The 230,686-nt window shown below is 43.8% G+C and carries 211 protein-coding genes, 1 tRNA gene, 9 pseudogenes and 1 other annotated feature (1 of these 222 cut by a window edge); of the genes and pseudogenes, 57 read left to right on the top strand and 164 right to left on the bottom strand.

The genetic code is table 11. The features are described from left to right. The 8 genes from SC79_RS13355 to SC79_RS13320 form a co-directional block, all read right to left on the bottom strand. Positions 1 to 203, bottom strand: the start of a protein-coding gene (locus tag SC79_RS13355) for an NAD-dependent epimerase/dehydratase family protein (RefSeq protein WP_039075467.1). Its footprint begins 727 nt before the window's first position; only the first 203 of its 930 coding nucleotides appear in the window; it begins with the start codon at positions 201 to 203; its stop codon lies beyond the left edge, outside the window. After that, complete coding sequence (locus SC79_RS13350) at positions 200 to 1,330, bottom strand: DegT/DnrJ/EryC1/StrS family aminotransferase (protein WP_039075466.1); 1,131 nt, start codon at positions 1,328 to 1,330, stop codon at positions 200 to 202. The genes SC79_RS13355 and SC79_RS13350 overlap by 4 nt, the downstream gene beginning before the upstream one ends. A 48-nt stretch (positions 1,331 to 1,378) precedes the next feature. Continuing rightward, entirely contained in the window at positions 1,379 to 2,713 is a 1,335-nt protein-coding gene (locus tag SC79_RS13345) for a nucleotide sugar dehydrogenase (RefSeq protein WP_039075465.1), read from the bottom strand. 261 nt (positions 2,714 to 2,974) lie between these two features. After that, entirely contained in the window at positions 2,975 to 4,252 is a 1,278-nt protein-coding gene (locus SC79_RS13340; RefSeq protein ID WP_039075464.1) for a M20/M25/M40 family metallo-hydrolase, read from the bottom strand. 179 nt (positions 4,253 to 4,431) lie between these two features. Then, positions 4,432 to 5,724, bottom strand: coding sequence for a phosphopyruvate hydratase (gene eno / locus SC79_RS13335; RefSeq protein WP_039075463.1), 1,293 nt, complete (start codon positions 5,722 to 5,724; stop codon positions 4,432 to 4,434). A 28-nt stretch (positions 5,725 to 5,752) separates the two neighbouring features. After that, positions 5,753 to 7,288 carry a 2,3-bisphosphoglycerate-independent phosphoglycerate mutase gene (gpmI, locus tag SC79_RS13330; RefSeq protein ID WP_039075462.1) on the bottom strand — a complete coding sequence of 512 codons (1,536 nt, stop codon included), beginning with the start codon at positions 7,286 to 7,288 and terminating at the stop codon, positions 5,753 to 5,755. After that, on the bottom strand, positions 7,281 to 8,042 hold the full coding sequence (gene tpiA / locus SC79_RS13325) for a triose-phosphate isomerase (RefSeq protein WP_039075461.1): 762 nt from the start codon (positions 8,040 to 8,042) through the stop codon (positions 7,281 to 7,283). The genes gpmI and tpiA overlap by 8 nt, the downstream gene beginning before the upstream one ends. Before the next feature lie 30 nt (positions 8,043 to 8,072). Beyond that, entirely contained in the window at positions 8,073 to 9,257 is a 1,185-nt protein-coding gene (locus tag SC79_RS13320; protein ID WP_039075460.1) for a phosphoglycerate kinase, read from the bottom strand. Between the two features lie 47 nt (positions 9,258 to 9,304). Here SC79_RS13320 and SC79_RS21030 point away from each other — a divergent pair, with 47 nt between their 5' ends. Continuing rightward, positions 9,305 to 9,529, top strand: coding sequence for a hypothetical protein (locus SC79_RS21030; RefSeq protein WP_039075459.1), 225 nt, complete (start codon positions 9,305 to 9,307; stop codon positions 9,527 to 9,529). Between the two features lie 47 nt (positions 9,530 to 9,576). Here SC79_RS21030 and gap read toward each other — a convergent pair whose 3' ends face one another. From gap to araE, 3 genes are all read right to left on the bottom strand, one after another. After that, positions 9,577 to 10,584, bottom strand: coding sequence for a type I glyceraldehyde-3-phosphate dehydrogenase (gene gap, locus SC79_RS13310; protein WP_039075458.1), 1,008 nt, complete (start codon positions 10,582 to 10,584; stop codon positions 9,577 to 9,579). Positions 10,585 to 10,630: 46 nt separating this feature from the next. Next, entirely contained in the window at positions 10,631 to 11,653 is a 1,023-nt protein-coding gene (cggR, locus tag SC79_RS13305) for a gapA transcriptional regulator CggR (RefSeq protein ID WP_039075457.1), read from the bottom strand. Positions 11,654 to 11,950: 297 nt separating this feature from the next. Then, positions 11,951 to 13,345 carry an arabinose-proton symporter AraE gene (gene araE / locus SC79_RS13300; protein ID WP_010328648.1) on the bottom strand — a complete coding sequence of 465 codons (1,395 nt, stop codon included), beginning with the start codon at positions 13,343 to 13,345 and terminating at the stop codon, positions 11,951 to 11,953. A gap of 205 nt (positions 13,346 to 13,550) precedes the next feature. Here araE and araR point away from each other — a divergent pair, with 205 nt between their 5' ends. After that, on the top strand, positions 13,551 to 14,639 hold the full coding sequence (gene araR, locus SC79_RS13295; RefSeq protein ID WP_039075456.1) for an arabinose utilization transcriptional regulator AraR: 1,089 nt from the start codon (positions 13,551 to 13,553) through the stop codon (positions 14,637 to 14,639). A 47-nt stretch (positions 14,640 to 14,686) separates the two neighbouring features. Here araR and SC79_RS13290 read toward each other — a convergent pair whose 3' ends face one another. Then, positions 14,687 to 15,697, bottom strand: coding sequence for an LLM class flavin-dependent oxidoreductase (locus SC79_RS13290; RefSeq protein ID WP_039075455.1), 1,011 nt, complete (start codon positions 15,695 to 15,697; stop codon positions 14,687 to 14,689). Between the two features lie 118 nt (positions 15,698 to 15,815). Here SC79_RS13290 and SC79_RS21155 point away from each other — a divergent pair, with 118 nt between their 5' ends. Then, positions 15,816 to 15,968 carry a hypothetical protein gene (locus SC79_RS21155; protein WP_180298686.1) on the top strand — a complete coding sequence of 51 codons (153 nt, stop codon included), beginning with the start codon at positions 15,816 to 15,818 and terminating at the stop codon, positions 15,966 to 15,968. Positions 15,969 to 16,084: 116 nt separating this feature from the next. Here SC79_RS21155 and SC79_RS13285 read toward each other — a convergent pair whose 3' ends face one another. The 11 genes and pseudogenes from SC79_RS13285 to SC79_RS13235 form a co-directional block, all read right to left on the bottom strand. Next, a complete protein-coding gene (locus SC79_RS13285; RefSeq protein ID WP_039075454.1) occupies positions 16,085 to 17,428 on the bottom strand; it encodes an amino acid permease in 1,344 nt (447 codons plus the stop codon). 68 nt (positions 17,429 to 17,496) lie between these two features. Next, positions 17,497 to 17,732 (bottom strand) — a binding site (T-box leader). A gap of 97 nt (positions 17,733 to 17,829) precedes the next feature. Next, positions 17,830 to 18,865: pseudogene (locus tag SC79_RS13280) on the bottom strand (glycosyl hydrolase family 18 protein). A 103-nt stretch (positions 18,866 to 18,968) separates the two neighbouring features. Next, positions 18,969 to 19,691 carry a lactate utilization protein LutC gene (gene lutC, locus SC79_RS13275; protein WP_039075453.1) on the bottom strand — a complete coding sequence of 241 codons (723 nt, stop codon included), beginning with the start codon at positions 19,689 to 19,691 and terminating at the stop codon, positions 18,969 to 18,971. After that, complete coding sequence (gene lutB / locus SC79_RS13270) at positions 19,688 to 21,130, bottom strand: lactate utilization iron-sulfur protein LutB (RefSeq protein ID WP_039075452.1); 1,443 nt, start codon at positions 21,128 to 21,130, stop codon at positions 19,688 to 19,690. The genes lutC and lutB overlap by 4 nt, the downstream gene beginning before the upstream one ends. 25 nt (positions 21,131 to 21,155) lie before the next feature. After that, complete coding sequence (gene lutA / locus SC79_RS13265; protein ID WP_039075451.1) at positions 21,156 to 21,872, bottom strand: lactate utilization iron-sulfur protein LutA; 717 nt, start codon at positions 21,870 to 21,872, stop codon at positions 21,156 to 21,158. Positions 21,873 to 22,045: 173 nt separating this feature from the next. Then, complete coding sequence (locus tag SC79_RS13260; protein WP_039075450.1) at positions 22,046 to 22,663, bottom strand: DUF2812 domain-containing protein; 618 nt, start codon at positions 22,661 to 22,663, stop codon at positions 22,046 to 22,048. Next, a complete protein-coding gene (locus SC79_RS13255) occupies positions 22,660 to 22,989 on the bottom strand; it encodes a PadR family transcriptional regulator (protein ID WP_039075449.1) in 330 nt (109 codons plus the stop codon). Before SC79_RS13255 ends, SC79_RS13260 begins: the two co-directional genes overlap by 4 nt. Positions 22,990 to 23,110: 121 nt before the next feature. Next, positions 23,111 to 23,713 carry a response regulator transcription factor gene (locus tag SC79_RS13250; RefSeq protein ID WP_010328655.1) on the bottom strand — a complete coding sequence of 201 codons (603 nt, stop codon included), beginning with the start codon at positions 23,711 to 23,713 and terminating at the stop codon, positions 23,111 to 23,113. Positions 23,714 to 23,729: 16 nt separating this feature from the next. Then, on the bottom strand, positions 23,730 to 24,845 hold the full coding sequence (locus SC79_RS13245; RefSeq protein WP_039075448.1) for a sensor histidine kinase: 1,116 nt from the start codon (positions 24,843 to 24,845) through the stop codon (positions 23,730 to 23,732). A gap of 3 nt (positions 24,846 to 24,848) precedes the next feature. Beyond that, the gene (locus SC79_RS13240) at positions 24,849 to 25,586 is read right to left on the bottom strand and encodes an ABC transporter permease (RefSeq protein WP_039075447.1); all 738 of its coding nucleotides are present in this window, start codon (positions 25,584 to 25,586) and stop codon (positions 24,849 to 24,851) included. Further along, on the bottom strand, positions 25,587 to 26,492 hold the full coding sequence (locus SC79_RS13235; protein ID WP_082022699.1) for an ABC transporter ATP-binding protein: 906 nt from the start codon (positions 26,490 to 26,492) through the stop codon (positions 25,587 to 25,589). 278 nt (positions 26,493 to 26,770) lie between these two features. On the opposite strand from SC79_RS13235, the gene SC79_RS13230 reads away from it, so the two are divergent. Further along, positions 26,771 to 27,583 (top strand): alpha/beta fold hydrolase, encoded by an 813-nt coding sequence (locus SC79_RS13230; protein ID WP_039075445.1) that lies wholly within the window; start codon positions 26,771 to 26,773, stop codon positions 27,581 to 27,583. A 29-nt stretch (positions 27,584 to 27,612) separates the two neighbouring features. Continuing rightward, the gene (locus SC79_RS13225) at positions 27,613 to 28,827 is read left to right on the top strand and encodes a SpoIIE family protein phosphatase (RefSeq protein WP_039075444.1); all 1,215 of its coding nucleotides are present in this window, start codon (positions 27,613 to 27,615) and stop codon (positions 28,825 to 28,827) included. Between the two features lie 42 nt (positions 28,828 to 28,869). Here the strand turns inward: SC79_RS13225 and SC79_RS21610 are convergent. The 5 genes and pseudogenes from SC79_RS21610 to lutR all read right to left on the bottom strand — a co-directional run. After that, positions 28,870 to 29,000: pseudogene (locus SC79_RS21610) on the bottom strand (glycosyl hydrolase 53 family protein); the annotation flags it as partial. After that, positions 28,967 to 29,104 carry a hypothetical protein gene (locus SC79_RS21670; RefSeq protein WP_269422795.1) on the bottom strand — a complete coding sequence of 46 codons (138 nt, stop codon included), beginning with the start codon at positions 29,102 to 29,104 and terminating at the stop codon, positions 28,967 to 28,969. The gene SC79_RS21670 and the pseudogene SC79_RS21610, both read right to left, overlap by 34 nt. Before the next feature lie 89 nt (positions 29,105 to 29,193). Then, positions 29,194 to 31,257, bottom strand: coding sequence for a beta-galactosidase GanA (ganA, locus tag SC79_RS13220; RefSeq protein ID WP_082022697.1), 2,064 nt, complete (start codon positions 31,255 to 31,257; stop codon positions 29,194 to 29,196). 230 nt (positions 31,258 to 31,487) lie between these two features. Next, a pseudogene (locus SC79_RS20635) lies at positions 31,488 to 31,742 on the bottom strand (hypothetical protein); the annotation flags it as partial. A 170-nt stretch (positions 31,743 to 31,912) separates the two neighbouring features. Then, on the bottom strand, positions 31,913 to 32,635 hold the full coding sequence (lutR, locus tag SC79_RS13215) for an L-lactate utilization/bacilysin biosynthesis transcriptional regulator LutR (RefSeq protein WP_039075443.1): 723 nt from the start codon (positions 32,633 to 32,635) through the stop codon (positions 31,913 to 31,915). A 229-nt stretch (positions 32,636 to 32,864) separates the two neighbouring features. Here lutR and lutP point away from each other — a divergent pair, with 229 nt between their 5' ends. Beyond that, a complete protein-coding gene (gene lutP / locus SC79_RS13210) occupies positions 32,865 to 34,562 on the top strand; it encodes an L-lactate permease LutP (protein ID WP_039075442.1) in 1,698 nt (565 codons plus the stop codon). Between the two features lie 77 nt (positions 34,563 to 34,639). Here the strand turns inward: lutP and SC79_RS13205 are convergent, their stop codons facing one another. The 3 genes from SC79_RS13205 to rpoN all read right to left on the bottom strand — a co-directional run bounded on the left by SC79_RS13205 (position 34,640) and on the right by rpoN (position 36,913). Further along, positions 34,640 to 35,014 carry a hypothetical protein gene (locus SC79_RS13205; protein ID WP_231559196.1) on the bottom strand — a complete coding sequence of 125 codons (375 nt, stop codon included), beginning with the start codon at positions 35,012 to 35,014 and terminating at the stop codon, positions 34,640 to 34,642. Between the two features lie 5 nt (positions 35,015 to 35,019). Next, on the bottom strand, positions 35,020 to 35,223 hold the full coding sequence (locus SC79_RS13200) for a helix-turn-helix transcriptional regulator (protein WP_010328665.1): 204 nt from the start codon (positions 35,221 to 35,223) through the stop codon (positions 35,020 to 35,022). 379 nt (positions 35,224 to 35,602) lie between these two features. Further along, on the bottom strand, positions 35,603 to 36,913 hold the full coding sequence (gene rpoN, locus SC79_RS13195; protein WP_039075440.1) for an RNA polymerase factor sigma-54: 1,311 nt from the start codon (positions 36,911 to 36,913) through the stop codon (positions 35,603 to 35,605). A 78-nt stretch (positions 36,914 to 36,991) separates the two neighbouring features. Between rpoN and yvfG the strand changes: the two genes are divergently transcribed. Then, positions 36,992 to 37,210 (top strand): protein YvfG, encoded by a 219-nt coding sequence (gene yvfG, locus SC79_RS13190; protein WP_003235267.1) that lies wholly within the window; start codon positions 36,992 to 36,994, stop codon positions 37,208 to 37,210. Positions 37,211 to 37,219: 9 nt separating this feature from the next. On the opposite strand, the gene SC79_RS13185 is transcribed toward yvfG, so the two are convergent. From SC79_RS13185 to SC79_RS13115, 15 genes are all read right to left on the bottom strand, one after another. Next, entirely contained in the window at positions 37,220 to 38,188 is a 969-nt protein-coding gene (locus SC79_RS13185; RefSeq protein WP_039075439.1) for a polysaccharide pyruvyl transferase family protein, read from the bottom strand. Further along, positions 38,167 to 39,333 carry a DegT/DnrJ/EryC1/StrS family aminotransferase gene (locus SC79_RS13180; protein WP_039075438.1) on the bottom strand — a complete coding sequence of 389 codons (1,167 nt, stop codon included), beginning with the start codon at positions 39,331 to 39,333 and terminating at the stop codon, positions 38,167 to 38,169. Before SC79_RS13180 ends, SC79_RS13185 begins: the two co-directional genes overlap by 22 nt. A 16-nt stretch (positions 39,334 to 39,349) precedes the next feature. Continuing rightward, positions 39,350 to 39,988: an acetyltransferase gene (locus SC79_RS13175; protein ID WP_039075437.1), complete on the bottom strand. Its 639-nt coding sequence runs from the start codon at positions 39,986 to 39,988 to the stop codon at positions 39,350 to 39,352. After that, positions 39,985 to 40,593 carry a sugar transferase gene (locus tag SC79_RS13170; RefSeq protein WP_039075436.1) on the bottom strand — a complete coding sequence of 203 codons (609 nt, stop codon included), beginning with the start codon at positions 40,591 to 40,593 and terminating at the stop codon, positions 39,985 to 39,987. Before SC79_RS13170 ends, SC79_RS13175 begins: the two co-directional genes overlap by 4 nt. Further along, positions 40,590 to 42,107, bottom strand: coding sequence for an MATE family efflux transporter (locus SC79_RS13165; RefSeq protein WP_039075435.1), 1,518 nt, complete (start codon positions 42,105 to 42,107; stop codon positions 40,590 to 40,592). The genes SC79_RS13170 and SC79_RS13165 overlap by 4 nt, the downstream gene beginning before the upstream one ends. Then, positions 42,104 to 43,138, bottom strand: a complete 1,035-nt coding sequence (locus tag SC79_RS13160; protein ID WP_039075434.1) for a glycosyltransferase — start codon at positions 43,136 to 43,138, stop codon at positions 42,104 to 42,106. The genes SC79_RS13165 and SC79_RS13160 overlap by 4 nt, the downstream gene beginning before the upstream one ends. Next, positions 43,135 to 44,211 carry a polysaccharide pyruvyl transferase family protein gene (locus SC79_RS13155; protein WP_039075433.1) on the bottom strand — a complete coding sequence of 359 codons (1,077 nt, stop codon included), beginning with the start codon at positions 44,209 to 44,211 and terminating at the stop codon, positions 43,135 to 43,137. Before SC79_RS13155 ends, SC79_RS13160 begins: the two co-directional genes overlap by 4 nt. 4 nt (positions 44,212 to 44,215) lie before the next feature. Further along, positions 44,216 to 45,250 (bottom strand): glycosyltransferase family 2 protein, encoded by a 1,035-nt coding sequence (locus SC79_RS13150; RefSeq protein WP_039075432.1) that lies wholly within the window; start codon positions 45,248 to 45,250, stop codon positions 44,216 to 44,218. A gap of 24 nt (positions 45,251 to 45,274) precedes the next feature. After that, a complete protein-coding gene (gene epsG, locus SC79_RS13145; RefSeq protein ID WP_039075431.1) occupies positions 45,275 to 46,378 on the bottom strand; it encodes a biofilm exopolysaccharide biosynthesis protein EpsG in 1,104 nt (367 codons plus the stop codon). Positions 46,379 to 46,381: 3 nt separating this feature from the next. Further along, positions 46,382 to 47,530, bottom strand: coding sequence for a glycosyltransferase family 1 protein (locus SC79_RS13140; protein ID WP_039075430.1), 1,149 nt, complete (start codon positions 47,528 to 47,530; stop codon positions 46,382 to 46,384). Continuing rightward, positions 47,523 to 48,359: a glycosyltransferase family 2 protein gene (locus SC79_RS13135; RefSeq protein WP_039075429.1), complete on the bottom strand. Its 837-nt coding sequence runs from the start codon at positions 48,357 to 48,359 to the stop codon at positions 47,523 to 47,525. The genes SC79_RS13140 and SC79_RS13135 overlap by 8 nt, the downstream gene beginning before the upstream one ends. Further along, entirely contained in the window at positions 48,356 to 49,501 is a 1,146-nt protein-coding gene (locus SC79_RS13130; RefSeq protein WP_039075428.1) for a glycosyltransferase family 4 protein, read from the bottom strand. The genes SC79_RS13135 and SC79_RS13130 overlap by 4 nt, the downstream gene beginning before the upstream one ends. An 11-nt stretch (positions 49,502 to 49,512) precedes the next feature. Beyond that, positions 49,513 to 51,333 carry a polysaccharide biosynthesis protein gene (locus tag SC79_RS13125; protein WP_180298687.1) on the bottom strand — a complete coding sequence of 607 codons (1,821 nt, stop codon included), beginning with the start codon at positions 51,331 to 51,333 and terminating at the stop codon, positions 49,513 to 49,515. A gap of 241 nt (positions 51,334 to 51,574) precedes the next feature. Beyond that, positions 51,575 to 52,258, bottom strand: coding sequence for a protein tyrosine kinase EpsB (gene epsB, locus SC79_RS13120; RefSeq protein WP_039075427.1), 684 nt, complete (start codon positions 52,256 to 52,258; stop codon positions 51,575 to 51,577). Between the two features lie 5 nt (positions 52,259 to 52,263). Next, entirely contained in the window at positions 52,264 to 52,968 is a 705-nt protein-coding gene (locus SC79_RS13115) for a YveK family protein (RefSeq protein ID WP_039075426.1), read from the bottom strand. A gap of 245 nt (positions 52,969 to 53,213) precedes the next feature. On the opposite strand from SC79_RS13115, the gene slrR reads away from it, so the two are divergent. From slrR to SC79_RS13100, 3 genes are all read left to right on the top strand, one after another. Continuing rightward, a complete protein-coding gene (gene slrR / locus SC79_RS13110) occupies positions 53,214 to 53,672 on the top strand; it encodes an HTH-type transcriptional regulator SlrR (RefSeq protein ID WP_039075425.1) in 459 nt (152 codons plus the stop codon). A gap of 74 nt (positions 53,673 to 53,746) precedes the next feature. Next, positions 53,747 to 55,213 carry a carboxylesterase/lipase family protein gene (locus SC79_RS13105; protein ID WP_039075424.1) on the top strand — a complete coding sequence of 489 codons (1,467 nt, stop codon included), beginning with the start codon at positions 53,747 to 53,749 and terminating at the stop codon, positions 55,211 to 55,213. A gap of 2 nt (positions 55,214 to 55,215) precedes the next feature. After that, complete coding sequence (locus tag SC79_RS13100; protein ID WP_010328681.1) at positions 55,216 to 55,407, top strand: hypothetical protein; 192 nt, start codon at positions 55,216 to 55,218, stop codon at positions 55,405 to 55,407. 28 nt (positions 55,408 to 55,435) lie between these two features. On the opposite strand, the gene padC is transcribed toward SC79_RS13100, so the two are convergent. The 4 genes from padC to SC79_RS13080 form a co-directional block, all read right to left on the bottom strand. Continuing rightward, positions 55,436 to 55,918: a phenolic acid decarboxylase gene (gene padC, locus SC79_RS13095; protein WP_010328682.1), complete on the bottom strand. Its 483-nt coding sequence runs from the start codon at positions 55,916 to 55,918 to the stop codon at positions 55,436 to 55,438. 21 nt (positions 55,919 to 55,939) lie between these two features. Further along, on the bottom strand, positions 55,940 to 56,395 hold the full coding sequence (locus SC79_RS13090; protein ID WP_039075696.1) for a DUF3237 domain-containing protein: 456 nt from the start codon (positions 56,393 to 56,395) through the stop codon (positions 55,940 to 55,942). 122 nt (positions 56,396 to 56,517) lie between these two features. Beyond that, positions 56,518 to 57,201, bottom strand: a complete 684-nt coding sequence (locus tag SC79_RS13085) for an aspartate/glutamate racemase family protein (RefSeq protein ID WP_039075695.1) — start codon at positions 57,199 to 57,201, stop codon at positions 56,518 to 56,520. 25 nt (positions 57,202 to 57,226) lie between these two features. Then, positions 57,227 to 58,582, bottom strand: a complete 1,356-nt coding sequence (locus SC79_RS13080; RefSeq protein WP_039075423.1) for a serine hydrolase — start codon at positions 58,580 to 58,582, stop codon at positions 57,227 to 57,229. Between the two features lie 588 nt (positions 58,583 to 59,170). Between SC79_RS13080 and sacB the strand changes: the two genes are divergently transcribed. The 6 genes from sacB to SC79_RS13045 all read left to right on the top strand — a co-directional run bounded on the left by sacB (position 59,171) and on the right by SC79_RS13045 (position 65,301). Next, positions 59,171 to 60,592, top strand: coding sequence for a levansucrase (sacB, locus tag SC79_RS13070; protein WP_039075421.1), 1,422 nt, complete (start codon positions 59,171 to 59,173; stop codon positions 60,590 to 60,592). A 76-nt stretch (positions 60,593 to 60,668) separates the two neighbouring features. Then, a complete protein-coding gene (locus SC79_RS13065) occupies positions 60,669 to 62,219 on the top strand; it encodes a glycoside hydrolase family 32 protein (RefSeq protein ID WP_039075420.1) in 1,551 nt (516 codons plus the stop codon). 105 nt (positions 62,220 to 62,324) lie between these two features. Continuing rightward, positions 62,325 to 63,887, top strand: coding sequence for an aspartate/proton symporter AspP (aspP, locus tag SC79_RS13060; RefSeq protein WP_039075419.1), 1,563 nt, complete (start codon positions 62,325 to 62,327; stop codon positions 63,885 to 63,887). Positions 63,888 to 63,981: 94 nt separating this feature from the next. Next, complete coding sequence (locus SC79_RS13055) at positions 63,982 to 64,566, top strand: TetR family transcriptional regulator (RefSeq protein WP_039075418.1); 585 nt, start codon at positions 63,982 to 63,984, stop codon at positions 64,564 to 64,566. 79 nt (positions 64,567 to 64,645) lie between these two features. Next, positions 64,646 to 64,981, top strand: coding sequence for a DMT family transporter (locus SC79_RS13050; RefSeq protein WP_039075417.1), 336 nt, complete (start codon positions 64,646 to 64,648; stop codon positions 64,979 to 64,981). Then, entirely contained in the window at positions 64,981 to 65,301 is a 321-nt protein-coding gene (locus SC79_RS13045) for a DMT family transporter (protein WP_010328691.1), read from the top strand. The genes SC79_RS13050 and SC79_RS13045 overlap by 1 nt, the downstream gene beginning before the upstream one ends. Positions 65,302 to 65,594: 293 nt before the next feature. Here SC79_RS13045 and SC79_RS13040 read toward each other — a convergent pair whose 3' ends face one another. Both SC79_RS13040 and SC79_RS13035 read right to left on the bottom strand, forming a co-directional pair. Next, positions 65,595 to 66,110: a DUF3231 family protein gene (locus tag SC79_RS13040; RefSeq protein WP_039075416.1), complete on the bottom strand. Its 516-nt coding sequence runs from the start codon at positions 66,108 to 66,110 to the stop codon at positions 65,595 to 65,597. Between the two features lie 153 nt (positions 66,111 to 66,263). Beyond that, positions 66,264 to 66,339: transfer RNA gene (locus SC79_RS13035), tRNA-Arg, on the bottom strand. Between the two features lie 269 nt (positions 66,340 to 66,608). Between SC79_RS13035 and clpP the strand changes: the two genes are divergently transcribed. Further along, the gene (gene clpP / locus SC79_RS13030) at positions 66,609 to 67,205 is read left to right on the top strand and encodes an ATP-dependent Clp endopeptidase proteolytic subunit ClpP (protein WP_003219849.1); all 597 of its coding nucleotides are present in this window, start codon (positions 66,609 to 66,611) and stop codon (positions 67,203 to 67,205) included. Positions 67,206 to 67,254: 49 nt separating this feature from the next. Here the strand turns inward: clpP and SC79_RS13025 are convergent, their stop codons facing one another. Continuing rightward, on the bottom strand, positions 67,255 to 67,830 hold the full coding sequence (locus SC79_RS13025; RefSeq protein ID WP_010328693.1) for a TIGR00730 family Rossman fold protein: 576 nt from the start codon (positions 67,828 to 67,830) through the stop codon (positions 67,255 to 67,257). 115 nt (positions 67,831 to 67,945) lie between these two features. Here SC79_RS13025 and SC79_RS13020 point away from each other — a divergent pair, with 115 nt between their 5' ends. Next, on the top strand, positions 67,946 to 68,266 hold the full coding sequence (locus tag SC79_RS13020; RefSeq protein ID WP_039075694.1) for a MazG nucleotide pyrophosphohydrolase domain-containing protein: 321 nt from the start codon (positions 67,946 to 67,948) through the stop codon (positions 68,264 to 68,266). Positions 68,267 to 68,292: 26 nt separating this feature from the next. On the opposite strand, the gene SC79_RS13015 is transcribed toward SC79_RS13020, so the two are convergent. Both SC79_RS13015 and SC79_RS13010 read right to left on the bottom strand, forming a co-directional pair. After that, entirely contained in the window at positions 68,293 to 69,894 is a 1,602-nt protein-coding gene (locus SC79_RS13015) for a SulP family inorganic anion transporter (protein ID WP_039075415.1), read from the bottom strand. A gap of 18 nt (positions 69,895 to 69,912) precedes the next feature. Continuing rightward, positions 69,913 to 70,497, bottom strand: a complete 585-nt coding sequence (locus SC79_RS13010; RefSeq protein ID WP_039075414.1) for a beta-class carbonic anhydrase — start codon at positions 70,495 to 70,497, stop codon at positions 69,913 to 69,915. A gap of 406 nt (positions 70,498 to 70,903) precedes the next feature. Between SC79_RS13010 and SC79_RS13005 the strand changes: the two genes are divergently transcribed. After that, positions 70,904 to 71,878, top strand: coding sequence for a 2-hydroxyacid dehydrogenase (locus SC79_RS13005; protein WP_039075413.1), 975 nt, complete (start codon positions 70,904 to 70,906; stop codon positions 71,876 to 71,878). Positions 71,879 to 71,911: 33 nt separating this feature from the next. Here SC79_RS13005 and SC79_RS13000 read toward each other — a convergent pair whose 3' ends face one another. From SC79_RS13000 to SC79_RS12985, 4 genes are all read right to left on the bottom strand, one after another. Then, the gene (locus SC79_RS13000) at positions 71,912 to 73,858 is read right to left on the bottom strand and encodes an ABC transporter permease (RefSeq protein ID WP_039075412.1); all 1,947 of its coding nucleotides are present in this window, start codon (positions 73,856 to 73,858) and stop codon (positions 71,912 to 71,914) included. Further along, the gene (psdA, locus tag SC79_RS12995) at positions 73,833 to 74,612 is read right to left on the bottom strand and encodes a lantibiotic ABC transporter ATP-binding protein PsdA (protein WP_039075411.1); all 780 of its coding nucleotides are present in this window, start codon (positions 74,610 to 74,612) and stop codon (positions 73,833 to 73,835) included. The genes SC79_RS13000 and psdA overlap by 26 nt, the downstream gene beginning before the upstream one ends. An 82-nt stretch (positions 74,613 to 74,694) precedes the next feature. After that, positions 74,695 to 75,765: a HAMP domain-containing histidine kinase gene (locus SC79_RS12990; RefSeq protein ID WP_039075410.1), complete on the bottom strand. Its 1,071-nt coding sequence runs from the start codon at positions 75,763 to 75,765 to the stop codon at positions 74,695 to 74,697. Then, on the bottom strand, positions 75,759 to 76,472 hold the full coding sequence (locus SC79_RS12985) for a response regulator transcription factor (RefSeq protein ID WP_039075409.1): 714 nt from the start codon (positions 76,470 to 76,472) through the stop codon (positions 75,759 to 75,761). Before SC79_RS12985 ends, SC79_RS12990 begins: the two co-directional genes overlap by 7 nt. 146 nt (positions 76,473 to 76,618) lie before the next feature. On the opposite strand from SC79_RS12985, the pseudogene SC79_RS20105 reads away from it, so the two are divergent. After that, a pseudogene (locus SC79_RS20105) lies at positions 76,619 to 76,828 on the top strand (hypothetical protein). 35 nt (positions 76,829 to 76,863) lie between these two features. Here SC79_RS20105 and SC79_RS12980 read toward each other — a convergent pair. The 24 genes and pseudogenes from SC79_RS12980 to SC79_RS12865 all read right to left on the bottom strand — a co-directional run bounded on the left by SC79_RS12980 (position 76,864) and on the right by SC79_RS12865 (position 100,766). Beyond that, positions 76,864 to 77,628 carry an arylamine N-acetyltransferase family protein gene (locus SC79_RS12980; protein ID WP_082022695.1) on the bottom strand — a complete coding sequence of 255 codons (765 nt, stop codon included), beginning with the start codon at positions 77,626 to 77,628 and terminating at the stop codon, positions 76,864 to 76,866. Then, positions 77,629 to 77,886: an HPr family phosphocarrier protein gene (locus SC79_RS12975; protein WP_003219835.1), complete on the bottom strand. Its 258-nt coding sequence runs from the start codon at positions 77,884 to 77,886 to the stop codon at positions 77,629 to 77,631. 23 nt (positions 77,887 to 77,909) lie between these two features. Further along, a complete protein-coding gene (whiA, locus tag SC79_RS12970; RefSeq protein WP_039075408.1) occupies positions 77,910 to 78,860 on the bottom strand; it encodes a DNA-binding protein WhiA in 951 nt (316 codons plus the stop codon). A 22-nt stretch (positions 78,861 to 78,882) separates the two neighbouring features. Then, the gene (gene mgfK, locus SC79_RS12965) at positions 78,883 to 79,836 is read right to left on the bottom strand and encodes a gluconeogenesis morphogenetic factor (RefSeq protein ID WP_010328705.1); all 954 of its coding nucleotides are present in this window, start codon (positions 79,834 to 79,836) and stop codon (positions 78,883 to 78,885) included. 1 nt (position 79,837) lies between these two features. Then, positions 79,838 to 80,725, bottom strand: a complete 888-nt coding sequence (rapZ, locus tag SC79_RS12960; protein ID WP_039075407.1) for an RNase adapter RapZ — start codon at positions 80,723 to 80,725, stop codon at positions 79,838 to 79,840. Between the two features lie 24 nt (positions 80,726 to 80,749). Then, a complete protein-coding gene (locus SC79_RS12955; protein ID WP_039075406.1) occupies positions 80,750 to 81,217 on the bottom strand; it encodes an 8-oxo-dGTP diphosphatase in 468 nt (155 codons plus the stop codon). Positions 81,218 to 81,549: 332 nt separating this feature from the next. Beyond that, entirely contained in the window at positions 81,550 to 82,500 is a 951-nt protein-coding gene (trxB, locus tag SC79_RS12950) for a thioredoxin-disulfide reductase (RefSeq protein WP_039075405.1), read from the bottom strand. Between the two features lie 219 nt (positions 82,501 to 82,719). After that, positions 82,720 to 84,114, bottom strand: coding sequence for a C40 family peptidase (locus tag SC79_RS12945; RefSeq protein WP_039075404.1), 1,395 nt, complete (start codon positions 84,112 to 84,114; stop codon positions 82,720 to 82,722). 379 nt (positions 84,115 to 84,493) lie between these two features. Next, entirely contained in the window at positions 84,494 to 85,948 is a 1,455-nt protein-coding gene (locus SC79_RS12940) for a tetratricopeptide repeat protein (protein ID WP_039075403.1), read from the bottom strand. A gap of 126 nt (positions 85,949 to 86,074) precedes the next feature. Further along, positions 86,075 to 87,844 carry a multidrug resistance ABC transporter ATP-binding protein/permease BmrA gene (gene bmrA, locus SC79_RS12935; protein ID WP_039075402.1) on the bottom strand — a complete coding sequence of 590 codons (1,770 nt, stop codon included), beginning with the start codon at positions 87,842 to 87,844 and terminating at the stop codon, positions 86,075 to 86,077. A 333-nt stretch (positions 87,845 to 88,177) separates the two neighbouring features. Then, positions 88,178 to 88,864, bottom strand: a complete 687-nt coding sequence (locus SC79_RS12930) for a hypothetical protein (RefSeq protein WP_039075401.1) — start codon at positions 88,862 to 88,864, stop codon at positions 88,178 to 88,180. 291 nt (positions 88,865 to 89,155) lie between these two features. Then, a complete protein-coding gene (locus tag SC79_RS12925) occupies positions 89,156 to 89,791 on the bottom strand; it encodes a lipoprotein YvcA (RefSeq protein ID WP_156122671.1) in 636 nt (211 codons plus the stop codon). A gap of 163 nt (positions 89,792 to 89,954) precedes the next feature. Next, positions 89,955 to 90,693, bottom strand: a pseudogene (locus SC79_RS12920) (lipoprotein YvcA). Between the two features lie 116 nt (positions 90,694 to 90,809). Beyond that, positions 90,810 to 91,520 (bottom strand): hypothetical protein, encoded by a 711-nt coding sequence (locus tag SC79_RS12915; RefSeq protein ID WP_039075399.1) that lies wholly within the window; start codon positions 91,518 to 91,520, stop codon positions 90,810 to 90,812. 73 nt (positions 91,521 to 91,593) lie between these two features. Further along, the gene (locus SC79_RS12910) at positions 91,594 to 92,316 is read right to left on the bottom strand and encodes a hypothetical protein (protein WP_039075398.1); all 723 of its coding nucleotides are present in this window, start codon (positions 92,314 to 92,316) and stop codon (positions 91,594 to 91,596) included. Positions 92,317 to 92,395: 79 nt separating this feature from the next. Next, positions 92,396 to 94,060 carry a DUF2339 domain-containing protein gene (locus SC79_RS12905; RefSeq protein WP_039075692.1) on the bottom strand — a complete coding sequence of 555 codons (1,665 nt, stop codon included), beginning with the start codon at positions 94,058 to 94,060 and terminating at the stop codon, positions 92,396 to 92,398. 287 nt (positions 94,061 to 94,347) lie between these two features. Continuing rightward, entirely contained in the window at positions 94,348 to 94,971 is a 624-nt protein-coding gene (hisIE, locus tag SC79_RS12900; protein WP_039075397.1) for a bifunctional phosphoribosyl-AMP cyclohydrolase/phosphoribosyl-ATP diphosphatase HisIE, read from the bottom strand. Beyond that, entirely contained in the window at positions 94,968 to 95,726 is a 759-nt protein-coding gene (hisF, locus tag SC79_RS12895; protein WP_039075396.1) for an imidazole glycerol phosphate synthase subunit HisF, read from the bottom strand. The genes hisIE and hisF overlap by 4 nt, the downstream gene beginning before the upstream one ends. Next, positions 95,723 to 96,460 (bottom strand): 1-(5-phosphoribosyl)-5-[(5-phosphoribosylamino)methylideneamino]imidazole-4-carboxamide isomerase, encoded by a 738-nt coding sequence (gene hisA / locus SC79_RS12890; RefSeq protein WP_039075395.1) that lies wholly within the window; start codon positions 96,458 to 96,460, stop codon positions 95,723 to 95,725. Before hisA ends, hisF begins: the two co-directional genes overlap by 4 nt. Then, the gene (gene hisH / locus SC79_RS12885; protein ID WP_010328720.1) at positions 96,457 to 97,095 is read right to left on the bottom strand and encodes an imidazole glycerol phosphate synthase subunit HisH; all 639 of its coding nucleotides are present in this window, start codon (positions 97,093 to 97,095) and stop codon (positions 96,457 to 96,459) included. The genes hisA and hisH overlap by 4 nt, the downstream gene beginning before the upstream one ends. Then, positions 97,096 to 97,680 carry an imidazoleglycerol-phosphate dehydratase HisB gene (gene hisB, locus SC79_RS12880; RefSeq protein ID WP_039075394.1) on the bottom strand — a complete coding sequence of 195 codons (585 nt, stop codon included), beginning with the start codon at positions 97,678 to 97,680 and terminating at the stop codon, positions 97,096 to 97,098. Continuing rightward, entirely contained in the window at positions 97,677 to 98,960 is a 1,284-nt protein-coding gene (gene hisD / locus SC79_RS12875; RefSeq protein ID WP_039075393.1) for a histidinol dehydrogenase, read from the bottom strand. The genes hisB and hisD overlap by 4 nt, the downstream gene beginning before the upstream one ends. Then, positions 98,957 to 99,598, bottom strand: a complete 642-nt coding sequence (hisG, locus tag SC79_RS12870; protein ID WP_039075392.1) for an ATP phosphoribosyltransferase — start codon at positions 99,596 to 99,598, stop codon at positions 98,957 to 98,959. The genes hisD and hisG overlap by 4 nt, the downstream gene beginning before the upstream one ends. Next, entirely contained in the window at positions 99,591 to 100,766 is a 1,176-nt protein-coding gene (locus tag SC79_RS12865; RefSeq protein WP_039075391.1) for an ATP phosphoribosyltransferase regulatory subunit, read from the bottom strand. The genes hisG and SC79_RS12865 overlap by 8 nt, the downstream gene beginning before the upstream one ends. Positions 100,767 to 101,004: 238 nt before the next feature. Here SC79_RS12865 and SC79_RS12860 point away from each other — a divergent pair, with 238 nt between their 5' ends. Then, positions 101,005 to 101,754, top strand: coding sequence for a C39 family peptidase (locus tag SC79_RS12860; protein WP_039075390.1), 750 nt, complete (start codon positions 101,005 to 101,007; stop codon positions 101,752 to 101,754). A gap of 240 nt (positions 101,755 to 101,994) precedes the next feature. Further along, positions 101,995 to 102,420, top strand: a pseudogene (locus SC79_RS12855) (pectate lyase); the annotation flags it as partial. A gap of 15 nt (positions 102,421 to 102,435) precedes the next feature. On the opposite strand, the gene SC79_RS12850 reads toward SC79_RS12855, so the two are convergent. From SC79_RS12850 to hprK, 5 genes are read right to left on the bottom strand one after another with little or no spacing between them, the layout of a single operon-like run. Beyond that, complete coding sequence (locus SC79_RS12850) at positions 102,436 to 102,954, bottom strand: acyltransferase (protein WP_039075389.1); 519 nt, start codon at positions 102,952 to 102,954, stop codon at positions 102,436 to 102,438. Between the two features lie 3 nt (positions 102,955 to 102,957). Then, entirely contained in the window at positions 102,958 to 103,608 is a 651-nt protein-coding gene (gene ppaX / locus SC79_RS12845) for a pyrophosphatase PpaX (protein ID WP_039075388.1), read from the bottom strand. After that, positions 103,605 to 104,543, bottom strand: a complete 939-nt coding sequence (locus SC79_RS12840; RefSeq protein ID WP_039075387.1) for a nucleoside recognition domain-containing protein — start codon at positions 104,541 to 104,543, stop codon at positions 103,605 to 103,607. Before SC79_RS12840 ends, ppaX begins: the two co-directional genes overlap by 4 nt. A 23-nt stretch (positions 104,544 to 104,566) precedes the next feature. Continuing rightward, a complete protein-coding gene (gene lgt / locus SC79_RS12835) occupies positions 104,567 to 105,376 on the bottom strand; it encodes a prolipoprotein diacylglyceryl transferase (RefSeq protein WP_039075386.1) in 810 nt (269 codons plus the stop codon). A gap of 13 nt (positions 105,377 to 105,389) precedes the next feature. Continuing rightward, positions 105,390 to 106,322 (bottom strand): HPr(Ser) kinase/phosphatase, encoded by a 933-nt coding sequence (hprK, locus tag SC79_RS12830; RefSeq protein ID WP_010328731.1) that lies wholly within the window; start codon positions 106,320 to 106,322, stop codon positions 105,390 to 105,392. Between the two features lie 181 nt (positions 106,323 to 106,503). Here hprK and nagA point away from each other — a divergent pair, with 181 nt between their 5' ends. The 3 genes from nagA to SC79_RS12815 are packed head-to-tail and all read left to right on the top strand — an operon-like array spanning position 106,504 to position 109,168. Beyond that, the gene (gene nagA, locus SC79_RS12825) at positions 106,504 to 107,694 is read left to right on the top strand and encodes an N-acetylglucosamine-6-phosphate deacetylase (protein ID WP_039075385.1); all 1,191 of its coding nucleotides are present in this window, start codon (positions 106,504 to 106,506) and stop codon (positions 107,692 to 107,694) included. Beyond that, positions 107,691 to 108,419 (top strand): glucosamine-6-phosphate deaminase, encoded by a 729-nt coding sequence (gene nagB, locus SC79_RS12820; RefSeq protein ID WP_039075384.1) that lies wholly within the window; start codon positions 107,691 to 107,693, stop codon positions 108,417 to 108,419. The genes nagA and nagB overlap by 4 nt, the downstream gene beginning before the upstream one ends. 17 nt (positions 108,420 to 108,436) lie before the next feature. Continuing rightward, complete coding sequence (locus SC79_RS12815; RefSeq protein ID WP_039075383.1) at positions 108,437 to 109,168, top strand: GntR family transcriptional regulator; 732 nt, start codon at positions 108,437 to 108,439, stop codon at positions 109,166 to 109,168. A gap of 18 nt (positions 109,169 to 109,186) precedes the next feature. On the opposite strand, the gene SC79_RS12810 is transcribed toward SC79_RS12815, so the two are convergent. Further along, positions 109,187 to 113,056, bottom strand: coding sequence for a metallophosphoesterase (locus SC79_RS12810; protein ID WP_039075382.1), 3,870 nt, complete (start codon positions 113,054 to 113,056; stop codon positions 109,187 to 109,189). Positions 113,057 to 113,220: 164 nt separating this feature from the next. Here SC79_RS12810 and SC79_RS12805 point away from each other — a divergent pair, with 164 nt between their 5' ends. Continuing rightward, positions 113,221 to 113,694 carry a MarR family transcriptional regulator gene (locus tag SC79_RS12805; RefSeq protein WP_039075381.1) on the top strand — a complete coding sequence of 158 codons (474 nt, stop codon included), beginning with the start codon at positions 113,221 to 113,223 and terminating at the stop codon, positions 113,692 to 113,694. Between the two features lie 39 nt (positions 113,695 to 113,733). Here the strand turns inward: SC79_RS12805 and cypX are convergent, their stop codons facing one another. Both cypX and pchC read right to left on the bottom strand, forming a co-directional pair. After that, a complete protein-coding gene (cypX, locus tag SC79_RS12800; protein WP_039075380.1) occupies positions 113,734 to 114,951 on the bottom strand; it encodes a pulcherriminic acid synthase in 1,218 nt (405 codons plus the stop codon). Positions 114,952 to 114,965: 14 nt separating this feature from the next. Beyond that, positions 114,966 to 115,712 carry a cyclo(L-leucyl-L-leucyl) synthase gene (pchC, locus tag SC79_RS12795; protein ID WP_039075690.1) on the bottom strand — a complete coding sequence of 249 codons (747 nt, stop codon included), beginning with the start codon at positions 115,710 to 115,712 and terminating at the stop codon, positions 114,966 to 114,968. Positions 115,713 to 116,145: 433 nt separating this feature from the next. Here pchC and SC79_RS12790 point away from each other — a divergent pair, with 433 nt between their 5' ends. Next, positions 116,146 to 116,646 (top strand): MarR family transcriptional regulator, encoded by a 501-nt coding sequence (locus tag SC79_RS12790; RefSeq protein ID WP_039075379.1) that lies wholly within the window; start codon positions 116,146 to 116,148, stop codon positions 116,644 to 116,646. A gap of 20 nt (positions 116,647 to 116,666) precedes the next feature. After that, positions 116,667 to 117,878 (top strand): MFS transporter, encoded by a 1,212-nt coding sequence (locus SC79_RS12785; protein ID WP_039075378.1) that lies wholly within the window; start codon positions 116,667 to 116,669, stop codon positions 117,876 to 117,878. Between the two features lie 26 nt (positions 117,879 to 117,904). Here the strand turns inward: SC79_RS12785 and SC79_RS12780 are convergent, their stop codons facing one another. The 4 genes and pseudogenes from SC79_RS12780 to SC79_RS12765 form a co-directional block, all read right to left on the bottom strand. Next, positions 117,905 to 118,264, bottom strand: coding sequence for a phage holin family protein (locus tag SC79_RS12780; RefSeq protein ID WP_039075377.1), 360 nt, complete (start codon positions 118,262 to 118,264; stop codon positions 117,905 to 117,907). A gap of 1 nt (position 118,265) precedes the next feature. After that, positions 118,266 to 118,462 (bottom strand): annotated as a pseudogene (locus SC79_RS12775) (PspC domain-containing protein). Between the two features lie 4 nt (positions 118,463 to 118,466). Beyond that, positions 118,467 to 119,564, bottom strand: coding sequence for a DUF4097 family beta strand repeat-containing protein (locus SC79_RS12770; RefSeq protein ID WP_039075376.1), 1,098 nt, complete (start codon positions 119,562 to 119,564; stop codon positions 118,467 to 118,469). A 24-nt stretch (positions 119,565 to 119,588) separates the two neighbouring features. Continuing rightward, a complete protein-coding gene (locus tag SC79_RS12765) occupies positions 119,589 to 119,915 on the bottom strand; it encodes a hypothetical protein (protein WP_039075375.1) in 327 nt (108 codons plus the stop codon). Between the two features lie 220 nt (positions 119,916 to 120,135). On the opposite strand from SC79_RS12765, the gene SC79_RS12760 reads away from it, so the two are divergent. Continuing rightward, a complete protein-coding gene (locus tag SC79_RS12760) occupies positions 120,136 to 120,375 on the top strand; it encodes a hypothetical protein (protein ID WP_039075374.1) in 240 nt (79 codons plus the stop codon). A gap of 199 nt (positions 120,376 to 120,574) precedes the next feature. On the opposite strand, the gene hag (SC79_RS12755) is transcribed toward SC79_RS12760, so the two are convergent. From hag (SC79_RS12755) to SC79_RS12740, 4 genes are all read right to left on the bottom strand, one after another. After that, positions 120,575 to 121,396, bottom strand: coding sequence for a flagellin Hag (hag, locus tag SC79_RS12755; protein ID WP_039075373.1), 822 nt, complete (start codon positions 121,394 to 121,396; stop codon positions 120,575 to 120,577). Between the two features lie 362 nt (positions 121,397 to 121,758). Then, entirely contained in the window at positions 121,759 to 124,632 is a 2,874-nt protein-coding gene (gene uvrA / locus SC79_RS12750) for an excinuclease ABC subunit UvrA (RefSeq protein WP_039075372.1), read from the bottom strand. A 7-nt stretch (positions 124,633 to 124,639) separates the two neighbouring features. Further along, positions 124,640 to 126,625 (bottom strand): excinuclease ABC subunit UvrB, encoded by a 1,986-nt coding sequence (gene uvrB / locus SC79_RS12745; protein ID WP_039075371.1) that lies wholly within the window; start codon positions 126,623 to 126,625, stop codon positions 124,640 to 124,642. Between the two features lie 184 nt (positions 126,626 to 126,809). Further along, positions 126,810 to 127,040 (bottom strand): CsbA family protein, encoded by a 231-nt coding sequence (locus SC79_RS12740; protein ID WP_010328748.1) that lies wholly within the window; start codon positions 127,038 to 127,040, stop codon positions 126,810 to 126,812. A 442-nt stretch (positions 127,041 to 127,482) separates the two neighbouring features. On the opposite strand from SC79_RS12740, the gene SC79_RS12735 reads away from it, so the two are divergent. The 3 genes from SC79_RS12735 to SC79_RS12725 all read left to right on the top strand — a co-directional run bounded on the left by SC79_RS12735 (position 127,483) and on the right by SC79_RS12725 (position 131,985). Continuing rightward, a complete protein-coding gene (locus tag SC79_RS12735; protein ID WP_039075370.1) occupies positions 127,483 to 129,975 on the top strand; it encodes a PEP/pyruvate-binding domain-containing protein in 2,493 nt (830 codons plus the stop codon). A 77-nt stretch (positions 129,976 to 130,052) separates the two neighbouring features. Continuing rightward, positions 130,053 to 130,619 (top strand): TetR/AcrR family transcriptional regulator, encoded by a 567-nt coding sequence (locus SC79_RS12730; protein WP_039075369.1) that lies wholly within the window; start codon positions 130,053 to 130,055, stop codon positions 130,617 to 130,619. A gap of 31 nt (positions 130,620 to 130,650) precedes the next feature. After that, the gene (locus SC79_RS12725) at positions 130,651 to 131,985 is read left to right on the top strand and encodes an MFS transporter (protein WP_039075368.1); all 1,335 of its coding nucleotides are present in this window, start codon (positions 130,651 to 130,653) and stop codon (positions 131,983 to 131,985) included. A gap of 47 nt (positions 131,986 to 132,032) precedes the next feature. On the opposite strand, the gene SC79_RS12720 is transcribed toward SC79_RS12725, so the two are convergent. From SC79_RS12720 to degS, 30 genes and pseudogenes are all read right to left on the bottom strand, one after another. Beyond that, positions 132,033 to 133,229, bottom strand: coding sequence for a S1C family serine protease (locus SC79_RS12720; protein ID WP_039075367.1), 1,197 nt, complete (start codon positions 133,227 to 133,229; stop codon positions 132,033 to 132,035). A gap of 80 nt (positions 133,230 to 133,309) precedes the next feature. Further along, the gene (swrA, locus tag SC79_RS12715; protein WP_052245602.1) at positions 133,310 to 133,663 is read right to left on the bottom strand and encodes a swarming motility protein SwrAA; all 354 of its coding nucleotides are present in this window, start codon (positions 133,661 to 133,663) and stop codon (positions 133,310 to 133,312) included. 384 nt (positions 133,664 to 134,047) lie between these two features. Continuing rightward, positions 134,048 to 135,490, bottom strand: a complete 1,443-nt coding sequence (gene ctpB / locus SC79_RS12710) for a carboxy-terminal processing protease CtpB (RefSeq protein WP_039075365.1) — start codon at positions 135,488 to 135,490, stop codon at positions 134,048 to 134,050. A gap of 140 nt (positions 135,491 to 135,630) precedes the next feature. Then, the gene (gene ftsX, locus SC79_RS12705; protein WP_039075689.1) at positions 135,631 to 136,521 is read right to left on the bottom strand and encodes a permease-like cell division protein FtsX; all 891 of its coding nucleotides are present in this window, start codon (positions 136,519 to 136,521) and stop codon (positions 135,631 to 135,633) included. Further along, positions 136,514 to 137,200: a cell division ATP-binding protein FtsE gene (gene ftsE, locus SC79_RS12700; protein ID WP_010328756.1), complete on the bottom strand. Its 687-nt coding sequence runs from the start codon at positions 137,198 to 137,200 to the stop codon at positions 136,514 to 136,516. The genes ftsX and ftsE overlap by 8 nt, the downstream gene beginning before the upstream one ends. A 235-nt stretch (positions 137,201 to 137,435) precedes the next feature. Further along, positions 137,436 to 137,774, bottom strand: coding sequence for a cytochrome c551 (cccB, locus tag SC79_RS12695; protein ID WP_039075364.1), 339 nt, complete (start codon positions 137,772 to 137,774; stop codon positions 137,436 to 137,438). 48 nt (positions 137,775 to 137,822) lie between these two features. After that, positions 137,823 to 138,668, bottom strand: coding sequence for a YitT family protein (locus tag SC79_RS12690; RefSeq protein WP_039075363.1), 846 nt, complete (start codon positions 138,666 to 138,668; stop codon positions 137,823 to 137,825). 163 nt (positions 138,669 to 138,831) lie between these two features. Continuing rightward, a protein-coding gene (prfB, locus tag SC79_RS12685; RefSeq protein WP_100741275.1) for a peptide chain release factor 2 occupies positions 138,832 to 139,933 on the bottom strand; the annotation gives its coding sequence in 2 pieces (ribosomal slippage) (positions 138,832 to 139,860 and positions 139,862 to 139,933; 1,101 coding nt in all). Between the two features lie 69 nt (positions 139,934 to 140,002). Beyond that, complete coding sequence (gene secA / locus SC79_RS12680) at positions 140,003 to 142,528, bottom strand: preprotein translocase subunit SecA (RefSeq protein ID WP_039075361.1); 2,526 nt, start codon at positions 142,526 to 142,528, stop codon at positions 140,003 to 140,005. Between the two features lie 168 nt (positions 142,529 to 142,696). Continuing rightward, entirely contained in the window at positions 142,697 to 143,266 is a 570-nt protein-coding gene (hpf, locus tag SC79_RS12675) for a ribosome hibernation promotion factor (protein WP_039075360.1), read from the bottom strand. A gap of 195 nt (positions 143,267 to 143,461) precedes the next feature. Then, entirely contained in the window at positions 143,462 to 143,839 is a 378-nt protein-coding gene (locus SC79_RS12670) for a hypothetical protein (RefSeq protein ID WP_039075359.1), read from the bottom strand. Between the two features lie 9 nt (positions 143,840 to 143,848). Next, entirely contained in the window at positions 143,849 to 144,190 is a 342-nt protein-coding gene (locus SC79_RS12665) for a flagellar protein FliT (RefSeq protein ID WP_039075358.1), read from the bottom strand. Beyond that, positions 144,187 to 144,588 carry a flagellar export chaperone FliS gene (fliS, locus tag SC79_RS12660; RefSeq protein WP_039075357.1) on the bottom strand — a complete coding sequence of 134 codons (402 nt, stop codon included), beginning with the start codon at positions 144,586 to 144,588 and terminating at the stop codon, positions 144,187 to 144,189. Before fliS ends, SC79_RS12665 begins: the two co-directional genes overlap by 4 nt. Positions 144,589 to 144,609: 21 nt before the next feature. Continuing rightward, the gene (locus tag SC79_RS12655; RefSeq protein WP_039075356.1) at positions 144,610 to 146,106 is read right to left on the bottom strand and encodes a flagellar hook-associated protein 2; all 1,497 of its coding nucleotides are present in this window, start codon (positions 146,104 to 146,106) and stop codon (positions 144,610 to 144,612) included. Positions 146,107 to 146,122: 16 nt separating this feature from the next. Further along, entirely contained in the window at positions 146,123 to 146,452 is a 330-nt protein-coding gene (gene flaG, locus SC79_RS12650; RefSeq protein ID WP_039075355.1) for a flagellar protein FlaG, read from the bottom strand. 231 nt (positions 146,453 to 146,683) lie between these two features. After that, complete coding sequence (gene hag, locus SC79_RS12645; RefSeq protein WP_039075354.1) at positions 146,684 to 147,505, bottom strand: flagellin Hag; 822 nt, start codon at positions 147,503 to 147,505, stop codon at positions 146,684 to 146,686. A gap of 144 nt (positions 147,506 to 147,649) precedes the next feature. Further along, a complete protein-coding gene (gene csrA / locus SC79_RS12640; protein ID WP_039075353.1) occupies positions 147,650 to 147,874 on the bottom strand; it encodes a carbon storage regulator CsrA in 225 nt (74 codons plus the stop codon). Then, on the bottom strand, positions 147,868 to 148,299 hold the full coding sequence (gene fliW / locus SC79_RS12635; RefSeq protein ID WP_039075352.1) for a flagellar assembly protein FliW: 432 nt from the start codon (positions 148,297 to 148,299) through the stop codon (positions 147,868 to 147,870). Before fliW ends, csrA begins: the two co-directional genes overlap by 7 nt. 20 nt (positions 148,300 to 148,319) lie before the next feature. Then, the gene (locus SC79_RS12630; RefSeq protein WP_039075351.1) at positions 148,320 to 148,895 is read right to left on the bottom strand and encodes a DUF6470 family protein; all 576 of its coding nucleotides are present in this window, start codon (positions 148,893 to 148,895) and stop codon (positions 148,320 to 148,322) included. A 46-nt stretch (positions 148,896 to 148,941) separates the two neighbouring features. Then, positions 148,942 to 149,838 (bottom strand): flagellar hook-associated protein FlgL, encoded by an 897-nt coding sequence (flgL, locus tag SC79_RS12625; RefSeq protein WP_039075350.1) that lies wholly within the window; start codon positions 149,836 to 149,838, stop codon positions 148,942 to 148,944. Between the two features lie 9 nt (positions 149,839 to 149,847). After that, entirely contained in the window at positions 149,848 to 151,371 is a 1,524-nt protein-coding gene (gene flgK, locus SC79_RS12620; protein ID WP_039075349.1) for a flagellar hook-associated protein FlgK, read from the bottom strand. A gap of 18 nt (positions 151,372 to 151,389) precedes the next feature. Continuing rightward, positions 151,390 to 151,872 (bottom strand): flagellar protein FlgN, encoded by a 483-nt coding sequence (gene flgN / locus SC79_RS12615; RefSeq protein ID WP_010328773.1) that lies wholly within the window; start codon positions 151,870 to 151,872, stop codon positions 151,390 to 151,392. 14 nt (positions 151,873 to 151,886) lie between these two features. Further along, complete coding sequence (gene flgM / locus SC79_RS12610) at positions 151,887 to 152,153, bottom strand: flagellar biosynthesis anti-sigma factor FlgM (RefSeq protein ID WP_010328774.1); 267 nt, start codon at positions 152,151 to 152,153, stop codon at positions 151,887 to 151,889. A 79-nt stretch (positions 152,154 to 152,232) separates the two neighbouring features. Beyond that, positions 152,233 to 152,652: a TIGR03826 family flagellar region protein gene (locus SC79_RS12605; protein ID WP_039075348.1), complete on the bottom strand. Its 420-nt coding sequence runs from the start codon at positions 152,650 to 152,652 to the stop codon at positions 152,233 to 152,235. 71 nt (positions 152,653 to 152,723) lie between these two features. Next, a pseudogene (locus SC79_RS12600) lies at positions 152,724 to 153,446 on the bottom strand (phosphoribosyltransferase family protein). After that, complete coding sequence (locus SC79_RS12595) at positions 153,410 to 153,706, bottom strand: late competence development ComFB family protein (RefSeq protein WP_039075347.1); 297 nt, start codon at positions 153,704 to 153,706, stop codon at positions 153,410 to 153,412. The pseudogene SC79_RS12600 and the gene SC79_RS12595 overlap by 37 nt, the downstream one beginning before the upstream one ends. A 59-nt stretch (positions 153,707 to 153,765) precedes the next feature. Further along, on the bottom strand, positions 153,766 to 155,139 hold the full coding sequence (comFA, locus tag SC79_RS12590; protein ID WP_039075346.1) for an ATP-dependent helicase ComFA: 1,374 nt from the start codon (positions 155,137 to 155,139) through the stop codon (positions 153,766 to 153,768). Positions 155,140 to 155,243: 104 nt separating this feature from the next. After that, a complete protein-coding gene (locus SC79_RS12585; RefSeq protein ID WP_039075345.1) occupies positions 155,244 to 156,089 on the bottom strand; it encodes a DegV family protein in 846 nt (281 codons plus the stop codon). 98 nt (positions 156,090 to 156,187) lie between these two features. After that, a complete protein-coding gene (gene degU, locus SC79_RS12580) occupies positions 156,188 to 156,877 on the bottom strand; it encodes a two-component system response regulator DegU (protein ID WP_003219701.1) in 690 nt (229 codons plus the stop codon). 82 nt (positions 156,878 to 156,959) lie between these two features. After that, the gene (gene degS, locus SC79_RS12575; RefSeq protein WP_039075344.1) at positions 156,960 to 158,117 is read right to left on the bottom strand and encodes a two-component sensor histidine kinase DegS; all 1,158 of its coding nucleotides are present in this window, start codon (positions 158,115 to 158,117) and stop codon (positions 156,960 to 156,962) included. 215 nt (positions 158,118 to 158,332) lie between these two features. Between degS and SC79_RS12570 the strand changes: the two genes are divergently transcribed. Together SC79_RS12570 and SC79_RS12565 are read left to right on the top strand one after the other, a co-directional pair. After that, entirely contained in the window at positions 158,333 to 158,986 is a 654-nt protein-coding gene (locus SC79_RS12570; protein WP_039075343.1) for a YigZ family protein, read from the top strand. Further along, positions 158,986 to 160,086, top strand: coding sequence for an LCP family protein (locus tag SC79_RS12565; RefSeq protein ID WP_039075342.1), 1,101 nt, complete (start codon positions 158,986 to 158,988; stop codon positions 160,084 to 160,086). Before SC79_RS12570 ends, SC79_RS12565 begins: the two co-directional genes overlap by 1 nt. Before the next feature lie 71 nt (positions 160,087 to 160,157). On the opposite strand, the gene SC79_RS12560 is transcribed toward SC79_RS12565, so the two are convergent. The 13 genes from SC79_RS12560 to SC79_RS12500 all read right to left on the bottom strand — a co-directional run bounded on the left by SC79_RS12560 (position 160,158) and on the right by SC79_RS12500 (position 176,871). Continuing rightward, on the bottom strand, positions 160,158 to 161,234 hold the full coding sequence (locus SC79_RS12560) for an MraY family glycosyltransferase (protein WP_039075341.1): 1,077 nt from the start codon (positions 161,232 to 161,234) through the stop codon (positions 160,158 to 160,160). 144 nt (positions 161,235 to 161,378) lie between these two features. Further along, positions 161,379 to 162,572: a teichuronic acid biosynthesis protein TuaH gene (gene tuaH, locus SC79_RS12555; protein WP_082022729.1), complete on the bottom strand. Its 1,194-nt coding sequence runs from the start codon at positions 162,570 to 162,572 to the stop codon at positions 161,379 to 161,381. Positions 162,573 to 162,600: 28 nt separating this feature from the next. Continuing rightward, positions 162,601 to 163,359 carry a teichuronic acid biosynthesis protein TuaG gene (gene tuaG, locus SC79_RS12550; RefSeq protein WP_039075339.1) on the bottom strand — a complete coding sequence of 253 codons (759 nt, stop codon included), beginning with the start codon at positions 163,357 to 163,359 and terminating at the stop codon, positions 162,601 to 162,603. 24 nt (positions 163,360 to 163,383) lie between these two features. Beyond that, positions 163,384 to 164,064, bottom strand: a complete 681-nt coding sequence (gene tuaF / locus SC79_RS12545) for a teichuronic acid biosynthesis protein TuaF (protein WP_039075338.1) — start codon at positions 164,062 to 164,064, stop codon at positions 163,384 to 163,386. Positions 164,065 to 164,093: 29 nt separating this feature from the next. Continuing rightward, on the bottom strand, positions 164,094 to 165,560 hold the full coding sequence (gene tuaE, locus SC79_RS12540; protein WP_039075337.1) for a teichuronic acid biosynthesis protein TuaE: 1,467 nt from the start codon (positions 165,558 to 165,560) through the stop codon (positions 164,094 to 164,096). A gap of 84 nt (positions 165,561 to 165,644) precedes the next feature. After that, entirely contained in the window at positions 165,645 to 167,030 is a 1,386-nt protein-coding gene (tuaD, locus tag SC79_RS12535; RefSeq protein WP_026014458.1) for a UDP-glucose 6-dehydrogenase TuaD, read from the bottom strand. A gap of 54 nt (positions 167,031 to 167,084) precedes the next feature. After that, positions 167,085 to 168,260, bottom strand: a complete 1,176-nt coding sequence (gene tuaC / locus SC79_RS12530; protein ID WP_039075336.1) for a teichuronic acid biosynthesis protein TuaC — start codon at positions 168,258 to 168,260, stop codon at positions 167,085 to 167,087. Beyond that, on the bottom strand, positions 168,257 to 169,708 hold the full coding sequence (tuaB, locus tag SC79_RS12525; protein WP_039075687.1) for a teichuronic acid biosynthesis protein TuaB: 1,452 nt from the start codon (positions 169,706 to 169,708) through the stop codon (positions 168,257 to 168,259). Before tuaB ends, tuaC begins: the two co-directional genes overlap by 4 nt. Positions 169,709 to 169,763: 55 nt before the next feature. Continuing rightward, positions 169,764 to 170,423: an exopolysaccharide biosynthesis polyprenyl glycosylphosphotransferase gene (locus SC79_RS12520; protein WP_039075335.1), complete on the bottom strand. Its 660-nt coding sequence runs from the start codon at positions 170,421 to 170,423 to the stop codon at positions 169,764 to 169,766. Positions 170,424 to 170,657: 234 nt separating this feature from the next. Further along, positions 170,658 to 172,565 carry a glycosyltransferase family 2 protein gene (locus tag SC79_RS12515; RefSeq protein WP_039075334.1) on the bottom strand — a complete coding sequence of 636 codons (1,908 nt, stop codon included), beginning with the start codon at positions 172,563 to 172,565 and terminating at the stop codon, positions 170,658 to 170,660. 225 nt (positions 172,566 to 172,790) lie between these two features. Then, on the bottom strand, positions 172,791 to 174,278 hold the full coding sequence (locus SC79_RS12510) for an N-acetylmuramoyl-L-alanine amidase (protein ID WP_039075333.1): 1,488 nt from the start codon (positions 174,276 to 174,278) through the stop codon (positions 172,791 to 172,793). Positions 174,279 to 174,366: 88 nt separating this feature from the next. After that, positions 174,367 to 176,520 (bottom strand): SpoIID/LytB domain-containing protein, encoded by a 2,154-nt coding sequence (locus SC79_RS12505; RefSeq protein ID WP_039075332.1) that lies wholly within the window; start codon positions 176,518 to 176,520, stop codon positions 174,367 to 174,369. A gap of 27 nt (positions 176,521 to 176,547) precedes the next feature. Further along, positions 176,548 to 176,871: a hypothetical protein gene (locus SC79_RS12500; RefSeq protein ID WP_039075331.1), complete on the bottom strand. Its 324-nt coding sequence runs from the start codon at positions 176,869 to 176,871 to the stop codon at positions 176,548 to 176,550. A 211-nt stretch (positions 176,872 to 177,082) separates the two neighbouring features. Between SC79_RS12500 and tagU the strand changes: the two genes are divergently transcribed. After that, positions 177,083 to 178,003, top strand: coding sequence for a polyisoprenyl-teichoic acid--peptidoglycan teichoic acid transferase TagU (gene tagU, locus SC79_RS12495; protein ID WP_039075330.1), 921 nt, complete (start codon positions 177,083 to 177,085; stop codon positions 178,001 to 178,003). A gap of 39 nt (positions 178,004 to 178,042) precedes the next feature. On the opposite strand, the gene wecB is transcribed toward tagU, so the two are convergent. The 4 genes from wecB to SC79_RS12475 form a co-directional block, all read right to left on the bottom strand. Next, entirely contained in the window at positions 178,043 to 179,185 is a 1,143-nt protein-coding gene (wecB, locus tag SC79_RS12490) for a non-hydrolyzing UDP-N-acetylglucosamine 2-epimerase (protein WP_039075329.1), read from the bottom strand. A gap of 22 nt (positions 179,186 to 179,207) precedes the next feature. Then, entirely contained in the window at positions 179,208 to 181,118 is a 1,911-nt protein-coding gene (locus SC79_RS12485; RefSeq protein ID WP_039075328.1) for a glycosyltransferase, read from the bottom strand. A 73-nt stretch (positions 181,119 to 181,191) separates the two neighbouring features. Further along, entirely contained in the window at positions 181,192 to 182,712 is a 1,521-nt protein-coding gene (locus SC79_RS12480; RefSeq protein ID WP_039075327.1) for a glycosyltransferase, read from the bottom strand. 34 nt (positions 182,713 to 182,746) lie between these two features. Then, positions 182,747 to 184,111, bottom strand: coding sequence for an alpha-glucosyltransferase N-terminal domain-containing protein (locus SC79_RS12475; RefSeq protein ID WP_039075326.1), 1,365 nt, complete (start codon positions 184,109 to 184,111; stop codon positions 182,747 to 182,749). A 356-nt stretch (positions 184,112 to 184,467) separates the two neighbouring features. Here SC79_RS12475 and galU point away from each other — a divergent pair, with 356 nt between their 5' ends. Continuing rightward, the gene (galU, locus tag SC79_RS12470) at positions 184,468 to 185,346 is read left to right on the top strand and encodes a UTP--glucose-1-phosphate uridylyltransferase GalU (RefSeq protein WP_039075686.1); all 879 of its coding nucleotides are present in this window, start codon (positions 184,468 to 184,470) and stop codon (positions 185,344 to 185,346) included. Positions 185,347 to 185,384: 38 nt separating this feature from the next. On the opposite strand, the gene tagH is transcribed toward galU, so the two are convergent. The 6 genes from tagH to tagD all read right to left on the bottom strand — a co-directional run bounded on the left by tagH (position 185,385) and on the right by tagD (position 194,184). Continuing rightward, positions 185,385 to 186,968: a teichoic acids export ABC transporter ATP-binding subunit TagH gene (tagH, locus tag SC79_RS12465; protein ID WP_039075325.1), complete on the bottom strand. Its 1,584-nt coding sequence runs from the start codon at positions 186,966 to 186,968 to the stop codon at positions 185,385 to 185,387. A 19-nt stretch (positions 186,969 to 186,987) separates the two neighbouring features. Beyond that, positions 186,988 to 187,815, bottom strand: a complete 828-nt coding sequence (gene tagG / locus SC79_RS12460; protein WP_039075324.1) for a teichoic acids export ABC transporter permease subunit TagG — start codon at positions 187,813 to 187,815, stop codon at positions 186,988 to 186,990. Positions 187,816 to 188,022: 207 nt separating this feature from the next. Next, positions 188,023 to 189,237 carry a glycosyltransferase family 4 protein gene (locus SC79_RS12455; protein WP_039075323.1) on the bottom strand — a complete coding sequence of 405 codons (1,215 nt, stop codon included), beginning with the start codon at positions 189,235 to 189,237 and terminating at the stop codon, positions 188,023 to 188,025. Positions 189,238 to 189,254: 17 nt separating this feature from the next. After that, positions 189,255 to 192,476, bottom strand: coding sequence for a CDP-glycerol glycerophosphotransferase family protein (locus tag SC79_RS12450; protein ID WP_039075322.1), 3,222 nt, complete (start codon positions 192,474 to 192,476; stop codon positions 189,255 to 189,257). A 33-nt stretch (positions 192,477 to 192,509) separates the two neighbouring features. Continuing rightward, complete coding sequence (locus SC79_RS12445) at positions 192,510 to 193,700, bottom strand: CDP-glycerol glycerophosphotransferase family protein (protein ID WP_039075321.1); 1,191 nt, start codon at positions 193,698 to 193,700, stop codon at positions 192,510 to 192,512. Positions 193,701 to 193,794: 94 nt separating this feature from the next. After that, a complete protein-coding gene (tagD, locus tag SC79_RS12440) occupies positions 193,795 to 194,184 on the bottom strand; it encodes a glycerol-3-phosphate cytidylyltransferase (RefSeq protein WP_039075320.1) in 390 nt (129 codons plus the stop codon). A 506-nt stretch (positions 194,185 to 194,690) separates the two neighbouring features. Here tagD and SC79_RS12435 point away from each other — a divergent pair. The 6 genes from SC79_RS12435 (at position 194,691) to SC79_RS12410 (ending at position 201,588) form a co-directional block, all read left to right on the top strand. Continuing rightward, entirely contained in the window at positions 194,691 to 195,464 is a 774-nt protein-coding gene (locus tag SC79_RS12435) for a WecB/TagA/CpsF family glycosyltransferase (RefSeq protein ID WP_039075319.1), read from the top strand. A 95-nt stretch (positions 195,465 to 195,559) separates the two neighbouring features. Next, the gene (locus SC79_RS12430; protein ID WP_082022691.1) at positions 195,560 to 196,711 is read left to right on the top strand and encodes a CDP-glycerol glycerophosphotransferase family protein; all 1,152 of its coding nucleotides are present in this window, start codon (positions 195,560 to 195,562) and stop codon (positions 196,709 to 196,711) included. 90 nt (positions 196,712 to 196,801) lie between these two features. Next, positions 196,802 to 197,515 (top strand): IspD/TarI family cytidylyltransferase, encoded by a 714-nt coding sequence (locus tag SC79_RS12425; protein WP_039075318.1) that lies wholly within the window; start codon positions 196,802 to 196,804, stop codon positions 197,513 to 197,515. Beyond that, a complete protein-coding gene (locus tag SC79_RS12420) occupies positions 197,512 to 198,537 on the top strand; it encodes a ribitol-5-phosphate dehydrogenase (protein ID WP_039075317.1) in 1,026 nt (341 codons plus the stop codon). The genes SC79_RS12425 and SC79_RS12420 overlap by 4 nt, the downstream gene beginning before the upstream one ends. 3 nt (positions 198,538 to 198,540) lie before the next feature. Beyond that, positions 198,541 to 199,710, top strand: a complete 1,170-nt coding sequence (locus tag SC79_RS12415) for a CDP-glycerol glycerophosphotransferase family protein (protein WP_039075316.1) — start codon at positions 198,541 to 198,543, stop codon at positions 199,708 to 199,710. An 18-nt stretch (positions 199,711 to 199,728) separates the two neighbouring features. Further along, positions 199,729 to 201,588: a CDP-glycerol glycerophosphotransferase family protein gene (locus SC79_RS12410; RefSeq protein ID WP_039075315.1), complete on the top strand. Its 1,860-nt coding sequence runs from the start codon at positions 199,729 to 199,731 to the stop codon at positions 201,586 to 201,588. A 38-nt stretch (positions 201,589 to 201,626) separates the two neighbouring features. On the opposite strand, the gene SC79_RS12405 is transcribed toward SC79_RS12410, so the two are convergent. Beyond that, entirely contained in the window at positions 201,627 to 204,272 is a 2,646-nt protein-coding gene (locus tag SC79_RS12405) for a glucosaminidase domain-containing protein (protein WP_039075314.1), read from the bottom strand. A 128-nt stretch (positions 204,273 to 204,400) separates the two neighbouring features. Then, complete coding sequence (gene manA / locus SC79_RS12400) at positions 204,401 to 205,351, bottom strand: mannose-6-phosphate isomerase, class I (protein WP_039075313.1); 951 nt, start codon at positions 205,349 to 205,351, stop codon at positions 204,401 to 204,403. A gap of 262 nt (positions 205,352 to 205,613) precedes the next feature. Between manA and SC79_RS12395 the strand changes: the two are divergent. The 3 genes and pseudogenes from SC79_RS12395 (at position 205,614) to SC79_RS12385 (ending at position 209,297) form a co-directional block, all read left to right on the top strand. Then, positions 205,614 to 207,064: pseudogene (locus tag SC79_RS12395) on the top strand (spore germination protein). A gap of 5 nt (positions 207,065 to 207,069) precedes the next feature. Beyond that, entirely contained in the window at positions 207,070 to 208,176 is a 1,107-nt protein-coding gene (locus tag SC79_RS12390) for a spore germination protein (RefSeq protein ID WP_039075312.1), read from the top strand. Next, positions 208,173 to 209,297 (top strand): Ger(x)C family spore germination protein, encoded by a 1,125-nt coding sequence (locus SC79_RS12385; RefSeq protein WP_039075311.1) that lies wholly within the window; start codon positions 208,173 to 208,175, stop codon positions 209,295 to 209,297. The genes SC79_RS12390 and SC79_RS12385 overlap by 4 nt, the downstream gene beginning before the upstream one ends. A 38-nt stretch (positions 209,298 to 209,335) precedes the next feature. Here the strand turns inward: SC79_RS12385 and SC79_RS12380 are convergent, their stop codons facing one another. Next, positions 209,336 to 210,709 (bottom strand): sugar porter family MFS transporter, encoded by a 1,374-nt coding sequence (locus tag SC79_RS12380; protein WP_039075310.1) that lies wholly within the window; start codon positions 210,707 to 210,709, stop codon positions 209,336 to 209,338. A 329-nt stretch (positions 210,710 to 211,038) separates the two neighbouring features. Here SC79_RS12380 and tagT point away from each other — a divergent pair, with 329 nt between their 5' ends. Both tagT and ywtE read left to right on the top strand, forming a co-directional pair. Beyond that, positions 211,039 to 212,007: a polyisoprenyl-teichoic acid--peptidoglycan teichoic acid transferase TagT gene (gene tagT / locus SC79_RS12375; RefSeq protein ID WP_039075309.1), complete on the top strand. Its 969-nt coding sequence runs from the start codon at positions 211,039 to 211,041 to the stop codon at positions 212,005 to 212,007. Positions 212,008 to 212,162: 155 nt separating this feature from the next. Then, the gene (gene ywtE / locus SC79_RS12370) at positions 212,163 to 213,023 is read left to right on the top strand and encodes a 5-amino-6-(5-phospho-D-ribitylamino)uracil phosphatase YwtE (RefSeq protein WP_039075308.1); all 861 of its coding nucleotides are present in this window, start codon (positions 212,163 to 212,165) and stop codon (positions 213,021 to 213,023) included. Between the two features lie 34 nt (positions 213,024 to 213,057). Here ywtE and SC79_RS12365 read toward each other — a convergent pair whose 3' ends face one another. The 5 genes from SC79_RS12365 to pgsB form a co-directional block, all read right to left on the bottom strand. After that, complete coding sequence (locus SC79_RS12365) at positions 213,058 to 214,299, bottom strand: C40 family peptidase (protein ID WP_039075307.1); 1,242 nt, start codon at positions 214,297 to 214,299, stop codon at positions 213,058 to 213,060. 140 nt (positions 214,300 to 214,439) lie between these two features. Further along, the gene (edmS, locus tag SC79_RS20095) at positions 214,440 to 214,607 is read right to left on the bottom strand and encodes an extrachromosomal elements maintenance protein EdmS (protein ID WP_010328823.1); all 168 of its coding nucleotides are present in this window, start codon (positions 214,605 to 214,607) and stop codon (positions 214,440 to 214,442) included. A 14-nt stretch (positions 214,608 to 214,621) separates the two neighbouring features. Beyond that, positions 214,622 to 215,764, bottom strand: coding sequence for a capsular polyglutamate synthetase PgsA (gene pgsA, locus SC79_RS12360; RefSeq protein ID WP_039075306.1), 1,143 nt, complete (start codon positions 215,762 to 215,764; stop codon positions 214,622 to 214,624). A gap of 18 nt (positions 215,765 to 215,782) precedes the next feature. Then, on the bottom strand, positions 215,783 to 216,232 hold the full coding sequence (gene pgsC, locus SC79_RS12355; protein WP_003227889.1) for a poly-gamma-glutamate biosynthesis protein PgsC: 450 nt from the start codon (positions 216,230 to 216,232) through the stop codon (positions 215,783 to 215,785). A gap of 14 nt (positions 216,233 to 216,246) precedes the next feature. Beyond that, on the bottom strand, positions 216,247 to 217,428 hold the full coding sequence (pgsB, locus tag SC79_RS12350) for a poly-gamma-glutamate synthase PgsB (RefSeq protein ID WP_039075305.1): 1,182 nt from the start codon (positions 217,426 to 217,428) through the stop codon (positions 216,247 to 216,249). A gap of 780 nt (positions 217,429 to 218,208) precedes the next feature. Between pgsB and SC79_RS12345 the strand changes: the two genes are divergently transcribed. The 8 genes from SC79_RS12345 to SC79_RS12310 all read left to right on the top strand — a co-directional run bounded on the left by SC79_RS12345 (position 218,209) and on the right by SC79_RS12310 (position 224,958). After that, positions 218,209 to 219,198: a LacI family DNA-binding transcriptional regulator gene (locus SC79_RS12345; protein WP_039075304.1), complete on the top strand. Its 990-nt coding sequence runs from the start codon at positions 218,209 to 218,211 to the stop codon at positions 219,196 to 219,198. Next, complete coding sequence (gene rbsK / locus SC79_RS12340; RefSeq protein WP_039075303.1) at positions 219,191 to 220,072, top strand: ribokinase; 882 nt, start codon at positions 219,191 to 219,193, stop codon at positions 220,070 to 220,072. The genes SC79_RS12345 and rbsK overlap by 8 nt, the downstream gene beginning before the upstream one ends. Then, entirely contained in the window at positions 220,069 to 220,464 is a 396-nt protein-coding gene (rbsD, locus tag SC79_RS12335) for a D-ribose pyranase (RefSeq protein ID WP_039075302.1), read from the top strand. Before rbsK ends, rbsD begins: the two co-directional genes overlap by 4 nt. 15 nt (positions 220,465 to 220,479) lie before the next feature. Continuing rightward, complete coding sequence (gene rbsA, locus SC79_RS12330) at positions 220,480 to 221,961, top strand: ribose ABC transporter ATP-binding protein RbsA (RefSeq protein ID WP_039075301.1); 1,482 nt, start codon at positions 220,480 to 220,482, stop codon at positions 221,959 to 221,961. A gap of 1 nt (position 221,962) precedes the next feature. Beyond that, positions 221,963 to 222,931 (top strand): ribose ABC transporter permease RbsC, encoded by a 969-nt coding sequence (rbsC, locus tag SC79_RS12325; RefSeq protein ID WP_039075300.1) that lies wholly within the window; start codon positions 221,963 to 221,965, stop codon positions 222,929 to 222,931. Positions 222,932 to 222,943: 12 nt separating this feature from the next. Then, positions 222,944 to 223,861 (top strand): ribose ABC transporter substrate-binding protein RbsB, encoded by a 918-nt coding sequence (rbsB, locus tag SC79_RS12320; protein ID WP_039075299.1) that lies wholly within the window; start codon positions 222,944 to 222,946, stop codon positions 223,859 to 223,861. Between the two features lie 108 nt (positions 223,862 to 223,969). Continuing rightward, entirely contained in the window at positions 223,970 to 224,509 is a 540-nt protein-coding gene (locus SC79_RS12315; RefSeq protein WP_039075298.1) for an SH3 domain-containing protein, read from the top strand. Between the two features lie 155 nt (positions 224,510 to 224,664). Further along, positions 224,665 to 224,958: a DUF3892 domain-containing protein gene (locus SC79_RS12310; RefSeq protein WP_039075297.1), complete on the top strand. Its 294-nt coding sequence runs from the start codon at positions 224,665 to 224,667 to the stop codon at positions 224,956 to 224,958. Between the two features lie 39 nt (positions 224,959 to 224,997). On the opposite strand, the gene SC79_RS12305 is transcribed toward SC79_RS12310, so the two are convergent. The 3 genes from SC79_RS12305 to alsS all read right to left on the bottom strand — a co-directional run bounded on the left by SC79_RS12305 (position 224,998) and on the right by alsS (position 228,163). Beyond that, the gene (locus SC79_RS12305) at positions 224,998 to 225,525 is read right to left on the bottom strand and encodes an NAD(P)H-dependent oxidoreductase (protein ID WP_039075296.1); all 528 of its coding nucleotides are present in this window, start codon (positions 225,523 to 225,525) and stop codon (positions 224,998 to 225,000) included. 97 nt (positions 225,526 to 225,622) lie between these two features. After that, positions 225,623 to 226,390, bottom strand: a complete 768-nt coding sequence (gene budA, locus SC79_RS12300) for an acetolactate decarboxylase (protein WP_039075295.1) — start codon at positions 226,388 to 226,390, stop codon at positions 225,623 to 225,625. 60 nt (positions 226,391 to 226,450) lie between these two features. Next, entirely contained in the window at positions 226,451 to 228,163 is a 1,713-nt protein-coding gene (alsS, locus tag SC79_RS12295) for an acetolactate synthase AlsS (protein WP_039075294.1), read from the bottom strand. A 158-nt stretch (positions 228,164 to 228,321) separates the two neighbouring features. Between alsS and alsR the strand changes: the two genes are divergently transcribed. Then, positions 228,322 to 229,209: an acetoin biosynthesis transcriptional regulator AlsR gene (gene alsR, locus SC79_RS12290; protein WP_010328837.1), complete on the top strand. Its 888-nt coding sequence runs from the start codon at positions 228,322 to 228,324 to the stop codon at positions 229,207 to 229,209. Between the two features lie 37 nt (positions 229,210 to 229,246). Here alsR and cotH read toward each other — a convergent pair whose 3' ends face one another. Continuing rightward, positions 229,247 to 230,338: a spore coat protein CotH gene (gene cotH / locus SC79_RS12285; protein WP_039075293.1), complete on the bottom strand. Its 1,092-nt coding sequence runs from the start codon at positions 230,336 to 230,338 to the stop codon at positions 229,247 to 229,249. A 145-nt stretch (positions 230,339 to 230,483) separates the two neighbouring features. On the opposite strand from cotH, the gene SC79_RS12280 reads away from it, so the two are divergent. Beyond that, a partial coding sequence (locus tag SC79_RS12280) for a CotG/ExsB N-terminal domain-containing protein (protein WP_039075292.1) occupies positions 230,484 to 230,686 on the top strand: 203 nt, incomplete at its 3' end.

Raw genomic sequence — 230,686 nt, 5'->3', positions numbered from 1 at the left:
GCCGCTAAATGAACGACAGCATCTGCACCTTTTAATGATTCCCGAAGCGATTGACGGTCTAAAATATTCGTTTGCCGGAATTCCGCCTGAAAATCCGGCTTTTTTTGATCAGCGATGATCGTATGATATCCCTTATTTTGTAATAGAGCCGCTAATTCACTTCCTATAAAGCCCGCTCCGCCTAAGATAGCAATGTGTTTCATAGTCCGACCTCCTGACTTAAAGATAAAACTTCTTTAATGGATTGAACGATATATTGACAATCTTCTTTCGATAATTGGCTATAAAGAGGCAGTGATACAATTTCAGGAAAGATGCGTTCAGTTACCGGCAGCTTTGCGGGAAAATGCTCTTTATAGTAGGGATGCATATGCACAGGGATGAAATGGACACTCAAGCCAATATGTTTCGCTTTCATATGTTCAATAAACTGGTCCCGGTCCATTTCCCCGCGTTTTTTCACCCGGAGAATAAACAAATGCCAAGCGTGAGTGATATGACTTGGGATGTCTGCTAAAGGAAGTTCTGCTCTTTCTGATTGATTTGTAAGCTCAGACGCATAATAGTTTGCGATTCTCGTCCGTTTTTCTTGGATCTCAGCAGCTCGTTTCAATTGAATGAGTCCAAGCGCAGCCTGGATGTCTGTCATGTTGTACTTAAAGCCGGGAAGTAACACATCATATCGCCAGCTGCCTTTTTCACCGTAACGGTTCCAAGCATTTTTTGTAATGCCGTGCCACCCATACAGTCTTGCTCTCTCGGCCGCTTCCTCATCCTTAAGAATAAGGGCTCCTCCTTCCCCCGTCGTTATATTTTTGGTGGCATAAAAGCTGAAGCATACGGCATCTCCATGTGTGCCGATCATCTTCCCTTTATACCGGGTCCCAAGCGCGTGTGCGGCATCTTCAATCAAATACAGTCCATTTTCCTTGCAAATGCTGCTAAGTTCATCCAAATTTGCCGGATAACCTGCAAAATGAACCGCAATGACCGCCTTTGTGCGTGGAGAAAGTTTTTGTCTGACATCTTCAGGATCTATACATAAATCATCCTCGCAAATGTCGGCAAAAACCGGGGTTGCTCCGACATGCAGAATGACGTTTACACTTGAACAAAACGTGAAGCTTGGAACAATGACTTCATCGCCTTCTCCTACACCGAGTGCAAGCAATGCCATATGCAAGGCAGCTGTTCCTGAATTACAGCTGATTACGTGCTCCGCGCCTAAATAGTCGCCCAGCTTTTTTTCAAATTCAATCACCTTCGGGCCTTTTGAAATCCATCCTGACTTGATCGTTTCTGCTACAGTTTCCAGCTCTTCATTTGTGATATCAGGTCTGTGAAAAGAGATAAATTGTTTACTAATGATCGTTCCCTCCTATAGTGTGACAAGGTTTACATAGTCAGTCATTTTTTCTCTGCAAATATTTCTGGTATCAAAAATAATAGGATCTGCATCCCTCAATATACTGTAATTGATATCATCATGATCAGTATGGATAATGACGACATCATATTGATTGACCTGCTCCTTCGTAAAAGGGACGGAGTGCTTGATGCTGCCGTCTTCCAAGCGGATTTCGCTGATAAAAGGATCATAGTAATCTATCGTGCATCCCTTTTTCATCAGATCACCTATAATGGCAAATGCAGAAGACTCACGAGAATCATTGGTATTTTTTTTATAAGCGGCACCTATTAGTAAAATACTGCATTGTTCTTTATCAACCAGCTTCATGGCATAATCGGACACTGAAAATGGCATTTCGGAATTGATCTCATCCGCTAAATCAATCAGCTTTGTCTGCAATCCTTTTTGATTGGCTATCCATTTAAAATAAAAAGGATCAATCGGTATACAATGGCCGCCTACGCCAGGGCCGGGGCTGAACTTTTGAAACCCGAACGGCTTCGTGTCTGCCGCATTGATCACTTCCCATATATCTATATCAAGTTCTCGGCAATTGAGTGCCATTTCATTGATGAGAGCTATATTTACATAACGGTAGGTATTCTCTAGGAGTTTAGCTGTTTCAGCTACTTCTGGTGAGGTTACTGGATGAATGCTTGTAACGATGGTGTTGTAAAACGCTGAGGCAAGTTTTGTGCAATTCCGGGTCATTCCGCCGACTACTTTAGGGATATCGGCAACTTCATATTGGCTGTTTCCAGGATCAATTCGTTCAGGAGAATAAGCTATAAAAAAGTCGGAGCCTATGTTCACCTGCCGCCCTGATGCCATTCTATCAGCGATTTTTTGTTTGGTTGTCCCGGGATAGGTTGTACTTTCTAAAATTAAAAGCTGATTTGGCCTTCCATAAGCCAGCATGGTGTCAACTGCACTGTCTATGTAGCTAAGATCGGGAATTTTGTCTTTTTTGTTCAAAGGTGTCGGGACACATATCACAATAATGTCGCATTGTTCAATAAGAGACATATTATCGCTCACCTGAAAACGCTCTGTGTGCAGCGCCTCTTTTAATTGGTTATCGTCTATATCCCGAATATGGCTGTGCCCATCTTTCAACAAAGAAACTTTTTCGCTGTTCCTATCGAAGCCGATGACGCTGTATCCTTTATTGACACATTCCAATGCGAGAGGAAACCCCACATATCCCATCCCCAACACACCTACAACAGCCTGTTTTGCTTCAATCAATTCTAAAAACCGCTTATGACCGAGGTTTCGAGCTTCTTTTGTGACAGGATTCATTTTTGGCCCCCCTATAAGATAGAAAAGGATATATCTTTACAAAATTAAACAATTATCGATCGATACTGCCATTATAACAAAAGTAAAAAAACGGTAAATGAGTTTTGTATCCTTTTATTTTCTAGGAAATAATGATGCGATTTACTAATAACTAATATTTTTTATACCTATGATAAGAGCTTTATTAGGTTGAAAATGAGAAAATATCCCTTATTTGATAGAATATAGTGAAAATTTTAAAAACAGGCCGAAGCCTGTTTTTCACTCTATATTTGCCTCTTTAACAGCAGATAACAAGAGCTGCCCCGCTTCCTTCAATCTTTCTTTACTGACATGTGTAATGTTGTCATTTTCGGTGTGATACCATGGGCCAGGCTCTTTTGTATCCGGGCTGAGCCAAATCCAATTAGCCGAAGGTATGCCCGCTTCATAAAATGACACGTGATCGGAGTATCCCAGCTGTGTGAGACGAGGTGCTTCAAGCTTTGCTTTCCGGGCAGCATTTACTGCATAATTGGTACTTGCATTTTCCTTGCCATCCGGGGTCGTTATATACATTTGGCTTGCTTCTTTCCAGTCAGTCGCAATCATATCAGCGTTAAAGTTTGCACGGCTGTGTCTGATTTCATCCGAGGTAAGCGTACTGACATAATATGAAGATCCCGCCGACCACAGTTCTTCTGCTCCGAATAAGATAAAACGGATTTCTTTGTTCTTGGGAAGGTGGTTGCTTTGCTTACTCATCTCCAGTACAGCAGATGTGCCTGATGCATTATCATCAGCGCCAGGTGCACCTTTAACTGTATCGTAGTGAGCAGTTACATAAATGATATCGGGGTGTTTTGTGTGCTGCGCTTTGCGCGTCCCTATTATATTTTGTGAAGTGCGGTTTTGATAGTTCTTAAATTGAATAACAGCCTGCTTTTCTTTCAGTAAAGCTTCTCCATCTTCTTTTTTCATTCCGGCTGTCGGTATTGTGATTTGTTTTGGTTGTACCGGACGGATCGCGAGAGGTTTTGTTTTGCGGTTATAAATAATGGCAGCCTTTGCGCCGGCAGCTTGGGCATTTATTAGTTTTTGAGATACTGGTATTTTTCCCTCTCTCATAACGGCTATTTTTCCTTTTGCTTCTTTTACTTCGAGGCTTAACCCATAGCCTCCGTCAAAGACGGCAGCTTCTAGTTTCTCTTCCTTTTCAACAGCGGTCTTATCTGCTGACCGCATTGGATATTCCTGATCGCCTGCCATGATTGAACCAGAAAAATATGTCTTCACATGAAACGCCTGAGTGCGGACGGCTAATCCCTCATCTTGAAGCCGTTTCGATACATATGATGCCGCTTCTTTTTCTTTCTCTGTTCCTGTTTCTCTCGGGCCTATGATTTCACTAAGCTCATGAATGGTTTCATAAGCATGCTCTTCATCAAACAACGGGGCTATTTCATAAACAGAATGAGACTGTGTCTCGTTCTGCTGTTCAGCTGAAGCGCCCCATATGACGCTTCCGGCCAGTACTGCTGACATCAATATCATTTTCATCTCTACATTCCTCCTCTTATTCACTCCTTTCTTTTCGGTTCTGCTGTATTGATTCCTTTAAAAAGAAATAAAATGAATACTAATTACCAAACCAAGGTAATGAAATAGAAGGAGAATAAGGTTGACGTTAGGAATGTTTGCACAAAAAAACCGCCGAGAAGATCCCGGCGGTCATTTTATTACTTATTCAAGTTGTAGAACGTGTTAATGCCGTGGTATTGAGCAGTTTCAGCCAACTGATCTTCGATGCGAAGAAGCTGGTTGTATTTCGCAACACGGTCCGTACGAGACGGAGCACCTGTTTTGATTTGTCCTGCGTTTGTTGCCACAGCGATGTCAGCGATTGTGCTGTCTTCTGTTTCACCAGAACGGTGAGAGATAACAGCTGTGTAGCCTGCGCGTTTCGCCATTTCGATCGCATCGAATGTTTCAGTCAATGTACCGATTTGGTTTACTTTGATCAGGATAGAGTTGCCTACGCCGTTTTTGATGCCTTCAGCAAGTTTTTTCGTGTTTGTAACGAAGAGATCGTCACCAACAAGCTGAACTTTTTTGCCAAGACGCTCAGTAAGAAGCTTGTGGCCTTCCCAGTCGTTTTCGTCAAGTCCGTCTTCGATAGAGATGATTGGGTATTTAGAAACCATTTCTTCGTACCAGTCAACCATTTCAGCAGATGTTTTCACAACGCCTTCGCCAGACAGATGGTATTTGCCGTCTTCTTTGTTGTAGAACTCAGAAGATGCAGCATCCATTGCAAGTTTCACTTCTTCGCCAGGTTTGAAGCCGGCTTTTTCAATTGCTTCAACGATTGTTTGAAGCGCTTCTTCGTTAGAACCAAGGTTTGGAGCGAATCCGCCTTCATCACCTACAGCTGTGTTCATTCCTTTAGCAGAAAGAACTGATTTCAGGCTGTGGAAGATTTGAGCGCCCATACGAAGTGCTTCACGGAAGTTAGGAGCACCTACAGGCATGATCATGAATTCTTGAATATCAACGTTGTTGTCAGCGTGCTCTCCGCCGTTTACGATGTTCATCATCGGTACAGGGAGTGTTTTTGAGTTGAATCCTCCAAGGTATTGGTAAAGAGGAATCTGTAAGAAATCAGCAGCCGCGCGCGCACAAGCCATAGATACGCCAAGGATTGCGTTCGCACCAAGTTTGCCTTTGTTTTCAGTACCGTCAAGCTCGATTAAAAGCTGATCGATTGCGTTTTGTTCAGTTACATCAAAGCCAAGAAGCTCTGGAGAAATGAGTTCGTTTACGTTGTTAACAGCCGTTAACACGCCTTTTCCAAGGTAACGGTCTTTGTCGCCGTCACGAAGCTCAACTGCTTCGTATTCACCTGTAGAAGCTCCGCTTGGCACTAATGCGCGGCCAAAAGCTCCTGTTTCTGTATATACTTCAACTTCAACTGTTGGGTTACCGCGGGAGTCTAATACTTCGCGTGCATAAACATCAACAATGTATGGCATGAGTTTTGTCTCTCCTTTTGATTTCAAATTATTTTTGAATTAACGATGTTCCTGTCATTTCTTGCGGTTTTTCAACATCGAGAAGGTCTAACAACGTTGGTGCAAGGTCGCCTAGGATTCCGCCTTCACGCAGCGTGACGCCTTCTTTCGTCACAATGACAGGGACTGGGTTTGTCGTATGCGCAGTGTGCGGATCGCCTGATTCTGTAATCAGAATGTCAGCATTACCGTGATCAGCGGTAATGATCGCGTGTCCGCCTTTAGCGAGAATCGCGTCAACGACTTCGCCTAAGCATTCGTCCACTGCTTCAATTGCTTTAATTGTTGGTTCAACCATTCCGGAGTGGCCGACCATATCAGGGTTTGCGAAGTTCAAAATGATCGCGTCATGCTTGTCAGCTTCAATTTCTTTGACAAGCGCGTCCTTCACTTCATACGCACTCATTTCAGGCTTCAAGTCATATGTTGCAACTTTAGGCGAGTTGATGAGAATACGCTCTTCACCCGGGAATTCAGCTTCACGGCCGCCGCTCATAAAGAACGTGACATGCGGATACTTTTCAGTCTCTGCAATTCGAAGCTGTTTTAATCCATTTTGAGATAATACTTCTCCGACTGTGTTATCAAGATTTATCGGTTTAAACGCTACATATCCGTCAACGGTTTCACTGAAGTGAGTCAGGCAGACGAAATGCAGGTTCTTCGGAACATTCTCGCCGCGATCGAAGTCACGGAAGTCTTTATTTGTGAACGTGTTGGAAATCTGGATGGCGCGGTCCGGTCTGAAATTATAGAAAATGACAGAATCGCCGTCTTGGATTGTCGCAACAGGCTCACCGTTTTCTTTTGTGATGACGGATGGAATCACGAACTCATCATAGATTCCGTTCGCATATGAATCATCAACCACATCCATTGCGCTGCGGTATGTCGGGCCTTCGCCATACGCCATTGCGCGGTACGCTTTTTCTACACGGTCCCAGCGTTTGTCGCGGTCCATTGAGTAGTAGCGTCCGGAAATGCTGGCGATTTCTCCGACACCGATTTCCTCGATTTGTTCGTTCAGCTGCTTAATGTACGTCTTCGCTGTTTGCGGACCTACATCACGGCCGTCAAGGAAACCATGGATGTAAACCTTTGTCAGCCCTTCATTTTTCGCAAGCTTTAACAATGCGAACAAATGATTGATGTGGCTGTGCACACCTCCGTCTGATAAAAGGCCAAACAGGTGCAGGGCTTTGTCGTTTTCTTTCGCGCTGGTAATTGCGTCAAGGAATGTTTGATTGCGCTCAAACTCCCCTTCGCGAATGGCAACATTTACGCGTGTTAAGCTTTGGTACACAATACGGCCCGCGCCGATATTTAAGTGACCCACTTCGGAGTTCCCCATCTGTCCGTCAGGAAGGCCGACAGCCTCGCCTGAAGCAGTCAATGTTTGATGAGGATACTGATTCCAGTAGCGGTCAAAATTCGGTTTTTTCGCTAAAGCGACTGCGTTCCCTACTGTTTCGTTACGTAATCCGAACCCATCAAGAATGATGAGTGCAGCTGGTTTTTTACTCATATTGACCTTCCTCCAATAATTGAACGAATGACTGTGGCTCAAGGCTCGCGCCGCCGACCAAAGCACCGTCAATATCGGACTCTGCCATATATTCTTTAATGTTTGCAGGCTTTACGCTTCCGCCATATTGAATGCGAAGCTTGTCTGCAATTTCTTGGCTGAAGCTTTCAGCGACGGTTTTACGGATGTGCGCACACACGTCGTTCGCATCTTTCGCTGTAGAAGATTTGCCTGTTCCGATTGCCCAGATTGGCTCATACGCAATAACAGAAGCAGCAACTTGTTCTTCAGAAAGACCAGCAAGGCCTTTTTTTACTTGGTCAGCAACAAGATCATTTGTTTTGCCGGCTTCACGCTCTTCAAGCGTTTCACCCACACAGATGATCGGCACAATGCCGTGTTTGAAAGCAGCGTGTGCTTTTTTGTTAACTGTTTCATCCGTTTCGGCGAACATTTCACGGCGCTCAGAATGACCAATGACGCAGTAGTCAACGCCAAGGTCGTTAAGAGCAACCGGGCTGATTTCGCCTGTGAACGCGCCGTTTTCTTCGAAGTGCATGTTTTGTGCGCCGACTTTAAGGTCAGTGCCTTTCACAGCAGAAGTAAGCTTTTCTAAGAAAAGCGCTGGCGCGCAAACAACAGCTTCCGCTTTGTCTGCTGCTGGAATGGAAGATTTTACTTCTTCAACGAAGCTGACAGCTTCGCCGAGTGTTTTGTTCATTTTCCAGTTACCGGCGATAATTGGTTTTCTCATCTGTTCCACTTCCTTATAGCAGTTTTAAGATTATTTATCGTTAAGTGCAGCTACCCCTGGAAGCTCTTTACCTTCCATAAACTCAAGGGATGCGCCGCCGCCAGTTGAGATGTGGCTCATTTTGTCAGCAAGGCCGAATTTTTCAACCGCTGCCGCAGAGTCTCCTCCGCCGATGACAGAGTATGTATCTTTCGCCTCTGCCAATGCTTCCGCAACCGCTTTTGTTCCTTGAGCGAACAAATCGATTTCGAATACGCCCATCGGTCCGTTCCACACGACAAGTTTGCTGTTTTTGATGACGTCAGCATACGTTTCGCGTGTTTTTGTACCGATGTCGATTGCTTCTAAATCACTAGGGATTTCAGAGATCGGCACCATTTTCACGTTTGCATCGTTAGAGAAATCATCTGCAACGAGTACATCTTCAGGCATGTAGAAATTAACGCCTTTTTCTTTCGCGCGGTCCATAAATGACTTCGCAAGGTCGATTTTATCCTCTTCAAGAAGAGAATTACCGACTTCATAGCCAAGCGCTTTTACGAATGTATAAGCAAGACCTCCGCCGATGATCAGGTTGTCTACTTTATCAAGAAGACTTTCGATCACGCCGATTTTGTCTTTTACTTTCGCTCCGCCGATGATCGCTGTGAACGGGCGGTCAGGGTTAGAAACCGCTTTTCCGAGTACATCAAGCTCTTTTTCCATTAAGAAACCTGCAACTGCTGGCAGATGCTCGGCAATTCCAGCTGTAGATGCGTGAGCACGGTGGGCAGCACCAAATGCGTCATTTACATATACATCTGCAAGCTCAGCAAACGCTTTTGCAAGCTCAGGATCATTGTTCTCTTCACCAGGGTAGAAGCGTACGTTTTCCAATACAAGAACGTCTCCATCCTTCATTTCGGAAATTTGTGCTTTTACAGCATCGCCGTAAGCTTCATCCGCTTTTTTCACTTCTTTGCCAAGCAGTTCGCCGAGACGTGCAGCGACAGGAGTTAAACGAAGCTCCTCAGCCACTTCGCCTTTCGGACGGCCTAAGTGGCTCGCCAGCAGGACTTTCGCGCCTTGTTCTGCAAGGTGTTTGATTGTTGGAAGCGCAGCACGGATACGTGTATCGTCTGTTACTTCCCCGTCTTTCATTGGAACGTTAAAGTCAACGCGGCAGAATACAACTTTGCCTTTTACGTCGATGTCTTTGAGAGTTTTCTTATTCATGCCTAGGAGATCCTCCTTCAAAGTGGTTTGCATACAGCACGAAAAACGTGAAACCGTCTGGTCAAGCGATAACTCCGCCAGGGCAGATCACAGTCTTTTTCGGCACAGGGCAGTTCGTCCAAAAGCCAGGGCAGCAGCCTTCGGCGAAAGCGCCGGCAAAAACTGATAAAAAACGCGGCCGTTTCTCTATCACAGAACGTTTTCTGAAAGCCGGTCTTCATGGAAAAAGGGAAAGGGAGTCCGTCCCCTTCCCTTGTCCGCTTTCATTATAGCGCTTCTATTCAAAAGAACCAAGTCAGGTCCTTTTTTCAGCTATAAATTAAAGACCTTGTTTTGCGATGTAAGCTGCAAGGTCAACAACGCGGTTAGAGTAGCCGCTTTCGTTATCGTACCAAGAGATTACTTTTACCATGCTGCCTTCCATAACCATTGTAGAAAGCGCATCGATTGTAGAAGAGTTTTTGTTTCCGTTGTAGTCGCCAGAAACTAATGGCTCTTCGCTGTAGCCAAGAACTCCTTTAAGATCGCCTTCAGCCGCTTCTTTAAGAGCTGCGTTTACATCTTCAGCTGTTACTTCTTGGTTCAGTTCAGCAACCAAGTCAACTAGAGATACGTTTGGAGTAGGAACACGCATTGCTCCGCCGTTCAGTTTGCCTTTTAGTTCAGGAAGAACTAGAGAAACTGCTTTCGCAGCACCAGTTGATGTTGGGATGATGTTTTCAGCTGCTGCACGCGCACGACGGTAGTCTTTGTGCGGAAGATCAAGGATTTGCTGATCGTTCGTGTAAGAGTGAACAGTTGTCATCATACCGCGTTTGATGCCGAATTTGTCGTTAAGTACTTTTGCAAACGGCGCAAGGCAGTTTGTTGTGCAAGATGCGTTAGAGATAACATCGTGGTTAGCCGCATCGTATTTATCTTCGTTAACACCCATAACGATTGTGATATCTTCTTCGTTAGCAGGAGCAGAGATGATTACTTTTTTCGCGCCAGCTTCTAAGTGCTTCGCAGCGTCTGCGCGTTTTGTGAAGAAACCAGTAGATTCAACTACGATTTCAACGCCTTGTTTGCCCCAGCTAAGTTTAGCAGGATCGCGTTCAGCAGAAACTTCAATTGTTTTGCCGTTAACAACAAGGTTGTTACCGTCAACTGAAACTTCAGCGTCTAATTTTCCGTGTACAGAATCATATTGTAAAAGGTGAGCCAGCATATTAGCATCTGTTAAATCGTTAACCGCTACTACCTCAACTTCAGGATTGTTTAATGCTGCGCGGAATACGTTACGTCCAATACGACCAAAACCGTTAATACCGACTTTTACTGCCATGATTATTTCCTCCTTTAAATAAGTGAGAGATATTTATATTGAGGGATTATTCATCCCTTAATAACTTCTTTGCGGCTCCTTCGTCTGTGACGAGAACCGTGTTGCGGGGCTTTTTAAAGTAAGCCTCGATCGCCTCGGCTTTTGATGAACCACCTGCTACCGCAATAATATCGGGGATGGCGTCTATGTCATCCAGCTGCATTCCGACAGAATGCACTTTGTGGACCACTTCGCCGTCCGCATTAAAATAGTAGCCGAACGCTTCTGTCACCGCGTTGTTATCATCGATTTTCTTTATGTCTTCTAAAGGTGTGTTTCTCCGCTGAGCCATCGTTTTAGCTTCACCGATTCCGTGAACCAGCATACTCGCTGATTTAATGGTGTTCAGCACCTCTTTGACAGAAGGCTCTTCAATAATAGATGAATAGGCGCCTTGTGACAGCTGTCCCGGAACAAACAAAAGCCGGTAAGTGCCTAAAGCCTTCTCCGCCATATGCGCGCATATGGTGTTCGCCTGGTTTTTCACGTCTTCACCTAAACCGCCTCTCGCAGGCACAAACAAAAGCTCGCGGTTTTTAGAATCCGGCGTCATCATGTCGGCGACAGCTTCAATTGTCGTACCGCCAGTTACAGCGACGATATTTTTGCCTGAAAATCTTTTTTTCATACATGTGACAGCTGCTCTTCCCATTTCTTTTTTGACCCAAGGGGATTGATCGCTGTCTCCGGACACGATAATGGCATCCTTTAGATTTAAACGTTCTTTTAATGTCTTTTCCAAAAGAGTCAAACCTAAAACATCTTTCATCGTATCTTCCAGAACCGAAAGCAGTTCATAGCCCTCTTCTGTCAAAGTCATGCCGTTTGTTTTGATATCGACCAGATTCTGTTCTTTTAAAAACTGAACCTCGCCCCTCAGCACACGTTCGCTGATTTCAAGACTGGCAGACAGGCTTCTTCGCCCGATGGGTTCTGTCAGCCTGATATACTGCAAGATTTCAAACCTCTTTTGCATAACGAGCAGAAGATCAGGCAATAATTTTTTTTGAGCTTGTAGTAACTGGTTCATGACTCAAACGTTCCTTCCTTTTTTTGCTGGACATTATATGTCCCGCTATGACAAAAAACGTCCCATCATAGCCAAAAAAAATTACCTCTGCTTTCCTTAATTATTTTAACAGGGTGGAATTGTTTATTCAACTGTTAAGAGCCAAATCATCGACAATATTCGCAGAGTTTTCATGCAGCGGTGTTTATCCAGCTATATTTTTCCCTATATATCTTATCTTATACAGAAAACGATAAAAGGTGCATCCCAACATAAAAAGCCCTTTCCAGCGAAAGGGCTTTATTCTATAAAGCGTTTTCATTTTATCCAGAGCTTTTCGATTTCTTCGAGCGATTTGTTCTTCGTTTCCGGGCAGATCGTTACGACAAACAGGAAGCAAAGAATGTTAATCACCGCAAAGATCCAGAATGTATAGGCGAGCCCGAATGAGTCGATCATCATCGGCACAAACTGTCCGATCGCCCAGTTTGCTCCCCATAAAAAGATGGTCGCAATCCCCGCGGCCCGCGCACGCAGGTGGTTCGGGAAGATTTCAGAAATCATAATCCATGTGATCGGTCCTACAGACACACAAAATGCCGCCACAAAACCTAAAATAAAGAAGATCAGCATAAGTCCGTTTGTTAACTGAAAGTAGAACGACGTTCCGATTAAGATCATAAAGATGGCCATAAAAGCAGATCCGATGGACATCAATTTTTTCCGTCCTACTTTATCAATCAACAGCACCGCAATAACGGTAAAAATAACTTCTACAACACCGACGATACAGGTTGCCACAAATCCGGCGTTTTGCCCGTATCCCATCATTTTAAAGATTTCCGGCCCATAGTAAGTGATCGCGTTCATGCCGATGACTTGGTTAAACAACGCCAGCAGGATTCCAATGATAAGCGCCTTTCTGAGACCCGGCTTAAACAGCTGGGACAACGATCCCATTTGTTCTATTTTTAAAGATTTCTCAATGTTCTTTAATTCTTCTTTTGCGACAGTTTCTCCATTAATACGTGTCAGTATCTTTAACGCTTCTGTTGTTTTGCCCGCTTTCGCCAGCCACCTCGGGCTTTCCGGCACGACGAGCAATACGAGGAAAAAGATCACGGACGGCACCATTCCATAAGCGAGCATCCATCTCCATCCGGTGTGCACACCCCATTCGTATGTTCCGGAGCGCTGCACAGCGAGATTAATAAAGTACGTAGCGGAAATACCCAATATCGTAAAGAGCTGATATAAGGAGGAAAGGCTTCCGCGTATGGCGGGCGGCGCCGCTTCTGTAATGTACGTCACAGATAGAGATGATCCCATCCCAATCCCGAGGCCTCCGATAATCCTTGCAATAATTAAGGTAGATACATCTTGAGAAAGCGCTGAAACGATGGCCGATATCGCAAACAACAAAGCGGCTGTCATTAAAATTTTTCTCCGGCCGAACCTGTCGCTTAAAAATCCGGATATTCCGACGCCCGCCACTCCTCCGATCATAATGCTGGAAATCACAAGCCCTTCCATAAATGGAGTTAGGCTGTATAAATCTTTCAGAAAACCGATGGCGCCTGAAATCACTGCCGTGTCATAGCCGTACAGTAAGCCGCCAAGTCCAGCCGCACATGAGATTAAAATAACAAATCCCATTGAATGGCCTCTTGTTACAGGAGCATTTGGTTCTAATTGAGTTGGAGTATTCTTCATTTCCCTGCCCTCCCGAGTGTTAAGTAAAGCGTTTACATTTACTTCTTTAATTGTACGTACTTATATAAAAATTTAAGGAAAATTTCATTTAATTAGTACGTACAAATATAGGATAATCCTGTTTGCATTTTCTGTCAATGTTTTCTTACAAAGAATGCTGTGATATACTAAAATTTGTCCGTATACATTTTGGAGGAATGGAAAAATGTTACCAAAATACGCGCAAGTAAAAGAAGCAATCAGTTCATGGATTAATCAAGGTAAAATACTGCCCGATCAAAAGATCCCTACCGAAAACGAATTAATGCAGCAATTCGGCGTCAGCCGGCATACCATCCGCAAAGCGATCGGAGACCTTGTATCACAAGGTCTGCTGTACAGCGTGCAAGGGGGAGGCACCTTTGTCGCTTCACGCTCCGCTAAGTCAGCGCTGCATTCAAATAAAACGATTGGTGTTCTGACAACCTACATATCAGACTATATTTTTCCGAGCATCATTAGGGGAATTGAGTCTTATTTAAGCGAGCAGGGCTATTCTATGCTTTTGACAAGCACAAACAACAATCCGGACAATGAACGAAGAGGATTAGAAAACCTCCTGTCACAGCATATTGACGGACTTATTGTGGAACCGACAAAAAGCGCCCTGCAAACCCCGAATATCGGCTACTATCTGAATTTGGAGAAAAACGGCATCCCTTTTGCGATGATGAACGCGTCATACGCCGAGCTTGCCGCACCGAGTTTTACGTTAGATGATGTGAAAGGCGGGATGATGGCGGCGGATTACTTGCTTACTCTCGGCCACACGCACATGATGGGCATTTTCAAAGCTGATGATACGCAAGGTGTCAAGCGGATGAACGGATTTATACAGGCGCATCGGGAGCGGGAGTTATTTCCTTCTCCGGATATGATCGTGACCTTTACGACAGAGGAAAAGGAATCGAAGCTGTTGGAGAAAGTGAAAAAGACGCTGCAGAAAAACAGCAAAAACATGCCGACTGCTATTCTTTGCTATAACGATGAAATCGCGCTGAAGGTCATTGATATACTGCGGGAGATGGATATTAAAGTGCCTGAAGATATGTCTATCGTTGGGTATGATGATTCGCATTTTGCCCAAATCTCCGAGGTGAAATTAACCTCTGTCAAGCACCCGAAATCCGCGCTTGGAAAAGCGGCCGCGAAATATGTCATTGACTGCTTAGAGCATAAAAAACCGAAGCAAGAGGATGTCGTATTTGAGCCTGAGTTGATCATTCGGCAATCGACCAGAAAACTGGATAAATAAAAAAGCAATGTATGGGTCTTCCCGCTACATTGCTTTTTTTATAGCTGTTATCTATTTTTCCACACGTCTGCGATGATTTCAAACGAACGCATTCTGTCTGCGTGTTCGAAGGTTTCTGAGTTGACCATAATTTCGTCAGCTTGCGTTGTGTTGACAAAGTCTTCGAGCTTCGCCTTCACTTCTTCCGGACCGCCGACAATCGTCGAGCTCAGCTGCTCATTGACCATCGCTTTTTCATACGGGCTCCAAATGTGATCCATATCCTCAACAGGCGGCTTCAGCTGGTTCGGCGTGCCGCGGACAAGGTCAAGAAATCTTTGGTAATGCGATGTCGCAAGGTGCTGCGCTTTCTCGTTTGTATCTGCCGCGATAATCGTAACGCCAACCATTGCATACGGTTCATCGAGCACTTCTGACGGCGTAAAGGAATTGCGGTACAGCTCCAGAGCGGGAACAGTATTTGCCGGCGAGAAGTGGGCAGCGAATGCAAACGGAAGGCCCAGTTCACCTGCCAAACGGGCGCTGAAGCCGCTTGAACCCAGCAGCCAAATCGGCACATCAACGCCTTCTCCCGGAATGGCGCGGACTTGATTACGCACATTTCCCGATGGTTTAAAGTAATTGCGCAGTTCCTCTAATTGTTCTGGAAAATCTTCACCGCTGTTGATGTTTCTGCGGAGCGCTCTTGCTGTCAATTGGTCTGTTCCCGGCGCACGTCCGAGCCCCAGATCAATCCGTCCGGGATAAAGCGTTTCAAGTGTGCCGAATTGCTCAGCAATCACTAATGAAGAATGGTTCGGAAGCATAATACCGCCGGAACCGACGCGGATTTTCTTTGTGCCACCGGCAATATGGCCAATCAGAACCGCGGTGGCAGAGCTTGCGACACCTTCTATATTATGATGCTCAGCAAGCCAATAGCGGTGGTAGCCCCATTCCTCCGCACGGCGCGCTAAGTCCATGCTATTTCGGAATGAATCCGCAACCGTTCCTCCCTGAACAACCGGAGATAAATTCAAAACAGAAAGCAAGGTATCTTTGCGTTGGTTGTTAGACATATTGTTCTCCTTTGCAAATGTGTTATCAGTAAACAGCCTCAAGCTGTCAAGTCATGAATGAAAGGACTTCTCTCACACCATAACACAACTGCATTCAGGAATAAAAGAATTTGATTCGATGAAATTCGAACAATATAACACAAACGATTTGCACTATTATTCAGCCCCAAACATTCCTGTGCCATCCCAATCATTCCTCGTTATTGCGCTCGGCTGGCTTGTTTCAGGAGAAGCAAGCCAAGTCGCTTTCTTGATTATGAACAGCTTCTGATGGGACGAGCATCAGCCTCGGGAATTCAAAATCAAAAGCATAGAAAGCGGCGGGGTAAATGAGAAGGCATACAATCATCAAAACCCTCTATCAGATGAGACAAGAGGGTTCCTTATTTACTGATGCTTACGTCCTTTGACCACATATACAACTGTAATCAAAAGGTAGATCACCGCAGTAATGCTGGTGATGACAATTGACGTTGTCAGAATAACTCCGATCAGAATGGCAAGTAACGCCAGAATCGCAAACCATGTGGTGTACGGAAACCACTTTACATAATAGGCCGGTGTTTCTGTTTGGTTCTTTCTTGATTTCAAATGGGCGAATCCGATGATCAGCCAAATGAATAATACGGTATACCCCAGTGATCCCATTAAGTAATCAAACGTTTGGCTTCCTGCGAATAGAGAAATCAAGACGCCAATATAAAGGGAGGAAGTGCACATCAGAATCGCAAACATTGGCACGTTTTTCGATGAAAGCTTCGAAAAGACCTTCGGAAGCCTTCCGTCAGTAGCCTGCGTATACAAAATGCGTGATGATCCATATAAACCTGAATTCATGGAAGAAATGATCGCCAGCAGGATGACTGCATTCATAATATGATCCGCGCCGGGAATGCCTACCAAGTGAAAGACCATGACAAAGGGGCTTTCCGGGACAGAATTGACTTTATTCCATGGAATCAGGCTGACGATGATGAAAAACGGCAGCAGGTAGAACGCGACAATCCGTGTCAATGTACTGCGGACAGCTTTCGGGACAACTTTTTCCGGATTCTTTGTTTCGGCAAGCGTGACACCGATAATTTCTGTACCACCGTAAGAGTAGATCACGACAAGCATCGCCGTAATCAGCCCTGTGCCGCCGTGCGGGAAAAATCCGCCGTGCTCTGTCAGGTTTGAGAACCCGGCAGCTGTATGATCACCGAATGATACAAATAAGAGCAATAATCCTAATATAATAAAGAGAATAATAACGGTAATTTTGATCATGGCCAGCCAATATTCGGTTTCGGCGAAGATTTTAACAGAAAGCAAGTTCACAACCGTGACGACTAGAGATATCCCTAATGCCAGAACCCAGATCGGGCAGCCCGGCAGCCAATATTGAATGAAAATCGCAGCGACGACAGCTTCAGCCGCAATGTTGAGCACCCACATTTTCCAATATATCCAGTCCAAAAAATAAGCAGCGTAATTTCCTAACACCTGCTGGACAAGATCCCGGAAGGTTCTTGCATTTCGGTTGCGCACAGCCATTTCCGCGAGCCCTTGCATAATAAACAGCAAAATAATGCCGCCGAGCAGGTAAGCGATAATGACAGAAGGCCCCGCCACATCGATCGCCGAGCTGCTTCCTTTAAATAAACCTGCACCGATTGCTCCGCCCAGCGCCATCATCATAATATGGCGGGACGTCATCGTGCGTTTTAACGTCTGATTGTCCTTTTTCATCCTCTACTATCTCCCCTTATCGTTTTCAAAAACAAAAAAGCCCGCCGTCTCCTATCTAATCTAATAGACAAAGAGACGACGAGCCTTAGGCTGACCGCGGTACCACTCTTGTTGATTCTTCATGAAGAATCCAGCTTTCGACCTGTAACGAAGGTTAGCCGTTAAAGCATGGGGAATAATCTATCTATTCCGTTTCGCATTACCACTCCCGGGCGAGTTCAAAGAAGTATCAGGCTGCGTCACACCACCCCGCAGCTCTCTTTTCTGACCGCTTTCTTTTACTGCTCCCAATCTATGTGTTTTCGTTTTCTGAAAAACTGAAATGTTATGTTCTGAATATATTAACATAATATACGTGCTTCTTTTTACACTGTCAATAACCCCATAGAAAAAAGAAATTGTTATTTTGCCCCTTTTCGAATGGCTTTCCAAAAGGATTCTGACTCGTGTCCTAATGCATAAACTGAGACACCTGTTATTTTGTACCGCTTTGCCAGATGGCTTTTCGTTTGGACAGTTTTTTCATTTTCATACCACACGACATGTTTATGCTTCTTTTCGTCAACGTAAGAAAACGTCATTGAACCTGATGTTTTGTTGAATATCGGCTTTGATTTCTGCTTGTTAATGAGAGTCTTGAGTGCATTCCATTTTCTCATTGCGCTGCCGCTTTCATCTTTTATATCCCAGTCATAGCCGTACGCCGGAATTCCCATGATGACTTTATTGGCTTCGATTTTTTCGGCTGAAAATTGCAGAGAGCTTTTGATCCAGCCTGTGCTCGCCACCGATCCTGGTTCGCCCCAAATGCCGTGTTCGTCATAAGTCATGACTTGCACATAATCGGCATATTGACCGATTTTCACATAATCATACGGCCAGCTCCAGTCGTCGTTTTGATCATCGGCGCTTTTGGCCGGAACGGAAACCATTGTTTTGATCTGTTTCTTTTTCAGAGCCTGTGTGACATCTTGAATGAAGCGTGAGTATGTGGATCGGTCTGCCGGATTCACTGCTTCAAAGTCGATATTGATTCCATAGTATGAGTGCTTTTTAGCCAGTGCGATTAGATGATCTATGAATCGTTTTTTTTGCTGTGTGATTCCTCATGACTCGACTCGCTAAGTTACCGTCAAAATCGTAAATCCTATCATTATAGTTTGAAATGACCGCCCATGTCTTGATGTTTTTCTTTTCCGCATATGTCAGCTGCTTGCTTGGGACATCGCCAATGATTTGTCCGTTTTTTTCAAACGCAAACGTATCTGTGGCGATCGAATTCATGTATGTATGATATTTCACAAGAGAATTGTATGAGGCCGTATTCCCAGTCGTGTAGCCTAATGTCATGCCAGCCGCTTTCGCTTCTGCGTTTGAATACATAAACAGAATGATCGCAATCGCCAGTGAAACAGCTGCGATCAGCCATTTTTTCATTATATTTCCTCCTTTGCAAGTCATACTCTACTCATCGGCCAAACAATTGGAAGTTGAAGTTTTTCAAGCAGAAAGCCCGGCAACAAGCTGCCGGGCTTTAGCGTTAGCGGTCAGAGACGAGAAGATATGCGGCTTTTACAGGTCCGTGCACGCCGACAACCAAGTCCATTTCGATATCGGCTGAGTTGCTCGGTCCGGTAATGTAGTTGACGCAGGAGGGGACAGTGGTGCCGTCCGCAATGTTTTGGCGAATGATATCACTGGCTTGCGTCATTCTCGGCACAATGCTTGATTTTGGCACAATCGCAATGTAGGTCGTCGGCAGAAGGCTGACAGACCGGCCGATATCTTTTGAGGAGAAGAGGACAACCGTCCCCGACTCGGCCAGTGTGATTTCACTGAATGTAATTCCAACATTGGCTTGCTCCGCCTTTTTGATATTTTCTTCGCCTTTGTCAGCATCCCACTCCCAGACCGGCGTTCCATCGCTCGGCCAGTCTTTGGTGAGCAGGCTTTTTAACCCGTATGCTTCAAAGCGCGGATCCTTCGGAATGATGACAGGGCCTCCGGAAAAGCGGCTGACTTGCTCGCGCAGGGCATCATATAAGCCCGTTGAATCCGTTTCAATCAGCTCTGTATGGATCTTGACACAATGGTTTTTGAGCACTGTGACCAAGTCATCCGCTGAATATCCTTCAAGTGTGCGATATTGCGGCTGATGTGCCCACTCAGGGACTGCCACGCCCTCTGTTCTTCTGTCACGTCCCAGGCGTGATGCGACCCGGTTTAAAAAGCTCTCTCGATTCTGAACGGTCCCCTTCGTCATGACTCCTCCTCCTTCGCGCGTTCACTCGTTTCTCTATCTGTAAACCAGTCTCTGAATCTCGATTTATGCGGTGCCGGAAAATCGCGGATCTGTGTCCAGCTTTTGAGCGGGCCGGGCCCTTTCGACATTTTTTCTCCCTCTGTAAAAGGCGTCATCGCGGCCGGCGCCCATTTTGATCCCATTTTATAAAGCGGCAAAGAGGACGCGCCAAGTCCGAACGCTTTCATCGCGAGCTTTTCGCTGATCGGCGCCCTGCTTTCTTTTTCAACGATGTTCTGGCGATGCTTGAGAAGCAGCTCATGTAGCGGAATTTTGACCGGGCAGGCTTCTGAACAAGCCGCGCACAGCGTAGATGCGTACGGCAGCTCCTTATAATCGTCATAACCGCCGAGCAGCGGTGATAAAACCGCCCCGATCGGTCCCGAATAAATTGAGCCGTAAGAGTGCCCGCCTACATGGCGGTACACAGGGCAGACGTTGATACAGGCGGCACAGCGGATACATTGCAGGACAGACTGGAATTCCGTTCCGAGAATGTTGGACCGGCCATTATCAACAATGACTAGATGGAATTCCTCCGGCCCGTCTACTTCCCCTTCCAGCTTCGGGCCTGTCAGAGCCGTAATATAACTTGTCAGCCGCTGTCCGACAGCGCTTCTTGTCAGCATGCTGACAAGCACTTCGAATTCAGAAAATGTCGGGACAATCCGCTCCATTCCCATGACGGTGATTTGCGTTTTTGGCAATGTGCTCACAAGCCGTCCATTGCCTTCATTGGTCACAAGGCTGACAGAACCCGTATCAGCGATGGCGAAGTTACAGCCGGTAATGCCGATATCCGCTTCGAGAAACTTTTCCCGGAGGATGGCGCGCGCATGCATCACAAGCTCTTCCGGTTTTTCTGTATGTTGATAGTCCAGCCTTTCTTTAAACACATCACGTATCTGTTCTTTATTTTTATGAAGGGCGGGCGCTACGATATGTGACGGCGGATCGTGATCATCAATCTGCAAAATATACTCGCCGAGATCGGTTTCAACGACCTCACAGCCTTCCTTCTCCAGCACCTCATTCAGATTGATTTCCTCCGTGACCATTGACTTTGATTTTACGACCTTCTTTCCATTCTTCTTTTGAATGACGTCGCGAATATAAGAAGACGCCTCTTCCGAAGTTTCCGCGAAATAAACATGCCCGCCTCGTTTCGCCACATTTTCGGCAAGCTGGCTGAGATAGAAATCGAGATTTTCAAGGACATGCTGCCTGATTTCCTCTGATAAGGAGCGCCATTCTTCCCAGTTTCCCAGTTCTTCGGCCGCTTCAAGGCGCCGTGTCCGCAGACGTTCCTGCGCACCAGAAACAGCGCCTCTCATAAATTCATTATCAATCCCCTGTGATACCCGCTCTTTAAAAGCGTCAGTACCGATTTTCATCGCCATGATCCTTCCCCCTCTGAATCCAGTTTTATCTGCTGTTGAGCACTTCGGCGATGTGCATCACTTTGACATTTTTGTCTTTTCGGTCAAGCCGGCCCCCGATATTCATCAAACAGCCGCAGTCAGCTCCGATCAGCACCTCAGCACCCGTATCCTCCACGCATGCGACTTTTTCGTCGACCATCTGTTCAGAAATCTGCGCCATTTTGACGGAGAATGTTCCTCCGAATCCGCAGCAGTTATGTTTGCCCGGAAGCGCTGTGAACTCCAGGCCCTTCACATGGCTCAAGAGCTTCATCGGCTCCTCCCGAACTCCGAGCAGCCGCGTCATATGGCACGACGTATGTAAGGTCGCTTTTGTACGAAGGCTCGCGCCGACATCCTCAACGCCAAGGACGTTCACGATAAAATCCGTCAGTTCATACGTTTTATCCGCCAGCTTTTTCGCTTTATCGGCCCATTTCGGGTCATCCTGAAACAGGTGCGGATATTCTCGGAACATCGTTGTGCAGGAACCGGAAGGACTGACGACATATTCGGAATCCTGGAACGTTTCGATCATCCGTTTCATTGCTTTTTTGGCGTCACTCACATAGCCGCTGTTATAAGCCGGCTGCCCGCAGCAGATCTGCCCCTCCGGAAAATCAACCTCACATCCAAGCCGCTCCAACAGCTCAACCGTCGCTTTTCCGACATTTGTTTGAAACATATCAATAAGACAAGTGACAAAAAGTGAGACTTTCATGATGAACCCCTCTCTCATCCCCAATATATGATCAGGTCATCCGATGACCTGAGTTAAGATAACTATATGAATATCGTACACTATTCTGACAATTGAAGGAAAGGGTTTTCTAAACATCTCGGCAATAAAAAACGCCTGCTCCACTGGACAGACGTTCATGGCACTATTACTTTTTAATGGCCATACAGGCACTTTCTGTATTTTTTATATGTTTTCACAAATAAATAAAAGAAGCTAAGAGCGCTAAGGAGAACAATCCAGCCCGCTCCCCCTCTCATCAGTGCAAAAGGTGTTTCAAACAAAAAGGCGCTGATAAAAGCTGCTCCCGTCTTATCCCACAGGCCCGGTGTATAATACAAACTCTGGGGTCGGATAAATAAATCAACAGTCAAAGCATTGGTAGTAAAGAGGACCATGATGAAGGATAAGAATAGAAAAGAAAGGGCAAAGTACGTTTGCAAGAGGCGTTTATATCTATCGGCTTTTGATTCTGTATCAGAAAAAATATCGTCTGATGCACTGGCGTTCTCTCTTCTAAAGTAATGCAGGCCTTGTGAACTGAAAAGATGCTTCCATCCACTGTCTTCAAATAGGGTTCGATAATCAGTAAAATCTCCCGGATGTTTAAAGGTCCGATAGTCTATTTTGATGGTAGAGTTGTCAGAGGATGCTTCATCTGAAAAACAATAGGATAAAAAACATTTCCCTTTTAATTCATACCCCTTACCTGCCATCTTATTTAGCCATTGTTCCTCACTGTCTATGTCTATAAAATATCTGCATTTTTTCATATGGTCTCCCCCTTTTTATTCAATTCCTGCCTCGTTATGTCAACCAGCTGCTCCATTCTCTCCATGTCCTTCGACAACACATTTCTTCCAAGTTCAGTGATGATATACGTTTTTCTGCGGCGATCTTCACTTGGATAAGGTTCGATCAATTGATGCTTCAATAAGTTTTCAATTGCTCCATAAAGAGTACCAGGCGCCATTTTCACTTTTCCACCGCTAAGCTTTTCAATATTTTTCATAATGATGTAGCCGTGAGCAGGACGTAACAAAGATAAAAGAACATAGTAAACAGTCTCAGTCAGCGGCAAATGCTTATTTTCTTTCATATAGCCCCTCCAATATTCAGTATAACTGTATATTCTCATCATATACAGTTATACTGAATACCGCAACCATAAATGACCAGATGAACACCAAAAAACCTGGCTATAATTAGCCAGGTTTTCATTAAATCCAGCCTTTTTCCTCAGCAATGCTGGCGGCTTCTGTCCGGTTTTTCGCATCGAGCTTTTGGATGATTTCTGAAATATAGTTTCGGACTGTGCCTTGAGATAAATAGAGTTCAAGCGTAATATCTTTTGTTGTCTTGCCTAAAGCCGCCAGCCGCAGAATTTCTTGTTCTCTTACGGTGAGCGGATTTTCGTCTCGCATCATATTAAACGTCAGCTCCGGGCTGAAGACTCGTTTACCCTTTACACTCTTTCGGATGGCGTCGGCCAAATCGTCAATTTCGCCGTCTTTCAGGAGATAGCCATGTACGCCGGCTTTAACGGCGCGTTCAAAATAGCCGGGACGGGCAAAGGTTGTTAAAATAATAATCTTGCTGCCGCTGCCTTTTTGCATCAATTCCTCTGCCACATCCAACCCGCTCCGGGCCGGCATTTCAATGTCCATGATGCATACATCCGGCTCCAGCTCCAAGATGGCTTTGAACGCTTCTTCCCCGTTTCGTGCTTGTCCGATGACTTCCATATCCTCTTCCAAATCAAGCAGAGATCCCAAAGCGCCTAAAAGCATTCGCTGGTCCTCAGCAATCAACAGACGAATCATTCTTTTCGTCCTCCTATCAATCTGCTTTTTTAATAAGCGGAATCGTCAGTGTCAACACCGTTCCGTTATGAGCTGAAAGCGTTAATCCGCCCTCAATGAGCATCAGCCGTTCTTCCATTCCCCGCAGGCCATTCCCAAATGTGTTCTCCTTCGCCGCACCCTTTCCGTCATCCCGTATCACAACTTTCATTTTGTCAGCAAACTGAGAAATGGCAATGGCGCAGTGGGTGGCTTTGCTATGCTTGATAATATTGGTCACAGCTTCCCGCATACACATACTGATCATATTTTGTGTGACGGGAGAGATCGCTGAAAAGTCTTCGTCCCCTTCGTATTGAAACGTAATGTTCCCCGATCTTAAGATGTGCTGAATGTTGGCGAGCTCCTCTGTCATCGTGACCGTTCTCATATCAGAAACCAGCTCCCGAACTTGCTTGAGTGCGGCTCTTGAACTGGTTTCCATTTCTTTTGCTTCAAGCCGGGTCCGTTCCGGATCAGATGTTGCCAGCCGCTGAATCAGCTGGCTTTTCAACGTAAGAAGCGAAAGGGTATGACCGAGCGTATCGTGGAGATCACGGGCGATTCGAACACGCTCCTCCCTTTTGGAGAGTTCCTTTATTTGTTCGTTGGCTTGCGCGAGTTTGGTCTCGAGTTCAATTCTCCGAAACATAGAACGGATGCCGAATGGAGAAATGAGCATGATGGCGAGAAACGGGAGAACAGGAAAAATTTCCTGTATCGAGGCTGAACTCATGACAAATTGGTAAATGCACGGAAAAAGCAGCATAAAGAGTAAACCGCTGAACGCACGGTTAAACTTTGTTTTCTCTTTGTAATAACCAACAAAGTTTGCCGGAAAAAAACCTAAATAGATATAGGTGATATTGTAAAACACACTATAGATGAAAATAACCGCCATTTGCACGATAAGCCAATACGTAAACGAAACTCTGCCCACATTGCAAAATAACTGGCGATAGGCTATGACAAAAAAGAGCAGCATGCCATATCCGAGCACCTGTTTGACGCCTGTTTCTCTCAATAAAGAAAGAAACGGCATGATGGTGTACACCAGAAAGATATAAGGGAAAAAACCGAATTGTTTAGGGAATATGGATGGTAAAAATTTCATAGATCACACCGCTTCTTGTTTTCTGCTTATATACTTAGATAGTAGCATGAAGAGCATCAAATAAGCGATTAGCATCAAAATATTTTCCCATGATGGGCCCCCGCCTCGAACAAGTTCCCATGCTCCGTTCCCGAAATGATAAGACGGAAGCCACCGGCCAATATTCTGCATCACCTCAGGCATGACCTCAACCGGCATCCACATGCCTCCGCCTAAAGCGAGCAGCATGTAAAGCACATTACTGATTCCGGCTGCGGTTTCTACTTTTCTCATGCGGCCGATGAGTGTGCCTAACGCTAAAAACGGCAATGCGCCAAACAAAATCCACATTCCGCTCATGATCCATTCAAACGGCGACAAGGCAATGTCATTCATGAGCGCGCCAAACAGAAAGATGACGGTAATGGATAAAACGTGAATCACACTTTGGCCGATCATCTGAGCTGATAAATAGATATAATCCGGAAGAGGCGTGATGCGGATAAAGGCGGTCCAGCCCTGTGACCGTTCTTGAACCATACGGATTCCAAGCGTCATAATAGAAGACCCCATCACACTGAAGACTGTCATCGACATTAAGTAGTGGGCGTCCCATGCACGTTGATCAGATAGGCCCGTATTCACTACATTGGTAAAGAGATAATAAAAGGCAATCGGCATCAGCAGCGACCAAAGCACAAAGTACTTATTCCGAAGCACCCTTTTCATTTCAGCTATGCTTTGCTTCTGCAGCATGTTCACTTACATCTCCTCCCTGTTTCCGTCAGCCAGCTGGCGAAATGCCTCATCAAGCGTTCCTTGCTCAATCCGGATATCGCACGCGCGTATGTTTTCTTGAAAAATGAGTGCTAACACTTTGTCTGTATTTGATGTTTGAATGATGATCCTTTGGTGCTTCTGAATCACCCGCTCTACTTCCGGGTGACGGGACAGCCGTTCCAACGATTCATCTGAATGCATCGTAAAAGATACAGCCTGTTTTTGCATCCTTGAGCGGAGCTGCATGGGCGAGCCGTCTGCCACAAGCCGCCCGTCTGCAAAAAATAAGATTCGCTGTGCGGCATCATCCGCTTCCTGTAAATAATGCGTTGAAAAAATAATGGTTTTTCCTTGATCGGCCAGTCCATGAATGGTCTGCCAGAATCGATGTCTTGATGATGTGTCCATTCCGACTGTCGGCTCATCGAAGATCAGCAGCTCCGGATTCCCGGCAAGAGCCAAAGCAAAGTTCAAACGGCGTTTTTGTCCGCCGGATAACTTTTCTGCCCTCGTTTTCAAATCTTCTTTTGTGAGTGCTGTTAACGAAATAAGTTCCTTCATGGACAATGGATTCGGATAATAGCTTCGGAAGAGCTCGAGGATTTCATTCACCTTCAGCCCCGGCATGACACTCACTTCCTGCAGCATCACGCCTATTTTTTCCCGCACCTGTTTGTCATCGGGAACCCGGTTAAATCGTTTGATTTCTCCCTCGCTTGGTTTTAGCAATCCTAATATCATGGAGATCACGGTCGTCTTCCCTGCCCCATTGGGCCCGAGGATAGCTGCAATTTCTCCTTTTTTAATGCTGAAGCTGATGTTGTTTACAGCTGTTTTTTTCTGAAAATGTTTTGTCACATTGCTTACTGTTACTGCCTCATTCATCACATGAGCACCTCCTGGTCTCTGACATTGATTGTAAAATGACGCAGAAACTGATGGAAGTATAAGATGTCATGATAACGGGTGACAAATGTCATATTCATTCTCACGGCTGGTTTCTAGGCCATCCATCCTCTAGATTTACCAATTCATCCAGCCCGCTTGTGCCGTATGTCCCCATTCTATGAAACTGCTATTTACTTTCATAGAAAGACACACTCTTCAAACCGTGAGTGTTATGATATACATATTGAACTTTAACTATCGGCTGAAAGGAGCCAATCATGAACGAAGCGATTTTGTCTCGAAATGATGTAAAGGTGAAGGGAAACGGCAAAACATCTATCATTTTCGCACCCGGTTTTGGATGTGACCAAAGCGTGTGGAATGCCGTGGCGCCAGCCTTCGAAGAAGAGAATCAGGTCATTTTATTTGATTACGTCGGTTCAGGCCAATCAGATTTGCGCGCCTATGACCTGAATCGTTACCGGACACTTGACGGCTATGTCCAAGATGTTCTTGATGTTTGCGAAGCTTTAAATCTGGAAGAGACCGTGTTTGTGGGGCACTCTGTCGGGGCTGTGATTGGGATGCTTGCTTCCATCCGCCGCCCGGCGCTTTTTTCCCATTTGGTGATGGTGGGGCCTTCTCCTTGCTATTTGAATGATCCGCCCGGGTATTACGGAGGATTTGAGAAAGAGCAGCTCCATGGTTTGCTGGAGATGATGGAGAAAAATTACATAGGCTGGGCAACTGTATTTGCGGGAACGGTTCTGAATCAGCCAGATCGGCCTGACATCAAGGAAGAGCTTGAAAGCCGTTTTTGTTCTACTGATCCTGTGATTGCCCGCCAATTCGCGAAAGCCGCGTTTTTTTCTGATCACCGGGATGATCTTTCGAAGGTAACGGTTCCCTCACTGATTCTCCAATGTGCTGATGATATCATCGCACCTGCTTCAGTAGGCGAATATATGCATAAGCATCTTCCATATAGTACACTGAGACAAATGGAGGCTCGCGGGCATTGTCCCCACATGAGCCATCCTGAAGAGACGATCCAGCTGATCAGCGACTATTTGAAAGCGCTCATGATCTAGGAACGAAAGGGATAGAGGTGACCCTCTTAATGGACAAACAATTGAATGATGCACCATGCGGTTTTCTCACTTTGTCAGAAGAGGGTTCGATAATCGCGGTCAACAGCACCCTGCTCAGGATTGTGAATTATGAGCAGGAAGAGATTATCGGTCAGCATATGAATACAATCCTGACAGTTCCCGCACAGCTTTTCTGCCAGCTTTATTTTGTCCCGCTTTTGAAACTGGAGCAGCACATCGAAGAAATATACATTTCCCTAAAAACAAGAGATGGCGAAGAAGTTCCCGTCCTTGTCAATGCTGTTGCAAAAGCTGATCGCGGAGAAACTGTCACCGAGTGTGTCCTGATTCCGATGCAGAAACGCAATGAATATGAAAATGAGCTGCTGATGGCCAGAAACGCGGCTCAGGAAGCTTTGCTTGCCAAACAGAAAGCCAATGCGGAGTTAGAAATCGCCTTGGAAGCGCTGAAGGCAAAACAAGAAGAACTTCTTGAGATCAACAAACAAAATCAGCAGTTTAAACTAAACACCAAAAGAGAGCTCGAGCTCGCCAGGAAAATTCAAGAATACTCATTGACTGAACCGATTGTAAACGATCAGATTCAAATTGACGCTTATTACAAAGCATCCAGTGAGTTATCCGGTGATCTATACGGATTTTATCAAATTGATGAACATCGTTACGGCATTATTATTCTTGATGTGATGGGCCATGGGATATCATCCGCTTTGATTACAATGTCTCTGCATCCTTTGTTCCAGCGCCAGATCTCGCAAGGTCTCAGTCCCGGCAAAGTCATGAAGGAATTAGACCGGCACCTGCACAGCTTGTTTCAAAATGATGAAGAAGCTAGACATTATTGCACGGCTATTTATCTCGAGATTGATACAGCACAGCAACAAATTCATTATGTCAACGCCGGACATCCGCCGGCATTATGGCAGAGCACCGGCGGAGCCCAACATTTGCTGCCTGCAACCGCACCTCCGATCGGGATGTTTGAAGATACGGTGTTTCAGTCAACAAGCCTTTCATATACTGAAGGCGGCGGAAGGCTCCTGCTGTATACAGATGGTGTGATGGACCCCACAGCTTCATGTTATTTATTTGATTTATTAAAGGATCACCCCGATTTGCCTATTGCTGGCCTGAAAGAGAACATCCTTACATCACTGCATCACCATAAGGAAGCCCATCATAAAAGTGATGACGAATGTTTTATAGTAGTTGATGTAAAATAAAAACATCCATGAGATGGGTACATCTCATGGATGTTTTCTGTTTCAGCGTTTCTTCGGGGTATGGCCTGACTCTCCGCATATTGAAACACCTGCACGGAAGGCAGCGGGTGTCCGTTAACATCAAACAAAGCTTGGTTATCTACAGCACTTCCCCCATACCACTTCCCGGCATCTCTGTCCGAAGCTCAGGCACATGTTTCTGTTCCTCAATGGCAGCGGCATATCCCGTTGGACTAAATGCACTCCATACGGTGGCAGCCGCAAAGAACAAGTTCACTCTGCTTTTCCTGACACTCCCCACCCCATGCTAAACGCTTTCAAAAGTAAATAAAAAAGAATCCGCCCATATCGAGCGGAGGCATCAGCCTAATGTGTGTTTACGATGATTCTCACTTCATATTTCTCCATCGTCAGGTCGCCGGATAATCGTTCTCCGGTCATCATATCTTTCACACTCTGATCAAACGTGACCAGCTGTTTTTCTTCCGTGAAATTCATGACAAAAATATAATCATTGTCCTGATCCTGCCTCGCTTGTACGGAGACGCCTTTTCCGTGCCGAACCGAAAAAACAGGAGAAAGAGACAGATCTGTGATCAGTCCTTCATAGAAATCCCGATGAAATTGATCCTCCAAACGGGCGCCGATAAAATACGCCTTGCCCCGCTGATACTGATGGCTTGTGACCGCTGGCGCACGCGCATAAAAATCTTCTTGATACACGGCTTCTACAGATGCGGTCTTTACATCGATCACCGTTGCATAATCCTTCATTTCATATGATTGGCTGCGATAGCTCACAGCATTTCGATCCTTTGGGTACAGCGTATCGGTTTCTAGAGGCTCAATTCCGAAAATCGCTTGCAGGTCTGGATGCCATCCGCCTGTGTACGTTAAATCATGCTCATTTACAATCCCGCTGATATATGTCATGACTAAGGTGCCGCCACGAGACACAAACGCTTTCAAACGGGAAATGGTGTTTTCACTGATTAAATAAAGCATGGGGACGATCAGCAGTTGATATGGTGAAAAATCTTGTTCTTTCGTGATGACATCGACAGGGATATCGTGTTCCCAGAACGTGCGGTAATGCTGCTGAAGGGTTTGCACGTAACGTTTTGTCGCCTTCGCATACCCCTGAGCGTCCTCGAGTGCCCAATGGTTTTCCCAGTCATATAAAATAGCGGTTTCAGCCGGCCTCTTCGTTCCGACAACCTCGGACAGCCGTTCTAATATTTCGCCGGTTTTGGCCACTTCCTGAAAGACCCGGTTCTTCGGGCTATTGTCATGATCTACTATTGCTCCGTGCAATTTTTCTGATGATCCGCGCGATTTGCGGTATTGGAAATAGAGAACGCTGTCCGAGCCGTGGGCAATCATCTGCATAGACGACAGCACATTCATGCCCGGGCGCTTCGCCTTGTTGACGTTATGCCAATTGACCGCGCTTGGCGTACACTCCATTAATAAGAAAGGCTGCTGCTTCAGGCTTCGGTATAGGTCATTGATGAAGCCGACCTTCATCGCCAAATCAGCTGTGCTTTCCCAGTCATTGTGCCAGACCGGGTAAGCGTCCCAGCTGATGACATCGACATGCTTTGCAAACTTGCTGTAGTCGAGGCCCTGATACGGGATCAAATCCGGTGTGTCAGCCATAAAGTTCGTTGTGATCGGAATATCAGGTGTCAGTTCTCTCAGCGGGATGATTTCATTTTCATAAAACGAAATCGTTTGCTCAGTGACGAACCGGCGCCAGTCTAAGTTCAGGCCGTGCAAGCCATTTTCACCGATCGGCGATGGACTTTCAATTTGTAACCAGTCATTGAATGTATGGCTCCAAAAAGGAGTCCACCACGCATGGTTCAATGTCTTGAGGCTGTTGTCATATTTTGCTTTCAGCCATTCCCTGAAAGCATGCTGGCATAGATCGCAATGGCACTCTCCACCGTATTCGTTTGAAATATGCCACATTAACAACGCCGGATGATTGCCGTATCGTTCTGCTAATAGCCGGTTGATGTGACGTGTTTTTTCACGGTAGACTTTAGATGTGAGGCAGTGGTTGTGCCTTCCGCCGTGCAGCTGCTTGACGCGGGAAGCATTGACGCGCAAAACTTCAGGATAGGCTTGCGAAAGCCAGGCAGGACGCGCTCCGCTTGGGGTTGCTAATATGACCCGGCCGCCGATGCTGTGAATCCGTTCAAAAATATCATCAAGCCATTCAAATTGATACACGCCCTCCTCCGGCTCAAGCGCGCTCCATGCAAAAATGCCGACAGAAAAGGTATTCGTATGAGAAAGCTTCATCAGCTTAATATCATCGGCTAGAATATCAGGCCGATCCAGCCACTGATCAGGATTGTAGTCTCCTCCGTGCAGCATAAATGTTGCATCTGTTACATGCTTTTTTTCAAGCTTTGACATCATATTCCTCCTCCTTCATCTCTTCACCTTTTGTTCCCCCCGCGGTTCATCCGGACACAAAATGCTTTTGCAGCTAGTTATGAAAGCGCTTCAAAAATAATATAGCACGACTGGAAAAATGAGCAAACCAACTATTTACCTCTATCAATAAATTTTTTACCTAAAAAATGGCTTAGTCTCCTAAGCCATTCTTAATTCATTCTCTTTCTGACGATGAATTCCGCGCCCATATATCATGTTTTTACTGATCTTCTCTTGTACGGCACTTGTTCAAGCAGCATTTCAACAGCATTTTTGCATAATTCATGTATATGAATATGAAGCGTCATCAGAGGGAGGACGAGACATACTTTACGAAAGTGATGTTACCGATGCTCTTATGCCCTTTCCCGCTCAGGATATGTACTGTTTTCCTTGTCATTTGAGCAAAATCGGGCCTGACCGAGTTCAAAATGATCGGGATCAGGCGTTGAATCGAAAATCCCGCTTCCCTATTGCTTCTGCTTCCATTATTCAGCTCACATTCATTTTAGTAAAATATTTTACTTTGTTTTTCACAAATGGTAAGTGCTGCTGCAAGTAAAAAAGACTGAGCCATTGGCGGCTCAGTCTCGGTTATTCATTTGGCAATGGCAGAATTGCCCGGGAAATGAGTTGGTTATTGCACATTTTCCTCGAAATATCCCGAAAGCACATCTTCCACATTCGTTAAATGCGCCAGCATGGCAGCCTCCGCCTGCGCTCCATCCTGCGCAGCCACGGCATTGTAAATTCGTTCATGCTCCTCATAAAGCCGCTGAACTGAAGTCTTCTTGGAAAACAGCCAGATTTTCCTTGTTTCTCTCATCGTTTCCAGCAGCAATGATGAAACGTGGTTCATCAGATGTTTAAGAAGATCGTTCTGGGAAGCGTCAGCCAGCGCCAGATGAAATGCGAAGTCGGCTTTCTCTCCAAGCTCCCCGTCTGTTTCAATGCTGCCCATTTCCTTTAACGCAGCATGGATTCTTTCGAGATCGTCTTCTGTTCGTTTTTCAGCAGCTAATGTTGCCACCCCGATTTCAAGCAGTTTTCTGACCTCGAGCAGCTGCTTGACGTCCTCTTTTTTCATGAGAAGGGCAGCTGAGAGCGGCTGAGAAATTTGATTGAGCTCAAATTCCTTCAGGTAGGTGCCTTCTCCCTGTTTCATTTCGACAAGCCCCATCGCTTTTAAGGCGGAAAGGGCTTCGCGAACCGCTGAGCGGCTGACTTGAAAGCTTTCGGAAAGCGCCTGAACGGAGTCTAATTTATCTCCTGGCTTCAATTCGCCATTTTTGATCATATCTAATAGTGCGTCCGCCACTTCTTCATATATTTTCTTTGTTTTGATTTGTTTATATTTCAATGCAATTCACCCCGTAACTTGTAGATCTGGCTGTTTACGATCTATTATACTCTGTTTTGGGGGGCGCCAAAAGATTTTGACAATTTTGTCAAAAAGTCTTGTACTTTGTTTTTTTTCAAAATATAATGCTAGGTAACTGGTCTTATTACCAAGTCATCAGATGATCATATCATCATCTTTAGAAACCGCTTACACATACGCCAGTTTATGTTTCAAGGAGGGGTTTGGGATGCAATGGACACAGGCATATACGCCTATAGGGGGAAATTTGCTTTTATCAGCGCTTGCCGCACTTGTACCGATTATTTTCTTTTTTTGGGCGCTCGCGATTAAACGGATGAAGGGGTATACAGCGGGCTTGTCCACCTTGGGCATCGCACTTGTGATTGCTGTATTGGTTTATCGGATGCCGGCGGAAAAAGCGCTGATGTCCGCCACACAAGGAGCCGTATACGGTTTATTGCCGATCGGCTGGATCATTGTAACGTCTGTTTTTTTGTATAAAATTACTGTGAAAACGGGACAGTTTGATATCATTCGCAGTTCTGTTCTCTCGATTACGGATGACCGCCGGCTTCAGGCGCTCCTGATCGCTTTCTCATTCGGGGCTTTTCTAGAAGGAGCGGCCGGCTTCGGAGCGCCGGTCGCCATTTCTGCCGCGCTGCTGGTGGGCCTCGGCTTTAATCCTCTTTATGCGGCGGGAATCTGTTTGATTGCCAATACGGCGCCGGTTGCCTTTGGCGCGATTGGGATTCCGATTACAGCCGTAGAAGGTCCGACAGGGATTCCGGCGATGGACATTTCGCAAATGGTTGGGCGGCAGCTGCCGTTTTTATCCGTTTTTATTCCTCTTTATTTACTGATCATCATGAGCGGGTTCAGGAAAGCCTTTGAGGTCTGGCCTGCAATTCTCGTTTCCGGTGTTTCCTTTGCTGTCGTTCAATATCTTAGCTCCAATTTTTTGGGGCCTGAGCTGCCGGATGTTTTGTCGGCGCTTGTTTCGATGGCTGCGCTTGCTGTGTTTTTGAAATGGTGGAAGCCGAAAACAACATTCCGTTTTGCCGGTGAACAGGAATCTGCCGCCGCGATTGAAACAGCGAAAACGAATCCGGCAGCGCCTGGGTATAGCGGCAGACAGATATTTAAAGCCTGGTCGCCATTTCTGCTGCTGACAGTTATGATTTCTGTATGGGGCATTCCATCTGTCAAATCCGCGCTGACCGGGCATTATGAAGGCGCCGCTGTTTTCTTGAAGTGGCTGAATACAGTTGGCGAAAAACTGACGTTTGCCCCTGGTGTGCCTCTGTTGAACAATCAAATTGTCAATGCTGACGGTACGCCGATTGAAGCACTTTACAAGCTTGAGGTGCTTGGGTCGGCCGGCACTGCGATATTGATTGCCGCTGTGCTGTCAAAATTTATCACGGCGATTTCGTGGAGAGACTGGGGAGCTGTTTTAAAAGAAACGATCCAAGAGTTGAAGTTTCCGATTTTGACCATCGCTTCTGTCGTTGGTTTTGCCTATGTCACCAACTCCTCTGGAATGAGTACGACACTCGGGATGACACTCGCGCTGACAGGCTCGATGTTTACCTTCTTTTCGCCTGTTCTCGGCTGGCTCGGCGTCTTTATTACCGGCTCTGATACGTCTGCCAACCTGCTGTTCGGCAACCTGCAGAAAGTCACCGCGTTATCAGTCGGCATGGACCCTGTTCTGTCTGTGGCCGCCAATTCATCAGGCGGTGTCACCGGAAAAATGATTTCGCCGCAGTCGATCGCGGTGGCATGCGCCGCGGTAGGGCTGGCCGGGAAGGAGTCGGATCTATTCCGTTTTACGATTAAGCACAGCTTGTTTTTGCTGCTGCTCGTTTGCATCATCACCTTTTTGCAGCATCACGTGTTCAGCTGGATGATTCCAGGAGGATGATGCTGTCTGATCAGTCAAGTTAATCGAGAAAGAATAATAAGAACTGGCAGAATGTCAAGTCCGCCAGTTCTTATTTACTAGTATTTTTTTGATAATATTACCCACGATGAGAAGGTCGTAATGATGGTTAAGGATACTAAAATCCTCATGATTTCAACCGCCGATAACGCCACTGTGCTGAATTGCATACTGAACATGATTATTACGCAGTATATCAATACAAAGTAAAGCGCGTACTGCATTCCTTTTTGCTTAATCAAGGTTGCTCTTTCATCTTTTTCTTTGAAATGCGGATAAATATAGCCCGCAGCAAAACTTAAATAAGACAGAGCTCCCCACATTAATAATTCAGTAAAGGAAACAGAATGTGTCGCGATTTGAAAAAAGGTTTTTGTAAGTAAAATCATTGTGAATAAAACGCCAATTATGAAGTAAACCTTTTGTAACTTCATGAATTTCACCTCTCATTCTCTTCTTCATAAAACATGTTCTCGACAATGGTATGAAATGTTTTCGCGATTGCTAATGCTAACGGCAAAGAAGGATTATATTTTTCTTTCTCAATTGATATGATCGTTTGTCTGCTGACATTTAGCAGCTCAGCTAATTGATCTTGAGAATATCCATATTTCTTTCTGTATTCTATTAACCTATTTTTCAAAGGAATGACCTCTTTTTCCAAAAATTATACAATAAATCCATTTTGACGTAAAGTTCGCTTTACATTTTATAAAGGCTTCTCCACCCTAATTACACAATAAAATCCTCCCTTTCCGGGAGGATTCAGATTGTTGACAAAGTCATAAAATGGTTTTCGTTTTATGACTTTGTCATCTTTTCAGCGTGATTGAAAACCCTTGAAGTCTAGGAAGGACGAGCATTGGAGCAGACTTTCACAGGATGTGATGACGGCGGTGTTTAGGCAGGACGCCTAAGCATTTAACCGCCGTTCCTTTCGCCATTCGTGAGCACCAACGTGCAGGACTGACAACGAATGCGAGGGTTTGTCGACACGCTGATCCTCCCTTTCCGGGAGGATTTCATTTATACCGTTTTCTGGCCGCCGATGACGGAATGTTCAATTGATCGCGGTATTTTGCCACAGTGCGTCTGGAGATTTGAATGCCGTGCTGTTCATTTAGCAAATCGGCAAGCTTTTGATCTGAGAACGGTTTTGTTTTATCCTCTTGGTTGATCAGGTCTTCAAGATGGGTTTTAACTGCATAGTTAGACGCATCTCCATCTCCTGAGGCCTCGGCTTTTGCTGAGAAAAAGAGTTTCATCTCAAACAGTCCGTACGGTGTTTGTAGCGTTTTTCCTTTGATTGCCCGGCTTACAGTTGATTCATGAAGGCTTAGACAGTCTGCTACTTCTCTGAGAGTCAGCGGCTTCATTGCGCTTCGCCCCTTCAGAAAGAACTCTCTTTGCCGTGTGATCAGCTCACTGACAATTCTCGTGATCGTCTGTTTTCGCTGTCGCAGCGCGCGGTCCAGCCAGCGCCATTCCTGATATTTCGCAGATAAATAAGAAGCGGTATCCTGACAGGAACCCGACGATAAAAGCGGTCTGTACTGCGATTGCAGTTCTATTTCCGGAAACGAACGGGTATTCAGCTCCGCTGCGATGTGCCCGTTTTTCACAATGATAAAAATGTCAGGCTCGATATACATATCTTGCTCTGGCCGTGCAAACAGAAGGCCCGGTCTTGGATGAAGAGCTGCGATGTCATCAGAGATATCTTGAATCGTCTGAAGCGGAATTCCAGTCACTTTTGAAAGCGCTTTCCAATTCTTTTGCGCAAAAGCTTCAAAATGAGCGGAAACAAGCATTTCCGCTTGTTCATTTCTGTTCGGCAGCCGCTGTAATTGGAGAAGAATGCATTCCCGCAGAGATCTTGCGCCAATTCCAGCTGGCTCTAACGACTGAAGCTTTGCCAAAACCGCTTCCGCTTCCTTGGCCGAAACAGATAGCCGCCGTGCTGCCTCCTCCATATCTTCTTCCAAGTACCCGTTTGAATCAAGCGAATGAATCAGATAATGAAAAATCTTTTTTTCAGTGTTTGTCAGATTCATATCGAGTGCCTGCTGTTTTAACACATCCTGCAATGTTTTTTGCGGATCACTTAATTGGAGGCCTGCTTCCTGCGCATTCATCCTGTTTTTATTTGTTTTATGGTAAGATAGTGGCGGTGTGTCTGTTTCCTTTCGTTCAATAAGAGGGTTTTCCAGTGAGAGCTCATCAATGTATTCGGCCAGTTCTGCCGAATGATAGCCAAGCAGCGTGATGGCCTGCCTGAGCTCCTGTGTCAGTTGAGGCTTTAATACTTGTACTTGCTGAAGTTTCATATCCATCTTGCTCACTCCCCTTTCTTCATTGTACATGATTGAGGTCACACCGTATATATTTATGAAAAAGGAGCTGCCAAAGAAATGTCTGAACTTTTTTCCGTCCCTTATTTTATTGAGAATTTCAAACAGCATATTGAAATGAATCAGTCTGAGGATAAAATCCATGCGATGAATAGCTACTACCGTTCCGTCGTCTCAACGCTTGTTCAGGATCAGCTGACGAAAAACGCAGTTGTTCTGAAACGGATTCAGCATTTAGATGAAGCGTACAACAAAGTCAAACGGGGAGAATCAAAATAAACCTTCCGCTCACATGTGAGCAGGAAGGTTTTCCTTTTTTGAGGTGTTCTGGATGAGTCGGGTGTTCGGCACGTCTTCCATCCAGGTGTGATAGTAATTGGCGTTTTTCCCGTAGGAATTATCAATGACCGTGTTTTCTTTTTGAAGCAGAGAGGACAGGATGTGGCCGTGCAGCCTTGACGTTTCCACCGATTCGTAGCGGCTGAAAAACCGAATCGCTTTTTTGACGATAGAATCAGAGTATTTTTCCCATATATACGCGATGGGCAGAGGGTTGCCCGCTTTTTTATTCAGGACGTTCAGCGTTTGCAGAAAAGCGATCGTCCGGCGGTCTGAAGCTGACAGCACCGTGCGCCAGTCGTAGCTTTCCGCGTTTGCGTGTTCCTGAAGCTCCTTGTTCGCTTCGTGATCGGTCCTGATGAATCTCAGCTTTTGATTGATCGGCTGCTGCGTGGAAGCGACAGGAAACAGCTGATGGGCCATATCAGGCAGAAGCTTAATTTGATTGCTTGCAAAATAAGCCTGCGCCGTTGCATAAGAAGCTCTTTCCCTTGTGATGATATGGAGATTCGCATGCTTAGAAAAAATCTCCGCCGTCCGTTTGAGATTGTCTTTATTTTGGAAATAAATCGATTGCGGCAGGATCACGATTTTGTGATTAGGATAGGCTTGGACGATTTTTTCTCTAAAGCCTTGGTAATACGGATACAAATCCCCAAAGTTGCCTCCTCCCTGGCAGACGATGATGAGATTTGGATCCAGTTTTCGCCCAAGTGGAAAATTGTCGGGATTCCAGCGTTTTCTGACACGGATCCCATGTTCTTTGAAGAAGGCCTCTGTTCCCTTCATAATAAATAAATCCCCTACATTTCCGTATAGAGGATAGTCGGCATAGATGACCTCGGATTGTTTCGGAATGACGTCGAGCAGCCCGGACAGTTTTTGTTTCAGGCTGATCATCGAATGCTTGCTGTCCATTTCTTCACCTCGGCAGTTTGGAATAAATGCAATAAAACATCAATGACCCTGTCTTGCTCTTCTTCCGTCAGGTTTGATCCTGATGGGAGACAGATTCCTCGCTTGAAAAGGTCCTCGCATATGCTTACTGAACCTTCATGAGCATAAAATAAAGACGGATCAAACAGTGGCTGGGTATGGAGGGGCTTCCACAGCGGGCGCGCTTCAATGTTTTCTTCCGCAAGGTGTTGAACCGCGTCATATGGGCTCAGCCCGTTATCAAGCGTGAGCGTGGTGAGCCAGCGATTGGACACACCTGCTGCATGCTCCGGCATAAAACGGACGCCGTTTATATGACCGAGCGCGTTTTTGTATCTTGTGAAAATGGCCCTTCTTTTCTCCACCCGCTCATCCAGCACCTCAAGCTGGGCAATGCCGACACCGGCCAGAATATTGCTTAGCCTGTAATTATGTCCGGTTTCGCTGTGCTGATAATGAACAGCCGGCTCACGTGCCTGCGAAGCAAGAAATCGGGCTTTTTCAATGGCGGCTTCATCGTTTGAAACGAGCATCCCGCCGCCTGATGTGGTGATGATTTTGTTCCCGTTAAACGAAAAAATGCCGAAGCGCCCGAATGTCCCGCTTTGCTTCCCTTTATACACTGTGCCGAGCGATTCGGCTGCGTCCTCAATGACGGGAACTCCATATGTATCACACAGGCTGACGATGTCATCCATTTTCGCGCTTTGCCCATATAGATTGACGGCAATAACCGCTTTAGGCAGCTTTCCGCTTCTTTTCGCATCCTCCAGCGCTCTTTCCAGGGCTTTCGGCGACATATTCCATGTATCAGGCTCTGAATCAATAAAAACGGGCACCGCTTTTTCATACAAGATTGGGTTGGCGGTTGCTACAAATGTGAAGGACTGGCAAAATACGCTGTCCCCTTCTTTTACCTCTAGCAAACGCAGCGCCAGATGAATCGCCGCCGTGCCAGAGCTGACCGCTGCCGCTCCTTTTACGCCGACGCGCTCGGCCAGCTGTTCTTCAAATGAATTCACAAGCGGCCCAAGGGGCGCAATCCAGTTTGAGCGAAAGGCTTCTGAAATATAGTGCTGCTCTCTGCCGCTCATGTGAGGGGGAGATAAGTAGATTCTTTTATTCATGTCATCATCCTTTGTTTTAGGTTTGAATGGGAGAAATAATGCGCGCCGGGGCACCGGCCGCCGTTACCCTGTCCGGTATGGAACGGATTACCGCGGAGCCGGCGCCGACAATGCTCCAAGACCCGATTGTGAGCTGCGGTATGACGGCCGCGCCGGTTCCGACGTGAGCGCCTTCTTGAACGGCGACCGCTCCTGACAGTGTGACACGCGGAGAAAGATGAACAAAATCGCTGATGTGATTGTCGTGTTCTGCCACCGCGCCTGTATTGATGATGCAATGGGCGCCGATCCGCACATCCGCCTGAATGATCGCGCCCGCCATAATCACGGTCCCTTCCCCGATGACAGCGGACTTGCTGACGATGGCTGACGGGTGAATCAATGTAATGAAATCTTCTTTATTCAGTCCCAGCCGCTCCGCCTGCTGTTTTCTGATACTGTTGTTTCCGATGGCGATCAGAAACAACACATCGGGAATAAGCCTGCGCACTTCAGAAACGGCTTCCGGCGGGCCTGTATACCATTCTTTTCCGGCTTCAAACGTTCGGAATTTATCATCCAGCACCGCGGCTAAGCACGTGTCTGACCGGGCGTTTATCAGCTCTCTGATCACCTTTCCGTGCCCGCCGTCACCCACAATGGCAACGTTTCTCATGAGGACACATCTCCGCTTCCTGTAAACCGTTCCGCGGTCACATGATTGGTTTGCTGAATCCCTTCTGACACAAGCACCTTTCGCACGGTCAAACATAAAATTTTCATATCGAGAAAAAATGATCGGTTGTCAACGTACCAAACATCTAATTCAAATTTCTTTTCCCAGGAAATCGCGTTTCTGCCGTTGATTTGCGCCCAGCCTGTAATTCCCGGCTTCACCTCATGGCGCCGTGCCTGCTTTTCTGTATAAAGAGGCAGATAGTCCATCAAAAGCGGCCGCGGGCCGACAAGGCTGAGATCGCCTTTTAGGACATTCAGCAGCTGCGGAAGCTCATCGATGCTCAGCTTTCTGATCAGCCTGCCCGTTTTCGTCAGCCGGACTTCATCAGGCAGCAGATGTCCTTCACTATCCCGTTCATCTGTCATCGTTCGGAATTTATAAAGGGTGAACGGCTTGCCGTTCAGGCCCGGCCTTACTTGCTTAAAGAAGACGGGTGATCCTATTTTCAGCCTGACAACGGCGATAGCGAGCAGTATGATGGCACTCGTACAGCACAATAAAACAATGGCGGCCGTCAAATCAAAAAGTCGTTTCAGGATCAAAGATTCACAGCTCCTTTCGTTTTTCGAATCCGTTTTAGCACCAGCTGTCTTTCCTCTTTTGTACAAACGAACATAAAAGCGAAAACGGCGTAGCAGCAGCTGACTGTCATTCCCGCCGCTATCAGTGATGTCCAGCCATCAATTTTCACCATGAACTGGATTGCCACACAAACCGCCCAGGCAAACACAGCCGCTGAAAGAGGCCCGATAAGTCCTTTAAAGAGCACGTGCTTTTTATAGCCGGTCATGCGTGATACATAAAGCGGCGTAAAGATGGCATTTTTCAAAATAAGGGAAATCGCCCCGGCCAATGTTATGCCGTACAAACCGAGATGTGCAGGCCCGCTCAGCGTGACGGCCAGCACCACATTCACCGCGCCTAACAGCAGGGTAACGATCGCCGGCGTTTTTTGCTTATTAAAGGCGGTCCAGATATAAAACAGCGGCATAAAGGCGAGGCTTACGACCAAATATCCGGCATGAATATATAAAATCGGCGCGATAGACGAAAAGGACGGTCCGAGCCAGATCGTCAGAAAAGGCCCCGCCAGCCCGCCCAATAAGGCAGCCGGAAGCGCAAGCAGAAGGCCGTTCAGCCTCACCGCCTTATTGGCGTAACTCACCAATCCGTCCATATCGCCTTCTGAATAAAACGAAGTGATAAGAGGCGCAAACAGGGATGCGACCGTTCCAGCCAAGCTGCGCAGCAGCAGCGGAAACTGGATAATCGCCGCGTATTTTCCGGCTTCGGATGCTCCCAGCACCAAATTGGCGGTTAATAGATCAATCTGCAAAAAAAGCAGGACGCCGATTTGATTGACGGAGCTCCATGCGCCCGCCTGAAATAGCTCCTTGCTTATGCGGAAAGAAAGATCCTTCATACGAAACGAGAACCATGGAATCAGTTTTTTGAAGAAAAAGAAAGAAAGCACAGACGCGATGACAGCACCAGCTAAAGCGGCAAGCTGGATCTGCCAGATTTTCGGCGCAAAGCATCCGAACAGAAGCAGGACAGACAGCACGCGTACAAGCATTTGCACCGCCTGAATGGAGCTCGTGATGTAAAGGCGGTTGGCATAAAATGGCGCAGCGCCGAAACCCGCCATCAGAAATGTCAAAATGAACAGCAGGCTGCCGATTAAAATCGACAGACGTACATCAGCCAAAAGCGCCTGCGGCACGTTCATGACCCGGTCAATTAAGAAAGCCGACCCCGCAAGAGGCAGCAACAGAAGCAACGAAATCAATACAGACGCCGCCAAATAATTGCTGATATACGCATTTGCTTTATCCCGCTCTCCCCTATGTGCGGCGACAGAAAAAAAACGCACGACAACCGAGCTTAGCGCGACGGTGATGATCGAAAAGTAATTGATCACATTTTGCGTCAAATGAACAAAACCGAACGCTTCCACACCAAGCGTTTTGACAATAAAAGGCGTCATCCAGACCGAAAGGAAAACGGACAAGAGAAAAGCCGTGAGATTCGCACTGAGGTTGATCGTGAATTTCATGCCTGCTTCGCACTGCCTTTCATCGCTCCCCGCTGCTCGAAAAACAGCTTGATGAGAAATGTAAGCCGCAATTTGGACAAGCCTAATATCAAACGCTCGCCTCGTAATAATTTCTCATGCTGAACCGGCGTATGTCTGATGGCCTGCCGCACCATGTCATAGGATAAAATGTGTTTGATCTGCTTTTTGATCACTTTCGGCGGGTTCGGTGAAGCACAAGCGTTTGCCAGAAGCATCGGAAGCTGGTGCTTGCAAATGTACACATTCAAATCTTCTATGCATGCGCCTGCTAAACCGTAACGATTGTAGAATGCGATTTTCGCCTGATATTGCTTTTGAATGTGTTCATCCATCGCCGGCTTATAAGGGACTTCTGTCAGGCTGTTCGGGTTTTCGCGATAGACGTACAAGCCTTCATCCAGCATTTTCACCCGCTCCGCTTCGCAAAAAGCAGACAAATTGAAGGGAGAGTCTTCAGCGAAACGGATGTCTTCATCAAACATCAGATTCGCTCTCTCCAAAAGCTCACGGCGATACACATAACGCCATACATACCAGATAAACCTCGTTTCGTGAGCATATGTAAGCTGTTCAGCGATTTCCGGTTTTGTCAGTACGCGGTTTGTGTCAAGCTGCGGAGGCACATATGTCCGACTGTCCGCTGACTGCTTGTAAAAACCGCAGCCAACGATGTCGAGCCGGTTCTCCATCGCTTCTTCTATCAGTTTTCGGAACATGGCGGAAGATACATAATCGTCTCCGTCCACAAAGCCGATGAACGTCCCCCGCGCGGCCTCTATTCCCGTATTTCGTGCCGAACTCAACCCGCCGTTATTCTGATGAATGACCCGGATTCTCGCATCACGTTTTGCATAATCCTCTGCAATCTCGCCAGAACGATCCGGCGATCCGTCATTCACAAGGATGACTTCCATATCAGAAAGCGTTTGGCGAAGCAGTGAATCAATGCACGCTTCTATAAATGGCTCAACGTTATACATCGGGACAACAATGCTGACGAGCGGGGTCATTGCGCTTCACCGCTGATTTTGTCACGCAGCCCTTTAAAATATAAATCTCTTGGAAAGCCGCCGCGTGTTGTTTCTTTTGTTAACAGCTCTTTTACTGAGGCTGTCACGCGTTTAGGGTCCGGATGTTCAATCAGCGTCATGTAAGGGATGTCTTTGAGCCATTGATAGCCTTCCATCACCTTGTGGTCAAAGGAGCGGATGACGACACACGGCGTTCCTGTCAGCGCGCAAAAAATCATGCCATGAAGCCTGTCAGTGACAACGGCTTCTGCGCTTTGCAGCTTAGACCACAGCGCTTCAAGCTCCTTCTCCCGGGAATCGCGGCCGACCCGGCGTCCAATTGTTGTCGTAAAAGCTTTAATGTCGCCGAATTCTTCAAAAAGCGCTGCCTTCACCTTGCTTCTCTCATCTTCTTTAAACACGCTTTCCTGATCCTCGCGCAAACACATATAAACCCCGTCGCGCTCTGCGGGGGTCTTGCTTTTGTCTAAATACAGCACCATGTCCGGCTGCTTCAAAATCGTTTTTTCTTGAAAATGCTGTTTCATGAATTGATACGTTGTTTCATCACGCGCCATCAGCAACAGGCCGGGGTGCGCGTTATAAATTTTCTGAGCCCGTTTCAGCTCTTTGCGCCCCTTTTTCGTGTCAGAAAAATGAGCCGTTGCCGGCAGCTGGACAACTCGGTAGTCGTGAAATGTTTTAATGATAAAGCGGCGCGTCCACTCCTCATAGCGGTATAAATCACCCATGTTTCCGCCGCCGATGATAAAGACCATATCCTCCGGATGGCGCGATCGGAGCAGCGCTTTTGCTGATTTGTACATGTCCTTCATATCGACCTCAACGATGTCAAAATCAGGGTATTCCCGTTCAAGAAATGCCTTGCTGGCATAAGCAATCGCGTGATCCCCCAAATTGTCATGGGACGGCAGCAGGGTCAGTATGATTTTTTTCTGATTCGATGGGGCCTTTACCGGCTGATCAGCCGTACCCAGCCAATATTGGGACGGGTACTTGACCTTAAGCAGCAGCCATTCTGCAAGATTGATTTTCAACGATTGTAACGACATGTCCTCACCCTCTGTTTCTCATTTTGTACTCGATCACCCGCTGATACACGGCTGACGCCATAGCGACGAACGGAATCATTCTGTATTTTGCCATCAGAAGCAGGCATGACCGTTTTGCGTCAAAAGGCGCGGTTCCCGTTTTTGAGAGGCTCTCCCGGAACACTGGATCTGCGCAAATCACGCCGACATTTCTAAGTTTTTCAAACAGCCGGCGGCTGCCGCTGGTTTTCCATTCATTCAGCATACAGATGCTGCTGTGAAGCACGATAAAGGTATCAAGCTCCTTTTGGTACTCCTCAGATTTGTTGTTTTCCTGTAAAAACGCCGCATTCGCCTCGTACAGCGCAAGTCCTGATTCAAACAGTTTTTTCTGATAGCGCTGCACGATGGATGATAGGTGAATTCGGTAATGGTAGAGCGGCGCTTTCACATAGGTTATCGAACGGGCGAAGAAATGAGCCCTGAAGCTAAAAAACTGATCCTCGACATGCTCCAGCTCGCCACGGAGCGGAAACGACAGCCGATGTGCTTTAATCATGCTTCTCCTGTACAGTTTGTTCCATGAAAACCCTCTGACCTTCCCTTCGAATAGCGCCTTGATATAGTGTGCCTTCGGCTGGTCCTGATAGGTTTCCGCAATGTCAGAGATCATTGTTTTTCCAGTGTCCTCAAATTCGGCGGCGTAATTGCAAATGACAAGATCAGTTTCATCGCTCGCTGCTTGGAGCATCCGCTCGCAATAATCAGGCTCGATCCAATCGTCCGAATCGATAAATGCGAGAAACTCGCCGCGTGCCGCCTCGATGCCTTTATTCCGAACCGCGCCGAGGCCTTGGTTTTCCTGATGAATCACTTTGAACCTGAGATCCTTTTTGGCGTATTCCTCCGCGATGTCCGGGCTGGCGTCTGCCGAACCGTCATTGACGATGATGACTTCAATGTTGTCCAAAGTCTGGTTCCGCAGTGATTCAAGACACGTTCTGATATATGTTTCTGTGTTATAAACAGCGACTAACAGACTAACCGCAGGTGTTTCCATAATGACCGGCTCCTCTTGCATAAATTACCGGGAAAAAATCGTTCTGTAAGGCAGAACGGACGAATCAACCGGCATAAGCAAATAACTGTAAAGAAAATAACAAACAACGATCGCGATATAGATAAGGGCATTCGATTTTTCATCAAATATCCTGACGAAATAAGGGACTAAGATGATTTGATACAAGCCGAAATAAATATTGAATCTGGCAAAGATCACATCCTTTGTGGCCAAAAGCCCGAACAAAAAGCCGAGCAGGCACAAATTGACGACGATGTCGATTTGCGGCCACAGCTTCCGCAGGCGCGCCCTGTAGCAAAAAGCGAGAAACAGGGGCAGAATCAGGACAGCGATTTTGATCACATTCATTCCATTTGTATTCGTCATCAGCCATTTCTCATAATGGCTGTATGAGCTGTTTTCTAGCACAACGACAAACACGGAAATGAATTTTTGATATAAAAACGTCATGCCAAGAAATAAAACGGATAGGCCGTATATGGCAGGCGACCAGGCTTTTCTCCTGACAATAAAATACACTGGAATCATAATCAGCGCCGAGGAATGAAAGAGCGAGCTGATCAGCACGATCAGAAAATACCGCTTCCAGTTCCCGCTGATGATATAACGGATTGCCCAAAATAAAACGGCTGCCACCATGTATTGCCTGATGCCGTTAAAAGACGCGTAATAATGGAAGGTTCCTAAAAATAAAAAGACACTCAGCTCAAACGGCCTTCCGTAGTCGGCGAGTGTCTTCATAACCAAGCTGTAGGTCACGGCCGCAACCGTGATATACATGATTTGCGGATCTTCCGTGATGAAATTCATCAGCCAAAGGAGTGTGGTAAAGCCTGGATCAGTCGCCGTTTTCGCTGTGCCGAAACCGAATATCTGCCACACATTTTGATAATCGCCCGCCAATTCGTACAGCAGTGTGTAGGTCTGAAAATCCGTGCCGACTCTGTAACGGAGACCCGACACGAGCACAAGTGAGGCAAGGGGAATCCAGATCAAAAGCTTATTCGGCCGATACCCCGTGGCGAGCGAATCATCACGGCTGCCGCACATTTTGGCAAACCAAGACCAAATATATACAATTCCCATATTAACGGCATACACAATCATCGTTTACTGTCCTTTTTCGCTGGTCAAGTTGTATACATGCAGCAGCGCTCCTACGTTTTGCTGTGCATCGTAGCCAAGTTTAGCGAGTGTTCCTTTGATGAGCTCTCGCTTCGGCCTGCCTGCGGCGGCCGCCCTGGCAATGGTTTCAGCCCAAATACCGATCGGCTCAGAAAGATTCAATCTTGTCACAAGTCCCAAACCGGCATCGACTTTTTCTGTAATGGTGTCTGAAATGATGCATGGAAGCCCCGATGCCTGCGCTTCCACCAGTACTACCGGCAAACCTTCATACAGAGACGGCATGACAAACACATCAAATGTGCGCATCAGCTCATGAATGCGTTCTTCAGTGCCTAAAAAGAGGACATCTGAAAGCAAGTTCCGCCGCCGCGCCTCCTCTTCCATTTTGTCGCGCAGCGGCCCGTCTCCTGCGAGCACGAGCTGAAAGCGAACACCTCGTTCTTTGAGATGTGCGGCAAGCTTCAGCAGAAACGCATGGTTTTTCACTTCATGAAACCGGGCCACATGGCCAATAATGAGACGGTCAACTGCAATGCCGCGTGCTGTTTTTTCTTCATCAGCCCTTTGCCCATTTGGAGCGAACAAATCGAGATCAATCCCGTTTGGAAGAAGATGAACACGCTCCCGCTCCATGTTGGACGGTCCGAATAAAAACCTGCCCGCATCCTCTCCGCAGGCACACAGTGCTGTCGCGTTCGCCAAAATCAGCCGCCTGAATGCCATCAGCTGCAGGCGATCCTTCCAATTGAAGCCGGTCTTCCACGACGTATTATGGGAATGGCAGACCCTGACCGGCACTCCGGCTAGCCTTGCCGCAAGGGCGATAAAGCCCGTCTGAAAATCCGTGTGCGCATGCACGGCGTTGAACGGACCGTTTTCTGTTATCACATGTCTTACATTCCTCACAAATGTAAGGGGATTGCTTTGTCCGATGCTCGGGACATAAAAAAGCCGCCCGCCTAAAGATAAAATTTCTTCATCATAAGCGCACGGATCATTTCGGTATGTTAAAAAATCAAATTGTACTTTGCTTCTGTCCATTTTTCGGTATAAATTCATCACCATGGTCTCCGCGCCGCCCCTGTTCATGCCGCTGAGAACATGAAGCACGCGTTTTGGAATGCTATTCATGTTTCACAAGCCCTTCTTTTTGGTTCATCACTCTTTTTTTGTGGTAGCGATTCATTACAGCAGGCGGCATAAACGCGCGGATTATCGGTTTTGCGATATATAGGTAATCAGATAAAGGAAGCTTCAAGCGCCTGCATGCCTGATAGACAAGGACGGCATTGTCTATCGAATAGGCAAATGACCGCCGGTTGAATGCCTCTCTGTCTTCCCTTACTTTATACAAGGCTTCCTGAAGGTTGTAGCCTCTGAAGCCCTCTTCAAAAAAGCGAAGCCATAAATCAATATCCTCCATCCGTCTCGTCCGCCTCACCGACCGGTAGCCTTTCAGCGTACGGTAAGCGCTCGCTCTCATCATAATCGTTCCGTGGCAAAACGGGGTCCCTTTTGCCATGATGCCCGGTTCCGGAACAGAAGGCAGGATGCGTGTGCCCCTTGTCCCACTTTCATCAAATACAAGCATGCCGGTGCCAACCACCTGATAGTGGCGGTGCTTCTCTAAGAATGCGACCTGCTTTTCCAGACGGCGCGGAAATGAAAGGTCGTCTCCGTCCTGGCGGGCGATATAATCGCCTGTGGCATGTGAAAGGCAATGATTTAATGACGCGGCAAGCCGCTTGTTTGTTTTGTTTTGAATCACCTTGATGCGGTCGCTGTAATGAGCGGCATACTGCTTCGCGATTTGAAGCGTGCCGTCTGTTGACGCATCATCGCACATAATCAGCTCCCAATGTTTGTAGGATTGGCTGAGAACGGATTCGATGCTTTCCGCCAAAGTGCGTTCACAATTATAAATGCCCATAATGACAGAAACTTTCGGTCTTGAGTTCATACGCTTTTCTCCTTTTTATCTATATCCATGTACGCGGAATAAATATCTGCCATTTCTTCCACCGTCCGCGCCTCCGAAAAGCGCAAGGCTGTTTTCCGGCCTTCCTGCCCCAGCTTTCTGCAGAGTTCCGGTGTACGGTAAAGCTGTTTAATCCGGCTGGCAAAACCGGCACTGTCGCCGATTTTGATCAGAAAACCATTTTCTCCGTCCCTGATGATTTCCCGGTGCCCGCGATTATCCGTGGCAATCGCCGGCTTTTCCGCGGCCATCCCCTCAAGCACATTCATGCCGAGGCCTTCTCTCATGCTGGATGCGACTGATAGATCTGCAAGCTGAATCAGTTCGTGAATGTCGCGGCAAAAGCCGTAAAAGCGGACATTGCCGGAAGCGCCAAGCTTTTCAGCCAACGTTCGATAGGTTTGTTCCATCGCCCCTTCTCCGGCAAAAACAAGACGAAGCGACGGTATTTTATCTTTCAGCAAGGCTGCGGCTTCAATTAACAGCTTCTGATTTTTATTGAGATTAAGTTCAGCCGGATAAACCAATATAAAATCGTCTTCACTGAATCCATGTTTTTCTCTGAGTCTTTGCTTCTCTTGCAGGCTGACAGGCCGAAACCGGTCTGTATTGACGCCGATGCCATGAATTTTCCGCGTCATGCCGCCCGGCCTTTGAAGTCCTTTCGCCCTTATGTAATCCTCTTCATTGATCGTAATCAGACAGTCCGTATAGGCCGAGAGCCATTTCTCAACCGGATAGTAAAGAAGCCAATTTTTGATCGGTGCTCCGCTGCAGAAGTGAAATCCGTGCGCGGTGTACAGCACTTTTGTTCCGTGCCGCCTCGCTTGCCTCGCCGCTAGTCTGGCAAGAACGCCGCCGACCGGCGTATGGCAATGGACAATGTCGTATTGATTGGTATCGATCACTTCCTTCAGCTGCCTGTAAACGGCGAGATTTTGCGGATGAAAGGGTGACCTGCGAATCGGAATGGAAAATTTCTCGTCCACATACGGCAGTTTCGTTTGTCCGCTCGCCGCGACATGAACCTCCCAGCCCATTCGTTTAAACCATGTAAAGTAAGGGAGGTGAAAGGCTTTAAAATGATAATCAACCGTCGCGCAAAACAATATCTTTTTCGTCATCTTCACTCCCCCTAATGAACACTGGCAGCCGTCATTGTGTCTGATGTATGGATTGCCGCAAACAGCCTCGCTCTCAGATCGTCTTCCGGCAGCTCATGAAAATCCTCGATAAAACGCATCAGGACTGGCCAATCGCCATCCACCGCTTTGCCGATATGAATTTTCGGAAAGATTTGTTCAGTGTGTACTTCATTTTGGTTCAGCAATTCCTCATACATTTTTTCACCGGGGCGAATGCCTGTGAATTCGATTGGAATCTGCTCAGTCGTATAGCCGGACAGATGAATGAGGTTTTTGGCAAGGTCCACAATCTTTACAGGCTCTCCCATATCGAGAACAAAAATCTGGCGCCCTTTCGCCAGTGCACCGGCCTGAATCACAAGCCTTGAAGCCTCGGGGATCGTCATGAAATAGCGGGTCATCGCCGGATGTGTCACAGTTACCGGACCGCCTTTTTCAATCTGCTTTTTAAAAATCGGAATAACGCTGCCGCGGCTCCCGAGCACATTGCCGAAGCGGACAGCGACAAACTTGGTTCTGCTCACTTTTCCAAGATTCATAATAATCATCTCGGCGAATCGTTTTGTCGCCCCCATTATATTGGCCGGGTTCACCGCTTTGTCTGATGAAATCAGCACAAATGTCTCTGTCCCCGACATATCGGCTGCTTCCGCGACATTTTTTGTTCCAATGATGTTGTTTTTGACAGCCTCCTCAGGGTTGTGCTCCATTAACGGCACATGCTTATGGGCAGCTGCATGGTAGACCACGTGCGGCTCGTACTTTTTCATCAAGGTAAACATTTTATCGCGGTCCTGCACATCCGCAATTTCTGTATGAAACACAATGTGTTTGCCGAATCGACCGTTCAGCTCTGTATAAATCGAATGAATGCTGTTTTCTCCATGGCCGAGCAGAATGATTTCCTTAGGCTGAAACACGCTGATTTGCCGGCAGATTTCCGAGCCGATTGATCCGCCCGCTCCCGTAACGAGAACTGTTTTTCCTTTAATGCGGTTCGAAATTTCGCTTGTGTCGAGGGTTACCGGCTTTCTGCCGAGCAAATCCTCTGCTTTTACATCTCTGATTTGCCCGGCAGTTCTCGAGCCGAGCAGCATTTCATCAAAGTGAGGCATAATTTTGATGGTGGCCCCAGTTCGTACACATTCCTTATATAACACCTGAAGTTCATGGGTGTGGAGTGAAGGAATCGCAATAATAATATAGTTAATTTTGAGCCTTTGCACCGCAGGCATGATACTTTCTTTTCCGCCGATCACTGGCAGCCCCATGATTTCTAATTTATGCTTCGTTTGATCGTCATCAATAAAAGCGACAGGTATGATGTCGGGATCATCTTTTGAAAGCAGCTGCCTGACCATAAGAGTCCCTCCTGAGCCCGCCCCGATAATCAGCGCGCGGGAAGAGGCGCTGCGGTTCTTTTTGATGCTTTCTTTCAACACTCTCGACAAAACACGGGTTCCTCCGATGGACAAAAGCTGCAGCACCCAGCACGCGATTAACAGACGGAAGAACATCGTATGATACACAGCATACTGAATGACGCCGGTCACAGCGGCCGAAAGCGTGATGCCCTTCAACAGGACCATCAGCTCGCCGATTCCGGTGTATGTCCATACCTGTTTATACTGATGGAACAGGAAGGCACAGACATGATAGCTGAGGAGCAAGCTGACAGCGGTAAGCAATAATGCTCCGGAGTCATAAAATTGATAAGAATCTTTTAAAAATTGATATCCTGCAATAACTGAATGTAAAACGAGATAAGTATCCAGCGCAATAATCATTGAAAGTCTTCTCCGGTAACTCAACCTTTTCCCCCCTAATTCTTTTATCGGTTTAGCTGCGGCGGTTTTCGTCCTCCAAAACATCGGCGGCAGCTAAACCGACAACTCACCACATTCTATGTATATATTAAATAAGCGGGCATTTAACCCATCCTCACGCCCCGCCAGCGACGACCAGCATCTAAGGCAGCAAAATTCATCTGCCCACAGCGGAGCCGAGTGCCTCCATTGATACAGGTCAGGAGACATCACCTTTATCATCTATTTAGTAGGAATAGTGTTCCGACTTTTTCATTTTCTTTTTGTTTAAAAGTGCGCCTAACAGCTTCGCGTTGGATTGTTCCAGTGCATCCTTCGCTTTCAGGACAGTATCCGTTTTCGTTTTTCCGCTTAAAACGACGAGCACGCTGCCGTCTGTCTGGTTTGCTAAAATCTGAGCATCCGCAACCGCCAAGAGCGGAGGGGAATCAAAAATGACAAGGCTGTATTGTTCATAAATGTCAGATATTACATCACCCATCGCTTTTGAAGACAGCAGTTCTGCCGGATTCGGCGGGGTTGGTCCGCTTGTCAGCACATATAAGTTATCAATCGGCGTCTTTTGCACCGTCTCACTGAGTGAAGCATTACCAACCAGCACATTTGTCAGCCCCGTAGTATTCTCAACCTGGAATGTCTGATTGATGGTCGGCTTTCTTAAATCGGCATCCACCAGCAGCACTTTCTTTTCCTGCTGCTGCGCAAAGACTGCCGCAAGATTCGCCGCACTGAACGATTTACCTTCACCAGGCACAGAGGAGGTGACGAGGATAGACCGCAAGTTGGTCTGGACGGATGAAAACTCAATGTTTGTCCGAATGGTGCGGTATTGTTCCGCAACAATTGATTTATTGTGTAAAACAGATATTTGAGCCAAACCTCGTCTTGCTTTCTTTTTTCTAAAGACCACTCGCTTCACTCCCCGAAATGTTTTAGCCCGCGATTCCGCCCTTTTTGGACATCAGGGACGGAGCCTAAGCATGGCAATCCGGTTCTCTCGCTGAGCTGGCGTGCGCTTTTGCACGTATCATCGAGAAAATGCAGAAAAAATGCCAGTGTAATGCCGCCCATGACAGCAGCGCCAAAAGCCATGACCATGTTTCGCAGCCGGGCCGGCTTGATCATCGGGCTTTCAGAAGCCTTCGCCTCTGACAAAATATGTATGCCTTGTATGTTCATCCTTTCATCTACTTCTTTTTCAAATTTGTTCACTAGCGTGTTCGCAATCTCAGCCGCTTTCGCCGGATCGTGATCCTGGACGGACACGGTGATAATTTCTGATTCATTCTCACTGCCTGTCATCACTTTGCCTTTCAGTGATGAAGCCGATTCAGAAAGGTGCAACTCCGCCTTGACCTTTTCCATCAAGGCCTTGCTTTTCATAATTGATTGGAACGTGCTGCTGTACTGAAGATTTCGCTGGATGTCACTGAGATTCGAGTTTTCATCACCGTCTGATTCATGAATCAGCACTTGTGTCGATGCTTGGTAGGTCGGTGAAATGACCTTAAATTGCACAAAACCCGCCATAGCGGTAACGCTGATTGTGATGAGCAGAATCAGCACGAATCTGTGTCTGACAATCGCATATAATTCTTTAAAACTCATATTCTCATTCATGTATTCATAGCCTTCAGCCTTCCCGCGGCTGGCTTCCCGCGCCCCTTTCTGTTAATGATTGGATTATAAAAGAAAACGATATTATTTAAAAATTGCAAAATAAGCCAATAAGTTCTCTTTAGAGAACAAAATCATGATTTTCCTCTTATTTACTGCACTTCCCTTATTATTTTAAATTTTATAAAGAACGGATAATTCCTTATAATGAACGAAATAACGACAGGAATAGAGGCGAATTACATATCATGATTGGAAGAATTATCCGTTTATACCGTAAAAGAAAAGGCTATTCTATTAATCAGCTGGCGGTTGAGTCAGGTGTATCTAAATCCTATTTAAGCAAGATTGAAAGGGGCGTTCATTCAAATCCGTCCGTTCAATTTTTAAAGAAAATTTCCGTCACGCTGGAAGTGGAATTAACAGAATTATTCGACGCAGAAACAATGATGTATGAAAAAATCAGCGGCGGTGAAGAAGAATGGCGCGTGCATCTTGTGCAAGCCGTACAAGCCGGGATGGAAAAGGAAGAGTTGTTCACTTTTACGAACATTCTCAAGAAAGAACAGCCTGAAACCGCTTCCTACCGAAACCGTAAACTGACGGAATCCAATATAGAGGAATGGAAGGCGCTGATGGAGGAAGCAAGAGAAATCGGCTTGACCGTGCAGGAAGTCAAATCCTTTTTCAAGACGATGGGAAGATGAATATCGGCTAAGGGCTGAGGTTCGCATTCTCAGGGCAATTTTGTTTATAATGGGGGAAAAAGGGAGAGAGTACGATGTCTAAAACAGTAACAACTCGATACGGGAAAGTAAAAGGCACAACAGAAAATGGCGTACATATATGGAAAGGCGTCCCCTATGCCAAGCCGCCTGTCGGACAGTTGCGTTTTAAAGCACCGGAGCCGCCTGAATCGTGGGAGGACAAACTGGACGCAACAGCTTATGGCCCGATTTGCCCGCAGCCGTCTGATTTGCTGTCTCTTTCATATGCTGAGCCCCCCCGCCAGTCTGAGGATTGTCTGTATGTCAATGTTTTCGCGCCTGACACCCAGAGCCAAAACCTGCCTGTCATGGTGTGGATTCACGGGGGCGCTTTTTATCTCGGAGCGGGCAGCGAGCCGTTATATGATGGATCAAGCCTTGCCGCGCGGGGAGACGTCATTGTCGTGACACTGAACTATCGGCTTGGGCCGTTTGGATTTTTACATTTGTCTTCGTTTGATGAGGCGTATTCTGATAACCTTGGGCTGTTGGACCAAACCGCCGCACTGAAATGGGTGCGAGACAATATCTCAGCGTTTGGCGGTGATCCAGATAACGTAACAGTTTTTGGAGAATCGGCTGGCAGCATGAGCATTGCCGCGCTGCTCGCTATGCCTGCGGCAAAAGGCCTGTTCCAGAAAGCGATCATGGAAAGCGGCGCTTCCCGAACAATGACGAAAGAGAAAGCGGCAAGCACCGCGGCCGCCTTTTTACAAGTCCTTGGGATTGACGAAAGCCAATTGGGCAAATTGCATACTCTATCAGCGGAAGATTTGCTTAAAGCGGCCGATCGGCTTCGGAAAGCAGAAAATGAAAATATCTTTCAACTGTTTTTCCAGCCCGCCCTTGATCCGAAAACGCTGCCTGCTGAACCAGAAAAAGCGATCGAAGAGGGTGCTGCGGCCGGCATTCCGCTATTAATCGGAACAAATCGCGATGAAGGAGATTTATTTTTCACCCCGGATTCAGACGTACATTCTCAGGAAACTCTTGATGCCGCGCTCGAGTATTTATTAGGACAGCCGCTGGCCAAGAAAGCCGCCGATCTGTATCCGCGTTCACTTGAAAGCCAAATTCATATGATGACTGATTTGCTATTTTGGCGTCCGGCCGTCGCCTATGCCTCCGCCCAGTCCCATTACGCGCCTGTTTGGATGTACCGATTCGACTGGCACTCGGATAAGCCGCCGTACAATAAAGCGTTTCACGCATTAGAGCTTCCTTTCGTTTTCGGAAATCTCGGCGGGTTAGAACAGATGGCAAAAGCGGAGATAACGGATGAGGTGAAACAGCTTTCTCATACCATACAATCAGCATGGATCGCGTTCGCCAAAACAGGAAACCCAAGCACTGAAAATGTAAAATGGCCTGCGTACGACGCAGAAGCAAGAAAGACGCTGATTTTAGATTCAGAGATTACGATTGAAAACGATCCTGAATCTGCAAAAAGGCAAAAACTATTCCCTTCACAAGGAGAATAAATATGGGAAAAATAGGATACACAGGCACTTTCATCGTTGTGGCAGCATGTATCATCATTTTTTCGGCAGTCGTATTATGGCGGGACACAGCCTATTATCAGCCCATCCGCTGGACTGGAATCGTACTGTTTTTCACGGGAATTGCAATGGTTCCCGCATATTCGGCAAAAAGAAAACCCGGAAAAGAGAAATAACTCTCTTTTCCGGGTTTTTCTGTTTTTATCATTTACCCGCGCGAATATCGTCTGTCATTCCTTCATAAGGAGCTTTCGAAATCACTTCTTCATTGTCGGCTCCCTCATTTTTCAGAAATGTAATCTCCGCAAATTCAGGCACAACGTATTTTGGATACGTTTCATATTTCTCGCGGGATTCTTTCATCAAGTCAATGTGGTCATTTTGGTAGCAGACCGTAATTTCAGGATGTTCATGCACCCATTTCGGGAAGAAAATAATGCCGTGCATGCGTTTTTCATTCGGCATAAAGTTGAGTGAAACATCTGTGCCTGTCGGCTCTGTCCAAGACACTTTATATACGCCTTCTGTCAGTTTGACAATATTGACTTCCTGATCCCGAACCCAACGTCCGGCAACCATTCCGCTATGAATTCTATAATCGATTGTATGGTCGTTTTTAATATAAATCTCGTATTCCCATCCATTTTCATACGTGTAAATCATGTGGCTTCCGATAAAGTTTTCCATCTTTCACACTCTCCTTAGTCTTTACTGTAATTCATAAATGTCTAGTCGAACGCAATCAGGGGTTCTTTCTGCGGAACCGATAAACAAGCGGTCATGCAGCCATTGATAAGCTTCACTGCCTGTTTCAAATGTCGGCACCGTACGAAAATAAACATGCTCCGGATCAATGATTTCTCCGGCTGCGGCTTGTTTTCGAAACGGCTCGCTGACTTGCCGTATTCCATTGTTTTGAATATAAATCAGTTCATGATCGGCTGTTTCGATTACATATCTGGCAGACAAATCTGTTCTGCCGTCAGCGCGAATGATTTGTGAATCGGCACCGCCCGGCAAAACACGCCCTTTTACTTTCCCGGTTATGGTTCCCGAACGAATCGGAATCCACCGTCTCAGTCCCAGGCCTGTCTCACCAATGGTGGTGGGCGGATCAACCTTAATTTCTAAAGAGGCAAATTGTTTTAAAACCGGCTTATTCATCAGCATACCTCGCATCCCAGAAAAATCATGTAACTATTTACATGTTTAATTTAACACTACTGCGTACAGCTGTCAAACAATAGGAGCATAAAAAAACAAGGGCTGTTCGTAGACAGTCCTTGTTACCTTTGATAGGAAAGATATGTGCTGACAGTGCTTTTCGCAAGACAGTCGGAGGAATCGATAATCGGAATCTCGCTTTGAATATGATCTAACACCGCATTTAAATCCGTGCAGGCTGAAATGATAATGTCTGCCTGCTGACTGATTTCAGCGTATAGCTTCTGCCACAACGCGTGTGTCTGCTCCGTATGATTCGGCTGTTTGATTGCGGCGATGAGCTGATTTACAGCCTGCTGCCAATGATCCTTGTGAACAACTTCTTGTCCGTTTGCCTTCAGCCCTTTTTGGTAGATACCTGATTGGATGGTTGACTCTGTTCCTAAAACAACCGCTTTTTTTGCAGTGTGCGGAATTTCTTTTACCGTTTCCTTGGTGATATGTAACAAAGGAACGGCCAACGCCTGCTGAATCTCTTCATAATACACATGTGCCGTGTTACAAGGAAGAGCGATAAAATCAACGCCTGTTTTCTCAAGCTTTACCGCACCATCGATAATCGCCCTTTTCATCTCCTCATGGTCGATGGGGCGATCTGCATAGAATGGGGTTGGGCATGAATAAATCATCATGTGCGGAAAGTCGATATCATGTGAAGCCCCATACAGCTTTTGGCAGTAATCAACCACCTTATCAACAAATGGCGAGGTCGATTTCGGCCCCATTCCGGCTAATATTCCGATCATCACGTTCATTCCTTTCTCTTTCTTTTTAATTCGTGCGGACAACTTCTTCTTCTGTTCCATCCTCATAGAGAATAAAGCTTTTTGCAGCATCATCGCCTAACAAAAATTCGATTTCAACAGACAATGACCGCAAAAAGAAACGGGTTTCCGAGGAAGGAAATAATTCAAGCCTCACCTGTCCGGTGATCTGCAAATAAAGCTTATCATTCTCGGCTGTCACCCGCGCGGCCGTGCCATCCTGAAACAAATAGCTGCCAACATAGCGGCTGTATATCGCCGGATCAACTTCTTTTTTCTTTTGATCAGCAGGACGTTGCGGGATCTCATATGGCTGGCCAAATAAAATATGTTCCGCAGCCTTCAGAATCGCTTGTTCATATTCCGCCTCCTCTTCCTTGTTACTCAGATAGATCAGCGTTTTACGCCGATCTATATATCGGATCATCATCGTCGAATAGCCAGGCCATCCACCGCTGTGGCTGACAATACGCCCTTTTTCAGGACTGTGTTGCAGCACCCAGCCAAAACCGTAATCGAACGTTTCACCATTGTTCAGGCGCACCGGCGAAAATGCGGCTTCCTTAGAATCGTTACTGATGAAATTGTCCTGATATAAAGCCTGATCAAACCGAAACAAATCGCTTGTGACAGCGTTCACCGTCCCATCTCCCTGAATGCCATCGAGGTACACAACATAGTTTGTTTCTTCCAGATCATCAGGCAGGACGTACGTTTCAGAATGGACATCATATACGTATCCATATGCATAATGATCGATCTGCTCAGGCCGAAGCCTCCTATTATACACTCTCGTTTCATTCATGCCGAGCGGTGAGAACATATGTGTTTTCATAAAATCAGAATAGCTCATGCCGGAGGCTTTTTCCATGATTACCGCCAGCAGCACATACCCCGTGTTGCTGTACAGCCAGCCTTCGTTCGGCTGAAAATAACCTGGCAGCCCCTCATTCATCAGCATATCGACAATATCCTGATTCACCGCGATCTTGTGTTTGTCCCAATTGGCAAGAAACCATTCAATATAATCAGGCAGCCCTGACGTATGATTCAATAAATGCCGAATTGTGACGCCCTGATATGGAAAACCCGGCAGCCAACGCTCGACTTTGTCTTCATATCCAAGAAATCCTTTCTCCTCGAGCAATATAATCCCCAAAGCTGTAAACGGCTTTGACAGAGACGCTAACTCAAACAAAGAGCTGGTTTGCAAAGGCCGTTTTTCCGCCAGTTCCGCATAACCGAAAGAGTGATGATATAAAATATCGCCATCCTCCGCGGCCAGAACCGTCCCGTTGAACTGCTGCTTTTCCGCCAACACAGAGAATAATGTGCCAAGATGTTTCCTTTTTTCTCGCTTCATTTTTACACCTCCCATAATGTCTACGATATTTCCCCTTCTATAGTTTCGAAAATTTGAAAAATATGAAAGAAATCATATTCCGAAAGAGTGATAGTGGCCTGCATCCTGAATCCGTTTCACAATCGCTTCCGCAACCGCCAAAGCCGCAGCCCCCGAATTCAACCGTTGCGAAAAGACCAATTGATGACCCGGGCAACCAGTCTCTAAAACAGCCGATCTTCCAGAAAAGAAAAGAGCTTTCACCACATTGTTATGCAGAATCACCCTGACTTTCCGCAACACCCGTTAGTCTATTCGACTCATATTCACGAAGGTCTTTTTTCATTTTCTATCAAACAAAAGAGGAAAATAGACCCGTTGTAATCTAAACGAGAGTCTAATAGAATGATGTCGAAAAGTAAATCGCGCAGGTTTGTTACTGATAAAGCAGGCAAGACCTAAAATGTGTAAAGGGCAAAGTGTATTCTTTGGCATCACCCTTACATATTTTAGGTCTTTTTTTATTGAAGTAACTGACTTGCCATCTTCAACAGGAGGGCCGGAAGAAGCAAACCGCTAACACAGTACATCAAAAAGGAGACATGAACGATGAACATCAAAAAGTTTGCAAAACAAGCGACAGCATTAACCTTTACAACTGCACTGCTGGCAGGAGGCGCGACTCAAGCGTTTGCGAAAGAAGCGAACCAAAAACCGTATAAGGAAACGTACGGCATTACCCATATTACACGCCATGACATGCTGAAAATCCCTGAACAGCAAAAAAATGAAAAATATCAAGTGCCTGAATTCGATCCATCCACAATTAAAAATATCTCTTCTGCAAAAGGCTTGGACGTTTGGGACAGCTGGCCATTGCAAAACGCTGACGGCACAGTCGCAAACTATCACGGCTACCACATTGTCTTTGCGTTAGCGGGAGACCCTAAAGATGCGGATGACACATCGATTTACATGTTCTATCAAAAAGTCGGCGAAACGTCTATTGACAGCTGGAAAAACGCGGGCCGCGTCTTCAAAGACAGCGACAAATTCGATGCAAATGATTCCATCCTGAAAGACCAAACACAAGAATGGTCTGGTTCAGCGACATTCACATCTGACGGTCACATTCGTTTGTTCTACACTGACTTCTCTGGTAAACATTACGGCAAACAAACACTGACAACTGCACAGGTTAACGTATCAACGTCAGACAGCTCTCTGAATATCGACGGTGTAGAGGATTATAAATCAATCTTTGACGGTGACGGCAAAACGTATCAAAATGTACAGCAGTTCATCGATGAAGGCAACTACAGCTCCGGTGATAACCATACGCTGAGAGATCCGCACTACGTGGAAGATAAAGGCCGCAAATACTTAGTATTTGAAGCAAACACTGGAACTGACAACGGTTACCAAGGCGAAGAATCTTTATTTAACAAAGCGTACTACGGCAAAAGCACATCATTCTTCCGTCAAGAAAGTAAAAAACTTCTGCAAAGCGATAAAAAACGCACAGCAGAATTAGCAAACGGCGCACTCGGCATGATTGAGCTAAACGATGACTACACAATGAAAAAAGTAATGAAACCGCTGATTGCATCTAACACAGTTACAGATGAAATTGAACGCCCAAATGTCTTTAAAATGAATGGCAAATGGTACCTGTTCACTGACTCCCGCGGATCAAAAATGACAATCGACGGCATTACATCTAATGACATTTATATGCTTGGTTATGTTTCTAATTCCTTAACCGGCCCATACAAGCCGCTAAACAAAACAGGCCTTGTGTTAAAAATGGATCTTGATCCTAACGATGTGACCTTTACTTACTCACACTTCGCTGTGCCTCAAGCTAAAGGAAACAATGTCGTGATTACAAGCTACATGACAAACAGAGGTTTCTTTGCTGACAAACAAGCAACATTTGCGCCAAGCTTCCTCTTGAACATCAAAGGCAAGAAAACATCTGTAGTAAAAGACAGCATCCTTGAACAAGGACAATTAACCGTTAATAAATAAAAACGCGAAAGAAAATGCCGATATCCTATTGGCATTTTCTTTTATTTCTTATTTCCATCATAAAGGTGAATCCCATATGAACTATAAAAAAGCAGGCAAATGGCTAACCGTCTTCCTCATCTTTGCAGGAATATTGCTGTTTATCGACTTATTGCCAAACGAAGAACCTGTCAAAAAAACAAAATCAACACAGAAACCGGACTACCGGGCGGCCTATCATTTTACGACGCCGGATAAATGGAAAAATGATCCTCAAAAGCCAATCTATTTTGATGGACAATACCATTATTTTTATCTGTATAACCGGGATTATCCAAACGGAAACGGCACAGAATGGCGTCATGCCGTTTCAGAGGATTTGCTGCACTGGACCGATGAAGGCGTGGCGATTCCGAAATATACAAACCCGGACGGCGATATTTGGTCCGGTTCTGTTGTGATCGATAAAAATAACACAGCAGGATTCGGGAAAAATGCGCTGGTCGCGATTGTGACACAGCCTTCTGCCAAAGACAAAAAACAGGAGCAACATTTGTGGTACAGCACAGACAAAGGAAAATCATTCAAGTCCTATCGTGATAACCCCGTTATGCCTAATCCCGGCACAGACGACTTCAGAGACCCGAAAGTCATATGGGATGACCAGGATAACAAATGGGTCATGGCCATGGCGGAAGGGACAAAAATCGGCTTTTATGAATCCGATAACCTAAAAAACTGGCATTACACAAGCGGATTTTTCCCAGAGCAGGCGGGCATTGTGGAATGTCCTGACCTCTACATGATGCGGGCAAGTGACGGCACCAATAAGTGGGTTCTCGGTGCCAGCGCGAACGGTAAACCATGGGGCAAACCAAATACGTACGCTTACTGGACTGGAAGCTTTGACGGAAAAGAATTTACAGCGGATCAGGCCGAACCGCAATGGCTTGACTACGGCTTTGACTGGTACGGCGGCGTGACGTTCGAAGACGGCAAAAGCACAGATCCATTAGAAAAGCGGTATGCGCTTGCCTGGATGAACAATTGGGATTACGCCAACAACACACCGACAATGAAAAATGGGTTTAATGGCACAGATTCTGTTATACGCGAACTCCGGCTGCATGAGCAGGACGGCACATACAGTCTCGTCTCACAGCCGATCGAAGCTTTAGAGCAGCTGACTGTTTCAACTGACCACATAGAGGATCAGGATGTGAGCGGATCAAAAACACTGTCGATCACTGCTGATACGTATCAGCTTGATATGGATCTTTCTTGGTCAGAGCTGAAGAATACAGGCGTCAGGCTGAGAGAGTCAGAAGACCAAAAACGCCATATTGATGTCGGCATTTTCGCCGAAGACGGCTATGCATATGTTAGCAGAGCGGCTGCAAATCAGCCTGACAAAAGCAATACCTATGTCGAAAGCAAGGCACCTTTTGATGTAAGCAAACAGAAGACCCATTTAAAAATTCTCGTCGATAAAACAACGATAGAAGTATTTGTCGGCGACGGAAAAACCGTTTTTTCAAATCAAGTGTTCCCGAGACCTGAAGATAAAGGCATTACCCTTTATTCTGAAGGCGGCACAGCTTCATTTAAAAATATAACGGTGAAACATTTGGATACGATTCATAAATAAAAAACAGATGCAGCCCGTGCTGCATCTGTTTTTTTGATGAGAGCGGTATTCGCTCCTGCATATTGGGCATTGTAAGGAATATAAGGCTTGCAAAGGAGGAAGCGGATGTCTAAACAAGGAAATTTTCAGAAATCAATGTCACTGTTTGATCTGATTTTGATTGGGATGGGGGCCATCTTTGGGTCAGCGTGGCTGTTCGCTGTCAGCAATGTCGCCTCAAAAGCGGGGCCCTCCGGCGCTTTTTCCTGGATCATCGGCGGAGCCATCATTCTGTTAATCGGGCTCGTGTATGCTGAACTCGGAGCCGCTCTGCCCCGAACTGGAGGCATCATTCGATACCCCGTTTATTCACATGGCCACCTTGTCGGTTATTTAATTTCATTTGTCACAATTGTCGCTTATACAAGCCTGATTTCGATTGAAGTCACGGCAGTCCGGCAATACGTGGCCTATTGGTTTCCCGGCCTCACCAAAGAAGGCTCTGATTCACCGACCATTACAGGCTGGCTCTTGCAGTTTGCCTTGCTATGCTTGTTTTTTCTCCTGAATTATTGGAGTGTCAAAACTTTCGCTAAGGCAAATTTCATCATATCGATTTTTAAATATATTGTACCGATTACGATCATTATCGTGCTGATCTTTCATTTTAAACCTCAGAATTTATCTGTTGAAGGATTTGCGCCGTTTGGTTTTACAGGTATTCAGGCGGCGATATCCACAGGGGGCGTGATGTTTGCGTACCTGGGCCTGCACCCGATTGTGGCTGTTGCCGGCGAAGTGCGAAATCCAAAACGCAACATTCCGATCGCTTTAATCGTTTGCATCATCGTTTCCACCATCATTTATACTGTTTTGCAAGTCACTTTTATTGGCGCAATCCCGACAGAAACGCTTAAAAACGGCTGGCCTGCTATCGGACGGGAGTTCTCATTGCCTTTTAAAGATATTGCGGTCATGCTCGGTTTGGGCTGGCTTGCAACGCTTGTCATTTTAGACGCTATTTTGTCACCGGGTGGAAACGGGAATATTTTTATGAATACGACGTCTCGCCTTGTTTACGCCTGGGCGCGGAACGGCACATTATTTCGCATATTTTCAAAGGTCAATAAAGAAACGGGAACACCACGCGCTTCACTCTGGCTTTCGTTTGCCATGTCGATTTTCTGGACGCTCCCCTTCCCTTCGTGGAACGCGCTCGTCAATGTCTGTTCTGTGGCACTCATCCTTTCCTATGCGATCGCACCCATTTGCTCAGCAGCGCTCAGGGTGAATGCGAAGAACTTGAACAGGCCGTTTTATTTAAGAGGAATGGGCATTATCGGGCCGCTTTCCTTTATCTTCACGGCCTTTATCGTGTACTGGTCAGGATGGACGACCGTTTCTTGGCTGATCGGTTCACAGCTCATCATGTTTTTGGTTTATCTCTTTTTCAGCAAATATGCGCCTCAAGAAGATGTCAGTCTTGCCCAGCAGCTGAAATCTGCCTGGTGGCTGATCGGGTTTTATATCATGATGCTGGCCTTTTCCTACATCGGTTCTTTCGGACACGGTTTAGGCATTATCAGCAATCCCGTCGACCTTATTTTGGTCGCCATCGGCTCAATTGCGATTTACTACTGGGCAAAGTATACCGGGCTCCCGAAAGCCGCCATTGATTATGATCAATAAAGAAGCAAGAGGTTTTCTTGCTTCTTTATTCTTTACAAACAAATAAACCCGCGATAAAATGAATGAAAGTCATTCAGTAATGGAGGGGTTCCTTATGCCAAAACATATATCAGGCAAATATGAAAAAATTCTGCAGGCTGCCATTGACTTGATTTCTGAAAAAGGTCTCGACAAGGCGTCTATATCAGATATTGTCAAAAAGGCCGGCACTGCCCAAGGAACGTTCTATTTGTATTTCTCATCTAAAAATGCCCTCATCCCGGCAATCGCAGAAAATCTTCTCACCCATACGCTGGACCAAATCAAAGGAAGGCTGCATGGAAACGAGGATTTTTGGACCGTTTTAGATATATTAATTGATGAGACATTTCTCATTACCGAACGCCATAAGGATATTATCGTTCTCTGTTACTCCGGGCTTGCGATCGACCACTCCATGGAAAAATGGGAGACAATCTATCAGCCTTATTATTCCTGGCTCGAAAAAGTCATCCATCAGGCGATGGAAAGCCGCGAGCTAACGGAAGGAATCAATGCAAAATGGACGGCCAGAACGATTATCAACTTGGTCGAGAACACAGCTGAACGATTCTATATCGGATTTGAACAAGATGAAAATATTGAAGTGACTAAAAAAGAAATCTTTACTTTCTTAAAACGGAGCTTAGCTACAGTGTAAATTATGACTGGTCATACCGCTCATTTTTTACCGGCATAAAAATGACTGACGTTCATTCATAAAATGAGAGGTGTTTATTTTGAACTGGGTGCTTGTTTTGATTGCAGGACTTTTAGAAGTGGTTTGGGCCTCTTCCCTCAAACATGCCGATTCGCTTTTGGATTGGCTCATGATTTTGATTTTGATCGCGATCAGCTTTATGCTGTTGATCCGCTCTTATCGAAAAATCCCCATGGCCGCGGCGTACACTGTATTTGTCGGAATTGGAACCGTCGGAACATATATCACCGGCGTTGTTTTGGGCGAATCCTTCTCAGCAGCGCAAATGTTCTTTTTAGCTTTATTGCTGGCTGGTATTTTAGGAATGAAGCTCTTCACGAAAGAAAACAAAACACAGTCGGGAGGTGACTCGTAATGGCATGGTTTTTATTAGTCGTTGCCGGCATAGAAGAAATTATAGCTGCCGTCGCCATGAAATATATAGATGGAACAAGAAAAAAGTGGCCGATCATTGTAATGACTGTTGGATTTGGCTTATCCTTTTACTGCCTTTCACAAGCGATGCAGATCCTGCCTGCAGGAGTCGCTTATGCCGTCTGGACCGGCATTGGCAGCATTGGCGTATCTGCAGTCGGCTTTATCTGGTTTAAGGAACGGTTTCAGCTTTCACAGCTGATTTGTCTTGGCCTTATCCTTGCCGGTGTCATCGGCCTGCGTCTTACATCTTCATCATAAAATAAAGGCATATACAACTGTATATGCCCCAGATTGTTGACAAAATCCTAAAACGGTTCTCGTTTTAGGATTTTGTCATCTTTTCAGCGTGATTGAAAACCCTTGAAGTCTAGGAAGGACGAGCATTGGAGCAGACTTTCACAGGATGTGATGACGGCGGCGTTTAGGCAGGACGCTTAAGCATTTACCCGCCGTTCCTTTCGTCATTCGTGAGCACCGACGCGCAGGCCTGACAACGAATGCGAGGGTTTGTCGACACGCTGAGGCATATACAACTGTATATGCCCTTGCCATTAAGCCTCGTCTTGATGATTGTGAAGATGAAGCGGCGGCGGGATAAGCCAGCCTTTGTTTTTTAGCAGCCTTAAGTATTTTGCGCCGGTTGCCGCTTTAGAGATATGGAACTGCCCAAACATCATGGCAATATCCTCGCGAATTGACTCTCCCATGATTTTGCTGCATGCCACTAGCCCTGCGGCATTTTGCGCTGCTGAGGAGACTGCCACATCCGGATCGAGAAACCGCGCACCCGGCGGAATATCATTAAGATCCGCAGCCGGCGGTTCAGGAGAAGCCGGCGGGAGCGCCACCCCGTTTTCCTTCAGGATGCTGCTGACTTGTTTCACTTCATCTTGGCACTTCTCAATGGACTCACGAAGCAGTTTTTTCAAATCGTCATCACCGACATGATGCAATAACATCTGGTAATTGCTGACCATTTTGTTGCCTGCCATCACATAACTCCACAAGCTGAAAACTTCACCGTAATGCATCGGTTCCTCTTGCGGATTTCCGCTTAAAATACCCATATTTCATCCTCCTTGCAAATCTCAATATCGCACATCTCTAACGTGCCCAGCAGGAGGAAAATGTATGTACCGATGAGAAAAATTTTTAACATCAAACAAAAAAGACAAGAGAGGCAAAATGCCAAACCCTTGTCTTTCTGCTGTTCTATTGGACGCGCTCGGAGGGATTCGAACCCCCGACAGACGTGGTACCGGAAACCACCGCTCTATCCAACTGAGCTACGAGCGCATATTGACTGCGTAATGAGAACGTCAGCACAACCCATTATACGATAAGTTCATCCAAATAACAACCCTCTATTTCAGCAGACCGTTTTTTCATCTATCACATCATCTTATTTGACAATCTGGCATACGATGGTTTGAACCCTTGTGTTTTTGGGGAAAATGGGAAAAAGAGAAGACTTTGCGTGTCAAGCCAGCTTTTTGTTTGACCTTTATTGACCAAAAATGTATCATGTAACTACATACTTACCTAAAAGGTGAAGGAGGAGCATTATGAATTTAATACCTACAGTCATTGAACAAACGAACCGCGGGGAAAGAGCGTATGACATTTATTCTCGTCTATTGAAGGATCGTATCATCATGCTTGGATCTGCGATTGATGACAACGTTGCGAACTCCATCGTGTCACAGCTTTTATTCTTAGAAGCGGAAGACCCTGAAAAAGATATTTCTATTTACATCAACAGCCCGGGCGGCTCAATTACAGCCGGTATGGCGATCTATGATACCATGCAGTTTATTAAGCCGAAGGTATCTACCATTTGTATCGGTATGGCTGCATCAATGGGCGCGTTCCTGCTTGCTGCCGGAGAAAAAGGCAAACGCTATGCGCTACCAAACAGTGAAGTCATGATTCACCAGCCGCTTGGCGGTGCGCAAGGTCAGGCGACAGAAATTGAAATTGCCGCGAAACGCATTCTCTTGCTTCGCGACAAATTAAACAAAGTTCTTGCTGAGCGTACTGGCCAGCCGCTTGAAGTGATCGAACGCGACACAGACCGCGATAACTTCAAGTCTGCTGAAGAAGCGCTCGAATACGGCTTGATTGATAAAATTCTGACTCGCAACACAGAAGAGCAAAAGTAATACTGTAACCTGCAAGAGCTATGTCTCTTGCAGGTTTTTTCATTACTTTTTAGATTTCCGTCCACTTTTTCTCTAAAATCGGATACGAGTAGTTCTGCATTTGCTCAATTAACTCATCCGGCCGTGAAGAGCTGTGGATCAGCTTAAGGTGCGAGTCGTTAGAAAACCCTTCTTGAATGCTGTATTTGATCATTTTCATCATCGGTTCAAAATATCCGTTGACATTGTACAGTCCGATCGGCTTTTTGTGGATGCCGATCTGTGCCCAGCAAAGCACTTCAAACAATTCTTCATATGTACCGAAACCGCCCGGCATGGCGATAAAACCGTCAGCCAGCTCGCTCATTTTGGCTTTCCGTTCATGCATCCCGTTTACTTCAATCAGCTCAGTCAGGTTTTGATGGACAACCTCCCCGCTGAACAAACCGCTCGGCATGACCCCGATCGCAGTCCCGCCGTTTTCCATTATTGCGTCAGCAATCGCGCCCATCAAGCCTACCCGGGAGCCCCCATAGACAAGGCCGATTCCCTGCTCAGCCATGTAGGCGCCAAGCTCTTCCGCTTTTCGTTTATACGCTTCATTTCCCCCCGGGTTTGACCCCGCAAATACACAAATGGTTTTCATTTTTTCATCTCCACATCTATATATCGTACCAGACATTCAAAAACACACTATATATTGTCCCATCTTCATGTGATAATATCAATATGAAATACATAAAGAATGCGGAGTGATGATGGTGCAGCTGACTGATGCGGAGAAATGGATGAAGGAATTTTACGAAAAAAGAGGCTGGACAGAGTACGGACCGTTTATTCGAGTCGGCTTTTTAATGGAGGAAGCCGGAGAATTGGCCCGTGCTGTCAGAGCATATGAAATCGGGAGAGACCGGCCTGATGAGAAAGAATCGACACGCGCTGAGCAAAAACAAGAATTGATTGAGGAAATGGGAGATGTCATTGGTAATATCGCCATCCTTGCTGATATGTACGATGTCTCCTTAGAAGAGGTCATCAAAACCCACCAAGAAAAACTGACCAAACGTTTTGAGCATGTATGAAAAAGCGGCCGCAATGGCCGCTTTTTTTAACCTGTGATTTCATCATGATGATCAAAGAAATGTTGTTTTCCTATTTTGTGAAACAGGCCTGTTTTATGCAGCAGCTCCTTCGGCTGCGACTGCAATCCTACAATCATCAGCTTTCCGTTGTGGCGTTTAATTCGGTTCATAATGTTCCCAAGCACTGCTTCAGCCGACGTATCCATGTAGTGCACCTTATTCATGTGCAGAATAAGGGTCTTCGGCTTTTTCTGCACATGCTCCAGCAGTGAAGATTCAAGCGAATCAATGGACCCGAAAAACAGCGGCCCTTCTATAGTATACATGCTGACAGACGGGTCTTCTCTCTTTGCCGCATTCGCCAAAACAGGATGCGATTCCTGATTGTGAATGCGGGTCGCTTCGCTCATTCTTCTAATGAAGAACACAAATGCGAGGAGCAAGCCGGTTGCCACACCGACGATTAAATCAAACAGAACCGTTAGCGCAAAGGTGGCCGCCAAAATAAAGGAATCAGCGGTCTTCAGCCTCAGCATATTCGCGACCTCCTTGCGCTCACTCATATTCCATGCGACGACCATGAGGATCGGCGCCATACTGGCAAGTGGCACATGGGATGCAAAAGGCGCGAATACGAGCAGGACAAGAAGAACGACTACACCGTGAACGACGCCGGAAACAGGCGAAACCGCTCCGTTTTTAATATTGGTCGCCGTTCTGGCGATCGCTCCCGTAGCCGGGATTCCGCCGAACAGCGGCGCAGCCATATTCGCAATTCCCTGGCCGACAAGCTCCTTATTGCTGTCATGCTTTGAGCCCTTCATGTTATCAGCGACCATCGCGGACAAAATCGACTCAAGGCCGCCAAGAAGCGCGATGACAAGCGCCGCCGGAAACAGCATCACCATTTTATCCAATGTCAGCTCAGGAAACTGAAATTCCGGCAAATGACGGGGAATTTCTCCATACGTTGACCCGATCGTTGCCATGCGGTCAGGGAAAAAGACAACGGCGACCAATGTCGAAATAAGAAGCGCCAATAAAGCGCCAGGCACTTTCGGCATCACTTTCGCGGATACAAGCAAAATGACGAGCCCAATCACCGCTGTCAAAATGGCATACACGTTAAAGGTGCCAAGGTTCTGTGCAATTTCAAACATATTGTGATGAAAATTCTCATGTTTCTCAACATGACTCAAACCAAGAAAATTAGCGATTTGCTCTGTAAAGATCAGCACGGCAATCCCGGCTGTAAAACCGACGATAACAGGTTTCGGCACGAATTTCATTATTTTTCCGAGCTTAAACAGCCCGAACAGCACCAGCATCACTCCCGCCATAAACCCTGCGATCAGCAGGTTCTCAAAGCCGTACTGCATCACAATGCCAAATAGAATCGGGACAAAGGCGCCTGTCGGACCGCCGATTTGATATTTGGAGCCCCCAAACAAAGAAATGCAAATCCCCGCCACAACAACAGTGTACAGCCCGTATTCAGGCTGAACTCCCGAGGCAATGGCAAACGCCATCCCTAAAGGAATTGCCACGACACCTACTACGATACCTGCAATCAAGTCTTTCTGAAATTTCTGTAAATTATAGTCCTTGAATCTCCCTGAGAATCGCATATTTTGCTATAACCCCCCTTATGATTGAATGTTTATGAGCTCAGTTTCATAACCGTTAATGACCACATCAAGTTTTCCTGTTTCAGGGTGAATGACAAGACCGTGAACCGGCACCTGTTTCGGCAGCAGCGGATGATTCTTGATCAAATTCACACTGTGGGAAACGCTTTCTTCTACGCTGTGAAAACCGGTCAGCCATGTTCTCAAATCAAGTCCGGCGCTCGCCAGCAAATTCAGGCAGCTCTCTTCCACTCCGCGTTCCTTTGCTTTCTCGAGAATCGAGGACGCATTCAGTCCAGACATCCCGCATTCATGGTGGCCGACAATGCACACCTCTTCAGCCTGCAGTTCATAAATCGCGACCAGTATGCTGCGCATCACGCTTCCAAATGGGTGAGAAACGATGGCTCCCGCGTTTTTTACAATTTTAGCATCGCCGTTTTTCAGTCCCATTGCTTGCGGAAGAAGTTCGGTGAGCCGTGTATCCATACAGGTGACAATGACGAGCTTTTTTGAAGGAAATTTTGTCGTTTTGTACGGTTCATACTTCCTCTCTCTGACAAACCGCTGATTGTGTTCCAAAATTGATGTTAAAGAAACCATTTTGATTCATCTCCCATCCATATGATATTGCAAGCCTTCTTACCCAGCTTACAGTAAGGAATTATAGCATAGGAACACGAAGTGAAACGGCTTTCAAAAAAAGACACTATAAATGGACGGTAGAAACAAAACATACACATTTATATCTTTCAAAGATAATAAAATTTATATTTATTGAATCCTATAGTCTGGATTCAGCTCGCATAATCGTGGTTTGTCTGACAAAAAATATAGGTGAATTCAGATAATTAAAAAACTTTTTAAAGCAATTTTAACTGTTTACCCAGTTTTCAGATTCATTTTAAGTTCAAAAGAACCAGAAATTAAATTGAACACAGCTATCATTTTAACAAATATTTATTTCCGATATAATAAAATAGACAACAGCCATAAAGGGGGAGCCTTTTTGAAACCATTTGTATTTATCACTAAACCGATTCCTGAAGAGATTGAATCATTCATCGGTGAACATTGCCGTTATGAAATATGGAGGGAGGATACGCTTCCAAATGACGTGCTATTTGAGAAATTAAAAGAAGCAGAAGGGCTTTTAACGTCAGGAACGTCCGGACCGTCAATCAATCGTGAATTGCTGAAGCATGCGCCAAAGCTCAAGGTGGTCAGCAACCAATCCGTAGGCTATGATAACTTCGATATAGAAGCCATGAAAGAAAGTGGTGTCGCCGGCACTCATACACCTTATACACTGGATGACACAGTTGCGGACTTGGCCTTTTCTCTGATTCTATCTTCCGCCAGACGTGTTGCTGAACTGGACCGATTCGTCAGATCCGGAAAATGGGGAACAGTTGATGAGGAAGCGCTTTTCGGCATTGACGTTCATCATCAGACATTAGGCATTATCGGGATGGGCAGAATCGGTGAACAAGCCGCAAAACGCGCCAAATTCGGCTTCGATATGGAAGTGCTTTATCATAACCGCCACCGCAAACAAGACACGGAAGACAGCATCGGCGTCAAGTATGCTGAGCTTGATACATTGCTCGAACAGTCTGATTTTATTTTGCTCATTACGCCGCTGACTGATGAAACGTATCACATGATAGGAGAACGCGAATTTAAGATGATGAAGGATTCAGCAATTTTCGTCAATATTTCCCGGGGAAAGACAGTTGATGAAAAAGCATTGATTCGCGCCCTTCAGGAAGGCTGGATTAGGGGAGCCGGCTTAGATGTATACGAAAAAGAGCCTGTCACACAAGATAATCCGCTCTTACAGCTGGATAACGTCACGCTGCTTCCTCATATCGGTTCCGCAACAGCAAAAGTGCGCTTCAACATGTGCAAACAGGCTGCCAAAAACATGATCGCAGCCATCCAAGGGCAAACACCGAAACATCTCACTAGAGAATTTCAATAATAAAAAAACATCCGGTCTGATACAGACCGGGTGTTAAAATGGAATATGCTGCAGAACGGCACGCTTATAGATGTGGCGGGTGACAAGATAATATACCGCCTGAAACACAAAATAAACGAAGATGACCAGTACGGCCTCCATAAATAAGTTTGACGACAGCATATTGCTTAACGCCGCATACGCAAATCCTGCATGAATGGTACCCGCAATAAATGGGATGAAGAACAAAAACCCCATTTGTTTTCCTAGAATGGCATGAATCTCTTTGTCCGTAATTCCTATCCTCTTTAATGCCAACACCTGTACCCTCGTATCCTCTATTTCCGTAAACATCCGCAAATACAGCATGCTTCCTTGCACGACAAAAAACAGCACACTGACAAACATTCCTATAAACAGCGTTAATGCCACGGCCTGCTTTACAATCTGATAACTAGGGGCACGTGTTTGAAAATCAGATATATGTTCTTTCGGCACCATGTTTTCAAGTTTTTTAGAGACATCCACCGTCTCCTGCCAATGCTCAAGCTCGTAACCGACTACTCGCATCTGCTGCTTCAGCGGCACATCCTGTGACAGGCTGGCAAAGCTCTTTTCGCTGACGACCAATAAACGGCTGACTCCACCGACTGACATCAATATCCCTTTGTTTTGCTGCTTTTTCATGACATAGGAAAGTGTTTTTCCTGACTTCATCTGAAATGCTGCTGTTTCCCCTTCTCCAAATGTATCTTTCACCATCATCTGAAACGGAACATTGATAAACGCTTCATTTTCTTGCAAATGAATAACAGGGAAACCTTTTTCCTTTGCGACTTGATTATAGATTTTCTCTGAAATCAGCAAGGCTTTCGCTTCCGTTTTCTTGTTTTTATACGGCAGGTCTGATTGAAAAGTGACAGGAATCCCTGTCGCATTTACTTTATACTTGATTTCAGCACCGGCTTTTCTCAGTGTGCTCTCCGCTCTTGCAGGCTCCATCACCTGAAAATGGGAAGCGTCTTTTTCCACCCATGCAACAGACTGAGGAATGCTTTGCTCCTCCTGCCTTTGCAAATCGGCATAAAACATATAGATGACACCTGTAGCTGTAAGTATGACCGCTGTTATGACAGACGTTAAAAACAGCATGCGGGCGTGATCCTTCAGCCGAAAGATCATATTGGAACGGACAATGATATTCGTGCCTTTATAGAAACTGTGTTTTTTTCTGTACAGCATGCGGAAAAATGCAACACCGCTTTGTGTAAAAAAGAAATACGTCCCGATTAACACGAGAATCAAAATCGGAAAAACACGAAATACCATATCAATCGCATTAGCAGTGGCAGACAGATAATAACCGCCAGCGAGACATAACAAGGACAGCACAGTGAGCCATTTCGAATAGGCCGGTAAGCTTTTCGGCTTTTGGGCCGATTTCATCAACTCAATGATTTCAAGCTTTCGAATCCGTGCCAGCGATAAAATGAGCAATGCCTGAAACAGGATGAGAAAGCCCGCAGCCGTCATCACAAACGCTTTCGGCACAATGACAAACGATATGGGAACCTTCACGCTGAGCATCCATGTCATGATCATGAAAAACAGCTTTGAACATAACATCCCCGCTCCAATGCCAGCAGCAATCGCCGCAAGAGAGATCAGAGACTGCTCATAATAAATCATCTTGCGGAGCTGCTGTTTTGATGTTCCGAACAGTGTCAGCAGCCCAAACTCTTTCTTTCTCGCCTGCAAAAACGCCGAATTCGAATAGGAGATAAAAAATATACAAAACACAATGATGACGACAAGAGCCGCGCTCAGGCACGTTTTGACAAGGCTACCGCCATATATATTGTCTTCATTGACATCCGGATGAAAAATGAAAGATGTGAAGATAAAAAACACCGAAACGGCAAACACACAGCTTAAAAAATAGGCGACATATCGCTGCAGGTTCCCAAGTATGTTTTTACGGGCGATGGTTCTCAAATTCACGAAAATCGCCTCCCAACACGCTCAAGGTATCCAATATACTTTGATAAAACACCTGCTGATTTGTTCCTCTGTGAATCTCTGAAAAGAAACGGCCATCCTTAATAAAGACAATCCGTTTACAGAAGCTCGCCGCTGTTGCATCATGTGTGACCAGTAGAATCGTCGCTTCCTTTTCTTCATTCAGCTGAGCCAGCGTGTTCATCACTTGCTTTGCCGATTTTGAATCAAGGTTGCCAGTCGGCTCATCGGCTAGAATGAGCGCCGGATTGTGTATAATGGCTCTGGCACATGCTGCGCGCTGCTGCTGCCCGCCCGACACCTCATAAGTCCGATGGTCGAGAATATGCTTGATTTGCAATGCATCAGCCAATTCATCGAGACGGGCTTCCATTTCTCTCAGCTTTACCTTATCCAGTGCGAGCGGCAGCAGGATATTTTCCCGAACGGTCAGCGTATCAAGCAGATTAAAATCCTGAAAGACAAAGCCGAGTTCTCTTCTGCGAAACAGAGCCAGCTCCTGATCCTTTAACGTTTTCGGCTGAATGCCGTTAATCATCATCTCACCCTGGGTCGGCTTATCAATGGTAGCCAGCACATTCAGAAGCGTGGTTTTTCCGCTTCCCGACGGCCCCATAATTCCGACAAATTCTCCTTTCGCCACACTAAGATCAAAGTCGCTGAGGGCTTGATATGATATCGTTCCTTTATTTGAAAAGTAGGTTTTCGACAGGTTTGTAGTTTGTAGCACATTCATGTTCTGCTCCTCCTTTTTCTTTATTATAAAAAGGAAGTCGGCAGCCTCCCATCGAACTTTCTTGCAATTCCGCTCTCCAACCTTACAATGATGTCACATTCACTAGGGTGTCACTTGAAAACACGATGGTCATCACAGTGCCCGTCCCTTCTTCTGATTCTGCATACAGCTGATGGCCAAGCCGGCTGCACACTTGTTTTGCTAAATAAAGACCCATTCCCGTTGCCTCTTTCATGCTTCTTCCGTTTTCCCCTGTAAAAAACGCGTCAAAAATCCGCGGCAGGTCCTGTTGCGGTATGCCAATGCCTTCATCACTAACTGACAGGCGCGTTTCATGGCCCTCTGTTTCTATCCGGATTGTAATATGGTCTCCCACCCCTTGCCTTGAATATTTCAAGGCATTATAAAGGATCTGCCCGACAACAAAAGAAAGCCATTTTTGGTCACTGGAAATCTGAACGGGGTTTGGCGGCACATGTAATGTTGGGAAAAGGCGCCGTTTGATAAACTGCCGTTTTTCCTGGTTAATAAGTGAACGGAGAAGCTCATTTAAATCGAAAGTTTGCGGCCTTACATCAAACGCAAATTCCTCCAGCCGGGCCGTCTGCAGCATCATATCAAGCCCATGGCGAAATCTCTCATTTTCATCCTCCAGCTCCTCTAAAAATGTTGGAAAAGAAGAAGCGGTCCCGTTTTTTCCTTCTTGAATCATTAAGGAAATGACAGAAACCGGTGTTTTCATATGGTGAACCCATTGATTGGTGAAGGTATAATGCTGTTTTTGCTGATTCATATAATGTGAGAGCCTGCCTTCGTATTGCCGACCAAGTGCGTTGATCATGTTCGTCCAAAGCGCCTGCTCTCGAGTTCTTGGCTTTCGGGCTTTCAATGACTGGCCGATGTCATTCGAAGAAGGCGCTTGTTCCGAAAGCTTTTTGACATAAGTGAGAAAGGAAAATTGCCGAACATAATCAGCGGCAAAACCGGCGGCTAAAAGGACACCGGGCAAAATCCATATGTACATCATATTTTCTGCGGGAGGCTCTGTGCCGCTCTCTATGATGCTTAAATACGCAATCAGCATGGCGGCCCCTATCCCTAATAATGCAAATAAAATAATGGCTAAGCGGTCGATGAGATAAGTCTTTAACACTCCGGTTCATCCTTCCGATTGACTTGAAATTGATAGCCTTGTCCCCTGATCGTTGTAATACAATTTTTCAGACCGGCATTTTCCAGTTTTCTCCGCAGCCGATTGACATTGACCGTTAACGTATTATCATCAACAAAATCAACATCATCCCATAACGCCTCCAATAATTCATCACGGGAGACGATTTTTTTATGTTTTTTCACGAAAATGGATAAGAGCTGGAATTCTTTTTGTGAAAAATAAATGCGGGTGCTGTTCCACTCCGCCTCATTCTGATCAGGATAAATCGTGAGCCCGCCAACCTCCACTATTCTTGATTCCTGTGACAAAGAAGGCGAGTATTCACCATATGTGCGGCGAATGACGCTTTTGATCTTGGCCATCACTACCTCTAGATGAAATGGTTTCGTGATATAATCATCACCCCCATTTTCAATCGCCATGACTTGATTCAGCTCATCGGTTCGTGCCGATATAAAGATAATCGGCGCATTGGAAATGGTACGGATTTGCCTGCACCAATAAAACCCGTCAAAAAAAGGAAGATTGATATCAAGCAGGACAAGATCCGGTTTCATATCTATAAATTCATATTTTATATCATTCAGCTGTTCAGCTATTTTCACATCATATCCGTACTTTTGAAGATGGCCGCCCAGCAAAGAAGCAATCCGGTCATCATCTTCCACAAGCAAAATCCGATACACGTTTATCCCCCTTACATGTATGTCGCGGTGACTTTTCTAGAAGATTCCAAAATTCATTATAGCATGTGGCGGAATCGCAAATGGTCTTTTTCCATACGTTATGATAGAATAAAAAGGAAAAAATTTGCTGTTAAGCAGGTGTCGTCATGAAGAAAATCATGCTGCTTCTGACAATAACGTCAATTCTTTGAGCGTGTCAGCCCAACTATACCGGGAAATACATAGAAATTGGGGATACACTAACTGAATACGAAAAAGAGTGCTTTAAAGAGCATCAAATTCCTTATCAATATGAAAAGGGAAAACTGTATATTCCAGATGATGCATTTGATGTAGTAATCACTATATGTTCATAAGAAAAAGCTTGCAGACATGCTGCAAGCTTTTCACGTTACAAAAAATAAGTATTTAATTTCTCTTCAAACGCTGAAGGGCCGATGTCACGTTTTTGGCCTTCACCGCCGTTTTCATGAATCGTGAAATGGCGGTCTGTCATGACCATCCGTCCGTTCGGTGTCAGCTTTGAAGCGAGCAGTGATTTGTTAAAAGGAGATTTTTCATGAGAGTGAATCATGTCCTTCATGTCATCTAAATCACCGATATCGCTCTCATCAAGGGTAAAAGCGTAACCGATTTGCCAGCCATCTCCCTTGTCCATCAATAGAACATGGCTGCCCTTTTCTGTTTCTTCTTCTTTGATTCGGAATGACCCGACAGATGATTGCACCATTTCTCCAGAAAGTGGTAGCGGCTGGAGCGCCAGGTTGACGCCGAAGCCGATATCAACGATGTACTCGCCTTTTTCCGCAGACAGCCATACAGCAGCATGCGTTCCGTCTAATGCCCACTCTTCTTGTTTTCCTGCATAAACCGTTCCCCGAATGAGCTTCACATGAAATCCGGCCTCACGCAGGACAAAATAAAGCAAACCATTTAAATCGTAGCACAGGCCGCCGCGTTGTTCTTTGACCAGACGGCGCCACAACTCTTCTTTTGTTACCTTATAATTCTCTTTTGCGAGTACGGCACGGTTTTCAAATGGAAAACGGTATGCCATTGCTCTGATAAAAAGGGGGAGATCGCCGAAGCTGACATGGTCTTTCTCCCAGCCGATTTTCTGAAAACAGTCTTTTAAAAAGTCACTCATTTTTATCACCTAAACTTCTTCTTGAACATAAGCAGCCAGCTTTTCCAGCGCCTCTTGTTCGTCTTCTCCCTGGGCAATCAAGGTAACCTCAGTGCCTGTGCTTACCGCAAGACTCATCAGCCCCATGATGCTTTTTGCATTTACTTTTTTCCCATCCTTCTCAAGAAACACATCTGACGTAAACCGGTTTGCCTCTTGTACAAACAAAGCAGCAGGACGCGCCTGCAGTCCTGTCTTTAATCGAACTTCCACTTTCTGTTGAACCATAAGATCTCCCCTTTTCTTTACGGTTATTTTAAAGTGATGGTTTGCCCTGTCCGCAGCTGTTCTGCGATTTCGTCAAGTTTTCTCAGTCTGTGATTGATCCCTGATTTGCTGATTTTCCCGCTTGTTACCATTTCCCCTAGTTCTTTCAGCGTCACTTCTTGATAATCAATCCGCAGCTGCGCGATTTCCCGAAGCTTTTCAGGAAGCGCATCCAAGCCGATTCTTTCATCGATGTATTTGATATTTTCCACCTGCCTGAGCGAAGCACCGATCGTTTTGTTTAAGTTGGCTGTTTCACAATTCACGAGGCGATTGACCGAATTTCTCATATCCCTGACGATCCTGACATCCTCAAATCGCAGAAGCGAATTGTGGGCGCCGATGACGTTCAGAAACTCGGTAATCTTTTCAGCCTCTTTTAAATAAGTGATATAGCCTTTTTTCCGTTCGAGCGTTTTGCTGTTTAACTGAAACTCATTTAACAGGTCGCATAATGAATCGTTATGCTCTTTATAAAGAGAGAAGATTTCTAAATGATACGAGGAGGTTTCCGGATTATTGACCGAACCTCCCGCCAAAAATGCCCCTCTCATATAAGAACGTTTGCAGCATCTCTTTTTGACCAGCTCTTCCGAAATACTTCGTTCAAACACAAAATTCTCCCCGAGTATTTTTAAATCCTCTAAGATTGTTTTGGCCTTTTCCGAAAAACGCACAATATAGACGTTATTCTTCTTCAGCCGCATTTTCTTTCTGACCAGCAGCTCGACCGACACATCATATTGTTTTTTCAGCAATGTATAGATGCGGCGGGCAATTGCCGCATTTTCAGTTTGAACATCAAGTACGAGATGGCGGTTTGTAAAGGATAATGCTCCGTTCATCCGGATAAGCGCAGACAGCTCTGCGTTAATGCAGCAGTCTTTCACTTCCAAATTCGTTAATTCTTTTTTTGTTTCTGATGCAAATGACATATAGCCACCTCATTTCAAGGCTTCATTCTTTTAGTAAATCGACAAGAAGAGAGGCCACTTTATGTGTATCGTGACGAATTACGTCATTTTTATGCGTTACGATTTGATCTCTGATAACTTCCAGCCCCAGCGCTTTTAGCTCTTCGATATCAAAATCAACAGGACGCGCCGATTCCATTTCGTACTTACGTTTGATTTCGTCAGGAATGTCTTCACTGTTCACTAATATCGTATCAATGAAATCGCAGCCCATATGCTGATTGAGCGCTTTTACATGATCAGCAGCGGTGTAATGGAGCGTTTCGCCGGGCTGAGTCATCACGTTGCAAATGTATACTTTTTTCGCCGGCGCCTTTATGACTTCTTCCCCGATTTTTGGAACGAGCAAATTGGGAAGAATACTTGTATAAAGGCTTCCCGGGCCGATAATAATCAAATCCGCTTCCCTGATTACCTCTATCGTTTCCGGCAGCGGATCAATATGTTCAGGCGTCAGAAACACACGCTTAATGCGCTGTCCGTACGCTGGGATCGTGGACTCGCCTGAGACCACGCGGCCGTCTTCCATCTCTGCATGCAGAACGACACTGGCATTAGCAGCTGGCAAAACCTTTCCTCTTACATTCAGCACCTTGCTCATTTCTGTGACAGCGTGAAAAAAATCACCGGTTATATTCGTCATCGCTGCCAAAATCAAATTCCCGAGAGAATGGCCTGTTAAGTCATTCCCCTTATTGAAGCGGTGCTGAAAGAGATCTTCAACAAGCGGCTCCACATCGGATAAAGCGGCAAGCACGTTTCTGATGTCTCCGGGTGGCGGAATTTTCAGTTCATTGCGCAGACGCCCGGAGCTTCCTCCATCATCGGCAACTGTCACAATGGCCGTAATGTCAACTGGTTTATGCTTCAAGCCCCGGAGCAATACAGAAAGACCCGTACCGCCGCCAAAGATTGCGATTTTCGGTTTTTGTTCCATCTTATTTCCGGCTTCTCTTTTCAATGTCCCGGTGAGTAACATGAGAATAGTAGTCCTTCTTGAAATAATCAGCTAAATGTTCGGCAAGTGTCACAGAGCGGTGCTGGCCCCCTGTGCAGCCGATCGCAATGACAACCTGGCTTTTTCCTTCTCTTTTATATGAAGGCAGCATAAAGCTCAGCAGATCGATCAATTTTTCATTGAACTTCTGCGTTTCATTCCACTTCATAACGTAAGAGGAAACCTCTTTATCCTTGCCAGTCAGCGGACGCATGCTTTCAATATAGTAAGGATTCGGCAAAAATCTGACATCAAAAACGAGGTCTGCGTCAATCGGGATACCGTATTTAAAACCAAATGACATGACATTCACGGTAAATGTTTCTCCTTGGTTTGACGCAAAGTGCTGTACGATTTTTTCACGTAAATCACGCGGCTTCATGTCTGACGTATCATAAATGATTTGAGAGCGGCCTTTTAATTCCTCAAGCAGCTCCCGTTCCACCCCAATGCCCTCAAGCGGCAGGCCAGTCGATGCCAGCGGATGCGAACGTCTCGTTTCTTTATATCTCGTGACGAGAATCGAATCCTTTGCATCTAAAAATAAAATACGAGGAGTAATCCACGGATTTTCCGCCATCTCATCCAGCGCCTCAATCAGCCGGTCAAAAAATTCACGGCCGCGCAAATCCATCACGAGCGCAACCTTGCTCATTTTCGAATTTGATTCCTTCATCAGCTCTAAAAATTTCGGAAGCAATGAAGGCGGAAGATTATCGACGCAGAAATAGCCGAGGTCTTCAAAGCTTTGAATGGCGACCGTTTTTCCCGCTCCCGACATTCCGGTTATAATGACTAGCTGAATATCATGTGATTCACTAACGCTCATCTTTCTCCCCCCTGACTGTACTTTTTACTTGATATGCTGCGGATCTAAACGATAACTGAGCAGCTTAAAGTCCGGTGTATACGTAAAGGTGCCGTGCAGCAGCCCTTGGCCCTTCATCATGAAATCAAGAATATGGCCGTCTCCCGGGGCCATAGGCAAATGTTGAATCTCCTCGATATTGTGCCACTGCAATTTGCCTTCCTCTGATTCGGATACATTTTGTCCGGTATATGAATCAGCGACAAACGTAAACATCATCCACTCAGAGACAATCTGGTCACCTTCTTTAATGATAAAGGTAAAAACGCCTTTTAACTGAGGGTTTATGATATAGATACCTGTCTCTTCTCTGTACTCTCTGATGACGGAATCTCTGACTGACTCCCCGCTCTCCATCTTGCCTCCCGGCGCGACCCACCAGCCGCGTCTCGGCTTTTGCAGCAGAAGGACCTTGTCATCCGTCTGAAGCACACAATTTGTCACTCTTTGCAAGTGCGTTCACCTAACCTTCTCGTCCTGTCATCGTCTCTTTATTATACCGCTTCAAGATGCCTCTCACAATGAAGAGACATTGACAATCTTTTCTTCTATTTTACAGCATATTCATTCATGAATTCAGGTGATTTTTAATGGAATAGGCAACCGCCTTTTATTTTTGGACAAAAAAAGGACACGGATAACTGGAGAATCCGTGCCAAAAAAGTGTATTCATTATAAAAAGGGGGTCAATTACGTTATTAATCATAACTGAAAAGCATTACACAACTGTTACAGCGGAATTAAAACCCAGTAACGTAATGTGAAACTCGTATGACAGAGCCTTTTTATTTTAAAGTTTTCAGCGTCTCTTGGAGCTCTTCGACATAATGCTGTACGCTTTGTGCCGCAATACTTCCGTCTCCTGTAGCCGTTACGATTTGGCGCAGTGATTTTTCGCGAATGTCTCCGGCAGCGAAAATCCCTTCAACCTTTGTTTCCATGCGGGCGTTTGTTTCAATGTAGCCCTCTTCATTCGTAATGCCCAGATTTTCAAACGGTTTAGACAGAGGAAGCATGCCGATGTAAATGAATACGCCGTCTGTTTTGAATTCACTTTCTTCACCGGTTACTGTATCAACAAGCGTTACGCTGCCGACTTTGCCGTTTTCCTCATGAATTTCCTTCACGGTTTTATTCCATAGGAAGTCAACTTTTTCATTATCAAATGCTCTCGCTTGAAGAATGCTTTGCGCACGGAGTTTGTCACGTCTGTGAACAATCGTTACTTTTGAAGCGAAACGTGTCAGATACACGCCTTCTTCCACAGCGGAATCTCCGCCGCCGACAACGACAAGCTCTTTGCCTTTAAAGAAAGCGCCGTCACATACCGCGCAATAAGATACACCGCGTCCGCCCAATTCTTTTTCGCCAGGCACGCCGATTTTCTTATACTCCGCACCTGCGGCAATGATCACTGCACGTGCTTTATATTCTTTAGAACCGGCTTTTACCACTTTGTACTCTTTGCCGTCAACCACTTCTTTAATATCGCCATAAGCGTATTCAGCGCCGAATTTTTTCGCGTGTTCGAACATTTTGTTAGAAAGCTCAGGTCCGAGAATGCTTTCGAAACCAGGATAGTTTTCCACATCTTCCGTATTGGCCATTTGCCCGCCTGGAATTCCTCTTTCAATCATTAATGTCGACAAATTTGCTCTTGATGTGTATACAGCGGCCGTCATCCCAGCAGGACCCGCGCCGATAATAATCACGTCATATACTTTTTCTTCTGACACACTATCCACTCCTTAACACGTCTTTTTCAAGTTGGGGGCGCTTCTTTATATAATAAGAGTCCCCATCTAACGTATACCTTACCCATATCCTATAAAATCTCAGGGTGATACGCTATTTTTTTGCTCATTTTTTTCAGATCGTGATTAAATGTTTTTTTAAAGGGTATATGTATTAATAAAGAAAGAGCCTTCTGTTCAAGAAGGCCCTTGTCTTATTTATTATTGAACAACACGTCTTACAACGCCTTTAAATGTCTTTTTCCAGTAAACGTTGCTCATTGAGTCAATAGATACACCGTGAGATGAATTATCGTTTAGGAAAGTACCGTTTCCTAAGTAAATTCCAACGTGACCGTTTGTTTTGTATGTGTCAAAGAAAACTAAGTCTCCGCGCTTCATTTCAGACGCGCTGACAGCTTGTCCTCTAGCAACTAACGTATCAGTTGTTGTTCCGCCGACAGATCCAAGGTTGACACCTGCAGAAGCGAATGCCCAGCGTACGAATGATGAGCAGTCAAAAATACGGTTATTGATATCAGACTGAGAGCGTCCGCCGCCAAATTTGTACGGAGATCTTCCGACAATGCTTGAACCAACGCTGATCGCGCCTTCAATTCCGCCTGAGTTACTGATGACAGTGCCGCCTGAATTGCTGTTTGAACTGCTTCTCTTCTTAGAAGATGAGCTGTTAGACGAACTGTTTGATGAACTCTTAGAAGAATTGTTATTTGAAGAATCATCATGAGATGAGCTTGCTGTTTCAGTTGTAGCTGTCTGTGTCTCATCAGATGCTTTTTGCGCTTCTTCCTGCTTTTTGATCAAAGCAGCCGCAGCTTCTTGTTCTTTTTTGATGCGTGCTTGTTCTGCTTCGGTATCTGCTTTTTGGTTCGCAAGCTCAGACGCTTCTGATTTTAATTCAGAAATCGCGTCAGCCGTTTTCTTCTGGCTTGTTTTTGCTTCTTCAAACAGCTTGTCTTTTTCATCAAGCTGTTTATCAAGCTCTTTTTGCATGGTTTCTAATTTAGCCAATGCAGTTTGAACTTCTTTCAGCTTATTATTCAAATCCGCTTCAGAATCTTCAAGTTTCGCTTTATCCTGCTCTTGCTGCTTGATTAAGTCTTTGTCTGCATCAACAATTGATGAAACCGCAGTCGCGCGAGAGATAAAGTCACCAAAGCTTGTTGACCCTAAAAGGACATCTATGTATCCTTGAGATCCACCGCTTTCCTGTAAAGAACGAACGCGTTTTTTCAGGATTTCGTTGCGCTTTTCAATACGGGCTTCTGTCTCTTTAATCTCTTTTTTCAGCTTTTTGATTTCTTCTTTTGTTTTAGCGTTTTCTTCTTTTTTATCTTCGATCTCGTTGCTTGTATTAAGCGCCTTATCGTTAATGTCTTTTAGTTCTTTTTCAATCTTTGATTGATTTTCCTGAAGCGCAGTTAATTCTTTTTCCTTCGCTTCTATGCTGGAAGCAACCTCAGATTGCTTGCTTTCGATATTTTGTTTCTTTTCGTCTAATGTTTCCGCCGATGCAGTTTTACTTGTAAATGGGATCAAAAAACTGCTTGTCCCGATGACGGAAGCCAAACCAAGTGTCAATAAACTCTTTCTCACTTTTAATATCCTCCCTTTACTGTGAACCTGTTCTCATTTGGAATCGTATTTTAAACATCAAGTTTCGTTCCTCATACTCTACGAGGAATGATGGTTGTTTATGGTTAATGTTTCTGTGCATCTCTTATTCTGGCTGTATAGCGTTTATTTCACATCATATGTAAAAAACACTAATTCCTTATGTACGAGAATCATTATACCATCAAGTTTCGACAAATTAGCGATAAATTTTATTACATTTGTGTTTCAAACAGATGTCAAGCCATTCATCGTTTGTCATTTATCTTAAATACGTAAAAAAACTGTCGATATTATTCTATTCATATAATCTATCAAATAAAAAAAGAGTCGATTATACAAATCGACTCTTCAAAATATTCTATTCTAGAATATCATCAATATATTTCATATATTTCGTCAACGTTGCCGGAGAGATGCCAAATCGGGCCGCTGTGTCTTTTTTCGTATCATGTTTTCCGTGAGCTTCTTTCCAAATATAACAAATCGCAGCCGCCCAGCCCTTCTCATTTTTCAATGGAACGGCAGCCCGGATTTGCTGAATGACATGGAACACCCAGCAGCTCATGACCTCTGTTTTCATTTCTTCTTTCTCAGCTTGCTCCAATAATTTGACGGTTTGATAAGCGAAAAGCGCATCCTCTGATACATCAGCAGCAGCCGACTCTCCATTCAAGAGCAGCCTTACAAAATGATTTTCGAAAGGAGCGGTGATTCTCTTCGAGTGTATCACTGCTTCGAGATGCTCCGTTTCTCCCTTTGTACTGCTGATATAATAGGCTGCGAGACGCTGCTCTACCGATGAAGGGAGTGCTTCCCTCCGTTCAACCCAGGGAGCCGGGCGGTCTTCACCGGGATATTGCGACTCGACTTTTCTCCAGATCGTCTCGGCGAATTCAGTATGCCCGGTAAAATAAGCGGAGCACGATAGCCAGTAAAAGAATGTGTCGTCGCCTTCAAAGCCGCTTTTATATAATGACTTGAGCCATTTATATCCGAGCTCATAGCGGCCGACCAGCGCCAAAGTAGCTCCAAGTTTGTATCGCTGTTCCAATAGCATCGGATACACATTAGAAAGCCGGTCACTCAATTCCGCCACTTTTTCGTCTTCTCTTTCATAATAGTAGAAAACGAGTAGATTGCATAAGGCATGAAGATTTCCTTCATTATGACTGAGCACTTGATAAGCCGTTTCCTTTGCTTTCACGATGTTGCCTGAATAAAAATAGGCAAGCGCCAAATTGTTGTATGCTGACCAAAGCTCCGGATATTCAGCTGTGATTTCCTCAAGCGCCACCACCGCTTCAGCAAGCTGGCCGCTTTCCAAGAGGGACTTTGCCTGATCCTGCTTCACCAGCAATTCATCCTGATCATACAGAGAATCCTCAGGCCCGCCATCTCCTAAATCTAGCAATTCAAGCAGACTATCGTTTTCTTCAGCGAATTCACCGTCCGGATCCTCATCTGAATAAGCGGCCGCTTCTTTATAAGCTTCTTGAAAGAGTCCCAGGTGGGCAAAATTATTCGCTTTAAAGTAATGGCACTCCGGCATTTCGGTCTCCAGATTTGCCATAATATAATCAAGAAGATCGTTCGACTCTTGATATTGGCCCATTTCTGAATAAATGACCGCAAGCTGCGAAAGCATCTCTGAATCCTCCGGCTCTAAATGAACCGCGCGTTGAATCAGTTTGCTTGCCCGTTTCAGATTGCGCTCTTTATACGCTTTCAAGCCTTTATGAAAAAAATATTGTCCATCTTGAAGCAGCTGGACAATTTGTGAGTGATTTTTATGTTCAGAAGTGTGTTTTCCCACAACTACCCTCCGTTTTTATACAATATTACCGTCAGTAGTATACCATAAATCGTCAGCCCCTCAATAGTTCAAAAGGAAGGATTGGGAAAATCCCCCCGTTTTTTTTCTGGCTGATTCGACCAAAATTTACCCGGCTTTGTTTTCTAAATCCGCGTTCATTTTGAGCTGCTGTTCAGCAAAATCTTTATATAGATCATGCGAAGCCATTAATTCATGATGGGTTCCCCGTCCGGTAATTTCTCCTTTTTCAACAAACAGTAACTGGTCCGCGTCTACAACAGTAGAGAGGCGGTGAGCGATGACAATCGTGGTGCGGCCCTCCATCAGCACCTCGAGCGCCTGCTGGACTGATTTTTCAGATTGGCTGTCAAGGCTTGAGGTCGCTTCATCAAGCATGAGAATGCTCGGATCTCGGAGAAGCGCTCTGGCAATCGCGATTCTTTGCCTTTGTCCGCCTGACAGCATAATGCCCCGTTCGCCTACCTCCGTATCAAGCTGATTCGGAAGCTCCTTTATGAAATTGAGCGCGTATGCCATCTCCGCGGCCTTTTCGATCTCAGCGTCCGTTACATCACGTTCTAACCCGTAACAAATATTTTCTCTAATCGTTCCTGACATTAACGGGCTTTCCTGTGATACATACCCGATATGCTCCCGCCACGATTCAAGCGAGTAAGTGTCAACCGGCTCTTCCCCCAGCCGAATGATCCCTGCAGTCGGTGAATAAAAACGTTCAAGCAGCTTAAACAATGTTGTTTTCCCTCCGCCGCTCGGACCGACAATCGCTGTTACTTTCCCTGCTTCAATGACCGCGCTGATCTCTTTCAAAATCAGCTGATCAGGCTTATATCCAAAAGACACACGATCAAGCTGGATAGGCAAATGCGCGTTTTCGATTTGTTTTCCTGTTACAGTATCTTCCTCTTCTTCTGACAAAATCTCAATCATCCGTTCGGTTGCGCCGATTGACTTTTGCAGCTGTGTAAAAAACGTTGTGATCTGGCCCATCGGCATAATAATTTGAAACAAATATAAAATAAAGGCCACGAGCGCTCCGGCAGTGAGCTCGCCTGAGGAGACCTGCATGCCCCCGTATCCGATGACTGCCACAAGCGCTGCCATTAATACAAGTGAGATAAGCGGACTGACAAGCGACTGAACCTTGGCTTCACGAACTCCCAGTTTAAATAATGAGGAAATCCCCAGTTTCCCGCGCCCATATTCAACAACCTCCGCATTTGAAGCCTTGACCAGTCTGATTTCCGGAAGGATTTGATTCAGCAGGCCGGTAAAACGGGCTGTTTCATCTTGCGTTTCCCGAGAAATGGTGAACATCTTCCGGCCAATCGGGATTAGGATTAGAGCGGCAAGCGGAACGACAACTAATACAAGCAGGGTCAGCTTCCAATTCATAATAAACAAGATTGTCAGAGATCCAATGACTGAAATGATGCCTGTAATAAACCCGCTGATATGGGTTGTGATCAATTCTTTGACCACCATCGTATCATTCGTCACACGGCTGACGGTTTCTCCGGAAGCGTTTGTATCGAAATAAGGGACAGGGAGCTTAATTAATTTCTTCCATAATAAATCCCGCAGCCCCGAAATGATTTTTTGTCCATTATAGTTAAGCGCGTAGGTGGCATAGGCGCTTAAACCAGCCTGAACGAAAAAAACAAGCGCGATCAGCCCGATTTGTGTCCCTGAAAGGGTTGACATGGAAAAACCGTCGACTAATTGTTTCGTTAATAATGGAATGAGCAGGCTGACCAGTGTGGTCACAATACTGAGAACCAGCGCAAAAGCAAGCTTTCCATAAGAAGGGTTGGTCTGCTTCACTAATGCAAAAAAGGGTTTCAATTTACTTTTCGATTTTTGTTGCTGGGTTGGCATATACTTTTTCCTCCTGTTTCAGCGTTCAGAAAGGTGAAATGTCGTATCAAAAGGATGATTTTTACTCTTTCTCAATCATATCAATGGAGAGAGACTTTTTCAGTATATTTTTGCCATGATGAAAATAAAAATCTCCCACTCGTGATTTGAATAGGAAAAGAGTAAACGATGCACCTTTAACAAGATGTGTATCGTTCCACATTTTCCGGATGATTCTATGTTTTTCTCATTTATATTCGGCGCATCTCGGCTTCAAAGATTAAACGCAGTTTTACATTTTCATTTTCAAATATATTCTTATTTTCCATTTCCTCTATGTCTCCTTTTTAACTTTTAAAAAGTAATAGAGTCTATTATTTTTTGAACTTTTTCTCTTGCTTCATCTTTCTTTAATGGACAAGCCTCTTCATCACTATAGCAGGCAAATCGAAACGAATACTCTATTCCCAGATCATACTCTTTTGTAGATTTGACATAACCAAAAAATCTATAAGAAAAATTATTCTTTCCCTCTACATCATCAAAAACACTTTTCTTTTGAGCAGAATATACAATTTTATCAGATAGCTCTCTTTCTTCGAATTTGCCTTTATAACTATTTCTACCGCTTACAATGTCCAGCATTGTATCCTTGTCATTCGCAAAACTTTTTTCTCGATGATAATCCAATTGCCCATCATATTGAATGCTAGTTTTTTTATTGTAACTAGCAAATATTATTGTTTCTTCGTTTTCGCCAAAACTCGAAAATTTAGATACGTACTTCGCTTCTTCCGGAAACAACATCCTAAATCCTTTCAGCTTAGACTCCAGTACATAATACCCCGGCTCCTCTTCCTTCGTTGACACCATGTACTCTCTCGTTTTCTCGTCCTGAAACGCCGGAACTTGCGGCAGGTCTTTTGGTTTTACGGCTTCTGTCTTATTGTCATTGGTATCGTTTTTTTCATTGTCGTTCATACTGCATCCGCCTGTCAGGGCAAGTAATAAGCTGAAACAAATAAAGATGATCTTTTTCATGAAGAACCTCCGTGGTTTTTTGAGCTGATTTATCAAAATTCATACTAATGACCCTGTTAAAAAGTGATTATTTTATCCTTATTCATGTTATGAAATGGAATAAATTTGTTAAATAGGGAATTATGTACGGTTTACACTAAACAGAAAAGAGGACTTAAGATACGGGTTAAATTTCTTATACTCGAAAAAACGCTGTTTCCCTTGGCAGTCTTTGAGCGATTACTACTTCTGTTTCGAATAAAACCTCTTCGAGATAAAAAAACCTTCGACATCAATGTTTGTATTTTTCTCTTACACCACGCCAAAGGTAACAGAGTTTATTATTCTTTTAACCTGTTCTTCATTTACTTTTGGATCTGGTTTGCATGTCTTTGCATTGGCTAAGCAGCTAAACATAAAAGAATATTCCATCCCTAAATCATCTTGTTTTTTTGACTTTATATATCCAAGAAAAATGTAAGATGGGTTTTCTTCGTTGTCAAAGTTTTCTTGTTTTGAAGCAAAATAAATATCCTTATCTTTTGCTTCAAATTTTTCAAAATGACCTTTGTATTCATTTTTACCGCTAACGATATCCAACATAGTCTCGGGATCGTTTATAAATGATTCATTTTGATACAACTTTACTGAAGCGTTCATTACTATATTCGTTTTTTTATTCACACTGTCAAAAAATAGTGATTCGTTTTTCTTTGAAGTTTCAGAGTCTGAGTACTCCCCATCCTCCGGAAACAACATCCTAAATCCTTTCGTCTTAGACTCCAGCAAATAATACCCCGACTCCTCTTCTATCGTTGACACCATGTACTCTCTCGTTTTTTCGTCCTGAAACGACGGAACTTGCGGCAGTTCTTTTGGGTCCATGTCTTTTGGTTTTATGGCTTCTGTTTTATTGTCATTGGTGCTGTTTTTTTCATTGTCGTTCATACTGCATCCGCCTGTCAGGCAAAGTAATAAAATGATGTAAATATAAGTGTTCTTATTCAAAGTGAACCTCCAATGGGGTTAACTAATTGATATTAATAACCCGGATGCAAATTGCTTATTTTGTTCTTATTCATGTTACAGCTGAGAAGATGCGAAAACATTTTTATTCGCCATCTCTACTCTTCTTTTTATTTTTAAAGAAGGTTATAGATTGAATTAGAGTATCCGTTTTTTCTTTTGCTTGGTCTTCATCCAAAGTACAAGGTTTATCATCTTTTTTACACCGGACGATAAAGGAATATACTATCCCTAGACACTCTTCATCACTGGATGCTATATATCCAAAATAACCAAAGGAATAATTGTGTTTACGATCACTGTTTTTAAAAGTGCTTTTTTTTTGATGCAGTATAAACTGTTTTTCCATCAGTTTTTTCTTTCTTAAAATCACCTTCGTAACCATTCTCATTACTAATTTGGTGCAGCATTGTTTCTGGATTATTAATAAAAGAAGATTTGTTATAGTAGCTAATTTGCGCATCTAAGAGTATATTTGATTTTTCATTATAGCTTTGAAACCCTATCGATTCGCTATTCTTTCCATTTGACGTAGAATAGTCTGGAAGATACTCGCCATCTGCCGGAAACAACATTCTAAACCCTTTCAGCTTAGACTCAAGCAAATAATACCCCGGCTTTTCTTCTTGCGTTGACACCATGTACTCTCTCGTTTTCTCGTCCTGAAACGCTGGAACTTGCGGCAGGTCTTTTGGATCCATGTCTTTTGGTTTTACGGCTTCTGTTTTATTGTTATTTGTGGTGTTTTTATCATTGTCGTTCATACTGCATCCGCCTGTCAGGGCAAGTAATAAGCTGAAACAAATAAATATGATCTTTTTCATGAAGAACCTCCGCAGGTTTTCGTTGTTTACACGAATAATGGTTTTCTATCATTTCACTTGCATTCATTAAGGCCAACTGTTGTTAATAGCCATATTCTAATCAATTAGCCTTAACTTTATTTGTCCTTTTTATCTATTAAAAAGCTGATGGAATGTATTAATTTCTCAACTTTATTTTTAGCCTTTTCTTCATCTAAAGAGCATGGTTGATTTTCATTTTTGCATCCGAAAGTAAAGGCATATTCAACTCCTAGGTTATCTTCTTCTGTAGACTTCACATAACCAAAGTAACTGTATGAATCATTATATTTTCTTTCAATATCCTCAAAGATGTTTTTTTTCTTAGCAAAGTAAATATCATTGTTCTTTTTACTGCTTTTTTTGTATTCTCCTTTATAGCTATTTTTCCCACTTACAATATCTAGCATAGTTTCAGGTTCATTCACAAAGCTTACTTCTTTGTAATATGTTACATGTCCATCAAACATTACATTGGTGTCTTTATCATAACTATTAAATCCAATACTTTCTTTATTGCTCCCAGTTAACGATGATCTTCTTTCTAGATACTTAGCATCCTCCGGAAACAGCATCCTAAACCCTTTCAGCTTAGACTCAAACAAATAATACCCCGGCTCCTCTTCTTTCGTTGACACCATGTATTCTCTCGTTTTTTCGTCTTGAAATGCCGGAACTTGCGGCAGGTCTTTTGGTTTTACAACTTCTGTTTTATTGTCATTGGTGGTGATTTTATCATTGTCGTTCATACTGCATCCTCCTGTCAGAGCTAGTATTAAGCTGAAGCAAATCAAGATGATCTTTTTCATTACGAACCTCCACGGGTTTTTGGCTAAAACCAAAAAGTGATTTTTAGCCAAAACTTTAATCTTTGCATTCAGTTTATTTCTCCTGTTTATGATCTAAAAAGGTGATGGATCTCATCTGCTTTTTCACCTGATCTCCTAAATGATCTTGATCTAAAGTACAAAGCTTCTCATCATTTGGACATCTAAACATAAATGAAAATACGATACCGGCTTGTTTTTTCTCGGGTGATTTTATATAACCGAAATATCTGTATGAAAAGTTGTATTTGTGTTTCTCGTTTTGAAAATGATTTTTCTTATGAGCAATATAAATATCTTTATCTTCGTCCTCTAGCTTTTCAAAACTGCCATTATAACCATTTTCTTTGCTAATTTGCTCTAACATTGTCTCAGCACTATTTATAAAGGATGTTCTTTGGTAATACTCTATTTGTGCATTTAACATTTTATTTTTTGTTTTATCATAACTATCAAATGCTATGATTTCTTCATTTTCATCACGACTAGACAAATAGCTTGAATATTCCCCGTCCGCCGGGAACAACATCCTAAATCCTTTTAGCTTAGACTCCAGCACATAATACCCTGGCTCATCTTCCTTCGTTGACACCATATACTCTCTCATTTTTTCGTCCTGAAATGCCGGAACTTGCGGCAGGTCTTTTGGGTCCATTTCTTTTGGTTTTACGGCTTCCGTCTTAATGTCATTAGTGGTGTTTTTATCATTGTCGTTTATACTGCATCCGCCTGTCAGGGCTAGTGATAAGCTGAAGATGATCAAAATGGTTTTTTTCATGACGAACCTCCATATCGTGAACTGATAGAATCAAACGAACAAAAGACCGCCGAGTTCTCTCGGCAGTCGTGGCCAGGCATTATGGCTTCTCTTTTTTCGAATAAAATATTCTGGATATAAACAGCCCGATGACCCCTAACAAGATGAATAAGACCGCTCTCCAAACAATATCTATCGAAGCAGAATCTATTAAAATCATTTTGGCCAGTGTAATAAATAAAAATACAAGCCCGATTCGGTTCCATGTCTTGTCTTTGGTTGCGTAATAAACAGCGTACATCACGATGACAAATATAAACCAAGACAGGGATACTCCTATATGATTGGAGACGCCGTCAATCTTATCCGTCATCCATATGGATAATTTGCTGAAGAATACAAGCATCAGGAAGGAAACAGCGTACGAAACAACAATCGTGATTTGTTTATTTTGTATGTTTTTCGAATACAGATAGGCAGCAAATAGTGAGCTGATCAGCAGCAGCCAAGAGACCACGCTGAGAAAGTGTAATGAGCGTGCCGGGTATTGCATGAGGCCGCACGATGCCTGTAAAACGACAATCACTCCCGCAATGCCGATCAGCCAGCTTTTTTTGCGGTATGACACGTAACACATCATGATTCCTTGCAACGTAAACATGATGTACAGCAAAATCTCATTTTCATCTAATGCATCCGCTGCTAATACATTAAAATAAATCATAGAAATGAGAAAAAACGTATGTTTGATTTCGACTAATTCTTTTCTTTGCCATAAACTTAACAATAGGTAAATGACAAAAGCAACAGTATAAAAGGCGTATAACGCTGTATCGTTTTTTAGATACAGGACAAACCCTGTAATGAAAACGACAAAAGCTCCGATTGAAATGGCTGTGAGGTAGACAGCTTTTTGAAATGAGCTGGGCGATCGTAAGGCCGAGAAGATCATGATCGCCTGCTGCATCGTAAAGACAGCAAGTGTCCAAACCGATACCTGTGCATCGGTAAATGATAAGAAAGCATAAATCGCTAATATAAATGCATAATTTGCTATATTCCACGCCACGCTGTACTTTTGTTTGACTGTCTCATACATTAACCCTGCGAAAACCAATAACTCATATACATAAAAAATGTATTCGTTTCCTTGTTCCCCGCCAAATAAAAACGGATACAAGTAAACACCTGCGCCGATAATCGCAATGAGTGTTTGTGACCGATATTTTCTTGATATGTACACACCGCCCGCAACGCCTGCGGCAAGAAGGATCACTGTAAGCGGGGTCGGGATCATCTGGTACAGCATGTTCCCAGCAAATAAAGAAACGATGTAGACAATGTTACTGCCCGCCAATAATGAGACGCCCAGCACACTGGCATTTTTCTTATATTGCCTGCTGCCGAGAACATAAAGCACAATGGAGACCATGAGCCCTGCCGCCACCCTCATATATGTGTTGACCCAGCCTTTTTCAGCAGCCGCCGCAAACGCCCAAATCATGCCAAGAAGAAAAACAAAAATAAAGATTTTCGGAAGCCAATTTCCTGCTATGTTTTCTAAAGTGCGGCTCTCTTTTGACGGAGCCGTTGTCTGTTTTGGCACTTCGGTTTCTTTGCTGATTTTTGGATGTTCTACCGTTTTGGCTATAGCTTGTTCTTGCTTGCCTGCCGTGAGATATGTGATCTCTTTTTTGACATTGGCCAGTTCTTGTTCCAAACGTCCAACTCTTTTGTTCAGTTCATCAATTTTTTCGTTCACCATTCTCTCCCCATTTTCGAATGTACTTCCTTTTTCATGATATGCCTTTTTTTTGCTCTCCTTACCGGTTTCCACAAAATCATGCTAAAGACCTGCTGTCCAACAGGAATTTTCACCCTTAGTTATGTTACATCATGGAAAATTTTCGATGAATAGGGAATTCGATTGGTTTTTTAATGTGTATTTTTTGTGAGCAGTGTTTTTTTACATTTTATTTACCGAAACACGACAAATGGATTAGGTGTAAAGATGCATAAAAAAGGAGCTGCTAATGAACAGCTCCACTCCTCTTACTTTTCAGTATGGCGTTTCTTCAACACATCAAGCACATCATCCAGCGGCAGAGCTTGTTCTCTGAGCAAGACAAGCAGGTGATACAGCAGGTCTGCCGCTTCCCATTTGAGTTCCTCGCGGTCTCGGTTTTTCGCGGCAATGATCACCTCGGATGCTTCTTCACCGACTTTTTTCAGAATTTTATCGACACCTTCACGGAAAAGATAAGTGGTGTATGCTCCCTCAGGCATTTCCGCTTGCCGCTCCGCGATCACGCGTTCCAGTTCATTCATGATGTCAAATCGTCCCGCAGCCTGTTCTTCTGATTGTTCCTTTGTAAAACAGCTGTAGCTGCCTGTGTGGCATGCCGGGCCGGATGGCTCTACGAGTACGATCAACGCGTCTTGATCGCAGTCATATCGGATGCCCTTAACGGCTTGCGTGTTGCCTGAGGTTTCTCCTTTATGCCATAACTCTTGGCGCGAACGGCTGTAAAACCATGTTTCTTTCGTTTCCAGCGTTTTTTCGTACGATTCCTTGTTCATATAGGCAAGGGTCAGCACTTCTTTACTTGCCGCATCCTGCACGATGGCGGGAAGTAATCCATCCTCGTTAAAACGCAGTTCATCTGCCTGTTTCATCTCACATTCACCCCGTGCTCTTTTAAGTATGATTTCACTTCTTTAATCGATGTTTCTTTATAATGAAAAATAGAAGCGGCCAGCGCTGCGTCGGCTTCTCCTTTTGTAAAAGCCTCAAGCATATGCTGTGCGTTCCCCGCTCCGCCCGAGGCGATAACAGGTACGGGGACAGCTTCAGAAACAAGCCTTGTCAGCCTGTGGTCAAAGCCTTTTTTTTCACCGTCGGAGTCCATGCTTGTCAGCAATATTTCTCCTGCTCCGCGTTTGACGCCTTCTGTTGCCCATGCGGTGACTTCCCAGTCTGTTTTCTTTCTGCCGCCGTGCGTGTAGACCTTATATGTGCCGGATTCTTGGTCATACTTGGCATCGATGGCAAGAACGATGCATTGTGAACCGAAAAACTCGGCTCCTTCTGTAATCAGCTCAGGCCGGAGAACAGCTGCTGTGTTCACAGAAACTTTATCCGCGCCGGCACGCAGAATCGTTTTCATATCGCTGAGCTGGTTGATGCCGCCGCCGACTGTAAACGGGATCGCAAGCTTCGCGGCAACCTGCTCCACAACGTCAACCATCGTTTTGCGCCCTTCATGCGAGGCGGAGATATCAAGAAAAACGAGTTCATCCGCCCCTTCCTGGCCGTACACTTCCGCCAGCTCAACTGGGTCACCGGCATCCTTTAATTCGAGAAATTGAATTCCTTTGACAACGCGTCCTTCTTTGACATCAAGACATGGAATAATCCGTTTTGTGATCATTTGCGCTTCATCCTTTCAAACGCCTCGCTGAGTGTAAACTGATTGGTATACAGCGCTTTTCCGATGATCGCTCCAGAGACGCCGTCCTCCTGGTAGCGGGCGAGGGCTTCGAGATCCTCGACGGAGCTGACGCCGCCGGAAGCAATCACCGATTTCCCCGTTTCCTTTGCAAGCTCGACCGTGCTTTCAATATTGGGGCCTGACAGCATCCCGTCTGTCGCGATGTCAGTAAAAATAAAGACCTCCGCTCCTTCATTGGCAAGCTCTTTGCCGAGTTCAGCTGCTTTAAGGGTTGATGTTTCCAGCCATCCCTCTGTTGAAACAAAACCGTTTCTCGCATCCAGGCCGATTGCGATGTTTCCGCCATATTGTTTCAGCATTTTTTTGACAAACGGAGGGTTAGAAACAGCTGAGCTTCCCAGGATCACTCGATCGACTCCTGCCGATAAATATTCATAGACGTCATTTTCAGATCGAATTCCGCCGCCGATTTCGACTTTCAGGTTCAGCTTTTGCGCAATCTCAATCACATGGCGGTCATTCACTCTTTTCCCTTCTTTGGCTCCGTCGAGATCAACGAGGTGGATCCATTCGGCACCCTCACTCGCAAATAACGCGGCCATATCGTACGGTGAATCGCCGTAAATGGTTTCCTTATTATAATCTCCTTGGACGAGACGGACACATTTGCCGTTTCTCATATCAATTGCCGGATATAATGTAAAAGCACTCATTTTTTCACCTTCATTTCTGCGGCCATTTTCGTGAATTGGGTTAGGATGGACATTCCGACTGTGCTGCTTTTTTCCGGATGAAATTGGGCGCCGAAGACATTTCCTTTTCCGACGACAGCGGGCACTCGCACACCATAATCAGCGCTTGCCAGAAGCGCGTCCCCCTCCATCCCCTCGATGTAATACGAATGCACGAAATAAGCATAGCCTTCTTCTGTTTCTGCCAACAGCGGAGATTCGTTATGAAAAGAAAGGCGATTCCAGCCCATATGCGGAACCTTCAGTTTGTTTCTTTCCTTATCTTCTGTTTTCAGCCTGACTGCTTTTCCTTTTAACAGCCCAAGGCCTGACGCGCTCCCGTTTTCTTCGCTTTGGTCAAATAAAAGCTGCATGCCGAGGCAGATCCCGAGAAGCAGTCTTCCCTCTGAAACCATATCGTGAATCAATTGATCGAGCTTCGCGTTGCGCAAATTGACCATCGCGTCTCCGAATGAACCGACTCCGGGCAAAATGAAGGCATCGGCTTCTTTCAGCTCCTTCGGCTTTTCAGAAACAAAGTACGGCACGCCGACACGCTCAAGCGCCTTTGAGACGCTGTATAAATTGCCCATTCCGTAATCTATCACGCCGATCATTTACAGCATCCCTTTCGTTGATGGTATCCCTTTAACACGCGGATCGATCGTAGTCGCTTCATCAAGCGCACGCCCCAGCGCTTTAAAAACAGCTTCAATCATGTGGTGGGTGTTTGTGCCGTAATGAACGATGACGTGCAGGTTCATCCGCGCTTCAAGCGCCAGCTTCCACAAAAATTCATGTACAAGCTCCGTATCAAAGGTCCCGACTTTAGCCGCAGGGAAGTTTGCGCGCATTTCCAAGTGCGGTCGATTGCTTAGATCTATGACGACTTGGGCAAGCGCCTCATCCATTGGCACAAACGCTGATCCGTAGCGCTTGATTCCTTTTTTATCACCCAAGGCTTCGAGCAGCGCCTGCCCTAAACAGATGCCGATATCTTCAGTCGTGTGGTGATCATCTATATCAACATCGCCTTTTGCGTGCATGGAGAGATCGAATTGTCCGTGTTTCGTGAATAAATCCAGCATATGCGTCATAAACGGCACGTCTGTTTTGATATCCGCTTGCCCCTCGCCGTCTAGTGCAAATGCCAGCTCAATATCAGTTTCGTTTGTTTTTCTGGCGCGTTCCGCTTTTCTCATTTTGAATTCCTCCGTTCTCTCGCTTCAATTGATCTGGCATGGGCTTCTAACCCTTCAAGTCTGGCAAAAGCCGCAATGCTTTCGGCATGTTCTTCAAAAGCCGTTTGGCTGTAAGAAATGATGCTCGATTTCTTTTGAAAATCCGTTACGCTTAATGGACTTGAAAATCTGGCTGTTCCGTTTGTCGGAAGCACATGATTCGGTCCGGCAAAATAATCGCCGACAGGCTCAGGGCTGTATCTGCCTAAGAAGATCGCTCCCGCATGTTTGATTCTGCCGAGCAACGCTTCGGGAGACTGGGTGAGGATTTCTAAATGCTCCGGTGCGAGCGTATTGACCGTGTCAATCGCTTCACCCATTGTTTCCGCTACATAGATACAACCGTAATCACTTACTGAGGCTTCCGCGATTTCTCTTCGCGGCAACGTTTTCAGCTGCTCGCTTACCTCGGCTGAAACCGCCTCGGCCAACGCTAGGGAATCTGTGACACACACACATGAGCTAAGCTTATCGTGTTCCGCCTGTGACAGTAGATCGGCCGCGATTTCGCCCGGAATCGCAGTATCATCAGCCAGCACGACGATTTCACTCGGTCCGGCAATCATATCAATATCGACATCACCGAACACCTCTCGTTTGGCAAGCGCGACATAAATATTCCCCGGACCTGTGATTTTATCCACCGGCGCAATGGTTTCGGTTCCGTACGCCAGCGCCGCAATCGCCTGAGCGCCGCCCATTTTGTAAATGTCTTTTATGCCTAGCTCGGAAGCGGCAACTAAAACCCCGGGAGACAGCTTCCCGTCTTTTCCCGGAGGCGTTACAAGGACGATTCTTTCCACACCTGCTGTCAGCGCCGGGATGACATTCATCAAAACAGATGATGGATATGCCGCCGTCCCCCCCGGCACATATACGCCGGCGGAATCAAGGGCCGTTACTTTCTGCCCCAGCATTGAGCCGTCTTTTCTGTGATAAAACCATGAGGATTGCAGCTGTCTTTCGTGATAGTCCCTTATATTTTCAATTGCCTGCCTCATCACCTGAAGCAGCTGTGAATCCAGCAAGGTATACGCTTCTTCGATTTCTTCTTTCGTGACCAGCGGGCTGTCTAGTTCGATGCCGTCAAATCTCGCCGTATATGTGCGGACCGCCTGATCACCGTTTGCTTTGACAGCTTCAATAATGGTTCGGACCGCTTTTCTTTGCTCTTCCGTTCCGGCATCTATGGACCGTTTGAGAGAAAGCCGGTCTGCGCCGCTGATGGTTTTGATCTTCATTTTGCCGTTTCTCCTTCCACGACGAGAGATAAACGGGAGGCCATTTCGTCAATCACATCGTCTTTCATCCGATAGCTTACCGGGTTGACGATAAAGCGGGACGTAATATCACAAATGTGCTCCGTTTCAATAAGCCCGTTTTCCTTTAGCGTCTGTCCGGTGGAAACGATGTCCACAATGCGGTCTGCAAGCCCGATGAGCGGGGCCAGCTCAATTGAACCGTTGAGCTTGATGATTTCGACTTGTTCTCCCTGCTCTCTAAAATAACCGGAAGCTACATTCGGATACTTTGTCGCGATTCTTGGGGCTACGCCGCTCCAGTCTGTATTCGGAAGTCCGGCGACTGCCAAGTGGCATTTGCTGATCTTCAAATCGAGCACCTCATACACATCGCGCTCCTCCTCCAGCATGACATCCTTGCCGGCAATTCCGACGTCAGCCACGCCATGCTCCACATATGTGGTCACGTCCATCGGCTTAGCCAATATAAAACGGAGATTTTCCTCCGGCACATCGATGATCAGTTTTCTCGAATCTTCAAACTCCTTTGGGAGCTTATAGCCCGCCTGCCGAAGCAGCACTGCCGCTTCTTCAAATATCCGGCCCTTTGGCATCGCCATTGTGAGTAACTTACCCATTTTGCTCTTCCTTTCTGGCACCGATAAAATAGGTGACGTTCGCAAAAGATTTTGTCATCTGATCGATATTTTCGATTCCCGATAAATCCTGAAGCACCACTTTATTCCCTTTCATGCGTTCTTCATTCGCATAAGCGATGGCTTGCACCCGCTGCTCTTTGCTGAAAATAACAGCGTTGATTTCACAAGCTTCTTCTTTCATATGAAGCGCTTCAATCAGCCGGTCGATCCGAAGTCCGAAGCCTGTCGCCGGCGCGGGTGAATCAAAATAGCCTAAGAGCTTGTTATAACGGCCGCCGCTTCCAATGACAAAGCCGACATTTTCCGCGTACACTTCAAATAGAATTCCCGTGTAATAGCTCATGTGGCTGACCATATTCAGATCCAGACGGACATTTTCCGTACATCCATAATCCTCAAGTATGCCCCACAGCGCTTTGAGTTCATCAATCACGCTTGTTCCTTGCGCAGAATCAACGAGGTTCTCAGCACGTCCGCATACTTCTATGCCGCCCCGCAATTCAAGCAGCTCAAGCAGCCTGCTTTTATCAATGGAGGAAAGCGGGAGAGATTTGACATGTTCTCTGTAGCCAACGTAGTTCTTCTCATATAAAAACCTCCGCAGCACATCAGCGCGTTCAACGTTTCCGAGCACCTCAACAAACAAGGCATCCGCTATACCGGCGTGGCCGATAGCAATTTTAAAGGAAGACAGCCCGGCGCTTTTTAATGCACCGACGGCTAAGGCAATGACCTCCGCATCCGCGCTTGTCGTCCCGTCACCGATTAATTCCACCCCAACCTGCTCGAACTCGGCGGGACGTCCGCCTTCACGTTCCTGAGCCCTGAATACATTTGCCGCATACCCGACTCTGAGCGGATGATCGTGTTTTAGAAGCTTAGATGCCGCCACCCTAGCAATCGGCCCTGTCATATCCGGGCGAAGCACCAATGTCTTGCCGTCCTGGTCAAGAAGCTTAAACAGCTGCTGTTCTTCAATCGCTGACTGCACGCCAACGGTATCGTAAAATTCCAATGTCGGTGTTTCCATAAACCGGTATCCCCATTTATCAATCAAATCGGTTAACGATTGTCTCACCTTTTTTTTCGTTTCGTATAAACCCGGCAGTGTATCTCTCATACCATGCGGTTTTTCAAACATAAACATCAACCCAAGCACCTCCGTTGTCATCGTTTGAAGGAAAATTCCGAATCCTTTAGTTCGCTAATATGATAATATGTTAGCAGATGAAAGAATGAAAATCAATGCTTAACTTTTTTTGCTCAGGTGTCCCCCTCCTCATTATGAAAAAAACATGAACAAATCATTAAAGGTGTGTCATATCTTAAATTCTTTATGTTTGGCATGCTATAATACAAATCAAATAGAGAACAAGGAGATACAGATGAAAACACTGCGAACTCTATGTGTCCTGATCATTCTATCAGGCGTTATTTTTTTCGGACTGAAAATATATGCAAAAGATATAGATATCCCTTTTTTCAATAGCATTAAAAGAGAAGCTGAAGAAGGCTCGGAAACAGCTGCAAACAGCGAAAACGAGCTGCAAGGAAGCGCGGAACCGCTGAATGTCGTGCTTTACAATCAAATGGACGCCCCTCGGCTCTATAATGGCTGTGAAGTAACAAGCCTTGCGATGGTGCTGAATTACGCGGGATATGACGTGACAAAAAACACATTGGCAAACCAGATTGCCACAGTGCCTTTGACATATAGCAACGGATTAAAAGGGGATCCGAATGACGGATTTGTCGGGGATATGGCGAATGGCCCCGGTCTCGGTGTCTACCACGGACCGATCTATCAATTAGCAAAAACATATGCCGGAGACAAAGTGTCTGACCTGACTGGAAAAAGCATTTCTTCAGTCTATCAACAACTTGAGAAGGGCAATCCTGTTTGGGTCATTACGACCGCCAGCTTGGCGCCAGTTGACAATATGGAGACATGGAAAACACCAAATGGAACAATTGATATCACGTTCAGTGTCCACAGTGTCGCCGTTACGGGCTATGATGAAAAATATGTATATCTCAATGATCCGTATGGCTATAAAAACAGAAAAACGGACAGAGCCAGTTTTGAAAACGCGTGGGAACAAATGGGCAGCCAGGCCATCGTTATCCAAAAGTAAACAGCTGAACACCCCACTATGCTCTACCCTGAGCAAACACGACAATATTCATGCTTTTTGTTTCAATCGGTAAGATCGATTCATTTTCCATTTATTATCCAAAAATATCTTTACTTTCAGGCTGTCTGTTTTTATGATTAAAGCAGATTCAGCCTTGCCCCGATCTATGTGAGAGAAGCCGGAGCAAGACGCTGAGGCTTCTCTTACAAAATGTATCGATATCCGGGGAGGATTTTATCATTGAAAAAAATCGCGTCTATCCTATTTATGTTCAGTTTGGTTATCGGTTTCAGCCAGTTTCAGTCATCAACTGCTTTTGCAGCTGACAAAGTGGTTCATGAAACAATTATTGTGCCAAAAAATACAACATATAACGGGAAGGGACAGCGGTTTGTAGCAGGGAAAGAATTAGGTGACGGAAGCCAGTCCGAAAAACAAAAACCTGTTTTTCGTGTGGAGGATGGAGCAACTCTGAAAAATGTGGTGCTCGGCGCACCTGCTGCTGATGGCGTGCACACTTATGGAAACGTTAACATTCAGAATGTAAAGTGGGAAGTTGTGGGCGAGGATGCGTTAACGGTGAAGAAGGAAGGAAAAGTGACCATCGATGGAGGCTCCGCCCAAAAAGCGTCGGATAAGATGTTCCAAATCAATAAAGCCAGCACAAAGGCCCGCTAATGTTTATTCAGCGGGCCTTTTCATTCTTTCTTTCATTTCTTCCTTCGTATAGATGATCCGCATCGGATTTCCTCCGACAAACGCGCCGGCAGGCACATCTTTATGGACAAGCGTTCCCGCGGAAACCACTGCGCCATCGCCTATTTCCACTCCGGGCAAAATGGTCGTGTTGGCACCGATCATCACTTCGTCTCCGATCAGGACTTTACCGATCCGGTATTCTTGAATCAAATACTCATGGGCCAAAATGGTCGTATTGTACCCGATGATTGAATTTGTTCCAACTGTGATCTTTTCCGGAAACATAATATCCGGCATCACCATCAAGGCAAACGATGTCTGCTTCCCAATCTCCATCCGCAGAAACGTACGGTACAGCCAGTTTTTCATCCCTATAAACGGTGTATATCTCGCCATTTGAATGACAATGAAATTTTTGACAACCTTTAAAAAAGGGACCGTTTGATAGACATGCCATAGTGAGTTAGCTCCTGAGACCGGATGACGATCTGTTTTTCTCACAGATTACTTCACTCCAACGATTTGTAATAGATCACTCATTTTGTCAAGCATATAATCAGGCTCATGCTTCGCAAGCATTTCCGGCCCTTTAATCGTCCATGCCACTCCAGCCGTTTTTGTTCCGGCGTTTTTTCCTGCCAGCACATCATGGTAATTATCACCGACCATCATGGCTTCCGCCGGCTCGCTTCCAAGCTGTTTCAACGCTAACAGAACCGGCTCGGGATCAGGCTTTGCATGTGTCACATCATCGAGGGTGACGACCGTTTCAAAGAACTCACCGATGCCCGTCAGCTTGAGGCCCATATTGACAGTATCTCTTAATTTCGTTGTTACAATCCCTAAGTTAAACCCGGCTTTTTTCAATGCATCCAAGGTTTCATACACGGTTTCGTATTCAGACACAAGTGAATCATGCATATCATGATTGTATGCTCTGTACATGGCGATCATATCATCGCATTGATCAGCGTCCATCGAGGAGAATGTGTCATAAAGAGACGGCCCGATAAACGCGAGTACGTCTTCTCGTTTATACTTGCTCGGATAATAATGCTCCAGTGTATGCAAAAAGGACGCGATAATTAATTCGTTCGTATTAATAAGGGTTCCGTCTAAATCAAACAGAATCGTCGTTACTTGTTTGTCACTCATATTGCTTCCTTTCCAACCGCTGAGGGTTTCCACTTTTTCCATGTGTGCGCAATAGCCATTGTCAAGAGCACCGCGGTGGTGACACGTATCAGAAGAAGAGGCCAGACCGGTATGCCGAGCGGAATAAAGACGAGTGTATCTTCCACGACCGCGTGACAGGCAACGAGAAAAATAAATGCCAATGTCATATCCCGCCTGCTCACGCCGTCATCCTCAACAGCTTTGATCATGACACCCGCTCCGTAGGCCAAACCGATCGTCAGTCCAGCCACCATCGTCATGGACGTATTTTTATTCATGCCAAGCAGCTGCGTAAACGGAGACAGCCATCTGGAAAAACGGTGCAGCCAGCCTAAATCTCTTAAAAACTGAATGATGATCATCAGCGGGATCACAATGGCCGCCAGCTGCAAAACACCGAGCCCAGCTTTCATTAAAGCCTCGGTAAGCACTGCCAGCCAGCCGTCAGGAACCGCGCTCTTCGCGGCGATAAAACCGTACTGCGCGGTTTCCTGTCCGCCATGCCAAATCAGGTTAATGACGATCGCTGAGACAGCGGCCAAACCGATGCGCACCGCCAATATGACGCCAATTCTGATGCCAACCTTTGCGGCCACTGTCGATTCGATAATCAAGTTATGGCAGAATGACAGCATCACAGCCAAAATAAAAACTTCCTTCACAGATAAATCCAATGTCAAAATCCCGGCAATGCCGGCATACAGATTCAGCATATTCCCCAGCACAAGCGGAATGGCTGCTTCTCCAGAAAGCCCGAACAGGCCCATAACCGGTGTGATCAGCCGTATCAGCCAATCCATGACAGGCGTATGCTGAAGCAATGTAACCAATAGAGTTACCGGGAAAATGACTTTGCCGAGTGTCCATGTTGTTTGAAGACCTGCCGCCAGACCGGCCAGAAAGATCTTCTTCATCCCTCATCCCCCTTTGTTGGCGTCTACTCCGTGTACCGCTCCTTCGAGTAACCCTTGACACGTCTGAAGATGATGGCCGCCACAGCCAAAACAATCAATACAATTGAAATCACCTGCGCGATGCGGAGTGCCTCAGTCAGCATTAAGCTGTCAGTCCGCATTCCTTCAATAAAGTATCTTCCGATTGAATACCAGATGATATAGATCAAGAACATCTCGCCTCTGCGCAAATTTGCTTTGCGAAGGAGCAGCAAAACAACAACGCCGACAAAGCTCCATAGTGATTCATATAAGAAAGTAGGGTGATAATATTGTCCGTTAATATACATCTGATTGATGATAAAGTCAGGCAGATGCAGGCTTTCTAAAAAGGCTCGGCTGACTGCCTCGCCATGTGCCTCCTGATTCATGAAGTTTCCCCAGCGGCCGATCGCCTGGCCGAGTAAAATGCTCGGTGCGGCAATGTCCGCAAGCTTCCAGAACGAAAGGTTTTTCACCCTTGAAAACACATAACCTGTTAAAATGGCCCCGATTAATCCGCCATGAATGGCAATGCCGCCCTTCCAAATCTTAATGATTTCTCCCGGATGTGCCGCATAATAATCCCATTCAAATGCAACGTAATAAATTCGGGCGCAAATAATCGCAATCGGAATGGCAAACAGGACAAGATCAATAAATGTATCTTTTTGCAGCCCCAGTTTCTCACTTTCTCTCATCGCGATCCAAAGTCCAAGCAAAGCACCGAGACCGATAATAATTCCGTACCAATGGACGGCTAACGGCCCCAGCTGAAAAGCTATCGGATTGAGCGGTTCTATCGCTTCATTCATTTAACGCCAACTCCTATTCGTCTTGTTCACCGTCTTCAATGACGTCCGCCAGCTTAGTCGTAAACTGCTCGGCGGCATTCAGGCCCATCCGCTTCAATCTGAAGTTCATCGCTGCCACTTCGATAATGACTGCGAGATTTCGGCCCGGTCGGACGGGAATCGTCAGTTTTGTCACTTCCGTATCAATGATTTTCATCGTTTCTTCCTCAAGTCCGAGACGGTCGTATTGCTTGCCCTGCTCCCAGAGTTCAAGATTCATGACAATCGTGATTCGTTTATTGCTTCTGACTGCGCCGGCACCGAACAGCGTCATCACGTTGATAATGCCGAGCCCCCTGATTTCCAGAAGATGTTCAATTAATTCCGGGGCGTTTCCGACAAGGGTATCCTGGTCCTCCTGCCGGATTTCAACGCAATCATCCGCAACGAGGCGGTGTCCTCTTTTCACAAGCTCCAGCGCGGTCTCACTTTTCCCGACACCGCTTTTCCCTGTGATCAGCACGCCGACGCCGTATATGTCAACAAGAACGCCATGAATCGCCGTGGTAGGTGCCAGACGGCTCTCAAGAAAGTTGGTTAACCGGCTTGACAGCCTTGTTGTTTTCAGCGGCGATCTAAGGACAGGCACACCGTTTTTCTCAGAAGCGTCAATCAGCTCCTGCGGAATAGGCATATCTCTAGAAAGAATAATAGCTGGTGTTACATCCGTGCACAGAGATTCCATTCGCTGCTTTTTATCCTCTTCCGGCAGCTGCTCAAAGAAAGAAAGCTCTGTTTTTCCGAGAAGCTGCACGCGTTCTCTCGGGTAATATGTAAAATATCCGGCAATTTCAATGCCTGGTCTTGATAAGTCACTCATGGTAATCGGGCGGTTAACCCCTTCTTCTCCGCTGATTAATTCCAAATTGAACTGTTCCATTACGTCTTTTGTGCGAACTTTTGCCACGATATGTTCCTCCTGTTCCGGGCTGCCCCGAGCTTGCTCACAATACTTTCATTTTATCACTTTCGGGCTTGAACCTAAAACAGATTTTATAAAAGACGGGAAAACACCTCAGCTGGTCTAGATCACTAGTCTGAAAAAGAGTAAAATAAATGTATACATATACCAGAAAGGCGGATCACCTATGGCAAAAAGTCTTCTTATCAAAGACATCGCGATCGTGACAGAAAACGAAGGAATCAAAAAAGGCTATGTCGGAATCACTGACGGAAAGATCAGCACAGTCACTAGAGAACGGCCTAAAGAGACCTATGCAAAAGAGATTCATGCACCGGCAGATTCCGTTTTGCTTCCCGGGATGATTGACATTCATATTCACGGCGGCTATGGCGCAGATACAATGGATGCAAGCTTTTCTGCCCTCGACACCATGTCGTCAAGGCTGCCCGAAGAAGGCACGACGAGCTTTTTAGCAACAACCATTACCCAGGAACATGGGCATATTTCTCAAGCTTTGGTGAATGCAAGAGAGTGGAAAGCGGCTGAAGAAGCCTCTTTATTAGGTGCGGAACTGCTCGGCATTCATTTGGAGGGCCCTTTTGTTTCACCTAAAAGAGCCGGAGCGCAGCCAAAGGAATGGATCAGGCCTTCAGATGTTGCACTTTTCAAAAAGTGGCAGCAGGAGGCAGGCGGGCTGATTCACATTGTCACACTTGCACCTGAGGAAGATCGGCATTATGAACTGATTCGCTATTTGAAAGACGTATCGATTATCGCGTCGATGGGGCACACAGATGCCGACTCCGCATTATTGTCGGAGGCCGCGAAAGCAGGCGCGAGCCATATGACCCACCTCTACAACGCGATGAGCCCGTTTCATCACCGAGAGCCCGGCGTAATCGGAACGGCGCTAGCCCATGATGGGTTTGTGACAGAGCTTATTGCCGACGGCATCCATTCCCATCCTTTAGCGGCAAAGCTTGCTTTTTTGGCAAAAGGCAGCAGCAAGCTCATTTTAATTACTGATTCTATGAGGGCAAAAGGCCTGAAAGATGGTGTGTACGAGTTCGGCGGCCAAAGTGTGACGGTGAAAGGAAAAACAGCTCTTCTTTCAGACGGAACACTTGCCGGTTCAATCCTCAAAATGAACGAAGGCGCACGGCATATGCGTGAGTTTACAAATTGTTCTTGGACGGATATAGCTAATATAACTTCTGCAAACGCGGCCAAACAGCTGGGCATCTTTGACCGGAAAGGCAGTGTGACAGAGGGAAAAGATGCGGATCTTGTCATTGTCAACAGCGATTGCGAGGTGATTCTCACCATTTGCCGCGGAAACATTGCATTTATATCCAAGGAGGCTGACCAGATATGAAAGTAATGGAATGTCAAACATATGAAGAGCTAAGCCAAACCGCAGCAAGAATAGTCGGTGACACGATCAAGAAAAATTCTGGCGCCGTTCTCGGCTTAGCAACAGGCGGCACACCTGAAGGCACGTATCGCGAGCTGATCCGCCTGCACCAAACTGAGAACCTCTCATTTCAAAACGTCACCACGGTTAATTTGGATGAATACGCCGGACTTTCAAGCGATGATCCGAACAGCTATCACTACTATATGAATCATCGTTTTTTTCAGCATATCGACAGCCAGCCAAGCCGGCATTTTATTCCCGATGGACATGCAGTCGATCTGGAATCCGAATGCAGACGATATGAACAATTAGTGAAATCCCTCGGCGGCACTGACATTCAGCTTCTCGGCATCGGCCGAAACGGACATATCGGCTTTAACGAACCGGGAACGCCTTTCGAGTCACGCACACACATCGTGACATTAAATGAACAAACCAGGCAGGCGAATGCCAGATATTTTTCTTCAATAGACAGTGTGCCGACAAAAGCGCTCACAATGGGCATCCAGACGATTCTCTCAAGCAAACGCATCCTGCTGCTTATTTCCGGCAAAAGCAAGGCAGAAGCCGCGAAAAAGCTGTTAGAAGGAGACATAAGTGAAGATTTCCCCGCATCTGCTTTGCACCTGCATTCCGATGTAACGGTTTTGATTGATCGTGAAGCAGCAGCATTAAGACCTTGAAAGGAACATGCTGATTTATGAATATCGATAAACAATCCCCTATTCCGATTTATTATCAGATTATGGAGCAATTAAAAGCCCAAATTAAGAGTGGAGAGCTTCAGCCGGATATGTCTCTTCCCTCCGAGCGTGAATATGCCGAACAATTCGGAATCAGCCGGATGACGGTTCGCCAAGCGCTTTCTAATTTAGTCAACGAAGGCTTTCTCTACCGCCTAAAAGGCCGAGGCACCTTTGTCAGCAAGCCAAAAATGGAACAAACACTCCAAGGGCTGACAAGCTTTACAGAGGATATGAAAAGCCGCGGGATGAAACCTGGCAGCAGGCTCATTGACTATCGGCTTATTGAATCAACGGAGGAGCTCGCCGCTGTATTAGGCTGCGGGCACCCCTCATCCATCCATAAAATCACTCGGGTGCGGCTGGCAAATGATATTCCGATGGCGATCGAAGCCTCGCATATACCGTTTAAGCTTGCGGGCGAATTAAATGAATCGCATTTTCATTCGTCGATTTACGAGCATATTGAAATGTACAACAGCGCAGCGATTTCCCGCGCAAAACAGGAGCTTGAGCCAAGTGCCGCAACGTCGGAAGAAGCAAGCATTCTCGGCATTCAAACGGGGGCGCCTGTCCTGTTAATCAAACGAACAACGTATTTACAGAACGGGATTGCTTTTGAACATGCCAAATCTGTGTACAGAGGCGACCGTTATACTTTTGTCCACTACATGGATCGGCTTTCATGAAAAAATCTCCAACCCTTTTTAAGGATTGGAGACATGGCGAAAATCAAACTGGTCTGGCGCGGGATGGTACGTCTCTTTTTTCGTCTTGAACTTCCAGATCGGTGATTTCGTTTTGCCGTTAAAACTGTCTTCCACAATGGTGTACCAATAATAAACAGAGTCCGGCTCAAGGTGATCCCAGCGGAACTCAGCGGTATCCCCGCTTTTCACCTGCTCCCGTTTTCCAAGCTCTTCATTGGTATACACATTGCATTCAAAATAATCGGTTTCCACCTTTTTGATCCTCGGCTTCAAATCAAGCGAAAGGGAAAACTCGTCCTTGCTGCCATAGGTATCCGTATCATAGTAGTTTTTATCATGTAAATACGGAGAGTACGTCGATACATGCACCATATCATTCGCCTGGTCAAATTGCAGCAAACGCAAATATCCTTGTCCGCCTTCAGGCCCGCCCTGGTAATCAGCGAGCATTTGATGCACGAGGCGATCCGGTTTTCCATCACCATCATCATCCAACTCATCAGTTTTTCTCATCGCACTATGATAATGTCCGCTTAACACCATCACCACATTCGGGTTCGGTTTAACCACTTTTTTGAATATTTTCTCTCCAATCGGGCTTCTGTTTCCGCTGACCAGCAAATACTCATGAAAAGCTAAAACAGCCATCCGGTCAGGGTGCTTCCTCAACACCTGATTCATCCATGCGATGTCTTCATCGGTAATGCCCCACCCCATATACAGCATGATATAATCATTGCCGTTGCTTGAAACCAGGTCGTAATGGCCGCGGTTATTTTTATAAGAACCTCCATAATGCCATTTTTTATCAAAACGATCACTGCCAAAGTATTGGCCAAACGCCCTGTAGGAGCCGTCCTTATGCCCGACATCGTGGTTTCCTGCCAGCACGCCGTATGGAATCCCGTTCTTATCGAGAACAGACATTGACCGATCAGCGTTTTTCCACTGTCTGATATCGGCGGAATCATCTACAATGTCGCCCGTGTGAAACACATATTTGACATTGAGCCGCTTTTGATTATTGTTGATCCATGCGGTTTGTTTATCAAAAATATGCGGATAGCTTTCGGCGTAATACTGTGTATCGGACATCCAGACAAATGTGTACATATCCTTCGCTGGAGGAATTTCATCCTGGACAATCACATTCATCTTCGACTGCCGTACAAAATCGGAGGCGATCACAGACGCCTTCAGCGTAAACGGTTTGTCATCCTTGGCAACGAAGCTGTCAATCGGCTGCCACTCGTTTGTCCGATAATTCCAAGCATACATCGTCACCTTTCTTCCCGACAAAGAACTCCCCTTCCAAACCGCTTCCGCCAAGTCATTCTCATCAACTGAGGAATCAACCGTCACTTCAAAGCGATGATAAGGGAACAGCTCCTTCTTTTCTGTCGAAACTGTTTTTCCGTCAGCAGCAGATACCCGCTCCAATTCTTGATTCGTAAACGGGGTCTCACTTTTCGGCACAAAACGTTTCGGCGGTTCAGTCACTGACGCGTGCTTGAATATGTTCACATTGTTTCGTGCTGTATATTGAAATCCTCTATAAAAAGCGACATTCATGTCGTCATTCGTCGGGTCCTTCACCCGCACAGAAAGCTTTGCCCCATGCGTGCCGGCTTCGCTGTCTATGACCTCCGGCTGGTCCGGATGCTCCCGTTCTGTTTTAAACGTCCGCTCAATGACCGTTTGATTGCCCGCGAGGTCCATCGCTGTCACTTTTAGCGAATGTTTTCCCGGCGATAGTTCAGAAGATGACGTATGGTATGGGAGTGTAATGCTTTCACCATCTAAAAATGCCTCCGCCTCCTCGATTTTGCTCCATTTATCATACATATCAGCCTGCAGAATGAGATTTCCTTTGTACGTTTGTCCTTCTGTCATATTCGGCTCAATGTGCGGCCCTGAATTGTCCACCCGCACAACCAAGCTGACATTTTCCTTCCCGTCGCTTGCTTGAATATGGTGAACGCCTTCAGAAAGCTTTGTTGTATCCCACTCCAGCAGCTGTGACGTAAACAGTCCGTCAGGCAGATTGAATTGAAATTGCCAGCTTTTATTCGAGCGCTGATTATCTCCAATAAAGAGTTCCTTCTCGGGAGAAACCCTCTGATCCCTGATCACCGTACCATCCGATAACACCAATCTGGCATTTTTGACTAAGAAATCATCACGGTTTTCAGCCGTATCAAACGGTGACACCTTAGAACCTGATCGAATCGTAATATGCTGAAGCTGCTTCCCCTTACGAAGCAGCGTTTCTGGCAACGGAACAGAATAGGTGCGGTATTTATTTGTCGTATCATCAAACACCTTTAACACTTTGCCTTCCATCGTTACCGCATTTTTAAAATAAAGATTCGTTTTTCTTGTATCAAACGCAAAATACACTTCTTTTTCCATAGCGGGCTCTGTCACTTGTTTTTTTCCGTCAATCCACAGCTTGATGCTGTCAGTGCCCCCGTCTGTCGTCGCTTTAAGAAACTGGGTTCCCGACAGCGTGTCTCTGTTTTCAATGTTCATCCGCAAACCGTGTGATTTGCTTGTTTGTTTAATATCAATCATTTTGACCGGCGTTTTCGCTTCATTGACCCCGTCCCCTGCCGCAACGTAATACTCGAGCTGATCTTTCCCGATCAGTTCAGGCGAATACACAATATAATGGTAAAGATTGTCGTTGCGGTCTTTTTCAGCAAAAATGCGCTTAAACGGTTTGTTTTCGTCTGTCCGATAGTAAAAGGCCGCGGTTTTCACAAGACTGCGGTCCCGAATGTCTGCCCGCAGCTCAATGCTTTCAGCAGGACGGACAGGCTTGCGGTCAGTCAAATCCTCTATCACCGGCTTTTCTTTATCAAGCTTGATTTTTCGTTTCTGCTCAGGCACCTGCGCCTGTAATACGGTTCCCGGAGACGGATTCTTTTCCCCGATTGAAATATTGAGAAGTTCTGCGGTTCCGTCCAGCGGATATTTGTAAAGCACAGACGAGAGCCGGCGAAACGCATGTTTTCGATAGTGCGCAACCGAAATATCTTTTCCTGTATTCGTTGATATTACAACTGCCCGCGGCCTCGTATTGGCCATGCCCTCTGTCTCCTCTATCACCGCCAAATTTTTCCCTTCCGTCAATTGTGTCTCGTAATATCGATTGAAATCTTCCGCCGTCAATTCCGGATGCCCGGCAGGCTTCAGCCAAACCACAAACGTGTCGCCGGGTGGAATCGTGATCCTTTCTTCCGGCCTCCAAATCAGATCGGATTCTGGCCCTTCTTTCGGATAGCGGTAACGAATATGATAGTCTTTAAAATCAATCGTTCTGTCAGTCGTATTATACAACTCAATAAATTCATAACCGTCTGCGCGTCCTACATTCTTCGTATCAACAGCAAGCTCTGTGATCAGAAGCTCCGGAATATGGGAAAGAGCCGCTTGATATCCTTCCAGCTTCAGTTTTTTCGTCTCCGACTCGGCCCGCTGCTTCCCATTTGAAACCACAATGTAATACTCAAGCTCGCTGTTCCAAATCAATCGTTTCGGAATTTGTGCCATAAACTTTCGGATCGCTCCGGGTGTCGGGTCCATCGGCACCATTTTGTAGCCCAGCTCATTACTTTGTTTATAAAACAGAAAGGCAGAAAATGCTTGATACTCATTGTCACGTACTTGAGCCTCAATCATCAGATTGCTTTTCATTTCAGCTTTTACATCAATGTGAGGAGGATTTTCAAGCAAGGGGATGTAATGAGGCGTTTGGAATGGTTCCTGTTTTGTAATAGGGACAGCTTTCGGTTCATAGTGGCCGCCGTACAAAACTGAAAGAAAAGACAAGAATAAAGAAGCGATAACAGTGTATTTCCTCATCGAAGCACCTCCCTTTTCACGTATTTTGCGTCTGAACAGGGCAGCTTATGAGTTCATTTTTGTACAAAAAGAAGAAAAAACCGTCTGCCTCTTGAAAATCCCACTATTCCCCAGTAAAATAAGAATAGTTAACCAGTTAACAATTAAATCGGAGAGGCACAATAATGACCAACAGCATTCATGAGGAATTATTTCAAGCGATACAACAATTCGCATTAAAAAGGGATAAACGCGTCTTGCAAAAGGTGCAGATTCCGTCCCGGGATATGTCCTCAGAGCATCTCGAACACCTCAAAAAAGACTGGACATTGACCCAACTGCACATTGTTTCCTGCATACATACCAGCCAAAATGTGAATAACAGCTTTCTGGCATCACACTTACACATCTCAAAAGCAGCGGTTTCAAAAGCGGTGCAAGCTTTGTTGAAACACAAGATCATCACAGTGGCAAAAAAACCCGGCAATAAAAAAGAAATTTTTTATACATTAACTGAAAGCGGCAGAGAGCTGGCAGCATTACATGAACAGCTGCACGAAAAAGCTATGGAGAAATACGAGCAGCTCTTCAATGAATTTTCAATTGATGATTTAAAAACAGTGACTGCGTTTTTTAACTTATGGGTAAAACATATGTAAAAAAAGCCTCGCCCGCATGGGAGAGACCTTTGATTTTTATTAACACCTGTCAAACGTAATATGAAGTGAAACGGGTCCGCGTGTATACAGACCGGATTCAGCATATTGAAAACCTTCTTCTAACCTAATATTCCGCATCTTATCCAGCACAATATTGGCTACAATCTCGATTTCGGTTTTGGCAAAAGCTGCTCCTACACAGTTATGGATGCCGGATCCGAAAGCGAGATGCCGGGCGGCGCCGCTAAAAGCGCTCTTGATGCCGAGATCTTCCCGATGAATGTTAAACACGTCGGGACATTCAAACGCTTCAGGGTCTCGGTTAGCCGCTCCGATCATACAAAACACAATCGTATCTTTTTTGATTTCCATACCGCCGACCACCGTATCTTGGGACAGCTGCCGCGGAATCAGCTGAACCGGCGGTTTATAACGCAGCGTCTCGGCAATAGCTCTTGGCACTAACGTACGGTCAGCCAAAACATCATTCATCTGCTCAGGATTGTTGAGCAAATGATAGATCATCAGCGCCAGCGTCTTATCCGCCGGTTCCGTTGCGGCTAACAGCACATTGAGAATCAGCGCCAGTATATCCCTGTCCGACATCGCCATGCCTTCATATTCAGAGGTACAGAGGATCGAAATTAAATCTGATCCCGGATTGACGCGGCGGTCCTCGATGACAGGCATCAAGTATTGTGAAAGTTGTTCGCTGCACCATAAAGAATGCGCCCGCGCTTCAGGATCCTGAGAGATACTCGTAATAAAATCGGCAACTCCGCTGTGCCACTCAGCGATTTTTTCATGATCTCTTTTATCCAGCCCGAGCATGTCCATCGTGACACACACCGCAAACGTCTTTCCAAAATCATTGACGAGATCGATTCTGCCTTTTTCAAGATACGGAGCTAACAAGTTTTCTGCATTTTGTTTAATCAATGGAGATAGATGGTCCAAAGCGTCCCCGATAAAGCTTCTCACTACAATTCTTCTTTTGGCGGAGTGTTCTTTCCCGTGCATTTGGGCGAGCACAGGGCCGCGCATAACCGGTTCAGCACGCTTAACAAGAGATTTTGTCGTAAAGATATCCGGATGCTGAAGGATATAGCGGACATCGTGATAGCGGCTGATAAAATAGCTGTCTATCGACTCTTCATAATGAACAGGATCTTCCTCCCGCAGCTGCGAAAAATAGGCATATGGATTTTCTTGAAATTGGTCAGAAAGCACACTAAACAATTTAATCGATTGACTCATCTTTACTCCCCCTATCATCCTTCAGATGTGATCGGTGATTCAGAAAGCATCTGCTCCATTTCCTGCACAATGAGATATCCTTGATTCGGCCGCATACGAATAGAAAATGCATGATTACTGATTTTCTCACCCAATTTCCACGGACGATGATAAGCAAGGAGCGTCTCTTCCACCTCCAAAATATCCGGAGCCCCGATAAAAAACGGCAGCTCAGCTATGACATATTCAACAGCCAAATTCAGCATATCCTCACTGACTTCTTCCATCATCAAACTAATGCCGCGCGCGCGCCCAACCATCGCTTCACGAGACATATCCAAACAAGCCTGCCGAAAATGAGGCTGTTCAAAAAACGCATGTTCAGCTTCTTGTCTCATCAGCTGATAGGCTTTGTTTTCCGTAAAATCAGAAAATGTATGGATCGCCTCCGGGTCTCCGCCATGAGCCGCAAGAGCCCTTTCAGCAAATCTTCGGTTTCGCGATACCTCTTTTCTGACTTTTCGTTCCGCCTTGCCTCTGGGAGTTCCGAGGGCTTCAAGAAGATTAGCCGCCTCATGCCCTGCAAGCAAAACAGAAACACTCTTAAATTCAGCGGTTGCCCATCCAATCAATCTGTAAATATAGTCCTCAGAAAACCTGCTGTTAAACGGGCTGATCCCCAACAAAACATGCCGGCGCCGTTCAAATATTTCTCTGCAATTTTGTGTCAGAGACTCAGCAGTAAAATGCACAGGCTTTTTTTCCGTCACCATTTCTGTCATCTCATTCACCCCTAAAAACTTATCCCGCTTTAAGTCATCACCCTCAAAGATGAGATAGAACAACTGGCTCAACTGAACAAGACGAATGGCAGGCAGCACTTAAAGTTTCCAAGTGAATTATAGTAAGATTCCAACTTCATTTTTATTATTAAATGCACATCATAATTAATGTTTACTAGTAAACATTAGTCATTTTATCCCTTATTCTTCCTTTCGTCAATACGATCAGTACCCAAATACTTGAAAATAAATGTTAATGTCACATTTTTCACACACTTTTTACACTGATGCTCCGCATGACTAACAGCAAATAAAGTTTAAAAACCAGCAATTGACAACGAAAACAAGAAAAGATAAAATTAAATCGTTCACCAGTAAACAATATTTTTATTGTTTTATTGTAAACGATTATTTCTCAGAAAGAGGGTAGCCTATGTCTGATTTGACAAAGCAGATGATATACGACATATACGTGAGACTTCTGCACCTTAATGAACAAAAAGCCAACACTTCGCTTCAGCAGTTTTTCAAGGTGGCCGCAGAAAAGGATGTGATGGATGTTCCTAAAAACATGACAAGCATTCATGTTATTGACTGTATCGGCCAGCATGAACCCATTAACAATGCGGGAATCGCCAGAAAAATGAACTTATCGAAGGCGAATGTCACGAAAATCAGCACAAAACTGATTAAGGAAGAGTTGATTAACAGCTATCAGCTGACAGATAACAAGAAAGAAGTGTATTTCAAATTAACCCGCAAAGGCAGACGGATTTTCGACTTGCATGAGAAATTGCATAAAAAAAAGGAGCTGGCGTTTTACCAATTCCTCGACTCATTCTCACAAGATGAGCAAAATGCTGTACTGAAATTTTTAGAACAGTTGACGTCTTCACTTGAAACAGAAGAAACCAACGAGACTCCGGACAAATAACACAAAAGGCGGTGTACACAATGGCTCAAACGAAATCAAAGGCGGTATTGATCTTATATATTGTTTGCTTCAGCGCTTTTTTTGCGTCTTTAAGCCAAAACATTTATTCACCTATCATCCCGATTATTAAAGAATCGTTCCATGTTTCCGCAGCAATGGTCAATCTGTCAGTCTCAGTCTTTATGATTGTGACAGCGATTATGCAAATTATTTTAGGGACCATCATCGATTTTAAAGGCGCACGGTTTGTTTTGATCGCTGGAATTCTGGCAACGGCAGCTGCCAGCGTCGGCTGCGCGGTGACCACCGATTTTACTTTGTTTCTGATATTCAGAATGATACAGGCGGCCGGGTCCGCAGCACTGCCTCTTATTGCTGCCACAACGATCGGACAGCTGTTTACAGGCAGTGAACGCGGAAGTGCCATGGGAACGTATCAAATGCTCCTTTCCGCCGCCCCGGCTATCGCACCTGTCCTCGGGGGATTGATAGGCGGAGCAGCCGGATACGAAGGGATCTTTTGGATGCTTACGGCCATCTCTGTCATTATGCTGGCGGCAAACGCCATGATCTTTCCCAAGGACGCTCCCGCTGAATCTAAGCAGAAAGCTAAGGGCAATGTTTTTGCCCATTACAAATCAATATTTACAAATCGAACAGGAAACGTCATTTTAACCTTAAGCTTTGTCCTTTTTTTCATTTATTTTGCGGTAATCGTCTACCTCCCGATATTGCTGACGGAGCATTATCATATTGATGTGAGCATAGCAGGGCTGTTGTATTTGCCGCTGGCCCTTAGTACAATCGCAGGTACGTTTCTGTTTAAACGAATACAGGCAAAAGTCGCGCTGAACACTTTGTTTATCGGCAGCAATGTGATGGCGGCCTGCAGCATCATTTTATTCGCCGTTACACATTCCGTTTCTCTTATTCTCATGGCTCTCGCACTGGCATTGTTTGGTATCTCAATGGGGGTCATTCCTCCTTTGTACTCCACAATGATCACCAACGAATTTGAACACAACAGGGGGAGTGCAATCGGAATGTTTAACTTTATCAGATACACAGGCATGGCGGCAGGACCGATGATATCTACCTATCTGCTCACCATGATGCCGTCTGTCATGTCATTTGGCCTCTTAGGCCTTATATTTGCCGCATTGAGCTTTTGCCTTCTGCCGCAATTGTATCCGCCGCAAAAGCGCATGAAACAAAAAAAGCACCACATGTAAAAAAGCTGCCCTTTGATGGCAGCTTTTCATCTCTTTTGCAGAGGTTCTAAAATTCCTTTTTGAATCAGCAAATGGAACACCGATAGAATAACAGATGCCCAAATCGCTGTGCCGAAGCCGCCAATTTGAAAACTGTCACCCATAATTGACGCGGTCATCATAAGCGTAATGGCGTTAATCACAAACAAGAAGAGACCGAACGTCACCATGGTGACTGGCAGTGTGAAGATAATCAACAGCGGTTTGACCAGCACGTTTAAGATCGATAAAATGAGGCTGGCGATAATCGCCGCCCCGAAGCTGCTGATATGGATGGAGTCAATGTATCCATCAATGACGATTAATAACAAAGCATTGACTAAAATGCTGACTGCCCATTTTACCATGTCATTTCATATCCCTTTCTGACGGGACGATAAAAATCCAAATGATATAAATCAGCAAAACAGGGAAAACACTTGTCATAACAGCTAAGATGACAGTTATGACCCTGAGGAGTGATGCGTCCCAATTGAAATATTCCGCGAGACCGCCGATGACACCGGCCATTTTTTTGTTTTTTCTGAACGGTAAAGCCTATTCATTCGATCACCTCTGTGAGTACTTTAGTTTGATAGCGCCTGTTAATGATTCTGAAAAGACGGTGATGTTTTGATCATGTGCCTGATTTGAAGTGAACATCAATTCTTTTTGAATGGTATCATTTTTTTCTTTCAGCATCTCGACATCCATTAATTCATGGGACAGCGAACCAAGGTTGCTTTTCAGCTCTGCCTTTACGGCAAGGTCTTCCGGAATCGCAAGTTCCACATGTCCAGTCGTTGTTTTTGCATAAATGGAGCGGCAGTCTGATTCAGTTACGTTCATCGCAATATTTCCGTTAAAGCTCTGAACGTCAATGGATTCGCTTCGCCCGCGGAGATCAATCAATCCGTTAATGGTTTCCGCTTCTATCGAGCCGCAGTTGTGGCTGGCAAGCTTAATTTGCCCGTTGGCCGTTTCTGCTGTGGCTTTTTCTGCTGTTAAATGCGTGAACGACAGCACGCCGTTTGTCGTTTTCGCCGAGAACTCTTTTACATGTAAATGTTCCCCTCTGACTGGACCATTAAACAGCTTCACCCGAATCTTATCATACTCCTTCTGCGGAATATATAAAGCCACATTCGTTTTCATCGTTTTCTTCTCAGTGCGGATAAAAAACTTATTTCCTTTCATTTCACATTCAATATGCTGAAGAAATGCATGTCTCGCCGCATCCTGGCTGTCAGTGCGATATACCTTCGCCTGGCATTCCGCCCTGATATCCTCATCTTCCCAAGGGACGATATTTACACTGCCGTTGGCGATTTGCAGGTCAATGCTGGAAAGGTCAGTATCTTTAAATTGAAAAATGTGTTGAACATCATACGCATGGCCAAAGTTCAAATCAAGGTCAACTTCCTTGACCTTTTTCACCGCAGAATCAATCCAATCAAACAGCTTAGCTCCTAAAGACGGTTTGCCGCTTTCTTTTTTTGTTGCTGTAAAGGGCTCTTCCTCGTCATGTACATGAACTGATAGCGCTGTGATTTTTTCTTCTTTTTCCTTGTAGTCACTTTCAAGCTTTTCAATCAATGTCAATGCCTCTTGTGCTGTAAGTTTTCCTTCTTCCACAAGCTTAAGGATGCGTTCCTTTTCTTGCTTCATTACGATCTCCTCCCCATTGTCTACTTATGCTGCGCGCAGCACCTTAATACCCTGAATCACATTCCAAACCATAATGCCAATGACAACTAAGAAGTAAATAGCCGCTCCCCCAATCATCACAAATACAGGCAGCAGGCTGTCTCCATCAATTGCAATGGCTCCGCCCAGAAAAGCGATAAATAGGACCAGCCATCCGGCAAAAGGAACAATATGAGAAATAAGAGAACGTATCGCGTGGCGTTTTGTTTCTCTCTCATCTACAACAAAATAAGCGACAATCGGCACAATGATCGGCGCGATAAACACACTAAAATAACAAAGTGAGGCAATAATGGCTTGATTACGGTTCAATTCATTTCACACTCCCATAACAGTGAATTGTCCATGACAAAAGGTCAGGGACGTTTTACTTATTCATACGTTTAAAACCTCTTAAGGTTTCATACTCATGCTAAAGACATGCTTCGATTTACGGAATTTGGATTTTAAAAAGTTTTAGAAGTAGAATCTTCCGGCTGTACCGATTACAATATGTAAAAAGCTTACGGCAATCAAGGAGGCTGGACAAGCAATGGAGAAAGATCCCGGTGACTATACAGTAACACAAGAATCGTTGTTAAAGCTGATTCATGAACAAAAACGAATGAATCGTGAAATGATCGCTGAGCTTGAACAGATTCACGGACCTCTTCCGATCTCTCACGATATTCAATATATAAAAGTGCTGCTCGACAGCAGCAATACACACATTGTCCAAGATTTAATAAATGTAAGCAGGCAGCTGTATAATAAGAAGACGGAGACATTGTAATGGCAGAAAAAGCTGCAAATCATTATAACCGAAACAATGCTAAAGGTTAGAGACAATATCTTGCCTTTTTTGTTTTGAAGATAACAAGTGATTCTCTGGGCGCCACACCATCATTGTAACAAAAAAAGCCTGCCGGCATATCCAACGAATGGACTGTCGGCAAGCTGTGACGGCCAGAAAGAACGAGCCGTTTTAGAAATTAACGTAATAATTGAAGTACGTTTTGCGGCTGTTGGTTCGCTTGAGCAAGCATTGCTTGAGAAGCTTGAGAAAGAATGTTGTTCTTTGTGAACTCGCTCATTTCTTTCGCCATGTCAACGTCACGGATACGAGACTCAGCAGCTGTCAGGTTTTCACCAGAAGCGCCTAAGTTGTTGATTGTGTGCTCTAGACGGTTTTGTACCGCACCTAGTTTAGCACGTTGATTTGAGACACTTGTAATAGCACTATCGATTTTAACAATTTCAGTGTCAAAACTAAAATCATCCGCTGAAACATCGATACCTTTTACTCCTAATGTTGTTGCATCCATGTTGCCGATTGTAACGTTAATGTTTTGCCCAGCATTTGCACCGATTTGGAAAGTGAAGCCATCAGTTTCAGTTCCATCTAATAACTTTTTGCCGTTGAATTCAGTACGTTGAGAAATACCATCAATCTCTTCAGTCAAAGCATCCATTTCATCTTTAATTGCAGTTAAATCTTCTTTTTGCTGTGTTCCAGTGTTTCCTGCTTGAACAGTAAGTTCACGCATACGTTGAAGGATCGCGTGAGTTTCAGTCAATGCACCCTCAGCTGTTTGGATAAGGGAGATCCCGTCTTGAGAGTTTTTAGAAGCCATTTCAAGACCTCTGATTTGTCCTCTCATTTTTTCAGAGATCGCGAGACCTGCTGCGTCATCACCCGCACGGTTGATCCGTAGGCCTGAAGAAAGCTTCTCCATGTTTTTAGAACTTGCATTGTTGTTTGAAGACAAACGGTTCAGTGTGTTAAGTGCTGCGATATTGTGGTTAATTCTCATGTAAAATACCTCCATGTGTATATGTTTTTGAAATCAAAGACTTCCTTTTCTTCGATTTCTGGCGCACTGTGATTCCAGTAAAGCTTCTGGCTGTTATGTAGATCCTTCATAAAGGATACCTTCAAATCCCTTCATATAAAGGGCTTTTTTGCTTAATATGGAACACATTGCCCGCCCTTCAATCCATATATCGGCAGTATTTTGTAAATGTTTAGGCGTTTTTCCAAAGAAATTTTACCCATTTGAAAAAATACCTCTAAATATCGCAAATGATTTTTCTTTTCTCGTTAAACTATAAAGGAAGCTTGCCTGCCAAGCCCAATCATGGACTCGCTGACAAGCTCCCTCTGAAAAGCATATTATTAAGAAGTAGCCGCTTCTTTTGCGTCCAAGAGCGATTTCATTCGTTTTTTGTCCCGCTCCATAACAGGCTTCAAATAACGTCCTGTATACGACTCTTCGACTTCAGTAATGTCTTCAGGCGTTCCCGATGCGACAATGGTTCCGCCTCCGGCTCCGCCTTCTGGGCCCAGATCGACAATGTAATCCGCCGTCTTAATGATATCAAGATTGTGCTCAATGACGAGTACTGTATCTCCATTGTCAACCAAACGCTGAAGCACGACAAGGAGTCTGGCGATATCATCGACGTGCAGACCTGTCGTCGGTTCATCTAAAATGTAAAGTGTTCGCCCTGTTGACCGTTTGTGCAGCTCAGATGCAAGCTTTACGCGCTGCGCTTCTCCACCCGACAAGGTTGTTGCCGGCTGTCCGAGCGTAATGTAACCTAAACCAACATCATAAAGGGTTTGGAGCTTACGCTTGATTTTCGGGATATTTTCAAAGAAATCAAGAGCATCTTCAACCGTCATATCAAGCACATCAGAAATGCTCTTTCCTTTGTATGTCACTTCAAGCGTTTCCCGGTTATAGCGTTTGCCGTGGCACACCTCGCACGGAACATACACGTCAGGAAGGAAGTGCATTTCAATTTTAATAATCCCGTCTCCGCGACAGGCTTCACATCGCCCGCCCTTCACGTTAAAGCTAAAACGCCCTTTTTTATAGCCGCGGACTTTCGCTTCATTTGTCTGTGCGAATACATCGCGAATGTCGTCAAACACACCGGTGTATGTCGCTGGATTGGATCTCGGCGTTCTGCCGATTGGCGCTTGGTCAATGTCTATGACTTTGTCCAGGTGATCCAAGCCTTTAATCTCTTTATGGCTGCCAGGCTTCGCTTTCGCTTTATGAAGCTTTTGCGCCAGCGCCTTATGCAAAATTTCATTGACGAGTGTGCTCTTCCCTGAGCCGGAAACTCCTGTAACCGCTGTGAACGTTCCTAACGGAAACTTGGCATTCGCCTTTTTCAGGTTATTTTCTGAAGCGCCTTTAATCTCAATAAAACGGCCATCCGGCTTTCTTCTTTCAGGAGGCAATGGGATGAATTTTTTCCCTGATAAATAGCTGCCCGTTAATGAGTTGGCATCTTCCATCACTTCTTCCGGCTTACCCGCGGATATCACCTGTCCGCCGTGAATGCCGGCGCCGGGCCCAATATCAATTAAATAATCGGCTGCTATCATCGTGTCCTCATCGTGTTCGACAACAATCAGCGTGTTCCCAAGGTCTCTCATATTTTTCAAAGCGCTGATCAAGCGGTCGTTATCACGCTGATGCAGGCCGATAGACGGCTCGTCTAAAATATAAAGCACACCTGATAAGCGCGAACCAATTTGAGTGGCCAGCCTGATACGCTGCGCCTCTCCCCCGGACAATGTTCCCGCTGCCCTGCTCAGTGTCAGGTAATCAAGGCCGACTTTGTCCAGAAAGCTTAAACGCTCTACAATTTCACGCAAGATCAAATTGGCAATCTGCATATCTTTCTCAGAAAGGGTAAGGCCTTTGAAGAAATCAAGCGCGTCTCCGACAGACAGCTCGGTAATTTTGCCGATGTGGCGTCCGTCAATCAGTACGGCAAGCGCTTCTTTCTTTAACCGATAGCCTTTGCATGTCGGACAAGACTTCTGGGACATATACTGCTCCATTTGTTCACGGATGTAATCGGAGCTTGTCTCCTTATAGCGTCTTTCAATATTGCGCAATACGCCTTCAAATTGTATTTCGCCTTCACGTATTTGCCCAAAATCATTTTCATAACGGAAATAAATCAAGTCGTCTCCGCTGCCGTACAGCACTTTATCGAGCTGGTGCCTCGGCAAATCTTTTACCGGCACGTCCATATCAATGCCGTAGTGGGTGCAGACCGCCTCAAGCAGCTGCGGATAATATTGTGAGCTGATCGGTGTCCAAGGAGCGACCGCATTCTCCTTCAATGACAAATCTTGATTGGGGATGACGAGATCCGCATCCACTTCGAGCTTCATTCCGAGGCCGTCACACGTCGGACACGCGCCAAACGGGCTGTTGAATGAAAAAAGCCGCGGCTCAAGCTCGCCGATTGAAAATCCGCAGTGCGGGCAGGCATGATGCTCACTAAACATCAGCTCTTCCTCACCAATAACATCAATCATAACCCGTCCTTCACCTAAACGGAGCGCCGTTTCCAATGAATCTGACAGGCGGACCGCCACGCCTTCTTTCACCACAATCCGGTCAATGACAACCTCAATCGAATGCTTTTTATTCTTTTCTAATTCAATATCATCAGAAAGCTCAGCCATTTCGCCGTCAATTCGAACTCTGACATAGCCTTGTTTTCTGATCTGTTCAAGCACTTTCACATGAGCGCCTTTTCGGCCAGAGACAATCGGGGCCAGTACCTGAAGCTTCGTACGTTCCGGGTATTCCAGAATTCTGTCGACCATTTGCTCGATGGTTTGCGATGTAATCTCAATTCCGTGCTCCGGACAATGAGGCTTCCCTACTCTCGCATACAAAAGACGCAGATAATCATAGATCTCAGTTACCGTACCGACAGTTGACCTCGGGTTGCGGCTCGTTGTTTTCTGATCGATGCTGATAGCCGGAGACAGCCCCTCAATTGCATCAACATCAGGCTTATCCATCTGCCCTAAAAATTGGCGGGCATAGGCAGACAGCGACTCGACATACCGTCTCTGCCCTTCCGCATATATGGTGTCAAAGGCAAGGGAGGATTTTCCTGATCCGGACAAACCCGTGACAACGACCAGCTGATCTCTTGGAATCGTTACATCTATATTTTTCAGGTTATGCGCCCTTGCTCCCTTCACCTCTATCCGATCCATAGCCATATGTTCATCATCCTTCCGCTTTTAGCTCTAAAAGTAAATCGCGAAGCTCCGCGGCTCTTTCAAAGTCAAGCGCCTTGGCGGCTTCTTTCATTTCGTGCTCCATCTGTTCAACGACTTTCTGGCGTTCTTTCTTCGTCATTTTCGACAGCTTTGGCGCGGCTTTTGTTTTGTATTCGGCTTTATCCTCAGCTGCTGCTGTGGCACGAATGACATCGCGAATTTCTTTATTTATCGTTTTCGGCGTAATGCCGTGCTCTTCGTTAAAACGCTCCTGCTGCTCGCGGCGGCGTTTTGTTTCATTCATCGCAATGTCCATCGACTTCGTTATTTTATCTGCATACATAATGACGCGGCCTTCCGCGTTCCTCGCCGCCCGTCCGATCGTCTGGATCAGCGACCGCTCCGAACGGAGGAAGCCTTCCTTATCCGCATCCAAAATGGCAACGAGAGATACTTCGGGAATATCGAGGCCTTCCCTCAGCAGGTTGATGCCGATGAGAACATCATGCTTTCCAAGGCGCAGATCACGGATAATTTCAATCCGTTCAAGCGTCTTAATCTCTGAATGCAGATAGTTTACTTTAATGCCAATTTCCTTCAGATAATCCGTCAGGTCCTCTGACATTTTCTTCGTCAAGGTTGTCACGAGAACCCGCTCATCCCGTTCGACTCTTGCTTGAATTTCGCCGATCAAGTCATCAATCTGGCCTTCAATCGGACGTACATCAATCAGCGGGTCAAGAAGCCCCGTCGGACGGATGATCTGCTCAATCATTTCATCCGTATGCTCAATCTCATACGGCCCTGGCGTTGCTGATACATACACGATATTGTGCATATGCTTTTCAAACTCTTCAAAACGGAGCGGACGGTTATCAAGCGCTGACGGAAGACGGAACCCATGATCCACAAGCACCTGTTTCCGCGCCTGGTCTCCGTTAAACATGCCGCGCACCTGAGGAATCGTCACATGCGACTCATCTACCACGATCATAAAATCGTCAGGGAAATAATCAAGAAGCGTATACGGCGTTGAACCTGGAGGCCGAAGCGTCAAATGTCTTGAATAGTTCTCAATGCCAGAGCAGAAACCCATTTCCCTCATCATCTCAAGATCGTACCTTGTCCGCTGCTCTAAACGCTGCGCTTCGAGCAGCTTGCCGTTTTCGTGCATGACCTTCAGCTGCTCCTCAAGCTCCTTCTCGATATTTTGAATCGCTTTCTCCATTTTCTCGGCCCGCGTTACGAAGTGGGACGCCGGGAAAATCGCAACATGATCACGGTCACCGAGAATTTCTCCTGTCAGGGCATCCACTTCCCTGATCCGTTCGATTTCATCACCGAAAAATTCAACCCGTATACAATGTTCATCACGAGAGGCAGGGAAGATTTCCACTACATCTCCGCGCACACGAAATGTCCCGCGCTGGAAGTCGATATCATTGCGGGCATATTGGATGTCTACAAGTTTCCTGAGCAGCTCGTTGCGCTCAATTTCCATTTCAGGCCGCAGTGACACGACCATTTCCCGGTATTCTTCAGGCGAACCGAGGCCATATATACAAGATACACTCGCGATGATAATGACATCTCTCCGCTCAAACAGAGATGATGTGGCGGAGTGTCTCAGTTTATCAATTTCATCATTAATACTGGCGTCTTTTTCTATAAACGTATCCGTTTGAGGCACATACGCCTCCGGCTGATAATAATCATAGTAACTGACAAAATACTCGACAGCGTTGTTCGGAAAAAACTCCTTGAACTCGCTGTAAAGCTGTCCGGCAAGGGTTTTGTTATGGGCAATGACGAGGGTCGGCTTATTGACTTCTTTAATCAAATTGGACACCGTAAATGTTTTGCCCGTTCCTGTCGCACCCAGCAGAGTCTGATGCTTCTTGCCCTCCTGAATTCCTTTTACAAGTTTTTCAATGGCTTTCGGCTGATCTCCCTGGGGCTGGTATTTCGAGACTAACTCAAAGCGATCTTTCACAAAATAAGCCTCCGTTTCTTTAACGAAATCTTCCTATAGATATAGTAACACAATGGAATGGAAAATCACCAAAAATACGAACTAAAGTTCGGTGGTTTTTTATTTCCAGCTGTTTTCGTGTATAAAAAACCTGCTTTTAAAACGTAAAAGCAGGAATTCATTCGTTATATTCATTATGTCCGACTTACTCTTCTTTTTTCTCAGCAGTTTTTTTGGCCATGTACAGTCCGCCAGCCACAAGAGACACAACGTCCAATCCTACAATAAAATACGTTTCTGTATAGCCTTTTAAATAAGAGGCAAACAGCAATGCAGCTGTCAGAGCGATCGCCACATAATGATTAAAGGTGACTCTTGTAAATAAGACAACTAGCATAAAAGGGAAAAATAATGCAAAAACGGCTTTTGTAATCAACAAAAACCCTCCTCAATGATTCTTCATCTGATTTGATTATAGTAAAAAATGAAGAATCGGACAATCTGCAATCGTTCCCCTTTCTACACCATACCCTTTTTCAGCTTAAATCAATCATCATCTTTGCACTTTGGCTCCAGTCACAAGAAGCATTTGCGGCACTTTTGCATGAAGGGCATTAAGCCTTAGCTTGATATCGAAGCCCGACGCCATAGCAGAACGCCCGCGATAATAAATAGGCGGACAGCACTAGTTCGACTGCATTTTTCATGATCATTCAACTAACTTAATGATTCATTTTATTTAGGACTTTCTGCTTTTGACATCATTTTCCTGAAAATCTACAATTGAGCGATAGTGTTCACTATCATTTTTTTGAACACAGGCTCCGTCATAAAAGACTAGAGAGAAAAACAAAATGAAGGAAAGAGGGGTTTCAAATATGTATTCTGTTTTATTTCGACAGGCAGAAGCGTCCAGCCAGCTGGCTGGCGCAAAAGGCATGAATTTAATTAAACTGACCAAACACGGGCTTCCTGTTCCGGACGGGTTTGTTATCCAGACGAATGCGCTCACCCGTTTTATGGAGGATAACCACCTTCATCAAACTAGCGAAAGCATCGAAAAGGAGATCATCGCCGGAACATTTTCAGATGAACTGAAACACGAGCTGACAAATTCCTTTTACAAGTTAAGAGACTCATACCGCTCCGTTGCCGTGCGCTCTTCGTCTGCCTCGGAAGATTTAGAAGGCGCTTCATTCGCGGGTCAATACGAAACCTACTTAAATATTAAAACAGAAGAAGAGTTTCTAGCTAAAGTGAAAGAATGCTGGGCCTCATTTTTCTCAGGCCGAGTCAGCAGCTATAAGAAAAAAATGAACAACCAAATCGCAGAGCCGTTAATGGGCGTTGTCGTTCAGGGCCTGATCGATTCAGACGTATCAGGTGTTATTTTTAGCCGCAATCCCGTTACCCATGATGATAGAGAGCTATTAATCAGCGCCAGCTATGGTTTGGGAGAAGCTATCGTTTCAGGGAGTGTCACCCCAGACACATTTTTAGTTAATAAATCTTCGTTTGAGATTCAGAAAGAAATAGGTGCAAAAGAAATCTACATGGAGTCCGCGGCAGAAGGAATTGCTGAAAGAGCAACAAGCGAAGACATGCGGAGCCGTTTTTGCCTTACAGATGAACAAGTGAGTGAACTGGCTGAAATCACGAAAAAAACCGAAGAGCTGTACGGATATCCAGTCGATATCGAATTCGGAATCGCTGACCATCACGTATACCTTTTGCAGGCCCGCCCGATTACAACCATTGAACAGGACAAAAAAGCGTCAGAAGAAGAACGCAGCTTCATGATAACAGACGCTGACATGAATGATTTCTGGATCAACATGGAATCAAATATTGAAGGCCCGGTAAGTCCTTTATTTTCTTCGATCATTGTACCGGCCATGGAATACGGCTTGAAGAAAAACATGCAAAAGTTTCCGCTCGGCGCAGTCGCAGAAGAAGTGAAGCTTTATCGCGGGCACATTTACTCCAAAAACCAAGGTGGGCATCACCCTGATGAGAACTGCGGCAAAGAGATTTTTCCGATATTATCGGAGCGTATGTATGACATCATCAAACACACGTACCTTCCATTTTACGAGACGCTGGATCAGCTCGCACAAACTGACCATACTGCTGAAAGCGCACTTGATGCTTTTCGGAAACTAAAAGCCTTTTATCTCACGGCTTATGATGAGCATTTCAATATTATTTTCCCGCAAATGCTTCTGACAAACAAATTGCAAGCAATGTATCAGCACATTCAAGGCGAATCCGAAAACGCTCATTTTTACGAAATGCTGACAGGTAAAATGAACAAATCATTGGAAACAGACCGCCTCCTATGGCTATTTTCCGTTGAAGTGCAGGAAAACCCGCATCTGCTGTCTATTTTTAAAAACACCCAGCCAGAACAGCTGCAGGAAAAATTGAAACAAACTGATGAGGGCAAACAATTTCTGAGGAACATTCATGAATTTTTACAGGAATACGGGTGGAGATCTGTAAAGAGTCATGATCTAATTGAACAAACCTGGGCTGAAAATCCTTATTATGCCCTGGCCAATATTCAAAATTACGTCCGCAATGGCCATCATTTTGACAATGAATTTCAGAAAACGAAAGAAAAACGAGAGGCATTATACAATGAATTCTTGGAAAACATAGAAGACCCCAATTTACGTAAAGAATTTGACCGTTATTATCAGTGGACGCTGAACGCTGCAAATATAATGGATGACCACCACTTTTATATTGACGCCATGCTGGATGCCAAGGCGAGAGCCTTTCTGCTCAAGGTAGGTGAATTGCTGGCGGAAAACGGGGTCATTCAAGATCGGGAAGACCTTTGGTTCTTGTATGATGATGACGTGGAAAACGCGCTGCTTCACCCTGTATCCCTGCAAGATAAGGCTGAAAAACGCAGACAGGCCTTTCACGAGTATGAGCTTGCCAAAGCCCCTGCCTATCTCGGCAATCCGACAAAAGAACAGCTCAAAATTGCTGAAGAAATTGTCGGCGCTGTGATTGAGGATGAAAAAAACACAGAGAATCATATTTTCGGCATTGCGGCATCAAGCGGCATTGCAACAGGCCCGGTCAAAGTGATTCGAGACGCCAGTGAATTTTCTCGATTCGCGTCTGGGAACATCCTCGTTTGCAAAATGACCACACCGCTATGGACCAGCCTGTTTCAAGATGCCAAAGCGATTATTACAGATACAGGCGGCATTTTATCCCACGCTGCGATTATTGCCCGCGAATACGGCATCCCCGCTGTTCTCGGCACTCGTACAGCAACAGAAAGACTCCGAGACGGAGACATCATTACTGTTGACGGAAGCAACGGCAAAATCACGGTTGTCAGCCGGGCCTGACGCGTTCTCCCCTCTTTCTTATACAAGCGGGGCAGGTTTATACTTGACCTGCCAGTATATTCGTGAGGTGAAACGTATTGAGACCGACAAACAAGAGAATCCTTGACGCTGCCATGCAGCTGCTCGTCAAAAAAGGATATCGCGCAACGACTACAAAACAAATCGCAGAAAAAGCAAAAGTAAGTGAAGCAACGATTTTCAGGAATTTTAAAAATAAACAGGGACTAGTCGAGGCTTTGCTTTCTCAGCATTCTCCAAACAGAAGCCGCATTTTGGAGCAAACAGAAGGCGATTTGCACAAAGACCTGCTTCATATCGGAACCTGTCTCTTGGAAGAGCTCGAACGCAGAAAAGATTTGATTAAAATCAGCTTTCGTGAACCGGCCATGTTCCAAGATGTCATCAACCACGTAACTGAATATCCCCAATCTATGAAACTGCTATTGATTGATTATCTAAAAGGAATGAGTGAAAAAGGGGTTATTCAGACGGGAGATGAAGCGGAGCATGCAGACGTGTTCATGTCGATCGTTTTCGGTTATTTTATTCACCGCCTCCATTTAGGAGACCGGGTGATTTCAATCTCCCAGAAAAAAATGCTGGAGCACAGCACTGCTTTATTTGTCAAAGGAATCTCTCGATGAACTCCTTGGCATAACAAAAAGGAGGATCTCCATGAGTTCAAGAAAAGAATGGGCGCTGATCGTCTCGCTATTATTGGGGGCTATCCTGGTTCCCATTAACTCAACGATGATTGCGGTCGCGCTCTCATCTATATCCCATACGTATAACGAGTCCATCTCAAGCATCACTTGGGTGGTTACCGTTTATTTAATCGTCATGGCAGTCACACAGCCGATCGCTGGAAAACTCGGTGACATGTACGGCAACAAAACAATGTATTTATGGGGTGTCGGTCTCTTTCTTATCGCGTCCTTAGGCTGCGCCCTCTCACCGAGCCTGCTGCTGCTGATTGTCTTTCGCGCATTGCAGGCTGTCGGCGGCGCGCTGCTTACGCCAAACAGTATTGCCATTATCCGTCACGTTGTTTCTGAAAAACGCCTTCCGAAAGTATTTGGATTTTTCGGGCTCGGGGCGGGACTTGGGGCAGCACTCGGGCCTTTCATCGGCTCTATGCTGATTGACAGCTTCAGCTGGCACTCGATTTTTTGGGTCAACATTCCGTTTCTCGCCATTGCCTTATTTACGGCATTTACCATGTTCCCTCCATATCAAGAAATTAAATCTGACGCGCCGCTGGATATTATCGGCTCTCTCTTGCTTGCGGGCAGCATCGTTTCAATTATCCTGCTGACGAAAAATGAGGCTTCATGGGGCTATGTGGTATACAGTGTGTTGATCCTTCTATTTGTCCCGCTTTTTTTCAGAAGAGAAAAACGTACAGAGCACCCCATCATCGATTTTACACTGTTTAAAAGCTCAACGTTTACAAATGCCAATCTATCAGTCCTATTGAGCAATCTGATGATGTATGCCGTCTTACTGATCATGCCGTTATTCATGCAGAGCCAATTTGGGCTTAATACGTCTAACAGCGGGATGGCGCTTTCTGTATTTTCGATCTTTATGTCGGCGAGCAACTGGGCGGGCGCACAGCTCCACCACAAATGGGGGGCAAAGAAAATCATTTTCCTTTCATTTGCCATGATGGCTGGAGCGAATCTATTATTTATGCTGTTAAGCAGCTCGCATTCCGTCTCGTTCCTCATGCCCTCTCTTATCCTGGGCGGGCTCGCGTCCGGAGTCGGACTCACCAGCATGCAGGTGTCATCCCTTGCCACAGTAGACCCCGGCATGTCAGGAGTGGCGTCAGGCATTTTCTCTACCTTCCGTTATTTCGGAAGCATCATTTCATCAGCCTTAATCGGCCTGATATCGGGGTATCACAACCTATTTATCATTCTCTTTGCTGTCTCAATCATTGGCGTTTTTGTTTCATTAGGCATCAAACCTGATGAAATGGCACGCCTGGAAAAAAACTCAGCGTAACTCAAAACAGCCCGGCACCACAAGAAACTGCGGCGCCGGGCTGTTTTTTATGATCCGGACAAAGCGGCTGCTTCGCCTTCACGTTCATCCTTTACGAACAGGATACCTAATTCATGATGTTCTCCCTCGTAAGAAGCTCGCTGATCAAAACGAATTTCTCCATTCAAACCGATAATTTCAAGCTTCACATACGCGCGGTTATGCTGGAGCGCTTCATAGAAATCAGATACGTTCTTAACGGGTATGCCATTCACTTTCGTAATGATTTCCCCAATTTTCAATTCCAGATCCTCAGCCGGCGTATTTGGTATAATACCAAGCACCATTAAGCCTTGATCACGTTTTGAGAAATAAAACGGAGCCGCATTATCGTTCACTCTTTGTTTAATGGACAGAAAAACACGTCCTAACAAAGCGGTGATGACGGCGGCACCCGCAAGCGGCGTCCACAGTAAGCTCGCTGCACCGAGAGCGGTGACGGCAAGACCGAGAATACAAATGCGTTTCGCTGTGATCCTGATGCTCGTTTCAGGCAGCGACCCCTGCACGCGTTGCCCGAATCCGACAAAGTAAGGAATCCATAGAAAATGGAATGACCCGCCGGGAACAGTAAACACTGGCCACCAGCTAAGGTGCGATTCTAATCCGTTTCCCGGAACGAGAAGGAACAGCGGCAAAAGCCATATCCGGTTTGCCAGTTGCTGGCCGATCGGCAAACCGCGGCTGCTCACCACAAGTGCCGGTGATGTTCTCACATGTGCAGAGCGATAAGCTACTACTCCTTCAATGATAACCAACAAGCCCAAAAACACAGCCATAGCCGGCCAAACGACCGCAAAGCCTTGCGGAAATCTCTCTAGAAAAGGTTCCGCTTGATTGATTTGCAGTCCAAAACCTATCAGCATACTCACACTGACGATATATGCAGCAGACATCCAGTTTGCGCGAAGAGTGAGCGCTGCCGCCGCAGTGATAACGGCAATAATTGCAAGTACACCGAGAGGAATCGAGATCCCGAGTACGCCTAAAACAACTGACAAAAGGAGTCCGGGAATCAATCCCTTTGTATAAGTGAATGTCAGGTCATCATAAATATCCGCTATTTTTGTATGAAAGGTTCTTCGTTCCCGTTTGATTCTCACATAGCCGAAAGCAAGGCTTATCATGATAAAAAACCAGAAAAGCGGGTGTAAGAAGAACAGGCCCGCACTTTTTAACAGTTCAAATCCCCATTGAACAGACACTATCTTTTTCACCGCCTCAAGCCAAACATGTTACTCATATTCTATCAAATATTAAATGGCTTGGAAATCCTCAGGATGGCTTATCCTTCCTGCGTCATCCACAGCGTGACATTCGATAGTGAAAAATCCTTTAAATAATGGTTCACATCCACATCCAATAAGCCGCTGATCAGGTGCATCGACCTTTTGATATCCGTCAGATTGATACCTAATCGCTTATGATTTTTCATTAAATAATTAAAATAATGTTTGGCACACTCTTCATCGATTTCATTTACTGATTCAACATTGGTGTAATTGACCAAATATCTGCTGAACAGCATAAGAAGACTTAGTGCTTTTGTAGCCGAAAATGTTACATCTTGTGTTCTGTCTTTTAATTGTTCCACTAATTCATAATATTTTTTTTCACGCACAATACTTGCCCTCTTCAATTGTGAACCCCCATTTTCTTTATACAGATAAGCACGGGCCAGTATAAGCAGCAGTACTGGAGTGCTAAACAAGCATTCTCGCTAACGTTATTTTTTAAATACCTGTCGTTCAGCTGCCATAAACCTGATTACTGTTCTTTTTAGAACCTTCTTATATTGTATGAAGTAAACAAAGACTAGGCAACTTGCAAAAGTTTCATTTTAAATGCATATTAACTCGTTAGAAAGTCTCTCTCATATATTGATATCGGGTAATTCAAGTCCTTTATAAATGTTTATTTGTGAAAATTTTTTTAATTTCTTGTTAAAACTTCATTTTTTATGTGACTTATTGTTCAGTCTCTCATTAAGTATAAAGAAACAGGAGATGGAACACCATCTCCTTTAATTGGCAAATAATGATTTCAGCGCTGTTTGGAGCTGCAAATCATTTTTTTCATCTGATTTTTTCTTTTCTATCTGCTGATTTAATGACTCCGCGGTGCGAGTGTCGATGACACCCGTTTTATCCAGCTTGTTTTGTTCCTGAAAAGCCATAACCGCTTTTTTCACATCCTTGCTGAAATAGCCATCCTCACGTCCCGGATCAAAGCTGAGACCTTTTAATAAAACCTGAGCATGCTTGACATCCTCATTGTTCATATCCATTTTAAGCGGCTCCTTCAGCTGCAAGGGGCCAGCGGAAAAATAATCCGGCTGCTTAATGGCAATGGTCGGCTCAATGCCTTGTTTATGAATCCAATTCCCCTTTGGCGTCAGCCACTTATAAAGAGTTAATTTAATGTTGCTGCCGTCTCCCATCGGAACAGCCTGCTGAACCGTTCCCTTACCAAAAGACGTATCGCCTACAACATCATAATGCGCCGCTTCTTTTAATGCGCCGGCAAGAATTTCTGATGCGGAGGCACTTCCTTTATCCGTGATTACATTGACAGGATACGCTTTTTTATGAGTCAATGTTGAAAAATACCGTTTTTTATCACCATTCCGTTCAGCAATCTGAATATACGGCTGATCCTTTGTGATGAAGTGTTTGAGAATTTCTTCCACACTTTGCAGGTATCCGCCCGGGTTTCCGCGCACATCAATGACAAGGCCTTCAATTCCTTTTTTCTCAAGGTCCCCCAGCGCTTTTGCAAAGTCTTCCGCGGTATGCTCAGAAAAAGTAGAAATGGCGATATATCCAACAGAATGCCCTTGCACTTTTTTCTCTGAAGCAAAAACCGTTTCGAGCGGGATTTCAGCTCTCTTGATCCGGAATGACAGCTGCTTCTTCGTCCCCGGACGTTGCACCTTCATAGAGACACTGGAGCCTTTCTTTCCTCTTATTTTCAGCACAGCTTGGTTTAAATCCTTGCCCGCCATTGATTCACCATTGATACTGATAATTTCATCATTGGGCTTGAGTCCGGCTTTCTCCGCCGGCGATTGCTTAAATGGAGAAACAATAATAATTTTGCCGTCTTCCATGCCAACCTCAGCGCCGATGCCTTCAAACGAGGAATCAAGAGAATCAGAAAATTGCTTAGCCGTCTGCTTGTCCATATAGACAGAATAAGGATCATTTAGCGTAGACAGCATTCCTTGAATGGCTCCCTCGAGCAGCTTTTCTCTATCAACTTTTTCTACGTACTCATTCGAAATTAACTCATACGCTTTTTCGATTTTGTCCATGGCCTTATCCCGCTCAGAGTCAGCATGTGCGGTCGCAGGAACAGCTGCAGTCTGGGGCTTATCCACCTCAAGCAGGTTCATTCCCGCATACACACCGGCGCCTCCGAAGAGCATGCTTCCTGCTGCTATCACAGCCATTATTTTTTGATTCATCCTATACTCCTCCTGTATGCCAGACTGTTTCTTTCAAAACCTAGAGATAGTATATGTAAAGGATGGAGATTTCATGTAATCATAGAAGAAAAAGAAGGCAAAAGAAAAGCCGCCCCGGAAGTAAGCGGGACAGCTTTTTGTTATACTCGCAAAAACTTGCGGATGGAAGTGAGACTTCCCCATACGCCAATAACTGCTCCGATTACAACCAGCACTAGCGATACTTGGAATACAAATGGGTTATAAGGAAGAAGAGAGACAAATGATCCTTGAACCTTCGGAGCAACCCATCCGATGACATATTGATAAGTGCTCAGCACCAGTGCGATCGGAATCACTGAGCCGAATACGCCAAGCAGCAATCCTTCAAGGAAAAACGGCCAGCGGATAAACCAATTCGTCGCGCCGACAAGCTTCATAATTTCAATTTCTTTTCTTCTAGCAAAAATGGTAATTTTAATGGTGTTGGAAATTAAGAACATCGCCGTAAATATCAAGCCGATAATTAACGCGATTCCGATATTGCGGGAAACGCCGACCACTTTAAATAAACGGCTAACCTCTTCTTTTCCGTAAGTGACTTTATAGACATGATTCATTTTTTCAATCTTTTTGGCTACGTTCGGCGTATCATGCGGATCTGTCGTTTTGACGACAAACGCATCATTAAGCGGGTTTTCCTGATCCTGCATGGTCAGGGATTCTCCGCTGTCGCCAAAGCTGTCAACCAACTGGTCAAGCTCTTTTTCTTTTGATGAAAAAGTGACACTTTGAATGCCCTTTAGATCCTTAATATCGTTCTGCAGCTTGTCCTGTGCCTTTTGATCTGCAGTCAAATCAACCAGAACTTTGATTTCGACTTGTTTTTCAGCATTTGAAGCCATGTTATTCAAATTCAGCATAATCACTAAAAACACGCCGACTAAAATCAGCGTAACGGTTACAGCACTAATGGATGCAAACGTCATCCACGTGTTTCTCCCGAGAGATTTAAAACTCTCACGCAAGTGGCGCCCGAGAATTTTAATCATATGAACCATACTCCCCTCTTGACTCATCACGCACAATGATACCATCTTCGATTGCGATGACACGTTTCTTAATGGTGTTTACGATTTCTTTATTATGTGTCGCCATCACGACTGTTGTCCCGCGGTTATTGATTTCTTCCAGTGTCTTCATAACTTCCCAGGACGTATCTGGATCAAGGTTTCCTGTAGGTTCATCAGCAATGACAACATCAGGGTTGTTCACAATTGATCTGGCAATAGAAACACGCTGCTGCTCTCCGCCTGAAAGCGTGTCAGGAAATTGTCTTGCTTTATGCTTCAGCTGAACAAGATCAAGCACTTCGAGGACACGTTTCTTAATAACAGACGGCTGTTCTCCAATCACTTCAAGGGCAAATGCCACATTCTCAAAAACAGTAAGTTTCGACAGAAGCTTAAAATCCTGGAAGACAACGCCTATTTTACGGCGCACGAAAGGAATCTCTTTTTCTTTAATTGCAGCGAGGTCTTTATGATTGATTAAAATTTGTCCTTTTGTCGGTTTTTCTTCTCTGTATATCATTTTAATAAAAGTAGATTTACCCGCTCCGCTCGGACCGACAACATAAACAAATTCGCCGGGATGAATGGCTACTGAAATCCCATTGAGAGCTTTTACGCCGTTCGGATAGGCTTTGTATACTTCCTTCATCTCTATCATGAAATCACCTAATCTTTTATATCATTTTATCTATCACACGGTCATACTCTTCGAATGCATTCGACAATTTATGACTTATTCATTTGCAAAAAGACGAAAAATCTGAAAGTTTCATTTTTCACAATACACTTCATTATACGTCAAATTTAGACATAATACTATTACAGTTTCTTTTCATTCATTTATCATGGCATAAAAAAATCCTTGCCTGTACTGAGGCAAAGATTTTCTCATCTTACTTTTTTTCTGACAGCCATTTGGCGATAACGGCGGCTTCCTTATCGTCTACAAGCCCCTTCGGCATATTGCCGCGCCCGTTTTTAATGATGCTTTCAATTTTGTCTTCGTCGTATTTGCCTCCGACCTCTTGGAGATTAGGCCCTGACATACCTTCCAAATCCTTGCCATGGCAGCCTACACAGCTTTGCTGATATAATTCTTCCCCTTCAGATGCAGAGGCTTCAGTCTTGCTGCCGGTGTCTGTCTTCTCTTCTTTTGCATCGTTTGAACCGCAGGCAGCCAACAGAACAGAAAGCGCAAATCCAAGCATTAATATCGATAACTTTGATTTCATATTGAGAAGCACAACTCCTTTACGATCTCTCCCATATTATAACCCCGTTTAAGCGCGTTTGAAACCCTCGCCCAGCACCTCGCTCGCGTCTGCTACGATCACAAAAGCAGACTCATCAATCTGTTTGACGATTTGTTTCAATTTGGTGAATTCCGCTTGCCCAACCACGCACATTAAAATCGGGCGGTCATCGTCAGTATACCCCCCGACCGCGGAAATTTTCGTCACGCCTCTGTCAATCTTTTGTAAAACGGCTTCCTTGACTGCCTGCTCCTGCTTTGTAATAATGAGCGCCATTTTTGAACGATTAAAGCCGACTTGAACGACATCAATCGTTTTGCTGGACACAAAGACGCCAAGCATAGCATATAAGCCTTGTTCAATATTAAATACGATCATAGCCGTAACGACAATCAGTCCGTCAATGATTGCGAGACACGTCCCCAATGACAGCCCGGAGTACTTATGAATGATCTGTGCAGCCAAGGCCGTTCCTCCCGTTGAGCCTTTGCCTAAGTATACAATGCCAATTCCGACACCGATGCCGACACCGCCAAAGATCGCCGCTAGGAGCTCATGATGGGTGGCGGGCTGAATATCTCTTGTCAAAAACACAACAAGCGGCAAAAAAACAGAACCCGCAAGCGTTTTAAGTCCAAATTTTCCGCCTAACAAAATGACACCCGCGATAAATAAAGGGATATTAATCACCCATTGTACATATGCTGCTTCAAAACCATATGACTGCAAAATCGTGCTGATTCCGCTGACACCGCCGGCGGCAATTTTGTTTGGAAGCAAAAAAACATTAAAGGACACGGCTGTAATCGCTGCCCCTATCAGTATATATACATAATCCCGCAAAATCCGAAGTGTTTGATTCCGTACATCCATTGCATATCCTCCGTTTCTTCCAATGCTCTCCGATAGCATTTTAATCCTTCCCTGATCAGATGTAAATAACACCCAAACGCAGTGGTAATATGCTAAAGCAGCAAATCAAGGATATGAAGCAATAAAAAAAACACACCTGCATACATCAGGCGTGTTTTCTGCTTTATGAAAGCTTCGAACGCAGGTAGGCATCGATAAATGTATCAATGTCTCCGTCCATTACCGCTTGAACGTTCCCCATTTCTGTATTGGTGCGATGGTCTTTCACCATAGAATACGGATGGAATACGTAAGAGCGGATTTGGCTGCCCCAGCCGATTTCTTTTTGTTCACCGCGAATTTCATCCAGCTCAGCCTGCTGTTCTTCAATTCTGCGCTGATACAATTTGGCTTTCAGCATTTTCATGGCTCTTTCACGGTTTTTAATTTGTGAGCGCTCTGTTTGGCACGTCACAACCACATTCGTCGGCAAGTGCGTAATCCGAACGGCTGAATCCGTCGTATTGACGTGCTGTCCGCCCGCTCCGCTTGCGCGATACGTATCAACTTTAATATCCTCCGTACGGATATCAATATCAATCTCATCGTTAAATTCAGGCATCACTTCACACGAAACGAAAGACGTGTGCCGGCGGCCTGATGAATCAAACGGCGAAATCCGCACGAGACGATGGACACCTTTTTCCGCTTTGAGATAACCGTAAGCGTTGTGTCCTTTAATCAGTAAAGTCACTGATTTAATTCCCGCCTCATCACCTGGGAGATAATCGAGTGTTTCCACCTTAAAGCCGCGGCGTTCTCCCCATCTGGTATACATTCTAAGAAGCATTGAGCCCCAGTCCTGTGACTCTGTACCGCCAGCACCAGGGTGCAGTTCTAAAATCGCGTTATTTTTATCATACGGCTCACTGAGAAGAAGCTGAAGCTCAAACTCATTGAACTCTTTTGTTAGCGATTTTAGTTCTTTTTCAAGTTCCAGCTGGAGGTCAGAGTCAGGCTCTTCTTTTAAAAGATCGTGGGTCATTTGCAATTCTTCATGGGATTCACTCAGTTTTTTATACGAATTGACATAATCCTTTATACCGTTTGCTTCATTTATAACCGTTTGAGCTTTCTGCTGGTCATTCCAGAATTCCGGATCAGACATTTGTTCATCTAGCTCAGCAATGCGGGCCTCCTTTGATTCGAGGTCAAAGAGACCCCCTAAAGTCCGCTAAACGAGAAGCCATATTTTCGAGCTCTGCTCTGATTTCTGATAATTCCATTCCATTCACCTCATTAAAAGATCCGCGGGCGCCTGCAGGCGCCGCGGTCAATAACCTTGCCCGGTCGAACTATTCAGCCCGGCCGCAGCAATTTTTATATTTTTTTCCGCTTCCGCAGTGGCATGGGGCATTTCGGCCGATATCAACCACTTTGCGAACCGGTGCTTTTTTTGCTTTTTTGTTATCGTCGCCTTCTTGCTGCTGATGGGCCGTTGTCTGGCCCTGTACAACCTCTTCACGCTCCAGATTGTTTTCAATCTCAGCTTTCATCACAAATTTTGCGACCTCGTCCTCGATCGATTCAATCATATTCTCAAACATCGCAAAGCCTTCCATTTGATACTCACGAAGCGGATTTGTCTGCGCGTAAGCTCGAAGGTGAATCCCTTGGCGAAGCTGATCCATTGCGTCGATGTGATCCATCCATTTTGAATCAACTGCGCGAAGGACGATGACTTTTTCGAATTCACGCATTTGCTCTTCGCCGAAGTTCTCTTCTTTTTCATTATATTTGGTCATGATGCGATCCATAATGAGCTCATGCATTTCATCCGGCTCTTTGCCGAAGATGTCGCTTATCTCAAGCTTGCCTTCATCAAGATAAGTCGTGTTGACAAGCTCAACAAGACCGTCAAGCTTCCACTCCTCAGGAAGCTCTTCTCTTGGCGTATAAGCTGCAATAGCACGTTCAAGAGAAGACTTGATCATATTCTCAACGATTTCACGCAAGTTTTCAGAATCAATAACTTCAAAGCGCTGCTTATAAATGACCTCACGCTGCTGGCGGAGAACGTCATCATATTGCAGGAGCTGTTTACGTGAATCGAAGTTATTGCCTTCGACGCGTTTTTGAGACGATTCAACCGCGCGGGATACCATTTTGCTTTGAATTGGAGTAGAGTCATCCATGCCGAACCGGTCAAGCATCGCCATTGTCCGCTCAGCTCCGAATCTGCGCATCAATTCATCTTCCATAGAAAGATAAAATTGGGTAATCCCCGGGTCTCCCTGACGTCCAGAACGACCCCGCAGCTGATTGTCGATCCGGCGTGATTCATGTCGTTCCGTTCCGACAACAGCAAGACCGCCAAGCTCTTTTACGCCTTCGCCAAGCTTAATATCCGTTCCGCGTCCCGCCATGTTTGTCGCAATCGTAATTGCTCCTTTTTGGCCGGCTTCTTCAATAATCTGCGCTTCACGTTCATGGTTTTTGGCGTTTAACACTTGATGCGGAATCCCTTTGTTTTTGAGCAGCTTAGAAATCAGTTCAGATGTTTCAACCGCAACCGTACCGACAAGAACAGGCTGTCCCGTCATGTAACGCTGTGCGACATCCTCCGCAACGGCCTTAAACTTCCCTTCCATCGAACGGTAAATTAAATCCGGACGGTCGTCACGAACAATAGGCTTGTTAGTAGGGATCGTAACAACCTGCATGTTATAGATGTTACGGAATTCCTCTTCCTCTGTCTTAGCCGTACCTGTCATACCGGCAAGTTTTTCATACATGCGGAAGTAGTTTTGGAACGTAATTGTCGCCAAGGTCATGCTTTCGTTCTGAATCTCAAGCCCTTCCTTCGCTTCAATCGCTTGGTGAAGGCCCTCGCTGTAGCGGCGGCCTTTCATCAGGCGTCCCGTAAACGAATCAACAATCACAACCTGTCCGTCTTCTACAACGTAGTCAACGTCCTTTTGCATCGCAGCGTGTGCTTTTAGGGACTGGTTGATATGGTGGTTGAGCGCGACATGCTTCACATCAAACAGGTTATCAATGCCGAACGCTTTTTCCGCTTTCGTCATTCCTTCCTCAGTCAGCTGTACACCCTTTGTTTTGATATCAAACGTATAATCCTTCTCTGCTTTTAATGTGCGGACAAAAGCATTTGCCTGTACGTACAGCTTAGTGGATTTTGCAGCTTGTCCAGAAATGATAAGCGGCGTTCTCGCTTCATCAATTAAAATAGAGTCAACTTCATCTATTACCGCAAAATGAAGCGGGCGCTGAACCATCTGCTCTTTATAAAGAACCATATTGTCACGTAAATAGTCGAAGCCAAGCTCGTTGTTTGTGGAGTAAGTAATGTCCGCGGCATAAGCTTCCCGCTTTTCTTCTTTTGACAGTGAGTTTAAATTCAATCCGACAGTCAAACCGAGAAACTCGAAAATTTCCCCCATTTGCTCAGCATCACGGCTCGCCAAGTATTCGTTGACAGTCACGATGTGAACGCCTTTTCCTGTTAACGCGTTTAAATAAACAGGCAGAGTAGACGTTAACGTTTTCCCTTCCCCTGTTTTCATTTCCGCGATATTTCCGTCATGAAGCGCTACGCCCCCCATGAGCTGGACTTTGAACGGAAACATGCCGGTTACGCGGCGTGAAGCTTCCCGAACAACGGCGAATGCTTCAACAAGAAGATCATCGGTTGTCTCCCCTTTTTCAAGGCGCTCTTTAAATTCAATCGTTTTATGTTTTAGTGCATCGTCAGTGAGATTTTCATAGTCTCCGCGAATCGCATCAATATCGTTAGCTACTTTTTCGTATCTGTTCAGCGTACGTTTTGTTGGATCAAACATTTTATTTAAAATTCCAAGCATTTATAACGCTCCTCTATCTTCACATGCCTGATGTGCAGGCATGTATAAATAATTTACTAGCCCATGTATACCTCTCATTATCATATCATACCTTGGGTTATTTCCAAAGAATTTGCAAATAAGAAAAAACAAAAACCTTCCGTGTCGATCACGGAAGGTTGCTCTTCATTATTCAGTCGGTTCAATCAAGCCATATTTCCCATCATTTCTGCGGTATACAACATTTGTAAGGTTTGTTTCCGCATTGGTGAAAACAAAGAAATTGTGGCCAAGCATATTCATTTGCAAGATTGCTTCTTCACTGTCCATCGGTTTTAAATTAAATCGTTTCTGACGGACAATGTCCAGGCTATCCACGTCTTCTATTTCATCTTGAACCGCAATATCTGTATCAGAGCCGAGACCATTCGCTAATAGATATTTTGGAGAGCCCTGCTCACGGAATTTGCGGTTTACTTTCGTTTTATGCTTACGGATTTGACGTTCCAGTTTGTTTGTTGCGAGATCAATTGCGTTGTACATATCCTCGTTATGCACCTCAGACCGAAGCGCCAGATCTGTCATCGGAATCGTAACCTCAACTTTAGACTCCTTGTCATTGTAAAACTTCAAGTTGACGTTCACATCGGCATTCACGCTATGGTCAAAATAACGCTCCAGCTTGCCGATTTTCTTCTCGACATGATCCTTTAACGCGGGTGTCACTTCAATATTTTCTCCTCTGATGTTATAGTTCATCAAAGAACGCCTCCCTTTTATTAAGGATATGTATCTATTTCTCCTTTACCCTTCACAATCCCTGCCCAAACGTAAATTTTTTGTGAAAAATCAGTGAACTTTGTCGAATGATGTTTTATATGCTGCAGTTATGGGCGGTTATGAGGTATATGTATATGCTGTTTGTAAGAAACAAATACCTCATCCTCGCCTAAATTAATTGATGACAAAGGGCTCCATACATTGATGAATGGACAGCATCCATTTTCTATAATGAATCAGAAAATGTTCTTTTAAATACTCGAAAAACTCATGAGAGGGAAAAGAGAAAGAAACCAATTGGTCAAACTCCGCAAAAATTTCGTCAAATGCTTTAATACTACATTCAGCACACCCCGTATTCATAATAAAAAGAAGGGTTGAATGTGATGAATCCAAATAAAAAAAGGCTTGGATCAGATCTTGGTAGATCCGATCCCCTTCAGTTTTTGATAAATTCTGTTCAGCCTCTATCAAATAACACAGCCCTTCTTCAATGGTAAAAAGAAGATGATAATAAGCTGATAAAAGCGTATAATCTTCAATGCTCTTCACGGCACTCACCTATTTACGCTTGTCATAATATCTGCCGTCTATCGTGATGTTGTTATAAGGATTTAAATACGTCGTATGCATCGTCCGTTTTCTTTTCACTTGCTGGAGCTCGTCTGCGATCGACTGCTTAAGTCTTCCCATTTCATTCACAATAAGCTGATCCCATGTCAGAACCAGTTTCATCTGCTTCCGTTCTTCTTCTGAAAGCGGCGGAGAGATCTCCTGAATAAGTTCTGCCCGTTTAGCCACAAAGTCTTCGATTTCCGTTAAAAGTTCATCGCTTTCCGGTGTATCTTGTATATGTGACAGCATACTCTTCGTCTCAGTGTATAGTCGATCTATGTTGTTCATGCCATTCCGCCTGATCCGTGCCGGTCCTTCCGCTCACTTTGAATGGCTTGTTTCCATGCATCGCGAAAATCTGTTACATAGCCTTCAACCTCAGCCAGCATGCTCGTATCACTTTTGATATTTGCCTGCACCAATCTTCGATACATATAGTCGTACATCGCGCCCAGGGAATTGGAAAGCTCAATGTTACGGTTCAGTGTAAAATTTAATTCCTGTATGATATTTTGCGCCTTGATCAGATTCTCATTTTTACGTTCCATATCATCATTCTCGATAGCCTGGGATGCAAGTCTTATAAATTTCAAACAGCCATTATACAGCATTAGCGTCAGTTCACCGGGTGTAGCCGTATTCACTGAATTTTGCTGATAAGCTGTATAAGGATTTTGGATCGCCATGTGTCATCCTCCAAATTACTTTTATTGTACAAGAAGCTGTGATAAATAGGACGCTTGTTCATTCATTTTTTGAATCGCAGAATCCATTGCACTGAATTTTTTATAGTACCGGTTTTCAACCGTATTCAATCGGTCCTGCATTTTAGAGATATCAGTGTTAATCGTGTTTATATTTTTACCGATTAAGTAGTTATCAGTTCCCATTGTCGAGTTGCCGGCTTTTGCTTCTATACTTTTCACTGTGCTTTTCAGTGTATCGCCGATGCGTTTCATAATCCCTTTTTCACTATAAGGGCTGCTGTTCGTTCCGCTTGTAAATAAAGCGGCAACACTTTTCGGGTCTTCTTGTATTTTTGCCTTTAGTTTTGTTTCATCAATCTCTAAATGCCCCCGCAATTGGTATGTGCTTGAAGTTGTGATACCAAACTCAGTCAATTGATGTGTTTTTCCATCAGCCGTTACTTGAGAATAAAAATCCGTTCTCATTTGGTTCGTACCCGTACTTATACTGGTATCATTTCTCAGCAAACCGCTTTTTGCCTTCTCTTCCCAGAGTTCTACCTCTTTATCGGACATTGCTTCTTTTTGTTCACTCGTCAACGGCGTATAGTCTCTGTATTTTTCTTCGTGCAGCTTTTCATTCAGGCTGTCTACCAATTCATTGTATTTATTTACAAATTCTTTAATTTGATTAAAAATCCCGTCAACATCAGTAGAAACAGATGTAGTAACAGGGCCTGTGGTTGCTGTTGTATTTTTGAGCGAGTAGGTAACACCGTTAACCGTAAAGTTGTTTGTCAGCTTCTCCATTTCAAAGCCATCGATTGTGACTTTTGCATTTGTTCCTTCTTTGTGTGCAATAAGCTTATTATCAGCGTCTAAGGAAAAACCAAGCTGGCCGGACATAAAGTCGGCTGTAGCTGAGTCTGCTGCCTGTATGCTGCCTCCTGCGCCTGTTGCTTTAGAAGAAAACGCAATCGTTTCTACATACTCGGTACCATTCCAAATTTTATCTTTAAAGGCTGATACTCCGAGATCAGAGGTGTTAATTTTAGAAATCACATTATCAATCGTATCAGCGCTCGTCACACTGATGTTGACGGTTTTTGCCGTTGTCTCGCCAGGCGCAACAACATTAAATGCCAAATTATAGTCGCCTTGAGTGTATCCCGCATAATTATCGGCCTTATACGTTGCCGCCGTTGCCAAGTTTGCTACTTCAATCGTAGAAGAAGAGTTTGGCGCGCTTACAGTTCCTGTAGCAGTTAACACAGACTCATTGGAGCTTGTCACAGTTTTGCTCTGATACGTACTCGGATATGTCAGCGTATTTTTAGACATATAATCTTGCAATTCTTTTATTTTCGTATTTACTTCCCGATAGCTGTCACGCTGCCATTCAAGCGTCTGCTTTTTTTGCGTCAGCCTGTCAAGCGGCGCTCTTTCTGTCTGCATCAGTTTTGAGACGATATCATCTATATCCATTCCTGACGCCAAACCTGTTATTCTCATGACCATTTCAAACACTCCTCATCTACTTTTTTTCATCTACAAACAACCCAAGAAATTCAGTCATAGCCGCATAAAAATCAAGCCACTGTTTCGGCGGAATTTCGCGGATGACTTCATTTGTAGAGTCCTCTATTACCTTTACATAGTATTCATTTAACTTTTCGTGGAGCTCAAACTTCAGGTGAACTTGCGAAGGTTCCAAAAGCTTGTTCATTTCCCCTACCGTTTCAGCGAGATTGGCATATGAAACTTGCTGAACAGGAACCTCATTCTCATGATCTTTTTGATTATGTATTTGAGTATCATAACGATCCCAAACAGGTTGTAACGTAGTGAGCCTTTCAATATTCAATTGATCATCCCCTATGCCCCAATCTACCGTTTATATCGACTGAGTAGAGAGAAGATTACACATATTTTTGGAAAAAAACTCATCCATTTTAGATTTCTTGTTTAGATATACTTTTATCAAGCTAGCGGGCAATCCGGTTATTATATCATGAGTTAGTGACAACAAGAGGAATGATTCGGAGATAAGAATATAAAGTAAAAGACCCCGGCAAACGCCAAGGTCCTTTTAAAATTAACGTAACAATTGAAGTACGTTTTGTGGCTGTTGGTTCGCTTGCGCAAGCATCGCTTGAGAAGCTTGAGAAAGAATGTTGTTCTTTGTGAACTCGCTCATCTCTTTCGCCATGTCAACGTCACGGATACGAGACTCAGCAGCTGTTAAGTTTTCACCAGAAGCGCTCAAATTGTTAATTGTGTGCTCTAGACGGTTTTGTACCGCACCAAGTTTAGAACGTTCGCTAGAAACACTTGTAATAGCAGTATCAATTTTAGCGATCTCAGTGTCAAAATCAAAAGTAGTTGCTGACACATCAATAGCGTTTACTCCTAATGTTGTTGCATCCATTGAGCCAATAGTAACATTAATGTTTTGTCCAGCATTTGCACCGATTTGGAAAGTGAATCCAGCAGTTTCAGTTCCATCTAATAACTTTTTGCCGTTAAATTCAGTACGATTAGAAATACCATCAATCTCTTGAACTAAAGCATCCATTTCATCTTTAATTGCAGTTAAATCTTCTGTTTGCTGTGTTCCAGTGTTTCCTGCTTGAACAGTAAGTTCACGCATACGTTGAAGAATCGCGTGAGTTTCAGTCAATGCACCCTCAGCTGTTTGGATAAGAGAAATTCCGTCTTGAGAGTTTTTAGAAGCCATTTCAAGACCTCTGATTTGTCCTCTCATTTTTTCAGAGATCGCAAGACCTGCTGCGTCATCTCCCGCACGGTTGATACGAAGACCTGAAGAAAGTTTCTCCATGTTTTTTTGTGCTGCACCGTTATTTGAACCTAAACGGTTTAATGTGTTAAGCGCTGCGATATTGTGGTTAATTCTCATTGTTTTGTTCCTCCCTGAATATGTTTTTGGCACGTCCTTGTGCCTCATTTTTTTATAACTGGCGGAGTTTTTCGCGCCTCCTGCCGGCTACATCATTAATATCGGATTATCACTGATTTTGTTAATAGAAAAATAAAAAAATCCTCACTTTTTTTGTGAGGATAATGCGGAGATGACATCGCCGGATAACGCTGCCGCGCGGTTGTTTTCTTCCTGAATAGTTAAGTATATTTCTTTCCGGTGAATATCAATATGCTTTGGGGCTTCAATTCCCAGCTTCACTTGATCACCTTCAACCGAAATGACTTTCACTTCAATATCAGCACCTATTTGAATCGCTTCGTTTATTTTCCGCGATAAAACTAGCATGATTCTCCTCCAATCGGATGCTTTGTCGTATATGAGGAGTCGTGTAAAACGACTTGCTTAGCCTTCATGTTCTTGCGATTCACAATAATGGGAGCCAGTAAATTGGCAGTCGATTTTTCGAACGGCTCAGCCATTGTCAATATGGTCATGACTTCCACGTCTTCAATGTTATCAATATCCAAAAGCTCGGCGGTTGATGCATCAAGGTCAAATTCATAGTTCTTAAAAAAGATGAACGGACTGACAACAATGAACGCAAGATTTTCTGAAGTGACGGACTGCAGCGCCACGAATGGAGAGTCTTCTGACAGCGGAAGAATAACGAACTGTTTTTCTTCTAAAAAGCCTGGAATCCCGCTTTCAAAAAGAATAATTTGTTCTTCTTTTACGTTCATTTGGCCATGGTACTTCGTTTGAATGATCATTGTTCACGATCCTTTTCTGTTTACTTTTCGGATGATTCTTTCGGGTATTCTACATCTATTTTTAAATCAGGGTATTGCAGCATGTCAACCTTAACGTTCCCCGGCGTATAATCCACAATTGGCTTATTCGGTTCAGCCTGAATGACAGGCTTTTGCGGCGTAATCTGAATATCAAGCTGTGACGGGGTATATTGTATTTTCACTCTTGAAAGAGAAGGAGCATAATGTTCGCCTAATTGAATTTGTTGCATTTCAGAGTTCCTCTTTGCTTGTGAAGCAATTGGATTCCCTTTGTTTTCAATTCTCATAAGCTCCTCTCCTTCTTCTACAGTTCGGGCTATTCCCGCCATTACATCCTCCTGCCCTTGTTGTGCGGCTTCTTCAATTCTTTTGAAAACATGCTTTCTGTCTAATTCTTCCCATGCTTGCGTTTGGTCAATCGTGAGTTTTCCAGGCGTCACCGTTATTTCCATTTCCGCGCTTGGCTGTTCAATTTCGAGATCGGCTTGCGGCTGCTCCATTTTTAAGGTGGCGGGCGTCGTCGTTAAACCGATTTTCCCTTGAACACTGTGCATAATCAATCTGGGAATTTGCATCACTCTACCTCCTAAACTATAAAAAAAGCGAACTCCTGAGAGCCGCTTACTTTAAAAAGTCAATCAATGTAGGCTGAACAATTTGCGCATTTACAGCAAGGGTAGCCCTATGCACGCTTTGCTGCGCAATAAATTCTGTTATTACTTTTTCCAGTTCTACATCTTCATTGTCAGACAACACTTTTGTAGCTGTTTCTTCTTGAGCTGAGAGTCTAGTATTAATCAGTTCAAGACGATTATATCTTGCTCCGAGATCAGAGCGTTCAGCGCTCATGCCGCTAGAAAATTGATCAATATCCTCTAAAACATTGTCCATGCCATCGAGTGAGTCGGAACTAAGTGCTTGCTCAAATGAGTCAAGCATTTCAAATACATTCTGTCCGCTTTCAGACGTGCCCCCAAAGGCTGACTTTGGATCTGAATTCACTTTTAAGTTCATATTATTTGATATATTGACCACAACATCAGCAGTATCGGAAATGGTATAAGTTCCATCTCCGTTATCAGTAACCGGAGGCGTGTCTGAATTCGTCCCATTAAAGATATATCTGCCGTTCACTTGTGTATTCGCAATTTTTAAAAGCTGATCCTTTAACTGCTTTACTTCTACGCCAATCGCTTGTCGCTCATCTTCACCATTTGTGTCATTTTCAGCCTTAATAGCTAAATCTTTGACTTTCGCTAAAATGTCAATTCCTTCAGTAATGTTTGTTTCTGAGTTTTCAAGCCAGGTAAAAGCTTGAGAAGCATTACTTTGATATTGCTGAACTTGAGATAATTGCGTATGGTATTTTAAGCTTTTCATAGCTACGACAGGATCGTCGGATGCTTTTGAGATTTTTTTTCCTGAAGAAATCTGTGATTGAAGATTATCCAGCTTCGAGTAGCTTGAACCGATATATCTCAATGAGTTTTGCTGAATCATGCCTTGTGTGACTCTCATTTGATCTACCTACCTTCCTCCGACACCCATGCCGTTAATCACTTTATCAAGGATTTCGTCTTGTAAAGTCACCATTCTCGCAGCAGCATTGTATGCGTGTTGGAATTGAATCATATTCGTCATTTCTTCATCTAAAGAAACCGCGCTCATTTGCTGACGGTTGATGTCGGCGTCATTAAGCTGTGTTTCAGTATTAGACGCGAGCCGATTCGCTTCTTGCGCTTTAATTCCAAGCTCGCCAATCAGTCCCGCATAGAAATCCAGCACACTTGTTTTTGTGCCATTAATGGTAATATCACCAGTTAAAACATTCGCTAGCTTTGTTGCATTCGCATTGTCATTGGCAGCGCCAGTTAGTGAGAAAGCAATGTTCGCGCCTTTTGAATCTAATATGCTGTCAGCAATTTTAATCTTGCCCGCTGCTCCTTTTGCCGGCTCAGATTCGCCTCCGGTAAAATCAAAAAAGTTACCGCCTTGCTCTCCGCTTTTGGTCAAACCATTTTTGTGAACCTCATTGAAAGCTTTGGCGAAATCAAGCGCCATATTATCAAGGTCAGAAAGCATATTCGGGTACGCGCCCTTTACTTCGCCGCCTGCTGTTACATATCCGTAAGATTCTATAAATCCTAAAAGAGACCCTTTACTGCTGAATGACCCAGCCTGTACAGCAGCGCCTCCGATTGAAATACTTGATACTAAACCCGTTCCATTATCATAATTGGCTGCGAGTTCAGAAACCTCATAATTTTTACCGTCCAAAACAGTTCCCAGCGACTGTTTATTTTTATCAATGATTTCAATTGATACAGTTCCTTCAGCAGAAGCAAGTGCATTCCCGCCTGATTTGTTATAGCTGAGTTTGATATCAACCATTGAAGATAATTTATCGATCAGCACATCCCGCTGGTCATATAAACCATTCGGAATAAGCCCGACTGGCTCCACTTGCGCAATTTGCTTATTTAAGCTGTTTAATTGAGAAAGCAGAGAATTGACATCTAATACAGTAGTATCCAGCTCCGCTTTTAAGTTTGTTTGGACATTTGTAAGTGATTCAGACAGGTAATTAAACGTTTCTGCTAAAGCTTTTCCTTTTTCAGCAACAACCGAACGCGCGCTGTCTTCATTTGTATTGTTTGATAACTCCTGAAGGGAATTCCAAAATGAATTGAGCACACTGTTTAAGCCGCTCTCATCCATCTCATTTAAGATGCCTTCCATTTGGGACAAAGCCTTGGCCTTAGTGTCGTAGTAACCGGCACTGTTGTTTTGGAGGCGGTATTGGTAGTCAAGAAAGATATCTCTAATTCTCTCAACTGATTTGCCTTGAACACCCGTTCCTATTTGTCCCGCGGTTTTTTCTGCGTTTTTTGATACAGCAGGAAAATAGTCAGTTGCTTCCAATGAGACCCGCTGTCTTGTATAACCGTCTGTATTGGCATTTGCCACGTTATTTGCAGTAGTGCTTAACGCTGCTTGCTGAGCGCTTAACGCCCGCCTTGCAGTTTCAAGCCCCATAAAGGTAGATGTCATGTTCTGAATTCCTTTCTGCTAAGCTTTTGAATCAAATAGCTTCATTCGGCTGCTCTTCGGAAGCTCAGCTTTAATTGATTTGCTGTAATTGAAGTTATTTTCCTTAGGAACCAGCATATCGTACGAAATTGAAATGAATTGCAGCGCGTCTCTCGTGAGCTGCCTATTCATCTCATTCACTTCCTTCAGACGTCCGATAGCGTTAGAAAGAGACTCATATAGTTGTTCCAGCTCTTCCTTTTCACTGCCTGAAGTTTTGGCGATACATGCGGAAATGGTGTTGTTTTCACTGTATCCGAGAAAGGCGGAAGTTGCTTTGATCCGGTCATCTTCTGTCTGTCCGATTGCTTGTATATATTTTTGCTCTTTTGTCAAAATGTTAGAAAGCTCTTTCGTTTTGCCGGCCTTGAGCGCTTCCGTCTTTTCCTGAGACAGCGTGAGCAGGTGCTCATGAAGAACGCAAAGTCGCTTCAATTGGTCAATAATTGGCTTTGCTGACATGGGCTTTCTCCTTTTTATTGCTTTTTATAAAAATTAACAATATTTTTCGCTATATGATTAGCGTCTACTTTGTATGACCCGTTTTCAATTTGCGCTTTTAGCTGCGCAATTTTTTCCTGACGCGAACCAGTGACTGCATCAGATGCATGTTGCATTTCTTTAGCCTGTGATGAAATCTCAATTTTATCTTGAGGCTGTGCAGCATTTTTTTGCACCGCTTGCTTTTCATATTTTTTTTGGTATGGATTAACGGATTGTGTTCCAAATTGATTGATTTTCATAGGATTCCTCTCGCTTTCCGTTGCAGTCTTTAAACAATCTAACCCTTTTATCGACTGCGGTTTCAGTTAGTTTAGGGAATCAGCTGTTTTTGGTATTATAGGCATAGTACGTGTCTTTTTTACTATTTTCCCTTTCGGTTTTCAGTGTATCTTCATGGTCCAAATGATCCATTTGAGCCTTTATATCTGACTGGCAAGCCTTGCAGAACTTGCCTTCTCGAATCGATGTCCCGCACCTCTCACATGGGTATGCCAAATTAGGAAGATGAGTGATTTGAATCCGTTTCTGCCTGATGAATTTCAATATCAGCTCTTCTTCTACACCTGTTTCCTCTGTTATGCGGTCCAAAGTTGATTTCCGATTTTCCTGTTTTCTTAAAAACTTATATACAGTCTCAAATGACTTTTCTTCTTCCTTAATACACGCCTGACATACAGTTTGCAGCTTTGTTTTTAAAAATAAAGTATTGCATTTTGGGCAATTCGCCAGTTCTCCCATCTTCTTTTCTCCTTATTCGATAATATACCTGTTAATTTCTAGTGATTATATCGGCAGAAAAACAGAATCATTTAGCTTCTGATCAAGGTAAAAGATGCCACAGAACCGGCTTTCCCCTTCTCTAATAAGCAGCGGGCTGCAAAATGCAAAGTAGCGCCTGTTGTATAAAGATCGTCTATTAAAATGATATTCATACCTTCGACTGAATTGTTTTTTGTATCAAAAAAATGCTCTGAAAGCAGGCGTTCTGCTTTCGTTTTCTTAGACTGTTTCTCATTATTCAAGCGGAAGAGGGCACGGCGGATAGGACGGTCTAAGCATTCTGCGAGGAGCTGTGCCTGATTAAATCCACGCTCCTTTTCCCGTTCCTTGCTCAGCGGAATAGGAACGAGAACAACATGCTTATCGGGGTAAACCTTTGAGAAGGTTGAAGAGAAATCACTTTTAAATGCATTTATGATTTCTGCATCTCCTCTAAATTTAAAACGGGAGAGTGTTTCTTTCATCATATCATTATATGTGTAAACTGAACGGTTTTGGCGCAGCAGCAAGCTGTCATTCATCTATAATTTCCACGTCTCGCAATCCTTGCATAGCTCATGAATGGATTGAGGCTTGCCGCATAGCGGGCAGATATGCCCTGTGATTTTTTTGAATTTGCTTCTGCAGAAATGACAGACCTTTTCTTCAAGCTTTAATAAAAAAAGAGCTCTCCATGTAACAGGTTGAGAAAATGGCGTATCACATAATAGACAGATCAGTTTATGAATCCCCCCTCCCGCTTCTTTTGGCATAATTCGTTTGGACTATCTGAAATCACCGCAGCAGATTCAGCCAAAATCACAAGCATAGCCGTATTTTTTTGTTTATCTACCAACTCAGCTTTCGTATATGCGACCTTTTTAAGATCAGTAACATAAGATGGTCTTACTTGATTCAAAGAAAGTGCCAATACATCGTTTTTGCATACTTGGCAAGTGCAAGTCATATGAAGCTGGTCCATATATCGGTCGAGCAGTTCTTTCATTATGATTTCTTTGGAATTGACAAGCATTTTTACAGCCCCTCATCATCAGTTATATGAGTATACTGTACCATGTTTTCAAATAATGGCTAGTCTGTTCTTTCATTTTTTTCCGCCAAAGCATTCATTTCTTTTATATGCTTTCTTGCATCCAGCATACTTTTTGTTTTTCCGTAGTGAAAGAAAATAACATCGCCGTCCGCGTATTCTTTATGCCGGCCGGTTCTTCCTGCGATTTGCACAAGTGCGCTTTCCGTAAAGATAGGTGATTCCGCTCCTAATATCCCTGTTTGCACCTTATGAACCGTAACGCCTCTTTCTAATATTGTTGTTGTGATTAAAAGATCAAGCTGACCATCTCTGAATTGCTGTACTTTTTCTTTTCTGTCCTTATCTTCCGCATGAACAGACGCCGTTCGGCAATGAATATCTTTAAAGCAGGCCGCTGCCTTTTCTAAAACAGAAACGGAGGGAACAAATAAAAACACAGGCCTCCCTTCTTTCACATGAAACTCTATCCATCTTTTTACCGCTGGCGGGATTTTATTTCGGATTAATTTCTTTTTCCAGTTTCCGCACCATAGAAAACGCGGTTCTGGAAGAGGCTTCTGATGGTGTCTTGCTGGAATGCGAATTGAATGCAGCTGTCCGTTCAGTGTTTTTCTTTTTAGTTCTTTAGAAGGTGTTGCACTTAAATAAACCAGGGTGCTGTTTTTCTTTTTGGCTTTTTGAACAGCGAATTGAAGAGTTGGATCAGCGGAATACGGAAAAGCATCAACTTCATCAACGATGATAACATCGAATGCGTCTTTATATCGCAAAAGCTGATGTGTAGTGGAAATCACAAGAGGAGATAGACGCCCTTTGTCCTCGCTGCTCCCGTATAGTGCCGCAATGTCAGCGCCCTGAAAAGCGGCCTTGAGCCTTGGAGCAAGCTCTAATACAACATCGGTGCGGGGTGTCGCAATACATACACGCAGTCCTTGATTTAATGCTGACTCTATACCGGGGAATAATAGCTCTGTTTTGCCAGCGCCGCAAACTGCCCAGATGAGGAGTTCTTTTTTTCTGGATATTGCTTCAATTAAAACATTGGCGGCTTTTTGCTGTCCGCTTGAGAGCTCGCCATTCCAAGTCAGCTTGATAGGCTTCCAATGGAGTTCATCCTCCTCTTTCCATGAATATAAAGGCACTTCCTCACTTACTCTTCCCATCATGACACAGGAACGGCAATACAGCTGCTTCTTTCCAGATGTGTGATAAAAAGAAAAATAACGCTGATCACTTTGGCCGCACCTATTACACCTATACTCCCGTTTATTTTTGGATATTGAGTTTTGAGCGCCAATATAGCCGTTCTTGATATGCCATTCAATCAGCTCATCGGAAAATGGGACTTCAGTTCTGAGCAAATGACGGCCTTGAAGCGTCTGCTGTAATTCTTTTGAGAAAGTCATATTCATAGCACCGGCTCCTTTCGAGAAAGTATGGCTGATTGAATATTTTCTGTCCAGTGGTCAAAATATGAATATAAAAAAATCTCCGTTGCTAAAACGGAGATTTCACGTTATTGAAAACACCAGCAAATTCCAAGCGCGCCCTCACCCAAATGAGTGCCGATTACCGCTCCAAAATAACTGTTATAAAATTCGACATGGGGATATTTTGCAGAAAGCTCCTCAATGATTTTCGCTGCTTCTTCTTCTCGATTAGCGTGAATAACAGCAACGCGCATAGGCAATCCTTTACTCGCATCCTCGTCTAAAAGCTCATAAATTCGTGAAATTGCTTTTTTACGTGTGCGAATCTTCTCAAAAGGCACAATTACCTTATTGTCAAAGTGAAGAATAGGCTTTACCTTTAGAAGACTCCCAATAAAGGCCTGGGCACTGCTTAATCGTCCGCCCCGCTGAAGATGCGCTAAATCATCTACCATAAAATACGCCCGAACTGTTTTTTTCATTTCTTCCAGTTCTTTTATGATATCTTCCGGTGATGACGCTCCATTTTTGATTAATTCAGCAGCTTTAAGAGCATAAAAACCTTGAGCCAAACAGCTGATCTCTGAGTCAAATGGATACACGTTAATATTTTCCACCATTGCGTCAGCCGCTGCTGCACTGCTGAACGTGCCGCTTATTCCGCTGGAAAGATGGATACTGATAACCGCATCATAAGACTTGCCAAGCTCTTCATACAAAGCGATCAGCTCGCCGATTGGCGGCTGTGAAGTCGTGGGAAGCTCAGTATGTTTCTTTACTTCCTCGTAGTAGCTTCTCCAGTCCAATTCGATTTCTTCACGATATGTTTCTTCACCAAACACAACCTGGAGTGGGATCATATGTATTTGATGTTGTTCACGCATTTCTTGCGGGATATATGCCGTGCTGTCTGTTACGACTGCAATATTCATAGATTCGATACCTGCCTTATTGCTTAATAAATCTATTGTAAGCGAAACGGCAGACTAAAAAAAGACCTGCCTAATAAAAGGCAAGTCTCGTAATTATACTATCTCATTTCTACCCAGCCATTTTTAATGGCGACCACAACGGCTTGCGTCCGGTCGTTTACATTCATTTTCTGCAAGATATTGCTCACATGGTTTTTGACGGTTTTCTCACTGATAAACAATGATTCACCGATACCGCGGTTGCTTTTTCCGTCTGCAAGCATCTGCAGCACTTCACATTCCCGTCTAGTTAAGATATGTAATGGTCTGCGGATTTCAGGGTAGACCTCATGCTGAGGGTGTGCAGAAACTCCGCTTGTTGCAAGACGGCGAAATTCGTTAACGAGGTTGTGAGTAACCTTCGGATGAAGATAAGAACCTCCCTCGGCAACTACTTTAACCGCTTCAATTAATGTATCGGCATCCATCTCTTTCAGCAGATAACCTCTCGCGCCGGTTTTCAGGGCATGTGTTACATAATTTTCGTCATCGTGAATTGATAGAATAATTACTTTAGATTCAGGATACAGCTCTACAAGCTGTTTTGTAGCTTCCACACCATTTACGTTTGGCATATTGATATCCATGATCACAACATCAGGATGATAGTGCTCGACAATACGAGCCGCTTCATCTCCGTCGTCCCCTTCGGCTACCACTTCAAAGGTAGGTTCAAAATCCAATATCCGTTTAACACCTTCACGAAATAACTGATGGTCGTCGATAATAACAATGTTTACTTTAGTCACAAGCCACGCCTCCTTTTATTATTGTTCTATATACGCTAGCATTCGGTCAATATGCCATTTGGCTCTATTTTACAAATCATAGTCAAAGAGATAACGGAACCTTGATCATAATAAATGTCCCAAGACCTATTTTCGAATCTATTGTGATGGTTCCTTCCAATAAATCTACTCTTTCTTTCATGCCAAGCAAGCCGAATGATTTGTTTTTCTTCTCTTTCGCTTCCTTCAGGTCAAACCCTTTGCCGTTATCTTTTATCATTAAAATCACAAAATCCTTTGTGATCTCAACTTTGACAGTAATTTCTTCAGATTCGGAATGCTTTAGTGCATTAGACACAGCTTCCTGTGCGAGCCTGAATAACGCCACTTCAAACTGGGGCGCAAGCCGCCTATCCTCTGTATCACCGATGCACTGAAAATGTATTTTAACATTACCGTTATATTCCTCTGTTGTATATAGATATTTTCTCAAAGTTGGAATCAGACCCAGATCATCAAGGGCCATCGGTCTTAAATCATATATAATCCTTCTTACTTCGTAAAGAGCATTTCGCACATTTTGACGGAGATTTTTAATTTCTTGGAAACCGTCCTCAGTGCCGCGGTCACGGAAAATCCGCTCGATTAATTCCGATCTCATCATCACATTTGCCAGCATTTGAGCCGGTCCGTCATGAATTTCTCTTGAGACCCTTTTTCGTTCTTCTTCCTGCGCTTCAATAATTCTCAAGCCAAAATCCTGTTTTGCCTGAGCATCAGCAAGAAGCAGTCCGACTTCGCGCAAATCCTGATTCAAGTAGTTAAGGACAACTGTAATTTGGCTTACTAATGATTCCGACCGTTCAATGATTTCCTGAAGGCCTAACAATCTGCGCTCTAAATCATCCCGGCGTTCGCGCAGCTGCTTCTCTCGCTGCTGGATCATCGTCAATTCCACCTGCAGCTTATGGGCTTTTTCGTAAGCAGTGCGAATTTCCTCCTCGCTGAATCGATGAAAATTGCGGCTGACCTCGGATAAACGGTTTCTCGCATGGCGGGTTTGCACTTCTAGTTTATCGCCTAGCTCGATCACTTCATAAACCTGCTGTTTAATCTGTTTTAGTTCTTCAACCAGCTGTTCATACTGCTGGCGTGACTGTTCCCCGATTTGAAAAACCTCGTCCTTGCTCCCGTCAACGGTTTTCAGCATCTTCATCAAAATAGAATCCAAAACTTTGGAATCCATCTTTGTTTTATTCATAATTTCCCTCCGTCACGGCGTTGTTATATATTTTTATTATAAATGTAATTGATCTGCAATTTATGTCGAATTATAATGAAAGAATGCGTATATTCTAGAAAAAAACAATTTTATATACCTTCTATTCTTTATGATACCAAAATACGCACAAAAATTCTAAAGACTGTACGAATTTGTATAGGCAGTCTTTTATGCTTAGCAGGGGGTCAGCAAGCATGCTGCACAGCTATTTTACTGTGAAAGAAGCAGGAGAACACGAGATTGTTATAGAAAAATCGCGTTTTATCTGTCATTTAAGCCGTGTTTCTACTGAACAAGAGGCACAGGAGTTTATACAGAAAATAAAAAAACAGCACTGGAATGCAACTCATAATTGCTCGGCTTACGTCATTGGCGAAAACGACCATATCCAAAAAGCCAATGATGATGGAGAACCAAGCGGCACAGCGGGAGTGCCGATGCTTGAAGTATTAAAAAAACGCGGCCTTAAAGATACTTGCGCCGTTGTTACACGATACTTCGGAGGCATTAAACTTGGGGCCGGCGGATTAATTCGCGCTTATGGGAAATCAGTGTCTGAAGGATTAAATCATATAGGTGTTGTAGAACGTAAGCTCATGCGGGTCATGCATACTTCCGCGGATTACACGTGGCTCGGCAAGATTGAAAATGAACTAAGAGAATCACAATTTCTGCTAAAGGACATCCATTATGCCGAACATGTTGAATTCGAAGTATACGTGGAAGAAAAAGAAACAAACGCGTTTTCTGAGTGGATGACAGAACTGACAAATGGAAAGAGTGATATTAAAGAGGGAGAGTTGACGCACCTTGAAAAAGCCGTCAATCACATAAAGGAGACTGAATAATGACTGAACGCGTTAGAGTGCGTGTGCGAAAGAAGAAAAAGAGCAAACGCAGGAAAATTTTAAAAAGAATGATGTTATTATTCACCCTTGCCTTATTGGTGGTCGTAGGGCTTGGAGGATATAAACTTTATAAAACCATTAGCGCTGCGGATGATTCATATGATGCTCTTTCCCGCGGAAATAAATCAAATCTTCGCAGTGAAGTTGTTGATATGAAGAAAAAGCCGTTTTCTATTTTATTTATGGGGATAGAGGATTACGCGACCAAAGGACAAAAAGGGAGAGCAGACTCTCTTATTGTCGTTACCCTGGATCCCAAAAATAAAACCATGAAAATGCTGAGTATTCCGCGTGATACACGTGTGCAATTAGCCAGTAACACAACCGGAAGCAAAACAAAGATTAATGCCGCTTACAGCAAAGGCGGAAAAGATGAGACAGTTGAAACTGTTGAAAACTTCTTGCAAATCCCGATCGATAAATATGTCACAGTTGATTTTGACGGATTTAAAGATGTTATTAATGAAGTTGGCGGTATTGATGTAGATGTGCCGTTCGATTTTGATGAAAAAAGTGACGTGGACGAAAGCAAACGGATTTACTTCAAAAAAGGCGAGATGCATTTAAACGGCGAAGAAGCCTTGGCGTATGCCCGTATGAGAAAACAGGATAAACGCGGAGACTTTGGCCGTAATGACAGACAGAAACAAATCTTAAATGCGCTGATTGACCAAATGTCAAGTGCAAGCAACATTGCTAAGATTGATAAAATCGCTGAAAAAGCAAGCGAAAACGTTGAAACCAACATTCGCATTACGGAAGGTTTAGCGCTGCAGCAGATTTACAGCGGCTTTACCAGTAAGAAAATCGATACGTTGAGCATTACAGGATCTGATTTATATCTAGGGCCGAACAACACATATTATTTTGAACCAGACGCCGCAAATCTGGAGATTGTCAGAAAAACGCTCCAAGATCATTTACATTATAGTCCAGATACAAACAGCACCGGCACAGATGAAAGCACAACAACTGACGGTACGACGTATTCGAATGACGGCAGCACAAACTCAAACAGTACAACGGATTCATCCTATTAAAAAATGCCCGATCTTCTTTAGAGATCGGGCATTTTTGCGCAGAAAAAACTCCGGCATCTTCGCCGGAGTTTTTAGTTTCGTTTCACCAGCCGTTTATAAAACTTCGTAAACGGCTTAAATTTTTCATTCACGAGTCCTGTCACTTCTGCTATGATTTGCATAAAAAGAATTAAAATAAAGATAATAAACAAAGAGAGCCAAATTGTGGCACTTTTAAGCACAATGGCACTGATGCTGAAAATAAATCCAATGAGATAAATCACAATGACCGACATTCGGTGTGAAAGGCCAAAGGCCATCAGTCTATGGTGAATATGGGACTTATCGGGTGCCGAAATCGGCTGTTTGTTTAAAATTCTTCTGATGATCGCAAATGTTGTGTCAAATATCGGCACGCCTAATATAATAATCGGGATAACGATACTGAACAATGTTACGCTTTTATACAGGCCTAATAATGAAAGAATCGAAATACAATACCCTAGAAAAAGCGATCCTGTATCACCCATAAAGATTTTTGCGGGATGAAAGTTATGGAACAAAAATCCAAGTGTACTGGCGATAACCACCAATGAGAGTGACAGAATAAGTACTTTTCCTCCAGATAGCGCCATAACGGCGATCGTTGACAGGCCGATAACAGAAAGACCGGCAGCAAGGCCATCCAATCCGTCAATCAGGTTAATCGCATTTGTGATGCCGACAATCCATAATACTGTCAGCGGATAAGCCAGCCATCCTAGCTCAAACCGTTCTGCTAAAAAAGGCACTGAGAAAAAGTCCATTTTTAAACCGGTGCTTACAATCATAATGGCTACACCTAATTGAATCAAAAACTTAACTTTTGCACTTAATTGATATTTATCGTCAAGAATACCTAACACAACAATGATGAATGCTCCGACTGTAATAGCCGTCATTTTTGTTTCTGTGTAAATACCGGCTGCAAGCACACCTGCAACCACTCCGATAAAAATGGCCAGCCCGCCCATCCGGGGCATGATTTTGTCATGTACTTTTCGATTGCTGGGCTGGTCAACTGCACCTATTTTAATCGCAATCCTTTTTACGATTGGGGTTATGATTAAAACTGTCAGCAGCGAGACAATAAACGCAACAACAATGCGAATCATGCGTTCGTCAAGCATAAAGAAGTCTCCTTTGGGATCAAATAAAGTCTTTATTTATATAGAGAACCGTTCCTTCCATTATACCTTCTCCCTAGTTATTATAACAAGCTTCATCAAAAAGAAACACGCATAATCAAAAAACGCGCATCCCAATTTATAGGACTACGCATGTTTTTGAATCCCTGTATATTTCATTATTTTTTTAAATAAGCAATTCCAATCTTTTGCGCGGGCGATGTTTCGGCGCATTTCTTTATACGTTTCATCCCCGTGTTGGCCGAGCACTTTTTCGCACGCGGCGATAAAATCGAGCGGGTGACCGCCTTCTACATATTCGTATACATACGGCTTTTTCATTTTTGAGGTTGACGGAAGATTAGAGCCGACGACAGGCTTTCCCGCCGCTAAAAATTCAAATAGTTTCAGTGGAAACACAGCTTGATTATACGATGATTTTTTATATGGCATGATGCCGATGTCGATAAGCTCCATATAATGCGGAACTTCTTTTGGATCTGCCGGACCGGTCCATATCACATTGGGAAGCCTCAGCAGCTCTTGAAACGAGACATCGCCATTAGTGGCATCCGGCCCAACCCATAAAAATGTCCAATCAGGTTTTTGGAGCGCTGCTTCTTCAATCATTTTAAAATCGAGCTTAGGCTTAATTCCGCCGATAAAACCTAATACAATTCCTTCTCTTCCTTGCAAGATGCTGCGATCGGAAGCCACTTGATTTGCAGAAAACAGCTCATATTCCACACCATTTTCGACAGTATGCACCTTTTCTCGTCCCGCTGTCAGTTTCTTGTCTACTTCTTTGTGGAGATAATCCGATGAACAAGTAATGGAATCGGCTCGGTGGATAATTCTCAGTTCTGCCGACTTAATGACTTTTCGCCGGAATTCAGACAGCAAATTTGAACGGCCGCTGATCGGCGCCGCCCATAAATCACTGCAATCATAAATCACTTGATCCCAAGAATACAGCGAAGACAGCAGCGGGAAGCCGGGGAACGTGTACCATAAACAGCAGCGTTCACCGTTTGCAGAAGCAGATGCCAGTTCATCAAGTAATGGTGATAATTTATGCCTGTAAAAAACATCTGTATAACGTCCAAAACGAAACATTTTTTTCTGCAGCAAGTCTTTGACAGCGAATTGCCTGATGCCTGAATGAACTTGCTGAAACTCATTCTCTTGGGCGCGTGGAGCCGGACACACCCAAATGACTTCCTTTGTTTCCTCCTGTGCAGCTAAAAACTCCGCCAGCCTATGCCGCCTGTATCTTAATTGGTCTTTTCCCCATTCAGCAGTGGCAACGATGACATGAATGATTGCTTCTTTTGTTTCCACCTTCATCACCTTTTCTCTCTGTTTGCGGCTATAATCTTTTTTTCACCGCATTTTTTGCATATTGAACAAAACACCATGTTGCTTTGATGAAATGAAGCCGTTCAATCTCCCTGTAAACAAACCACGTTTTTTTTGCAGCCTTCCATTTGTTGCTGGATATCGAGTTATTCACAAGTCGGTATTCAGCCAGGCATTCATTCATCCCATAAGCGGTAAACCCTTTTTTTAAAAGAGACAGCCAAGTGGCCAAGTCCTGCCGCGTTCTAATATTCGGCATTTGGATCTGTCCCGTTTGCTCTCTGTCAATCATAACCGTCAAACAGCCGATAATCGTATTTTTCAGGGCATCGTCGTACGTCAGGCTTTCCGGGGCATGAATAAACTTATCGAGCGGAGTCCCATCCTGCGCCATTAAGCTATAGCCTGTGAAAGAAAATGCACAGGAGCGCTCCATCATAAAATCAAGCTGCTTTTCCAGTTTATCTTTTTTCCATTTGTCATCACTGTCCAAAAAAGCTACAAATCGTCCTTGAGCGCGCTCTAACGCTTTATTGCGAGCAACCGCAGCTCCACCGTTCGCTTCCATATACACCACATGAATTCTTTCATCTCTTTCCTCATACTGCTTTAAAATGCCGCGTGTCCCATCCGTTGAGCAATCATCCACGATAATCATTTCCCAGTGAGGGTGGCTCTGATCCAACACTGACTGAATCGTGTCTTCAATATAGTCACGCGCATTATAAGAAGGTGTAATGACAGATACGAGAGGTTTCCAATTGGTCATGATCACATCTCCATCGGTATGATTTTAAAAGGATTCTCTGAAAAATTCAGGAATGACAACGAACATAAAGGCAATCGCGAGGCCGATCATAACGCCAAGAACCGCTTTCTTTTTCGGGGACATTCCGCCGCCCGCTGCCTCACTTACGGTTTCAGAATCAGTGACACTGGCAGCTTTCAGATTAAGCTGCGTGTTTTTCAGTTCATATAAAAATCTCTCTTTATCCACCTTGGAGTCCTCACTCACCGTCTCGCCTTCGAGTGCGTCTATGCTGCTGCGGATAACGGCTTCTCTTTCTGCATACAGTTTTTGATCGTTTTTGAGAAAGGCGGAGGAAATGGCGTTTAAGACGGATTCCGTTTTATCCTTGTCCTTATCGCTATAGCTCAATGTCAGCAAAGATTTGGATTCCGTTTTAATGGTGAGTTTTTCCTTAATCTCAGCCAAATCTTCATCCTTTTCGTCAGGAAGAGCCTCCTTCAAAAAAGAGTCACTCTTAAGCAAAAGAGGAATTTCCTCTATGCTGTTGTAAACTGGATGATCATATCTCCCCACAGCTAAAGTGTCTTCAGCTGTATAGCGCTTTTGGTCAGCGATCTGGGACGGCAGGATATACCCAGCCACACCTAATATAATGGGCACTGCTATCATCCAAATGATATTTTTTTTCATGCGACGGGCTATTCTTGTCAATATATCGTTCATATAAGTCTCCCTGCTTTTTGTAGTCTGTTTTATTTGTACACCGGTTCAGGCATCTGTCTAGACCGCCTTAACACATTTACAGCGGCGATGACGAGCGCCAGAAACACCCAATGAAAAAATAAGTTTGAAACAGAACTTGGGCTGATACTGGATGCCAAGAAACTGACCAGAGCGGTAATCAGCCCTTCTGTGATCAGTTTTGACTGCTTTTCTAGTTTTCTTTCATAGAACTTGTAAAGCACCCATATGAGATAGGCATAAACGGCCAGATATCCAAGCATGATAAACAAGCCAAAGTTAGCAAGGATTTCAACGAGCCAGTTGTGCACCTCTGTCACATTGTCAGTATCATATAAAGCATAGTGCTCAAGATAATAGGATACATTCCCTGCCCCGACTCCGAATCCGTATGAGTCAAGGAAAAAGTGCCATGCGTTTTTCAGCAGATTGGCACGGCCCACATTTGAGGGAAGCCTATCATGAAATGAGTGCAGCGTCTGCGGAGCGAGAAAAAGCTCCCAAACCTTTGAATAAATTCGGCTGGCGAATAGAACTGCAAACATGGCAACCCCTGCCGCTGACAGCCATATGGCCATTTTCTTGAGAACAGGCGGCAATACAATAAAAATGTAGACAGCAATGCCAGCAAAAATCCCCAGAAGGCTGGCTCTTGAACCGGTAGCAAAAATTAAATACAGCGCACAGAGCGAGAGCACAACGCCAATCGCCTTAATGTACCCATTTTTAATATTTTTCACCATTGTGGTGTAAAAAAAGAAGCTGATTGATAAAAAGGTCGCAAAGTCGTTTTGGTTAAAAAAGACTGATGTTGGATAATGCTGCTTATATTCCGGTCCGCTGTACAGTGTTGAACTCGGGAGATGATGATGAGTCAAATGATTGTAAAAACCAATAATCATCAGAACCACTGTCATGACAAGCCAAATGGCATAAACCATCATCAGCCGCTCCATTTTTTGCACATACATAACAATGAGGTAAATGAAGAAGATTCCCATAGCCAATAAAGACAAATATTTGATTCCTTCTGTCACCGACTTGGCCCACAGCAGAGAAACAAGGCCGTATATAAACCAAAAGGCGAAAAAGAGCAATATCCCTTTCACTTGCAGTCCGTTCCATCTTTCAATATGTGTTCGATTACGAACCATACCAATCACATGCAAACATCCCGCCGCAATGAGCAAAAGCCTGTAAAGGAACAAACTGAAAAAACCTAGATCAATCGAGTAAAAGGCATTGTTTAAAAAAGTGCAGGCGATCAAACTATAGATGACAGCCATAAAGAGCCGTTCTTTTGTTGTAAATGCGGTTGCAAGCGCTAGAGCAAACAGCCCGATCACCAATACCGCGAGCACGGCAGCCATCTGCATGAAACCTGTATCGGTGCGGATGGCTCCCAGCAATAGGATGATTCCAAATATGGCAGCGGCCAGTAACGCAAGCGTTTGGACCGCTGAACGTTTGATACTCACATGTTTAACCCCTTTCCTGATGTTTCAGGAGCCGGCGGCCGAGCCAAGCAGCCGGCAATTTCAGCCAAGTCACAATTTTTCTTTTTATAAATTGACACTCCCCAAGTCTTTAGCTACTTCCTCAAGCGGCAAGCCCGGAAAATACCTGGCAGAAGGTTCCGTTCCCCGAACAGCGGGACGGCCGATAGAGTGGTAAATGTATCCAGCTGCCTGCATCTCCTCAAGTGAAAATAAATTTCTTCCATCAATGATGATTGGCTGTTTTAAAAGAGTTTTCACTTTTACAAGCTCCATTTCTTTTACTTCCGGCCAATCCGTTAAAACGAGGCAAGCATCCGTGTCCTCAATCGCCTCATACACATCTGTGTAATACTCAGCTTGGTCGCCAAGGATCGCTGAGGCTTCAGGAATCGCAATCGGATCGTATGCCTTTACATGTGCGCCAAGCTGCTGAAGCATCGGGATAATGTCTAAAGCAGGAGCGGATCTCACATCGTTTGTATTCGGTTTGAAAGCCAATCCAAGAACGGAAATGGTTCTTCCTTTGATGCTTCCCATAACAGTTAGAAGTTTATCTACAATATGCACACGCTGCTTTTCGTTCGTTTCAATAACAGCTTCTATGAGCTTAAAAGGATAGCCAGCCGTTTTTGCGATTTGAAGCAATGCGGTTGTATCCTTTGGAAAACAGGAGCCGCCAAACCCAATGCCTGCTTTTAGGAACTTCTTGCCGATACGGCTGTCAAGCCCTACGCCGTCGGCAACTTTTGATACGTCTGCGCCGACTCGCTCACAAATGTTTGCGATATCGTTGATAAAAGAAATCTTTGTCGCCAGAAAAGCATTCGCTGCGTATTTAATCATTTCTGCACTTTCTAAGTTTGTTTTAATGACAGGAGTGCGGAAAGGCTGGTGTAGCTCCTCAATGATAGCAGCCGCTTTATGGCTTGTTGAACCAATCACGGCACGCTCCATATTCATCGTGTCATGAATCGCTGAACCCTCACGAAGGAATTCAGGATTAGATACAACGTCGAATGAGTATCTTCCTTTTGAAGCTTTTTGAACGATAGATTGAACCAGTTTTCCTGTTCCAACAGGGACTGTGCTTTTATTTACGATCACTTTATAGCCGTTAAGGTGCTCGCCGATTGTTTTCGCAGCCGCTTTCACGTACGTTAAATCAGCTTCACCTGTTTTGGACATTGGCGTTCCGACTGCAATATAAATAATGTCAGAGGCCCGAATGGCGGACGGGATATCGTTAGTAAAAGACAGACGCCGATCCAGCACATTTTTCTCGACTAAATCCACAAGCCCTGGCTCATAGATCGGGATTACTCCATTTTTCAGACTTCTGATTTTTGATTCATCGATATCACAGCAAACAACTTTATTGCCGATCTCCGCAAAGCAAGTGCCTGATACGAGTCCTACATAACCAGTTCCAATGACAGCTATTTTTTTCACAGCGCTCATCCCTCTCCTGTAAAATAACTTCCTATTTCTATTGGTCGCAGTTTTCTACAATGAAACCGACGTTTTTATGACCGTCTGATACTGACGATGCAAGGCCTTGGCATTTTTTCCAGCGTCAAATTGAGCCTGCACGATTTCATACAAATCATTTGCTATTTCCGGTTTCCATATTTGCTCCTGTTCGTACAGATCGATTGCTTCCGCCAAAGCTTGAGCAGATTTCGGTTTAATCAGCAGATGCCGATGCTTTCCGAATAACGATGCCGCTCCGCCAACATCCGTACAGATGACAGGAACCCTTAACGCAAGCGCCTCAATCACGACTGTCGGCATCCCCTCACTGTAAGAAGGAAGCACGAACATGTCTGCCGCAAGCAAATAGTCTCTTACCTTGTAGTTTGGCACTTGGCCTGTGACGATATGCCCTTTCTGGGTCAGCATTGATTTTGCAGGACCATCCCCGACAAAAACTGCCTTAGGAGGCTCCTTCAGCAATTCAATGGCGTCTGACAGTTCAAAAATGCCTTTCTCCCTGACGAGCCGGCCGACGTACACGGCCAGACGCTGATCGAGCGGGAGCCCGAGTTTTTTTCTGGCTTCTTCTTTTGTCTGCTCATTTTCCTGAAAGCGGCTGAGCTGTATGCCGATCGGCAAAATCGAGCTGTCAACGCCAGTAAGCTTTTTGGTCTCTTCCTGAAGCTTATGGCTGACAGCTAAAACAGCTGACGCGGAGCCTACAGCACGATGGAAGGCTCTAAACGCCCCTTTGCTGTAATGCGGGTAGACATTCACATCGCTGCCGTGCAAGGTCAGGACATACGGAATTCGCTCTGACTCCGACACAATTGCCGCAGCCCCGCCCGATGGCATGGCAAAATGCGCATGAATCAGATCCGGATGTAAGTCGAACTGTTGCATCGTTTTTAGAACGGATGATGCGATTCTCCCGTGAGGCTGCGCCCACTTCAGCTGGCCGGGAACCGCTCGATAGAAAGGCCGGTAAACCGGTATCCCCTTCCTAATCTCATACTCCGGTCTGGCATCCTTTTTTCGATATGCTTTTTTTAGCATGCGGACAGGCACCGAATGAAAAGGCCTTGGGCATACCACCGTGATATCAAGCCCAAGCTTTTGCAACTCTTGCACCTGTGTCTCATGAAACACACCCTCACCGGGTTTCAGACTGCTCGGATATACGCTTGTGATCCACAAAATCTTCATGACAAACGTCCTTTTCTTAGTAGTTTGCTTTTCGTTTGAGGGTACGCTTTTACCAAAAGAAAGAGATAACACAGCGCCCCGGCCGCCACTGAAATGGCCAGCCGCATTTCTGCCTGCAGACTGAAATGTTCCGCGCTTAGGCTTACACCAAATGCGATGATAGCCATTACGGCTGTGATGAAAAACGGCTTCAAAATCGACTGGAAATAGGCCGCAAGATTAAGCTTGATGACATATGACAGCAGCCAGCGACCGATCAGAAAATTGAATACGCTGATGATGGCGTATACCCATGCGACTGTCAGCAGATTTCCCGTCTGAACGGCTGCAAACAATGACAATCCGTAGAGCATCAGCACTCCAGAATCCCAATAGAATGCTAAATCTGCTCTTCCTTTAGCTAGAAGCACAGATCCATTTGGGTTCATGAGCACTCTAAGTATCCCGACAATGGCCAGCACATTGAGAACCGGAACCGCAGCAAGCCATTTTTCTCCAAAAACGGTTGCAACAAAAGCGTCTGACACAGACACGAGCCCAATTAACAACGGAAACGAAATAAGCGCCAGCATCTTTGTCATATTCAGAAAGCCTTCTCTGATTACGCTGTTTTCATATTTGTTTTTTGCGAAAACAGGGAATGCCACCCGTGTCACAATCGGATTGATCTTCAAAACCGGAATCGTGACAATCTGGTAAGCAAGGTTATAAATCCCCAGCGCCTCCGCACCGATAAACCGGCCGATCAAAATCATATCGAGATTCGCTCCCAGCCTGTTCACAAGTCGGGATGAAAGCTGAAAGGCTCCAAAGGAAAAGAACGCCTTCATTCCCCTCAAGTCAAAAACAAAAGCGGGGCGCCAATTTTTCCGGTAGACGGCCCAATATAAAATTCCTTTACTGGACTGCAGCAGCACTTGAGAAATGACATACGCCAAAATTGCGTCCATCATAAACACCGCAATCGCTAAATATCCAAAGGACAATACATTTGAAAAAATCTCAATTTTGCTTAACGTATTAAAGTGCAGCTGCTTTTGCAGCATATACTGATACTGCTGTCCGATTGGCGCGATCAAAAACATAATCGCTAAAATCCGAATCAGAAACACCAGCTCTTCCCTTTGATAAAATCCCGCAATAAAGGGACTGCTCACATATAAAAGAACAAACAGCAAAGCGCCGGTCATCATATTAAGCCAATATAAAGTTGACAGCTGGCGCTCCGTCGCGTCATCTCTTTGAATTAACGCCGCGCCAAACCCCATATCAAGCACAATCTGAGCGAACACAGTAACCGTTGTGATCATGCCGACGAGTCCAAATTCCGTTAAGGTCATCATATTTCCTAGCAGGGCAAACTGAACAATTTGTATGGCTGTAATGAACATTGTTGAAATACTTGTCCACTTTGCGCCGCTCATGATTTGTTTTGTAATACTTGGCATCATATTCCCTACTTCTTTTTAAGCTCAGATTGATGGTGAATGCAGGCTTTCCATTTTATCTTGCACCATCACCTGTCCACACTACTTTACAAGTTTTTAACATAATTTTTAATTCTAAAGTGAAAGTCAGATTCCGAATATAATATAAATCAAATATCAGTTTTTCCTTCGGCGTCATATCGTAACCGCCGTTCACCTGAGCCCAGCCGCTCAATCCCGGTTTAACAGCCAAACGCTGTGTAAAACCTGGAATCTCATTCTGGAATTTTTCCGTAAACACAGGACGTTCCGGACGAGGGCCTATCATACTCATATCACCTTTCAGCACATTAAATAGCTGAGGAAGCTCGTCAATTCTCGTTCTTCTGATAAAAGCTCCGATCCTTGTCACCCGCGGATCTTGCTTCTGAGCCCAAACAGCCCCAGACTTCTCAGCATCTATTTTCATGGAACGAAGCTTATAAAGCTTAAATCGTTTCCCGCCTTTCCCTACACGTTCCTGCATATAAATGGCAGGCCCCGGCGTCTCCAAACAAATCAGTATTGAAAATACCGCAATCATTGGCAGCGCAATCGCCAATCCAATGAGCGCAAACCAAATATCCATTACGCGCTTAAACGCCAAATAACGAGCCGTCTTTTCAGATAATGTAAAAGAATGTATTTGCTGAACTGAGAATTCACGGCTCACATTCATGCTTTTCTCTGCACTCACTGACACACACCTCACGATTTGTTTGGGATGTTATGATGACCTATGCCAGTCAGTTTAGCAGACAGATGTTAATTGGATGTAAATGGTATGTTAAGAAGTGTGAATTTGTTATTTTTTCTGACATTTAACCGTAAACTTTTTATTGTTTTAGACACTTTTTTTAAAAATTAAGCATATTGTATAAAAAAAGAGACAAACCATTTTCCAGATTTGTCTCTTTACTCTGCGAAGCATTTAATATTGAAAGTAAAATTTTGATTTAGAGGTTAACAGCTTGTATTGAACCTCCACTGTTTTACGAAAGACTAACATTGATTTCCGTTCCACGCTCTTCGTATCGAGGATAATGACTTGATTATCCTCTTTTGCACTGATTTTATTTTGAGAAGTATTTATCGCAAATTCAATTAATCGATGTTCTTTCTGGACATGGGCCAGCTGCTCCAGCAAACTCTGCACATTTACCGTCAATTTCGTACAATCAGGCTCTAAATCAATACGTTTTACCGGCAATGAAATTTCAGCCTGGGCGGTATTGACGATAATTTTCGAATGATTTGGCAAACAGATTTGCTTATCTTTAAAAAGGAATGATAAATCTTTTGATTCTGTTTCGTAAGAAAGTTCAGCTTCTGTATAAGCATGTTTCTTGATATCAACCGAAAGATTATCATAGTTCATGGTGAAGTATGGTCTGGCGCTGTACACAAATAAAGAATTATGTCCTAAATACATTGTTTTGGTTGAATATTTGTACGGCACCCGTTTGTTTCCGATTCTTCCCCTTAGTTTGTAGCCGTCTATAGATGATTCAATAAAGAAATCCCAAACGCCTAAGTCTTCTTCAGCAGATGCTAATTCATCAAACGCACACTCAAAGGTAAACGTTGAGTTTTCAAATGAAACTGGAGAAAAATATTTTTCTGCTTTTGTACTGCGATGAACAAACACTCCTGTAAGCGTTTGGTTATTATTTGTTTCTTCATCTGCCAATGTGTGTCTCATCGTTCCCTCAATGCTGAGGCTGTGATCGTTGAATTCAATATTTTTCAGATAATGTTCTAGCTTGTTTTTATCATTTACCTTTAACAGTTCTTCAGAAATGGAATAACCCTCTAAGCTCGGATAACGCGCAATGAAATTCCCGTTATGCACAGTACAGTACTTTTTAATATCCTGTTCCTCTCGTTCGTACTGGGTTAATCCTTGCAAATCGTTATTCCGAATAAACAGCAGCCTTAATTTGATATGCGAAAGCACGAATTGATCCACCTCGTCAGGCACTGTTCGTATAAATGATGCCAGATAGTGAAACCATTCTGCTCTTTCTTCGTCTTTTTTCAATTTAATTGTGACATTTCTGGTCCTTGAAAAATCAAAATGCCTATTTAAAAATACCGCCATCAGCTTCATTTTTCTGTCTTCTTCAAGGTCACTGGCTTTGATTGCGTGAATAATATCTTCCATCGCTTCATAAAAATTATCTGGAGAGACATAAGCGCCGCTCATATGATCTCCGTCTCGTTTGACCGCATAGTAATAATCGTAGTCAGCTAAAACAGATATCTTCTTTGCTTTCAAATATGCCTTCATCGTAAAGACCTGATCCTCTGCCGCCTTTATATGAGTAGGAAACGTTAACTGATTCTCTTTTAAAAGTGAATTCCTATACAATTTTGTAGGTCCCAGACTAAAGATAATTCTGGAGTTTACAAGATCCACATCAGCGTTTGTTTCGTTAAACATTGATTTTGGAACGCCTCTGCCGTTAACCCCTTTTAATTTACCTAAAGTAATATCCGATTGATTCTCTTTTGAGAAATTATACCACCTCAATAATGCTTCATTTCCCAGATAATCATCGGAATCCACAAATAGAATGTATTCACCCTTGGCGATTTTTATCCCATCATTGCGGGGTGCGCCTGGACCGCCTGAATTTTCCGTTCTTTCAATAACAACAATATTTTCATACTTCTTTTTATATTGCTTCAAAATGTCTAAAGATGAATCCGCAGATTTATCATCGACACATATAATCTCATAATCGTCTATTGGCATCGTTTGATTAACTAAGCTGTCAAGACATTCGGAAATAAGATCTTCTGAATTATATACAGGGATAACAATGCTTATCTTCATCGATTACCTCACTACCATAATGGTTGGGTTATATTTTTTGCCTGATCATTATACCAAAAAACATCTGTCAATAAAAATAGGGCTTAGCTTAAATTTTGTTAAACTTTTACATAGCATCTATACTTTAAAATTTTTATCATTTTATCGTATAAAAAACTTGCCGGCAACTCCTGATGGGTTCTGCCGGCAAGCTGTATGAATGTATAAAACTGCGAATCATTTTTCCTAATAATATCCGATAATTCCTTCATATATCGCTTGAGCTGCTTTTTCCTGGTACAAAGCACTTTTCAACTTACTTGCATCGTTCACATTTGAAATAAATGCTAATTCCACTAAACTGCTCGGCATCGTTGATTCCCTAATCACATGAAAATTACCGATTTTCACGCCGCGGTTTTGAGTATTGAGCGCTTTGTAGAGCCTGTTTTGGATCTCGGTCGCGAGACGTTTGCTGTTTGCTGACTCATACTTTGTATAATAGAATGTTTCGGTACCGGTTGCAGAAGAGATTGCTGAGTTGGCATGAATACTTACAAACAGATTTGCACGATTGCTTTTTGCTTTAGCAACCCGCTCAGAAAGCTCTAAGAAGAAATCTGTAGATCTAGCCATAACCGGAACAGCCCCGCCCTTAGACAGTTTGCTGTTTACAAGCTTTGCTACGGCAAGGTTCACGTCTTTCTCCTTTAAGCCATTACCGACCGCTCCGCTGTCGTATCCACCGTGTCCGGCGTCCACAAATATCTTTTTGCCTACAATGACATTTTTCAGCTGGTTCGTGACATTGCCTGTAACTGAAATGGTACCTCCAAGTACAGTGAATGTGTTCTTGCTATTAGATCCGATCACTGTTTTTGTGGCAGTCGGCAGTGAACGGGCATCTGTAAACAGCATTGGACGATTTTGCTTAGCCGCCAGCACAGAACCGGCTAAAGCATCGGCATATTTATAGCCATTGCTGACAAATGCGGCCTTTGATGAAGAATAGTACTTCTTCGCTATGTTCGCAGCCACTTCAAAACGGCTGTTTCCGCCGATTCTTGTTGGTGAAGGCAGCTGGCTGTAAACACTTTTAGACACACTGATTGCTCCTCCGACCACGATCGTCGATCTTGTTCCTTTTCCGCTCATCGCATTTTTTGTCGGTGTTGGAATTGAGCTTGCCGTTGTTAACAGAATCGGAATACCATTGCGAGCGGCATAAGAACCGATCGCCAGACTGTCAGCATATGCCGTTCCATTTGCGATGACCGCTCTTGAATTTGAAGACAATTTTTTTGAAATATTTTGGGCAACTTCGTAGCGGCTTCTTCCGCCGATCCGTTCCACAGTGGAAACACCCAATTTTTTAATGTCACTTACAACGTTGTTGGAAACACTGATCGTTCCGCCAATGACGATGACCTTGCTCGGTTTGAGCTGGCTGATTCTGTTTTTGGTCGGTGTTGTCAGCTTGGATGATTCCGTCAATAGAATTGGAGCATTGTATTTATAAGCCAGAGGAGCGGCAGTTAATACGTCGGCATATGCTGTTCCGTTCGCCACAATAACTGTGCTCGCACTGCTCCAGCCTTGTTTTGACACATTCACAGCAACCTCATATCTGCTTGCTCCATCCAGCCTTGTGACAGAGTTGGCTGCAAAAGCATTTGGTACAAACAACACGACTCCCAATATCAAGATTGGTAAGCTTTTAAGAAAGATCCGCAAAGATAGTCCCTCCAAAGATTGATAATGATTCATAAATCAAATAACGAACGAAGGAGGCATATCGCCCCCTTGAACTTCTATCAATCTTTTAGTAGGTTGATAGAGTCGTTCCCGGATAGTAAAAACTTAAAATTGTTGTATACGATTGTCCTGCAGCCGCTCTTGCATTCGCTCCATATTGGCTCATGCCTATGCCGTGTCCATATCCCTTACCGCTAATAAGAAAGGCATTCGTATTGCTTGAGACAGAAGCGTATGTACTCTTCATATTTGAAGCGCCAAGCATCGTTCTCAGCTGTGTCGCAGGTACAGAAATTGTTGCTGTTTTTTCACTCAGGCTGCCATTTGAAAGAATGTAGCCATTTGATTTTTCTTTCACGAAATAAGAGAATGTCACACTTGCTGTTTCCGGCCGCTGACCGGCAGTTTTTGCCGTACTGAATGTCACACTGGATATTTTCGTGATTTTAATAGACTCGGCATTGCTGTATTTGTTTTTGATAAACCAGCTTTTCAAGCCGCTCAAATACGCGGAGTTGATTTCATTTTTAGTGCCCCACCAAGATCCCGGACTTTTAAGATTCAAGCTGCTTTTATCAAGCTGGGTTTTATTTAATGACAGAGACCAGCTTCTCTGCGGGTCATAGGAGTCTTTTTTGGCGATTAAATAAGGAAGCTGGCTGCTCCACACCTCACCGCTTGCTTCTGTGTACCCGCCGTTACTTGATGAATACGTAGCTGAAATCAAATTGCCGTTGTATTTCAATACTTTTCCTTTTGTAGCTTCAACAACCTCTGACGTTCTCGAATTCCAGTCATATCCGCCATATACCTGAAAAGCGGTGGTGTCTTGTACTTCTTTTCCGGCCGATCTGATGGAATAGGTACGGGCAGCGACAGCTTGAGCTTTAAGTGCTTCTTTTTGCCAGCTAGCCGGCATCTCATGAGGTACAACACCCTTTAAATAATCTTCGAAAGGAATATTCACATTGATCGGACGAACATATTTGCCTGACTCGATCGTGAATTTCATATTTCCAAGATACGGCTTTCCATTCAGACTGATGGAATTTGTCGTTGCATATTTTTTAGGTTTTGCTGTGAAAGAAGTTCCAAGCGTCTTGATAGCAGTGCTGTTTTTATAAAGTACCAGGTTTCCGCCTGATAGCTTAACTGAATATCCAGATCCTGAAAACGTATCCGCCAGTTTATTTTTTAGCGTATCACTCACAGAGATGTTTCCCCCAAGGAGTGCAAATGACTGAGTTCCTTTTGACGCCACCACATCAGCGACTGGTGACGGGAGGCTGCCGGATTCAACCAACAGTAAAGGGCTGCCCTGCTTCGCTGCAAGTACTGATCCCGTTAAAGCATCCGCAAAGGTTTTACCGTTTGACATGAAGACCTTTGTCGCTTTCATATTTAATTCTTTTACGATATTGGCAGATACTTGATAGCGGGAAACCCCGCCAATTCGTTTAACAGCCGCCTGTTTTTTTAATGTGCTTTCAACGCCAGTGCTGACACTCAACGGACCGCCGACAATTGTTACTTTACTTGGAATTTTGTAATCACTGCGGATGTTATTGTCTCCCGCAAGTAAAATCGGATAACCGTTCATTGCAGCATATGGCGCGATTGACAAGGCATCTGTAAAGACCATGCCTGTAGCCACTACTGCCTGGCTGTAATTCCCCATTCGATCGGCTATGTTTTTGGAAACCTCGTAACGGGTTGCTCCGCCAATCCGATCGATAGAACCATATTTTCTCAATGTATTTTCTACATTTTTAGAAACACTGATTGTCCCGCCAATGATGAGAATGTTGTCAGGATTTAGTTTTGCTATTTCACTTTCTGTTTTGGGTGTTAGCGAACCTGCGTCTGTTAATAAAATCGGCGCGTCGTATTTTTTGGCAAGCGGTGTTGCTGAGAGCGCATCGGCAAAAGCGTCTCGATTCACAATGACCACAGTCGTTGGATTTGTCCAGCCGGCTGACGCTACATGATTGGCAACGTCAAAACGGGTAGCTCCCCCGTATCGCTCTGTATCCGCAATTCTTGAGCCGGGAATTTCATAACCGCCATTGATATCGACATTCAAGCTTGATTTGTTGCCTACATAATTACTCAGCTTCACCGAGATAGTCTTATCAGCGGCTTTCGCAGACTGCATAAACGCCGGGCATGCAAAAGCCGCCGCAGTGACTGACGTAAGAAGCAAGAGCTTCACTTTTTTCAAAACATAGAACCCCCTAAGAAGTTTTTATTACTTCGTCTCAAGATTCTTTAGCGTTAAGACGCCATTTGAATCTTTTGTGTATTCGACAACCACTTTTTGTCCTTCTGACATGCTGTTCATTTTGTCCTGAAGGTCTGAACCAACCTGAAGCATTGTTTCTTTACCATCAATATTGACTGCAATCGTATGGCTGTCCGCCAAACCGGCAAACGTGCCTTCCTTCGTTACAGTTTCTTCAGCAGCCGCATCCTGGCTATCTGAATTTGTTTCTGAACCTGAAGAGTTCTCAGCTGTGCCACAAGCAGATAATAGAAGCAGCATTGAGAACATTAAAATAGCTAGTTTTTTCATTCCTATATCACCTCTCCTGTTTTTATCGACAATTTTAAGCTTATTTTAAGATATCTTTCGAAACAACGAAAAGTTTTTGCGGATTTTCTTAAAATACCGAAACATTTGTTACAAGCAGCCGTCTATTGTAAAGAACTAGACAAATTTTAGTTGTTTTCAAATATTAAGAAACTTATAATCATACTAGATGACAAAAAAGCGAGGACTTTATATGAGAGCTGAAAAAAGAAAGAAAAAAAGAAAGGCATTACTTGTCATTATAGCCATTGTGGCTGTTTTGGTGCTCGGAACAGGCGGCTATGCTTACTACTTATGGCATAAAGCTGCTTCAACTGTGGCAAGTATTCACGAGAGTATTGATAAATCGAAAAAAAGGGATAAAGAGGTCAACATCAATAAAAAAGATCCGTTTTCTGTCTTAATTATGGGTGTGGATGAACGCGACGGAGATGTGGGCCGTGCCGATACGCTCATTTATATGACTGTTAACCCAAAAACGAATACAACTGACATGGTCAGCATTCCGCGTGACACATATACAAAAATAATTGGAAAAGGCAAAATGGATAAAATCAACCATTCATACGCATACGGCGGTACGCAGATGACAGTGGATACGGTTGAAAACTTCCTCGATGTTCCGGTAGATTATTTCGTGAAAGTGAACATGGAAAGCTTTAGAGACGTTGTTGATACACTTGGAGGCATTACAGTTAACAGCACATTCGCGTTCAGCTATGACGGTTATTCATTCGGAAAAGGCGAAATCACGCTAAACGGCAAAGAGGCGCTCGCCTATAGCCGGATGAGAAAAGAAGATCCAAGAGGCGATTTTGGCCGTCAGGACCGCCAGCGCCAAGTCATCCAAGGAATCATTAATAAAGGCGCGAATATCTCTTCCATTACGAAATTTGGAGATATGTTCAAAGTCGTTGAAGATAATGTGAAAACGAACTTGACCTTTGATGACATGTGGGATATCCAGTCCGACTACAAGGGCGCGCGCAAAAATATTAAGCAGCACGAACTGAAAGGCGACGGCACAAAAATCAACGGCATCTACTACTACCAAGCTGATGAAACCGCCCTTTCCAATATCACAAAAGAGCTGAAGGAAAATCTGGATAGCTAAAACAAAAAGAAGCTTTGCACAGTGTGCAAAGCTTCTTTTTTATTTGCCTGCAAATGAATCAGGCTGCTCTTTCCGGTATCCGTAATAAAATAGCAATTCCTCCACAATCCGGCGGGAAGCCTCTCCATCTCCGTATGGATTAGAAGCGTAGGACATTTTCTTGTATTCGTCCTCATCAGTTAACAGCTGTTTTGCCAGCTTATAAATGGTTTCCTCATCCGTTCCCGCTAGTTTCAGCGTACCTGCTTCTACTCCTTCTGGCCGTTCCGTCGTATCGCGCAGCACAAGCACTGGTTTTCCCAGAGATGGCGCTTCCTCCTGCACGCCGCCCGAATCTGTCAAAATAAAATTCGATTTTGCCGCAAAGTTATGGAAATCAATAACTTCCAAAGGTTCAATCAGGTGCACCCTGTCAGAATCTCCAAAATGCTTCTGGGCGGCTTCCCGGACAACAGGATTCAGATGCACAGGGTAAACGACCTGTACATCGTTACATTCCTCAACAATTCTGCGGATGGCCTTGAACATGTTTTCCATTGGCTCACCCAGATTTTCCCGCCGATGCGCGGTCAGCAGAATCATTTTATCCTCGCCCACCTGATCGAGGACAGGATGCGAATAGCCGTCCCTCACCGTCGTGCGAAGTGCGTCAATCGCTGTATTTCCTGTCACAAAAATAGAATCAGCCATTTTATTTTCTTTTAATAAATTTTCTTTTGCCTGGCCTGTCGGGGCAAAATGCAAATCAGCAATCGCTCCTGTCATCTGGCGGTTGAGCTCTTCCGGAAACGGTGAATACTTATTGCCCGTACGGAGCCCGGCCTCCACATGGCCGACAGCGATTTGATGATAAAAGGCGGCAAGGCTTCCGGCAAAGGTCGTCGTCGTATCACCATGGACAAGCACAATATCAGGCTTGATGTCTTTGAACAATTCATCCAATTTCACAAGCGCGTTGGACGTAATCTCTGCCAGCGTCTGCCGCTCCTTCATGATATTCAAATCGAAATCAGGCTTGATGTGAAACGCATCTAACACCTGATCGAGCATCTGTCTGTGCTGCGCAGTCACCGTCACATAGGAGTCTATTTCAGGATATTTTTTCAATTCAAGCACAAGCGGTGCCATCTTGATCGCTTCAGGCCTGGTCCCGAAGACGGTCATGACTTTTAGTTTTTTCATATTTGTCACCTGGTTTCTTTGTTTAACGGGCTGTCAGATAAAATGTTGACTTGTCTGATTGTATATATAGGTCTACTTTCTTCTTTATTTTAAAGCACCATAGCTTTTTTTCAATATTTTTACTGCAAAAGTATACGCTGACATCCTTTTTTGGAACCAATGCCGTCTTATATGAATTGATAGATAAGGCGATATTGGTGTTTTGTAAATGAGCAGGGGCAAATTTTTGTTCCACAAGATTTCGGTCAATCTGGATCACTGTCTCTTCAGCGGAACTGATTTGTTTATTGATTGGGATTAAAAACTCTTGGTTTTTAAATTCCAGCAGCAATAAAGAACGCTTCGGGAAAAACAATTGGCTTCCAGGAAATACAAACATTAAATCCTCATCAGACTCACTCGTTCTGATTTCGACTTTCAAATCTTCCTGTTCCCTGATATCGACTGACAGATTATCATATGGTTTTGTAAAATAAGGCCTTGCGCTAAAAGCATATTTTCCGTTATTCCCAATATATTTAGCATGCTTTGGGTAGGGATACTTTTCTCTGCTGTTGCCAATTCGGGCGCGCTTTGTGTATCCGTTAATCTCTGATTCAATAAAGAAGTCCCAAACACCAATATCTCCTTCATGAATAGCCAAATCAGTAAACTTCGTGAGAAATTCAAATTCTCCGCCATTGGCATACACCGGGGAAATGACCTTTTCAGTTTTTCTCTCACGGTGCACCCAGATGCCAGATAACATTTGCAACTCTTGATGCTCTGGCTGTAATGCCGAGTGTGTAACCTTTCCTTTTAATAAAAAGGTGTTATTCTTCATTTGAAATTCGCTCACGTAATGACTGATTTTGTTTCTGTCATCAACGATTCGTTCGTTCTCTGTTAAATGATACGGCATAAGGCTTGGATAGTTTGCTATGATATGACCATTTTGAACAGACGTAAATTGCGTCATATTTTCTTTATCAGCTTCAAACTGCTTCAAGCCATTTAAGTCATTATGACGTACAAAGTATAATTTTAACCGTGTATGAGAATGAACAAGCTTATCAATTTCCCGCGGGATATTTTGGCCAATAAAATCGTGCAGCTCTTTCATCCATGTTTGCTGTTCCTGCTCATCCTCGATTGTGAAGGTAAAGTCCGTTGTTCTGGAAAAGTCAAAATGGCGATTTAAAAACTTTGCCATAAACTTCTTTTTCCTTGTAGGCGATAGACGGCTCTCACTGATCATATCTATAATAACCTTCATTGCGCCATAGTAGCTTTGAGGCGCCACATATGCAAATGTCATATGCACGCCGTCATGCTGTACAGCGTAGTAATAATCATAGTCGGCCAAGACAGAAATTTTGTTCGCTTCTAAATAAGCTTTCATGACAAACACCTGATCCTCAGTCGCTTGTATGTTAGAGGGAAAATAGATGTCATGATTTCTAAGCAGGGAAACTTTAAAAAGCTTTGTCGGGCCAATGGAGTAGACAAGCGGTGATGTAACAAGATCCGCCTCAGCTTTTGTTTCCTTAAAAATAGCTTGCGGGACTGATCTGCCGTTCACACCGACCATTTTTCCTAGCACAATGTCAGAATCATGCTGTTTGGCAAATTGATACATTCTCTCAAATGATTCAATACCAAGATAATCATCGGAATCAATGAAAAAGATGTATTCTCCGTTGGCTGCGCGTATCGCTTGGTTTCTTGGTTCGCCCGGCCCTCCCGAGTTTTCTTTTCGTTCTATAACCGTTATATGAGAATACTGTTCACTGTATTTTTTCAAAATTGAAACCGTGCCATCCTGAGAACAATCATCTACACAAATAATTTCGCACTCATTATTCGGCATCGTTTGTTGAACCAGACTATCCAGGCAGCGGGAGATAAACTGTTCTGAGTTGTATGTGGGTACTGCTGCAGTAATTTTCAACATGACACCTCTATCCTTATCCGCTTCTATTTCTTCACAAAAGCTCATATAATGAACAAACATGGTATAAAATGCACTATTTCGTCATTTCAAATACTTTTTCCCATCTTTCAAACAACCGGTCTTCACTATATTCTGTATCCATTAAGTTCTTTGCGTTTTTTCCATATTGAATGGCTTTATCAGGGTTGTCGTACATATAAATGATGCTTTCAGCAAGCATTTCAATATGATCAGCCTCTACAAGCATGCCCGTTTCGTGTTCTTTTATGAGCTCTCTTGGGCTATATTTCACATCAAAACTGATCACCGGGGTTGCGCAAGAAAACGATTCACAAATGGCAAGACTGAAACCCTCAAATTTAGATGTCAATAAAGTGGCAAGCGCCTGCTGATAAAATGGGGCAGGATTTGCGATATAACCTTTTAAATGCACATTATCCAGCTTAAGATCATTGATCGATTGCTGATATTCCTCGTGGCCCGGACCGCTGCCATAAATATGAAGGACAATTCCAGGACGCGATTTTTTTACAATTCCCATTGCTTTTATCACCTTATCGATCCCTTTTTCCTCATGATATCTGGCCACCATGACAAATTCGTTTTTCTTCTTTTCATACGTTTTTAGCTTCTCAAGCCTTCTTGGAGCATGGGGAATCACAAAAATATTATGGTTCGATTCAAAATCCTTCATAATATCTTCTTTTTGTTCATTCGTTAAGACGATCAGACCGTCATAATCTTTAATATGCTCCATCACATATTGATGATTTTTCCGAACTTTGCTGCCTAGTGTGTGTGGATAATCTAAATGATTTGAATGAACACAGTAATATCGTTTTGCCAATCCTTGACGCATTTCATTTACTTTTGAAGCACTTCCGACACCATCACAGATGATAATCGGGTCTTTTTCTTTTTCACATAGCTTCTCAAGCCAATGAGTATGAAACTTGTGCCTGCTTTTGAAAAAGACAGCTTCTTTTTTTTCTCGTTCAAACACCATAACTCCTTGGCTGGCTCCCGTATGAAAATGCTGCCATTCCGTTAAATAACAAAAACCGTCTGGTGCTGTGTAGTGAATTTGATTGATTTTTCCGCTTCTTGTATCAAATAACACCGTTTTATTTACATAAGCGCCATGAAAGAATTCACGCTTTGTTATTTGCATATTTTCATTGAAATGATCTACATATAAAAGGTTATTCGATTCATCCCACTTTTTCTTTTTGATATATAAACCATTTCTGAAATATTCCGTCTCTAACTTTTCCTCATTGTGATAAACAGCATAGGGTTCTTCAAAGCGAATACAATTTTGTTCATAATAGCTTTGTTGTTTATCCCCGATTTTTATATGTTTATGCTGATTTTTATAGTCGTCATAAATATTAAGGATATTAACATCAGCATGGAGTCTTCCAGCGTTCTTCAGCACTTTCTCAATTTGATCGTAATTCTCTTTATAATCAAGCGTGACCAAATCGATTTTATGGCCGCGCTCCGCAAATGTAAAAGATCTTGACATCATAGAACTTGTAATGCCGCCTTTTTCAATGTCTATTTCATATATTAGTGAAAAGATCCTTCTCATTTTCAAGCTCCTTCTTCTGGTAAAGCTTACTCTGCTATTTTTTGGCGAACAGCCGCTTCATTAATTTTCTCCGAAAACCCTCGACTGTATGAACACACAAATGATTTTTTTCTTCTTCCAATTTCAATCGCCAGCCTGAAATGCTTTGTTCTGCGGCTGGAAGTTTCTTCGGATCGGTTACTTCTACACTCGATGCAAAGAAGCTATTATCCCACTCGCAACAGAGATACAACTCTAACACGGATAGCTGATCTACTACGGAAAGAACATGGAGCGTACCACTTACAGTATATATCAGCTCTTCCTCGCTGTTTACATTTGCGTGAAACGTATTTTCAGTGCCGCTTTTCTTATTTTTTAATTTCCAATACATGTGATGACGGCCAACAGAATGGGCAGGAACGTCGCCTTTAAAGTCGACCTCGGCTGACAAATATAAATCGGATTTTGATTGCCATTCTGCAGCTAAGAGCTTAACATGCATATCTTTCAGTTGGTTATGAAAAGGCACCTGATCAATGAGTTTGTCCACAAAGCCTTTCCAGGTAAATGAGCCTTCTGAAACGTTATAAATAGTTGTGCGAGGCCCCGTTTTTTCAATTGTGTCATGATACCTCTTCAAAGAAGGAAGCACGAAAGCATGAAGGCAGCTTATTTCCTTTTCAAGATTGTCCAATAACTCATCCGTCTCCATAAAACCTAAATATAGGGAAGAATATTCAGCAGAAAGAGACTTCAATGTTTTATATACGCCCACTTCTGAGGTTAAGAACAAATATTCCTTCTCTTTTATCAAACGGCTCAGAAATTCATAATTGAGTTCATTTTCCGAGGACAATACTTTGACTATATTGTCTTTTTCGTCAAAAATAATAATTTTTTCAGTTGTTCCGTTATTCTTATACCATTTGGTCATATAACAGGTGCCGTCTTTTCTTAAATAAAGATGCTGTTTCGGTTTGTTCGTCTCCAGGTCCATGTATATTAAGCTGTGTACATAGCCGGATAAATCATATTCTTCTCTTTTAAACCTTTGCCTGTTTTCATTAAAGTAATCAATGACAGCAAGTTCTCCTGTTGCTGTAAACCTTTGATATTTGATATAACGACCATTGTCGTAATAGCGGTAAATGGGCTTGTTCGGTTCTTGAATATATGTTAAACCTTCTTGTTCTATCGGATGCTTTATTTTAACTTTCTGAGGTTCAGGTCCTTTAAAGTAGCTGTACATATTCATAACAGCAGCATCTTTAAAAGAAGAAGGCCCATTAGGCTCATGATGCAAAGTGACAATTTCCATTTGATAATTCCAATCAATTGTATTGATATTGAACTTTTTTGCAGTATGAAGTCCTGAACAAACATATGCTAATTGTGGGGTAGAAACCTTCATTGTCATCTCTATTATTACCTTTCGAAAAAATTCGTACAGTCACAATTTCAGAACTACATTATATCATTTTTGCTGAGCTGTCTCTATACATGAAGGAGTTGTTACACCTCTGGAATATTTTTGATTAACACAAGCTGCTTTTCCTATCTATCGGATGATTTTTTGTAATTTTTTGTAATTCCTTGATCTCAAAGTTACTGTATTGACTCTTGTTTAATATTGGTTTTTCTTATATGATTAAATGTGTTTGACCTAATGAAAATTGGGTATTGATGAGAAAAGAAACTTAAACATTTTAAATTAAATAATCAGCATTTCACAAAGCTGAACCCTAAATCTGTTTTAAGGAAGGTGCTTTGACATTGAAAAAAGTACGTAAAGCCATAATCCCTGCCGCTGGTCTCGGAACGAGATTCTTGCCGGCTACGAAAGCAATGCCGAAAGAAATGCTCCCTATCGTTGATAAGCCTACCATTCAATACATAATTGAAGAAGCTGTCGACGCTGGTATTGAGGATATTATTATCGTCACAGGTAAAAGCAAGCGTGCGATTGAGGATCATTTTGATTACTCTCCTGAGCTCGAAAGAAACCTAGAAGAAAAAGGTAAAGTTGAGCTCCTTGAAAAAGTGAAAAAAGCTACGAATCTGGCTGATATCCACTATATCCGTCAAAAAGAACCTAAGGGACTCGGGCACGCTGTCTGGTGCGCGCGCAACTTTATCGGTGATGAGCCGTTTGCAGTTCTGCTTGGAGACGATATTGTTCAAGCTGAAAAGCCTGGATTGCGCCAGTTAATGGATGAATACGAAAGAACGCTTTCCTCTATTATTGGTGTGCAACAAGTGCCTGAAGAAGAAACACACCGCTACGGCATTATCGATCCGCTGACAAGCGAAGGACGCCGTTATCAGGTGAAAAACTTCGTTGAGAAGCCGCCTAAGGGCACAGCTCCTTCTAATCTTGCTATTTTAGGCCGTTACGTATTCACGCCTGAAATCTTCATGTACTTAGAGGAGCAGCGGGTTGGTGCCGGCGGAGAAATCCAGCTGACAGACGCCATTCAAAAGCTGAATGAAATTCAAAGAGTGTTTGCGTACGACTTTGAAGGCAAACGTTATGATGTTGGTGAAAAGCTTGGCTTTATCACAACAACTCTTGAGTTTGCGATGCAGGATAAAGAGCTTCGCGAGCAACTCGTTCCATTTATGGAAAACTTATTAAACAAAGAAGAAGTGTAAACAAAAAGGCTATTGGACATTCATCCAATAGCCTTTTCTTATTTCGATATCAAGGTTAGCGTATGCTCTTCATTATCAACTGCAAAGACCTCATCATCTGTATTGACAAGGAAACGATCCTTCTTGCCATCATATAGCACATCGCTGTCACTTAATGATAATGACGCAGGAGTAACGGGAGAAATGTGATGAAAGATAAGCTCAGATGCTTTGTCATTCTCCAGCACATAGCTGATTTTTTCATAATCAAAATCTAGGGTTTTTCTGCCGTCAGCCGTATCTCCTACAGTATATCCATTCAATTTCGATTGGATGTTGGTGCTGCTGTCTCCCAGGAATTTCAGGAAGTATTCATAGGAAGAAGCCGCGTTTTGCGATACATAAGGCGTAAAGGCCGTTGCCTGCAACTCAGCATGTTTTACGTTCGTTGCAACAGCGCTCTGTTTTACAAAATAAGACTGCCCGTTAAACTTTATTTTCACTGCTTGTTTTCCTTTTGCAGCTACCTTCACCTCAGTACCGAATGGCAGTGTCATGTCAGCCTTCTGTTTCAAAGCTTGATCATTATAAACAGACGCTTTTTCATCTGCAATAAACCCTTGTTTATTGACTGCGGTTAAACGTTCCTCTGTCTTGCCCTTTGCATCGCCATGATGGTTCTTCACTTCGTTTTGCGGAATAGCGCCAAACGAAGCAATGGTTCGAAGCGGGGTGTTAAAGAACATGGTTCCTGCAGTAAAGACCGTCAAGATAGACAAAATAGCAATTTGAACTGCATTAGCCAGTGATTTCGGCTTTTTCTTCTTTTGACGGAAACGGGCAAACGCTTCAGGATCTTCTTTCTTCCGCTCTTCCGTTTGCTCCTTTTTATAGGTTTCTTTTTCTTTTTTCGACAGCTTATTAAACCAGTCAATAAACGCTTTATACTCTTTAACAACCGTTTTTGTATCATCGAACATACGAAGCTCGCCGTAGTGCATCCAAGCGACGCGGTCACACATTTTTTCGATTTGGCCGATGGAATGGCTGACAAAGAAAATCGTTTTTCCTTGTTTTTTAAACTCATCTATTCTATCTACACACTTCTGGTAGAACGTTTGGTCCCCTACGGAGAGCGCTTCGTCAATAATTAAAATGTCAGGGTCTATATGCACGGAGATCGCGAAACCAAGACGCGATTTCATACCGCTGGAATAGTTTTTAACCGGCTGATTAATAAAATCGCCAATCTCGGCAAATTCCACGATACTGTCATACATATCATCGATCTCTTTATTGGTTAACCCCATCATCAAACACTTGAGCCGGACATTATCCCGGCCCGTTAATTGGTTATTTAAACCGGCCGCAATCGCAATCAGCGACGGCTGGCCGTTCATTTCGATTTCACCGCTGGTCGGCGGAATAATTTTAGCAAGCAGGTTAGACATAGTCGATTTCCCCGACCCGTTTATTCCTACAAAGCCGATTGTTTCTCCCTCATACACGTCAAAGGAGACATTCCGCACAGCAAAAAAACCATTATCCTTAGCTGGAAAAAACAACCCTTTAATCTTGTCCGATTGTTTTTTATACAAATGATACTGCTTTGAAACATTTCGAAACGAAACTTTTAGTTTCATCGTACAATCTCCTTACGTATTAAAGAAAGTCAACAAACTTGTCTCTAAATTTCATATGCAGGATAGAACCTACTAACAATAAAAGGAATGTAAACAGCCAGAAATACAGCGTGTATTTCATATCTTGGAAGAACCATTGCCCGTCTAAAAACGAATTCCGGAACCCTTCTATCAGATAATAAATCGGGTTCAGCTTAAGCACCGGCAGAAGGTTCGGATGATTTTTTCCAAGCTGTTCTGAAATATTCCAAAAAACTGGAAGCAAAAAGAACAATAATCTCGTTCCAGATTGCAGCAAAAATTGATAGTCGCGAACCAAGACGCTTATCGTCGAGTTAAACAAACTAAATGAAAACATAAAAATGATCATACAGACCAAGTAGTAAATATATTGTATCCAATGCAAGCTTGGATACATTCCGTTAGTCAAAAGTACGATCAAAAAGATGCCCATCATTACGAAATAACTAAATAAATTAGAAGCAATCACAACAGAAGGCAAAGAACTAATTGGAAAATTCATCTTTGCTACCATATTAATCCGTTTAAACACACTGTTTGATCCATCAAGTATAGTGGGGCTAATAAAAAACCATGGAATCAAACCAGCCAGCATCCAAACAATAAAAGGCACTTCTCCGACACCCGTTAAAACTGGCTTACTGTTGCGAAATCCCATACCAAATACAAACCAGTACGCCAGCATTTGAATGAGAGGGTTTAAAAACTGCCATAATACACCAAGATAATTCATCTGATACTGAGACTTTGTCTCATACGAAGCCAAACGCAAAATTAAAGGAAACGATGTCACTTGCTCTTTTACGATTCTTACTAATGCATTCATTATTTATCTTCCTTAGACTTAAATGATTTTTTGGATCTTTCGGTTAAAGAAATTTGAAAGCACCGATGAATATTGTAACAGATAATAGAGTTTTTTTCACACTATAGCAGGTTTAAGATCAGTGAAAATGCTCTCAATTTATTTACTGATAGCCAAAGTAAACAAAAAAGTATTTCGAGATATTGTCTCGAAATACTAATTACAGCACTATTGGACCTCAATTTGTGAATAAATCTTTTTCAAGGAAGTTTTGTTTTTTTTGAATTCTTGCTCATGCAAAAGATTTTCCCATTTTGATCCTACAACTTCAAATGAGTATCTTTTCACATTTTCCTTTGCATTTCTCCCCATTGTTTTCCTCAAACTCTCATCTTTTATTAAAGTGGTTAAAGATTCGGCTAGCTTGTCTACATCGTTCCTTTCGACTAATAACCCATCTTCACCATCTTTGATAATTTCAGCAGGACCAATACAAGAATAACTAACACAAGGAACCCCTACGGACATAGCTTCAATGATAACCATTCCAAATGATTCATTTCTTGAACTCAATGCATATATTGAGGAATTGGCCATCTCCTTGATAATATTATCTGTTTTCGGCATTAAAAAAACATTATTATACAACTTCTTATCGAATATCATTTGACGTAATGAATCCTTCTCCACACCATCACCAAAAATTTTCAATCTCCATTCTGGATATTCGTGGGACACTTTTTCAAATGCATCAATTAATTGGTCAAAACCTTTTTCATGAACAAATCTTCCAGCAGCTATTACTGTTTTTTCTACAAGGTTTGAGCTCTCTTTTGGCATGTGTGTTGCGTTCTCTATTTTATATAAATCTGTGGTGTTGTTATTTAAAAGACGCTTATAATCATTAATCTCAGCATCAGTTAAACATGTTAGAGCATCCAGTTTTTTGTAATACTTTCTAATTTTCGTTTGAATTGACCTTTCATACCCACCAAAAAATTTGTGCTCTTGGCCAATTTTGATGACATTACGATTAACAAATTTAGCTGATAAGAAATTAAAAGATGGAATAGTTGTTATAAGTACACCCTGATTAATTTCTGAAAGTTTTTTTAGAATTTTAAGATCTACAAACAAATTAAACATATGATATAGATCTTCATTTTTATCAATAAACACACTTGGCATCTTCATTAAAATTCTTTTAATGATTTTCTTATATAAAGGTGTGTTTTTGCCAAAGAGCTTTCCTCTTCTTGCATCAAATATGGGTGTTAATTTAATCCTCTTGTCAAGGTCAAACATGGGTTTACCCCTTGTTCTTCTAACACTTATAATTTCAACATCATAGTTTTGAGCAGCTAAATAATTGGCTGTGTTGGCAACAGTTCTCACTGTACCACCCATGCCATAAATATTGTAAACCAAAAAAGTGATTTTCACTCCATTGTCCTCCTTTCCTATTTTAGCAATTTTATTTGGTTATAAATACGTTCTGAATTTTGTTTATCCTGATACTTATAAAATTTCTTTGACTTCACCTTATATTTTTTTTCATACTTAAAATCATTTTCAATTTGCTTTTGAACGATTTCCAATAAACTTTCATCTGTATAAGCTGTTTGTCCGAATAGATCTGTTTTTAAATTGATATAAGACCCTCTGTAATGTAAATAATCAGGTAGATCAAATTGATAAAAGATTACAGGCTTTTCTAGGTAATTAAAGTCAAAAGCTACGCTTGAGTAATCCGTTATCATTAGAGAGCTTTCACTTACAAGACTTTTAACGCTCTCTTCTCCTACTTGTACTAATTTTATATTTTTGTGTAGATCTTCAAAATAATTACTATATTTTTTCTGTAGTTCTATGTGCATGAAGAATTTCAATATAATATTGTTGTCTTCTAAAAGTTTATGCAGTTTTTTATTGTTTAAAAATCCACTGTAATTGAGATAAAAACTAGAATTTTCAAAGTCATCAATCCACTCTCTCCAAGTCGGAATAAGAAGTATTTGTTTAGACTTCATCTTTTTACTGTCGTCAATCAACGTGTCAAATCTCGATAGTCCTGTTACCATTATTTGATCTTTTTTAAAATTCATGTCCTTCACTAAAATCTGCTTTTCGTGATCAGACGAAACGACAAACTTTTCAATTTTACTGTTATATGATTTTCTATTAAAGCTCAATTTTTTCATTGCAATGATACCATGCTGCAAATAAATAATTTCTTTTGGATTTTCACTCATTTTATTATGAATGACACTAGGAATTACATCTCTAATACCATGGCTTACAATTAAATATTTACTTAAATGATAAAAGACGAGATGTTTAAAACTATCATAAGTTATAATATTTTTTGGATACTTCGAAATGTTGCCAGGGTTTTTATTATCTTTCTTACTTACATAGTAGTATTTTTCCTGATTTTTATTTTGAACACAGTATTCAAAAAATGCAAACCCATTATCCTGTGCGACTTCTCCTAAATTCTCTCCAACAAACCACACTGGTTTTTTAGCAAAAGGTTTTAAAACTTTTGCTATTACTCCTGCAAATAGGAATCTTATTTTTTCCAATTTCTTTTCAGTAGCCTTCATGTCTCTCATCTCTAGCTTTAAAAGAGCGTTTCTTTTATCAATAAAAGCAGACAAAAAGAGAGACTTATTAATTTTAATTGCACTTGATTTAAATGTTGACTTACTATTTATTAGTTTTAAATCTTTTATTTTTATTGATGAATCAATATACTTATTATTAATTAATAAGCATAGACCGACATCGTATTGCATTTGGGTTTCCAAGCCATAACTTTCAGCTTCATCTTCATTTAATATAAATACAAATTCTTTATAGTCTTGTTGCTCCTGTTCGAACGCAGGTTCAATCAGAACCGAACAGCTATTCTTATCTTTTAACTTTAAATACATTTTATCGTATATTAAATGATTTTTTTCAATCGATAAATGAATACCTATCTCTTTATTTTTACTGATTATATCTGTGCATTCAGCATTGATATATGAAGAAAAAACAAAAGATAATTCATTTAATTGATTAAATTTGGGTTGTATTGAGAACGGTTTTAAATCTTTAATTACAAATTCCGGATAAACATGAGATTGTGATTTGTCTAAAATATCGTCTAAGTTCGACTTCAGCTTCACAGTATATTCTTGATCCTTAACAAGAATTGAAATATAAAAATCAAAAATAAAATGATTCATTGCCTCTATATCTGTTTCTTTTATGTTAAGCCTGCTCTCAAAATGCCAACAAGAAGAAGTTTTTTCTAGGTTATTAATAAAATGAATTCTCTGCTCACTTTCATTAGCTAAAAAAACGTTTTTAATTTCAATTTCCTTATCTAAAACCTCTATAGAACCTTTAACTATTAAATCAACACCATCATGATGTATATAAGATATTTCTCCATAAATTGCTGAATCTTTTATTAGAACCGCTAAGTTGTTATCTAAAGTAGCATACATACGTGCTCTTTTTATGAATCCTTTAGAATTGTAAATGGTTTTTGGCAGACTGATAAATTTACCCGAAGATTTATCGTTTTCTGAATCAAATGATAATCTTTGACTTACAGTTAATCCATTTGTATCGAACTCTAGATAAACGTCCCATATTCCATCAGTTTCAAAAAAGCGTTGTGTTAATAAAGGAACGCTTACCTGTAAAAAGCCGTTATTATAATTTTTTTCCTGCAGACGAATAATGTGCTTATCTACAGTTTTTCTATTGATAAACGCTAACTGTTTAATAAAAATCTGTTCGTCCCTAGTTGGGGTAATTTCACAATTCAAATGAAGGTCATTATTATCAATGCTTAACTGATGAATTTTCGTTCGAACTAACTTTGCATTAAATTTAGAAATAGTAATTAGCAATTCTTTATTTTGAGTCTGGGAGACATTATGAACAAATAGTTCGCCATTTTCAGTATAGATCTCCTTGGTTTGTAAAGCAGTATTAATATCAGTTTTCACTTTAATAGTATACTGATATTCACCTATCTCCACTTCGGTATATAAATACCAGTTTCCTTGATATAAAGAATACCCATTCAGTGTTAAGGATATTTCAAAACTTGAGTCTTCTGAAATTATCAAAGAGTTCTGCGGTATTATTAATTGTTCTTTTGTTGCCTCGTTTTCTAAATAACATTTTATAAATTTGACAGAGCTATTCGAAAATAAAAATGTATGAGATCCAGTAAAAGTCGTGCGATTTGCTGACATTTGGATATTTTCAATTACAAAAGCCGATTTGGAAATGCTTGTTTTATTTATAATTAAATTTCCATCTACTTGAGCAGCAAACTCTAACACAGATCCATCAATAACTAGTTTAAAAGTATCATTTAACTGATTTAGGATATCAATAAAAATTTCATCTTTATCTAAAATAAGCTTTAGTTTGAAAACTGATTTATCCAAACAAGACTTAAGCTCATCTAATGGGATAACAACTTTCATAATGCCTTCATCGTTAAGTAAAGAGATGTTCGATAAAAGATCAATATGCCTGTTAGAAGTTGCAAACGCAACATTCTCTATCCTGCTGAAAAAATGATCATAAAAATCTTTTTTTTCACACATTAGATCTAATACGATATTTTCATTTTCAACTTTCATGTTTATTAAATATATGCCGTAGTCCATAAGTCTCGCCTTTCTTTGCTTCTGAATTATCGTTTATCCAAAAAGTTTTTTTACAACTCTCTTTGTTGACTCGCCTGCTTCTAAATAACAAAACTTGCTGTGAAATTTCTGGTATTTATCGTTAGTATCGTAATCAAAACGTTCGACATCATCAACAGATTTAATTACTTCCTCTGTAGTCATCAATAACGGTCCAGGAGCTTCAATTTCAAAATTATAATAAAACCCTCTTAATTTATCTCTATATACATCAATATCAGGAACAAAAAAAATGATCGGTTTCTTAAGTGACCCAAAATCAAAAAAGACAGAAGAGTAATCAGTAATTAAGATATCTGAAACATAATATAGTTCACGGATATCATTATACCTAGACAGGTCATATGCAAAGTCTTCTAAACCCTCTAAATCTATAACATCAGCTACTAAATAATGCATTCGAAGTACAACAACATATTCACCACCTATATGTTCTTTTAGTTGCTTTAAATTCAAATGTATATCAAACTTATAAGCGCCTTTTTTATGGTATAAATTATCCCGCCACGTAGGCGCATATAAAATCACTTTTTTATTTATATCTATACCAAGCTTCTGTTTTATCTTATTTTTCTCAAAATTAGTTTTTGGTGAAAATAAATAATCATTTCTCGGATAACCAGTCTCTAAGATTTGTTTTTCAAATTGAAAAGCTCGTTTAAAAATATCGGTCGAATAGGCATTAGGAGAAATCAAATAATCCCATTTGCTTGCTTCCTGCAGAAAATTCTGTTTGTACTTCTCTGTTGTTGTTCCAGGCATGTGTACTTCGTCCATGTCATTGGCAAGTTTTTTTAACGGAGTTCCGTGCCATGTTTGTATATACAATGTATTTTTGGGTTTTGGAATCCATAAAGGAAGACGGCTGTTTGTAATCCAATATTTCGCTGTTGCCATGTACCAAATCCATTTAAGAGAAAACCTTTTTATATATACCGCGTCAACACCTTCTAATGCTGACAAATACCGTTTATCAATGCTCCATATCAATTTATAGCGATATTGATCTTTATTTTCCTGCAGATATTCGTAGATTGCTCGGGGGTTGCAGCTAAACTGCTTTCCAGAATAGCTTTCAAACAAAATCAATTTGTTGTTTCTTGGCAGAAGAGAGAAAATCTTAAATAGAAATGAATAGGCTCTGATCAATAAACTTCTGCATTTTATAAAAATAAAAGATTTCATCATGAACTCCTTAAAGAGTGAAAAATTTATACTTCCGCAAACAAGAAAAAAAGAAGCAACTGAATTTACTTCAAGCCTCTTTTAGTTAGTGCTTCTATAAACTAGCCATGTCTTTTTTGATCTGGGTAGTTGAAATGCCTTCTGTTCTCGGAAGGTAAACGACCTCACAATATTCCTTTAAGAAATCAAACTTCCCTTTCCAGTCATCGCCGATGACAAATGTGTCGATTTCGTACTTTTGAATATCTGAGATCTTTTGTTCCCAGTTTTTTTCGGGAATGACTTCATTAACAAAATCGATCGTTTCTAAAATGAATTTTCGATGTTCATATGAATGATGCGATTTTTTTTGTTTTTGAAGATTAAATTCATCTGTAGATAATCCTACAATTAAATAGTCACCCAGATCTCTTGCTCTTTCCAGCAGCTTCATATGTCCGTAGTGAAATAAATCAAATGTTCCGTACGTTATCACTTTCTTCATTAGATAACATCACCTTCCAAGCGTTTTCAACTGAGATTACAGAAAAAAACCAAAACCTTTAACAGATTGTTTATAATTTCGACATAAGTTTCACGTACCTTTAATATTGAACAATAATAGCATAAGTTCCTATAAAAGTTAAGGCTCTTTAAAAATGTCAATCACAAGCATTTTTTGGTATTACCGTTGTATTGATGTATAAAATTCACAGGACTAATGTCTCAACTATCTTTATTATAACAATTTTTCTTTTGTAGAAAAATTGATTCTTTTGTCACGTTTTTGAGTGAAACGATTTTCTTTCTGCTGCGTCATTTATTCTGTACGCCCTGCTCATATTAATTCATCGTCAAAACGTGAAGGAATTGTAATGTGAATGTTAAAAGTTCCTAAAGATTTTGTGGTAAGATAGAGTAAGATGTTTTTAGGCAAAGAGGCTTTAATGAAACTATACGAATGACACGTGATTTTTATAGACATATAGATGAAAAGGAGGGTTGGTTACGATGCAAACAAAACCCATTAATCAATTAGATTTTGTAGACGGTGAACTAACTTCATTTGTATCACATTTAGAAACGTCATACTTGGACCAGAATAGAGGTGCGTTCATCGTAACAGCGAATCCTGAAATCGGATTTGAAGCGATGCAGAATCCGCGTTATGAAGCGGTTCTTTCGTCTGCTGATTTTATTTTGCCGGATGGCATTGGGGTTGTAATGGTTTCGAAGTTAATCGGGAAGCCGCTTCAATCCAGAATTGCCGGTTATGATTTGTTTACGTCGCTGTTGGATAAAGCTAATCAAAAGAAAAAGCGGGTTTACTTTTACGGTGCTGCTAAGCATGTCATTGAACAGACAATAGAGCGCGTAGAACGTGATTATCCTAGGATTGAAATTGCCGGATACTCTGACGGCTATGTGAAGGATCAACGTGAGGTGGCGGACCAGATTGCGGCCGCAAATCCAGATATGGTATTTGTCGCGTTAGGTTATCCTAATCAGGAGTTCTTTATCCATCAATACCGCCATTTATTCCCTCAGGCTGTTGCTGCAGGGCTGGGCGGAAGCTTTGATGTGTTCAGCGGCAATGTCAAAAGAGCGCCGTCATTTTTTATCCGTTTTCATCTTGAATGGATGTACAGGCTGATCACTAATCCTGCACGCTGGAGAAGAATGCTGAGCATTCCTAAGTATGTTACAGCCACGCTGAAGCATGAACGAGCTGCAGCAAAGCCGCAATATACGGGGCAGGTCAAAGATCAATCACGCCATCTGTAATCGTCCTTAAAGGAGCTAAGGTATGTAATGAAATGCATGAATCTTTCGCTGGGCCTGGGGACAATCTGTGACAGCCCTTTGGAGCTGACGACAGATTGAAATCCTTGATGGCATTATTTTATTATTTGTTCATCAAAACCATTGGCACATTGCTGTTTTGGGTCAAACCGGGCAATGAAGTGACGCTTCTGGTTTCCTTTCCTGATAATGCCCGTGCAATCTTAAAGGAATACCAGAAGGGACACTATTCATTTCCCATTCATGTGCTGCTTACCCAGCATGCCAAGTCACTGGAAAAAGAATTTCCTTCTCTTACTGCTTCCGTTATGAACGAAAAACACCCGCTTCATATTTGTAAAGCGGTCTTTTCTATGCTGAGCAGTAAGGCTGTGATCGTTGACAACTATTTTGTTTTGACAACCGTTTTGGCCAGCAGGCCTGAGATTGAGTGTATTCAAGTTTGGCATGCAAACGGGGCGTTTAAGCGATTTGGGTTAGAGGATATCAACACACAGAACCGTTCGCGGGCTGATGTAAGCCGTTTTCGCAAGGTGTATGCTTCATTTGACCGAATTGTTGTCGGTTCTGAACATATGGCTGACATATTCAAGGAGTTTTTCGACATAAAAGGTGATCCATTTCTTCGGTTCGGTGTGCCTTTAACCGATGCTTACTATGAGGCACGGGAAAACAGGATTGATCTTAAGAACAAATATCATCTGCCGGCAGACCAAAAAATCATGCTGTATGCGCCGACTTTTAGGGACCATCAGTTCGAAAGCTTTTCCCTGCCGTTTTCAGAAAAGCAGCTGGAGCATGACTTAAAAGGAGAATATGTACTTGCGGTAAAACTCCATCCTGTGATGAAGCATTCTGCTGAATTACCTGAAGATAGCGCGTGGATAAAAGATGTGTCAGACCTCCCTCTTGCAGACCTTTTGAAAATGGGTGATCTGTTAATATCAGATTATTCTTCAGTCCCATTTGAATTCGCGCTCTTGGACAAACCCATTTTGTTTTATGCTTATGATATGGAGGCTTACAACAGAACCCGCGGTTTAATACGGCATTATAAAGAAGTGATTCCCGGGGTTCCTTGCCGTGATTCAAAAATGCTCTTGGACCAGATGAAAGACATGAACAAGCTCCAATCAGAAGTGGAGCGCTTTTCACGTGAGTGGAATCGGTACTCGAAAGGGAATGCCAGTAAGCAGCTTTTAAGCTATATAAATGAGAAATTAAGCTGATCTTTATATATAATAGAGATCACTATTGCAAATAATTAGGAAAACCTTTTATCAAACATTATGAGTTGTAGCAAGGAAGGAGTCATTTTTATGATTTATGCTGAGATTTTAGCCGGTGGAAAAGGTTCCCGCATGGGGAACGTCAATATGCCAAAACAGTTTTTGCCGTTAAATAAGCGCCCTATTATCATTCACACGGTGGAAAAATTCTTATTAAATGACCGGTTCGATAAGATTTTAATCGTTTCACCTAAAGAGTGGATTAACCATACAAAAGACATTCTAAAGAAATTCATCGGCCATAATGATCGCCTGGTTGTCGTTGAAGGCGGCAGTGACCGTAATGAATCTATTATGAGCGGCATCCGCTATATCGAAAAAGAATTCGGCATTCAGGATGATGACGTGATCATCACTCATGATTCTGTGCGCCCGTTTCTGACTCATCGCATTATTGACGAAAACATTGATGCGGTTCTTCAATACGGCGCGGTCGATACTGTGATCTCAGCCATTGATACGATTATTGCTTCAGAAGACCAGGAATTCATTTCTGATATCCCTGTCCGCGATCACATGTATCAAGGGCAAACACCGCAAAGCTTTCGGATTAGCACATTGGTTGAGCTTTATAACAAGCTGTCCGATGAACAAAAAGCTGTCTTAACCGATGCTTGCAAGATCTGTTCGTTAGCAGGTGAAAAAGTGAAGCTGGTCCGCGGTGAAGTCTTTAATATTAAAGTAACGACACCATATGACTTAAAGGTGGCTAATGCCATTTTACAGGAGCGAATTTCACAATGATTAATCAAACTTATCGTTTAGTTTCTGCCCGACAGTTTGAAGTGACATATAAAGATAAAGTTGTCCACTCAGATAAGGTCGTTATCCGGCCTACCCATTTATCCATCTGCGCTGCCGACCAGCGCTATTATACCGGCTCACGCGGCAAAGAAGCGATGGATAAAAAATTGCCGATGGCTCTGATCCATGAAGGAATCGGGAAGGTCATGTTTGATCCGACAGGCACATTTAAAGTCGGAACCAGGGTTGTTATGGTGCCGAATACACCGGTTGAAGAGCATGAAGTCATCGCGGAGAATTATCTGCGTTCCAGCAGATTCCGTTCAAGCGGCTATGATGGATTTATGCAGGATTATATGTTCATGGCTCCGGATCGGCTCGTTGAACTTCCCGACAGCATTAATCCGCATGTCGCAGCTTTTACTGAGCTTATTACGATTGCCGTTCACGCGCTTTCCCGCTTTGAGCGTATGGCGCACAAGAAACGTGACACATTCGGTGTCTGGGGAGACGGAAATCTCGGGTTTATCATGACGCTTCTCCTGAAGAAGAAATATCCGGACAGCAAAGTGTTTATCTTCGGAAAAACACCTTATAAGCTTGATCATTTTTCTTTTGTTGACGCAGCTTATCAAATTAACGACATTCCTGAGGATGTCAAAATCGACCATGCCTTTGAATGTGTAGGCGGACGAGGCAGTGAAAGCGCAATTGATCAGATCATTGCCCAAGTTCATCCTGAAGCTTTTGTAGCGCTCTTAGGCGTATCTGAATACCCTGTTGAAATTGAAACCAGAATGGTGCTTGAAAAAGGGATTACGCTGATCGGCAGCAGCCGCAGCGGACGCGAGGATTTTGCCCGTACTGTGGACTTTTTAGCTCAATACCCTGAAGTCGTTGATTATTTAGAAACCTTAGTAGGCGGACGTTTCCCTGTACGCAGTATTGAGGAAATTACGAACGCGTTTGAAGCAGATTTGACTTCATCTTGGGGAAAAACTGTTATCGAATGGGACATTTAAACAGTGAAGACATTCCTTACACGAATTGTAAAAGGAGTATTCGGCACTGCTTATAAACTATTGAGCGCTTTATTACCAGTACAGCACAATAAAGTTGTCATCGCTTCCTATCGTGAGGATCATTTAGGTGATAATTTTAAAGGTGTGTATGAAAAGCTGAAGCAAGATCCGTCTCTTCGCATCGTCCTGCTTTTCCGCAAGATGGATAAGGGGCTGATTGGACAAGCTGCATATTTGCTTCACCTTTTCAGCTCTTTATATCACCTTGCCACATGCCGTGTGCTTTTGTTAGATGATTATTATTTTCCTTTGTATGTTGTGCCAAAACGAAAGGAAACGGTCGCCATCCAGCTTTGGCATGCTTGCGGCGCGTTTAAAAAATTCGGCTACAGCATTGTTGACAAGCCCTTCGGCCCTTCTTCAGATTATCTGAAGATTGTTCCCGTGCATTCTAACTATGATTATGCCGTTGTCAGTGCACCAGCTGCCGTGCCGCACTTTGCCGAAGCCTTTCAAATGGAGCAAAAGAAGATTTTGCCGCTGGGCATTCCAAGGACGGATTATTTTTATCATAAAGAACATATTCGACATGTACTGGATGAGTTTCATCAGGTTTATCCGGAATTTAAACATAAGAAAAAGCTTTTGTATGCTCCTACTTTTAGAGGCAGCGGACATCATCAAGAGGGTGACGCTCCCCCGCTTGATCTGCTACAATTAAAATCGGCGCTAAACCATAAAGATTATGTCGTGATGCTCCATCTTCATCCGTATATGCGCAAGCAAGCGCACACGGAAGAGGATGATTTTGTGCTGGATTTAACCGATTCGTACTCTTTGTACGATTTGATGGCAATCTCCGATGGGCTGATAACCGATTATTCTTCAGTCATTTTCGAATACAGCCTGCTGAAACGTCCAATGTATTTTTACTGTCCGGATTTAGAAGACTACTTGAAAGAACGTGATTTTTACTATCCCTTTGAATCGTTTGTTCCCGGGCCAATTTCGAAAGATGTTCCATCGCTGGTGCACGATATCGAGAGTGATCACGAGGCCGATGCGAAGCGGATTGAGGCTTTTTCACAAACATTTATTACCCATCAGGACGGCAAATCTTCAGAACGGGTAGCCGATTTTATTTCATCATTTTTAACATCTGGTGCCGATTAGGAGAAAGTGAGGTACAAAGTGAAGCTGGCCAGAAAGATTAAGAACAGACTTTTCAGATCAAAAAAGAGAACGAAAACAGAAGATACAGCTTTCAGTGTCCATTCGACAGATAACAGGGTTTTTTCTCTTTTCGATAAAACCAAGCGAATTGAAGAAAACCAGCAAGTCCCTGTCAGAAAAATTTCTGAGTTTTCTTGGAATGGATCCATTCTTAAAATTGCGGGTTATATGTACATCAAGGGCCTGCCTCTTCAAAAAGAAGATCAGGTACGAAAACGTTTATTATTGGTGCACAACGGTGTTTTATTTACAGCTGTTTCGCTGCGGGATATTCGGGTAGATCAGCTGTCAATCGATACTTCTAATGTGCCTGGAGCTTATAAGTGGGCAGGATTTTCACAGCAGATTAACTTTTCAAAGCTGATAAATGACAAACCGCTTCCGCAGGGCGAATATAAGCTGTTTCTAGAAATTGAAGCTGTAGATGACCAGAATGTGAAACACCAGGAAGTGCATACGGTCGGAAACGTCAGCAATTTTCTCTCTAATGATGTCTATGCCACAAAAATGGAGTTTCATTCTGCTAAAAAGCTGATGAAGTTCAATTTAATTGTGAACTATGATGAGGGCGAAAAGACGATTAACCTATCTTGCAACAAACTGCAGGAAATTGATCCAAGCCTTTTGGAAATGGACACCGGAAGAGAAGCGAACCGCTTTTTGCGCAAGCTGAATACGAGCTTATTTCATTTTGCTTATGATGTGTTCCGCCTGCTGCCGATTAAGTCCAATAAGATCGTCTTTGCTTCTGACAGCCGGCTTGATTTGACAGGCAACTTCGAATTTGTTTATGAAGAACTGCTAAAGCGCGAAGAAAATTTTGATTTCAAATTTTTCTTAAAGAGCAGCATTCGAGACAGAAAAAGCCTGTCTGAACTGATGTCTATGGCTTATCATTTTGCGACAAGCAAAATGATTTTTATAGATGATTTTTATCCGATTATTTATCCGCTAAAAATCCGTAAAAATGCGGACCTTGTCCAATTATGGCATGCTGTCGGCGCCTTTAAAACATTCGGCTACAGCCGAATCGGGCTGCCGGGAGGACCGTCGCCGCATTCGAAAAACCATAGAAACTACACCAAGGTGATTGTCAGCTCTGAGAATATACGAAAACATTATGCAGAGGGCTTCGGCGTAGATATAGAGAACGTCATCGCTACCGGCGTGCCGCGAACAGACTTTTTCTTTGATGAAGCGAAGAAGGCATTTGTAAAAGAACGTCTTTATACGGAATATCCATTTCTGAAGGACAAAAAGGTCATTCTTTTTGCACCAACCTTCCGCGGAAACGGTCAGCAATCCGCTCATTATCCTTTTGAAGTGCTTGATTTTGACCGTCTGTATCATGAGTTAAAGGATGAGTATATCTTCTTATTTAAGATCCATCCATTCGTTCGAAACGATGCCAATATTCCTTATCAGTACAGCGATTTCTTTTATGATTTCTCTTCGTTTAGGGAAATCAATGAGCTATTGCTCGTAACAGATGTTCTGATTACGGATTACTCTTCTGTGTGCTTTGAGTATGCGTTATTAAATAAACCGATGATCTTCTTCAGCTATGATGTAGATGACTATATTCGCAAACGTGATTTCTATTACGATTACTTTGACTTTATTCCTGGTCCGCTTGCGAAAACGTCTGAGCAAATGATTTCGATCATTAAGGAAGAGAAGTATAACTTTGAGCAAATTGATTCATTTGTTCATTATTTCTTCGACGATCTTGACGGAAAAGCAAGTGAACGTGTGATCGATCAAATTGTCTTTCCTCAGGAAGAGGAGCCATTAGAAGATAAAGTCCTTAAAAGATAAAGCAAAACCACCTTTTGCAAACGCAAAAGGTGGTTTTTTTATTGATACTCCGGAACATCATAGTAAAGCGTATAACCATCCAGCAATGAATATAGGCTGTACATGCGGTTTACTTGTTTGTACGCCCAGCCGATGTCTGTTGCGTATTGGTGTGTCGCAGTGGCTGACCATCTCATTTTGTACAGTGTGTCCTGATTGTAGGCTGTGTTGTGTATATACGAAGAGCCTATAAATTTGGCCCCGCCGATAATGGCTGCTTCTGGTGTAAACCAGCCTTGCTCGTACGCATATTTGGCGCCGTAGTAATTCGGATTTCTGTCGTATGCGCCTATTCCGTACATGTTATATACGGTTTTTCCGTTATAGGTTAATCCATTGGCTAATTCGGATGTTCCGTTTCCTGTTTCGAGGAGAGCGTGCGAGATTAAATATAGCTCGTTGATGCCGTATTGTTTGGCGGCATCGATAAATGCCTTTGCTTTCCCTGTCAGAATGCCTTTACCCGCAAGCACTTTCTGATTGACTTCAGTGATGCTGAGTCCGGCTGTCTGTGACAGCTTGAGAAATTGGAAGTAGTATTTACTGTCTCTGGAAAAGTTATTCGGATCTACATATTGAACCACTTCATCACTGCTTGCGTTTCGCCAGCCCAAATTGATTTTGGCCCAGCCGTTGATCTGGCCGATGATTTTTACCTTATCGCCTTTTTTAAATTGGCCGATCACGTTCGTCGGGATGACTTCCAGCGTTGACCTGATATTCAGAACATCAGCTGTGACCGTTGATGTTGCTGTATGAATATAAGTGAGTGATACGTAAGCAGCTCCATCTGTTTGCGGGCTGACTGTCATTTGTTTTTGGACCATCTCACCAAGCGAGAGATTGTAATTTGTTTTCATAATTTGCGGCCCGTTTTTTATTTTTACGATAGATGATGTCCATCCATATAATTGTTTTAGCTTCGTTGCTGCCGCAGCAGCTTCATTATTGCCTGTGAACTGTTTGTTTAAGCTAATGTTATAAATCGTATTGCTTTGGGTTGTGTAACTTGGGCTTAAGCTTTGGGCTTTCAGATAGGTTATCCCATTATTCAATGATGTTTTGCTGCTGATCTGGGCTGTTACGATTTTGTATTGTGTATATGCCGTCTCGCCTGTTTTTGCTGTTGTGCCAGCGACATTGTTTTGGTTGAATAGCGCTAAAACACGGTCAATGTCTTCTTGGCTGATGATGGCTTCAGTTATAATTTGATAGCTGCTCGCTGTGGTCTGACCGTTTTTTTGGCTAGATGCTGATATGTGATTAGATTGAAAAAATGTGAGTGCCTGATTGACTTTCTTGGCATCAAGCAGAGCTTCAGTTGTAATTGTAAACATGTTTGCGATTTGTTTTTTGACTGACTTTGCGGAAGCGCTCAGCTGATTTTTCTTTAACATGTTCAAGCCCTTTGTCACTTTTGCTTGATCTGATGTTTCTTCCGAGATGAGCTGATAATGGTTTTCTGCAGTTGTTCCAGTTGTTTTTTTCGCTGCCTTTACTTTTTTCTGAGAAAAGAAGGCTGCGGCTTTGCTTGCTTTCTGCTCGCCTAAAATTTTTGCCGTCGTTATTTGATAGGCTGTAGATGTTGTCGTTTTTTTGATGCTGGATGACGTGTAGCTCCATTTTTTCTTTTTAAAGAAGGTGTTCACTTTTTGCAGCTGCTGTTTCGTTAAACCCTTCATATTCACAACATAAGATGTGCTTTTGCCAACCTTTTGATAGCTGCCGGATACGCCGGTGTTTTTCTTGATTTGGCTAATGGCGTCCTTGACTGTATTCAGCCCTTTGAAATAAGCTGATTGGACGTTGTATGTCTCAGCAGTTGTTTTTTGATTGATTGGCTTGTAGCTTCCTGTAATCCCTGTGGTTTGTTTCAATTGAGTTAATAGATTTTTGGCATTCGCTTCACCTGATACAGCTGCTGTAGTGAATGTATAGTAGGCTTGTCCTTTCACCGTTTCTTTTAATGAAGCCTTAAGCCCCGATTCCTTTTGGAAGGCATTTTTGATCTGCTCTGCTTTGCTGTCTCCTACGATTGCGCCTGATTGAATGGTTGTCACAGACACCGTATGTGAGACGGGCTTGTACGAGCTTTTAATTCCCGTTTGCTTAGCCAGACTCTGGACAAGCGCCTTCACTTTTGTCTCTTCCGGGATTTCTGATGTGATAACGTTCACATAGGACTGGGCTGTTCCGGACGCTTTTACAGCGCCAGCCACTCCCGTTTCTTGTTTAAGCTTGGCCAACAATGTGTTTGCCTGCTTTTCATCCGACATGGCGCCTGAGGCGATGGTGACATACGGCTGCTTGCTTCCGACAGGGCTAGTCGTGCCTGTAATCGCTGTCTGTTTGGTGAGCCCGCTTAGGATGGCTTTCGCCTCTGCTTCGCTATGTATGCCAGCAGCGGACATTTGGTAGGTCGTTGTTGTGCCTGAAGCCTGATAAGAAGCATCCCAGCCAGTATCTTTTTCCAGCATGGCGACAGCCTGTGCGGCTTGGCTTTCTGTACTGAATGTTTTACTAGGCTCTATTTCATATATCGAGTAGTCGGTATAGGCTGCAGCCTGTGCGGCGGAACCGGATATGGCAAAAAAGGCAAGGGACGCGGCGGACAGAAGCATCGGTGCGATTAATCTCTTTTTCATTCCTTCTCCTCTTTCTTATTCAATGAGTATATAAAACTAGTTTATTTATCGGCACGCGTATGCTTCATTTATAGGTGAATCCCTTCCATTTTTTAATAAAAAAACTTAATCTCGAAGTGAGATTAAGTTCACATATGAGACACGATCAGTGTACAAGTTCCTTTAACCGTAAAGTCAGGCATTTGAGCGGGCAGGATCAAGTGATCTCCTTTTTTGAGCGGACATGTTTTATCTTCATACGTCAGTGAACCGCTGCCTTCTATTACGCTGCAAAGCAGGAAGGCTTCATCCTGAGAGAGCTCAGCCTCGCCATCTATGTCCCATTTATATACCGAAAAATATTCCCCTTGGACAAATGTTTTAATGGTTATTCCTTTTCTTGACTCGGTTGATTCGTCTATATATCCGTCCACATGGGGAACCGTTGCCGCGTTGATCGCTTTGGCAAAGTGAAGCTCTCTCGGACTCCCATTGTGATCAAGGCGGTCATAGTCGTACACCCGGTATGTGGCATCTGAATTTTGCTGTATTTCTAACACAAGCGCCCCCTTGCACAATGCGTGCAGCGTTCCGCTCGGCACATAATAGAAATCACCAGGTTTCATTTTGATTCTTCGCAGCAGGCCTTCCCAGTCACCGCTGTTGATCATTGTGACTAATTCTGTTTTTGAGCGGGCCGTATGCCCATAAATCATCTCCGCGTTTTCTTTACAGTCGATGATGTACCAGCATTCTGTCTTGCCAAGTTCCCCCTCTTCATTTTCTCCGGCATAATAATCATCAGGGTGAACCTTTATCGACATATCTTCCTTCACGTCCAGAAGTTTTGTCAGAAGCGGAAATCGGTTCCCCTCCACGCCGCCGAATAGTTCACGATGGTCTTCCCAAAGCTCGATCAATGTCTTTCCTTTATACAGACCATTCGCTACAGTGCTCGATCCTTTTGGATGGCCTGAAATGGCCCAGCATTCTCCCGTTGTATCGGAAGGAATGCCGTAGCCGAATTGTTCTCGTAAAGCGGTGCCGCCCCAGATTTTCTCTTTAAAAACAGGCGTTAGAAAAATCGGTGATTGCGTCATGATCCGTACCCCTCCCCTGTAAATAACTTGTCATTATTTTCCCGGTGCGCCCCTCTTGCAAACGCCCATATAAGCTGCCGGTTTTCCTAGGACAACATATGTATAAAGCATCATCTTTTAGCAACCCCATTAAAGAAAACGCTTCCTTTTTATTATATCATGCCAAAAAGCAGCTTTGTTTCAAGCTTTTCCTTAATAAGAATAATTGTCCTTTTTTGATACAAATTAATAAAAACCGTCAATTTTGATAAGGAGTGAACCTATGCAAATCGATCCTGATCTCCAGAACAATTTAGAGACCCTCAAAAAAACGTTGGGGCAAAACGACGATATGATGTTTTATACATTTGCTTTCGGAGACAGAAGACAGAAGGCGTGTTTACTGTATATTGACGGTCTGACAGAGAATAAAATGCTGGCGCAATACGTTATTTCTCCTCTACAACGAGAAGCGTTATCCCATCGAGAAAGCTCGATTGAAGATTTATCCGCCTTTTTTTTGGTTTTCACCACATTGTTGTCAGCACAATGAAAGAAATAGAGATGCTCGTTTTTACAGGGAAAGCCATTTTGCTGGCTGACGGCTATTGCAGAGGATTAGCTTTTGACACGAAAACATTAAAAACACGCAGTCTTGAAGAACCTTCATCCGAAATTGTGGAACGCGGTGCGAAAATAGGATTTATTGAAAAGCTGCGGACAAACACAGCGCTTTTGCGTGAACGGACAAGTGATCCTAACCTTGTCATAAAGGAAATGATCCTCGGAAAAAGGACGAAAAAGAAAATCGCTGTCGCTTATATTCATGATATTTCTCCTGACTACGTTGTAAAAGAGGTGTTTGAAAGGCTGGAATCGGTCAAGATAGATGATGTGCCAGAATCAGGCACGCTTGAACAGCTGATTGAGGATGAACCACTTTCGATCTTTCCCACGATACTAAGCACAGAACGGCCTGATCGTGTAGTTGCTTCTCTGTTAGAAGGGCGAGTAGCCATATTGGTAGATGGCACGCCGTTCGCTTTGGTTATGCCGGCTACGGTTGACGAATTTATTCATTCGCCGGACGATTACAGCCAGCGCTGGATTCCAATGTCACTTATACGCCTTCTTCGTTATACCAGCATCCTGATCACCATTTATTTGCCCGGCCTGTATATTTCTCTCGTTTCTTTCCACACCGGGCTTTTGCCGACAAGAATGGCGATATCCATTGCGGGCAGCCGGCTTAATGTGCCATTTCCGCCTTTTGTTGAAGCTTTTTTTATGATATTTACAATCGAGCTGATCAGAGAAGCCGGATTGAGACTGCCAAAACCGATCGGACAGACGATTGGCCTTATCGGCGGAGTTGTCATAGGACAAGCCGCTGTTCAGGCGCAAATCGTCAGCGCGTTGATGGTTATTGTCGTTTCTGTCACTGCACTGGCATCCTTTACCGTTCCTTCATACGCCTATAACTTTCCGCTGCGGATTATTCGGATTGGGGCCATGCTCAGTGCGGCAACGCTTGGCATGTATGGAGTGATTATGGTTTATCTGTTTGTGATCGGCCATTTAATGCGCCTGAAAAGTTTTGGCCAGGATTACATTATTCCGATTATGGCACAGCCCGGACAGGATTTGAAAGACACAGTGATCCGCATTCCAACTCTATTTTTAAAAAGAAGGCCGACACGAAACGATCCAGAAGACAACATCAGACAAAGGTGAGGGCTATGAAGAAATCAGAGCATAAACTGACATTTATGCAGACGCTTATTATGGTAAGCAGCACGCTGATCGGCGCCGGTGTCTTAACCCTTCCCCGATCAGCAGCTGAAACCGACAGTCCTAGCGGATGGATTATGATTCTGCTCCAAGGCGTAATATTTATTATCATCGCTCTGCTCTTTTTGCCTTTCCTTCAAAAAAACAGCGGAAAAACACTATTTAGGCTCAACCGCACCGTGGCCGGTAAATGGTTAGGGACTTTATTGAATTTGCTTATCTGTCTATATTTCATTGGAATCGTTTGTTACCAAGCACGGATTTTAGGAGAGGTCGTCGGATTCTTTCTGTTGAAAAATACGCCAATGTCAGTTGTCGTGTTTCTATTTCTTGCGGTTGCCATCTATCACGTGGGCGGAGGCGTTTATCCAATTGCAAAGGTATACGCTTATATATTTCCTATCACCCTTATCATTTTTATGATGCTCCTAATGTTCAGCTTTCGCTTGTTCCAGCTTGATTTTATCCGGCCAGTATTTGAAGGTGGATATCAAAGTTTTTTCTCTTTATTTCCCAAAACGCTTTTATATTTCTCGGGATTTGAAATCATTTTTTATCTTGTCCCGTTTATGAGAGATCCGAAGCAAGCGAAAAAGGCTGTCGCTTTAGGCATCGCGACTTCCACCGTGTTCTACAGCATTACGTTGTTTATTGTAATTGGCTGTATGACTGTAGCTGAGGCAAAAACAGTGACATGGCCGACCATTTCTCTTATTCACGCGCTAGAGGTTCCTGGCATTTTTATTGAACGTTTTGACCTGTTCCTGCAGCTGACCTGGACAGCACAGCAGTTTGCCTGTATGCTCGGGTCCTTCAAAGGTTCCCATATCGGTTTAACAGAAATCTTTCATCTAAAAAATAAAAACAATCCATGGCTCTTGGCGGCAATGCTGGCTGCTACATATTTCATTACGATGTATCCCAAGGACCTGAATGACGTATTTTATTACGGGACACTTCTCGGATATGTTTTTTTATTTGTCATTGCAATCCCATTCTTCATCTGGTTTGTAAGCTGGGTACAGAAAAAATTGGGGAGGGGGCAGCTTGGATGAAGATCATAACAAAACTTGCGGTCATGTTTCTCATGCTGCAGATGCTCTGCGGGTGCTGGGATGTCAAAAATATAGAGAAACTATCCTTCGCCAGAGGACTGGCAATTGATGAGACAGAGGATGATCAGTATAAATTAATGTACCAAAACCTTCTGCCCCAAAGTGAAGACAGCCAAGCATCCGGTAAACCTGAATTTGTTCATGTGACATCCAACGGGAAAACCATTCTGGAAGCAGTCAGTGATGTATCTATCAAGGACCCTCCTATTTATAGCGATCATTTAAAAGTGATTCTTTTGGGAGAAAAACTGATGAAGAATCAAAACATAGATCAAGTCCTTAACCATTTTATTCGAGATGACGAGCTCCGGCGAAGCAGCTATTTGATGGCAGCCAAAGGGAAAGCGGCTGATATCTTTACAAAAGGAAGCCCCAATCAGCAACAGCCGATGCCAACTGAAAAACTGATTGATCTGACAACTCACAGAGGATATAACGGTAAGATTATGATGCCGCTTCGCATCGGCAGAGCTTCTGTATATTGCCAAAACGGCTACAGCTTCCTCATTCAAGCCGTGAAAAACCAAAAGGGAAAAGCAAAGTATGATGGGGCGGGCATTATTAAAAGCGGCAGCAATAAACTCGTTGGATTTCTGTCAGCAGATGAAACACAAGCGCTGACATGGGTCATGGGGACGATTCAAGGCGCCGTCATGCCAACGACAGATAAAGGACATCCGATTACGTTTGAGATCAAAAAATCAAAAACGAAAATCAAGCCGGCCATTAAAAACGGAAAGCCTGTTTTTCAGATTTCTGTCCAAACAAAGGGCATCCTGACAGAAGACCAAACCCCAAAAGAAAACTCCTTTAGCAAGAGCTATCTGAACAGGCTGGAAAATATTTTCGAGAAAAAGCTTGAACGCGATATTAAGAAAATCATGGATAAACTGCAGCATGAGTATAAAACCGATCCGATTTTTTTATCCGACCATATTCGGGTTCAATACCCAGAATACTGGCATAAGGTAAAAGGACATTGGGATGACGTATTTTCTGAGGCAGATCTCACGTACGATATTTCTTTCAAAATCATTAACTTCGGCACAGTAGGAAAGTGAGCCATAGCAAAAGGGTGCGCAGGATCGCGCACCCTATTTTATGTTTCGGCCGTCTGCTGTTTTCCAGACGAACCTCCCTGTCCGTTTTTGTCCCGTAAATCCTGCTCAATTTCTTCAAGGCTTTTTCCCTTCGTCTCTGTCACTTTAAACAGGACAAACAAGAACGCCATGATACCAATCGCGGCATAAATTAGAAATAAATAACTGATGCCGATTGCCTCCATTAAGATTGGATAGGTTAATGAAACAATCAATGTCCCAAAGTGAAGCACCAAGGTTGATACACCGGTTCCGATTCCTCTGACATGGAGCGGGAACAATTCAGGAAGCATCACCCAGACAACCGGTCCCCAGCTGACCGCAAAGACTACGATAAACACACCTAAGCAAATGACTGTCGTCCATGAAGCAGCCGCAGTGTTATTGAAAAAGAGATTCACCAGAGCGAGAACGATCAAGCTGATCACCATGCCGGCATTCCCGAATAACAATAAGGGCTTTCTTCCGATCTTGTCGATGATTTTAATCGCTACTAATGTCATGAGAACATTAACTGTGCCGATTCCGACCGTTCCTAAAATCGAAGCGGAATCTCCGAATCCGACGTTTGTAAAGGTCTTTGGCGCATAATAGATGATCGTGTTCGTTCCGATAAACTGCTGCAAAAACGCCAGTCCCAAGCCGGCAATCAGTGCGGGACGCACCCAAGGATCGAACAGTTCCTTCAGGCCGCCTTCATCCTGTTTTTCGGCCTCTTGAATATCATGTATCTCCTCGTCAATATCGTTTGTGCCACGCAATTTTCCAAGAACCTTTTTCGCTTTGCCTTCTTCGCCATTCGTGAACAGCCAGCGCGGGCTCTCCGGCATGAACAAAATGCCAATGAGAAGCAGCAGCGACGGCACAACAGCCAATCCAAGCATCCAGCGCCACGCTTCGGCGTCGGCAAATATGTAATTGACAATGTAGGAAAGCAGGATGCCGACCGTGATCATTAGCTGATTCAGCGATGACAGCGCCCCGCGCTTATGCTTCGGCGCCAGTTCAGATAAATAGAGCGGCACGATCGTCGTCGAAGTTCCGACTGCAAGTCCTAATATCATGCGAAACAGCACCATGACTTCCGTATTCGGGGCGAGTGCCACACCCAGACCGCCTATACAAAACAGCAGCGCGGCCGCCATAATTGCTTTTTTTCTCCCGAAACGGTCAGTCAGCTTGCCTGCCGTGCCTGAACCTAATATGGCCCCTACCAATAAAGAGCTGACAACAAGCCCTTCTGTAAACGCATTTAATCCTAAATCCTTTTTCATAAATAAAATAGCGCCGGAAATGACTCCGGTATCATACCCGTACAACGCGCCTCCAAGAGCGCCGAAAAAATAAAGCCATATATTCGACTGTTTTTTCATAACAATGACTCCCTTTCTCCATCAGCTTAATGACATCGTTTCGAAGTTTATTAGAAATCTTTTAACCTCTTTTTCTGGCCATTAAACCTTTTCGCTCTCGCAGACTACAACATTTCCAATCATTCTCTCACATTTTTTTCTTCGTCATCGAAACATTTTATTTGCTACAGCGTCCAATATAAGGTGATTCAGTACATTAAAAATATTTATTCTCAAGAATAGGATCATATAAATATAGGAATATTTATCGAAAAATGTCTTTCAAGGAGTTGTCCCATGGCAAAATAAATGGTACTCTTCAAATATTAAAGAAACGAGAGGTTATTGATATGGAAGAACGAACACACCGCAGAAAGAAAAAGAGAAGACTTAGAAAATGGGTGAAAATCGTTGTCGGTTTGATGGCTTTTCTAGTCATTGCGGCAGGATCTGTCGGCGCCTATGCTTATGTCAAGCTGAGCAATGCGTCTAAAGAAGCCCATGTCAGCCTTGCACGCGGAGAACAATCAGTAAAACGGATTAAAGAATTTGATCCCGGAAAAGATTCTTTCTCTGTATTGCTCTTAGGAATTGACGCCAGAGAAGAAAACGGCGAGACTGTCGATCAGGCAAGAAGTGACGCGAATGTTCTGGTTACATTTAACCGGAAAGAAAAAACAGCTAAAATGCTTAGCATTCCGCGTGACGCCTATGTAAATATCCCAGGCCATGGCTATGATAAGTTTACACATGCTCATGCCTACGGCGGCGTTGACCTCACTGTGAAAACAACTGAAGAGATGCTGGATATTCCGGTCGATTATGTCGTCGAAAGCAATTTCACAGCTTTTGAGGACGTCGTGAACCAGCTGAATGGCGTCAAAGTAACAGTAAAAAGCGATAAAGTCATTCAGCAAATCAAAAAAGATACAAAGGGAAAAGTCGTTCTTCAAGAGGGAACCCATACGCTTGATGGAGAAGAAGCACTTGCGTACGTACGAACTCGTAAAGCGGACAGTGACCTTTTGCGGGGACAAAGACAAATGGAAGTGCTGAGCGCCATTTTGGAGAAGTCAAAATCACTGAGCTCAATTCCGGCTTATGATGACATTGTGGATACAATGGGGAAAAATTTGAAAATGAACTTATCACTTAAAGATGCCATCGGCTTGTTCCCGTTCCTCACTTCATTGAAATCGGTTGATTCTATTCAGCTGACTGGTTATGATTATGAACCTGCTGGAGTATATTATTTAAAATTGAATCAGCAAAAACTGCAGGAAGTCAAAGAAGAGCTGCAAAACGATTTAGGTGTATAATGAACGGGATGGCGTAATTGCCATCCCGTTTTTACATATTTCCTTGTTGAAAATTTTCAAAGTAACGTTTAGCCTGATATATATGGTAAATGTTTCGCAGGAAAGCTGAACATACTACACGAAGCAGCTTCATTTTTAAGGAGGTTCCCCTACATATGAAATGTATTGCGATTGATTTAGACGGAACATTACTGAATAAGGAAAGCGTCATTTCTGCTGAAAACAGAGCGGCAATCAAGCGGGCCATTGATGCCGGCATCCTCGTCACCATTTGCACGGGAAGAGCAACGTTTGATGTAAAAGCGCTGCTGGACGACCTTGACATTCCTATCATTGCGGCAAATGGCGGAACGGTTCACGACAAAGGCTACCGCCTGATCAGCCGGACGTTAATGGATCAGGAGGCCGGTAAGGCGATCGCTGATTACTTACTGTCAAAAAACATTTACTTTGAGGTCTATACAGATGATCATCTGCTTTCTCCTTTTGACGGCGAGGATAAGCTGCATGCGGAGCTTGATATTTTAAAGAGCGCTAATCCAAGCGAAAAGACGGATGAATTATGGCAAGGGGCCATGACTCAGTTCAAGCAGTTTGGCATTAAACCGATCCCTCAAATTGAATCGGTTTTTGACGGCAGCGAAAACATTTATAAGCTTCTATGCTTCTCCTTTGATATGGACAAGCTGAAACAAGCGAAAGAAGAGCTAAAGCATCATAAAAAACTGGCGCAAACTTCTTCCGGAAAACATATTATCGAAATCTTGCCGGCCTCTTCGGGAAAAGGACGCGCGCTGACAGAGCTGGCTGACATATACGGGATTGACACAAAGGATATCTATGCGATCGGCGACAGTCCGAACGATTTGTCGATGTTCGAGATTGCCGGACACCGTATCGCTATGGAAAATGCGATCGATGAATTAAAAGAAAAAAGCACCTTTGTCACAAAAAGCAATGATGAAAATGGTGTGGCTTACTTTATTGACCAGCTTCTTTCCGGGAAATATGCCTAAACAAAAAGACTCCAGAGATTCTGGAGTCTTTCTATTATTGCAACCGTATGCTGCCAGCGTATTTATCTTTCCAATACGTGCTCGTGTTCATATTGGTAATGGTTACACCATTTGATAATGTGACATGAACAACTTGTCCGTTTCCGATATAGATCGCGGGATTTAAGCTTGTTGATTGGAAGAACACAATGTCTCCCGTTTTCAGATCCGCCTTCTGAACCTTAGTTCCGGTTTTGTATTGGCTTGTTGCGTATCGAGGCAGAGAAATACCGGCTGCTTTCTGATATACATACTGGACAAAACCAGCTGTATCAAACCCAGTCTCTGGCGAAACCCCGCCTTTTTTGTAAGGAACCTCTCCGACATAAAGCGTTGCTTCAGACACGATTGGATTTTCTTTCGGAATGGCCAGATTGTTAAATCGGCGAATGCCTGTCATCTTCGACTTCCAGTAATCCTCAGACAAGTAGGAGATGGTTACTTTTTCTGACCGGCTTGCCTGAATAAATCTTCCTCCGCCTGCATAAATGCCCGCGTGTGAAATGCCGGTTTTGTACGTATTGCTGAAATACACGACATCACCTGGCTTGATGTTCTGAGGCGCTACCTTCTCTCCGACTGTCCACTGCTGTTCGGCTGATCGCGGCAGATAAATGCCGAGTGCCTTTTGAAACACATATTGCACAAGCCCTGAGCAATCAAAGCCCTCTGACGGTGTGCTTCCGCCAAACACATATGGAATGCCGATATATTTTTCGGCCTCCTGAACGACTGGAACATTAGCAATTGCCGGGTTGGCTAAGATGCGTCTCGCGCCGATATAAGAGCCACTCCAATAGCTGCTTTTTGTGTAATTGGTGATGATAACCCCTTTTGACTGTGTGCTGTGGATCATTTGGCCGTCTCCGATGTAAGAAGCGACATGTGTCGGAGAAGTCCCGCTGCTTCCCTTTTTCTTAAAAAACAAAATGTCTCCCGGCTTCAGGTCTACCGGCTTTACGGCCGTTCCGACTTTGTACTGATCTTTCACAGATCTCGGCAGATGAATCTCAGCTCTGCTGAACACGTATTGAATCAATCCCGACGGATCGAATCCCTCTTTCGGCGTTTCGCCGCCGTATTTATACTGATACCCAAGCAGTTTTTTCGCTTGGCTGATCATCAGTTCAGATGACGTATCAGCCTCCGCAATTTCCGCTTTTGTGATAATTGAACCCATAAAAACAATGATAACCGCCACAAGCAAAAACCTCTTCCAGTTTGCCAGTGTGTTCACTTTTACTATCTCCTCCTCTTTTTGCAGTTTTATCATCGGTAATTTTTTCAATATGTTAAGGGACTTTTTGATATTTTTACAAACTGCGTATGCTGGGCAAATAAAAAGAGAATGCCTCCACAGACACTCTCTTTTTTGAATTATTTATTGGTACTTGCCGTTTCTTCCTGCTGCTGGATTTTGTGCATTTCCGTATCAATTTTCTGCTTTTCCTGATCTGTCAGATGATCATTGAATTTAAAAGCTGACATAAACATGAATACGATGGCTACTGCAACAAACGGCCAGATCGCTTTAACAAATTTCATCTTTATCACTCCGATTATTTAGATTTTAGTTTGTCGCTATGATCAACTTCAAACGTCAATTTTCCGTCTTTGGCTTTCCATTCGAAATTAGAACCTTTCGTGAGTTCGCGAATAATCGTTTTTTGTTTAAGGCTTCCTTTTTTCACCGGCGCAGGCGTCGCTTCATGGATATCAATCGGTGTCACTTCAAAGCGGCCTGTTCCGTTTTTCTTCAGGTGATACTGAACCAGTGCGCTGTCTCTCGTTCTCGTCCAGCCCTGATCAAAGACAAAGTTGCCGAGACTGTAGAAAATCACGGTTCCGTTATACACTTCAATCGGTTCTAAAACGTGCGGGTGATGGCCAACAATAATATCAGCACCCGCATCAGACATGGCTCTTGCAAGCTGGCGCTGGCGGTCGTTTGGATCATTGTCATACTCTTGTCCCCAGTGTGACTGCACAACGACAATGTCTGCATGTTGTTTCGCTTCTGAAATCATCGGGATAAAGATTTCAGGATCTGCGGGCAGCACGCCCGGTGTTTTCTTTTTAGCTGCGAAGCCTTTTCCGGACACATCCGTAAAGCCAAGTGTCGCAATCGTTACCCCATTGGCTTTCTGGTACGATATATTCTTTTTCGCATCGCTTAAGCTGTATCCCGCTCCAACGATATCAAGGTTTTGCTTCGCGAATTCTTCTAATGTATCTCTCATGCCCTGAGCGCCGTAATCCATTGCATGGTTGTTTGCGCTGTTGAGAACCGTGAAGTTCATATCCTTCAAGACTTTCACTGATTCCTTATTCGTCTGGAGATGAATTTCTTTTTCTGCTTGTTTATAATTCTTTTTATAGGTCACCGGGTTTTCAAAGTTTCCGGCTACATAATCAGACGCTTTAAAGATCGGTTCAACATACTGAAAAATACTGTCTGCCCCTTTTTGCTTCGTTACTTTTTCAACATAGCGGCCCATCATAATATCACCGACAAATGAGGCGGAGAGAACATCGTCAGCATACGTTTTGACCTTCGGTGTTTCTGCTTTTCCCGCCCACATAAAAGCGAACATGAGGACAAAAACGATTGGAATGGCAATAAATACGTGCTTATTGGTTTTCTTTTTTTGCTGTTTTGTCAGCTTTAGCAGCTTTTCATGAAAGCTCAGTTCTTTTTTCATCGTTTGACACACCTTACATTAAATTAAGTAGTAAACAAACATGATAGCAAAGGTCGCTCCGCTCAATAACAACGTGCTTCCGAACGTAATGGTTAAACCTTGTTTCTGAATGGTATTGGCAATTAAACCTGGCACGATGATGCCGATTCCTCGAAATTCTGCGATTTCAAATGGTACAATCGGGTATAGAAAATCAAACGCGATTTTCAGGACAATCCCTGTGATCAGCATGGCAGCGAATTTTCTGCGTCCGTACAAAATCATAAATTTCGATAAACCGTATTTCACAATCACATAAGTGAGCAGGCTCACTAGCAAAACAAGTAAAATAAAGACCGGCTGATTAAACACGAGTCCTAAATATCCTGGTACAACAAGCCCTGCCGGCACGATTCCTGTTTTTTCTGCAAAAATCAAACTGAGTAGGACACCTAAAATAAGTGCGATGTATAAATCTGATCCGAACATGTCTGCATTTCCTCCTAGCTTACGAGCTGCTTAACCTTGTATTCGTGGATTTTTTCAATTAAAGGCTCTGCGGCGCCATGAATATTGCCAACGCCATATATGACACGGTTGTGCATTCTTTTCTTTAACAATTCCATAATTTCTTCTGTTGACTTGTACTCTAGATCATGCAGTTTGTCTGCAGGAATTTTGCCTTCTTCATAGGCTTTTACGATCGGCTCAGTTGTTTCGCCGATTAAGATTAGTTCACTTGCTTCAATATAAGGCAATACGTCATTTGCGAATTGCTGTGTCCGATCCACACGGTCTGCGCGGCAGTTCATAATGATGATCGGATCATCGGTCGGATAACCGATTTCTTTTACACGTTTCCATATATTCAAAGTAGAAGAAGCATCGTTTGCGGCAAACCCATTTACAAAATGCCCAGGCTCGCTCGGGCTGATCAGCGGAAGTATTCTCATGGCTCCCGGATCTGGCGGCGCATTCAGCATTCCTTTAAACGCTGTTTCCTCGTCAATGCCGAGTGCTTGAGCCACACCCAGTGCCAGGGAAGCGTTATCAGGGAATACCATGTATTCAAATTTACGCAAATATTCATCTGTAATTTTTGAGTTATCAGCAATGATGACTTTTGTGTTTCGTTCTTTTGCTTTTTGTTTAAAGAACTCGGTATATTCACTATCTGTAATGACAAGATGGCCATTATAAGGAATAGTAGCCGTAAACGCTTCCGCAATTTCATCGAGCGTCGGCCCCATGACATCCATATGGTCCTCCAGCACGTTTACGATGACACCGATATTAGCTTGAAGAAGTTCTTCCTGAAAGATAATTTGATAGTCCGGATTAACGGCCATGCATTCACTGACAAGGGCGTTGGCTCCTCTTTCTACTGTTTCTTTCATGACTTCTTTTTGTTCGCCGATATTCGGCCCCTGAGGTTTCCGTTTGATCGGCTTTTCCTCCGGAGTATCCCAATAAATCATTCTTGCGTCCGTTCCTGTCGTTTTCCCGACAGTTTTGTAACCGGCTTCTATTAATATTCCGGTTGTCAGCCTTGTCACAGTGGACTTTCCTCTGATGCCGTTAATATTCACGCGAACAGGGAGGGCATCAATGTTTTTCTGATGTCGTCGTTTTTCTAATATTCCGATGACCAGTATGACAGCACAGGCTATAATGAGTAACCACATTGCTTTTCGACATCTCCTTCTATATTGTTGTAAATTCATTCATCAGTATATAGAATCACTATGAATTCTCAATCGGCATTATGTAACATAATCTTCCCTCATCCACTAAGCCAAACTTCTCTTTTGAAAGAGATTTTGTACCTACAAACTGTTTTCTAATTTTGGAAAACAGCAGGACTTACACCTTATCTCTTTTTTTAAAAAGCAAAAGGAATGCGCTTTCATTTCTTCCATGGTATCCTTCTGGACGTAAAGTCACCCATTGGTGTGTGCATATAATATGTATTTCAAATCAATCTTTTTTTCAGCCCGTGATCTTAACTTTTTCCCGCTACCATGCGTGTTTTCGGTTCTTATGAACATAAAATCGTTTATCCTGTTTCTTAAGGGCAAGGTCATCATGTCATCCTTTCAGCATGGAAAAGGCAATCTGGGGCCTATTCCAAAAAGACTAATGGGCTCATATAAGAAAACGCCAATCATACCGGTCCGAATTCTCTAACATAATTAAACATTTTGTGGGCGTATAGTCTTTTCTATTTCTACTCATTTACAGGTCTAAACGCATGACTTTGAAACAATTTTAATAAAACTTAATATTCGTTCAAGAAATCTTCATCCAGAATTGTGAAGTCTTTGTCAAAAAAGAGTGAAAACCTTACATTTCACAAATATATCTATCATTTACAATAGAGGTCTTTCGATATTTTGATTGCCAACTTCGGATTACTCATGATAATCTATCTATGTAAACGGTTACATAAATAAGGAGGAGCTGTTTTGGCTACTATTAAAGATGTCGCCGGAGCGGCGGGCGTTTCTGTTGCGACGGTTTCCCGCGTTCTGAATGACAACGGCTATGTCCACGAAGAAACGAGAACGCGTGTCATAGCGGCAATGGAGAGGCTGAACTATTATCCGAACGAAGTCGCCCGCTCTCTTTACAAAAGAGAATCCCGGCTGATCGGGCTTTTGCTCCCGGATATCACAAACCCTTTCTTCCCCCAGCTTGCCCGCGGTGCTGAGGATGAATTGAACCGGGAAGGCTATCGCCTTATTTTCGGAAACAGTGACGAGGAATTGAAAAAAGAACTTGAGTACCTTCAAACCTTTAAACAAAATCATGTCGCGGGCATTATTGCCGCAACGAATTATCCGGACCTTGAGGAATACAGCGGCATGAATCACCCAGTCGTTTTTCTGGATCGAACACCTGAAGGCGCTCCATCTGTATCCAGTGACGGCCGTACCGGAGGAAAATTAGCGGCCGAAGCCATCATTCACGGAAAAAGCCAGCGCATTACACTCTTGAGGGGTCCCGCACACCTGCCAACCGCTCAAGACCGCTTTCACGGCGCTTTGGAAGCCTTACAGCAGGCTGACGTTGATTTTCAGATCATCGAGACGCCCTCATTTTCTTTCAAGGATGCGCAATCGTTGGCGAAGGAGCTGTTTGCCGCTTATCCTGAGACAGACGGTGTGATTGCGAGTAATGATATTCAAGCCGCTGCGATTTTACATGAAGCTTTGCGCCGCGGAAAAAACGTGCCGGAGGATATTCAACTGATCGGCTATGATGACATACCGCAAAGCGAGCTGCTGTTCCCTCCCCTATCTACAATTAAACAGCCCGCATATGATATGGGAAAAGAAGCCGCCAAACTGCTTGTGCGTATTATCAAAAAACAGCCGCTGTCAGAAACGGCCATTCAAATGCCCGTCACCTATATAAGAAGAAAGACGACAAGAAAGGAAGATCATGATGCGTAATATCTGTGTAATTGGAAGCTGTTCAATGGATTTAGTGGTTACCTCGGACATACGGCCCAAAGCCGGTGAAACAGTACTTGGCACGTCTTTTCAGACTGTTCCTGGCGGCAAAGGAGCAAATCAGGCCGTTGCTGCTGCCAAACTTGGCGCTCACGTGTTTATGGTCGGCAAAGTTGGAGACGATCATTATGGAACAGCCATTTTGGATAATTTAAAAGCAAACGGAGTTCGCACTGACTATATGGAACCGGTTACATACAAAGAAAGCGGAACAGCCCATATCGTGCTTGCCGAGGGTGATAACAGCATTGTTGTCGTCAAAGGTGCGAACGATGATATCACTCCATCCTATGCGATAGACGCGCTTAACCAGATCGAAAGGATCGATATGGTCCTGATCCAGCAGGAAATACCGGAGGAAACGGTTGATGAGGTGTGCAGGTACTGCCATTCTCACGATATTCCGATCATGCTCAACCCGGCACCGGCCCGGCCGCTGAAACAGGAAACAATTGATCACGCCACCTATCTCACGCCGAATGAACACGAGGCGTCAATCTTATTCCCAGGGCTTACCGTTTCTGAAGCCTTGGCGCTTTACCCGGCGAAGCTCTTTATTACCGAAGGGAAACAAGGCGTCCGCTATTCAGCCGGAAGCAAAGAGCGGCTTATCCCCTCCTTCCCTGTTGAGCCTATTGATACAACCGGAGCCGGTGATACGTTCAACGCAGCTTTCGCCGTGGCTCTGGCAGAGGGAAAAGACATTGAAGCCGCATTGCGTTTTGCCAATCGTGCCGCATCCCTTTCCGTCTGTTCCTTCGGCGCTCAAGGCGGAATGCCGACAAGAAAAGAAGTAGAGGAGCTGTTGTCATGAAAAAACACGGTATACTGAACAGCCATCTTGCCAAGCTATTGGCCGACCTTGGCCACACGGATCAAATTGTTATCGCAGACGCGGGGCTGCCTGTTCCTGACGGGGTTTTGAAAATTGATCTCTCACTAAAGCCGGGTCTTCCGGCTTTCCAGGATACCGCGGCAGTGCTCGCGGACGAAATGGTGGTCGAAAAAGTCATTGCGGCGTCTGAAATGAAAACGGCTAATCAGGAGAATGCGAGATTTCTAGAGACCCTTTTTTCTGAACAGGAGATTGAATACCTTTCTCACGAGAAGTTTAAGCTGCTGACAAAAGAAGCAAAAGCCATCATACGAACTGGTGAATTCACACCATATGCCAACTGCATCCTGCAGGCGGGTGTGCTTTTCTAGAAAGGAGGATGAAACGTGCAGATTGAGATGAAAGACATTCATAAAGCATTCGGAAAAAACCAAGTGCTGTCAGGCGTTTCCTTTCAGCTCGCGCCTGGCGAGGTTCACGCATTAATGGGAGAGAACGGCGCCGGCAAGTCCACGCTTATGAATATACTGACAGGCCTGCATAAATCGGATAAAGGGCAAATCCGCATAAACGGAAACGAAACGTACTTTTCCAATCCGAAAGAAGCGGAACAGCATGGAATCGCCTTTATCCATCAGGAATTGAATATCTGGCCGGAAATGACCGTTCTTGAGAATCTATTTATCGGGAAAGAGATATCCTCTAAGCTAGGCGTTTTACAAACAAGAAAAATGAAAGCGCTAGCAAAACAGCAATTTGACAAACTGTCCGTCTCTCTTTCTCTTGATCAGGAAGCGGGCGATTGTTCCGTCGGACAGCAGCAAATGATCGAAATCGCAAAAGCGCTTATGACAAATGCCGAGGTCATCATTATGGATGAACCGACAGCAGCATTGACGGAACGGGAAATTAGCACACTCTTTGAGGTCATTACAGCGTTAAAAAAGAATGGTGTATCCATCGTATACATTTCGCATCGCATGGAAGACATTTTTGCAATTTGCGATAGAATCACTATCATGCGAGACGGAAAAACGGTAGATACAACAAATATCTCGGAAACCAACTTTGATGAAGTCGTCAAAAAAATGGTCGGACGCGAGCTGACTGAACGATATCCGAACCGGACTCCCTCTCTCGGCGACAACATATTCGAGGTGAAAAACGCCTCCGTCAAAGGACATTTTGAAGATGTCAGCTTTTATGTTCGTTCCGGTGAGATCGTCGGTATTTCCGGATTGATGGGAGCCGGCCGGACAGAAATCATGAGAGCGCTGTTCGGTGTTGACAGGCTGGACTCGGGTGAGATATGGATCGCAGGAAAAAAGACGGTCATTAAGAACCCGCAGGATGCGGTGAAAAAAGGGCTCGGCTTTATTACAGAGAACCGCAAAGATGAAGGGCTGCTGCTCGACACTTCGATTCGCGAGAATATCGCGCTGCCCAATCTGGCCAGTTTTTCTCCAAAAGGCCTCATTGATCACAAGCGGGAAGCCGAATTTGTCGATCTTTTAATCAAACGCCTGACTATCAAAACGGCATCACCGGAAACGCACGCACGCCATTTATCAGGAGGCAACCAGCAAAAAGTGGTGATTGCCAAATGGATTGGTATCGGCCCGAAAGTGCTCATCTTGGATGAACCGACCAGAGGTGTGGATGTTGGCGCGAAACGGGAGATTTATTCGCTGATGAATGAGCTGACTGAGCGCGGGGTCGCCATCATTATGGTGTCATCAGAGCTGCCGGAAATTCTCGGAATGAGCGATCGCATTATCGTTGTCCATGAAGGCAGAATCAGCGGAGAAATCAATGCGCAGGAAGCAACTCAAGAACGAATTATGACACTTGCCACAGGAGGGCGGTAGTATGAAAACGGAACAGCTGCAAACAGAACAAAAAGGGATTCACTTCGACGGAGTCATGCAAAAACTCGGCCCGTTTCTCGGTTTATTTATTCTCGTCATCATTGTATCTATTTTAAATCCCAGCTTTCTTGAACCTCTGAATATTTTGAACCTGCTTCGCCAGGTCGCCATTAACGGATTAATCGCGTTCGGCATGACCTTTGTGATTTTAACAGGCGGCATTGATCTTTCTGTCGGCGCTATTCTGGCTCTGTCCAGCGCTTTAGTCGCGGGGATGATTGTATCCGGTGTCGATCCCGTTCTCGCGATCATTCTCGGCTGTATCATTGGTGCTGTACTTGGGATGATCAACGGCTTATTAATCACAAAAGGAAAAATGGCGCCCTTTATCGCCACGCTTGCGACCATGACTGTATTTCGCGGGCTGACGCTTGTGTATACAGACGGAAATCCGATAACCGGACTTGGCACAAACTACGCTTTTCAGCTGTTCGGACGCGGTTACTTTTTAGGCATTCCTGTACCGGCGATTACGATGGTTCTCGCCTTTGTCATCCTTTGGGTGCTACTTCATCAAACACCGTTCGGACGCCGAACATACGCAATTGGAGGCAATGAAAAAGCCGCGCTCATCTCGGGCATTAAAGTGACGCGCGTGAAAGTGATGATCTATTCGTTAGCCGGGCTTTTATCCGCCCTTGCCGGCGCCATATTGACCTCCCGTCTGCATTCAGCACAGCCGACTGCCGGAGAATCGTACGAACTGGATGCTATCGCGGCGGTCGTCTTAGGAGGGACCAGTCTCTCGGGCGGACGCGGACGCATTATCGGCACGTTCATCGGGGTGCTGATTATCGGCACACTAAATAACGGGCTCAACCTGCTTGGCGTCTCATCGTTTTATCAGCTGGTTGTCAAAGGGATTGTCATCTTAATTGCGGTATTATTAGACCGCAAGAAGTCAGCATAGGAGGGGTTTTTCATGAAAAAGGCTATATCCGTCATTTTAACATTATCATTGTTTTTATTAACTGCTTGTTCGCTTGAACCTCCCCAATGGGCAAAGCCGTCAAACTCGGGGAACAAAAAGGAATTCACCATCGGCTTATCCGTCTCAACGCTTAACAATCCCTTTTTTGTCTCATTAAAAAAGGGCATCGAAAAAGAAGCTGAAAAACGGGGAATGAAAGTCATCATTGTCGACGCTCAAAATGATTCATCGAAACAGACGAGTGATGTGGAAGATTTAATTCAACAAGGTGTCGATGCGTTGCTAATCAACCCGACTGATTCTTCGGCGATTTCAACGGCAGTAGAATATGCAAATTCAGTCGATGTGCCCGTCGTCACCATCGATCGTTCCGCCGAAAAAGGAAAAGTGGAAACCCTCGTTGCTTCCGATAATGTAAAAGGCGGTGAAATGGCCGCGGAATACATTGCCGACAAACTCGGAAAAGGTGCAAAGGTGGCAGAGCTTGAGGGCGTACCCGGCGCTTCTGCCACGCGGGAACGCGGTTCAGGATTCCATCATATCGCAGATCAAAAGCTCGACATTGTCACAAAACAATCAGCTGACTTTGACCGCACCAAAGGCCTGACTGTCATGGAAAATCTGCTGCAGGGGCATCCGGAAATCCAAGCTGTTTTTGCCCACAATGATGAAATGGCGCTCGGTGCTCTCGAGGCCATTAACAGCTCGGGAAAAGACATTGCAGTAATCGGTTTTGACGGCAATAAAGATGCTCTCGCTTCCATTAAAGATGGAAAGCTCTCGGCCACTGTCGCCCAGCAGCCTGACTTGATCGGCAAACTGGCTACAGAAGCCGCAGATGATATTTTACACGAAAAAAAGGTGAAAAAAATGATATCCGCGCCTCTCAAACTTGAAACACAAAAGTGATTTCCATGGATCAGATTTTTATCTGGTCCTTTTTCATGTTTAAGAATCTATGAAAACGTGAATAGGGATAGAGATGAATGATTTCTCTTACGTAAGGAGAGGAACGACATGAAAAAAACGACAAAAGCATTATCAACTCTAGCACTTGCAGCTGGAATGACTGCGGCTTCTGCCGGGGGCGCGGTGAGCACCATCCATGCACAACAGCCGGAAACAACTGTAAGCATTGATGATTTATACAGCTATCCGATTGATTCTTATTTGGTGTCAGCAGAGGCACTAAACGTCAGATCGAAGGCTTGCGCCTCAAGCCCTAAAGCGGGCATACTGCACTTAGGCGACAGTTTAAAACTGATTTCCTTCTCAAACGCAGACTGGGCAAAGGTTCATTATAAAAACGGAAAAACAGGCTTTGTCTCCACTCATTACATTGTAAAAGCAGCTACAACGGTAAAAACAAAAGCAAAAACGAATGTGTATACATCCGTTGAAGGAAAAAGCATTACAACTCTTCCAGCAGGCACAAGCATTTCTTTTCTAGGCTGGAGTAAGACGAAAAAAGCCGGTTTTGATTTTGATTGGGTGTTCGTTGATTATGGCGGCGCGACAGGCTATATGAAAACAAAGGACTTACACATGTCAAAATAAATTGAAAGGGATCCCGTTTCTCATGCGGAATCCCTTTTTTCTTCGCAAACCATGGATTGATTTGTCAAAACCCATAGATATTTCTCAGGAAATATTGTCGAATGCATACATGATCGTCAGTATTTTGGTTCACGTTAAAAAAAGGAGGTGTACGTATGGATCAATTTGAAGCAGCCTATAAAGACCGAGAAACAACGGCGGAACAGCAGCAATCTGTTCCACCACCTGGAAAAGAAGAAATAGTTGCCGTCAGAAGAAATGAGGAAGACAATATTATCGCAGTAAAAACGAACACAGGAAGAGAACTCGACTATCCGTCTGCACTGTCAGAAGCAAAAGAGGGAAAACTCGCTCATGTTGATGTATTCCATAAATATGGTCGAGATATTTTGCGAAGTGAACCGGACGGTTTGAAGGAAAATAACCTGTCCGAGCTGCCAGATTTTTAATTTTAAAAGAACCCTGTCGCATGCTGGACAGGGCTTATTTTAAGCAAAAGGCTGTTGGATATATTCGGTTAACCGTTTGGCACTAAGGGCAATCTCCTCTTGGGTTGCATATTTCACGCCATAGAACACATATGGAGGCAGATATTTCATCCCGATTAGATTGCTCGTGGCCTGAAACGGTTTCAAAAGCTCACTGATTGAGTAGTGATTCGCTCCGCCCGCTTGATATTTTTCCGCTTCACTCCCCGTTGATACAGCCAGCATCAACTCCTTGCCATGCAGGGCTTTTCCTTCTGCACCAAAAGCCCAGCCAAAAGTCAGCACAAGATCCTGCCATTTTTTTAAGAGCGGCGGGGAACTGTACCAATAAAACGGAAACTGGAAGACAATCCGGTCATATTGCTCGCAAAGCTGCTGCTCCTTCGCAACATCTATCGCTTCATCCGGGTATTCCTTATAGAGCTCCCATACTGTGATATTCTCATGTTGACTCAATTCCTCTGTCCATGCCTTATTCACAACTGAAGTCTCCATATGCGGATGAACTGCCAGCACCAATATTTTCATCAGACCACTCCTTGCCCTTTTGACGTTATTTTATCTAAATTCAGGAAAAGAGCCAAATAAAAAGAAAGCCCTGTACAAAAAGGCTTTCTTATTTCTGTTATTCAGGGCTTCCTTCCGTTGTTTCGATATCTTTAGCAAAATCAGGGTTATCCAGATTGGCATTAAAGAAATCCGCTGTATTCGGAAGTCTGAGATTCATGTTCATTTTTTGAGAAATCGTAACCGTGCAATCTTCAAGCACATAGTCAAAAACGTGTCCGCCTGAATTCCGGTCTTCGTCAATGAAGTGCAGGTGATAGCCAGAAACGGCGATTCCGTTTGCATAAGCCGGTGTCAGGAAACCTACGATCGTTCCTCTCACGTTGTCGAAGTTGAAAATTGGCTGCGTTTTGATCGCTTCCACCATCGGCACGTAAGGTTTTTCTTGCAGTTCTACCGTTCTTGTCTGCACTTTTTTAAACAATCCGTCAATGCGGATCGCATAAAATAAGTTTTTGCTTGGCAAAATGCTGTTGATCTCTTTTTCAAATTCTTCACGTGCCATTTTCGCATCAATTTTGTGCGTCATATCCGGTGTAAAGAACGTAAATGAACAGAATGGAGAACGGTCCCCGTTTTGGACCGGTGTGGCAGTACCGTCAGAACGGAGACGGTAAAATTCACCATCAAATCCAATCAGCTCTCCGTCAAGCTTGTTAAAGGTTCCGATACCGAAGTCTCCGTATTTCGGAATCTCTGACAGTTCAAAATCCCCGTCATACACCCCATCCAATAGAGAGGTCATTGTTGATACTTGATAAATCTGGCTCACAGGCTTCTCTTTTTGGCCGCGGCTTAGCATTTGAATGTTGCTTTCACGTTTCATAATTCCCTTCACTCCTTTTGTTAGTGCTGTTCATCAAACAGTGTCGTGATGTGCAGAGTGCTAGAGAGCTTTCGTTTTCATGAGTTCCCCGAATTCTTTCGGAAGCTTGTCACTTGCTAAATTAATGTTATCACTGTAGTCAACCGGTACATCAATGATGACAGGACCCTCGGCGTCCATACCTTGACGCAGCACATCCGCCAGCTGGTCTGGTGATTCTACGCTTAAGCCGGTTGCTCCGAAGCTTTCCGCATATTTTACAATATCGATATTTCCGAAATCGACCGCAGATGTACGGTTATACTTTTTCAGTTGCTGGAATGCAACCATGTCATATGTGCTGTCGTTCCATACAATGTGGACAATTGGCGCTTTTAAACGAACTGCCGTCTCTAATTCCATCGCCGAGAATAAGAAACCGCCATCACCGGAGACAGATACGACTTTTTCTCCCGGTTTCACTAATGAGGCGCCGATTGCCCAAGGAAGTGCCACGCCGAGTGTTTGCATACCGTTACTGATCATTAATGTTAATGGCTCATAGCTGCGGAAATAACGTGACATCCAAATCGCGTGTGAACCGATATCGCAAGTCACTGTCACATGATCATCGACTGCGTTTCGCAATTCTTTTACAATTTCAAGAGGATGCACTCTGTCTGATTTCCAATCGGCAGGAACCTGCTCACCCTCATGCATATATTGTTTTAAATCTGAAAGGATTTTCTGCTCACGTTCAGCAAACTCCACTTTCACAGCATCGTGTTCAATGTGATTGATTGTGGATGGAATATCACCGATCAATTCAAGCTCCGGCTGGTAAGCATGATCAATGTCAGCCAGTATTTCATCCAAATGGATAATTGTCCGGTCACCATTGACATTCCAGAATTTCGGATCGTATTCAATTGGGTCATAGCCGATTGTCAGAACAACATCCGCCTGCTCAATCAATAAATCGCCAGGCTGGTTGTGGAACAAACCGATACGGCCAAAATATTGATCCTCCAAGTCTCTTGTAAGAGTCCCGGCTGCTTGATAGGTTTCGACGAATGGAAGCTGCACTTTTTTCAAAAGCTTGCGGACCGCTTTAATCGCTTCCGGTCTTCCGCCCTTCATGCCGACTAATACGACGGGCAGTTTCGCTGTTTGGATTTTTGCAATGGCCGCACTGATTGCATCATCTGCTGCAGGACCATGTTTTGGCGCTGCGACAGCACGCACGCTTTTTGTATTTGTGACTTCATTCACAACATCTTGCGGAAAGCTCACAAAAGCGGCCCCAGCCTGACCTGCTGACGCAATCCTAAATGCATTTGTAACAGCTTCCGGTATATTTTTTACATCTTGAACTTCTACACTGTATTTTGTAATCGGCTGAAATAGCGCCGCATTATCCAAAGATTGATGTGTCCGTTTTAAACGATCTGCACGGATCACGTTCCCAGCAAGCGCAACGACAGGGTCACCTTCAGTGTTTGCTGTCAGCAGTCCTGTTGCCAAGTTAGAAGCACCTGGTCCTGATGTGACTAACACAACTCCAGGTTTTCCAGTTAAACGGCCGACTGCTTGCGCCATAAATGCTGCATTTTGTTCATGCCGGGCAACGATAATGTCTGGCCCTTTATCTTGTAAAGCGTCAAATACCGCATCAATTTTTGCACCTGGAATGCCAAATACATGTGTGACACCTTGCTCCACTAAGCAATCAACAACAAGCTCCGCCCCTCTGCTTTTCTCAAGGGATTTTTGTTCTTTTGTTGCTTTTGTCAACACCCTCACTCCTTATTATGCATTTTAAACATAAAATTTTAAATATTTCTTGTGATATGTTTCACTATACACTCTTTGGAAATTGACCTCCAATATCGATTCGCCTTATGATTAATATGTATTACGAATTATTAACCTAAGAAAGGAATGCATATTGAATGGAGCTTCGCCATCTTCAATACTTTATCGCAGTAGCCGAAGAGCTTCATTTCGGAAAGGCTGCGCTTCGGCTGAACATGACACAGCCTCCTCTCAGCCAGCAGATCAAACAGCTGGAAAAAGAAGTCGGGGTGACGCTTCTCAAGAGGACAAAACGATTTGTGGAGCTTACCGCGGCAGGGGAAATATTTTTGCATCATTGCCGCACCGCATTGATGCAAATTGATCAAGCAATTGAACTGGCCCAGCGAACGGCTCGCGGCGAGCACGGCCATCTCGTCATTGGTTTTGTCGGATCAGCTACATATGAATTTCTGCCGCCGATCATCCGGGAATACCGTAAAAAATTTCCCTCTGTGAAAATTGAACTGAAAGAAATCGCTTCATACCGGCAGCAGGAGGAATTGCTCAAGGGAAATATCGACATCGGCATTCTCCATCCGCCATTAGAACATCCCGAGCTGCAAATTGAGACAACCCAAAGCAGTCCGTGCATCCTTGCATTGCCAAAGCAGCATCCGCTTGCATTAAAAACATCAATCGACATTACAGATTTGGAAAACGAACCGATCATCACCCTTTCCAAAGAAGCGTGGCCCACGTTATATACCGATTTTATTCAACTCTGTGAAAACGCGGGTTTTGTGCCGAATATCGTTCAGGAAGCGACAGAATATCAAATGGTGATCGGATTGGTGACAGCGGGCATCGGCATTACCATTGTCCCATCCTCGGCCAGACGGCTGTTTAATCTTGATGTTACATATCGAAGCGTTGACCATTTTCAGCTCAAAGCAGAATGGATCATCGCCTATCGAAAAGACAGCCAAAACCCTGTACTGGGACAATTTGTTGATATATGCAAATCGGTAAATGACCGGAAATAAAAAAAGGCGCCCCGTTCTCCGGATCGCCCGTTTATCGTCAGGATAACACATCAAGCTCACTTTTGAGATAGTCAGCTCTTTTCAATATATATTCACATATCACATTAGGCTCACGGTCAAAACGCTCAATGTCATTCTTTTTATATGGGTCCATCAGGACAAACGGCCTAATCCGTTCATACATCGCCATTATCTTCGGTTTCATATATTCTATTGTAAAAAGAGAGTGGAGCGTTGTTTCTAATAGGTGCTTGTAGGACCTCCGAAAATCGGGTTCATCCAAAATCCGGGCGGTTAGAGTATTAAATCCTTGAATTCTTACGTAATCGGCAGCCATCCGCTCGCCATGGATATCCCTGCCCCAGGTCGCATCATAATCCCAAGGAATCACCTCAAATAATCCGGTTTCACTGTTTCTATACAACGCGTAGTTGTGGACAAACCCGTCATAGTTTGAGGTGAATACAATGCCGGCGAGCCAGCGCAAATACTTATCGATATCCACATGTTTTGTCACTTCTGATTTAAATTGAGCTTTAGGGACAGTATTTATGTTAAAGATCATATTCTGTAAATAAAAATCATCTTCCCCAGTCCCTGTCTTCTTTTCATATCCAAGCTCAAGCGATGTCTTCGTTTCCCTTTCCAAATCGCTCATTAGAGAGAAATTAGCATCATCATCAACCGCGTAAAAAATTGCCCCTTTCGCCAGCCTCCTTTTCGTTAAATAAAACTCGTCAACGGATTCAAGTTCAAGATAAACCCCTTCATTTTTCCCATTCACCTTTACAAACACAAACTCTGCCTTCGGTGCCAGCGTCCCAAGCTCTGAGAAAAAATCTAAAGACAACTTGTTTCTCATCATGGAAGGATCTTTATACTCCGCATTCAAGTGAATCTCCCGTGCGCCGCGGAATGTTTTCGGCTGAAAAAAAGAAACATGGTATGACTTCTTTTTGAAGTCCCTGATATGTGATCCCCGATAAGCAATATCAATATCGAGCCTTTTTTGATTGATTTTCATGACAGCCGGCACCGGCTCATCGTCCCATATATCCTTTTTTAATTCACGCAAATCTTTTGGATGAACAAACAGCTGATAAAGCGGTAAATGAGATTGATTCTTCATCCATACGCCCCCCTTATCTATTTAGGCTTTTTATTTTTGTGTGATCTCAGCGGAACACTTATACACTTTTTAAACACTTGCGTACTATGTGGGTAATAAGGATCTTAAATCCTTAACATCATTTTCAAAAAAGGAGGATTTCAAATTGGGCCACTATTCCCATTCTGACATCAAAGAAGCGGTGAAATCCGCAAAAAAAGAAGGTTTAAAAGACTATTTATATCAGGAGCCTCAAGGAAAAAAACGCAGCCATAAAAAATCGTGCGGATCTCACAAAAAATCTCGCAGCCATAAAAAATCATACTGCTCCCACAAAAAATCTCGCAGCCATAAAAAATCGTACTGCTC

This window comes from Bacillus sp. MSP13 (assembly GCF_000815295.1).
Classification (GTDB): domain Bacteria; phylum Bacillota; class Bacilli; order Bacillales; family Bacillaceae; genus Bacillus; species Bacillus vallismortis.
The sequence above is the reverse complement of the archived record's forward strand: the minus strand, read 5'-3'. Positions and strand labels throughout refer to the sequence as shown.

Coding starts and splice junctions, on each gene's coding strand:
- SC79_RS13345 (WP_039075465.1), bottom strand. CDS start 2,713: ATGAATCCTGTCACAAAAGAAGCTCGAAACCTCGGTCATAAGCGGTTT.
- SC79_RS13340 (WP_039075464.1), bottom strand. CDS start 4,252: ATGAAAATGATATTGATGTCAGCAGTACTGGCCGGAAGCGTCATATGG.
- eno (WP_039075463.1), bottom strand. CDS start 5,724: ATGCCATACATTGTTGATGTTTATGCACGCGAAGTATTAGACTCCCGC.
- gpmI (WP_039075462.1), bottom strand. CDS start 7,288: ATGAGTAAAAAACCAGCTGCACTCATCATTCTTGATGGGTTCGGATTA.
- tpiA (WP_039075461.1), bottom strand. CDS start 8,042: ATGAGAAAACCAATTATCGCCGGTAACTGGAAAATGAACAAAACACTC.
- SC79_RS13320 (WP_039075460.1), bottom strand. CDS start 9,257: ATGAATAAGAAAACTCTCAAAGACATCGACGTAAAAGGCAAAGTTGTA.
- gap (WP_039075458.1), bottom strand. CDS start 10,584: ATGGCAGTAAAAGTCGGTATTAACGGTTTTGGTCGTATTGGACGTAAC.
- cggR (WP_039075457.1), bottom strand. CDS start 11,653: ATGAACCAGTTACTACAAGCTCAAAAAAAATTATTGCCTGATCTTCTG.
- araE (WP_010328648.1), bottom strand. CDS start 13,345: ATGAAGAATACTCCAACTCAATTAGAACCAAATGCTCCTGTAACAAGA.
- araR (WP_039075456.1), top strand. CDS start 13,551: ATGTTACCAAAATACGCGCAAGTAAAAGAAGCAATCAGTTCATGGATT.
- SC79_RS13290 (WP_039075455.1), bottom strand. CDS start 15,697: ATGTCTAACAACCAACGCAAAGATACCTTGCTTTCTGTTTTGAATTTA.
- SC79_RS21155 (WP_180298686.1), top strand. CDS start 15,816: ATGAAATTCGAACAATATAACACAAACGATTTGCACTATTATTCAGCC.
- SC79_RS13285 (WP_039075454.1), bottom strand. CDS start 17,428: ATGAAAAAGGACAATCAGACGTTAAAACGCACGATGACGTCCCGCCAT.
- lutC (WP_039075453.1), bottom strand. CDS start 19,691: ATGACGAAGGGGACCGTTCAGAATCGAGAGAGCTTTTTAAACCGGGTC.
- lutB (WP_039075452.1), bottom strand. CDS start 21,130: ATGGCGATGAAAATCGGTACTGACGCTTTTAAAGAGCGGGTATCACAG.
- lutA (WP_039075451.1), bottom strand. CDS start 21,872: ATGAAAGTCTCACTTTTTGTCACTTGTCTTATTGATATGTTTCAAACA.
- SC79_RS13260 (WP_039075450.1), bottom strand. CDS start 22,663: ATGAAAAAATGCAGATATTTTATAGACATAGACAGTGAGGAACAATGG.
- SC79_RS13255 (WP_039075449.1), bottom strand. CDS start 22,989: ATGAAAGAAAATAAGCATTTGCCGCTGACTGAGACTGTTTACTATGTT.
- SC79_RS13250 (WP_010328655.1), bottom strand. CDS start 23,713: ATGATTCGTCTGTTGATTGCTGAGGACCAGCGAATGCTTTTAGGCGCT.
- SC79_RS13245 (WP_039075448.1), bottom strand. CDS start 24,845: ATGAAATTTTTACCATCCATATTCCCTAAACAATTCGGTTTTTTCCCT.
- SC79_RS13230 (WP_039075445.1), top strand. CDS start 26,771: ATGAACGAAGCGATTTTGTCTCGAAATGATGTAAAGGTGAAGGGAAAC.
- SC79_RS13225 (WP_039075444.1), top strand. CDS start 27,613: ATGGACAAACAATTGAATGATGCACCATGCGGTTTTCTCACTTTGTCA.
- ganA (WP_082022697.1), bottom strand. CDS start 31,257: ATGATGTCAAAGCTTGAAAAAAAGCATGTAACAGATGCAACATTTATG.
- lutP (WP_039075442.1), top strand. CDS start 32,865: ATGCAATGGACACAGGCATATACGCCTATAGGGGGAAATTTGCTTTTA.
- SC79_RS13205 (WP_231559196.1), bottom strand. CDS start 35,014: ATGAAGTTACAAAAGGTTTACTTCATAATTGGCGTTTTATTCACAATG.
- rpoN (WP_039075440.1), bottom strand. CDS start 36,913: ATGGATATGAAACTTCAGCAAGTACAAGTATTAAAGCCTCAACTGACA.
- yvfG (WP_003235267.1), top strand. CDS start 36,992: ATGTCTGAACTTTTTTCCGTCCCTTATTTTATTGAGAATTTCAAACAG.
- SC79_RS13185 (WP_039075439.1), bottom strand. CDS start 38,188: ATGGACAGCAAGCATTCGATGATCAGCCTGAAACAAAAACTGTCCGGG.
- SC79_RS13180 (WP_039075438.1), bottom strand. CDS start 39,333: ATGAATAAAAGAATCTACTTATCTCCCCCTCACATGAGCGGCAGAGAG.
- SC79_RS13175 (WP_039075437.1), bottom strand. CDS start 39,988: ATGAGAAACGTTGCCATTGTGGGTGACGGCGGGCACGGAAAGGTGATC.
- SC79_RS13165 (WP_039075435.1), bottom strand. CDS start 42,107: ATGAAATTCACGATCAACCTCAGTGCGAATCTCACGGCTTTTCTCTTG.
- SC79_RS13160 (WP_039075434.1), bottom strand. CDS start 43,138: ATGACCCCGCTCGTCAGCATTGTTGTCCCGATGTATAACGTTGAGCCA.
- SC79_RS13155 (WP_039075433.1), bottom strand. CDS start 44,211: ATGTCGTTACAATCGTTGAAAATCAATCTTGCAGAATGGCTGCTGCTT.
- SC79_RS13150 (WP_039075432.1), bottom strand. CDS start 45,250: ATGGAAACACCTGCGGTTAGTCTGTTAGTCGCTGTTTATAACACAGAA.
- epsG (WP_039075431.1), bottom strand. CDS start 46,378: ATGATTGTGTATGCCGTTAATATGGGAATTGTATATATTTGGTCTTGG.
- SC79_RS13140 (WP_039075430.1), bottom strand. CDS start 47,530: ATGAATAGCATTCCAAAACGCGTGCTTCATGTTCTCAGCGGCATGAAC.
- SC79_RS13135 (WP_039075429.1), bottom strand. CDS start 48,359: ATGAACTCAAGACCGAAAGTTTCTGTCATTATGGGCATTTATAATTGT.
- SC79_RS13130 (WP_039075428.1), bottom strand. CDS start 49,501: ATGACGAAAAAGATATTGTTTTGCGCGACGGTTGATTATCATTTTAAA.
- SC79_RS13115 (WP_039075426.1), bottom strand. CDS start 52,968: ATGAATGAGAATATGAGTTTTAAAGAATTATATGCGATTGTCAGACAC.
- slrR (WP_039075425.1), top strand. CDS start 53,214: ATGATTGGAAGAATTATCCGTTTATACCGTAAAAGAAAAGGCTATTCT.
- SC79_RS13105 (WP_039075424.1), top strand. CDS start 53,747: ATGTCTAAAACAGTAACAACTCGATACGGGAAAGTAAAAGGCACAACA.
- SC79_RS13100 (WP_010328681.1), top strand. CDS start 55,216: ATGGGAAAAATAGGATACACAGGCACTTTCATCGTTGTGGCAGCATGT.
- padC (WP_010328682.1), bottom strand. CDS start 55,918: ATGGAAAACTTTATCGGAAGCCACATGATTTACACGTATGAAAATGGA.
- SC79_RS13090 (WP_039075696.1), bottom strand. CDS start 56,395: ATGAATAAGCCGGTTTTAAAACAATTTGCCTCTTTAGAAATTAAGGTT.
- SC79_RS13085 (WP_039075695.1), bottom strand. CDS start 57,201: ATGATCGGAATATTAGCCGGAATGGGGCCGAAATCGACCTCGCCATTT.
- SC79_RS13080 (WP_039075423.1), bottom strand. CDS start 58,582: ATGAAGCGAGAAAAAAGGAAACATCTTGGCACATTATTCTCTGTGTTG.
- sacB (WP_039075421.1), top strand. CDS start 59,171: ATGAACATCAAAAAGTTTGCAAAACAAGCGACAGCATTAACCTTTACA.
- SC79_RS13065 (WP_039075420.1), top strand. CDS start 60,669: ATGAACTATAAAAAAGCAGGCAAATGGCTAACCGTCTTCCTCATCTTT.
- aspP (WP_039075419.1), top strand. CDS start 62,325: ATGTCTAAACAAGGAAATTTTCAGAAATCAATGTCACTGTTTGATCTG.
- SC79_RS13055 (WP_039075418.1), top strand. CDS start 63,982: ATGCCAAAACATATATCAGGCAAATATGAAAAAATTCTGCAGGCTGCC.
- SC79_RS13045 (WP_010328691.1), top strand. CDS start 64,981: ATGGCATGGTTTTTATTAGTCGTTGCCGGCATAGAAGAAATTATAGCT.
- SC79_RS13040 (WP_039075416.1), bottom strand. CDS start 66,110: ATGGGTATTTTAAGCGGAAATCCGCAAGAGGAACCGATGCATTACGGT.
- clpP (WP_003219849.1), top strand. CDS start 66,609: ATGAATTTAATACCTACAGTCATTGAACAAACGAACCGCGGGGAAAGA.
- SC79_RS13025 (WP_010328693.1), bottom strand. CDS start 67,830: ATGAAAACCATTTGTGTATTTGCGGGGTCAAACCCGGGGGGAAATGAA.
- SC79_RS13015 (WP_039075415.1), bottom strand. CDS start 69,894: ATGCGATTCTCAGGGAGATTCAAGGACTATAATTTACAGAAATTTCAG.
- SC79_RS13010 (WP_039075414.1), bottom strand. CDS start 70,497: ATGGTTTCTTTAACATCAATTTTGGAACACAATCAGCGGTTTGTCAGA.
- psdA (WP_039075411.1), bottom strand. CDS start 74,612: ATGAATGTGCTACAAACTACAAACCTGTCGAAAACCTACTTTTCAAAT.
- SC79_RS12975 (WP_003219835.1), bottom strand. CDS start 77,886: ATGGTTCAACAGAAAGTGGAAGTTCGATTAAAGACAGGACTGCAGGCG.
- whiA (WP_039075408.1), bottom strand. CDS start 78,860: ATGTCATTTGCATCAGAAACAAAAAAAGAATTAACGAATTTGGAAGTG.
- mgfK (WP_010328705.1), bottom strand. CDS start 79,836: ATGGAACAAAAACCGAAAATCGCAATCTTTGGCGGCGGTACGGGTCTT.
- rapZ (WP_039075407.1), bottom strand. CDS start 80,725: ATGAGCGTTAGTGAATCACATGATATTCAGCTAGTCATTATAACCGGA.
- bmrA (WP_039075402.1), bottom strand. CDS start 87,844: ATGCCAACCCAGCAACAAAAATCGAAAAGTAAATTGAAACCCTTTTTT.
- SC79_RS12930 (WP_039075401.1), bottom strand. CDS start 88,864: ATGAAAAAGATCATCTTTATTTGTTTCAGCTTATTACTTGCCCTGACA.
- SC79_RS12925 (WP_156122671.1), bottom strand. CDS start 89,791: ATGAACGACAATGAAAAAAACAGCACCAATGACAATAAAACAGAAGCC.
- SC79_RS12915 (WP_039075399.1), bottom strand. CDS start 91,520: ATGAAAAAGATCATCTTGATTTGCTTCAGCTTAATACTAGCTCTGACA.
- SC79_RS12910 (WP_039075398.1), bottom strand. CDS start 92,316: ATGAAAAAAACCATTTTGATCATCTTCAGCTTATCACTAGCCCTGACA.
- SC79_RS12905 (WP_039075692.1), bottom strand. CDS start 94,060: ATGGTGAACGAAAAAATTGATGAACTGAACAAAAGAGTTGGACGTTTG.
- hisIE (WP_039075397.1), bottom strand. CDS start 94,971: ATGAAACAGGCAGATGAACTGCGTTTTAACGAGGATGGATTACTTCCC.
- hisF (WP_039075396.1), bottom strand. CDS start 95,726: ATGATCACAAAACGGATTATTCCATGTCTTGATGTCAAAGAAGGACGC.
- hisA (WP_039075395.1), bottom strand. CDS start 96,460: ATGAGTGCTTTTACATTATATCCGGCAATTGATATGAGAAACGGCAAA.
- hisH (WP_010328720.1), bottom strand. CDS start 97,095: ATGATCGGCGTGATAGATTACGGAATGGGCAATTTATACAGCGTCTCA.
- hisB (WP_039075394.1), bottom strand. CDS start 97,680: ATGAGAAAAGCGGAACGCGCCAGAAAAACAAACGAAACTGATATTGAG.
- hisD (WP_039075393.1), bottom strand. CDS start 98,960: ATGAAGATCAAAACCATCAGCGGCGCAGACCGGCTTTCTCTCAAACGG.
- hisG (WP_039075392.1), bottom strand. CDS start 99,598: ATGGGTAAGTTACTCACAATGGCGATGCCAAAGGGCCGGATATTTGAA.
- SC79_RS12865 (WP_039075391.1), bottom strand. CDS start 100,766: ATGTTTATGTTTGAAAAACCGCATGGTATGAGAGATACACTGCCGGGT.
- SC79_RS12860 (WP_039075390.1), top strand. CDS start 101,005: ATGAAAACACTGCGAACTCTATGTGTCCTGATCATTCTATCAGGCGTT.
- ppaX (WP_039075388.1), bottom strand. CDS start 103,608: ATGAGTGACAAACAAGTAACGACGATTCTGTTTGATTTAGACGGAACC.
- SC79_RS12840 (WP_039075387.1), bottom strand. CDS start 104,543: ATGAAGAAGATCTTTCTGGCCGGTCTGGCGGCAGGTCTTCAAACAACA.
- lgt (WP_039075386.1), bottom strand. CDS start 105,376: ATGAATGAAGCGATAGAACCGCTCAATCCGATAGCTTTTCAGCTGGGG.
- nagA (WP_039075385.1), top strand. CDS start 106,504: ATGGCAAAAAGTCTTCTTATCAAAGACATCGCGATCGTGACAGAAAAC.
- nagB (WP_039075384.1), top strand. CDS start 107,691: ATGAAAGTAATGGAATGTCAAACATATGAAGAGCTAAGCCAAACCGCA.
- SC79_RS12815 (WP_039075383.1), top strand. CDS start 108,437: ATGAATATCGATAAACAATCCCCTATTCCGATTTATTATCAGATTATG.
- SC79_RS12810 (WP_039075382.1), bottom strand. CDS start 113,056: ATGAGGAAATACACTGTTATCGCTTCTTTATTCTTGTCTTTTCTTTCA.
- SC79_RS12805 (WP_039075381.1), top strand. CDS start 113,221: ATGACCAACAGCATTCATGAGGAATTATTTCAAGCGATACAACAATTC.
- cypX (WP_039075380.1), bottom strand. CDS start 114,951: ATGAGTCAATCGATTAAATTGTTTAGTGTGCTTTCTGACCAATTTCAA.
- pchC (WP_039075690.1), bottom strand. CDS start 115,712: ATGACAGAAATGGTGACGGAAAAAAAGCCTGTGCATTTTACTGCTGAG.
- SC79_RS12790 (WP_039075379.1), top strand. CDS start 116,146: ATGTCTGATTTGACAAAGCAGATGATATACGACATATACGTGAGACTT.
- SC79_RS12785 (WP_039075378.1), top strand. CDS start 116,667: ATGGCTCAAACGAAATCAAAGGCGGTATTGATCTTATATATTGTTTGC.
- SC79_RS12780 (WP_039075377.1), bottom strand. CDS start 118,264: ATGGTAAAATGGGCAGTCAGCATTTTAGTCAATGCTTTGTTATTAATC.
- SC79_RS12770 (WP_039075376.1), bottom strand. CDS start 119,564: ATGAAGCAAGAAAAGGAACGCATCCTTAAGCTTGTGGAAGAAGGAAAA.
- SC79_RS12760 (WP_039075374.1), top strand. CDS start 120,136: ATGGAGAAAGATCCCGGTGACTATACAGTAACACAAGAATCGTTGTTA.
- hag (WP_039075373.1), bottom strand. CDS start 121,396: ATGAGAATTAACCACAATATCGCAGCACTTAACACACTGAACCGTTTG.
- uvrA (WP_039075372.1), bottom strand. CDS start 124,632: ATGGCTATGGATCGGATAGAGGTGAAGGGAGCAAGGGCGCATAACCTG.
- SC79_RS12735 (WP_039075370.1), top strand. CDS start 127,483: ATGTATTCTGTTTTATTTCGACAGGCAGAAGCGTCCAGCCAGCTGGCT.
- SC79_RS12725 (WP_039075368.1), top strand. CDS start 130,651: ATGAGTTCAAGAAAAGAATGGGCGCTGATCGTCTCGCTATTATTGGGG.
- ctpB (WP_039075365.1), bottom strand. CDS start 135,490: ATGAATCAAAAAATAATGGCTGTGATAGCAGCAGGAAGCATGCTCTTC.
- ftsX (WP_039075689.1), bottom strand. CDS start 136,521: ATGATTAAAATTCTCGGGCGCCACTTGCGTGAGAGTTTTAAATCTCTC.
- ftsE (WP_010328756.1), bottom strand. CDS start 137,200: ATGATAGAGATGAAGGAAGTATACAAAGCCTATCCGAACGGCGTAAAA.
- cccB (WP_039075364.1), bottom strand. CDS start 137,774: ATGAAATCAAAGTTATCGATATTAATGCTTGGATTTGCGCTTTCTGTT.
- SC79_RS12690 (WP_039075363.1), bottom strand. CDS start 138,668: ATGGATGTACGGAATCAAACACTTCGGATTTTGCGGGATTATGTATAT.
- secA (WP_039075361.1), bottom strand. CDS start 142,528: ATGCTTGGAATTTTAAATAAAATGTTTGATCCAACAAAACGTACGCTG.
- hpf (WP_039075360.1), bottom strand. CDS start 143,266: ATGAACTATAACATCAGAGGAGAAAATATTGAAGTGACACCCGCGTTA.
- SC79_RS12665 (WP_039075358.1), bottom strand. CDS start 144,190: ATGAACAACATAGATCGACTATACACTGAGACGAAGAGTATGCTGTCA.
- fliS (WP_039075357.1), bottom strand. CDS start 144,588: ATGGCGATCCAAAATCCTTATACAGCTTATCAGCAAAATTCAGTGAAT.
- SC79_RS12655 (WP_039075356.1), bottom strand. CDS start 146,106: ATGGTCATGAGAATAACAGGTTTGGCGTCAGGAATGGATATAGATGAT.
- hag (WP_039075354.1), bottom strand. CDS start 147,505: ATGAGAATTAACCACAATATCGCAGCGCTTAACACATTAAACCGTTTA.
- csrA (WP_039075353.1), bottom strand. CDS start 147,874: ATGCTAGTTTTATCGCGGAAAATAAACGAAGCGATTCAAATAGGTGCT.
- fliW (WP_039075352.1), bottom strand. CDS start 148,299: ATGATCATTCAAACGAAGTACCATGGCCAAATGAACGTAAAAGAAGAA.
- SC79_RS12630 (WP_039075351.1), bottom strand. CDS start 148,895: ATGCAAATTCCCAGATTGATTATGCACAGTGTTCAAGGGAAAATCGGT.
- flgL (WP_039075350.1), bottom strand. CDS start 149,838: ATGAGAGTCACACAAGGCATGATTCAGCAAAACTCATTGAGATATATC.
- flgK (WP_039075349.1), bottom strand. CDS start 151,371: ATGACATCTACCTTTATGGGGCTTGAAACTGCAAGGCGGGCGTTAAGC.
- flgN (WP_010328773.1), bottom strand. CDS start 151,872: ATGTCAGCAAAGCCAATTATTGACCAATTGAAGCGACTTTGCGTTCTT.
- flgM (WP_010328774.1), bottom strand. CDS start 152,153: ATGAAAATCAATCAATTTGGAACACAATCCGTTAATCCATACCAAAAA.
- SC79_RS12605 (WP_039075348.1), bottom strand. CDS start 152,652: ATGGGAGAACTGGCGAATTGCCCAAAATGCAATACTTTATTTTTAAAA.
- SC79_RS12595 (WP_039075347.1), bottom strand. CDS start 153,706: ATGCTTGTCAATTCCAAAGAAATCATAATGAAAGAACTGCTCGACCGA.
- comFA (WP_039075346.1), bottom strand. CDS start 155,139: ATGAATATGACTTTCTCAAAAGAATTACAGCAGACGCTTCAAGGCCGT.
- SC79_RS12585 (WP_039075345.1), bottom strand. CDS start 156,089: ATGAATATTGCAGTCGTAACAGACAGCACGGCATATATCCCGCAAGAA.
- degS (WP_039075344.1), bottom strand. CDS start 158,117: ATGAATAAAACAAAGATGGATTCCAAAGTTTTGGATTCTATTTTGATG.
- SC79_RS12570 (WP_039075343.1), top strand. CDS start 158,333: ATGCTGCACAGCTATTTTACTGTGAAAGAAGCAGGAGAACACGAGATT.
- SC79_RS12565 (WP_039075342.1), top strand. CDS start 158,986: ATGACTGAACGCGTTAGAGTGCGTGTGCGAAAGAAGAAAAAGAGCAAA.
- SC79_RS12560 (WP_039075341.1), bottom strand. CDS start 161,234: ATGCTTGACGAACGCATGATTCGCATTGTTGTTGCGTTTATTGTCTCG.
- tuaG (WP_039075339.1), bottom strand. CDS start 163,359: ATGACCAATTGGAAACCTCTCGTATCTGTCATTACACCTTCTTATAAT.
- tuaF (WP_039075338.1), bottom strand. CDS start 164,064: ATGAACGATATATTGACAAGAATAGCCCGTCGCATGAAAAAAAATATC.
- tuaC (WP_039075336.1), bottom strand. CDS start 168,260: ATGAAGATTTTGTGGATCACAAGCGTATATCCGAGCAGTCTGAAACCC.
- tuaB (WP_039075687.1), bottom strand. CDS start 169,708: ATGCCAAGTATTACAAAACAAATCATGAGCGGCGCAAAGTGGACAAGT.
- SC79_RS12515 (WP_039075334.1), bottom strand. CDS start 172,565: ATGAAGATAAGCATTGTTATCCCTGTATATAATTCAGAAGATCTTATT.
- SC79_RS12500 (WP_039075331.1), bottom strand. CDS start 176,871: ATGAAAAAACTAGCTATTTTAATGTTCTCAATGCTGCTTCTATTATCT.
- tagU (WP_039075330.1), top strand. CDS start 177,083: ATGAGAGCTGAAAAAAGAAAGAAAAAAAGAAAGGCATTACTTGTCATT.
- wecB (WP_039075329.1), bottom strand. CDS start 179,185: ATGAAAAAACTAAAAGTCATGACCGTCTTCGGGACCAGGCCTGAAGCG.
- SC79_RS12485 (WP_039075328.1), bottom strand. CDS start 181,118: ATGTTGAAAATTACTGCAGCAGTACCCACATACAACTCAGAACAGTTT.
- SC79_RS12480 (WP_039075327.1), bottom strand. CDS start 182,712: ATGAGAAGGATCTTTTCACTAATATATGAAATAGACATTGAAAAAGGC.
- SC79_RS12475 (WP_039075326.1), bottom strand. CDS start 184,111: ATGACAATGAAGGTTTCTACCCCACAATTAGCATATGTTTGTTCAGGA.
- tagH (WP_039075325.1), bottom strand. CDS start 186,968: ATGAAACTAAAAGTTTCGTTTCGAAATGTTTCAAAGCAGTATCATTTG.
- tagG (WP_039075324.1), bottom strand. CDS start 187,815: ATGAATGCATTAGTAAGAATCGTAAAAGAGCAAGTGACATCGTTTCCT.
- SC79_RS12450 (WP_039075322.1), bottom strand. CDS start 192,476: ATGGACTACGGCATATATTTAATAAACATGAAAGTTGAAAATGAAAAT.
- SC79_RS12445 (WP_039075321.1), bottom strand. CDS start 193,700: ATGAAATCTTTTATTTTTATAAAATGCAGAAGTTTATTGATCAGAGCC.
- tagD (WP_039075320.1), bottom strand. CDS start 194,184: ATGAAGAAAGTGATAACGTACGGAACATTTGATTTATTTCACTACGGA.
- SC79_RS12435 (WP_039075319.1), top strand. CDS start 194,691: ATGCAAACAAAACCCATTAATCAATTAGATTTTGTAGACGGTGAACTA.
- SC79_RS12425 (WP_039075318.1), top strand. CDS start 196,802: ATGATTTATGCTGAGATTTTAGCCGGTGGAAAAGGTTCCCGCATGGGG.
- SC79_RS12420 (WP_039075317.1), top strand. CDS start 197,512: ATGATTAATCAAACTTATCGTTTAGTTTCTGCCCGACAGTTTGAAGTG.
- SC79_RS12405 (WP_039075314.1), bottom strand. CDS start 204,272: ATGAAAAAGAGATTAATCGCACCGATGCTTCTGTCCGCCGCGTCCCTT.
- manA (WP_039075313.1), bottom strand. CDS start 205,351: ATGACGCAATCACCGATTTTTCTAACGCCTGTTTTTAAAGAGAAAATC.
- SC79_RS12390 (WP_039075312.1), top strand. CDS start 207,070: ATGAAGAAATCAGAGCATAAACTGACATTTATGCAGACGCTTATTATG.
- SC79_RS12385 (WP_039075311.1), top strand. CDS start 208,173: ATGAAGATCATAACAAAACTTGCGGTCATGTTTCTCATGCTGCAGATG.
- SC79_RS12380 (WP_039075310.1), bottom strand. CDS start 210,709: ATGAAAAAACAGTCGAATATATGGCTTTATTTTTTCGGCGCTCTTGGA.
- tagT (WP_039075309.1), top strand. CDS start 211,039: ATGGAAGAACGAACACACCGCAGAAAGAAAAAGAGAAGACTTAGAAAA.
- ywtE (WP_039075308.1), top strand. CDS start 212,163: ATGAAATGTATTGCGATTGATTTAGACGGAACATTACTGAATAAGGAA.
- edmS (WP_010328823.1), bottom strand. CDS start 214,607: ATGAAATTTGTTAAAGCGATCTGGCCGTTTGTTGCAGTAGCCATCGTA.
- pgsA (WP_039075306.1), bottom strand. CDS start 215,764: ATGAAAAAAGAACTGAGCTTTCATGAAAAGCTGCTAAAGCTGACAAAA.
- pgsC (WP_003227889.1), bottom strand. CDS start 216,232: ATGTTCGGATCAGATTTATACATCGCACTTATTTTAGGTGTCCTACTC.
- pgsB (WP_039075305.1), bottom strand. CDS start 217,428: ATGTGGTTACTCATTATAGCCTGTGCTGTCATACTGGTCATCGGAATA.
- rbsK (WP_039075303.1), top strand. CDS start 219,191: ATGCGTAATATCTGTGTAATTGGAAGCTGTTCAATGGATTTAGTGGTT.
- rbsD (WP_039075302.1), top strand. CDS start 220,069: ATGAAAAAACACGGTATACTGAACAGCCATCTTGCCAAGCTATTGGCC.
- rbsC (WP_039075300.1), top strand. CDS start 221,963: ATGAAAACGGAACAGCTGCAAACAGAACAAAAAGGGATTCACTTCGAC.
- rbsB (WP_039075299.1), top strand. CDS start 222,944: ATGAAAAAGGCTATATCCGTCATTTTAACATTATCATTGTTTTTATTA.
- SC79_RS12315 (WP_039075298.1), top strand. CDS start 223,970: ATGAAAAAAACGACAAAAGCATTATCAACTCTAGCACTTGCAGCTGGA.
- SC79_RS12310 (WP_039075297.1), top strand. CDS start 224,665: ATGGATCAATTTGAAGCAGCCTATAAAGACCGAGAAACAACGGCGGAA.
- SC79_RS12305 (WP_039075296.1), bottom strand. CDS start 225,525: ATGAAAATATTGGTGCTGGCAGTTCATCCGCATATGGAGACTTCAGTT.
- budA (WP_039075295.1), bottom strand. CDS start 226,390: ATGAAACGTGAAAGCAACATTCAAATGCTAAGCCGCGGCCAAAAAGAG.
- alsR (WP_010328837.1), top strand. CDS start 228,322: ATGGAGCTTCGCCATCTTCAATACTTTATCGCAGTAGCCGAAGAGCTT.
- cotH (WP_039075293.1), bottom strand. CDS start 230,338: ATGAAGAATCAATCTCATTTACCGCTTTATCAGCTGTTTGTTCATCCA.